The organism is Paenibacillus sp. V4I7, assembly GCF_030817275.1.
Taxonomy (GTDB): Bacteria; Bacillota; Bacilli; order Paenibacillales; family NBRC-103111; genus Paenibacillus_E.
The window spans coordinates 4,149,465-4,380,150 of sequence record NZ_JAUSZD010000002.1 but is presented as its reverse complement, the minus strand read 5'-3'; the positions used below and the strand labels follow the sequence as shown (position 1 = coordinate 4,380,150).

At 44.8% G+C, this 230,686-nt stretch carries 190 protein-coding genes, 5 pseudogenes and 1 riboswitch (2 of these 196 only partly in view); of the genes and pseudogenes, 152 read left to right on the top strand and 43 right to left on the bottom strand.

Features of this window, described 5'->3' with window-relative positions; all coding sequences use genetic code 11:
- The 6 genes from QFZ80_RS21345 to QFZ80_RS21320 form a co-directional block, all read left to right on the top strand.
- On the top strand, window positions 1-1,709 hold the 3' portion of the coding sequence (locus QFZ80_RS21345; protein WP_373460132.1) for a helix-turn-helix domain-containing protein. It extends 472 nt beyond the left edge of the window; only the last 1,709 of its 2,181 coding nucleotides appear in the window; the start codon falls outside the window, past its left edge; it ends in the stop codon at window positions 1,707-1,709.
- A gap of 201 nt (window positions 1,710-1,910) precedes the next feature.
- Window positions 1,911-2,834, top strand: coding sequence for an ABC transporter permease (locus tag QFZ80_RS21340; RefSeq protein WP_373460131.1), 924 nt, complete (start codon window positions 1,911-1,913; stop codon window positions 2,832-2,834).
- Between the two features lie 13 nt (window positions 2,835-2,847).
- On the top strand, window positions 2,848-3,708 hold the full coding sequence (locus QFZ80_RS21335) for a carbohydrate ABC transporter permease (protein ID WP_307560889.1): 861 nt from the start codon (window positions 2,848-2,850) through the stop codon (window positions 3,706-3,708).
- Between the two features lie 67 nt (window positions 3,709-3,775).
- Window positions 3,776-5,344: an extracellular solute-binding protein gene (locus tag QFZ80_RS21330; protein ID WP_307560887.1), complete on the top strand. Its 1,569-nt coding sequence runs from the start codon at window positions 3,776-3,778 to the stop codon at window positions 5,342-5,344.
- A 57-nt stretch (window positions 5,345-5,401) separates the two neighbouring features.
- Window positions 5,402-6,457: an amidohydrolase family protein gene (locus tag QFZ80_RS21325; RefSeq protein WP_307560886.1), complete on the top strand. Its 1,056-nt coding sequence runs from the start codon at window positions 5,402-5,404 to the stop codon at window positions 6,455-6,457.
- Between the two features lie 15 nt (window positions 6,458-6,472).
- Window positions 6,473-6,832 (top strand): Rieske (2Fe-2S) protein, encoded by a 360-nt coding sequence (locus tag QFZ80_RS21320; RefSeq protein ID WP_307560884.1) that lies wholly within the window; start codon window positions 6,473-6,475, stop codon window positions 6,830-6,832.
- A 163-nt stretch (window positions 6,833-6,995) separates the two neighbouring features.
- Here the strand turns inward: QFZ80_RS21320 and QFZ80_RS21315 are convergent, their stop codons facing one another.
- The 3 genes from QFZ80_RS21315 to QFZ80_RS21305 all read right to left on the bottom strand — a co-directional run bounded on the left by QFZ80_RS21315 (window position 6,996) and on the right by QFZ80_RS21305 (window position 8,795).
- Window positions 6,996-7,241: a hypothetical protein gene (locus tag QFZ80_RS21315; RefSeq protein WP_307560882.1), complete on the bottom strand. Its 246-nt coding sequence runs from the start codon at window positions 7,239-7,241 to the stop codon at window positions 6,996-6,998.
- Entirely contained in the window at window positions 7,228-7,992 is a 765-nt protein-coding gene (locus tag QFZ80_RS21310; RefSeq protein WP_171648781.1) for a ParA family protein, read from the bottom strand. The genes QFZ80_RS21315 and QFZ80_RS21310 overlap by 14 nt, the downstream gene beginning before the upstream one ends.
- A gap of 440 nt (window positions 7,993-8,432) precedes the next feature.
- Window positions 8,433-8,795: a response regulator gene (locus tag QFZ80_RS21305; RefSeq protein WP_307554394.1), complete on the bottom strand. Its 363-nt coding sequence runs from the start codon at window positions 8,793-8,795 to the stop codon at window positions 8,433-8,435.
- 111 nt (window positions 8,796-8,906) lie between these two features.
- Window positions 8,907-8,995: riboswitch (cyclic di-GMP riboswitch) on the bottom strand.
- 316 nt (window positions 8,996-9,311) lie between these two features.
- On the opposite strand from QFZ80_RS21305, the gene QFZ80_RS21300 reads away from it, so the two are divergent.
- The 30 genes from QFZ80_RS21300 to QFZ80_RS21155 all read left to right on the top strand — a co-directional run bounded on the left by QFZ80_RS21300 (window position 9,312) and on the right by QFZ80_RS21155 (window position 53,957).
- Window positions 9,312-9,659: a hypothetical protein gene (locus QFZ80_RS21300; RefSeq protein WP_057306268.1), complete on the top strand. Its 348-nt coding sequence runs from the start codon at window positions 9,312-9,314 to the stop codon at window positions 9,657-9,659.
- 262 nt (window positions 9,660-9,921) lie between these two features.
- Window positions 9,922-11,022: an ABC transporter substrate-binding protein gene (locus QFZ80_RS21295; protein WP_373460424.1), complete on the top strand. Its 1,101-nt coding sequence runs from the start codon at window positions 9,922-9,924 to the stop codon at window positions 11,020-11,022.
- Between the two features lie 70 nt (window positions 11,023-11,092).
- Window positions 11,093-12,025, top strand: coding sequence for a nucleoside hydrolase (locus QFZ80_RS21290; RefSeq protein WP_307560880.1), 933 nt, complete (start codon window positions 11,093-11,095; stop codon window positions 12,023-12,025).
- Window positions 12,026-12,052: 27 nt separating this feature from the next.
- Window positions 12,053-12,874, top strand: a complete 822-nt coding sequence (locus tag QFZ80_RS21285) for an ABC transporter permease (RefSeq protein ID WP_307554400.1) — start codon at window positions 12,053-12,055, stop codon at window positions 12,872-12,874.
- 4 nt (window positions 12,875-12,878) lie between these two features.
- Window positions 12,879-13,667 carry an ABC transporter permease gene (locus QFZ80_RS21280; RefSeq protein ID WP_307560878.1) on the top strand — a complete coding sequence of 263 codons (789 nt, stop codon included), beginning with the start codon at window positions 12,879-12,881 and terminating at the stop codon, window positions 13,665-13,667.
- Window positions 13,668-13,682: 15 nt separating this feature from the next.
- Window positions 13,683-14,744, top strand: a complete 1,062-nt coding sequence (locus QFZ80_RS21275) for an ABC transporter ATP-binding protein (RefSeq protein ID WP_307554402.1) — start codon at window positions 13,683-13,685, stop codon at window positions 14,742-14,744.
- A 21-nt stretch (window positions 14,745-14,765) separates the two neighbouring features.
- On the top strand, window positions 14,766-16,478 hold the full coding sequence (locus QFZ80_RS21270) for an adenine deaminase C-terminal domain-containing protein (protein ID WP_307560876.1): 1,713 nt from the start codon (window positions 14,766-14,768) through the stop codon (window positions 16,476-16,478).
- A 260-nt stretch (window positions 16,479-16,738) separates the two neighbouring features.
- Window positions 16,739-19,918 carry a GxGYxYP domain-containing protein gene (locus QFZ80_RS21265; protein WP_307554407.1) on the top strand — a complete coding sequence of 1,060 codons (3,180 nt, stop codon included), beginning with the start codon at window positions 16,739-16,741 and terminating at the stop codon, window positions 19,916-19,918.
- A 91-nt stretch (window positions 19,919-20,009) separates the two neighbouring features.
- Window positions 20,010-21,740 (top strand): sensor histidine kinase, encoded by a 1,731-nt coding sequence (locus QFZ80_RS21260; protein ID WP_307554409.1) that lies wholly within the window; start codon window positions 20,010-20,012, stop codon window positions 21,738-21,740.
- Window positions 21,733-23,355, top strand: coding sequence for a response regulator (locus tag QFZ80_RS21255; protein ID WP_307554411.1), 1,623 nt, complete (start codon window positions 21,733-21,735; stop codon window positions 23,353-23,355). Before QFZ80_RS21260 ends, QFZ80_RS21255 begins: the two co-directional genes overlap by 8 nt.
- 141 nt (window positions 23,356-23,496) lie before the next feature.
- Window positions 23,497-24,459 (top strand): ABC transporter permease, encoded by a 963-nt coding sequence (locus tag QFZ80_RS21250; RefSeq protein ID WP_307554412.1) that lies wholly within the window; start codon window positions 23,497-23,499, stop codon window positions 24,457-24,459.
- 53 nt (window positions 24,460-24,512) lie between these two features.
- Complete coding sequence (locus QFZ80_RS21245; RefSeq protein WP_307554414.1) at window positions 24,513-25,406, top strand: carbohydrate ABC transporter permease; 894 nt, start codon at window positions 24,513-24,515, stop codon at window positions 25,404-25,406.
- A gap of 50 nt (window positions 25,407-25,456) precedes the next feature.
- Window positions 25,457-27,139, top strand: a complete 1,683-nt coding sequence (locus QFZ80_RS21240) for a type 2 periplasmic-binding domain-containing protein (protein ID WP_307560874.1) — start codon at window positions 25,457-25,459, stop codon at window positions 27,137-27,139.
- Window positions 27,140-27,240: 101 nt separating this feature from the next.
- Window positions 27,241-29,424: a hypothetical protein gene (locus tag QFZ80_RS21235; RefSeq protein WP_307560872.1), complete on the top strand. Its 2,184-nt coding sequence runs from the start codon at window positions 27,241-27,243 to the stop codon at window positions 29,422-29,424.
- Window positions 29,425-29,469: 45 nt separating this feature from the next.
- Window positions 29,470-29,619, top strand: coding sequence for a hypothetical protein (locus QFZ80_RS21230; protein ID WP_307560870.1), 150 nt, complete (start codon window positions 29,470-29,472; stop codon window positions 29,617-29,619).
- Window positions 29,620-30,349: 730 nt separating this feature from the next.
- Window positions 30,350-31,357, top strand: a complete 1,008-nt coding sequence (locus QFZ80_RS21225) for a LacI family DNA-binding transcriptional regulator (protein WP_307554423.1) — start codon at window positions 30,350-30,352, stop codon at window positions 31,355-31,357.
- The gene (gene rbsK / locus QFZ80_RS21220) at window positions 31,347-32,261 is read left to right on the top strand and encodes a ribokinase (RefSeq protein ID WP_307560868.1); all 915 of its coding nucleotides are present in this window, start codon (window positions 31,347-31,349) and stop codon (window positions 32,259-32,261) included. Before QFZ80_RS21225 ends, rbsK begins: the two co-directional genes overlap by 11 nt.
- A 236-nt stretch (window positions 32,262-32,497) precedes the next feature.
- Window positions 32,498-33,427, top strand: coding sequence for an EamA family transporter (locus QFZ80_RS21215; RefSeq protein ID WP_307560866.1), 930 nt, complete (start codon window positions 32,498-32,500; stop codon window positions 33,425-33,427).
- 176 nt (window positions 33,428-33,603) lie between these two features.
- Window positions 33,604-35,916 (top strand): AraC family transcriptional regulator, encoded by a 2,313-nt coding sequence (locus tag QFZ80_RS21210; RefSeq protein ID WP_307560864.1) that lies wholly within the window; start codon window positions 33,604-33,606, stop codon window positions 35,914-35,916.
- A gap of 209 nt (window positions 35,917-36,125) precedes the next feature.
- A complete protein-coding gene (locus QFZ80_RS21205) occupies window positions 36,126-37,112 on the top strand; it encodes an ABC transporter permease (RefSeq protein ID WP_373460130.1) in 987 nt (328 codons plus the stop codon).
- A gap of 1 nt (window position 37,113) precedes the next feature.
- On the top strand, window positions 37,114-37,992 hold the full coding sequence (locus tag QFZ80_RS21200; RefSeq protein ID WP_307560861.1) for a carbohydrate ABC transporter permease: 879 nt from the start codon (window positions 37,114-37,116) through the stop codon (window positions 37,990-37,992).
- 85 nt (window positions 37,993-38,077) lie between these two features.
- Complete coding sequence (locus QFZ80_RS21195; RefSeq protein ID WP_307560859.1) at window positions 38,078-39,229, top strand: extracellular solute-binding protein; 1,152 nt, start codon at window positions 38,078-38,080, stop codon at window positions 39,227-39,229.
- Window positions 39,204-39,614, top strand: coding sequence for a hypothetical protein (locus QFZ80_RS21190; RefSeq protein WP_307560857.1), 411 nt, complete (start codon window positions 39,204-39,206; stop codon window positions 39,612-39,614). Before QFZ80_RS21195 ends, QFZ80_RS21190 begins: the two co-directional genes overlap by 26 nt.
- Before the next feature lie 165 nt (window positions 39,615-39,779).
- Window positions 39,780-43,691, top strand: coding sequence for a polysaccharide lyase family 8 super-sandwich domain-containing protein (locus tag QFZ80_RS21185; RefSeq protein ID WP_307560855.1), 3,912 nt, complete (start codon window positions 39,780-39,782; stop codon window positions 43,689-43,691).
- A gap of 330 nt (window positions 43,692-44,021) precedes the next feature.
- Window positions 44,022-45,644, top strand: coding sequence for an extracellular solute-binding protein (locus tag QFZ80_RS21180; protein ID WP_307554436.1), 1,623 nt, complete (start codon window positions 44,022-44,024; stop codon window positions 45,642-45,644).
- 89 nt (window positions 45,645-45,733) lie between these two features.
- The gene (locus tag QFZ80_RS21175; protein WP_307556068.1) at window positions 45,734-46,663 is read left to right on the top strand and encodes an ABC transporter permease; all 930 of its coding nucleotides are present in this window, start codon (window positions 45,734-45,736) and stop codon (window positions 46,661-46,663) included.
- Between the two features lie 10 nt (window positions 46,664-46,673).
- Window positions 46,674-47,555, top strand: coding sequence for a carbohydrate ABC transporter permease (locus QFZ80_RS21170; RefSeq protein ID WP_307560853.1), 882 nt, complete (start codon window positions 46,674-46,676; stop codon window positions 47,553-47,555).
- A 147-nt stretch (window positions 47,556-47,702) separates the two neighbouring features.
- Window positions 47,703-50,060: a helix-turn-helix domain-containing protein gene (locus tag QFZ80_RS21165; RefSeq protein WP_307560851.1), complete on the top strand. Its 2,358-nt coding sequence runs from the start codon at window positions 47,703-47,705 to the stop codon at window positions 50,058-50,060.
- Between the two features lie 36 nt (window positions 50,061-50,096).
- A complete protein-coding gene (locus QFZ80_RS21160) occupies window positions 50,097-51,719 on the top strand; it encodes an extracellular solute-binding protein (RefSeq protein WP_307554441.1) in 1,623 nt (540 codons plus the stop codon).
- A 162-nt stretch (window positions 51,720-51,881) separates the two neighbouring features.
- A complete protein-coding gene (locus QFZ80_RS21155) occupies window positions 51,882-53,957 on the top strand; it encodes a glycosyl hydrolase family 28-related protein (protein ID WP_307560849.1) in 2,076 nt (691 codons plus the stop codon).
- A gap of 43 nt (window positions 53,958-54,000) precedes the next feature.
- Here QFZ80_RS21155 and QFZ80_RS21150 read toward each other — a convergent pair whose 3' ends face one another.
- On the bottom strand, window positions 54,001-54,906 hold the full coding sequence (locus QFZ80_RS21150; protein WP_307560847.1) for a helix-turn-helix domain-containing protein: 906 nt from the start codon (window positions 54,904-54,906) through the stop codon (window positions 54,001-54,003).
- A 179-nt stretch (window positions 54,907-55,085) separates the two neighbouring features.
- Between QFZ80_RS21150 and QFZ80_RS21145 the strand changes: the two genes are divergently transcribed.
- From QFZ80_RS21145 to QFZ80_RS21115, 7 genes are all read left to right on the top strand, one after another.
- The gene (locus QFZ80_RS21145; RefSeq protein ID WP_307554447.1) at window positions 55,086-55,901 is read left to right on the top strand and encodes a phytanoyl-CoA dioxygenase family protein; all 816 of its coding nucleotides are present in this window, start codon (window positions 55,086-55,088) and stop codon (window positions 55,899-55,901) included.
- A 492-nt stretch (window positions 55,902-56,393) separates the two neighbouring features.
- A complete protein-coding gene (locus QFZ80_RS21140) occupies window positions 56,394-56,591 on the top strand; it encodes a hypothetical protein (RefSeq protein ID WP_171640581.1) in 198 nt (65 codons plus the stop codon).
- Window positions 56,592-56,778: 187 nt separating this feature from the next.
- Complete coding sequence (locus tag QFZ80_RS21135; RefSeq protein WP_307560845.1) at window positions 56,779-56,946, top strand: hypothetical protein; 168 nt, start codon at window positions 56,779-56,781, stop codon at window positions 56,944-56,946.
- A gap of 30 nt (window positions 56,947-56,976) precedes the next feature.
- Window positions 56,977-58,254: an isocitrate lyase gene (gene aceA, locus QFZ80_RS21130; protein WP_307554451.1), complete on the top strand. Its 1,278-nt coding sequence runs from the start codon at window positions 56,977-56,979 to the stop codon at window positions 58,252-58,254.
- Between the two features lie 49 nt (window positions 58,255-58,303).
- Complete coding sequence (gene aceB / locus QFZ80_RS21125) at window positions 58,304-59,887, top strand: malate synthase A (protein WP_307556070.1); 1,584 nt, start codon at window positions 58,304-58,306, stop codon at window positions 59,885-59,887.
- Between the two features lie 119 nt (window positions 59,888-60,006).
- Window positions 60,007-60,912 carry an SDR family oxidoreductase gene (locus tag QFZ80_RS21120; protein WP_307554452.1) on the top strand — a complete coding sequence of 302 codons (906 nt, stop codon included), beginning with the start codon at window positions 60,007-60,009 and terminating at the stop codon, window positions 60,910-60,912.
- Between the two features lie 234 nt (window positions 60,913-61,146).
- The gene (locus QFZ80_RS21115) at window positions 61,147-62,475 is read left to right on the top strand and encodes a DRTGG domain-containing protein (RefSeq protein WP_307560843.1); all 1,329 of its coding nucleotides are present in this window, start codon (window positions 61,147-61,149) and stop codon (window positions 62,473-62,475) included.
- 132 nt (window positions 62,476-62,607) lie between these two features.
- Here the strand turns inward: QFZ80_RS21115 and QFZ80_RS21110 are convergent, their stop codons facing one another.
- Window positions 62,608-62,823 (bottom strand): hypothetical protein, encoded by a 216-nt coding sequence (locus QFZ80_RS21110; RefSeq protein ID WP_307554456.1) that lies wholly within the window; start codon window positions 62,821-62,823, stop codon window positions 62,608-62,610.
- A gap of 248 nt (window positions 62,824-63,071) precedes the next feature.
- On the opposite strand from QFZ80_RS21110, the gene QFZ80_RS21105 reads away from it, so the two are divergent.
- The 10 genes from QFZ80_RS21105 to QFZ80_RS21060 all read left to right on the top strand — a co-directional run bounded on the left by QFZ80_RS21105 (window position 63,072) and on the right by QFZ80_RS21060 (window position 79,472).
- A complete protein-coding gene (locus QFZ80_RS21105) occupies window positions 63,072-65,378 on the top strand; it encodes a glycoside hydrolase family 95 protein (RefSeq protein ID WP_307560841.1) in 2,307 nt (768 codons plus the stop codon).
- 287 nt (window positions 65,379-65,665) lie between these two features.
- Window positions 65,666-67,840, top strand: a complete 2,175-nt coding sequence (locus QFZ80_RS21100) for a CdaR family protein (protein ID WP_307560839.1) — start codon at window positions 65,666-65,668, stop codon at window positions 67,838-67,840.
- A gap of 17 nt (window positions 67,841-67,857) precedes the next feature.
- Window positions 67,858-67,971, top strand: a complete 114-nt coding sequence (locus QFZ80_RS21095) for an AraC family transcriptional regulator (RefSeq protein ID WP_307560837.1) — start codon at window positions 67,858-67,860, stop codon at window positions 67,969-67,971.
- 231 nt (window positions 67,972-68,202) lie between these two features.
- On the top strand, window positions 68,203-69,150 hold the full coding sequence (locus tag QFZ80_RS21090; protein ID WP_373460422.1) for an ABC transporter permease: 948 nt from the start codon (window positions 68,203-68,205) through the stop codon (window positions 69,148-69,150).
- 19 nt (window positions 69,151-69,169) lie between these two features.
- A complete protein-coding gene (locus QFZ80_RS21085) occupies window positions 69,170-70,066 on the top strand; it encodes a carbohydrate ABC transporter permease (RefSeq protein WP_307560834.1) in 897 nt (298 codons plus the stop codon).
- Between the two features lie 156 nt (window positions 70,067-70,222).
- Window positions 70,223-71,860 carry an extracellular solute-binding protein gene (locus tag QFZ80_RS21080; RefSeq protein ID WP_373460421.1) on the top strand — a complete coding sequence of 546 codons (1,638 nt, stop codon included), beginning with the start codon at window positions 70,223-70,225 and terminating at the stop codon, window positions 71,858-71,860.
- Between the two features lie 96 nt (window positions 71,861-71,956).
- Window positions 71,957-76,405 (top strand): X2-like carbohydrate binding domain-containing protein, encoded by a 4,449-nt coding sequence (locus QFZ80_RS21075; protein ID WP_307560830.1) that lies wholly within the window; start codon window positions 71,957-71,959, stop codon window positions 76,403-76,405.
- 210 nt (window positions 76,406-76,615) lie between these two features.
- Window positions 76,616-77,296, top strand: coding sequence for a GntR family transcriptional regulator (locus QFZ80_RS21070; RefSeq protein WP_307554469.1), 681 nt, complete (start codon window positions 76,616-76,618; stop codon window positions 77,294-77,296).
- Window positions 77,297-77,371: 75 nt separating this feature from the next.
- Entirely contained in the window at window positions 77,372-78,301 is a 930-nt protein-coding gene (locus QFZ80_RS21065) for an SGNH/GDSL hydrolase family protein (protein WP_307560828.1), read from the top strand.
- A 169-nt stretch (window positions 78,302-78,470) separates the two neighbouring features.
- Window positions 78,471-79,472: an aldo/keto reductase gene (locus QFZ80_RS21060; RefSeq protein ID WP_307554473.1), complete on the top strand. Its 1,002-nt coding sequence runs from the start codon at window positions 78,471-78,473 to the stop codon at window positions 79,470-79,472.
- Between the two features lie 94 nt (window positions 79,473-79,566).
- Here QFZ80_RS21060 and QFZ80_RS21055 read toward each other — a convergent pair whose 3' ends face one another.
- Together QFZ80_RS21055 and QFZ80_RS21050 are read right to left on the bottom strand one after the other, a co-directional pair.
- Window positions 79,567-81,210, bottom strand: a complete 1,644-nt coding sequence (locus QFZ80_RS21055; RefSeq protein WP_307560825.1) for a response regulator transcription factor — start codon at window positions 81,208-81,210, stop codon at window positions 79,567-79,569.
- Complete coding sequence (locus tag QFZ80_RS21050; RefSeq protein ID WP_307554477.1) at window positions 81,203-83,035, bottom strand: sensor histidine kinase; 1,833 nt, start codon at window positions 83,033-83,035, stop codon at window positions 81,203-81,205. Before QFZ80_RS21050 ends, QFZ80_RS21055 begins: the two co-directional genes overlap by 8 nt.
- A gap of 177 nt (window positions 83,036-83,212) precedes the next feature.
- Here QFZ80_RS21050 and QFZ80_RS21045 point away from each other — a divergent pair, with 177 nt between their 5' ends.
- The 4 genes from QFZ80_RS21045 (at window position 83,213) to QFZ80_RS21030 (ending at window position 88,071) form a co-directional block, all read left to right on the top strand.
- Complete coding sequence (locus QFZ80_RS21045) at window positions 83,213-84,550, top strand: ABC transporter substrate-binding protein (RefSeq protein WP_307554479.1); 1,338 nt, start codon at window positions 83,213-83,215, stop codon at window positions 84,548-84,550.
- Window positions 84,551-84,645: 95 nt separating this feature from the next.
- A complete protein-coding gene (locus QFZ80_RS21040) occupies window positions 84,646-85,527 on the top strand; it encodes a carbohydrate ABC transporter permease (protein WP_307554481.1) in 882 nt (293 codons plus the stop codon).
- A gap of 12 nt (window positions 85,528-85,539) precedes the next feature.
- Window positions 85,540-86,361, top strand: a complete 822-nt coding sequence (locus tag QFZ80_RS21035; RefSeq protein WP_307554483.1) for a carbohydrate ABC transporter permease — start codon at window positions 85,540-85,542, stop codon at window positions 86,359-86,361.
- A 6-nt stretch (window positions 86,362-86,367) separates the two neighbouring features.
- Window positions 86,368-88,071, top strand: a complete 1,704-nt coding sequence (locus QFZ80_RS21030; protein WP_307560823.1) for a glycoside hydrolase family 66 protein — start codon at window positions 86,368-86,370, stop codon at window positions 88,069-88,071.
- 96 nt (window positions 88,072-88,167) lie between these two features.
- Here the strand turns inward: QFZ80_RS21030 and QFZ80_RS21025 are convergent, their stop codons facing one another.
- The gene (locus QFZ80_RS21025) at window positions 88,168-88,713 is read right to left on the bottom strand and encodes a hypothetical protein (protein ID WP_307560821.1); all 546 of its coding nucleotides are present in this window, start codon (window positions 88,711-88,713) and stop codon (window positions 88,168-88,170) included.
- Between the two features lie 350 nt (window positions 88,714-89,063).
- On the opposite strand from QFZ80_RS21025, the gene QFZ80_RS21020 reads away from it, so the two are divergent.
- The 3 genes from QFZ80_RS21020 (at window position 89,064) to QFZ80_RS21010 (ending at window position 92,556) form a co-directional block, all read left to right on the top strand.
- On the top strand, window positions 89,064-89,792 hold the full coding sequence (locus QFZ80_RS21020; protein WP_307560819.1) for a hypothetical protein: 729 nt from the start codon (window positions 89,064-89,066) through the stop codon (window positions 89,790-89,792).
- A gap of 12 nt (window positions 89,793-89,804) precedes the next feature.
- On the top strand, window positions 89,805-90,887 hold the full coding sequence (locus QFZ80_RS21015) for a heparinase II/III family protein (RefSeq protein ID WP_307560817.1): 1,083 nt from the start codon (window positions 89,805-89,807) through the stop codon (window positions 90,885-90,887).
- A 199-nt stretch (window positions 90,888-91,086) separates the two neighbouring features.
- Window positions 91,087-92,556, top strand: coding sequence for a methyl-accepting chemotaxis protein (locus tag QFZ80_RS21010; RefSeq protein ID WP_307560815.1), 1,470 nt, complete (start codon window positions 91,087-91,089; stop codon window positions 92,554-92,556).
- A 293-nt stretch (window positions 92,557-92,849) separates the two neighbouring features.
- On the opposite strand, the gene QFZ80_RS21005 is transcribed toward QFZ80_RS21010, so the two are convergent.
- Window positions 92,850-93,794: an alpha/beta hydrolase gene (locus tag QFZ80_RS21005; protein WP_307560813.1), complete on the bottom strand. Its 945-nt coding sequence runs from the start codon at window positions 93,792-93,794 to the stop codon at window positions 92,850-92,852.
- 251 nt (window positions 93,795-94,045) lie between these two features.
- On the opposite strand from QFZ80_RS21005, the gene QFZ80_RS21000 reads away from it, so the two are divergent.
- From QFZ80_RS21000 to QFZ80_RS20965, 8 genes and pseudogenes are all read left to right on the top strand, one after another.
- Window positions 94,046-94,984: a 6-bladed beta-propeller gene (locus tag QFZ80_RS21000; protein ID WP_307554494.1), complete on the top strand. Its 939-nt coding sequence runs from the start codon at window positions 94,046-94,048 to the stop codon at window positions 94,982-94,984.
- A gap of 213 nt (window positions 94,985-95,197) precedes the next feature.
- Window positions 95,198-95,930 (top strand): annotated as a pseudogene (locus QFZ80_RS20995) (phytanoyl-CoA dioxygenase family protein).
- Between the two features lie 76 nt (window positions 95,931-96,006).
- Window positions 96,007-96,840 carry an AraC family transcriptional regulator gene (locus QFZ80_RS20990; RefSeq protein WP_307554497.1) on the top strand — a complete coding sequence of 278 codons (834 nt, stop codon included), beginning with the start codon at window positions 96,007-96,009 and terminating at the stop codon, window positions 96,838-96,840.
- Window positions 96,841-97,104: 264 nt separating this feature from the next.
- Window positions 97,105-98,148 carry a multicopper oxidase domain-containing protein gene (locus QFZ80_RS20985; RefSeq protein WP_307560809.1) on the top strand — a complete coding sequence of 348 codons (1,044 nt, stop codon included), beginning with the start codon at window positions 97,105-97,107 and terminating at the stop codon, window positions 98,146-98,148.
- A gap of 19 nt (window positions 98,149-98,167) precedes the next feature.
- Window positions 98,168-98,551: a hypothetical protein gene (locus QFZ80_RS20980; protein ID WP_307560807.1), complete on the top strand. Its 384-nt coding sequence runs from the start codon at window positions 98,168-98,170 to the stop codon at window positions 98,549-98,551.
- A gap of 190 nt (window positions 98,552-98,741) precedes the next feature.
- Window positions 98,742-99,329, top strand: a complete 588-nt coding sequence (locus tag QFZ80_RS20975) for a ZIP family metal transporter (RefSeq protein ID WP_307560805.1) — start codon at window positions 98,742-98,744, stop codon at window positions 99,327-99,329.
- A gap of 32 nt (window positions 99,330-99,361) precedes the next feature.
- The gene (locus QFZ80_RS20970) at window positions 99,362-99,541 is read left to right on the top strand and encodes a twin-arginine translocase TatA/TatE family subunit (RefSeq protein ID WP_307554504.1); all 180 of its coding nucleotides are present in this window, start codon (window positions 99,362-99,364) and stop codon (window positions 99,539-99,541) included.
- Between the two features lie 302 nt (window positions 99,542-99,843).
- Entirely contained in the window at window positions 99,844-100,653 is an 810-nt protein-coding gene (locus QFZ80_RS20965) for a transporter substrate-binding domain-containing protein (protein WP_307560803.1), read from the top strand.
- A gap of 45 nt (window positions 100,654-100,698) precedes the next feature.
- Here QFZ80_RS20965 and QFZ80_RS39340 read toward each other — a convergent pair whose 3' ends face one another.
- From QFZ80_RS39340 to QFZ80_RS20955, 3 genes are read right to left on the bottom strand one after another with little or no spacing between them, the layout of a single operon-like run.
- Window positions 100,699-100,800: a cytochrome bd oxidase small subunit CydS gene (locus tag QFZ80_RS39340; protein ID WP_483874727.1), complete on the bottom strand. Its 102-nt coding sequence runs from the start codon at window positions 100,798-100,800 to the stop codon at window positions 100,699-100,701.
- 4 nt (window positions 100,801-100,804) lie between these two features.
- Window positions 100,805-101,833, bottom strand: a complete 1,029-nt coding sequence (locus QFZ80_RS20960) for a cytochrome d ubiquinol oxidase subunit II (protein WP_307554508.1) — start codon at window positions 101,831-101,833, stop codon at window positions 100,805-100,807.
- Window positions 101,830-103,179 (bottom strand): cytochrome ubiquinol oxidase subunit I, encoded by a 1,350-nt coding sequence (locus QFZ80_RS20955; RefSeq protein WP_307554510.1) that lies wholly within the window; start codon window positions 103,177-103,179, stop codon window positions 101,830-101,832. Before QFZ80_RS20955 ends, QFZ80_RS20960 begins: the two co-directional genes overlap by 4 nt.
- 404 nt (window positions 103,180-103,583) lie before the next feature.
- Between QFZ80_RS20955 and QFZ80_RS20950 the strand changes: the two genes are divergently transcribed.
- Window positions 103,584-103,868, top strand: a complete 285-nt coding sequence (locus QFZ80_RS20950; RefSeq protein ID WP_307560801.1) for a hypothetical protein — start codon at window positions 103,584-103,586, stop codon at window positions 103,866-103,868.
- Window positions 103,834-104,406, top strand: a complete 573-nt coding sequence (locus QFZ80_RS20945; protein ID WP_307560799.1) for a phytanoyl-CoA dioxygenase family protein — start codon at window positions 103,834-103,836, stop codon at window positions 104,404-104,406. The genes QFZ80_RS20950 and QFZ80_RS20945 overlap by 35 nt, the downstream gene beginning before the upstream one ends.
- Window positions 104,407-104,420: 14 nt before the next feature.
- Here the strand turns inward: QFZ80_RS20945 and QFZ80_RS20940 are convergent, their stop codons facing one another.
- Window positions 104,421-105,215: a helix-turn-helix domain-containing protein gene (locus QFZ80_RS20940; protein WP_307564178.1), complete on the bottom strand. Its 795-nt coding sequence runs from the start codon at window positions 105,213-105,215 to the stop codon at window positions 104,421-104,423.
- A gap of 171 nt (window positions 105,216-105,386) precedes the next feature.
- Here QFZ80_RS20940 and QFZ80_RS20935 point away from each other — a divergent pair, with 171 nt between their 5' ends.
- Window positions 105,387-105,557 (top strand): hypothetical protein, encoded by a 171-nt coding sequence (locus QFZ80_RS20935; protein WP_307554512.1) that lies wholly within the window; start codon window positions 105,387-105,389, stop codon window positions 105,555-105,557.
- Here QFZ80_RS20935 and QFZ80_RS20930 read toward each other — a convergent pair.
- On the bottom strand, window positions 105,554-105,826 hold the full coding sequence (locus QFZ80_RS20930) for an ATP-binding protein (RefSeq protein ID WP_307564176.1): 273 nt from the start codon (window positions 105,824-105,826) through the stop codon (window positions 105,554-105,556). The genes QFZ80_RS20935 and QFZ80_RS20930 overlap by 4 nt on opposite strands.
- A gap of 253 nt (window positions 105,827-106,079) precedes the next feature.
- Here QFZ80_RS20930 and QFZ80_RS20925 point away from each other — a divergent pair.
- The 5 genes and pseudogenes from QFZ80_RS20925 to QFZ80_RS20905 form a co-directional block, all read left to right on the top strand.
- A pseudogene (locus tag QFZ80_RS20925) lies at window positions 106,080-106,196 on the top strand (DNA mismatch repair protein MutT); the annotation flags it as partial.
- Between the two features lie 75 nt (window positions 106,197-106,271).
- Entirely contained in the window at window positions 106,272-107,393 is a 1,122-nt protein-coding gene (locus QFZ80_RS20920) for a GntR family transcriptional regulator (protein ID WP_307560797.1), read from the top strand.
- A gap of 385 nt (window positions 107,394-107,778) precedes the next feature.
- Entirely contained in the window at window positions 107,779-109,125 is a 1,347-nt protein-coding gene (locus tag QFZ80_RS20915; RefSeq protein WP_307554518.1) for an ABC transporter substrate-binding protein, read from the top strand.
- A gap of 70 nt (window positions 109,126-109,195) precedes the next feature.
- Window positions 109,196-110,134 (top strand): carbohydrate ABC transporter permease, encoded by a 939-nt coding sequence (locus tag QFZ80_RS20910; RefSeq protein WP_307554520.1) that lies wholly within the window; start codon window positions 109,196-109,198, stop codon window positions 110,132-110,134.
- Between the two features lie 16 nt (window positions 110,135-110,150).
- Entirely contained in the window at window positions 110,151-110,987 is an 837-nt protein-coding gene (locus QFZ80_RS20905; protein WP_307560795.1) for a carbohydrate ABC transporter permease, read from the top strand.
- Window positions 110,988-111,589: 602 nt separating this feature from the next.
- Here the strand turns inward: QFZ80_RS20905 and QFZ80_RS20900 are convergent.
- Both QFZ80_RS20900 and QFZ80_RS20895 read right to left on the bottom strand, forming a co-directional pair.
- Window positions 111,590-112,348 carry a hypothetical protein gene (locus QFZ80_RS20900; protein ID WP_307560793.1) on the bottom strand — a complete coding sequence of 253 codons (759 nt, stop codon included), beginning with the start codon at window positions 112,346-112,348 and terminating at the stop codon, window positions 111,590-111,592.
- Window positions 112,349-112,396: 48 nt separating this feature from the next.
- Window positions 112,397-112,570, bottom strand: coding sequence for a hypothetical protein (locus QFZ80_RS20895; RefSeq protein WP_164826796.1), 174 nt, complete (start codon window positions 112,568-112,570; stop codon window positions 112,397-112,399).
- Between the two features lie 192 nt (window positions 112,571-112,762).
- Here QFZ80_RS20895 and QFZ80_RS20890 point away from each other — a divergent pair, with 192 nt between their 5' ends.
- The 3 genes from QFZ80_RS20890 (at window position 112,763) to trhA (ending at window position 115,235) form a co-directional block, all read left to right on the top strand.
- Window positions 112,763-113,857, top strand: coding sequence for a glycosyltransferase family 2 protein (locus QFZ80_RS20890; RefSeq protein WP_307560790.1), 1,095 nt, complete (start codon window positions 112,763-112,765; stop codon window positions 113,855-113,857).
- Window positions 113,854-114,453: a glycerol-3-phosphate acyltransferase gene (locus tag QFZ80_RS20885; protein WP_307560788.1), complete on the top strand. Its 600-nt coding sequence runs from the start codon at window positions 113,854-113,856 to the stop codon at window positions 114,451-114,453. The genes QFZ80_RS20890 and QFZ80_RS20885 overlap by 4 nt, the downstream gene beginning before the upstream one ends.
- Before the next feature lie 137 nt (window positions 114,454-114,590).
- Window positions 114,591-115,235, top strand: coding sequence for a PAQR family membrane homeostasis protein TrhA (gene trhA / locus QFZ80_RS20880; protein ID WP_307554531.1), 645 nt, complete (start codon window positions 114,591-114,593; stop codon window positions 115,233-115,235).
- A gap of 54 nt (window positions 115,236-115,289) precedes the next feature.
- Here trhA and QFZ80_RS20875 read toward each other — a convergent pair.
- From QFZ80_RS20875 to QFZ80_RS20865, 3 genes and pseudogenes are all read right to left on the bottom strand, one after another.
- A pseudogene (locus tag QFZ80_RS20875) lies at window positions 115,290-116,380 on the bottom strand (UxaA family hydrolase).
- Window positions 116,381-116,401: 21 nt separating this feature from the next.
- Window positions 116,402-116,659, bottom strand: coding sequence for a UxaA family hydrolase (locus QFZ80_RS20870; RefSeq protein ID WP_307560786.1), 258 nt, complete (start codon window positions 116,657-116,659; stop codon window positions 116,402-116,404).
- A gap of 187 nt (window positions 116,660-116,846) precedes the next feature.
- A complete protein-coding gene (locus QFZ80_RS20865; protein ID WP_307554537.1) occupies window positions 116,847-117,764 on the bottom strand; it encodes a helix-turn-helix transcriptional regulator in 918 nt (305 codons plus the stop codon).
- A gap of 132 nt (window positions 117,765-117,896) precedes the next feature.
- Between QFZ80_RS20865 and QFZ80_RS20860 the strand changes: the two genes are divergently transcribed.
- The gene (locus QFZ80_RS20860; protein WP_307554539.1) at window positions 117,897-118,784 is read left to right on the top strand and encodes a sugar phosphate isomerase/epimerase family protein; all 888 of its coding nucleotides are present in this window, start codon (window positions 117,897-117,899) and stop codon (window positions 118,782-118,784) included.
- Between the two features lie 131 nt (window positions 118,785-118,915).
- On the top strand, window positions 118,916-120,325 hold the full coding sequence (locus tag QFZ80_RS20855; RefSeq protein ID WP_307560784.1) for a HEAT repeat domain-containing protein: 1,410 nt from the start codon (window positions 118,916-118,918) through the stop codon (window positions 120,323-120,325).
- An 83-nt stretch (window positions 120,326-120,408) separates the two neighbouring features.
- On the opposite strand, the gene QFZ80_RS20850 is transcribed toward QFZ80_RS20855, so the two are convergent.
- Window positions 120,409-121,260 carry an AraC family transcriptional regulator gene (locus QFZ80_RS20850; protein WP_307554542.1) on the bottom strand — a complete coding sequence of 284 codons (852 nt, stop codon included), beginning with the start codon at window positions 121,258-121,260 and terminating at the stop codon, window positions 120,409-120,411.
- Window positions 121,261-121,264: 4 nt separating this feature from the next.
- Entirely contained in the window at window positions 121,265-121,918 is a 654-nt protein-coding gene (locus QFZ80_RS20845; protein WP_307560782.1) for a TetR/AcrR family transcriptional regulator, read from the bottom strand.
- A gap of 140 nt (window positions 121,919-122,058) precedes the next feature.
- Here QFZ80_RS20845 and QFZ80_RS20840 point away from each other — a divergent pair, with 140 nt between their 5' ends.
- Window positions 122,059-123,558, top strand: a complete 1,500-nt coding sequence (locus tag QFZ80_RS20840) for an MDR family MFS transporter (protein ID WP_307560780.1) — start codon at window positions 122,059-122,061, stop codon at window positions 123,556-123,558.
- A gap of 122 nt (window positions 123,559-123,680) precedes the next feature.
- Window positions 123,681-124,709, top strand: a complete 1,029-nt coding sequence (locus QFZ80_RS20835) for a DUF3231 family protein (protein WP_307554550.1) — start codon at window positions 123,681-123,683, stop codon at window positions 124,707-124,709.
- 111 nt (window positions 124,710-124,820) lie between these two features.
- Here the strand turns inward: QFZ80_RS20835 and QFZ80_RS20830 are convergent, their stop codons facing one another.
- Window positions 124,821-125,207: a TfoX/Sxy family protein gene (locus QFZ80_RS20830; protein WP_307560778.1), complete on the bottom strand. Its 387-nt coding sequence runs from the start codon at window positions 125,205-125,207 to the stop codon at window positions 124,821-124,823.
- 29 nt (window positions 125,208-125,236) lie between these two features.
- Entirely contained in the window at window positions 125,237-125,671 is a 435-nt protein-coding gene (locus tag QFZ80_RS20825; RefSeq protein ID WP_307554553.1) for an SRPBCC family protein, read from the bottom strand.
- A gap of 146 nt (window positions 125,672-125,817) precedes the next feature.
- Between QFZ80_RS20825 and QFZ80_RS20820 the strand changes: the two genes are divergently transcribed.
- Genes QFZ80_RS20820 through QFZ80_RS20810 form a run of 3 tightly spaced genes read left to right on the top strand, consistent with a single transcriptional unit; the run spans window position 125,818 to window position 127,190 of the window.
- Complete coding sequence (locus tag QFZ80_RS20820; RefSeq protein ID WP_307560776.1) at window positions 125,818-126,156, top strand: ArsR/SmtB family transcription factor; 339 nt, start codon at window positions 125,818-125,820, stop codon at window positions 126,154-126,156.
- On the top strand, window positions 126,140-126,592 hold the full coding sequence (locus QFZ80_RS20815; RefSeq protein ID WP_307564174.1) for an SRPBCC domain-containing protein: 453 nt from the start codon (window positions 126,140-126,142) through the stop codon (window positions 126,590-126,592). Before QFZ80_RS20820 ends, QFZ80_RS20815 begins: the two co-directional genes overlap by 17 nt.
- 40 nt (window positions 126,593-126,632) lie before the next feature.
- Window positions 126,633-127,190, top strand: a complete 558-nt coding sequence (locus QFZ80_RS20810) for an SRPBCC family protein (protein ID WP_307560774.1) — start codon at window positions 126,633-126,635, stop codon at window positions 127,188-127,190.
- A gap of 86 nt (window positions 127,191-127,276) precedes the next feature.
- Here the strand turns inward: QFZ80_RS20810 and QFZ80_RS20805 are convergent, their stop codons facing one another.
- The 4 genes from QFZ80_RS20805 to QFZ80_RS20790 form a co-directional block, all read right to left on the bottom strand.
- On the bottom strand, window positions 127,277-127,753 hold the full coding sequence (locus tag QFZ80_RS20805; RefSeq protein WP_307554558.1) for a CBO0543 family protein: 477 nt from the start codon (window positions 127,751-127,753) through the stop codon (window positions 127,277-127,279).
- A gap of 2 nt (window positions 127,754-127,755) precedes the next feature.
- On the bottom strand, window positions 127,756-128,328 hold the full coding sequence (locus QFZ80_RS20800; protein ID WP_307560772.1) for a CBO0543 family protein: 573 nt from the start codon (window positions 128,326-128,328) through the stop codon (window positions 127,756-127,758).
- A gap of 136 nt (window positions 128,329-128,464) precedes the next feature.
- Window positions 128,465-131,395, bottom strand: coding sequence for a DEAD/DEAH box helicase (locus tag QFZ80_RS20795; protein ID WP_307560770.1), 2,931 nt, complete (start codon window positions 131,393-131,395; stop codon window positions 128,465-128,467).
- Complete coding sequence (locus QFZ80_RS20790; RefSeq protein ID WP_307560768.1) at window positions 131,392-132,954, bottom strand: SWIM zinc finger family protein; 1,563 nt, start codon at window positions 132,952-132,954, stop codon at window positions 131,392-131,394. Before QFZ80_RS20790 ends, QFZ80_RS20795 begins: the two co-directional genes overlap by 4 nt.
- 217 nt (window positions 132,955-133,171) lie before the next feature.
- Here QFZ80_RS20790 and QFZ80_RS20785 point away from each other — a divergent pair, with 217 nt between their 5' ends.
- Complete coding sequence (locus QFZ80_RS20785; RefSeq protein WP_307560766.1) at window positions 133,172-133,555, top strand: ribosomal maturation YjgA family protein; 384 nt, start codon at window positions 133,172-133,174, stop codon at window positions 133,553-133,555.
- A 184-nt stretch (window positions 133,556-133,739) separates the two neighbouring features.
- On the opposite strand, the gene QFZ80_RS20780 is transcribed toward QFZ80_RS20785, so the two are convergent.
- From QFZ80_RS20780 to QFZ80_RS39335, 3 genes and pseudogenes are all read right to left on the bottom strand, one after another.
- On the bottom strand, window positions 133,740-133,862 hold the full coding sequence (locus tag QFZ80_RS20780; RefSeq protein ID WP_307560764.1) for a hypothetical protein: 123 nt from the start codon (window positions 133,860-133,862) through the stop codon (window positions 133,740-133,742).
- Between the two features lie 117 nt (window positions 133,863-133,979).
- Window positions 133,980-135,119, bottom strand: coding sequence for a PQQ-dependent sugar dehydrogenase (locus QFZ80_RS20775; RefSeq protein ID WP_307560762.1), 1,140 nt, complete (start codon window positions 135,117-135,119; stop codon window positions 133,980-133,982).
- Between the two features lie 177 nt (window positions 135,120-135,296).
- A pseudogene (locus tag QFZ80_RS39335) lies at window positions 135,297-135,521 on the bottom strand (SDR family oxidoreductase); the annotation flags it as partial.
- 369 nt (window positions 135,522-135,890) lie between these two features.
- On the opposite strand from QFZ80_RS39335, the gene QFZ80_RS20765 reads away from it, so the two are divergent.
- From QFZ80_RS20765 to QFZ80_RS20735, 7 genes are all read left to right on the top strand, one after another.
- Window positions 135,891-136,709 carry an MBL fold metallo-hydrolase gene (locus QFZ80_RS20765; protein ID WP_307554573.1) on the top strand — a complete coding sequence of 273 codons (819 nt, stop codon included), beginning with the start codon at window positions 135,891-135,893 and terminating at the stop codon, window positions 136,707-136,709.
- Between the two features lie 29 nt (window positions 136,710-136,738).
- Window positions 136,739-137,284: a QcrA and Rieske domain-containing protein gene (locus tag QFZ80_RS20760; RefSeq protein WP_307560760.1), complete on the top strand. Its 546-nt coding sequence runs from the start codon at window positions 136,739-136,741 to the stop codon at window positions 137,282-137,284.
- 251 nt (window positions 137,285-137,535) lie between these two features.
- Complete coding sequence (locus tag QFZ80_RS20755; RefSeq protein ID WP_307554577.1) at window positions 137,536-139,185, top strand: immunoglobulin-like domain-containing protein; 1,650 nt, start codon at window positions 137,536-137,538, stop codon at window positions 139,183-139,185.
- Between the two features lie 226 nt (window positions 139,186-139,411).
- Entirely contained in the window at window positions 139,412-139,765 is a 354-nt protein-coding gene (locus tag QFZ80_RS20750) for a hypothetical protein (RefSeq protein WP_307554579.1), read from the top strand.
- Window positions 139,766-140,292: 527 nt separating this feature from the next.
- Window positions 140,293-141,078 (top strand): SDR family oxidoreductase, encoded by a 786-nt coding sequence (locus QFZ80_RS20745; protein ID WP_307564172.1) that lies wholly within the window; start codon window positions 140,293-140,295, stop codon window positions 141,076-141,078.
- Window positions 141,079-141,170: 92 nt separating this feature from the next.
- Window positions 141,171-141,320: a hypothetical protein gene (locus QFZ80_RS20740; protein WP_307554580.1), complete on the top strand. Its 150-nt coding sequence runs from the start codon at window positions 141,171-141,173 to the stop codon at window positions 141,318-141,320.
- A 454-nt stretch (window positions 141,321-141,774) separates the two neighbouring features.
- Window positions 141,775-142,146 (top strand): IDEAL domain-containing protein, encoded by a 372-nt coding sequence (locus tag QFZ80_RS20735; RefSeq protein WP_307554582.1) that lies wholly within the window; start codon window positions 141,775-141,777, stop codon window positions 142,144-142,146.
- Window positions 142,147-142,231: 85 nt separating this feature from the next.
- On the opposite strand, the gene QFZ80_RS20730 is transcribed toward QFZ80_RS20735, so the two are convergent.
- Window positions 142,232-143,011 carry a 3'-5' exonuclease gene (locus QFZ80_RS20730; RefSeq protein WP_307554584.1) on the bottom strand — a complete coding sequence of 260 codons (780 nt, stop codon included), beginning with the start codon at window positions 143,009-143,011 and terminating at the stop codon, window positions 142,232-142,234.
- A 48-nt stretch (window positions 143,012-143,059) separates the two neighbouring features.
- Window positions 143,060-144,211, bottom strand: coding sequence for an MFS transporter (locus QFZ80_RS20725; protein ID WP_307554586.1), 1,152 nt, complete (start codon window positions 144,209-144,211; stop codon window positions 143,060-143,062).
- A 242-nt stretch (window positions 144,212-144,453) separates the two neighbouring features.
- On the opposite strand from QFZ80_RS20725, the gene QFZ80_RS20720 reads away from it, so the two are divergent.
- The 20 genes from QFZ80_RS20720 (at window position 144,454) to QFZ80_RS20625 (ending at window position 165,314) form a co-directional block, all read left to right on the top strand.
- A complete protein-coding gene (locus QFZ80_RS20720; protein WP_307554588.1) occupies window positions 144,454-145,356 on the top strand; it encodes an SMP-30/gluconolactonase/LRE family protein in 903 nt (300 codons plus the stop codon).
- A gap of 5 nt (window positions 145,357-145,361) precedes the next feature.
- Window positions 145,362-146,171 (top strand): MBL fold metallo-hydrolase, encoded by an 810-nt coding sequence (locus QFZ80_RS20715; RefSeq protein ID WP_307560757.1) that lies wholly within the window; start codon window positions 145,362-145,364, stop codon window positions 146,169-146,171.
- A gap of 144 nt (window positions 146,172-146,315) precedes the next feature.
- A complete protein-coding gene (locus tag QFZ80_RS20710; protein WP_307554591.1) occupies window positions 146,316-147,176 on the top strand; it encodes an AraC family transcriptional regulator in 861 nt (286 codons plus the stop codon).
- 576 nt (window positions 147,177-147,752) lie between these two features.
- Window positions 147,753-149,711, top strand: coding sequence for an ABC transporter substrate-binding protein (locus QFZ80_RS20705; protein WP_307554593.1), 1,959 nt, complete (start codon window positions 147,753-147,755; stop codon window positions 149,709-149,711).
- Between the two features lie 97 nt (window positions 149,712-149,808).
- Window positions 149,809-150,807, top strand: a complete 999-nt coding sequence (locus QFZ80_RS20700) for an ABC transporter permease (protein ID WP_307554595.1) — start codon at window positions 149,809-149,811, stop codon at window positions 150,805-150,807.
- Entirely contained in the window at window positions 150,804-151,967 is a 1,164-nt protein-coding gene (locus tag QFZ80_RS20695; protein ID WP_307554597.1) for an ABC transporter permease, read from the top strand. The genes QFZ80_RS20700 and QFZ80_RS20695 overlap by 4 nt, the downstream gene beginning before the upstream one ends.
- A gap of 12 nt (window positions 151,968-151,979) precedes the next feature.
- Entirely contained in the window at window positions 151,980-153,020 is a 1,041-nt protein-coding gene (locus QFZ80_RS20690) for an ABC transporter ATP-binding protein (protein WP_307554599.1), read from the top strand.
- Window positions 153,017-154,042 carry an ABC transporter ATP-binding protein gene (locus QFZ80_RS20685; RefSeq protein WP_307554601.1) on the top strand — a complete coding sequence of 342 codons (1,026 nt, stop codon included), beginning with the start codon at window positions 153,017-153,019 and terminating at the stop codon, window positions 154,040-154,042. The genes QFZ80_RS20690 and QFZ80_RS20685 overlap by 4 nt, the downstream gene beginning before the upstream one ends.
- Window positions 154,039-154,437 carry a hypothetical protein gene (locus QFZ80_RS20680; RefSeq protein WP_307554603.1) on the top strand — a complete coding sequence of 133 codons (399 nt, stop codon included), beginning with the start codon at window positions 154,039-154,041 and terminating at the stop codon, window positions 154,435-154,437. The genes QFZ80_RS20685 and QFZ80_RS20680 overlap by 4 nt, the downstream gene beginning before the upstream one ends.
- Window positions 154,421-154,879, top strand: coding sequence for a hypothetical protein (locus QFZ80_RS20675; protein WP_307554605.1), 459 nt, complete (start codon window positions 154,421-154,423; stop codon window positions 154,877-154,879). The genes QFZ80_RS20680 and QFZ80_RS20675 overlap by 17 nt, the downstream gene beginning before the upstream one ends.
- Before the next feature lie 27 nt (window positions 154,880-154,906).
- The gene (locus QFZ80_RS20670) at window positions 154,907-155,728 is read left to right on the top strand and encodes a sugar phosphate isomerase/epimerase family protein (RefSeq protein ID WP_307560755.1); all 822 of its coding nucleotides are present in this window, start codon (window positions 154,907-154,909) and stop codon (window positions 155,726-155,728) included.
- A 51-nt stretch (window positions 155,729-155,779) separates the two neighbouring features.
- On the top strand, window positions 155,780-156,547 hold the full coding sequence (locus QFZ80_RS20665; protein ID WP_307556082.1) for a DeoR/GlpR family DNA-binding transcription regulator: 768 nt from the start codon (window positions 155,780-155,782) through the stop codon (window positions 156,545-156,547).
- Between the two features lie 107 nt (window positions 156,548-156,654).
- A complete protein-coding gene (locus QFZ80_RS20660) occupies window positions 156,655-157,551 on the top strand; it encodes an AraC family transcriptional regulator (protein ID WP_307560753.1) in 897 nt (298 codons plus the stop codon).
- A 40-nt stretch (window positions 157,552-157,591) separates the two neighbouring features.
- On the top strand, window positions 157,592-158,581 hold the full coding sequence (locus QFZ80_RS20655) for a Gfo/Idh/MocA family protein (protein WP_307554611.1): 990 nt from the start codon (window positions 157,592-157,594) through the stop codon (window positions 158,579-158,581).
- A gap of 52 nt (window positions 158,582-158,633) precedes the next feature.
- Window positions 158,634-159,434 (top strand): sugar phosphate isomerase/epimerase family protein, encoded by an 801-nt coding sequence (locus tag QFZ80_RS20650; RefSeq protein ID WP_307560751.1) that lies wholly within the window; start codon window positions 158,634-158,636, stop codon window positions 159,432-159,434.
- 30 nt (window positions 159,435-159,464) lie between these two features.
- Window positions 159,465-160,937 (top strand): sulfatase family protein, encoded by a 1,473-nt coding sequence (locus QFZ80_RS20645; RefSeq protein ID WP_307554615.1) that lies wholly within the window; start codon window positions 159,465-159,467, stop codon window positions 160,935-160,937.
- On the top strand, window positions 160,931-161,926 hold the full coding sequence (locus tag QFZ80_RS20640; protein WP_307554617.1) for a Gfo/Idh/MocA family protein: 996 nt from the start codon (window positions 160,931-160,933) through the stop codon (window positions 161,924-161,926). The genes QFZ80_RS20645 and QFZ80_RS20640 overlap by 7 nt, the downstream gene beginning before the upstream one ends.
- Window positions 161,927-161,968: 42 nt before the next feature.
- A complete protein-coding gene (cysC, locus tag QFZ80_RS20635) occupies window positions 161,969-162,508 on the top strand; it encodes an adenylyl-sulfate kinase (RefSeq protein ID WP_307554619.1) in 540 nt (179 codons plus the stop codon).
- The gene (locus tag QFZ80_RS20630; protein ID WP_307560749.1) at window positions 162,505-163,908 is read left to right on the top strand and encodes a sulfatase family protein; all 1,404 of its coding nucleotides are present in this window, start codon (window positions 162,505-162,507) and stop codon (window positions 163,906-163,908) included. Before cysC ends, QFZ80_RS20630 begins: the two co-directional genes overlap by 4 nt.
- Window positions 163,905-165,314, top strand: coding sequence for a sulfatase family protein (locus tag QFZ80_RS20625; RefSeq protein WP_307560747.1), 1,410 nt, complete (start codon window positions 163,905-163,907; stop codon window positions 165,312-165,314). The genes QFZ80_RS20630 and QFZ80_RS20625 overlap by 4 nt, the downstream gene beginning before the upstream one ends.
- Window positions 165,315-165,591: 277 nt before the next feature.
- Here the strand turns inward: QFZ80_RS20625 and chrA are convergent, their stop codons facing one another.
- Entirely contained in the window at window positions 165,592-166,791 is a 1,200-nt protein-coding gene (gene chrA, locus QFZ80_RS20620) for a chromate efflux transporter (RefSeq protein ID WP_307560746.1), read from the bottom strand.
- A 211-nt stretch (window positions 166,792-167,002) separates the two neighbouring features.
- Window positions 167,003-168,724 carry a sigma-54 interaction domain-containing protein gene (locus tag QFZ80_RS20615; protein ID WP_307560744.1) on the bottom strand — a complete coding sequence of 574 codons (1,722 nt, stop codon included), beginning with the start codon at window positions 168,722-168,724 and terminating at the stop codon, window positions 167,003-167,005.
- Window positions 168,725-168,951: 227 nt separating this feature from the next.
- On the opposite strand from QFZ80_RS20615, the gene QFZ80_RS20610 reads away from it, so the two are divergent.
- Entirely contained in the window at window positions 168,952-169,866 is a 915-nt protein-coding gene (locus tag QFZ80_RS20610) for a proline dehydrogenase family protein (RefSeq protein WP_307554631.1), read from the top strand.
- Between the two features lie 35 nt (window positions 169,867-169,901).
- Window positions 169,902-171,470 (top strand): L-glutamate gamma-semialdehyde dehydrogenase, encoded by a 1,569-nt coding sequence (pruA, locus tag QFZ80_RS20605; RefSeq protein ID WP_307560742.1) that lies wholly within the window; start codon window positions 169,902-169,904, stop codon window positions 171,468-171,470.
- A gap of 409 nt (window positions 171,471-171,879) precedes the next feature.
- Here the strand turns inward: pruA and QFZ80_RS20600 are convergent, their stop codons facing one another.
- A complete protein-coding gene (locus tag QFZ80_RS20600) occupies window positions 171,880-172,524 on the bottom strand; it encodes a transcriptional regulator (RefSeq protein ID WP_307560740.1) in 645 nt (214 codons plus the stop codon).
- Window positions 172,525-172,904: 380 nt separating this feature from the next.
- Here QFZ80_RS20600 and QFZ80_RS20595 point away from each other — a divergent pair, with 380 nt between their 5' ends.
- The 7 genes from QFZ80_RS20595 (at window position 172,905) to murI (ending at window position 181,026) form a co-directional block, all read left to right on the top strand.
- Entirely contained in the window at window positions 172,905-173,984 is a 1,080-nt protein-coding gene (locus tag QFZ80_RS20595) for a lactonase family protein (protein ID WP_307560738.1), read from the top strand.
- A complete protein-coding gene (locus QFZ80_RS20590) occupies window positions 173,981-174,298 on the top strand; it encodes an MGMT family protein (RefSeq protein ID WP_307554639.1) in 318 nt (105 codons plus the stop codon). The genes QFZ80_RS20595 and QFZ80_RS20590 overlap by 4 nt, the downstream gene beginning before the upstream one ends.
- Window positions 174,299-174,414: 116 nt before the next feature.
- Complete coding sequence (locus tag QFZ80_RS20585) at window positions 174,415-176,415, top strand: MASE4 domain-containing protein (RefSeq protein WP_307560736.1); 2,001 nt, start codon at window positions 174,415-174,417, stop codon at window positions 176,413-176,415.
- Window positions 176,416-176,589: 174 nt separating this feature from the next.
- Window positions 176,590-178,617: a methyl-accepting chemotaxis protein gene (locus tag QFZ80_RS20580; protein ID WP_307560734.1), complete on the top strand. Its 2,028-nt coding sequence runs from the start codon at window positions 176,590-176,592 to the stop codon at window positions 178,615-178,617.
- A 170-nt stretch (window positions 178,618-178,787) separates the two neighbouring features.
- Entirely contained in the window at window positions 178,788-179,318 is a 531-nt protein-coding gene (locus tag QFZ80_RS20575; RefSeq protein WP_307554645.1) for an ATP-dependent Clp protease proteolytic subunit, read from the top strand.
- A gap of 118 nt (window positions 179,319-179,436) precedes the next feature.
- On the top strand, window positions 179,437-180,219 hold the full coding sequence (locus QFZ80_RS20570) for a Cof-type HAD-IIB family hydrolase (RefSeq protein WP_307556084.1): 783 nt from the start codon (window positions 179,437-179,439) through the stop codon (window positions 180,217-180,219).
- 30 nt (window positions 180,220-180,249) lie between these two features.
- Window positions 180,250-181,026, top strand: coding sequence for a glutamate racemase (murI, locus tag QFZ80_RS20565; protein WP_307560732.1), 777 nt, complete (start codon window positions 180,250-180,252; stop codon window positions 181,024-181,026).
- A gap of 89 nt (window positions 181,027-181,115) precedes the next feature.
- Here murI and greA read toward each other — a convergent pair whose 3' ends face one another.
- A complete protein-coding gene (gene greA / locus QFZ80_RS20560) occupies window positions 181,116-181,586 on the bottom strand; it encodes a transcription elongation factor GreA (RefSeq protein WP_307554649.1) in 471 nt (156 codons plus the stop codon).
- A 205-nt stretch (window positions 181,587-181,791) separates the two neighbouring features.
- Here greA and QFZ80_RS20555 point away from each other — a divergent pair, with 205 nt between their 5' ends.
- Together QFZ80_RS20555 and QFZ80_RS20550 are read left to right on the top strand one after the other, a co-directional pair.
- Window positions 181,792-183,567, top strand: a complete 1,776-nt coding sequence (locus QFZ80_RS20555; RefSeq protein WP_307560730.1) for a hypothetical protein — start codon at window positions 181,792-181,794, stop codon at window positions 183,565-183,567.
- Window positions 183,558-183,770 carry a hypothetical protein gene (locus QFZ80_RS20550; protein WP_307560728.1) on the top strand — a complete coding sequence of 71 codons (213 nt, stop codon included), beginning with the start codon at window positions 183,558-183,560 and terminating at the stop codon, window positions 183,768-183,770. The genes QFZ80_RS20555 and QFZ80_RS20550 overlap by 10 nt, the downstream gene beginning before the upstream one ends.
- An 85-nt stretch (window positions 183,771-183,855) precedes the next feature.
- Here QFZ80_RS20550 and QFZ80_RS20545 read toward each other — a convergent pair whose 3' ends face one another.
- A complete protein-coding gene (locus tag QFZ80_RS20545) occupies window positions 183,856-187,113 on the bottom strand; it encodes a DEAD/DEAH box helicase (protein ID WP_307560726.1) in 3,258 nt (1,085 codons plus the stop codon).
- 147 nt (window positions 187,114-187,260) lie between these two features.
- Window positions 187,261-188,037, bottom strand: a complete 777-nt coding sequence (locus QFZ80_RS20540) for an SDR family NAD(P)-dependent oxidoreductase (protein ID WP_307554654.1) — start codon at window positions 188,035-188,037, stop codon at window positions 187,261-187,263.
- Window positions 188,038-188,252: 215 nt separating this feature from the next.
- Between QFZ80_RS20540 and QFZ80_RS20535 the strand changes: the two genes are divergently transcribed.
- Window positions 188,253-189,998 carry a sensor histidine kinase gene (locus tag QFZ80_RS20535; protein WP_307554656.1) on the top strand — a complete coding sequence of 582 codons (1,746 nt, stop codon included), beginning with the start codon at window positions 188,253-188,255 and terminating at the stop codon, window positions 189,996-189,998.
- 602 nt (window positions 189,999-190,600) lie between these two features.
- Window positions 190,601-191,086 carry a hypothetical protein gene (locus QFZ80_RS20530; RefSeq protein WP_307554658.1) on the top strand — a complete coding sequence of 162 codons (486 nt, stop codon included), beginning with the start codon at window positions 190,601-190,603 and terminating at the stop codon, window positions 191,084-191,086.
- Here the strand turns inward: QFZ80_RS20530 and QFZ80_RS20525 are convergent.
- Window positions 191,083-191,607, bottom strand: coding sequence for a metal-dependent hydrolase (locus QFZ80_RS20525; protein WP_307554660.1), 525 nt, complete (start codon window positions 191,605-191,607; stop codon window positions 191,083-191,085). The two genes, QFZ80_RS20530 and QFZ80_RS20525, sit on opposite strands and share 4 nt — an antisense overlap.
- A gap of 230 nt (window positions 191,608-191,837) precedes the next feature.
- Here QFZ80_RS20525 and QFZ80_RS20520 point away from each other — a divergent pair, with 230 nt between their 5' ends.
- A complete protein-coding gene (locus tag QFZ80_RS20520; RefSeq protein WP_307560724.1) occupies window positions 191,838-194,513 on the top strand; it encodes a family 78 glycoside hydrolase catalytic domain in 2,676 nt (891 codons plus the stop codon).
- Between the two features lie 108 nt (window positions 194,514-194,621).
- A complete protein-coding gene (locus QFZ80_RS20515) occupies window positions 194,622-194,903 on the top strand; it encodes a late competence development ComFB family protein (protein ID WP_307560722.1) in 282 nt (93 codons plus the stop codon).
- Window positions 194,904-194,982: 79 nt separating this feature from the next.
- Here QFZ80_RS20515 and QFZ80_RS20510 read toward each other — a convergent pair whose 3' ends face one another.
- A complete protein-coding gene (locus tag QFZ80_RS20510; protein ID WP_307560720.1) occupies window positions 194,983-195,633 on the bottom strand; it encodes a response regulator transcription factor in 651 nt (216 codons plus the stop codon).
- 281 nt (window positions 195,634-195,914) lie between these two features.
- Here QFZ80_RS20510 and QFZ80_RS20505 point away from each other — a divergent pair, with 281 nt between their 5' ends.
- The 14 genes from QFZ80_RS20505 (at window position 195,915) to QFZ80_RS20440 (ending at window position 215,428) form a co-directional block, all read left to right on the top strand.
- Window positions 195,915-196,085 (top strand): hypothetical protein, encoded by a 171-nt coding sequence (locus tag QFZ80_RS20505; RefSeq protein ID WP_307554667.1) that lies wholly within the window; start codon window positions 195,915-195,917, stop codon window positions 196,083-196,085.
- A 146-nt stretch (window positions 196,086-196,231) separates the two neighbouring features.
- Window positions 196,232-197,527: an ABC transporter substrate-binding protein gene (locus tag QFZ80_RS20500; RefSeq protein WP_307560717.1), complete on the top strand. Its 1,296-nt coding sequence runs from the start codon at window positions 196,232-196,234 to the stop codon at window positions 197,525-197,527.
- Between the two features lie 18 nt (window positions 197,528-197,545).
- The gene (locus tag QFZ80_RS20495; RefSeq protein WP_307560715.1) at window positions 197,546-199,381 is read left to right on the top strand and encodes a sensor histidine kinase; all 1,836 of its coding nucleotides are present in this window, start codon (window positions 197,546-197,548) and stop codon (window positions 199,379-199,381) included.
- A complete protein-coding gene (locus tag QFZ80_RS20490; RefSeq protein ID WP_307560713.1) occupies window positions 199,359-200,897 on the top strand; it encodes a response regulator transcription factor in 1,539 nt (512 codons plus the stop codon). Before QFZ80_RS20495 ends, QFZ80_RS20490 begins: the two co-directional genes overlap by 23 nt.
- Window positions 200,898-201,170: 273 nt before the next feature.
- Window positions 201,171-203,954 (top strand): beta-galactosidase, encoded by a 2,784-nt coding sequence (locus tag QFZ80_RS20485; protein ID WP_307560711.1) that lies wholly within the window; start codon window positions 201,171-201,173, stop codon window positions 203,952-203,954.
- Window positions 203,955-204,077: 123 nt separating this feature from the next.
- Window positions 204,078-204,947 (top strand): ABC transporter permease, encoded by an 870-nt coding sequence (locus tag QFZ80_RS20480; protein WP_307556086.1) that lies wholly within the window; start codon window positions 204,078-204,080, stop codon window positions 204,945-204,947.
- 60 nt (window positions 204,948-205,007) lie between these two features.
- On the top strand, window positions 205,008-205,904 hold the full coding sequence (locus tag QFZ80_RS20475) for a carbohydrate ABC transporter permease (RefSeq protein ID WP_373460420.1): 897 nt from the start codon (window positions 205,008-205,010) through the stop codon (window positions 205,902-205,904).
- A gap of 42 nt (window positions 205,905-205,946) precedes the next feature.
- A complete protein-coding gene (locus QFZ80_RS20470; RefSeq protein ID WP_307560709.1) occupies window positions 205,947-207,554 on the top strand; it encodes an ABC transporter substrate-binding protein in 1,608 nt (535 codons plus the stop codon).
- A 74-nt stretch (window positions 207,555-207,628) separates the two neighbouring features.
- Window positions 207,629-208,642 carry a LacI family DNA-binding transcriptional regulator gene (locus QFZ80_RS20465; protein ID WP_307554680.1) on the top strand — a complete coding sequence of 338 codons (1,014 nt, stop codon included), beginning with the start codon at window positions 207,629-207,631 and terminating at the stop codon, window positions 208,640-208,642.
- Between the two features lie 114 nt (window positions 208,643-208,756).
- Complete coding sequence (locus QFZ80_RS20460; protein WP_307554682.1) at window positions 208,757-210,559, top strand: sensor histidine kinase; 1,803 nt, start codon at window positions 208,757-208,759, stop codon at window positions 210,557-210,559.
- Between the two features lie 3 nt (window positions 210,560-210,562).
- Complete coding sequence (locus QFZ80_RS20455; RefSeq protein ID WP_307554684.1) at window positions 210,563-212,152, top strand: response regulator; 1,590 nt, start codon at window positions 210,563-210,565, stop codon at window positions 212,150-212,152.
- Window positions 212,153-212,277: 125 nt separating this feature from the next.
- Window positions 212,278-213,612, top strand: coding sequence for an ABC transporter substrate-binding protein (locus QFZ80_RS20450; protein ID WP_307554686.1), 1,335 nt, complete (start codon window positions 212,278-212,280; stop codon window positions 213,610-213,612).
- Window positions 213,613-213,694: 82 nt separating this feature from the next.
- On the top strand, window positions 213,695-214,573 hold the full coding sequence (locus tag QFZ80_RS20445; RefSeq protein WP_307554688.1) for a carbohydrate ABC transporter permease: 879 nt from the start codon (window positions 213,695-213,697) through the stop codon (window positions 214,571-214,573).
- Window positions 214,574-214,585: 12 nt separating this feature from the next.
- The gene (locus tag QFZ80_RS20440) at window positions 214,586-215,428 is read left to right on the top strand and encodes a carbohydrate ABC transporter permease (RefSeq protein ID WP_307554690.1); all 843 of its coding nucleotides are present in this window, start codon (window positions 214,586-214,588) and stop codon (window positions 215,426-215,428) included.
- An 872-nt stretch (window positions 215,429-216,300) separates the two neighbouring features.
- Here the strand turns inward: QFZ80_RS20440 and QFZ80_RS20435 are convergent.
- Complete coding sequence (locus tag QFZ80_RS20435; protein WP_307554693.1) at window positions 216,301-217,533, bottom strand: PASTA domain-containing protein; 1,233 nt, start codon at window positions 217,531-217,533, stop codon at window positions 216,301-216,303.
- A 237-nt stretch (window positions 217,534-217,770) separates the two neighbouring features.
- Between QFZ80_RS20435 and QFZ80_RS20430 the strand changes: the two genes are divergently transcribed.
- The 5 genes and pseudogenes from QFZ80_RS20430 (at window position 217,771) to QFZ80_RS39110 (ending at window position 225,463) form a co-directional block, all read left to right on the top strand.
- Window positions 217,771-217,932 carry a hypothetical protein gene (locus tag QFZ80_RS20430; protein WP_307560707.1) on the top strand — a complete coding sequence of 54 codons (162 nt, stop codon included), beginning with the start codon at window positions 217,771-217,773 and terminating at the stop codon, window positions 217,930-217,932.
- Between the two features lie 37 nt (window positions 217,933-217,969).
- Entirely contained in the window at window positions 217,970-218,203 is a 234-nt protein-coding gene (locus QFZ80_RS20425) for a hypothetical protein (RefSeq protein ID WP_307560704.1), read from the top strand.
- A 382-nt stretch (window positions 218,204-218,585) separates the two neighbouring features.
- Window positions 218,586-220,232 (top strand): hydroxysqualene dehydroxylase, encoded by a 1,647-nt coding sequence (locus QFZ80_RS20420; protein ID WP_307554699.1) that lies wholly within the window; start codon window positions 218,586-218,588, stop codon window positions 220,230-220,232.
- 35 nt (window positions 220,233-220,267) lie between these two features.
- A pseudogene (locus QFZ80_RS20415) lies at window positions 220,268-224,956 on the top strand (AAA family ATPase); the annotation flags it as partial.
- A 54-nt stretch (window positions 224,957-225,010) separates the two neighbouring features.
- Window positions 225,011-225,463 (top strand): sensor histidine kinase, encoded by a 453-nt coding sequence (locus QFZ80_RS39110; protein ID WP_373460419.1) that lies wholly within the window; start codon window positions 225,011-225,013, stop codon window positions 225,461-225,463.
- A gap of 55 nt (window positions 225,464-225,518) precedes the next feature.
- Here QFZ80_RS39110 and QFZ80_RS20410 read toward each other — a convergent pair whose 3' ends face one another.
- Window positions 225,519-225,857 carry a L,D-transpeptidase gene (locus QFZ80_RS20410; RefSeq protein WP_307554704.1) on the bottom strand — a complete coding sequence of 113 codons (339 nt, stop codon included), beginning with the start codon at window positions 225,855-225,857 and terminating at the stop codon, window positions 225,519-225,521.
- A 105-nt stretch (window positions 225,858-225,962) separates the two neighbouring features.
- Between QFZ80_RS20410 and QFZ80_RS20405 the strand changes: the two genes are divergently transcribed.
- From QFZ80_RS20405 to QFZ80_RS20390, 4 genes are all read left to right on the top strand, one after another.
- Window positions 225,963-227,132, top strand: a complete 1,170-nt coding sequence (locus tag QFZ80_RS20405; RefSeq protein ID WP_307554706.1) for an iron-containing alcohol dehydrogenase — start codon at window positions 225,963-225,965, stop codon at window positions 227,130-227,132.
- A gap of 264 nt (window positions 227,133-227,396) precedes the next feature.
- Complete coding sequence (locus tag QFZ80_RS20400; RefSeq protein ID WP_307554708.1) at window positions 227,397-228,860, top strand: RICIN domain-containing protein; 1,464 nt, start codon at window positions 227,397-227,399, stop codon at window positions 228,858-228,860.
- Window positions 228,861-229,077: 217 nt separating this feature from the next.
- Entirely contained in the window at window positions 229,078-229,653 is a 576-nt protein-coding gene (locus QFZ80_RS20395; protein ID WP_307554710.1) for a uridine kinase family protein, read from the top strand.
- A gap of 114 nt (window positions 229,654-229,767) precedes the next feature.
- Entirely contained in the window at window positions 229,768-230,580 is an 813-nt protein-coding gene (locus QFZ80_RS20390; RefSeq protein ID WP_307560700.1) for a sporulation protein, read from the top strand.
- A gap of 68 nt (window positions 230,581-230,648) precedes the next feature.
- On the opposite strand, the gene QFZ80_RS20385 is transcribed toward QFZ80_RS20390, so the two are convergent.
- On the bottom strand, window positions 230,649-230,686 hold the end of the coding sequence (locus tag QFZ80_RS20385; RefSeq protein ID WP_307560698.1) for a discoidin domain-containing protein. 1,387 nt of this gene lie beyond the right edge of the window; only the last 38 of its 1,425 coding nucleotides appear in the window; its start codon lies off the right edge, out of view — the gene reads right to left on this strand; the stop codon is at window positions 230,649-230,651.

Genomic DNA, 230,686 nt, shown 5'->3' with positions numbered 1-230,686 from the left:
AGGCGTACCTGTCCCATTTTACAGGCAAAAAAATGATGGACTTTACCGATCCGAGTACAATCGGCATGTCCGCCTTAATGAGCTATCCGTTTAACAGCGTTAAGCCCGATGTGTATTTGGTTGTCGATTTCGCTGAGGACAAGGTCAAAGAGCAGATCAGTATTCCGGAAAAATGGGTGACAGGAACGGCAATTGCGAGCAGCCAAGGTCTCATCATGAATCAGGTTGGTTTGACAGAGAAGGAAGCGAAGGCGGTGCTGGAACATACACGCGCAAATTCCAAGGGGTCTCAATTTCTCATTACGAGCGAAGTCGCAATGTCATTTGTGAAATCTAGCTTCGACGATTCGTGGTATTACGTGAGCATCGCGGATCTGCGTACCCTGATGAAGCCAGCGTACATCACACGGGTGATTAGTTGGGCGTTTCTCGTCTTTTTCCTCGTGGTGGGCAGCTTCGTGTCCTACTATTTAAGCCGTCGCGTCTATCGTCCGATAAAGGAAATTACGGAAGAAAATAAAGAGCTGTCCCAAAGGGTGAGTGGGATGTTCCCCGTCCTGCAGGAGCTTTTCGTAACCAAGATTCTGCTGGGCGAATATCGGGACGCACTGTCCATTGAATATTATGCGAAGGAAATCGAGTTTACGTATAACAAGAACGCGATGCGCACGGTTCTCTGCATTGCGTTTCACTACAATTCGCCCGCCTATGAACGGCTGTCTGAGACGTCGAAGTCTTTCTTATTCATGGAACTCAAAGAACGCATAGTCAAATCGTCGCCATCGCTGGTCTGGCTCTGCCAAACGAAGCCGGATGTGATGGCGTGTGTGGTGCTGCATGACCCGTTTCTGCACTTCGGAGCCGAGGAGGCCGCGAACATTGTCGGTCTCTTGCTGGAACCGTACAGCGAATACTTTAAAGCGACGATTGGAATCGGGAAGACGGTGAACGCTACCGAGGAGCTGCATGAGTCGTATAAGCTCGCGTTGTCCGTGCTGCAGAATCGCGGACTTGATTCCGACGTGGAGATATGTCGTGGACCGAATGTAGGGGATCGAACGCAGTGGGAAAGCTTCTTATCCGTTCAAGATGTCAACCGTATCTTCAACCAATTCAAGACGCGGGAGTATGATAAGCTGCTGCAATCTGCGTTCGATATGCTCGAAGTGGGAATACGCAAGAATGCCACTGCCATCCAGGTTAAATATTTATGTACCGACGTTCTCAATACATGGATCCGCGCAGTAGAAACCGAGCATAACGATTTTAACGTACCGTTCTTTTCAGATCTGTTCGAGCGGCTCAATCGTTGTATGACGTGGGATGAACTGAAAGTCTGTTTCCAGGACATTCACAGTGTCTTATTTCGGACTGAGGAGCCTGATCAGCGTGCAAAGCAGTTTTCAGAGATTTTGCACTATATTCATGAGCATTATAATGAGGAGCTTTCGATCGAATATTTCGCCGGGCTCTTGAACATGTCGAACGGCCACTTCAGCCGTACCTTCAAAGAAGAAGTTGGAGAGAAGTATGTGGAGTATATTGCGAAATACCGGCTGATGAAGGCGAAGCAATTTTTGCTGGAAACGGACATGAAAATCGATGACATTGCGGAGAAGGTAGGTTACTGGGGACGCAACTCGTTTATCCGAACGTTTCGTAAATATGAAGGGATTACGCCTGCGAAGTATCGCACGATTAACCATTGAACGAACAGAGACTTCATTTTTTCCGAAGTCTCTTTTTTTTCATCCGATCTCCCGAAATGACCTGGAATCCCTAGGAAACCAGCGTCTGCAAAAAAAGAGACTTTCCGTAATTATGCAATCTTTACGGGGCAGTCCTAGCTTTGTATAGTTAGGCCATTAACTCAGAGTTGTAAGTGTTATGAGTAAATGGGGGTGGGTGATATGGTGCCGCAACGAAATGTTATGTGGTACATGTTGAAGAAACATAGAGCGCTATATCTATTAATGCTGCCGGGAATTTTGTACTACATCATTTTCAAATATGTGCCCATGTATGGCGTCATCATCGCGTTTCAAGACTATTCGATCGGTAAAGGCATTTTAGGCAGTAAATTTGTAGGCTTGAAGCATTTTATCGAATTCTTCTATGTAAATCCGGACTCCTGGAAGCTGATCCGCAATACCGTCATGCTCAACGTGTACGATTTGCTGTTTCATTTTCCAGCACCGATCATTTTGGCCATTCTGTTTCACGAGCTTAAGAACAAAACGTTTAAACGAATTGTACAAAGCATCAGCTACATGCCGCACTTCTTATCAACTGTAGTCATCGCCGGCATTCTCGTCACGTTTCTGTCTCCGCAAACCGGGATCATCAATTTCATTCTTGTCAAAATGTTCGGAATGGAGCCGATTCTATTCCTAGGGCTGCCGAATTGGTTTCGGACGATCTACGTCAGCTCCGAAGTTTGGCAAAAAATCGGCTGGGGGACGATTCTGTATCTGGCTGCAATTGCCGGCATCGATCCAACTCTTTATGAGGCCGCTAAAATGGATGGGGCGAACCGCTACCAACAGATGCGACATATTACCTTCGTTGGCATGGTGCCCGTCATGATCATCCTGTTCGTTCTTACGCTTGGCCATTTTATGGAGACCGGATTCCAAAAAATATTGCTGCTTTACAATTCCATGAACTATGAAACATCGGATGTCATCAACACATTCGTGTATAGGCGCGGTATCTTGGATGCGGATTTCAGCTTCGCCACAGCCGTCGGGTTATTTCAGTCAGTGATCGGCCTTATCCTCGTCATCGCCGCTAACCGGATCGCTAGAAAATATTCAGAAACGAGCTTGTGGTAAAGGAGGAACCCTTTTGAAAATCAGACAATCGATGGCTTCAAGGGTATTTGATACCTTCAACTATGTGATCATGATTCTTTTGATGATCGTTATGGTATACCCGCTGGTTTATGTATTCAGCGCTTCGATCAGTGATAACGCTCTCGTATCGAGCGGGGATGTGCTCATCTTTCCTAAGGGGGTAACGCTTATTGCCTATAAGCAGTTGGTGAGCAATCCGGATCTATGGATCAGTTACTGGAATACGATCCGTTATACGATCGTTCATGTGATACTAACCTTGCTCGTAACTTCGGCTATGGCGTATCCGCTGGCGAAGAAATGGCTGCCCGGCCGCAGAATCATTCTGATGATGGCCGCCTTTACGCTGCTGTTTAGCGGCGGTATGATTCCAACGTTTCTCGTTGTGCAAAAGCTGGGGATGTTGAACTCGATATGGGCAATCGTCCTGCCTTCCCTGATCAGCACGTGGTACTTGTTTATCATGCGTACGTTCTTTGAGGCATTGCCGGAGGAGCTTGAAGATGCAGCAACGATCGACGGCTGCTCCTCGTTACAAGTGCTGCTGCGTATTGTGCTTCCGCTATCCATGCCGGTATTGGCGACAATCGGCTTATTCACAGCTGTGAATCAGTGGAACGCTTTCTTCGATGCACTCATTTACTTGAACGACCGTTCGATGTACCCGCTGCAAATTATGCTCAGGAACATTCTTGTGGCCGGTACTACGATTCAGGCTGAAGGCGATCTGAGCCTGCTCCAAACGATGAAGTACGCCATCATCATGATCGCTACGCTCCCGATCCTATGTATTTATCCGTTCATCCAGAAATACTTCGTGCAGGGAACTATGATCGGCGGCATCAAAGGATAGTTCTAGATTCCCCCGGAATCTAACGCTATAGAGGGATACTTTTTTACCACGATAGGGAGGTTTTCAGATGAAAAAAAGAACTGTCGCAACAGGATTGACTACGGTTATGCTCGTTAGTTTGGTCGCAGCAGCCTGTTCGAGCCAACCGAATGATACTCCTGCGGCGGGAGAAACGAAGAAACCAGACGAGTCCAAGAAGCCGATCACATTCACGTGGCTGGCTTACGACCGTCCAGAAGGAAAAGTGCGCCAGGACTGGGACATCTTCAAGGAAATCGAAACAAAGACCGGCGTAAAGATCGAGTTTCAAGTGGTCAGTCAGGAAGGTTTGAAGGAAAAGAAGCAAATTATGATTGCGACGAACTCAGTCACGGACTTCATCCAGGTAGATACGTTAGAGGGAAGACAGCACGGTCCGGATAAAGTATTTTTGAACTTAAAAGATTACTTGGATAAAGCACCGAACCTAAAGGCGTTCTACGACAAATACCCAGAGGCTAGAGCGGTCGCAACTGGCGTTGACGGCGGTATTTATACCGTTCCTGTCATCGAGGGCGACGCGGAAGGGAAAGGTTTTAACTTCGTCTGGTATACACGCAAGGACGTCATGGATAAGTATGGACTGAAGGCGCCGACTACAGTGGATGAGTTTTACCAGTTCCTCAAAACGCTCAAAGAAAAGCAGCCGGATACTTATCCCCTCATCAATAATGCCATTATTGGCGATACCGGGTTATTTACGACATTCGGCAGAGCGTTCACCGGCATACACGGCTTCTATAACGTCGATCCGGCTACCGACAAATACGCGTTCGCTCCCTATCATAAAGGATATAAGGACTCGCTTGTTTACTTGAATAAATTGTTTAACGAAAAGCTGCTGGATCCTGAATTCTCGATGATTACGCAAGCACAGTGGGAAGAGCGGATTCTTAAAGGCAAATCACTCGTGACGTTTTTCTGGAAGGCTGACTTGGAGACGCTTATGGACAAAGGACGTAAAGCGGGTATAGCGGAGTATACACTCGATGCGATTCCACAATTTGCTGCAGACGGTATTAAGAACTACCAATTCTCACGTCCGGTTGTAGGCGCTGCCGGCCGCGCGATCTCGGCTAAGGTGAAAGACAAGGACAGGGCAGTTCAATTTCTTGACTACTTACTGGGAGAAGAAGGATCTAACTACTTATCGCTTGGTATCGAGGGCAAAACGTATACGAAGGAAAACGGCAAATCTGTCTACAACAAGGATTTCGGCGCTTCGCCATTCACGACACTGCGTAAGGATTGGGGCGTTTGGTACGATATGGTTACGCTCGATAATGCCAAATCCCGCGAGGTGTGGGAGCGCGGCTTAAGCGACAAGAGCAAGGACATTAACAAGAGATACGAATCGTTCATTATTCCAGCGCCGAAGCAGATCGTCAAGACGAAGGAAGAGCTGGAGCTGGAAAAATCGAAGCTGAACAACCTGAACAAATTCCTTGAGCAGAAGCTGACTGAATTCGTAGCGGGCAAGACGCCGATCAACGATAAGACGTATCAAGAATTTATCGATCAAGCGAAGAAGCTCGGAGCTGACGAACTGTTAGGTATGTACAATGCTGCCTATACCCGAACATACGGTAAGAAGTAATCAATTCGTGCAGCTAGGAGGCAAAGGTAACCTATACGCCGGAACGGAGGTGTTCGCATGGCCGAAGATTTCAAGGTCATTGATGCAGATGTCCATAATGAACAGAATGATGCCGATTTGCTGCCGTATCTGGCCGAACCATGGCGGTCACGCGTAGCGACGACCGGAATCGGGTATGCAGGCTCTGGTTACTATTCGCCAGTAGGCGTCATGAAGAAGGACGCCATTCCGGCCAATGGCGGCAAAGCCGGCTCGGACCCAGACCTCATGATCAAGCAGCTGCTTGAGGGCTACAATGTCGAATACTGCGTGTTGACCGGGGTTGTGTACAATATTTCAACGACGCACGACCCTGATTACGCAGCTGTGATTTGCTCAGCCTACAACGACTTTTTGATCGCCGAATGGCTTGGTAAACACAAGGCGTTCAAGGGCGCCATGGCCGTCGCCACGCAGGACCCATCTCTTGCCGCGAAAGAGATCGACCGCGTCGGGGGCCATCCCGATATCGTCGAAGTGATGATTTCTAGTGCGGCTCGTGCCCCCCTCGGCCAGCGACAGTATCATCCTATCTATGAGGCTGCGGAGCGGAATGGTCTACCTATTGCGATTCATCCGGGCGCGGAAGGAGGGGGCAGCTCCACGGCACCTACCGCTGCTGGGTATCCGTCCCGTTACATCGAGTGGCACACATGCTTGTCGCAAATGTTCATGGCTCATCTTGTCAGCATGGTATGCGAGGGCGTATTTGAGAAGTTCCCGCGGTTGAAAGTAGTGCTTACCGAGGGAGGTATTGCTTGGCTGCCGCATCTGATGTGGAGGCTGGATAAGAACTATAAAGCGCTCCGCTCTACCGTCCCTTGGCTGAAGAAGCTGCCTAGTCAGTACATTCGAGAGCATTGTTATTTAACTACACAGCCCATTGAGGAACCGGATAATCCGCAGCATTTGATCGATTTGTTCAATATGATTGATGCCGAGAATATGATTCTGTATTCGAGTGATTATCCGCATTGGGATTTCGATTCACCAAGTATGATTCTGCGGAGACTAAAGCCGGAGGCGAAGCGTAAAATCTTTTACGAAAATGCCAAAAGCCTATATAACCTTTAACTCACGGAGGACCTTATGACGGTACATTACGTGCTGGATGCGGACGCTGTCTCCGAAGGCGGTCACGCCGTCGTCACAATCGAGGGGAAGAGCATCGGCATTTTCCGGATAAACAATGAATATTACGCTTTAAACAATTATTGCCCCCACCAGGGGGCACCGATGTGCGCAGGACTCGTATCTGGTACTACGCTCCCTTCGGACGTGTATGAATACGAGTACGGTAAAATGGGCGAAATCATCCGCTGCCCCTGGCATGGCTGGGAATTCGATATTCGAACCGGCAAATCTTTATTCAGCGAAAAGATTTGGGTAAAAACGTATAAGGTGAATGTGCAAGACGGCAAAGTTGGTGTTGATCTGGAAAGAAAGTAGACAACGAGAATAAGCGAAATAGGAGGGATCGAATGGGCTGAAAACTCCTATTCGATCCCCTTTATTCTTTTTGTAACAGGATAGAACTGAATTCATTTAAGTTGCTAATGTTTATTAAAAAATGGCAATTAGAGCAAACTGTTATTTAAATTATCCGAAGGGCCTACTCGACCGGGGGGTTATTTTTATGTCTTCGCATATACTCTTTCACGGCCTCTACCACAACATCAACCATCTTCTTATTCTGTTTCGCGGCGAATATCTTTAACTCAGTATGGAATTGTTCATCGAAATCAAATGTTGCTTTTTTCTTATTTACAGGTTTCTGTAAACCTGTATTTACAGTTTCCTGTATTTCTTGACTCCGCCGTTTTCCTAATAACTGTTCAATCGCATCACGCTTGGACACGCTGCTCCAGCTCCTCGACAAAATTTCTATAATTGCTTAATGCCGATGTATCCATATTACTGTATTCCTGTATTCCTGTAATAGAAAACTCCTTGATTCTATTTCTTCGCTTTATTTCCGATCGAAACACAACTCCCTCGTATTCTCTCCTTACCCTATCAATGATTGTTTTATCAATGATTGTTCTAGAATCGATCATTGTTGGCAATATGCCGCATAAAACAAGGTCCAGCTTTTTAACCTCTTTGATGTGAATCATTGTTGCGATGTATCTGTCCAGCGCGTCATAACACATTGGTTCGCATTGTAGCATGACGATTGCATAGTCGGAAGCCACTAAACCATTAATAGTGTGCTCTCCGAGATTTGGAGGTAAATCAATAAGTATGTAGTCGTATCTGGCCTTTACTTTATGTAGTGTATCTCTCAAAATGGTCGAACTCATTGAAGGATTTTGATGGATAAGCATGGGCAGAGTTGCAAGCATTTCATCAGCCGGAATGAAGTGAAGGTTGTAGGTTAACTTGCGGATGTAGGGGGTGGGATTCATGTTTTTACATGCCTCAAAAATAGTCATTTTGGAGTAATCGTGTATATCTCGTTGAGTAAGAAACTGTGTCAAATTGCCTTGGCTATCGAAGTCGACACAGAGAACCTTGTACTTCTTAGAGAGAAGATACCCCGTGATGGCCGTGGTTGTCGTTTTGCCAACGCCGCCTTTTTGATTACCGATTGAAATAATGGCTCCCATAACCCATTCCTCCTTATTTCTGTAAACCTTTATTCCTGTATATAGTTCTACAATAGATCTATTTAAAAGGGGGTCATGCACGGTCAAGTTGAGAGTGTATTCGGCAACCATAGCGCCAGGAATTTCTCTTTCAAATCAATTTTCTGTATATGTATCCATAAGGTCACTTTTCGCCAAAATAATAGGACCTCAACAAAACTACGAATGAACAAAGAATGATTAGAACCACCAGCGGTTTATTCGAAAATCCGATGCCCAAAATATGACAGAAAGTAGATAGAAAGCATATATATCAAACTTTGGAAAAACAGATACATGTAAAACCGTAATCATTAGTAGAGTAAGAATGAATCCGTATCGAAATACATAATCACGGCTAAATAAGTGATGGTCCAAAAAGTTGAATGGCGAGGCATTCAGGTGGAGAGCATTGTGGGCATTCACGAACTCAGTACCTTTTTTACAGCTTCAGCTACCCTGTCTTTATCAAAAGGCTTCACAATAAAATCTCTAGCGCCAAGGGTAATGGCTTCAATAACAAAGGATTGTTGCCCCATTGCGGATACCATAATGATCTTTGAATCGCTCTTGTAACTTTTAATTTCCTTTAATGCCGTAATACCATCCATCTCGGGCATTGTAATATCCAACGTAATCATGTCAGGTGAATGCTGTAAAAAAAGAGAGATGGCCTCAAGTCCATTCGATGCTTCGGCTACAATTTCATGCCCTAATTCTAAGAGGATGTTCTTAATCATCAATCGCATAAAGATAGAATCATCAACAACCATTAGTCTCGCCATATTAATTATCACCTTTCAGAGGGACTTTCTACCTAGCTATTTACTGTTATAGAACATAAGGAAAACTCCCCTTAAAAGAAGAATAAGGGGAGTTGTGGATATATCCCTTCCTTCGGTAACTGGCAAGCATAGCGAAGTATTTCGCCTTAGCTCCTTTAGCTTTGCGTCACTAATTTTCATTAGCTTTGCTCTTATCGTTTAGCAGAAGAATTACTATGTATTCTAAAGTATAGCACTCTTAATACTAGTAATAAAGTACTAGTATTAAAAGTTTCTGCGAGGCAGCCCTTGATTTATGTTAACCAAGATGAGTTATGCTGCCCGAATCCGTCGCGAATATCAAGCAATATTTGTAAGACATTCGGGAAATTGGATCATTTAGATGTGTTATAGGTAAATAATGCCCGATTTCAGTGAGAAAGACGAACGATTCTCTTGATTAATTCTGAAATCCTATGTATTATTAAGATAGATTTTAACGCATAAGGGTTGATAATTGATCTTGAAGGTGATTCCATGCCACAACTAGATTCTAATGAATACAAGAAGAAGCTGTGTCACCTCTATAACGAAATCTCCAAAGAGTTGTTTGGGTTTGGCACAACATTGCTGAAGGTTTCAATTGATCAGAATATTATTACTTTTCATGCCAAGCACCGCCGCTCACCGCGTTCAACTGCATTGGAAGGCGAGGCGCCAACGCTCAAACACGAAGTCGATTTTTATATGTCCTCTATATACAAGAAGAGAATCCGGGACAGGCTGGAGCAAGAACTGGGCTTATCCATGGATGCGGTATTAAGGGATTATGATCCGCCGACGCAATGGGCAATAACGAACATTATTCTTAAACAAACCGAATAGTTTAGTCGAAGGTGTTCTCTTTTGATTTATCTTAAGAGGAAACCACATGTATACCAATAGATGTCACTTTGCATTGTTTACAATGAAGAGTGCTCTTGATTAGAAGCTTCTTTCTATCAAGGGTACTTTTCTTTTTTTTTGTATAGCTGGATTTAAGGCGAAACGCGCATATTTCTGGGGTCATGAAGAATACTAGTAAAAATTTAACAGGGGATTCACGCATTAAAATTATACATGATAAAACTTGGGAGGACGATGAATGATGAGACAAAAAATGGTTCGTGGTTTAATTTCTTTATCTGTAGTAGGACTAGCCTTAACAGGTTGCGGCACGAAGGACCAGGGTAATACAAGTGGAGCTACGACAGCACCCACAGCAGCTGCCACAGCGGCATCCAAAGGGGAACCTACAACTTTAATCATTTCCACCTGGGGTTTTGCGGATGATTTCTTTAAGAAAGAAGTGTACGCGCCGTTTGAGAAGGAGCATAATGCCAAGATTGTTCTGGAGATAGGAAATAACGCAGAACGTATGAACAAAGTGAAGCAGGGCAGCTCGAGTGTGGATCTCATTTATTTATCTGACTATTACGCACAACAAGGAATTGAAGCGGGACTGTTCGATAAGATCGACCGCAGTAGGATTCCGAATTTGAAAGACATTTATGATCTGGCCAAGGCGCCGCTGGGTGAAGATTATGGTCCAGCCTACACGGTAGGTCGACTAGGCATTGCTTACAATCCGAAAGCAACAACCAAAGAAATCAAGTCATGGAGCGACCTATGGAGTCCAGAACTCTCCAAAAAGCTGACACTTCCTAACATCACGGGGACAACTGGCCCAATGGTCTTGGATGCAGCATCTGTCGTTGCTGGAAATGCAACGTTTAATGAGGATCAAGCTTTTGCAAAAATTAAGGAGTTGAACAAAGGAGTCGTTAAATACTACGGCCAAACCTCCGAATTCGTAAACATGTTCGCACAAGGGGAAATTGCTGCTGGTCCTATCATGGAAATGTACGTGAAGGATTTGAAAGCAGCTGTGCCAGAAACGAAGTTCGTCTCCCCGCAAGAAGGAGCTTACGCCGTAATGAACACGGTCAACGTGATTAAAGGAAGTAAAAACAAGCAGCTGGCTGAGGATTTCATCAACTGGCATTTGAGCAAGGAAGTACAGGAGAAATCAGCGAAAGCGAAAGTAGATTCACCTGTAAACACAACACTTCAGCTTTCGCCTGAAGAAGCTACAGGGATTACCTATGGCGCAGACGTGGTGAATAAACTTCGCAAATTGGATATGAAATTCGTCAATCAGAATCTCAAAGCATGGATTGCCCGCTTCAACAAGGAAGTTGCTCAATAAATAAAATCAATCAAGGGTATATGCTTATATACCCTTGATTTCTTCAATAGGACTTAAAGGGGGCTTAGTCATGAAAAAGAAGGTCATCCTAGATGTAGACACGGGTGTGGATGATGCGCTAGGTATTCTTTTGGCCATTCGCAGCGGAGACATGGATGTTCTCGGAATTACAACCGTGAATGGCAACGTTTCTCTGGATCAAGCGACCAAGAATACATGTAAGATCCTCCAACTGCTTGGGATGGAAGAGAAGATTCCGGTCGTTAAAGGGGCAGACAAGCCTTTGATGCGAGCTTCTCACTTTGAGCATCATGTCCATGGCAATGACGGGCTTGGCGGCGCTTTAAGCGATATGCCGGTTCATATGCAGACGACCGCTGGACATGCCTCCGATTTTATCGTGGAACAAGTACGGAAGCACGCCGGAGAAGTCACGTTGGTTATGACCGCGCCGTTAACGAATCTGGCATTGGCGGTTATGAAGCATCCTGATCTGATTCATCAGGTCAAGGAAGTCATTGTGATGGGGGGCGTCGTTCAAGGCTTCGGCAATGTAACGCCCACGGCGGAATACAATATGTATGTCGATCCGGAAGCCGCGAAGATCGTTTTCCAGGCAGGTTTTCCATCCTTAACCCTTGTAGGATTGGATGTGACGCGTAAAGCGCTGCTGACCGATGAACATATCCGTGAGCTCGGAGATTCTCCCATAGCCCGCTATGTTCAGGAAAGCACCGCGAATTATATGAAGCGTTACTATGAACGTAACGGAGTTCGGGCCTGTGCGCTTCATGATCCACTTGCAGTCGGAGTGGCTCTGAATAAACAGTTGGTCACGACACGCCATTATTACGTTGATGTCGAAATCCGAAGCGAGCTGTGCGACGGACAGACCGTATGCGATTTCCAGAACCGCTTGTCCAAAGAGGCTAATGTTCATGTGTGTACGGATGTATTGGCTGACGAATTCCTCCAGCTTTTTATAAACGCCTTGCGTGCCTAGCGAACCCAGGAACAGGAGTAAAGCTACATGAAAAAAACGTACTTATTTTTATTATTGCTACCGGGACTACTGTTCCTGACGATTTTCATGGTGATACCGATCTTTCTCACGATAGGTTCAACCTTTTTCGATAAAGGGACGTTTACGCTGGGAGGGTACTTAAGTTTCTTTAAAGACCCTTATTTTCTCAAGATCGTGTGGACGACGCTGCGTGTCAGCTTGGTAACCACCCTATTTTGCATATTGCTTGGATTTCCTGTGGCTTACTTCATCTCCAAACAGAGTCCGAGACAAAAGGCGATCTTACTTGCATTAGCTATTTTCCCGCTGCTTACGAGCTCGGTTGTCAGGTCGTTCAGCTGGATGATTATTTTAGGTAAAAAAGGGCTGCTTAATAATGCCTTGATGGCCATTGGTATCATCCAAGAGCCACTCAATATTTTGTATACACCAGCTGCGATGATGATTGGTCTTCTCCATTTGTTTCTTCCGCTCATCATTATTACGTTGGTCGGTGTTCTTGAGAATATAGATCCGGATCTGATCAAAGCGGCGGAGAGCTTGGGAGCTAACCGATTTACGGCTTTCGTCAAGGTCATCGTTCCGCTTAGTGTACCGGGATTAATTATAGGCAGTATCCTTGTATTTGTCGGAAGTTTAACAGCTTATACGACACCGGCTTTGCTCGGAGGCAAGCAGCGGGTCATTTCAACATTCCTCTATCAGAATGCGATTACTCTGAACGATTGGTATCTCGCCTCCGTCATTGCCGTGATTATGATCGTGATCACCTTCGTGGTTATTGCGCTTATGAACAAACTGGCTACTAAATTAAATCCGAAGGGGTAGAAGTATGCGGGAGAAGAATCGAGGACTGGCCTTATTTACGCTTCTTGTCTACATGTTCTTGCTCGGGCCGCTCGTCATTATTGCATTTGCTTCATTTGAGCCAGGGAGTGTATTGAAATTCCCACCGACAGGATTCTCATTGAAATGGTATCGCAACATTTTGGAAGTCAAGATGTTCATGACGACCGCGGGTACCTCGGTTATTGTATCGATGATCGGTAATTTGTTTGCACTGCTGCTTGGTATCCCAGCGGCTTATGCGTTAAGCCGGTTTGAGTTTAAGGGGAAAGGGGCGCTTAATGCGATTTTTATTTCCCCTGTGCTTATTCCAGGTATCGTGCTTGGGTTTACGATGCTCAAGTACCTTATCGTCACCTATCTCCTGCCGATCTATGCAGCTTTGCTGATTGGGCATACCGTGATTATGCTTCCTTTTATTATCCGCGTCATTGCATCAAGCTTATCGAATTTTGATTTTGCAATTGAGGAAGCTGCGTTAAGTCTTGGTGCCGGTCAGCTTAAAACCTTTTTCAAAGTGGTCCTACCGAACATCAAATCCGGTATTATCGCAGCCATTCTTATTGCATTTTTAGAATCATTTAATAATGTCGACATCTCGGTCTTTATGACGGGTCCCGGAGTCAGTACGCTGCCCATACAGATGCTGACATATGTGGAGAATCATTTTGACCCTACAATTGCCGCTATTTCTGTCTTACTAATGCTCTTCACTGCCGTACTTATGTTCATCATTGAACGGTTGATGGGTTTATCCTACTTCACCAAACGATAACGGAGGCTTTCATCCATGGCATTGCTATCACTGGAAAATATTTCGGTTGCCTATGACCAGCAATATATTCTGCAGGACTTCAACCTAAGTGTTGAAAAAGGAAGTCTGATCTCGCTGCTCGGTCCAAGTGGATGCGGGAAAACGACGACTCTACGGCTAATCGCGGGATTTATAGAGGCGAGGGCAGGTAAATTTTCACTAAACGGAAAAGATTATACGCACGTTCCCGTCAACAAACGGAACTTTGGATTCGTGTTTCAGAGCTATGCTTTGTTTCCGCACTTATCCATTTATGACAATGTAGCTTTCGGTCTGCGTCTTCGGAAAGTGAGTGGGGCAGAGATCGATCGGCGAGTCAGAAACATCCTCGATATCGTAAGTCTGTCCGGCTTCGAAAAGCGGTTTCCGAAGGAACTCTCAGGCGGCCAAAGACAGCGGGTCGCAATTGCCAGGGCACTTGTGATCGAGCCGGAATTGCTGCTCTTCGACGAACCGCTAAGCAATTTGGACGCTAATCTGCGCATTAATATGCGGGTGGAGATCCGACGCATTCAGCAGGAGCTCGGTATTACTACTGTCTATGTATCGCATGATCAGGAAGAGTGCTTCTCCATCTCCGATCAAGTTGCCATTATGAATAAAGGCATCATTGAACAGCTTGGCGCTCCAGCGGCGATATTTAAATATCCAAAAACGGAGTTTGTGGCTCGGTTTATTGGCTTTACGAATTTTATTACCTTCGATTCCAGGTTCGATGGAAATGAAGAGATTGCGTTGAAGGTGAAAGACTATATGTTCGCCGTTACGAAGCATCCAAGCAAAGGAGAACAGCTTGGCAAGCAAGGGGCTATTCGTCCGGATGATGTTGTGATTGGAATGCCTGATGAAATCGCGGTAGGAGCGAATCGATTGACAGGTCAAGTCAAAGTCAGCACCTTCCTTGGAAGAAGCTATCAATACGTTGTTGAGACGGAGCTGGGGAATTTCACAGTGAATAAAGAAATGGAACTTCCTTACCTGAATGGTCAAGAGGTCCGGCTTCTTTTTCCTAGCGAGAAATTAGTTCTAGTTGAGTAATGTACTTGGAGGCGAAGGCAGATGCATGTAGATTTACTGATTGAAAATGTACGAATTTATAATAGTTATTTTAAAACATTCATCCAAGGTAATGCAGCGATCTTGGATGGAAGGTTTCTATATATCGGGGAACGGGCTGCCGATAGCTTCGAAGCGGCCGAGCACTTGGACGGACAAGGACGTTATATGATTCCCGGCCTCATTGATATTCATCTGCATATCGAAAGCACGATGGTCACGCCGGAGACATTCTCCTACGGACTCATTCGCAACGGCGTTACAACCATCGTTCCAGAGCCTCATGAGATTGCCAATGTCTTCGGACTTGACGGGGTGAAGGAATTCATTAAAGCTAGCCAGCATTGTGTGGCGGACATGTTCTACGCCATCCCGAGTTCGGTTCCTGCTACTTCGATGGAAACGACCGGAGGAGCGATTGAAATCGAAGATTTGGACGAACTGCTTCGTACGGAACGAATCATTTGTTTAGGCGAAATCATGAACTACGTAGACGTCATAACGGATCCCGATTGCAAGACGAATCACATTTTAAATCATATCCGCAGTCATTATCCTCATCTTATTATTGAAGGGCATGTTCCCAAACTGCTGGATTTGGATTTGCACCGAATGATCTATAGCGGGGTAGATTCCGATCATACACATCAATCGATCGAAGGCATGGAAGCACGAATCGCTGCGGGTATGTTTATTGAAATTCAAGAAAAATCGATGACGCCTGAAGTGATAGCGTATTTGATGGAGCATGAGGTATCTGAGCATTTTTGTTTTGTAACTGATGATGTGATGGCAGATTCCTTCGAAGGTCGGGGACACTTGAATCACCTTGTGCGTAAAGCGATTGGGATGGGCATGAAACCTGAGCAGGCGATTTATGCCAGTACGCTTTCTCCAGCCAAAAGAATGCGAATGTATGATCGCGGCGTTATTGCGCCAGGTAAAATTGGCGATTTTCAACTGATATCCAATTTGGAGCAGCTGACAATCGATCAAGTGTACAAGCATGGCCGCAAGGTCTACGATGTGCGTGAACCGTATGAGCCGACCGTCCATTCACCCGCCTTTCCAGCGCACTATTATCAAAGTGTTCATATGGCGCCGTTAACAGAATCGGATTTCTATATGGAAACAGAAGTCGCTGATGGTCGGTATGCCTGCCGAACGATGATGGTGAAGGATGGCTCCACGTTTACAGAGGAGCATCACGCCCAGGTGGAAGCTCGTCAAGGGATGCTTAACTGGCAGGAAAGCGGCTATGGACTGATTGCTACGTTTGAACGCTACGGGAAAAACGGGAATCGTGCTTATGGTTTAATCGGTGGCGATACAATCAAGCGTGGCGCCATAGCAACGACTTATTCCCACGATAACCATAACATGCTCGTTGTCGGGCACAATCCTGTCGATATGATGATCGCGGCTAATGAGGTCATCAAGAATCAAGGGGGCTTTAGTGTTGTTGAGAACGGCAAGGTGATCGCTAGTCTTGAGCTGCCTGTCGGCGGTATTTTAACAGAAGTCCCTTTGGAGCAAGTCGCGAAGGAAGTTGAGCAGCTGCGCAAGGCCATGGAATCGTTAGGCTACAGCCATTATAATCCGATCATGTCCATTAGCACGCATTCTTTACCTGTTAGTCCTGCACTGAAAATAACGGATTTTGGTTTAATTGATGTGAATGAGGGAAAAGTTGTGCCTCTAATCATACACAGTTAATTGGAAAAGCTAAGTCATGGATGGTTATCACCATTGTGGCTTGGCTTTTTTTTCGTTAATGGATAACCATCGATCCCATAGGAGCGGAGGCCCAGCCTTCAAGTTTATCTAGGCGTTTAGTATGTCGAACCATGACAAAAATGATGTGAATATAGTAGATTTAAATGATCTAAATGACATGTAGAATATGTTAATGATATATTGTATAATTCAAATGTGAATTATTCCCGTCATACATTCGAATCATGAGGAGGTTTATAATGAGAAAAACCAGTTTATTCGTCTTGTTTGTATGCTTTTCTATTGTCATGTCACTCTTAGGGACATCTGTGTCTCCAGCCGCTGCAGCTAATGAAACAGAGTCAGATGATGCAACAACTCTTTCTCAAAGCGGATCACCGCAATTGGACGCTAACTACGTAAAGGCTGCTGTTAAAGCCAAAAAGCTTTTTGTGATCCGTTTGAGCGATATGTCGGAAACGGAAAGTGCCATGATCGCTTCGCTGCAAGGGCTGCTCGCTAATAAGTCATCTAATCAAATTTACATACTGCCCGATTCCGGGAATTACAAGATATGGCTGGACGATTTGGTCCAAAAATACGGGGTGAAAACGGAATTTATCCATGATCCTTGGAAGCTCGTAAAGGAATTCAAGAAGCAGTTTGATGGCTATTTACTATGGGAAAAGGGGAACAGCTCCATCAATGCAGCTACTTCATTAGCCCATTTGAAGCAAGCCATTTTAATTGAAAAAGGTGATGTCAATCAAGCCAAAAGCTACAAGCAATTAATGGATCTCTCGACAAAGGATGAAGCTTGGGTCAAGCAAAACTACTGGAATAAGCTCAACCATCGCACCTTGATTGAGCAAAAAGGGGAGACGAGCGAAGAATTGGCGTCCGGTATGGGCGGCAAATTACGAGATTACGCTGTAATGGCTAACGCTTTCACCTTTTATGATGGGAACAGCGCGTTCCGACAATCCGTCGTTGCAGACGCGGAGCCCGATGCTGTCATCTTAGGATGGGGAGATGCGTCAAAAGGCGAAGACGCTTTCATACGTCCGAGTTCGACAGCGGGTGTATATACACTGCCGGCTGATCATGCCTATAATTTGTCCGTATTAAGCAGCTTTAACATCAAAGAATTCAAACAGAAGGATCAGACGCAGCCTCCGGTTCAGGATAATGTGCATTATGTGTCATTCGTCATGTCGGACGGCGATAATATCCAATGGATGCTGAACGATTTGGCCGAGAAGGGCAAGCCTTGGTTCGGTAACCCAAACCGTGGGAATTTCGATATGGGGTGGGCTGTTTCTCCCAGCATGATGGATTTGGCGCCGACTGTGCTGGAACGATTTTATCAGGATGGTACAAAGGAAGATAATTTTGTCGTTGGTCCTTCAGGCGGCGGTTATATGTATCCATCTATGTATCCGGAGCAGGAGCTGGATGCGCATCTCAAACAGTTAAACGCTGATATGGGCAGAGCTGATTTATCGCTCGTTGAAGTGATAGATTTTAATGCTTTCAACAAAAAAGCGATGTGGGATAAGTATACGGCTCAGCCGAATGTGGATGGCGTTATTTATTTGGAATACAGCAATCATAAAGCGTTAAACGGCGCCTTAAAGTGGTCTAACAATAAGCCCATCGTCACTCCGCGGGAAATGCTGTGGCATGGTATCGCTGGAAGCGATGTTACGTCAGTTGTCCAGCATATCAATGCAGCGCCAAGAAATCCGAAGAGTGCCGCAGGCTATTCGCTTGTTCTCGTTCATGCCTGGTCATCCTCCATGGATGAAGTAAAGGCTGTTATCGATCAACTGCAAGGCGATGTTCAAGTCGTAACGCCCGATAAAATGGTGAAACTGATTCAAAATAACGTACCTAAAGAGGATACGGAAGTTGCCAATAAGGTGTATGAAGCGGAAACCGATTTTGGCCATAACACAGGGAAGTTGGACGGTGATGGCTGGTCGGCTAATCCACAGGAGCATGCAGCTGGACATATGCTCTTCGGACCAGGTGCCTCAGACATTCCTGCAGGCCGCAACCAAGTCAAATTCAAAGCTATGATTGACCAGGTGAGTGGAGATAATGATCGTGTACTGAATCTGGATATCTATGACGATACAGCTGGAGTGGTGGTGGCAGAGAAAGCCGTACATCGATCCGAGTTCCAGAGTGCTGACACGTATCATAATTCAACACTCGAGGCCGACTTTGTTGCGGGTCATTCTTATCAGTTCAGAGCTTGGTATGATGGCAACGCCAAGGTTAAAATCGATCGAGTCACCGTCGTGATGAACCGTAATTTGGCTCAGCGACTCTATGAAGCCGAGAACGATTTCGGACATAACACAGGGGCGATTGATGGAGATGGCTGGTTGGCAAATATTGAGCAGCACGGACCCGGTCATATGTTATATGGACCTTATGTGGCCGATTTACCATCAGGCGTGCATGACGTCACTTTCCGTATGAAGGCTTCGGGCGCGACCTTACCTGATGATACTATTGCTATCATTGATATTAATAATGCGAGTGCTGATCAAATTATTGCTTCAAAAGAGCTGAAGTTACGGGATTTTGCCGTACAAGACCAGTACATGGATATAAGCTTGGAGGACGTAGACTATTCACTCGGGAGTACCTATGAATTCCGTGTGCACTTCGAAGATAAGGCGAACGTTAAAGTCGACCACGTGCGGCTGGATATGCCAGAAATAACGCTGCCGAATACACAATCGCTTTATTTTAAATTCGGAGGATCGAATGTAACCTCGTTGGTGTTCGGAACAGATGCAGGGCAGAAGCAGCTTCAATTATGGGGAAAAGCGAGCGAGCAAGGCAAGCCGGACGTTAATTTGACGGTGGATGGGACTTGGACTGTCACGCAAGGTGAAACTACGGTCACAATCGGTGACGGTGGCGCTCTGCAGGTGCTTCAAAGCGGAGATGCCATCGTGAAGGCGTCGTACAATGGCCTTGAAGCGCAGATTCCGATTCATGTATCGGCGAACTATACGAGCCGTATTTTCGAAGCGGAGCGTGACTTCGGCCATAATACGGGAGCTGCAGCCTCCGATGGTTGGTATGCGAATCCGCAGGACCATGCGGCAGGTCATATGCTGCATGGTCCTGGGGTAGCGGATCTCCCTTCCGGAAGCCTTAAGGTCGACTTCCGCATAAAGATCGACAATCCGGCAGGCGGTTCCGAACGGGTGCTGAATCTCGACATCTATGACGGAACAGGCAACAAAGTAACTGGCGAAAAACCCGTGCTGCGCAGTGATTTCAATGCCGCCGATACGTATCAGTCCATTACTATGGAGGCTGATTTCGTACTGGGGCATGCCTATCAGTTCCGTGTGTGGTATGACGATAATACGACTGTACAGATCGATAATGTGTCAGTGCATATCCCACAATGAACCATTTGTTAATTTTACTATAAAGGAAATGTCTGTCCCCTTAGGGAAATGAAGAGATTATGCTTGCTTAAACGAAGGGGGACAGACATGCATGAAGTTACACAAAAAATTAATGATCGTATATTTGCTGACCATTCTACTTCCGATTGTAGGGTTAACGAATTACTTCCTTAATCAAATGTCAGACCTCATTATCCGGTACGTATCTGATTCTTATCAAAAGATATTAGTCCAATCCAACAACGGTATTTACTACAATATCCGATTCTATGAAAGCATTCTTGACAATTTAACGGTGTCGGAGTCCGTTCAAAACGTACTTTCGGAACCTGAAGTGTACAGGGAAAAAGGCGTTATTATCATGAACCGGGAAATCTCTCGTGCGGTCCGGTTTATCCAAGCCTATCAGGCGACCGATGTCGAGAGCATCGAATTTTTCTCCACATCACCGGATGTCATGTCCGATGGTGTATATCTTTTTCCAGAGGATAGGCTTCGAAGGGTTCTCGGCTTGAAGGAGATACCGGACTCGAAGTTTTGGATACTTGAACATTATGACGGTAAATATTATTACGCGTTGGTGCGGCCGATTTACAGCATCGGGGAGTTCAAGAAAATTGGTTATATAAAGCTAACGATCCAGATCCCATCCGTGACGTATGTGCAGGAAACGTTGGGCAACAAAGCTGACGCAAGTGGAAGCTTAATCATTGCAGACAGTAAGGGAACCATCATGTTTAACCCTGACACCGATCAACTTGGCAAACCGCTTCCACAGGAAATTGTCGAACGGACCAGTGAGGATCGAAGCTCCGAATCCGAGCTGAACCTACATATTCAGGGAACCGACTATGTCATGTGGTACCGCAAGCTCCAGAATGTTGACTGGACGATGTACCTTCTTGTGCCCAAAGCGTCCATTCAATCCAAAGTGAATGAAATTCGGCAAACCATATTGACAGTTAGTATCATTTGTATGATTATTTTCTCTTTTCTGACCTTGCTTATAACTCGTCAACTGACCCGCGGGATCCGACGTCTCCACGCCAAAGTATCCCGGGTAGGCAGGGGGGTGCTCTCTACGAGCCGCAGAGTCCGTGTTAAAGGCGATGAGATCGATGAATTAGATCGTAATTTTGATAACATGCTCGATAATTTACGAGATCTCATTCACCAAAACTATGTGGAAAAACTGGAAAGAAGGGAAATGGAGCTCAATTTTTTACAAGCACAGATTAATCCTCATTTCCTGTACAATACATTGGATGCAATCAAGAACGAGATTGACATGGACGAGAAGCAGACCGCCATTGGCATGGTCGTCGCACTAGCGGACCTTTTTCGAATATCGGTATCCAAGGGAAGTAACACCATCCGTTTCGAACAAGAAATTGATCACGCCAAATGTTATTTGAAGATTCTAGAAATCCGTTTCGGTGCTCGGCATACGATTGAATGGCAAATAGATCCGCAGATACCAAGTCTCTATACCTTGAAAATTATTCTTCAGCCTCTCCTAGAAAATGCGATCCAGCATGGGCTGAAGGGAATGGCGGGAGGCTCTGTAACCGTAATAGGTGAGCTCTCAGAACAGGCTGTTGTCGTGACCGTTCGTGATAATGGCGTGGGGATGTCGAAGTCTCAAGTAGAGACTTTGCTAAGTGATCATTCGCCCAGCAAGGGCATCGGGTTATACAACGTGAACAGTCGAATTCGGATGTATTTCGGCAGTGAGTATGGCATGTCAATGAAGTCCGAACCCGGGAAAGGAACGGAAGTTGTATTAACGCTGCCAGTGCTTGAGGGGGTTGAACATGTATAAGCTGCTTATTGTGGAAGACGAATTATCAACTCGCAAGTGGTTCACTAAGGTTATTAATTGGGAGCAAAATGGTTTTGAAGTCATTGCGATTGTGGAGGATGGGCAGCAAGCATGGGAAATCCTGAAGGAACGTCCTGAAGTGGACGTGGTGATGACCGATATCCGGATGCCCTACATGGATGGTTTGGAACTAACGGAGCGTATCCGATCACTGCCGGGTGAACCTGTGGAAATTGTCATTCTTAGCGGTTTCGGGGAATTCGATTATGCACAGCAGGCCATTAAGCTTGGCGTGCGCGATTACTTGCTGAAGCCTGTGACCAAAGAGCAATTAACAGAAGTATTCGAAACAATCGCGCGTAGACTGGATGAGCGTCATTTGCAGTTGACGAAAATCCTATATGCCAATCAAATGCAGAAGGAGAAGGCATTGCTTGAAAAAGCGCAAATCTATGAACGCTGGCTGACGCGTAAAGACATCCTGATCTCTCCAGAGCGGTGGTTCAATCAATTTGATGCTCAATTAGACATACTGAATGGCTCATTTCTTATGCTTGTCGCGGAATTCGATGATTACGCCAAGTTCACCGATAATTACAACGATGAAGATCAGAAACTATGCCGCTTTATCGTTCATAATATTTTGGAGGAAATCTCTCACAGTTACGGAGCGGTTGATTCTGTGTTGATGCCGCCGAACCGTTACGTGTTCCTCCTTGAAGCCGGCTTAGAAAGAGCGGTCGATAACAAAGGACTTCTAGTGGGCCATGCTTTCCAAGAGAGCTTAAACAAATATTTGCGGTTATTTAATGTTCAACTTTCAGTAGGATGCAGTCAACGGTTCGAGGGTATTTCCAATGTTCCCGAGGCCTATGATCAAGCTTTCAAGGCACTTAGGCATAAATTTTTCACGGGTAAAGGGTCTGTCAATCCATTTCATCCTTCATCGCAAGGACAAAACGAGGGCTTCTATCCGACTGAGCTTGAAAAGAGGCTCATCATTGCCTTTAAACAAGGCGACGAACAAGGGGGTTATGGACTCTTTAACGAATTTCTGCGGAATTTGTGCAGCAGCGGGGAATCGGAGGATTCCATACGTTTCATTGTGGGTGAGATGCTCGTTAATCTGTTTCGTCAGCTCAGGGAAGTTAAATCTCTTCCTGTGACGAGCGAAGTTATGGAAATGTTTATAGAGGAGATCCGTTGTCAGGAAACGTACGTTGAGCTTACCGAGAAGGCAAAAGAGTTGATTCAGTTTATGCTGCAATCGATCGCCATCGAAGCTCTATACCTGTCACCAGTCTCCAAAGGCATTGAGTACATGAAGATCAAGCTGTCTAGGGATATTTCTCTTCAGGAGGTTGCTGAATATGTGGGCATCAGCGCTTCTTATTTCAGCACCATATTTAAGCAAGAGAAGGGTTATAACTTCGTAGATTTTCTCGTTCGCCTTCGTATGGAGAAGAGCTTGGAACTGCTTGAACGAACGGCCTTAACCGTAGCTCAAGTTGGGGATGAGGTCGGGTATCAGAGTTACCGTTATTTTACAAAGGTATTCAAAGATTACTACGCGATGACGCCAACCCAATTCAGGGAAAGACTCAAGATGACTTGACAATAAAAAAAGTGATAATTCCAAAGAAAGTGATACCTGATCATAAATATTTGGACTTACGAGTAGGTATACATGGATGATATGATAAATATATCAAATGAAACCTATGAATAAGTCCTATAAGGAGGTAAAACGCTTACAATGGAATCACTGACAAATTCTATGACTCAAATTCAGCCCCGAAAACCGATGTCATTCAAGCGTTTGCTATGGAAACGCATCTGGCAGCATAAAGTATTTTACTTATTCATGCTGCCAGGCATCATTTGGTTCTTCATTTTTTCTTACGTTCCCCTATACGGAATTCAAGTGGCGTTTCGTAATTTTACATTCACCGGCGGCTTCTCAGGAAGTCCTTGGGCCGGCTTGAAATACTTTCGCCAATTCTTCGATTATTATCAATCAACAGAGCTCATACGTAACACCATTGTGATCAGTTTGTCAAAGCTTCTCATTGGTTTCCCTATGCCGATTATTCTCGCGATTCTTTTGAATGAAGTTCGCAGAGTGAAATTCAAGAAAGTTGTTCAAACCCTTTCCTACTTACCTTACTTCGTATCTTGGGTCGTAGTCGTGACGCTGATGCAGCGCCTCCTAACTCCATATGGAGGACCTATGAATGACCTGATTGCCTTACTTGGCATGGAGCGCATTCAATTCCTTTACAACACCACATGGTTTTATCCCATGATATTGGGGTCTGATGTTTGGAAAAATATTGGCTGGAACTCCATCATCTACATGGCGGCAATAGCCGGGATTGATCAGCAATTGTACGAAGCGGCGAAGATTGACGGCGCGAATCGGTTTCGGCAAATGTGGCATGTCACGCTCCCCGGCATTCGCAACATTGCTGTGATCCTCTTTATTCTCTCCGTCGGCGGCTTGATGAGCGCCGGGTACGAACAGCTGCTTCTTTTGAATGGGCCTGCAACAGCTCGAATAGGGAGTGTCCTCGACGTGCATGTCATCACTTCCGGTATTAGTGGAGGCCGACTAAGCTATGCGGCTGCTGTTGGTTTGTTCCAAAGCATTATAGGCCTGGTGATGATTCTAGTTGTCAACCGAATCGCCAAGAAATACAGCGATGTGTCCCTTTTTTAAAGCAAACGCTTACGAAGAAAGTTTACTCACGAAGACGCTAAGGAAGTGATGAGATGAAGCGCAATTTTTCCTTGTTCAGCACACTAAATTATATCATCTTGGCGCTGATCGGTTTCTCGATGATCTACCCGTTCATTTACATTCTCGTATACTCACTTAACGATGGAAAGGACTCCATGCAGGGTGCGCTATATTTCTGGCCTCGGCAGTTTACATTAGATAACTACGTGCAGGTGTTCGACAATCCTCGTATCTGGCAAGCTTACAAAATTACACTGCTTCGCACGATTCTCGGCACATTTCTACACGTGCTTTTGTGTACCCTTATGGCTTACGCATTGGCAAAGAAAACATTGCCGGGAAGAACATTTTTCACATTCTATATCTTTTTGCCTACGATTTTCAGCGCGGGTTTCATTCCTTACTTCATCACACTGCAAAAGCTTCATTTGATCAACTCTTTCTGGGTGTTTATCATTCCGATGCTATTCAACTTCATGCATATCGTCATCATCCGGACGTTCCTGCAGGGAATACCGGAAGAGCTGGACGAATCGGCACGGATTGACGGCTATGGCGATTTCACGATTTTCTTGAAAATAATCCTGCCCTTATCAGGTCCAGTGTTAGCGACGATTAGTTTGTTCATCGGTGTCTCGCATTGGAACGATTGGTTCTCTGGGGCTTACTACGTATCCAACAAAAATCTTGTGCCTGTTCAAACACTGCTGCAGCAAATGCTGACAGAAGCGGAAGCGCTCTCGAATTCGATGCAGCGGGCAGCTCAGCAAGGAGGCCAAACGATTAGCGTGAATCCAGCCGGTTCAACGCCCGAATCGTTACGGATGGCGCTCCTGGTTATCACCGTCTTCCCGATTTTGTGTATCTACCCATTCCTGCAGAAGTATTTTGTCAAGGGTGTCTTGCTAGGATCCGTTAAGGGTTAGCTGTCCTCGATTTTGGGGGGCTTATCATATAAAAATGAAGGAGGGTTCTTATGAAAAAGAAATGGTCTAGAAGTACTTCCGTCGTATTAGCATTAACGCTTGCAGGTGGTTTAATTGGTTGTACCCAGAAGGAAGAAACGTCTGCAAGCCCAAGTGGAAATTCAAGCACAAGTCCAAGTGCAACCGCGAAAACGGACACTAAAAAAGAAGTCACACTTAAAATTTTGAACAACTGGAATGGTTCTAACGGTTCTGAAAGCGACATGAACGCCGTTGCCAAAGTGATCAAGGAGAAAACCGGGGTAACGGTTCAAATGGAATATACCAAAGGAAGCGAAGTGGAGAAAGTCAACACGATCTTCGCAACGCAAGACCTGCCAGATATATATACGGGACCGGCGTGGGGCGGTGAGTTGGATGGCATCGTCAAGGCTGCAAAAGAGGGCCAACTGGTTGATCTCTCAGGCAAGCTGGCCAATTATCCTAACTTAGCCAAAGAAATTGCCAAGGAAAATGTACCGCCTGCTCTCTATGAAAAAGCTATTGATGCCTACGGAGGCAAAAAATATTTGCTATATCAAAATCACCCCGCAACGGATAAGGATGCCATGGACTGGTTGTACGGCTTCTATGTACGCAAGGACATTGCTGAGAAAATAGGTGTCGATCCGCAGTCCGTCAAAACAAAGGATGATTTTTACAATTTCTTGAAGAAGATCAAAGATGCAGGGCTCAAAGAAAGCGGTCAACCTGTCATTCCGCTCGGCGGCTTTCATAACGGTTGGGCTGTTAATATCGGAGATAAGATGTTCATGGGGTCTGGCTTCCTGGATAAAGGGGACGGCGCTCTAGAGAATAATTTCTTTACGAAAGAATATGAAGACTACACGTTATATTATCGAAAGCTGATTTCCCAAGGGCTGCTCGATTCCGAAGCGTTTACGCAGACGGATCCTATCGCTAATGAGAAAGTGAAGCAAGGCCGCGTAGCCGTCCTCGCAGCTCACTATCCTGCTATTCTTGATGCCTCTAAGGACTACGTCCAGTCGCACCCGGGCAGCGATTATGTACCTGTAGGTCCACTTGAAAGAGCTGGCGCCGAGGCCAATCGTCCGGCCGATCTTGGCGTCCAAGGCAACAATGTGACCGTCATTACCAAGCAAGCAAAGGATGTGGATGCGGCACTGCGCTTGTTGGATTTCTTAGCTTCTGATGAAGGTTTCATGCTTACTCGTTACGGCGTTCAAGGTGTTCATTGGGATATGCAGAACGGTAAACCGACAGCGAAAAAGGAATGGTTTGATAAGTTTGTGAATGACAAAACCGGGAAGTTGAAAAAGAACGAAGGGATCGGCGTCGGCTATGAAAATATGACGGGTCTGGACCGTACGAATTCCAAAGGTAATGGGGACATCTGGGCCGATCAGAATCGCATGGCAGCTCTTGAGAAAGCACGTAAAATTTTACGCCCGAACGGCATTAAAGTCATCACCGCCTATAATCCTTGGGACGTCATTGCGAAGGCCCCTCAATGGGAATCGCTTAAGCCATCCATGGATAAAACCGGTGACGTTTGGAAGGAAGCGATATTTGCCAAATCCGATGAGGCGGCACTCAAAATCATCAATGATTTACGTGGGCAGCTGGTAAAAACAGGCTATCGCGAAGCGATGAAATTCACGAATGATAATCTAAAAGGCAAAGAAGTAGTAAAACTTCAAATGCCAAACTAAAACTTAACAAGAGGCCGCTCTGGTGGCGAACGACGGGAGAGGTAATATGACTCTCCCGTTCTTGTTCGGCCGAGTGGGAACTCCTAGAGGAGGGATTACCTTTGTCGAGACCGGTATCGGATAGGAAGGAATGGACTGGTTTTCAAGAATCGCGTCCGTATGGGGCTAAATACGATTTGCGCAGCGATTTTGTCATGGTGTATGGCATCTCGGACGACTTGGAGGAACGAATCGCTGGGTGGAAAGAAAGGGGCTATATCATCCACCTGATGACAGGAGTTTCATGGGGAGAATACCAAGACTATTTGTACGGAGAGTATGATGGCCGTGATCATTGGGACGAAGCTCAGACCAATCGCGCTGGAGACCACCTGCTGCACGGCAAAGACGTGCCTTACATGGTCCCGACGATTTCCTTTAGCGAGTACCTGGCTGCCGGCATTAAGCGAGCGATCGACAGTGGGGCCGTAGCCATTCATCTGGAGGAGCCGGAGTTTTGGGTAGCCGGCGGGTATTCCGAAGCTTTCAAACGGGAGTGGCGCATATTTTATCAGGAGCCGTGGATACCGCCTCATGAGTCGCCAGATGCTCAGTACCGGGCGTCCAAGTTGAAAGCGTATCTGTACTATCGTACGCTAGATCGCTTATGTGCGCAGATGAAGGAATATGCGGAAGTCCATTATGGGCGTGCGATCCGTTTTTATGTGCCGACACATAGTCTGATCAATTACACACAGTGGCGGATTGTGAGTCCGGAAGCGCTGCTCGTCAACATGCCAGCCTGCGACGGGTTTATTGCCCAAGTATGGACGGGGACATCGCGTACCCGTAATGTATACAAAGGCATTCGCGAGGAACGAACGTTCGAAACGGCATTCCTTGAGTACGGTGTCATGCAAGAGCTTGTTCGCGGCACAGGGCGTGATATGTGGTTTCTACATGATCCAATTGAGGACAATCCGAATTATACGTGGTCGGACTACAAGGTCAATTATGAAGATACAGTTGTGGCTTCTCTGCTTCATCCTTACGTAAACAATTACGAGATATGCCCATGGCCGCGAAGAGTGTTCGAGGTTGCCTATCCGAAGGAAGACGGCAAGGGGAAAGAAATGATCCCCCCCGATTACGCGACCGAGCTGTTGACTGTTATGCACGTACTTCGTGATATGCACCGCCATGAGGAGATCACGTCCGATGAACAAACGGATGGAATCGGTCTCCTCCTTGCCAACTCAGCGATGTTCCAACGGGGTGACATTGAGCTGCAGGCAGATGAGGGTGACTTTCGTTACGATGGCACCATCAGTTCATTAATTCTTCCTTCCGAGCATCACGAAGAGATGCTGAATTGGTCGGCATTCTATGGGCTAGCGCTGCCGCTTGTTAAGCATGGCATACCGCTTCGCCCGGTTCAGCTGGACAATTTGCTTCATTTCCCAGGGTATTTGGACGATTACCGAGTGCTGCTGCTCAGTTATGAATTTATGAAACCGGAGCACGCCGGTCTTCATCAAGTACTGTCGCAGTGGATACGAGAAGGAGGCTGCTTGATCTATGTTGGAGACGGCAGTGACCCGTACCACAGTGTCAAGGAATGGTGGAACCAAGGCGCTAAAGCATACGAACGACCAGATGATCACTTATTCGAAGCCATTGGGATGGGGCGCCGTCCTGAGGATGGGGAGTACCGGGTAGGTCAAGGCGGTGTTATCGTCCACCGCGTTCATCCAGCTCGACTGGCTGAAACCGAAGACGGCGCGAATTGGGTACGCGAAAGTGTAAAGCGTGCACTAGTCATGCGCGGAGATGAGGAGCCTTTGCGCGAAAAACATTACCTTCAAATCCGTCGAGGTCCCTATGTCGCAACACGTGTCATGACAGAGTCACTTACGGATGAGGTGGTCACCGTTCATGGCAGCTACATCGACCTTTTCGATGCCAGACTTGCTATTGTGAGCAATCCGGTTGTCGAACCAGGCAAGGGCAGTCTACTCTATGACCTTGAGGCAGCTCCTGATCTGACTTCAGCCGTCATCATCAGTTCATCTCGAATCCGTGACGAGGAACCCGCCATCAATAGGAAGTTTCAATTCGTCTCCGAGGCGCCTGAAGGAGTCACCGTTAGTACAAGACTCCGACTGACAGAGGAACCTCGTCTTGTTACAGCGGATGGTCTTGAAGTTGTAGATCGAAGCTGGGAACATGGATCTCAAACGCTTCTAATCCGCTATCCTGGCGTGCCGGAGGGGACACTCGTTACAGTCATTTTCCAAATGGGATAAATTGGTTGAGGATGGAAAAGCTACTCTCAGGAAGGAGAGAGCAGGATGGACAACGAGAACAAGAATCATTTGAATACGCAGCATCTAGATGAAGCCAACATGCAGGAGGATATCAGCAATCCGGATTTTGATTTGATGCGCGATTATGCCAATCAGCTTAACGGAGAGATGGAAGTTGAAAAGCAAGACAATTGATACCTAGCAGCTAGGTATTTCGGCAGCTTTTTATGTAAGAGAAGGCATTTCGCTCTAATAGCTAATAGCGAGGTGCCTTTTTTGCTTAGAAGAAAAGAGATATTGTTCAAAGCACAGCGCATGACATCCTCTAATATTTATTCTTTTGAAAACATAACTATGGACATGGCTCCTTGAAGAAACCGATCTTATGTTGAAGTTATGAACACGATAACAAATGACGGAGGTTTCTACATGAGTGTCCGAATTCTGAATAAACAAGATTACTATCGAATGGTGTATGGGGATGGCTTGGGAAAAATTTTAGAGAAACACCTTTTATCAATTATTGCAGGCTTGGTCAAATAGAGCTCTTGTGGTCGTTTAATGACCGCAAGGGTTCTTTGCTTTTGTCGAATTTGCAAGGCAACAAAGCCTTGCAAGCATGACTTACGAGGCTCTCTGTACATCCTTAATATCTTCTGAAATCCAATAAATAACTCCCAGGGCTATTCGCATTTCAGCTAATTTTTTCTTGACACTTTTTTTAGAATGAGGATATAATAAAAACAAAAACATGTAACCGGTTACACATTTCTTGTTATAGCAACAGTTCCGGTACGAATTTTTCCGTAATGATTGATAATAATAGAGATATAGAATATATCGGATATGTGTAACCGTTTACCTACATGCCATAAATTGGTTTGTGAATTCGGTTGCTCGCATCATTAGGAGTGGGTAGTAACAAGTGGCAACGATTAGAGATGTCGCGAAATTGGCTGGGGTTTCGGTGGCGACGATTTCCCGTTATATCAACAAAAACGGATATGTTAACGAAGATACCAAGCTAAGAGTGGAGCAAGCGATTAAGACGCTGCAGTATGAGCCTAACGCGATAGCGAGAGGGCTAGCGGGAAGGAAAACAGGGACGATCGCTCTTATCTTTCCCGATATTACGAATCCATTCTTTGCTGAACTGGCCAGAGCTGTTGAAGATGAAGCAAGGATGTACGGGTACACGGTTATCTTGTGTAACTCGGACAATAAGGCAGAAAAGGAGCAAACGTACATTAAGGTGCTGAAGCAGCGTTATGTAGATGGCATTTTGTTCGCCTCTTACAACCTTCGCTCCGATGATGTCGAAGCGCTAAAAAGTGAAAAAATTCCGCTTGTCATGCTTGACAGAGCGCCGCGAGATGCTTCTTGCTCACTCGTGAGCTCGAAGCATTTTGAGGGAGCCCAGATGGCTGTGCAGCATCTGATGGATGTGGGGTGCAAGAAGATCGCCCACATATATGGCCCGCAAGAGACGGTGACGGGAAGAGAGCGTTTCATGGGATACGAACAATCCGTGAAGCATCTTCCTTGGTACTCACCAAGTCTAGTAGAGCCCGGCTACTTCCGTGTTGATGGCGGGATGGCTGCTGTAGAGAATTTGATGCAGCGTCATCCGGATATCGACGGTATTTTCGCCGGCAACGACACGATGGCTGTCGGAGCGCTAAAAAAGCTTCAGCGTACGGGGCTGCGCGTGCCGGATCAAGTAGCGTTGGTCGGATTTGACGGCATCGATTTAACACTCATCGTCGAACCGGAAATTACAACGATTGCCCAACCTATTTACGATATAGGCATGCTATCAACGAGATTACTGATCAAAAAGATTGAAGGCGATATCCAAGATGAGCAGACACATCTATTCGATGTGACTCTCATACCAAGAGGTTCGACAGAAAGGAAAAGAAATGATGAATAAACCCCGTATTGTGGTCATCGGGAGCTTGAATATGGACATTGTAGTGGAAACGTCTCGATTTCCGCGTGTTGGGGAAACACTGACAGGCGAGCATGTCCACTTTATACCAGGCGGTAAAGGCGCGAATCAGGCCGTAGCTGCTGCGAGGTTAGGCGGTCAGACGACGATGATCGGCTCCGTAGGAGACGATATGTTCGGACAATCGCTCATTAAATCGCTTCAGCAGGATGCGATTTCCACAGATCACGTCATTCGGATCGCGGGAACCCCGACAGGTATCGCCTCCATCATGCTGGCCGAATCAGACAACCAGATTGTAGTCGTTCCGGGGGCAAATGCAAGTTGTTTGCCAGAACATATTCTAGCAGTGGAGCAAGTCATCGCGGAGCATGATATCGTGCTCGTGCAATTGGAAATTCCGCTTGAAACGGCTTTAGCCGTTTGCCAGTTAGCGAAGAAGTTAGGCAAGACAGTTATTCTGAATCCAGCACCTGCACGCAAGCTGCCGGAGGATATGCTGAACTGCGTGGACTATATAACGCCGAACCGCATAGAACTGTCGACGATTACGGGTATCGATGCTTCTGGCGATCAACTTCAGACAGCTATGGAAGCGCTGCTTGAAATGGGACCGAGCTGTGTCATAACAACGCTCGGCGAGGAAGGCTCTGCCTTTCTTCGTAAAGGAGAAACACTTGTGAAAGTTCCAGCTTACCGTGTTCCTGTTGTTGATACGACTGGAGCTGGTGACGCCTATAACGGAGGACTAGCTTATGCGCTGGCCGCGGGCAATGCGTTGAAAGAGGCTGTAGCTTTCGCCAGTAAGGTGTCTGCGATGTCTGTAACAAAGCTCGGCGCACAAGCTGGCATGCCCACCCAAGAAGATTTAAAAACACTTAACTAATCAATAAGATAATTAGGTTGTACAATAGGTGATCTGCGAAGCAAGCCTGCACACGAGCCTAACATGGATGTTTGTTTGGAAGTAGACGCTGAGCGCTTCTTGGAACACTTTCTCAGTATAGTAGTTTAAATGGAAGTGACTCGATTTCGTCATAAGATTTATATATAATGGCATAATAACGAAACGTGGCGGACTGGGCACACAGTCCGCTTTTTTCTTTTCACAGGGGAGGCATCATGAAATACATTTTATTTGTTTTAGCTGGGGCATGCAGCTTCGGTTTATTATCTACTTTTGTTAAGAAAGCTTATGAGTCTGGCTTCAATGTCGGCGATGTCGTCGGCAGCCAAAACCTATTCGGTGTGATTATGCTATGGAGCTTGGTATTCGTGACCGCGAAGTCCGCTAAACAGCCCAAAGCCTCGAGTGCATTTAAAGTAACAAGGCGTCAAGCACTCTCGCTTATGGCCGTAGGAACGACGACCGGCTTAACGGGAATGCTCTATTATGCGGCTCTGCAGTATATTTCGGCTTCGTTCGCGATTATCTTGTTGTTTCAATTTACGTGGATGGGCATCTTGCTGGAGGCAATCGTTGAACGCAAACGTCCTGGTAAAGATAAGATTTTATCGCTTGTTGTCTTGTTTGTTGGGATCATTATGGCAAGCGGCTATTTGGGCGGGGGTCAGGAAGCTGTTTCCTGGATTGGTGTTACACTTGGCTTGTTGGCTGCTGTTACCTATGCGCTCTTCATCTGGTTTAGCGGTAAAACAGCCAAACAAGTCGCTCCGATCACACGAAGCGCGATTATGCTGTCAGGTTCATTTATTCTCGTCATGTTGGTGTTTCCACCGCATTTTCTTATCAATGGATCTTTGCACGAGGCGCTGTTACCTTGGGCGCTGCTGTTAGCTCTCTTCGGTGTCGTTATTCCGCCGTTGTTCTATGCCATTGGCGTACCGCGTATTGGAGGCGGACTAGCGACAATCTTGAGCGCAGCTGAACTGCCGACTGCCGTCGTAATGTCATACGTCGTGCTGAATGAGTCCGTTAACTGGCTGCAGTGGCTTGGCGTGGGAATCACGATGTTCGGCATAGCCCTTCCTGAGCTCATGAAGCGTAAGAAGAGTCCAGCCGTTATTGTCGGCGCGAATGTAAGTGCGTAATCACATTGGTCTTTTCTCAAAAGGTGAACATGAAATCGTAAAGATTTCGTGTTCGCCTTTTTTCACGCAAGATCGAAGAGGTAGGTGTTTACTTCCCATCAAAATAGGCTTTTCCGGTTGATTTTATTCCAGCAACCGATTACAATGCTCATGAATCTGTTGATGAGGTGTTCGCTATGCGTAGATGGTTTGAGGATAGTTGGAAGCGCTTATTTCAGCGTAAAACGATTTTTCGCAATATGGTTACCTTGTCTTTATTCGCAGCTGTCATTCCGGTAGTAGCCGTTGGATTCGGAAGCTATTTGTTTTCTGCTTCGATCGTGCAAAAAGAAGTTAACCAATCGAATGTCCGTATCTTGAATAACGTGTCCTCCAGTATCGATTCGACTTTGGATCGTATACAAAACAATGCCATTCAAATGCTGCTGGGCAGTTTTTTTAGCTCGAATTTGACCGAGCTGAAAAGTACGAACTACACCGGCTTTTATTCCGGCATTGCTCGAGAGTTATCTGCGCTGCAAAATGGCAATAAAGAAGTAAGCGATGTTGCGATTTACGTACCGGACGAAGGTTATTTAATTTCGCCTATCTACGGTGGCCGCAGAATCACTGAAGACAAAGAACGCGAGGCGCTGCTGAAGGAACTTGCCTCCGAAGACCATATCAAATGGGTCACCGGACCCTACCCGTATTTGCCCGGCTATCATCTAAACGGCGTAACACTGATATCTAAGGTGCCGCTTTTAGCCAAAAATCCGACTGGACTTTTGTTTATTCGCATCGATGAGGCACTCTTTCAAAACATTATGAACCGATTCATCAGTTATAGCGGCGAGCTCATGTTCATCTTGAACGCAACGGGTAACCTCGTGACTTCAAGCAGCGGAAATAGCGTTCCAGAAGGCTTATTCGAGCTTATTGCTCAAAAGCAATCTGAGCAGCGGTTTACTTTCACTTTTCAAGGTACGGATTACATGGTGACGCCAATTACTTCCTCTTATAACAAATGGCAGTATATTAACATGGTGCCGGTCAATGAATTGAACGCCAAATCGAAAGGCATTGCCATGATTACGCTGACGATCATCGCAGTTTGTCTTGTATTGGGCATCTTAATCACATTATGGGGCACACGGCGTGTCTATCGGCCGATCGAGAACCTCGTGGCTCATTTGAAAGGCGGACAAGCACTCGACTCGGAAACGGATGAAGTTGGCTTCGTACGCAAACGATGGGGGGAGCTGAGCAGCACGGCCAATCAACTGCAGCAGCAGTTGAGCGATCAATTACCCTTAGTTCGTGAAATTTTTGCGCTGCAGCTTTTGCAGGGACGGTTTCTCCACTATTCTGGGGATCAGTTAGAGGGCATGTTACGCAGATACGACGTACCTGCCGGTCGGGAAAACAGCATCTTCGTCATCTCTTGCGACCTGCCGCAGGATAGTGGCTCGCGCTTCCAGGAAAATGACCGTGATTTGATCGTCTTTGCCTTGAAAAACATTGTCGGTGAACTGCTGCAATCAGAGGACATAGAGGGAATAGCCATTAACCTTCTGAATGACCAGGTTGCTGTATGGCTGTTCCGCGATCCTGAGCAGACAGATGAGGGGCAGACAGAGGTTAAATTGTTTGCGGAACGCCTGCGAATGCAGGTGTCCGATTATCTGCGTCTTCCAGTGACAATCGGTTTGAGTGGACAGAGCGAAAGTATCACGGATCTGCCCGAACTTTATGAAGAGGCGGTTCTGTCCGTCCGCTCTCGCATCATCGTTGGCGGTAATCAGGTGATTACGCATTCGGGCGGTGGCGGCGCATCCGAACTTCATTACCGCTATCCGCTCGAAATCGAAACCCATTTCGAACATTCCCTGCAGCTAGGCGATCAGGAAGAAGCGGAGCGGATGCTGGCCGAATTCGCCAAGTCGATGAGTGATAACGTCCAAAAGCCTGAACTGATACAAATGTCGTATTATCGGCTGTTAACGGCTGCTATTCGTACTGCGTACTTGCTGGGTATCGATTCGGCGCAGTTGTCCGGAGAAGCGGAAGCCGATCCTTACGGACAAATCCGCAAGATCAGTACGATTCGTGAATTGAACGAATGGTTCAAGCTGCAAATGGTCGATCCGATTGTTGCTTATGTGCATGGCAAACAGCACCAGGAGCACGAACAATTAATCCAAAAGGTCGTCCGCTATATCGAGGATAATTACCACTTTGATTTATCGCTTGATCAATGTGCGCAAATTTGCGGTTTGAGTTCCCATTATTTAAGCAAGCTGTTTAAAAAGACGATGGATGTTTCCTTTATCGAATATTTGACGAAGATCAGGATCGAGCAATCCATTGAGCTGCTGCGAACGACAGATTTGTCGGTTTCGGATATTGCCGAAAGAGTTGGCTACCAGACGAAAAACTTTATTCGCGTATTCAAAAAGCACATCGGCGTAACGCCGGGTCAGTACCGGGGAGCCGACAACGATAATTAGCATGCACATATTTTGTTCCGCAGGCTTGTTCTTAAGCAAGAAAAGCGTATAAATCTTCGGAGGAACCCCTTTGCTGCGGGGTTTCTCTTTTTTTGCCTCAGACGTTATAGACTACAAGAATTGGTCATTGTCCGGACAGCTGTGATCAGTGTACGATCTGTTCATGCAAAGCAACGAGATGCTAATGACATGAACGAGAGGTGAGGAAGTTGTCACAAAGTCGATTGGAACCGCTCCAGGCAGCGGCACCAGCTGGAGTGGAAAAGGCAATTCGAGTAAAAGGCTCATGGGTACAAGATTGGACCGTCGCGATAAAACGTGACAAATATCTATATGCCATGGCAGCGCCTGGATTATTATTTTTCCTGCTATTTAAATATTTCCCATTGTGGGGACTTCTGCTAGCCTTTCAAAACTATTCCCCTTATTTAGGCTTTTGGGACAGTGAGTGGGTGGGACTGAAATACTTCAACGAGTTTTTCAACAACCCCGATTTTATGAAATTGTTCCGAAATACGATGGCGATCAGCCTGTTGAACATCTTTTTCTTCTTCCCGATTCCGATCGTAGTGGCGCTGCTGCTGAATGAGGTGCGTAAGCTCGCTTTCAAAAAAATCGTACAAACGGTCATTTACTTGCCGCACTTTCTTTCCTGGGTCATCATTGTTGGGATTTGCTTTCTGATCTTCGGTCAAGGCAGCGGTGTCATCAACCAACTGATCGTAGAGTTCGGTGGACAAAAGATCGAGTTCATGACGGAACCGAACTTATTCTGGGGTATGCTGACAGCACAAAGCATCTGGAAAGAAGCCGGTTGGGGGACCATCATTTTCCTTGCTGCACTTGCTGGCATTAACTCAGAGCTATATGAAGCTGCGCAAATCGACGGTGCAAGTCGTTGGCAGCAAGCGATGAATGTGACGCTTCCCGGTATTAAAAGCACGATCATCGTCCTGCTCATCCTGCGCTTGGGACAAGTGATGGACGTAGGCTTTGAACAAATTTACTTGATGATGAGTGGACCAGTCGCGCATCTGGCCGATGTTTTCGATACCTATGCGTATCGTGTCGGTATCCAGCAAGGTAGGTTCGGTTATGCGACGGTTGCCGGACTTTTCAAATCGGTGGTGGGACTAATCCTTGTTGTGATGTCCAACCGTTTGGCCAAAAAATTCGGAGAGGAGGGACTCTACTGACATGAATAGCAGTTTCGGTGTGAAATTCTTTACGGCGATCAACTACACAGTGTTAACCATTTTTGCGCTTGTGACCTTGCTGCCATTTCTGTATGTCATACTTGTATCCTTTACCGATCCGACAGAGTACATGAGCAAGTCCATCGTATTAATTCCACAAACATGGAGTCTCTCAGCTTACGAGTTTATTTTTTCAACCAATTCGTTCGTGAAAGCGATGGGAGTCAGCGGATTTTTAGCGATCTTCGGTACTCTTTTGAGCCTAATCGTTACGAGTGCACTCGCTTATGTCCTATCGCGTAAAAGGCTGAAGGGAAAGAAATTTTTCTTGGTTGCGATTTTGCTGACCATGCTTTTTAACCCAGGTATGATTCCAAACTATTTACTTGTGGACAGTCTTGGCTTGATGGATACGGTATGGGCGCTCATATTGCCCGCATTGACTAGCGCTTGGTATGTCTTTTTAATGAAAAACTTTTATCAGGAAATTCCGGATGAATTGGAGGAAGCGGCCAAAATCGACGGATGCTCCGATATCGGCGTCTTTATTCGTATTATGCTGCCTGTGTCCGTTTCAGCGCTTGCGGCATTCGGTTTGTTTTATGCTGTAGCCTACTGGAATACGTACTTCAGTGGAGTTCTCTACATTAATACTGACACGCTAAGACCGCTGCAGGTTCTGCTGCAAATGATGCTGGTTTCTGCTTCGCAAATGGCGGACCCGTCTATTGCCGCAATGCTGGAGAGTGAGCAGACGGTGCCTCCGCAGGTGATCAAAATGGCCGCAGTCGTTATTTCATCACTTCCGATCGTCATCGTGTATCCGTTTCTGCAAAAATATTTTGTCAAAGGCATGATGGTTGGCTCTGTGAAAGGATAAAGGTTAGCTCTGAAAGGGGTGATGCTGGCTTAAACGCACAGCAGAAGAGGTAAATATAAAGATATTATTCCTGGGAGGTCCTCACATGAAACCAATGGTAAAAAAAATGGCTGTTGTTATGACAGCGGCTGCACTTACTGCATCCTTGGCGGCTTGCGGCAACGCATCAAATGAAGGTCAAAAGGCAGGCAGCACAGCAAGCAGCAAGCCTGCGAAACCGACAGATATTTCGATTACGACGCTGGCCTTCGCCGCAGCTCCAACGGGCGAACTGGAAGCGGTTAAAAAGCTGAATGAGAAATTAAATGTCAACCTGAAGCTGAGTTGGATTCCATCCGCTCAAATATCGGAAAAATTAAATGCACTGCTCGCGTCCAGAGATTTGCCGGATGTGCTATTCATCGAGGACTTCAATTCAACGCCTGCCTTCTTGAATGCGATCGATCAAGGCGCTTTCTGGGAATTAACAGACTATGTTAAAAATTACCCGAACTTGGCCAAATATCCGGAGAATGTGTACAAGAACGCATCGCTCAAAGGAAAGCTCTACTCGCTGCCTCGCGTCAGACCGTTGGACGGTCATGAATCGCTGCTAATCCGCAAAGATTGGCTAGATAAGCTCGGCTTGCAGCCGCCGAAAACAATGGATGAGCTTTACAACGTGCTTGAAGCATTTGCGAAGAAAGATCCAGATGGCAATGGCACTGCGGACACGTACGGCGCTGTATTTCCTGGATCTCCTGGACCATCTAGTTATTTATTGTCGCTTTTCGGAACAGGAACAAAGTGGAAGGAAGAGAATGGAGGCTTGACTCCATATTGGTGGACGCCGCAAGCGAAAGAAGCGCTAATCAATTGGAACAAAGTTTACAAAACAGGCGGTATCTTGCCTGACTTCCCTGTACTCAAAACAGCACAAATCAAAGACATGCTCGTGCAAGGGAAGGCAGGACTTGCCATCGCTAACGTTGTTGATGCCTACAAATACAATGTTGAGCTGCAAAAAACGAATCCTAAGGCAAATCTGGTTGCTTTTGAGCTTCCAAAAGCAGCGGACGGCAAAGCCTATTACGAGCAAGCGAGCGGTTTTTACGGTCAATTCCTGATCAATAAGAAATCTGTAGACGAGGATAAGCTGAAGAAAATTCTTGAAGTTTACGATTACACAGCTTCTTTAGAAGGTTATAACCTGGCTGTGTACGGTATTCAGGATGTTGATTACAAATATAAAGCCTGACGGCTTTGTCGAACAAACGGAAGAAGGCAAGAAAAAAGGATATTCGGGCGATACGACCGGCCAATGGGTGACGGGTACTTTTGATAAATACCTTAGAGCGAAAGTATCGGGTATCCCGAACGATGTATTTGAGGCAAATAAAAAATTGGTTGACTCGATCAGCTCCATCCCGGATCCGACTTATGGCTTGATGAATTCGACCCCATTTAAAGAAAAGGGCGCGGACTGGAACAAGAAGCTTAACGATATGCTGGTTAACGTAATTATCGGCAAGAATTCCATAGAAGATTGGGATAAATTTGTGAAAACGTACAAAGACGACCCAAGCTTCCAGCAGCACGTAAAAGAAACGAGTGACTTCTTTAAAGAAAAGAACAAGAAATAATTGCAGCATCTCAGACCCGACTATGACCTTTTATTGGCTTCGTCGGGTTTTGTTCTCTACTTTTCATAAAAAAACGATATGGTTCAAATATCGTCGATATACAAATCCCGTTATATGTCTTACATTTTAATTGCTTTTATATTAATTTCTAGCGAGGTGAAGTTAATGAGGAAAGTAAGTATGCTGTTAGCTGTCAGTTTAATTTTTAGCATGGTTGGATCGTACATTCCCTTTTATGAAAACGCTATCCTTAAGGTAGAAGCTGCTGCGGTGAACCTGATGACGAATGGAAGCTTCGAGCAGACAACCACAACAACGGATGCCGCCTGGAGCGGTGTCACAAGTCCTGTCCCTGTTGGCTGGGGGCTATGGATTCCAACCGGGAGCGGAAAAGCTCCGAATAAAACGGTGAACGTCATGCTGGATTCAACCACGTATCATGAAGGGAGCAAGTCGATTTTGTTTGATGCCTTCGCAACAAGCCGAGTATCTGTGAATCAAAGTGTCACGACAGTAACTGCCGGCAAATCTTACAGACTTAAAGTGTGGGTAAAAACCGACAACGTAACGGGCGCAGGGGCTTACTTCAGAACGCAATACTATAACACGAGTAAAGTTGGAGACGGTCCTGCTTCTGCCAAGTTGTTAGGTACGAAGGATTGGACTTTACAGCAAGTATTTATGACCATACCAGCGGGTGTCACGAGGTTGGTCATTGAACCTTTCCTTGAAACGGGCAAAGGAAAAGTATGGTTTGACGATATTAGTTTGGAGGAATATAACGGGATTACGGGAATTGCTTTAGATCAAACCGCCTTTTCCATGGCCAAAGATGCAACAGTAACGATTACACCGACGCTCACACCAGCGAACACAGCGGACAAAACAGTTGTCTGGAGTTCCAGCAATCCGAATGTAGCAACAGTGGACAGTAATGGAAAAGTAACCGGAGAAGGGTTAGGCTCGGCTACAATTATGGTCTCGACACCAGATGGAACGATAAAAGCTCAATGTCTTGTTAACGTAGAATCTGCTGAAACGATTCAATCTTACAGCGAGCTGCGTCTGAAATGGTATGGCAAATTAACGGGTGGCACTTCGTACAATACGGCTGATCCGGATATTGCCGCTAACCTTACTAAGTTAGCCGGTAGCGTATCGAATGAAAACTCAACCGGGCATTGGGATACGCTGAATAAAGTTGTGGGTCGTTCTTATTTGTGGAACGATCTGTCCAGCGCGACGGATTCGGCTCAAATATCTAATGCTTATGGCAGGCTGAAGGCCATGGCGCTCGCTTATTCTGTTCAAGGTTCAAGCCTGTATCAGAATACGGCGCTGCGAGATGACATCATCAGTGCGTTGGACTGGATGTATGCTAATCGATACAACGAAAACAAAAGTGAGTACGGCAACTGGTGGGATTGGGAAATCGGAACGCCGCAAATTCTGAACGATACGATTGTGTTGATGTTCGCTCATTTGACACCGGCGCAAATAAGCAAGTATATCAAAGCCGTCGATCGTTTCGTTCCAGATCCGAAGAAGAGAACACTCAACAATGTAACGGAAACCGGAGCTAACCTGCTCGACAAAGCATTGGTCGTTACGATGCGTGGTTTGATCGGAAGCAACAGTGCGAAGATCACACAAGGACTTGATTCCATCGGTCCGGAATTTGTTTACACAGATCATGGAGACGGTGTTTATGAGGATGGTTCACTTGTTCAACACACCAACATCGCGTACACAGCGGGGTACGGTGCAGTATGGCTCAATCGTGCGGCCGATATGACGTTTTTGTTGAATGGTTCACCATGGCCGGTAGCGGATCCTAACGTGAATCATGTTTACGATTGGGTATCGGATACGTTTGAACCCGTTATTTATAAAGGACTCTTTATGGATATGGTGAACGGCAGAGGGATCTCTAGACAAAGCTCAGGAAGCGCTAGAGGCACGATTGTTACCTTACTTCGTTTAGCCGAGGGGGCACCTGCGGACGTAGCATTATCGATTAAGCGAATGGCCAAAGAATGGATTCAGTCGGATACGACATATGCCAATTATTACGAGGGATTGCCGATTTACGAGCTGTCTCTAGTCAAAAAATTGATGAACGATGCTTCGATCCAGCCTCGAGGAGAATTGCTGAAAAACCAAGTGTTTGCTGGTATGGACAGAGTTGTCCATTTACGTGAAGGATATGGTTTCGGGCTCAGTCTGTTCTCAAACCGGATCTCTGCCTTTGAAAAGGGCAATAATGAGAATCTGAAGGGCTGGTATACGGGCATCGGGATGACTTTTTTATATGATCACGATCTTACCCAGTACCGCAATGATTTTTGGCCCACTGTGGATTCCTTCCGGCTGCCTGGCACGACAACGGATGGATCAGGGAAAGGTACGACGCCCGTCGAGTGGAAAAGTTATATGAATCCGAAAACATGGGTCGGCGGCTCGTCCATCGATAACCTTTATGGTGCAGCTGGTATGGATTTCTCACTTGCCCAATCGACTGGAAGCAATCTACAGGGTAAAAAATCTTGGTTTATGTTCGATGATGAAATCGTCGCATTAGGTGCCGGTATTTCGAGCACGACAGCCGGACCGCAAGCGGTGGAGACCATTATCGATAACCGCAAGTTAAACGATGTGGGAGATAATGCGCTCACGATTAACGGAACCGTGAAGTCGAGCCAGCTCGGGTGGTCGGAAACGATGGGAGACGTGAAGTGGGCTCACTTGGCCGGAAATGCGCCGGGTTCTGACATCGGCTATTATTTTCCTGAGGGTTCTAATGTGTTTGGTTTACGCGAAGCGAGAACCGGTGCCTGGAAAGATATTAATAGCGGACAATCGGGCACTCCGATCACGCGAAATTATTTAAGTTTAGCCTTTGAACACGGGGCAACGCCATCGAATGCATCTTATTCCTATGTCATGCTGCCTCATAAAAATACAGCGGATATAGCGCTTTATAGCAGCGCTCCTAATGTTGAGGTGCTGAGCAATACAACGGACGTACATGCGGTCAGAGAGAAAAAGCTAGGTATTACGGCGTTGAATTTCTGGAATCCGGCATCGGTTGATTTCATTTCCGCGCAAAATCCGGCATCCGTGATGGTGAAGGAAACGGACAGCGAATTGACCGTAGCCGTCTCCGATCCGACGCAGCAACAAAGCACCATTTCGCTTGAACTGAACAAGGCAGGCTTATCATTGGTTCGTTCGGATGACACGGTTACGGTTGTGAAGACGATGCCTTCCTTAAAACTGAATATTGCTGTCACAGGATCTTTCGGCAAAACGCATGTCGTCACATTTAAAAAGGACACAGCAGCGCCGGTTACGGCAACTAACGCCAAGTCTGATTGGCAGCGTACTGCGCAGTTGGTGACATTAACAGCGAGTGATGATGACAGCGGTGTGCAGAAGACGTTTTACAGTTTGGATGGAGGCGCCTTTGTGGAAGGGAACAACATCGTTGTTGCTGAAGAAGGCATACATCAAATCCAGTTCTACAGTATCGATCATGCTGGAAATCAAGAAGCAATCCAAACGGCAGCAATCATGATCGATTCAGCAGCTCCCGTCATCGTTCCTACCGTTACGATGGATGTCTATTGGACCGATGACGGCAGCCTGCAATTCGATATCTCCGATCCGGTGAGCGGCGTGGCAAGCGAGTCTCTTGAGTTGGACGGTGTTCCAATAAACCACCCTTATTCGTTTAGTCCGTTATCACTTGCAATTGGCGAACATGCGGTGAAGGTAGAAACGGTTGATAAGGCAGGGAACGAAACTGTCGCAGCATACTTGCTGAAAGTACGGATGGATATCCATCATTTGGACGAAGCTGTTCACTACGCTTACCAACAAGGCTGGATCACCAATCAGGGCATATTGAACAGCTTGCTATCGATGATAGATAAGATTCAACGGGAAGATGATGAGAATCAGAAGAAAAACGAATGGAATGAATTGGAGAATCACATTCGTGCACAATCTGGCAAAAAGATTGACGCCGTGTTTGCGGAACTATTATTACAAGCCATCGCACAGTGTAAATCCTAACATGTGTTGAGACACGGAACCCGACTTTGTCCGATTGGACGAAGTCGGGTTTTTCTTGAAAACTGGCGATTAAGCGCTTGAAATGACTGGAGATTGCAAGAAAATAATCGGAGGAGATGGGAATTTAGATAGGCAAGTGACGAAAGTCGTTCTTTTTTTGTAAATATGGCTAATGTTTTTAGAAATACTCTATTGCTTTGGCGAAATAATCAGTTTTCTGAATGAAAATCAACATGCCATTCCTCATTTTACTCATATTTATGCCAGAGGCGTTCCATTAATCTAAGGGAAGAGATGCATCTCACCATAAAATTACTGGAGGGTCAATGAATGAAGAAAATGTTAGCTTCAACTATGACTGTCTTGATGATGGGCACTATGATTGCTTGCTCCTCTCAGACGGGATCTACACCTAATACTACGAAAGAAACGCAATCTCCATCCGCGAACAACGCTGTTACGACATACCCAATCAAAACCGATAAGACACTGACCTATTGGGGCGAGCTAACCGGCAATTTAACCGGTGTTAAAACAACCCACGCTGAAGTTCCTTTCTTTCAAGATTGGCAGAAAAAAACGGGCGTGCAGCTCAAGTTCTCCGCACCGCCGACGGGTCAGGCCAAAGAGGCTCTTAATGTCATGTTGGCATCCGGGGATTTGCCCGATATCATCGAATATAATTTCCTTACTTTCCCTGGTGGACCTGAGAAGGCGATTAAGGATGGATACATCCTTAAATTGAATGATTTGATCGACAAGCATGCGCCTAACCTTAAGAAATTTCTGAAAGACAATCCCGCAATTGACAAAATGGTAAAAACCGATAGCGGCAGCTACTATGCGTTTCCTTTCATTCGGGGAGATGAGTATCTGCAAGTATTCCAAGGTCCAATTATTCGCAAAGATTGGCTGGACGAGGTAGGTCTTCCTGTACCAGAAACGATTGATGAATGGACAACGGCCCTTAAAGCGTTTAAAGAAAAGAAAGGAGCAGCTGCACCTCTTTCTTTCATCAGTAAACCGAACTTTTTCAATGAATCTTATAATGGCGCGTTTCTAGGGGCTTTTGGGGTTAACCGCCATTTCTATTTGGAAAATGGAGAAATCAAATTCGGTCCTGCGGAGAGCGGATACAAAGATTATATGGCATTATTCAGCAAATGGTATAAAGAGGGCTTGCTGGACAAAAATATTGCCACTGTCGATTCGAAAGCGTTGGATGGAAACTTCTCCACAGCTAGCACGGGAGCAAGTATTGGGAATGCTGGAGGCGGTATTGGGAAATGGCAGCCGATTGTCCAAGCGAAAGATCCGAAAGCACAATTGGTCGCAGCTCCTTACCCAGTGTTGAAAAAAGGAGATATCCCTAAATTTGGTCAAAAGGATAAACCGTATTCCTCTGGAGGGATTGTGGCTATTACGACGAAGGCGAAAGATGCGGAACTCGCGACGAAGCTGCTGGATTATGGTTATAGTGAAGCTGGACGCATGTTTTTCAACTTCGGTACAGAAGGCGTTAGCTACAATTTAGAGAACGGTTATCCGAAATATACAGATTTATTGATGAAAAACCCAGATAAATTAGCTCCGGCGCAAGCAATGTCCATGTACGTTCGCGGCAGCTATAACGGTCCGTTTATCCAAGATAAACGATATGCCGAGCAATTCTTTACATTGCCAACCCAGCGTGAGGCGATCAATGTTTGGAAGAAAACGGATACAGATAAGTATAGTCTGCCTCCGCTTACGCCAACGCCGGAAGAGAGTTCGGAATATGCAAAAATCATGAGTGACATTAATACGCTGGTAGATGAAATGACCTTAAAAATCGTTCTTGGAACTGAATCCGTCGATCAATATCCGAAATACTTAGATAAAATGAAATCTTTGAAGTTGGATCGTGCGATTGAAATTCAAAAGGCAGCTTTGGATCGTTATAACAAAAGATAATGCGGAACAAAGTGGAGAGAGCTTTGCTCTCTCCATCCATTCAGAATGAGGTGAGGGAAAAGATGGAGACTACGCAACCGCACAAAAGTATGGTACTAGCAAAGAAAAAACCGGGCATAAATCGATATGTTCGTGATTTTATAATGAATAAATACTTGTATCTGATGATGGTTCCTGTGCTTGTTTATTATATTATCTTTCATTATGCCCCTATGTATGGAGCACTGATTGCATTCAAAGAATATTCGCCCATGAAAGGTATTCTAGGCAGCGAGTGGGTAGGATTTAAGCATTTTCAAGATTTTTTCAGCAGTTTTTACTTTTGGCGCATTTTAAAAAATACGCTTGTTATCAGTTTGTACTCCTTGGTATTTGAATTCCCAGCGCCGATTATTCTGGCCTTGCTAATCAATGAAGTGCGCAGCAAGATGTTCAAGCGTGTGGCTCAGACCATTACGTATATGCCTTATTTTATTTCACTTGTTGTCATTTGTGGGATTATAACTGATTTTACGAATGCAGATGGTGTGATCAACAAGATCTTTATGACGTTTGGATATGATGGCCAGACGATGCTTCAGAAGCCTGATTTATTCCGTCCTATTTATATTCTCTCGGAGATTTGGCAGCGAATTGGTTGGGAGTCCATCATTTATATTGCGGCATTAATGGGTATTGATACCGAGCAGTATGAAGCTGCGCGTATGGACGGAGCAACCAGGTGGAAGCAAATCATTCATATCACCTTACCAGGCATCATGCCAACGATTGCTATCATGTTCATATTGCGAATGGGGAATTTATTAAATGTAGGATTCGAGAAAATTATTCTCCTTTACAATCCGGTCACTTATGAAACCGCGGATGTCATTTCTTCCTTTGTCTATCGTAAGGGGTTACTTGAATTCGGTTGGAGTTACAGCTCAGCAGTCGGCTTATTTAACTCTGTAATCAATCTTATTTTATTGGTTACAGCCAATTATATCAGCCGCAAAGTAAATGAAAGCAGCTTATGGTGAGGTGAAGCAAATGAATAAGGGACCTAGTATAGTTGAAAGATTGTTCGATATTGGTATTCATCTCATTTTAATAGTGCTAGTGGTTGCTACTTTATATCCATTGTTATATGTCGTCTTCGCATCCTTTAGTGAAGCAGGTCAGCTCGTGGCTCACAAGGGAATTCTGTATAAATCCTTAGGTTTCAGTTTGGAAGCGTACAAAGGTGTCATGAAAAACCCAGGCATTCTGATCGGATACCGCAATACGCTATTTATCGTTGTGTTCGGTATTTTAGTGAATATTTTGATGACAGCTTTAGGGGCTTACGTGCTTTCACGGAAAAATGTCATTTGGAATAAAGCATTTATGCTGATCATCGTTTTCACCATGTTTTTTCACGGGGGCTTAATTCCTTTATATCTGGTTGTGAAGAATGTTGGCCTACTGGACTCGTTGTGGGCTACGATTATTCCATTTGCGATCGGTACCTTCAATCTCATCATCATGCGTACGGCGTTCATGTCTGTACCCGATAGTTTAGAGGAGTCGGCCAAGATTGATGGAGCAAATCATTTCACCATTTTGTTCAAAATCATTATTCCGCTTTCCATGCCGGTCATTGCGGTTATGATTCTCTATTATGCGGTTGATAAATGGAATGCTTGGTTCTATGCTTCTGTATTTATTAAAAGCAGAGATCTGTTCCCCTTACAACTTGTACTCCGTGAGATATTAATCTCGAATTCTACAGACGGAATGTCAGTAGGTGCAGATGCGGGAGATCGACATCAAATAGGTGAAACGATTAAATATGCGACGATTATCGTAGCTACCGTACCTGTGCTTTGTATCTATCCTTTTGTTCAACGTTACTTTGTAAAAGGGGTTATGGTAGGTTCTTTGAAAGGTTAAAACCGAATAAAATCGGGTTAAATAGAGCTTTTGTCAATCGGTTTTGTCATTTTGGACATTCCTCCCTTTGCAATCAGAGGTATAATAGAGGTAAGTGGAGACAATCCCTTCAGACATTCATCTACCATTCAATGGGAGGAGATCCATGTGAAGATCCGATTTCTTTGGCAGAAACGAAAAAGCATTATTTTTACTTGGTTAATTTCATATAGCGCGGTGTTGTTCGTACCTATGATGATGAGCTGGATTATTTATATGCAATCAAGTGAAGCACTAAAGAGCGAGATTCATCGTGCGAATGATTCTTTATTGAAACAAGTCCGATATACGATTGATAATCAAATCGATTTAATGAAACGATTGAATATGGAGGTCACTTGGAATGCTAAGCTTCAAAGCTTAATGTACTCCAATCTACGGTCAAACGACGATCAGTTCCTCGCTTTTCAATTGGTGAAGGAATTTAGGATGTACCAAACGTCATATGCAACGATCGATGAATTTTATGTCACTTGGGATCAGGAATCATCGATCCTCCGTCCGGGAAATGTTAGGGACTTAAAGACTGCTTTTGATACGATTCATAACACAGGAACGCTTCGCTACGAGCAATGGCTCGATACGATACATAATGCGGCTAATAACCAATTTCTCTTATTGCCTCGCGCGGATGCGGCGAATTCTCAAAACTCAATCGCTTATATCGCACACCTGCCTAAGGATTTGAACGGTAAACAAACGGGTACCGTCGTCGTCATGGCAGATATAGAAAAATTTCAGAAGTCGATGGAAACAATCTCAGGATTTAGTGGCGGACAGATTTTAATTCTTAATCATGATAATCAAGTTCTTCTTTCCAATTTACCTGTGTCGGTCAATAAGAACCTTATTTTGGAGCAATTGTTGGATAGGGATGATGTGATGTACAAGCCGGCGCAGAATGGGGATTCAGAGCTATTTTATATGCAATCTGCCGTGTCTGATTTGAAATATGTTTTGGTTATTCCTAGTCGTATTTATTGGGAGAAAGCAGAATATGTCCGTAAATTCACCTATATTAGCATTTTAATAAGTTTAATGGGAGCAGGCGTATTGACATGGTTTTTTATGCGCCGCAATTATTCGCCTATTCAGCGGCTGGTTCAGTCGCTTTCTGATAAGAATTCCACCCAGGAACGGCCAGATGGCAATGAACTTAACTTCATCCAAAGAGCAATTTCACAAACAAGAAATGAAAAAGATAAAATAGCTTTACAATTACAATCCCATCACCATGTGCTGCGATCCAATATGCTCAATCGGCTTCTGAAAGGGAAGATGGATACACTGATTCCATATGAGGAAGCTTTCAAATCGTTCCATATTGATTTAATCTCTACTGATTTTGCTGTCATTTTATTTGCTGTTGAGAATCAGGACAGCCTTTCCACCAATTTGCCGGGAATGGATATGAATGAAAGAAGGAAACTCATACAGTTCATTATAACCAATGTCGTGGAAGAACTTGTTGGGCAGCGTGGGCATGCGGGTTATGTGGCTGAAGTAGATGATATGATGGTCTGTCTTGTGAACTTTGCAGATATCGAAGCTGTTGAAATGAAGCAGGACCTTCATTGGATTGCCACAGAAGCACAGCGGTTTTTAATTCGATTCCGCATGGATCTTACGTTATCCATCGGCGGCATCCATGGCTCCTTGTTTGGAGTCGCCGAAGCGTATAGTGAGGCGTTGGATGCCATGGAATATAAGATGGTTCGAGGGAAAAGAGAGATCATCACCTATGATGAGATTCGAATCGATTCCACGGATCAGCAACAGCTGGGCTATTATTATCCGCTTCAGGTCGAGCAGCAGATTATAAATCTGATAAAAGTTGGCGATTTTGAACAGGCTAGTGCTAGTATGAACGAAATTATGGAGCGGAATTTCAATAAGCCCCTCGTGTCACTAACCTTGGCTAGATGTCTCATTTTCAATCTTGTCGGTACGATGGTGAAGGCGATCAATGAACTAGGAGACGGTGATAGCCGTATTTTAGAAGACAATCCATTGTGGATGGATAAGATCATCGCCTGTGATACGATACTGGAAATGCAGCATGAACTCCAAACCTTGCTCAAAGAAGTTTGTGCGTTTGCAGCTGTGAAAATGGAGACGAACTTGTCCAAAGAGCGCGCAGAGACGCTGCGTGAGCTTATCTCCAAGGTGACTCATTACATCGACGAGCATTATCAGGATTCTAATTTAAATGTGAATACTATCGGTGAACGCTTTGAGTTAAAAGGTAGTTATCTCTCTAGATTGTTTAAGGATCAAACGGGTGAGGGACTGCTCGATTACATTACAAAGGTTCGCATTCAGCAAGCCAAACGCATGATCAGCTATAAGCAAGACTCCATATCCGATATTGCCAATTATGTGGGTTACAATGAGGTTGCGACGTTCATTCGCGTGTTCAAAAAGTACGAGGGGATTACTCCCGGGAAATTCAAGGAAATGAACTGATTCACGCTAGGTATTAAGGCAATGGAGGGTAACCAGATGAGTAAAAGACGTATAAGTACCTCAATCCTATTGTTCATGTGGGTAATTACCCTGTTGTTATCGGCTTGTACTTCTGGAAATAACTCCGCAAAGTCTGCAGAGGAGCCGAATAAAGCTACTACCAAGGTAGGACAACCTGACCAAGGCAAGAAGGCACTATCCTATTGGTCTGAACTTAACGGCAACGCTGCGAGTGTAAAGCCGAACATTCAGGACATACCGTTCTTCCAAGAATGGCAGAAGCGGACAGGGGTACGGCTGACTTTCATTCAACCGCCATCGAATCAAGCGAAAGAAGCGATGAATGTCTTATTAGCGTCAGGCGATTTGCCCGATATGATGGAATATGAATGGGATAACCATCCTGGAGGACCGGAGAAGGCGATCAATGACGGTTATATTTTGAAATTGAATGATCTCATAGACAAACATGCGCCGAATCTAAAAAAATACTTAAGTGAGCACCCGGAAATAGACAAACAGGTCAAAACGGACAACGGTAGTTATTATGTGTTTCCATTCATTCGGGGCGATGAATTGCTTCGAACCTATCAGGGGCCTATCATCCGTCAGGATTGGCTTCAAGAGCTTGGTCTCCAGACGCCGACTACAATTGATGAGTGGTATACCGTTTTAAAAGCGTTTAAAGAGAAGAAGGGAGTCGCTGCTCCCTTGACCTTCTTAGGTGTTCCCAATCCGTTATTCGGCATTGAAGGCGGTGCTTTCGTGGGTGCCTATGGGATCAAGAAAGGGTTCTACTTGGAAAACGGCCAAGTGAAGTATGGGCCGATGGAAGAGGGCTATAAACAGTTTCTCGCTACTTTTCGCAAATGGTATGCAGAAGGGTTGATTGACAAAAATATCGCTACAGTGGATACCAAAACGTTGGATGCCAATATGATTTCAGGAAGAAGCGGGGCAACGATATGGAATGCTGGCGCAGGTATTGGCAAATGGCAGCCCATCGTTCAGGACAAAGAAAAGGCTGCATTGTTAGGGCATGCACCTTATCCGGTGTTGATAAAAGGCGATAAGCCTAAGTTCGGGCAGCGGAGCTATGCGTATGTGGGGACAGGCGGGGTTGCCATTTCAAGCAAAAGTAAGAATGCTGAAGCAGCTGCGAAGCTGCTGGATTACGGATATAGCGATGAAGGGCATATGCTTTTCAATTTCGGGATTGAGGGAATTAGTTATAACCTGGAAGGCGGATATCCGAGATATACGGATTTAATTTTGAAAAATCCTTATAAACTCGCGCCATCTCAAGCCCTTTCGATGTATAACCGGGCTAGTTACTTCGGTCCTTTCGTCCAGGACGTTCGTTATATGGAGCAATATTACACATTGCCTCAGCAAAGGGAGGCCATTCAAGTTTGGGCAAATACCGATGTTGACAGTCATATACTCCCGCAAATGCCGAAGACAGAGCTAGAAAGCGCAGAGCTCTCCTCCATCATGATCGATGTTATGACGCTTGTCGACGAGATGTCGTTAAAAATCATACTTGGCGTGGAGCCTTTGGACACCTTTGACACCTATGTGAGTAAAATTAAAGCATCCAAAATTGATCGTGCCATTCAGATCCAGAAGTCAGCTTTAGATAGATACTATAAGCGTTAAGACCAATTATAAGTCCCCGTAAGAGAGAGGGGACTCTTTCTTATGACCGTCAGTAAACGCTTACATTATATTGATTGATTTATTAAGGGGGTGATCAAACCGTTCGGACAGCCAGAAATGGACATAAGAGCTTGAAAAAATCGAAAAATGGAGGCTCATTTGATGAAAAAGAAGCTCGCTTGGAAGTTGTTAGCAGTAGTATGGATGTTTATGTTAGTTCTGTCTTTTGTTGTGCCTATTGAATCGGCAAATGCAGGGACACCTTGGAGAAGCTCGTTATATCCATCTGAATGGAACCCTGGGTTTAAAGATGTGCAAGGCCGATTTCTTCATGACTTTTCGTATGCGGGCTATTGGAGAGGTGAGAAAAGCATCCCGTCCACTCCGCCAGGCGCCACCTATAACGTTGTAACTCAATATGGGGCAGATTCAAGCGGAACCAACGATTCTACCAATGCCATTCAGAATGCGATTAATGCGGCAGGTGCTGCTGGAGGCGGTATCGTTTATTTACCTGCGGGAACTTATCGTGTTAAGCCGCAAGGAACAGCCGCAAGTGCCCTCTGGATTAATAAAGACAATGTCGTGCTCCGGGGCTCAGGTAAAACATCAACGTTCATTTACAATGATTCTACGAGTATGCGGAATAAAGCAGTCATTCGTATCTCGCCTGTAACGTCGGCGGATTGGTTTACGCCAACGAATACCCCTACTTCCATCCGAAGTGATGTGCAGCCGCAGGCGATGACAATTCCCGTTAATAGTGTCAGCGGGTATAGCATCAACGAATTTATCATCGTGCACTCCGATGCTACGGATGCTTTCATTGCGGATCACGGTATGACCGGCAAATGGGATGCATCTTTGAAGGGGCCGACGTTCTACAGGAAGATTACAGGTATTGATGCTTCTGCCAATAGGCTTACTCTCGATATTCCTATTCGATATACGTTGAAAACAAGGGATAATGCACGCGTATATAAGGTAGGCGAAGCCGTTGCAGAGGCAGGAATCGAAGATTTGTCCATCGGCATGAAGCAGCATACGGGAACAGGCTGGGGAGATTTGGACTTTAATGTAACAGGCACAGGTGCTTACGATGTGCATGCTTCTAAGGCGATTACGTTCGCAAATGCCAAAAATAGTTGGGTAGATAACGTAAATAGCTACAAGCCTAGTTCGAATAGCGGGGATTATCATTTGTTATCCCATGGTATTTCACTCTTTCAATCCAGAACGGTCACCGTCCAAAATACACATTTGCAGAAGCCGCAGTATAAAGGCGAAGGCGGAAATGGGTATATGTACATCATGCAGGGATCGGATAACCTGGTGCAACATGCTACAGCGACGAACGGAAGGCATAACTTCACTTTCCAATACTTGTGGACGAGCGGAAACGTCATCCACAACAGCACATCGAACTTTCCCCGTCTCGCCTCGGATTTTCACATGCATTTAAGTATGGCGAACTTATTTGATAACATGACAATGAACGGAGACTTTATCGAAGCTGTGTATAGACCGTATGGAACGATAGAGCATGGATGGACAACAACCCAATCGGTAATCTGGAATACGAACGGTATTGCCTATGCCGCTGGTCAATCGTCCATTGTGAAATCAAAGCAATTTGGTCAGGGCTATGTCATAGGAACCAGGGGAGCAGCGAACGGTGTGACATATACAGTACCAGCCTCGGATGGCTCCGCGCCACAGGATCTGGTAGAGGGTATCGGTACAGGATTGGATTTGGTGCCGCAATCCTTGTATTTGGACCAAAAGGCGAAAAGAAGCTTCGGACAGCCTGCAAATCTCTTAACAAACCCCGGGTTTGAAACAGGAGATTTGACAGGATGGACGGAATGGCACAATGGAGCGCTTGCGCAGAAAGTGGACACGGATTTACCACGGAGTGGAAGCTATAAACTGACCCATTGGGCGTCGACTAATTACCAACAAATAACGGCCCAACTGAAGACAGTGCCAAACGGACTCTATTCGGCTAGCGTATGGGTACGCTCCAGCGGAGGACAAAATGCGTTACAGCTATACGCTAAAAACTACGGTGCCGCTGAAATTGATGCCGTTATTGGAACGAGTCCAATACCGAATTATACGAAATATACGATAGACAACATCCCGGTGACAAACGGCCAAGTTGAGATTGGCATATGGCATGACGCCAACGGCAATAACTGGGCAGCATTCGATGATTTTGAGTTAGTGAGAAAGTAACATAACAATCGTTCTATTGGGATCAAAAGGCGAGGAGAGGCTATTAAGCCAAAGGGCCTCTCTCGCCACCGTAAAGTCGAAAAGAAGACGGAGACATGCCGGTAATTGATTTGAAGTGCCGACTGAAGTAATGGACGGAAGCGTAGCCGAGTTTGCTGGCAACAACCTCTACTTTTTCTTCCTCTAGCAGAAGCTTCTTCGCTAATTGGATCCGTTTACGAATCATGTAGGGTTTCGGCGAGACGCCCATCACTTCCTTAAATAATTGGGCAAAATAGGCATGGTGATAACCGCACTGCTGGGCTAGCTCTGATAAGCTCCACGGATGTTGTGGATGCTCACTGATCATCTGCAGCGCCGGTCCAATCATGCTTCGCTTCGAGCTATCAAGCGCTGAAATTTCTAATTCTTGGCGAACAATTTCAGCTAATACTTGCATCAGAAGACTTCTTAAAACGAGCGAATAGCCGGGCTCCTGTTCTTTGTATTCCTGAACAATCTGATACAGCAACCGTTCTCCCGTGACTAGCCTGAAATGCTCTGGAATGCTGACGCTGCCATAACCCTCAACTTCAATCGTGAACGGCAGAGGCGAGTCAAATGGCGGTCCGCCTGCAAAGCGTTCCAGCTTAGCGCCAGGGTGAACAGGCTCTGGAGACACTCGTTGCCAATCGAAGTGCAGGCTGATGAACGTTGCTGCTCTGCTCGGATGCACGGATAACATATGCGGCGTTCCCGATCCATAATAAGCACATTCGCCGGGAAGCAGCGAGTACATATTGGCGCCTATCCACAAATCCATTCGACCAGATACAACGTAAACAAGTTGGCAATCAGGGATCGTACGGGGGCCAAAAACGAAGCCTGCCGAAACTTCTCTCTCCACATTTGCATAGTTCACTGTAGGGAGTAATAAGGCTATCGGCCCGAGCGGGTGTGTAGGTTCCATCTGGCTTGCTCCTTCGTCGATTTGTTATTCTAAGCTACTTCGCTGCTCATGGCCAAAAACCTTTGAAAAGTGCAACTAGTTCTAATCTTTACGGCAACGACTAGTGAACCGTATGCTGATACACTTGATCTTGTAAGCCGAAACATCGGCTACGACAATGAGCGGACGGGGGATTAGGCATGCTGACAGCGGAGCAGGTACAGTTGTTTGAACGTGACGGTTTTGTTAAGGGCGATGTTGTGCTGAATGACGAGGAAGTTGAGATTCTGCGTCGTGAGCTGGATCTTGTATTGGAAGGGAAGACCGTTAAGAAACCGGTACTGAATCGCAACTTGGCTTCAGAGAGCAGTGAATATGGCATGAGCATGGAAGCCAGTGAAACAATTGTTCAGGTTGTTAACATCTGGATGGCCAGCGATGTCTACTTGCAGCATGCAGCTAACCTCGCGTTATGCGAGGATGTTGCACGGCTCGCCGGTACGGACACACTGCGCATATGGCACGATCAAATTCAATACAAGCCGCCAGTCACAGGCGGACCTACGAAGTGGCATCAGGACCATCCGCTGTGGCCGATCATCAAGCCTGCAGAGCTAATAAGCGCATGGGTGGCGCTGGACGATGCTGTTGTTGAGAACGGCTGCATGTGGATGGTACCCGGCAGTCATCAATGGGGAGATCACCAGCGGCATTTGCTTCACGGGGCTGACCATATGCCGAAGCATAAGCGTCCTGAACTGCTGCCTGAAGGTGTGGAGATTAAGCCGGTTCCGTTCGAGATCAAGAAGGGTCAGGTTGGCTATCATCACTGCATGACATGGCACGGCTCACTGCCGAATCAATCGCAGATGAAAAGGCGTGCCATTGCAGTCCATTATATGCCGGGACATATTCGTTATGAGCCTGTAGGCAATCATCCCATGAATAAGCATGTTCATGTTCAACCAGGCGAACTTTTGACCGGAGACGATTTTCCGATTGTTTATAAGAAGTAACAAAGAATGATGGGGCAAGTTCTATGAATTGTGACCCTATTCTTGGACACTTAAAAGAATGACTCTAAATTAAGCGGTTAAAAGATGGCTCCTCGGGGTCATCTTTTTTTAATGTCCATTGATACCGATAGCATATAATGAGTTATTGTCGTTCAGCAACTTCGTTGGGCTACCGTGATTACCAATGTTGTAGTTTAATTCACACGTGTAATCCTCCACCTTTCTTATTCATGATAATAAACGTTAAAAGTCCCCAAAAAGGTCACTTTTTCAGAGTGTCCATCTTTCGGGTCACACAGCACTAATCTTGCCACATCATTTATTATGTTTAACTTTAATTGCTGTTTTTGAGTGTGTCACAAATAATGTTATATAACAATTAAAATATTTTAAAGTTGTTATTGCATAATTGTTTTGTTTAGTTATACAATATAACTTATAAACACAATCTGTATTGGTACAATGGTTCATATGTTGAAGGGAGAGATGGTTATGAGTAGTTTAGCATCGTCGATGGAGTTTGAAAGAAGGAAATTCACAAACCTTCGCGCCTATGATTTTCAGCGGTCTGTTGCAAAACAAGAAGTTCATAAGGAACACGATGAATGTGGTGAAACTGCTCTGTATCCATTGTCTCCATTGTCTTTAACACTGTACTATGCCTTTGATAATGATGTGGAAGTGGGATAATTGGCTGACTGCGCAACTTATAAAATGAAAGTAAAGCCTACCGAGTTTTCGGTAGGTTTTTTATTGTTATAGTATATTAAAAAAAGTAATTAATTTTATAAAACAGTATTGAACATTATATAGTTATGTGTTATATATTATATAACAAAAACAAAACTGTATTAATACATTAGAGGAGGAAACAACAATGGATTGTCCAACATGCCAAGGTAATGGAGATTTAGAGGAAATGAGAAGTACAGATGAGTATTTTCACAAAGAGGGGTCGCCAATCCATTTTGGTCAGGATCGTGTACTCTGGCCCAACACTTGTCCGATTTGCGGCGGCAGCGGATTTCTAGACGTATCCTTTTAACAAACAAAACCCAAAGGAGTGCAAAGGATCATGAGCAAACAAAGTCAAAGTGAACAACTGCAAGCAAGCTGGAATTCCAAGCGATTCGAAGGGGTGTCTCGACCTTATTCGGTAGAGGATGTGCTTCGCCTTCGTGGCTCCGTAATCATTGAACAGACACTAGCTGAGCAGGGAGCTCGCAAATTCTGGGAGCGGGTTAACGATGAGGACTTTGTACCTGCACTTGGCGCTCTAACGGGAAATCAAGCTGTGCAGCAAGCAAAAGCAGGACTTAAAGCCATTTATTTAAGCGGTTGGCAAGTTGCCGCCGATGCGAACTTATCCGGTCATATGTATCCCGATCAAAGTCTTTACCCAGCTAACAGCGTGCCTAGCGTTGTGAAAAGAATTAACCAAGCGCTGCAGCGCGCCGATCAGATCCAGCATGCGGAAGGCAAGGGAAGCATTGACTTCTATCTCCCCATTGTGGCAGACGCGGAAGCTGGCTTCGGAGGACCACTTAATGTGTTCGAGCTGATGAAGGGCATGATTGAAGCGGGTGCCGCTGCTGTCCATTTCGAGGATCAGCTCTCCTCCGAAAAGAAATGCGGTCATTTAGGCGGCAAAGTGCTGCTGCCAACGCAGCAAGCCGTAAAAAATCTTATCGCAGCAAGGCTGGCAGCCGATGTGATGGGCGTGGAGACGGTGCTAATCGCTCGAACAGATGCGAATGCAGCAAGTCTCCTGACGAGCGACATTGACGAAAATGATCGACCGTTTCTAACTGGCGAACGATCACCCGAAGGATTCTTTTATGTCCATGCAGGCTTGGATCAAGCGATCTCACGCGGTCTTGCATATGCACCATATGCGGATATGGTCTGGTGTGAAACCTCGGAGCCAAACCTGGAGGAAGCAAGACGCTTTGCGGAAGCGATTCATGAGCAATTTCCAGGCAAATTGCTCGCCTATAACTGCTCTCCTTCATTTAACTGGAAGAAAAAATTAGATGAACCTACGATTGCGAAATTTCAACAAGAGCTTGGCAAGCTGGGTTATAAGTTCCAGTTCGTGACATTGGCAGGCTTCCATGCTTTGAATCACAGCATGTTTGAACTCGCTCACGATTATAGAGATCGTGGTATGGCGGCTTACTCTCAGTTCCAACAAACGGAATTCGCTAGTGAATCTCGCGGTTATGAAGCGACGCGCCATCAGCGCGAAGTAGGTACGGGCTATTTCGATGAGGTTTCCCAAGTTATTACGAGCGGAACTTCTTCCACTACTGCGCTTGCCGGCTCCACAGAAGAGGAGCAATTTGCTCATTAATAGCCATGCCAGAAGGTTTAAGGAGATGAGGTTATTGATCGATCAAACCATGCTAAGGGGAATTGAAATCGAACCGACTTCTACGGAGGGGCAGAAGATTCTCACGTCGGAAGCATTAGCATTTGTAGCACATCTTGAGCGTACATTTGGAGCAAAACGCCTAGCGCTGTTGCAGGAGCGCAACCTGAGGCAGAGTCGTATTGATGCAGGTGAGCTGCCGGGTTTTTTACCAGTAACTGCACGGATACGCAGCAGTGATTGGACGATAGCACCGATCCCTGCGGATTTGCAGGACAGACGCGTCGAGATAACAGGTCCAGCTGGCGACCGTAAGATGGTCATTAACGCGTTTAATTCTGGTGCTTACGTCTACATGGCAGACTTCGAAGACGCCAACTCACCAACGTGGAACAATACGATTGATGGTCAAGTGAATTTGTATGATGCTGTTCGTCGAACGATCGCTTTCACCAGTCCGGAAGGGAAAAGCTACAAGCTACAAGCTCAGACGGCAGTGCTCAAAGTTCGCCCTCGCGGTTGGCACTTGGAGGAGAAGCATATGCAGGTTGATGGGCATCCTGTATCAGGTTCGTTATTTGATTTTGGTCTATTCTTTTTCCATAATGCAAAGACACAGATTCAGCAAGGAAGCGGACCTTATTTTTACTTGCCTAAGCTTGAGAGCCATATGGAGGCACGTCTTTGGAATGAGGTGTTTCTATTTGCTCAAAAGGAGCTTGGTATTCTGCAAGGTACGATTAAAGCTACGGTGCTCATTGAGACGATCGTCGCTGCCTTTGAAATGGATGAAATTTTGTATGAACTTCGTGAGCACAGCGCTGGCCTGAACTGCGGACGATGGGATTATATCTTCAGTTATATTAAAAAGCTGCAGAAGCAGCCGCACGTCATCGTTCCAGACCGTGCTCTCGTAACAATGGAATCTCCGTTCATGAATGCTTATTCGCTGCTCGCCATCCAGACTTGTCATAAGCGGAATGCGCCTTGCATTGGAGGCATGGCTGCACAAATTCCGGTGAGGAATAATCCGGAGGCAAATGAAGCGGCGATGACGAAAGTAAGAGCAGATAAGCTGCGCGAGGTGAGAAATGGTCACGATGGCACATGGGTGGCTCATCCCGGATTAGTCCCTGTGGCAAAAGCGATATTCGATAAGTATATGCCGACGGCCAATCAAATTGACAAGCACCTTTCTGATACCCAAATTACCGCTGAACAATTGCTAGAGGTGCCGCTGGGGCCGATAACAGAGAATGGGATTCGGACAAACGTCAGCGTCGGCATTCAGTATTTGGAAGCTTGGCTGCGTGGTTTTGGGGCTGTACCCATCAACAACTTGATGGAAGACGTGGCCACAGCGGAAATATCACGTGCACAGCTTTGGCAGTGGATCCACCATCCACTAGGAATTTTGGATGACGGGCGTAAAGTAACGGCAGAGCTATTCCAACAGATTCAAGTTGAAGAGATAGCAAAGATCAAAGAAAAGCTTGGAGAAGAGGCATTCCACCAAATGAAGTTTGACCTTGCGAATGTTCTATTTACCCAGATGACGGTTTCACCTGAATTTGAAGCCTTTTTAACCGACCAAGGGTATCGATATTTGCAGTAAAAATGATGTTGTTCAACGTAAAGGCGTGCCGTCCCAACCGGTACGCTTTTTATTATTTCCTCATGGAATTGCCTTCTGTACATATGATAGTATCGATCAATCTTTGGAGGAGGCAATCTATGCATCCCTATCCTGTATATCCATTTATCGATTACCAAACAGAGACGGTTTACAAGCCTGTAGAATTCCCCCCGCAGCACCAAGATCAAGTCCCGGGACTAGAGTACCTTATGACGCCGAGACCGATATTCGATTACCCTGGTTATGTCGGCAGCGGAAAGCTAAGAGGTAAAGTTGCCATTATTACCGGGGGTGACAGCGGATTCGGTCGTGCAATTGCGGCAGTTTATGCCAAAGAAGGCGCCGATCTGGCGATCGTTTATTTAAATGAGCATCAGGATGCCGAGGAAACCAAGCTCTACGTTGAGCAATTCGGCATCACATGTATTCTCCTGCCCAGAGATCTTCGTAATCCTGCGAATGCGGCTGACATTATTGGTGAAACGCTGCGTCATTTCCAAAGGTTGGACATTTTGATTAACAACGCTGCCGTACAACCATTCACAGCCAGCATCATGGACGTTTCCGACGAACAGCTCGAAAACACGTTTCGAACCAATGTGTTTCCCATGTTTTATTTGACGAAGGCAGCATTGCCATATTTGAATCAGGGGAGTTCGATTATTAATACGGCTTCACGAGTCGCTTATGAAGGGGATAAGAACGTTATCGATTACGCAGCATCCAAAGGAGCCATTGTAAGCTTTACGCGCACGATGGCATTGTCTCTCGCCGATCGAGGGATCAGGGTCAATGCAGTTGCTCCCGGACCGGCATGGACTCCTCTCACTGTCAGCACGTACTCCGAGGAACATGTGGCCACCCTAGGCACAGGCATCCCGTTTGGGCGCGCCGCTCAGCCTTTCGAGGTAGCACCCGCCTATGTCTATCTTGCCGCCAACGACTCAATGTTTATCACAGGCCAGGTGATACACGTTAACGGAGGAATGATTCGATATTCGTGAAACCGTTTTTATCGCGAAGGGGACTTCATACAACAGCGTAGGCTCGGTCAGGTGACATGAGCCACGCTTTTTTATGTTCCTTTTGAAACATTTTTGGAGGTTTGATGTACAGAAGTTTAAAGGAGTGTTAATCCTTGTTAATGAGGATCGCATCATTAAGGGCTTCTGTCTTTTTTTATTTGGATATACTATAATTATTTCAATGTTATAGAACAGTTCAGCGAGGTGTGAACCATGAGCACGGGCCATTCGGAGCTTCATACGAAGCATGAACAAATTACGAAATATATTGAATCCTTGGCTGTAGGCACCAAGCTGTCCGTTCGGCAAATCGCTCAAGATCTGGATGTGAGTGAGGGAACGGCTTATCGTGCCATCAAGGAAGCGGAAAATATCGGTCTAGTGAGCACCAAACGGCGGATCGGCACGATTCGCATGGAGAAGAAAGAAGAACCCGTCATTGATAAATTAACGTTCGCGGAGATCGTGAATGTGGTGGAAGGCGTTGTGCTGGGTGGTTCTTCGGGTATACATAAGTCCCTGAACAAATTCGTGATTGGCGCGATGCAGCTGGAGGCCATGCTGAAGTATATTGAAGCAGGCAATTTGCTTATTGTCGGCAATCGTGTACAAGCACACATGTGTGCACTAAGTCAGGGCGCTGGCGTATTGATTACCGGTGGATTTGATACCACGCCTGAAGTAAAGGAGCTTGCAGATGAGCTGCAGCTGCCTATTATCGGCAGTTCATTCGATACATTCACGGTTGCCACGATGATTAATCGAGCCATGGAAGATCGCCTCATTAAGAAAAAGATTATGATCGTCGATGACATCGTGCGCAAAGACAGCCCTATTTATTCGCTGATGACTGCTAACACGGTCAAAGACATGCAAAAGCTGGTTGAGGAAACGACGCATACCCGTTATCCTGTCATCGATGACCATCAGGTGCCGATTGGCATGATCACGACCAAGGACATCATGGGCGCGAAACCGAATCAGCTCATTGGCACCTTGATGACACCTAATCCGTTGATGATTAACTTGAAAACGTCGGTAGCATCAGCTGGACATACCATGGTGTGGGAGGGTATTGAGCTGCTGCCCGTCATCGATACCGATCGCAAGATGATCGGTGTCATTAGCCGTAAGGATGTTATGAAAGCGATGCAGCATATGCAAAGGCAGCCTCAGAACGCAGAAACGTTTGAGGTACAGATTTATTCGGGGATCGACGAACTTCGAGATGAGGAAGGCAAGCTGTATTTCCAAGGAACGGTTACACCGCAAATGACGAATTTTGAAGGTTTGGTCTCCGAAGGTGTACTGACAACGATTATGATTCGTGCAGCTTATCGCACGGTTCAGGAGCACAAGAAAGGCGATCTCATTCTGGATAGTTCTTCCAGCTATTTTTTAATCCCGCTGCAAATCGATGACGTCATCGAAATCGTACCCTCAATCGTGGAGATGAGCCGTAGATTTTGCAAGATTGATATGGAAATCAGGACGAACGGTACTAGAGTAGCTAGATCCATGTTTACGGCACGTATCTTATAATCGACCAAATAGCGCACACACGTTTCTCTAATTCGATCCGAATTAAAGAGAGCTGTCCCACAAGTAGACATAATAACTACTTGAGAGACAGCCCTTTTTTTCATATAAAAAGAAGATGAGGATACTTCTTATTTACGTGAGGCTATCTTCATCAGCACTACCAGATCGTTCTGTCCGTGCTTCTGCTAATTGGGCATGTGCTTGGTCGAGTTGTTCGTGCGCTTGCTGAACAGCCCTTCTTCGATGGTTACTAATCGATTGTGCTTGATTCAGTTCGCTTAGTGCATCAGCTACCGCATTATGGGCTTCCATTTCTGCACTTTGTTGTTCGGATTGTTGGTCAGACATGGCATACATCTCCGATCTATTGTTATTTTAGGCAAAGTTAATATTCCCACAATTTGACTAAATCATTCGTTATCCGTATCGTAGAAATAAATAATGAAAAGGTGGTAGTAACACGGTAGAAAATCAGTTGTAGTCAAACTGCTTTTTCACGAGGAGCTAACTTGTCTTTACACGATTATTTGCAAATGTTAAAGTTTAAATCATACACGATATATAGTATATAACGAAACTGAGGGGGCTAATTCTACATGAATGATTTGAAGCTATGGTATACCAGCGCTGCGCTGAACTGGTCGCAAGGGCTGCCAATAGGAAACGGGAGACTTGGTTCCATCATATATGGTGGAATCGAGAAGGAAACCTGGAGTATGACGGAAGTCACGTATTGGTCTGGAAAAACGGAGAGGATCGAAAGCCATTCAAAGGGCAAAGCTGATCTTGATCAGATGAGGCAGCATTTCTTCGCAGGGGATTACAAGCGCGGAGAAGAGCTAGCTCAGCAGGCACTGCAGCCTAAGAAGCAAAATTTCGGTACGAATTTGCAGATGTGTCATCTAATTCTCACTGTTGAGCATCAAGGCGAAGACCTCCAGCGTGTACTAAATCTTGAAAACGCTATCTTTCATACTTCTTACACCGTAAATGGGAATAACTTTACCCGGGAAATATTTGCTTCGCACGCAGACGAAATTGTGGCTTCGCGCTATTGGAGTGAACACAAAGGGGGCATTTCATTCGCGTTAGGAATGGAAGGTCAGATTGAGAATTTTACGCAACGGTTTGCCGAGGACGCTACGATTACCTTTGAAGGGCAAGCGATTGAGACCATGCATAGTGACGGTAAGTGCGGAGTTTTCTGTCAAGGCATGGTCAAAGTAGTGGTACAGGGCGGAACCATTGTTGTAGAGGGAGATCAAATCGTCGTAAGAAACGCAGATGAAGCATGCATCTACTTTGCCTCTAATACCGATTATGGAAAAAAGGATGAAGGCTGGCTGCAGGAATCAGGCCGACAATTGGAACATGCTTTAGCTATTGGTTATGCAAAGCTTAAAGAAAATCACATATTCGATTATCATCGGTTGTATGGCCGAGTGAATCTTGATTTAGGTCATTCAGACGCGTCCCGCTTACCAACGGACGAAAGAATTCGTCTTCTTCAGAACGGACAAGATAATGATCCGCAATTATTCGCCTTATTTTATCAATATGGCCGCTATTTGATGATTTCCGGTTCACGTGCGGATTCTCCTTTGCCTCTAAATTTACAGGGCATTTGGAATGATGGCGAAGCCAATCGTATGCAATGGAGCTGCGATTACCATCTGGACATCAACACACAAATGAATTACTTTCCAACGGAAGCCAGCAATTTGGCAGAATGTCATATCCCTTTAATGAATTATTTGGAGATGTTATCGCAAGCTGGCCGAACGACAGCTCAAGATTTCTATGGATGCGAAGGTTGGGTTGCTCACGTATTCTCAAATGCATGGGGGTTTACGGCTCCAGGCTGGGAAACTTCGTGGGGGCTGAATGTGACAGGCGGCTTATGGATTGCAAGCCAACTGCGAGAACACTATGAATTTAACTTAGATCGTGAGTTCTTAGCGCAGCGAGCTTATCCTGTGATGAAAGAAGCCGCCGCCTTTTTCCTCGATTACATGACGCTGCATCCACAATATGGGTGGCTTGTAACAGGCCCTTCTAACTCTCCGGAAAATAGCTTCTATATCGAAGACGACGTGTATCAATTGTCGATGGGATCAACACTCGATCAGGTGTTGGTTCGTGACTTATTCGTCTTTTGCTTGGAGGCTGCTGATACGCTGCAGGTTGATTTCGATATGCAATCCAAGCTGAAGCAAGCCATCGCTAAGCTGCCTCCCCTTCGTATTGGCAAAAGGGGACAATTACAGGAATGGCTGGAAGATTATAAAGAAGCACAGCCGGATCATCGACACCTATCTCATCTAATCAGCTTACATCCAGGTAACCAAATCACTCTAAGAGGAACAACGGAACTGAGCGCAGCTGCGAGAATCACATTAGAAAATCGCATGTCTCGCGAGGCGTTAGAAGATGTGGAGTTCACGGTTGCCTCTTTTGCAGCGAGCTTTGCCAGATTAGAGGACGGCGAACATGCCTATAAGCATTTAACCCATTTAATCGGTCAATTGAGCTTCGATAACTTATTAACGTATTCCAAACCGGGGATTGCCGGAGCGGAGAAACACATATTTGTTATAGACGGAAATTTTGGAGGGACAGCGGCGATAGCGGAAATGCTGCTGCAAAGTCATGCCGGAGAAATCAATTTGCTTCCCGCCCTGCCAAAGAAATGGCATACAGGTAAGGTTTCAGGACTTCGGGCCAAAGGAAATATAGAAGTTGATATCGTCTGGGAGAACGGTGAGTTGATGGAAGCCACTATTCAAGCATTCTCAGCGGGTCAAACCTTTCTGCGCTACCGTGAACTAAGCGTTCCGCTCGTTCTAACACCAGATTATGTTTATAGAATCGACAAGCAGTTGAACGTGACTCATAAGGAATAAGGAAATCTGTATGGTCAACGACCCAATTGTACCTATGCGATAATGCTCTGTATCTATATAATCAGTCGTGTAGTAAGCGCTATCATATAGATAAGGTACAGTTTACATGGGCTGCAATTCGGAGGTTGAAGTTTTGAATTCTAAAAAACAAGCACGCAAACACGCCATTTACGGTCGTCCTACGAAAATCAGAAAAGACCCGACTAGGGGTTTTTTTTGTTGAAGAATCGTGCTAACTTGTTAAAGAACGTATTCCGAAACCTCCAAAATGGAAGGGAGAACTGCCAGTGCCCAAGTATTCCAGATTATTTCGAAGGTTTCTGATCTCTTATATCGTTATTTTGATCATCCCCAGCATAGCGGGCTATATGTCATACCGTACTTCGATCACTGTCACGCAATCGATTTCCATTGAGAATAATGTGACGCAGCTTCAAAAGAGCCAACAGATTCTGGAACGCAGAATGGCCGAAGTTGAAAGTTTTACGAGACAATTGGCTTTAAACCAAGACCTAAGTGTCCTTTTGAACGAAAAATTGGTAGATGATAAAGCAAATGTGTATGGGATCTGGAAAATAACGAGAGATATTAAGGCCTACAGCCAAACGAATGATTTTTTGAAGCATTTCTATATTTATTTGACTAATTTTAACGTCGTTGTGACGCCAGGCAATGCTTATTTTCGCCCTGAGCATTATTATCAGACTTCGCATTACAGCAATCTTTCCTTGGACGAATGGAAAAAAACGGTATTAGAAAAAATGCATAGAAGCGAAATCATGCCGCTGAGACCGTTTGTGAATAACGGAACACAAACCTCAGTCATCACCTTTATGCAATCGCTCCCATTAGACAGCTTTAGTGATTCTTCTCCGGCTACAGTTGTCACCATAATTGATGAACAAACGATCAACAGTGTTTTGTCTGGTTCAAGAGATCCGAACGGCGGCTGGACGCATATTAGCGATACGCAAGGACATACCATTAGTTTGCAGGGGATCAGTCAACAGGAAATGGATCAATTATCCGCGGATAACCGCTTCGATAAAGGGAAAGTCAGTCAATTCTATGATGACGATCTCGTGATAAGGATTCAATCCAAATCAACGGGGTGGGTATACAGCACAGGCATTCCAAAGCACGTTTTAATGGAGAATGCGAATAAAATCAAATACATCACTTGGTCGGTGACCGGCGTTGCTATACTGATCGGGCTTTTTGTTGGTTTTATGCTGTCTTATCGAAATACGGCCCCGATCAATAGGCTGCTTAGTGTAATGAAAGAGCAGTTTGGCAAGGATGCTACAACAGAGCGCAATGAATATGATTTCTTGCAGGGCAATATATCCAATATCATTACCAACAACAAGCGCCTGGAGTCTGAGCTTAATCGGCAGCTGCCATTAATTCGCGATGCCTTTTATAAAAGGTTAATTGCGGGAGAGTTTCAATCCAGGGATGAATTGATTTCTGCTGCCGCGCAGGCGGATACTGGACTAAATATGAATGCCGGATATACAGGTATTCTGCAAATCAATGGATACTCCGGCATGGAAAGCGTTGAAATTCTCAACGAACTGAATGCGGCCAGACTCATCCTGAAACAGATTTTACTTGATTCAGGCAGCCGCCTGCATGTTCATATGACGGATTTGGGTTCAGATCGCATCGTAACCCTATTTACGGCAGGAGAAAAGGATGAAGGTGAAGAGGTTGGCAAGGAAGATATCGAGCAGCTCGTGGCTAATCTCGCCAATCTAGCCTTTACCGATTATCGAATTACCATTACAGCAGCACTAAGTGATCCCTTTTCCTCTGTCATGGAGATCAGCCGTTCCTATGAGCAAGCCAGACAGGCATTAGAATACGCTGTATATATGAATAGAAAAGGAATCGTTTGGTACAGTGATACACGAGTAGAGAGTAACACGTATTATTATCCAATCGATGTGGAGCTGCGATTAATTAGTACGATTAGGGCTGGCGATGTGGATGAAGCCGAGCGGATCGTCAAGTCGATGATCGAGCAAAATACGGAAAATCGAGAGCTTTCTGTGGAGATGAAGCATCAGTTCATCGGAGAAGTGAAGGGAACGCTGCTTAAATTACTCGACCAGAAGGCTCTCATGGAATCCCTTATGTTCGAGAAAATCAAAAATCGGATCATTAGCATCCAGGCCACGGAGGCCATCGAGCTGATTTCGCGTGAAATCAATGAGATTATCTCAGCCATGTGCGGTCTCATCACGAGTAAAAAGAACGATGCACACATTAAAACAGTGAAGCAAATTAATGAATATATCGCTAAAAAGTATTCAGATCCTGATCTAAACCTATACCGGATAGCTGAGATCGTTGAGCGTCCAGAAAAATACATCTCCCAATTATTTAAAGAGGTAACGGGGACGAATTTATCCGATCATTTGGAAAAAGTTAGAATGGACCCGCAGCGAACCTTTTAAAAAGAAACCAGCATAATGTGGATGAAATCGCTTCGCATGTTGGCTATAACAGTTCACATTCCTTCCGAAGGGCGTTCAAGCGAGTTATGGGCGTATCGCCAAGCTCGTTCAGACAGTCCCTAGAAGAATGAAAATCCTAATCGCTTAGGCGGTTAGGATTTTTTCTGTCATAAATGGCTGTAGCGGGAAAAATGGCCGTTCGAATAGGAAAAATGTCCGCTGAATTCGGGTTATTTGTTCGCAAAACGACGCAATTGTACCTATACGAGGGCCGCAATAGACCCCTATAATCAGCCATATAGAAAGCGCTATCATGACTTCGTGAGAATTTAGGGGGGAGCATTTTGGAAAAAGGAATTGAAATCGAACGCAGCCGAGTGGCACCAAGAGAGCATGGACGCCTCCTCTTAGCAGCGACAAAAAGTTTTAGAAAACACTGGCAATTGTATCTTATCGTGATTCCGCCTGCCTTGTTTTTCCTTATTTTTAAATACTATCCGATGTTGAATGCCATCCTTGCTTTTAAGGATTACAACGTTACGAAAGGGATATGGGGAAGTCCTTGGGTGGGATTCAAACATTTTCAATTGTTCTTTGATAATCCGATTTTCTGGACGTTAATTAAAAATACACTCCTCATTAGCGGATACTTGTTAATTGTCGGGTTTCCAATTCCAATTTTGTTAGCCTTAGCTCTTAATGAAATACGCAACGGAAAATTTAAGCGGTTTGTTCAATTGGTTTCGTTTGCTCCTTATTTTATATCCACCGTCGTTATGGTATCGATTATCATGCTTTTTCTAGCGCCGCGCCTAGGCTTTGTTAATGTTGCGATGAATTATTTCGGACTGGGATCTATCAATTTTCTCGGTGAACCCGGCATGTTCCGTTCGATCTATGTGTGGTCGGATATTTGGCAGACGGCAGGCTATTCGGCTGTTATCTTTTTGGCTGCGTTAGCTGGAGTCGATCCTTCGCTTTATGAGGCAGCCAAGGTAGATGGCGCTTCACGGTTTCAGAAGATCCGTCATATCGACTTGCCTGGCATCATGCCAACCATCACGATTGTTTTCATTTTGAATGTAGGGAGTGTCATGTCGCTTGGCTTCGAAAAGATCTATCTGCTGCAAAATCCGCTGAACAAGATAAATTCCGAAGTGATTGCCACTTACGTGTATCAAATAGGTTTATTGAACGCGAACTATAGTTTTGCTACTGCGGTTGGATTGTTTAATTCCGTAATCAATTTAATTCTGCTCGTTGGCGTAAATATGGTAGCAAAGCGTTTATCGAATACGAGTATCTGGTAAATAATGGAGGAACCAAACGATGAATACGATGAAAACTCCGATCAGAGAATCGGTTGGCGATAAACTATTTTTGAGTAGCATCTACGTGATACTGAGCCTCCTATTAGTTGTCGTCTTATATCCGCTTATTTATATTTTTAGCAGCTCGTTCAGCAGTCCGTCGGCGGTTACTTCAGGCCGTGTATGGCTCTGGCCCGTAGAATTTTCTCTCAAGGGATATGCAACTCTCATCGAAAATCCCAAGGTCGTGACAGGCTATGCTAACTCCTTATTTTATACGGCTGCCGGAACGATCATTAGTGTAGCACTTACGATCATGATTGCTTATCCATTATCACGTAAAACTTTTTTCGGAAGAAATATGCTTATGATGCTAATTACATTCACGTTGTTATTTAGCGGAGGATTGATTCCTACTTACTTGGTTGTGAAGCAGATGGGGCTAATCGATACCAGATGGGCCTTATTGATTCCTAACGCGATATGGGTATGGCAAGTAATCATTGCGAGAACGTTCTTCCAATCCTCGATTCCGGATGAATTAATTGATGCGAGTGAAATAGATGGATGCAGCGATCTCAGGTTCATGTGGAGTGTCGTGGTTCCGTTGTCGAAACCGATCATAGCTGTTCTGTTCTTAATGTACGCTGTAGGTCAATGGAACGCTTACTTCGATGCACTTATATATCTCAAAACCGCCAATCTTTTTCCGCTTCAGCTCATATTGCGCAGCATTATCATTCTTAACAACAGCTCAAATGCCACAGATGCCTTGAAACAGGTAGAAAGACAGCAGTTAGCAGAGCTTTTGAAATATTCACTGATCGTCGTGGCAACGCTTCCAGTTCTTGTCATCTACCCGTTTGTGCAGCGCTACTTTGTTCAGGGGATGCTGGTAGGTTCTGTAAAAGGGTAAGTGAAAGAGGGATAACCAGATCTACTGAAGAATTGAAAGGGGTGATTGACTACAAACATAGCGTCTACGGATTAAAGATAAGCAAGCTAGTTAATTCAAAAAAGGGAGCGGATTCATTTGAAAAGAAGATCGGTTAGTAGCTTGGTTTTCATCTTGATGTTCAGTATGGTTCTAGCCGCATGTTCGAGTAAAGAGGAGACTCCGGTATCGTCGAATCCGTCAACAGGGACAGCATCGCCAAGTGCTGCACAAGCGGCTAAACCCGTAGAAATAAGCGTCTTTGCTCAACAGGCTAACGACATGGATTTGAAGACGAACCTGTTCACGAAGCATTTGGAAACCAAATTTAACGCGAAGTTTAAGTTCGAAATCATCCCTTATGATGGGGCCAAGGAAAAGCGGCAAATCTCATTAGCGAGCGGCGATTATCCAGAGGCGTATATGTTAACGGCCTATATCGACCAATTCTCTCAAGCCGATCTTCTCAAGTTCGGTAAGCAGGGCGTTCTGCTTCCATTGAATGATTTGATCGACCAGTATGCACCCAATATTAAAAAGGCGATGGAGAAGGATCCGACACTCAAAAGCTTCATCACGGCTCCAGATGGAAAAATATACGGACTTGGCTCCTATACGCAATGCTTCCATTGTTCCTACCCGAATAAAATGTGGATCAACACAAGCTGGTTGAAGAAATTAAACCTTGAAATGCCGAAAACGACCGAAGATTTCAAGAAGGTGCTTCAAGCTTTCAAGAAGAATGATCCGAACGGCAACGGTAAAGCAGATGAAGTTCCGCTTAGCGGATCGATCGAGGATTTCGGTGTGCGTGTCATACCGTTCCTGATGAACGGCTTCATCTATAATGACGACCGTAATTACCTGAACTTAGTTAACGGTAAAGTGGATACTGCGGCCAATAAGCCGGAATGGAAAGAAGGACTTTCCTATATTAAATCCTTGTACGACGAGGGCTTGATCGATCCAGGTGCTTTTACACAAAATGCCGAAGCATTTAAGAAAATTGGCGAGAACGCTGGAGGACAGATCCTAGGTGCAGGCGCGGGCATGCATCCAGCCATCTTCGTTAACATTGATAAAGGAAACAAAAATTCAGCCGATTATAATCCCGTAACTCCGCTCACTGGACCGTATGGTTCATACGCTACGCATGATGGAGGCGGCTTAATTCCGGGTGCGAAATTCGTTCTTACGAATAAGGCCAGCAAAGAATCACAAATCGCGTTGATCAAAATGGTTGACTATATGTATACAACAGAAGGACAAACGAATGCTGCTTCGGGTATGGAAGGTATCGATTGGAGAAAACCGAAAGATGGCGAAGTGGCTCTTGGCAAAGGAGTTACCCCTCAAATTGCAACGATTCCAGCTGTAGACGGGCAGCCTCCTCGTAATGCCGGATGGAGCGGTATGGGACACTTCTACCAACCGCAAGAGTACAGAGATAGCTTCGTACAAGGGACGGATATCTACGACTCAGCAAACTATGAGCGCAGATTGTACAATGCGACACTCTTGTATCAAGGCCATGAACCGAAAGAATTATTCCCGATGTGGGCGATTTGGATTGATCCGGCACTCACAGACGAAGCGAGCATTCTACAAACCAACATTAAGAACTATGTTGACCAAAGTGCGCTTCAATTTATTACAGGGAATAAGGACTTGACCAAAGATTGGGATGCCTATGTTAAAGGATTGGAAAATTTGAAAGTTAACAGGTATCTTGAAATTTTGCAAAAGGCATATGATGCTGCAGGCTTTAAGAAATAACGATCGATGAGGAGGAGGCCAGGTGTTTGTTTTAGAAAAGCACCTGGCTTTTTTTAAGTGAATTTAATATCAAAGGGGATGTATGATGTGGGATATATGAGTAAGAAAACTAGATTGTGGCTTCTGGTTTTTATTTTCTTTATCACTTTGCTTGCTGTCTTTATTCCGAAAGGGCAACTCGCACAAGCAGCCGATAATGGGTTAGCGCAAAAACCATACATGGGCTGGAGCAGCTACAGCATGCAAGTGTATCACAGCGGAAATTGGATTACAGCCGCACAGATTATGGCTCAATCTGACGCAATGCATGAGATTCTGCAGCCCCATGGCTACAATTATATTAACGTAGATGCAGCCTGGAATGGGAGCATGGATGAATATGGACGCCCACAACCAAGCACCACTTTGTATCCGAATGGTCTTAGTGAGGTCATCAATCATGTACATAACAATGGGCAAAAGTTTGGTCTCTATTTCATACCAGGGATGTCTCCGCAAGCGTATGATGCCAACTTGCCGATTTATGGTTCTTCCTGCCATGCACAAGACATCGTGGTACTTCCATTAACTACGTCGGATTATTGGAATATAGGCTATAAAATTGACTTCTCTAAGCCATGTGCTCAGAGCTACATAAACTCCATTGCCGATCAGATTGCATCCTGGGGTGTAGATTTCGTGAAATTTGATAGCGTTACGCCGGGCTCCGGACATAATGATACGTCGATTGATGCCCGTGATGATGTTAAAGCTTGGTCTCAAGCACTAGCCCCGCACGGTATTTGGTTCGAGCTATCATGGGCGCTGGATATTAATTATGTGGATACCTGGAAGAAGTATGCGAACGGATGGCGTATTGACTGGGATATTGAATGTTATTGTGGAACAGCGGGATTAACCAATTGGGCCAATATCGCAAGGCTATTTCCGCGAGCTGGAGAGTGGTGGCGCCACGCAGGTCCAGGCGGATGGAATGATTTCGATTCCTTGAATATCGGTAACGGCGCTATGGATGGCATCACAAAGGATGAGCGGCAGACAGCGATGACTTTCTGGGCCATTTCGTCGGCCCAATTATATACAGGCAATGACTTAACCAACCTGGATGAGTTCGGTATTCAGCTGTTGACGAACGATGAGGCAATCGCCGTCAATCAGGCCGGTAAGCCGGCACATCCCGTATCCCTCGCATCCGAGCAGCAGGTCTGGTATGCGATCAACGGTGATGGAACCTATACTGTTGGATTGTTTAACCTGGGAAGCTCGAACGCGACGGTCAACGTCAATTGGAGCGATATCGGTTTAAGCGGTGCAGCCTCTGTGCGGGATCTATGGAGTCATAGCGAACTAGGCGTGTTTAACTCCAGCTTCAGCTCGGTTGATTTAGCTCCTCATGCTTCTCGTTTGTTGAAGGTTACTTCGCAAGGAGGCGTTTCCTCCATCAATGATGATGATACGGGAATATCCTACACGGGCGATTGGCAGCGAAATAGCAACAGGGGATTGGGTGCTACTCAGAATCTTGCAATCACCGTGATCGACTCATTGGCACAAAACAGCACGATCAGCCCTTCTACCGGGAGCTTTGATAAAAATTTAACCGCTCAGGCGGATGTAACGACGATGATGACGTTGAATGGAAATACACTAAGCAGCATAACGAATGACGAGGCAACCTTGGTGCCGGGCACTGACTATACGGTATCGGGCAACGCGGTAACGGTCAAGAAAGAATATCTTGCCACTCAACCGGTCGGAACTACGCAGCTAACTTTTACTTTCAGCGCCGGAGCTAGGCCGATTCTGGCCATTGCAGTGAGTGACACCTCTCCTAAGAACAGTACGATCCTTCCATCGACTAGAAATTTTGATAAGAAGGTATCGCTGCAGGCGGATGTTACAACTACGATGCTACTAGACGATAATCAGTTTAGTGCTATAACAAGTGGTGGAACACCGCTTGTATTAGGAACTGACTATACGGTATCTGGCAATACGTTAACGATCAAGAAGGAGTATCTAGCCACACAACCGCTCGGGACAACGAACCTGCTTATTTCCTTCAGCGCCGGAAATCCGCAGACGCTTGCCATTGTTGTAAGCAACACCTCTCAAGGCGGTTCAATTACAATCAATAACGACGACTCGGGGATTACATATTCGGCCGCTTGGCAGCGTAGTACGAATCGCGGGCTTGGCGATTATTTGAATGATGTGCATTTCACCGAGAGGAATAACGAATACTTTGAATATGCCTTTACCGGAACGGGCATTGAAGTGATTACAGAAATGGATTCATCACAAGGCGATATGGATGTATACGTAGATGGTGTATTTAAACAAACGATTAGCACGTATCATTCGAATCGATTAGCCCAACAACCCGTCTACGGAATATCGGGACTCCCCAGCGGTCCTCATACGATCAAGGTTGTGAAAAAATCAGGTTCTTATATGCTCAATGATAAATTGCGCGTTCTCATCGCTGATCTTATTAATCCTGTTACGGGAAGCTTTGATAAAAAGCTAACGGCACAGACCGATGTAACGATTACTCTGACGTCAGGCAGCTATACCTTCAGCGGCATGGCTAATGGAGGTACCACATTGGTTGCAGGTACCGACTACACATTATCGGGTAACGTCGTAACGATCAAGAAGGAATACCTTGCGGCTCAACCCATTGGTTGGACAGATCTGACCTTCTCCTTCAGTGGGGGAGCTACCCAGATTCTTGCCATTTCCGTAATCGATAGCTCGGCGACCATTACGCTGGTTTCTGTTAATGATAACGATCCGGGCATTGTTTACAGCGGCTCTTGGGGGTATAGCAACAATCGGGGACTCGGAGATTATAACGATGATGTTCATTACTCCGAGGCTAACAATGATTACTTTGAATATGCCTTCACGGGAACGGGTATTGAATTGATTACGGAGAAGGATGTTTCGCAGGGCGATATCGATATTTATGTAGATAACATATTCCAGCAAACGGTGGGTACATTTAATGATAGTCGGTTAGTCCAACAAAGCGTATACAGTATTGCGGGACTGCCGGGCGGTCCTCATACCATCAAGGCAGTGAAGAAATCAGGGACTTTCATGCTGTTGGATAAATTGATCGTGACTCCATCAGCTGCGGGAAGTACGGTTACGGGAAGTGTGTATAGACAGGTGTCAGCACAATCGGTTCAAGTAGAACTACCTATTCAGTCGATCCAGTTGACTCCGTCGACTGCGTCGGAAATCACAGAACAGACGGTTCCCACATCCCACGGCGCCACGGCTAGCATCAATGATGATAATGCTGCCATTCATTATTCTGGATCATGGGGATATAGCAATAATCGAGTATTCGGGGATTATCAGAACGACGTTCATTACACCGAGACGAACAATGACTATTTTGAATATGTCTTCAAGGGAACGGGCATTGCGTTGATCACCGAGAAGGATACTTCGCAGGGCGATATCGATATTTATGTTGATGATGTATTCAAGGAAACCGTGAGTACTTATCATACCAGTCGATTAGCACAGCAAACGGTGTACAGCATTGCAGGATTGCCAAGTGGTTCTCATACGCTTAAAGTTGTGAAGAAATCGGGAACCTATATGCTGCTGGATAAATTAACGATACTTGTAGGCGATCTGATGAGTCCGGATACAGGCAGTTTTGACAAAAAGGTAACTGCACAGGCGGATGTGAGTACAACGTTGTCACTTGGCGAGTATGTACTTGATCGAATCAACAATGGCCGAACTACCCTAGTGCCAGGCACCGATTATACATTAGTAGGCAATACGTTAACGATCAAGAAGGCATACCTTGCAGCGCAGCCAGTGGGAACTACGAATCTGACGTTCGTCTTCAGTGGGGACTATCAGAATGACGTGCATTTTACAGAAACGAACAACGATTATTTCGAATATACCTTTAAAGGAACCGGAATTGCAGTTATAACGGAAAAAGATGCTTCACAGGGTGAAATCGACGTTTACGTGGATGATGTTTTCAAACAAACGGTGAACACGTATAATGCGACGCGGTTAGTCCAACAAACGGTGTACAGTATTTCCGGTCTTTCAAATAGCGTGCACACAATCAAAGTCGTGAAAAAATCAGGCAGTTACATGCTGCTGGATAAATTAAGCTTTACGGTTGCACAGGTACCTTCAACAGCTGCCGTAATGACGACTGGGGTCTCAAAGGTCAAGAATACAAGTGCAACCATTGCCGGAATAGTAACGGCTGATGGGGGTACTGCTGTCACAGCGCGAGGAATTGTGTACTCATTAGCACCTTCTCCTACACTAACCGGTGATGGATCAACCAAAGTATCCTTAGGCTCTGGATTAGGCCAGTTTAGTGAGAAAATAAAGAATCTGAAACCAAATACGACGTATTACGCCAGAGCTTACGCGACCAACGCAGCGGGAACGAGTTATGGGGCTGAAATTACCTTTATAACAAGTAAGAAATTAGAGAATCAGGATGGAAATGGAGATGATGATCAGGATGATCAAGAGGATGGTGAGTAGGACAATCATCCGAATGAGCATGAGAACCAACATCACTAAGTCCAATTAAATATCCAACCCTTTGTGGCAAACAAATTTTTTCTAAGAGTTACGCTATAGGTATCCGAGATATCGAGCCCTTCTTGTAGTCAAGGGAGGGCTCGATATTTATTATTTGATAACCCTCGATCATACATGATATGTTAAGTGTAAAAAAGGTGAGGGTATCCTATGGGCAGTAAAATTAATCGTGTTAATTTAACCGAAGAAATTTATCGGATTGTCAAAGAAGATATTTTATCTCATAAATTGAAGTCCGGTGAAAAAATAAACATAGATCAATTAGCGCGCGCTTTAGAAGTAAGCAACATTCCGATTCGTGAGGCCCTATCCAGATTGCAATCGGAAGGGTATCTGAATGTCATTCCTTTTAAAGGAATGTTTGTTAATATGATGAGTGTCAAAGAGTTGGACGAATTATTTGAAATTAGACTGCAGCTTGAACCACTTGCCGTTGAAAAGGCTGCGCTTCTTATACCAGATGATATACTGGAACGGCTGCAAGAAACCATGAATTCCCTTCAAACTCAGCAATCATCGGAAGCTACTAATGGTCTGGGGACAATTAAGGAAATGAACATGTCTTTACATGGTACTATTCTTGCCTATTGCGAGAATACCAATTTGCAGAATTTAGTTAAAGGGTATATTGAACAGATTCAAAGATATTTAACATACATCCAATTGCATTTAGATATCAATACCACGAATGAGGAATGGTCGGAACATAATGCGATCTTACAGAAATTAAAGCAACGAGATCCCAAAGGCGCATCCGATGCCATGTCCAAGCATATTAGTAATTCCCGCAAAAGAACGAATGCTCACTTTATGAAAGCTGGTAGTAACTAGTCGAATTTTAGAGGTATTATAGCAATCCTCTACGTTAAATATCATACATGATATACGATAAAAAGGAGAGTTGATATGACGCAAATCGAAGGAGAGGAATCACGGTTGACTGGTGGTAAAAGAATCGTTTTTCTTGGGGACAGTATTACAGATGAAGGGACGTTTATTGCTTATTTGGATGCTTATTTTGGGCAGCAAACGCCCGACATACCTCTTACATTCATAAATCTTGGCGTAAGCAGTGAGACAGCCTCTGGATTAACCGAGGCCGATCATCCATTTCCACGTCCTTGTATCCATGATCGATTAGCAAGAGCACTACAAGAAAGCAAACCGGATTGGGTTGTTGTGGGATATGGAATGAATGATGGCATCTATTCTCCATTCGCTATAGAACGGTTTCAAGCTTATCAAAATGGCATACTTACCGCCATTCGGATGATCCATCAAAGCGGGGCAAAAGCCATCGTCATGACGCCTCCGCCTTTTGATCCCGAATCTATGAACGCGAATGTTCTTTTGCCCGATGGTCAGAAAGACTACAGCTATAAGGAGCCATATGCACGCTACAATGATGTCATTAGATACTATGCAAATTGGCTGTTAACGCTGGATTCAACTGCGGATGAAGTCGTAAATATCTACGACCCACTTCTTCAGCATAGAGAACAAGAACGCGAAATGAACCCCGGCTATGGTTCCGGTGACGGTATTCATCCCAACTCAGATGGTCATTGGGTGATGGCTAAAACGCTTTTAAGTCGATTATTTCATATTACGTTGGAACAGAAGCCAGATTTCGTAGAACAACCCGATAGTTCGCAATTATTTCAATTGATCCTACAGCGTCAACAACTATTAGGTTCAGCATGGAAAGAACATGTAGGTCATACCAATCCTAGTAAAAAAGAAGCTTTACCATTGGAATTAGCATTGAAAAGAGGCGAAGAGATCACCAAGCAAATTCGGATGATCGCCGCGAAGTCCCAAATTAATCAAACTTGACCAATTTGAAGATCAAGTGATATGATCACCATATATCCAAGTAATTCGACTGAATTACATAAAAGGTTCAAGTCAACCAGACAACAGGAGACTTCCAGCTCATTCAATTGAAACGAGTAGGGAGTCTTTTTTGTCTTTATAATCGATCCAGGATAAAGGAGATGTTGATATGAGTATTGGACAAAGAAGGTTAGGAAGGACGGGTTTGAAGGTATCGGAAGTGAGTCTGGGCACGATGGCTTTCGGTCGATGGATCGATCAGAAAGCGTCTGCGGACGTGCTGGATACAGCGCTAGAATCAGGTATTACGCTGATTGATACAGCTGATGTTTACGGCTCGGGCATGGATAAAGGCAATCCGCTTGAAACCGGTGAATCAGAGACGATTCTTGGCAATTTGCTTGGCGCCCGCAGGCACCAGATCGTGCTCGCAACCAAAGTACATGGACGAGTCGGACTTGGACCTAATGATGCGGGTCAAAGCAGATATCACATTCAGCGCGCGGTGGAAAACAGTCTGAAGAGGTTGCAAACAGACTATATTGATTTGTATCAAGTACATAGATTCGATGAAGAGACTCCGCTTGAAGAAACGCTCCGCACGTTAGACGATCTCGTTCGGCAGGGGAAAGTGCGATACATCGGAGCATCGAATTACGCTGCTTGGCAAATTGCCAAGGCTCATGGCATCTCTGCACAGCTTCGGCTTGAACGCTTCGAGAGCGTACAGCCTGAATACAGCATTATCGCTCGTGGTATCGAACAGGAGTTAGTGCCGTTTGCAGTATCTGAAGGGGTAGGTGTTATTGTATACAGCCCACTCGGACGCGGGCTGCTGACAGGAAAGTATAATTACGGCGGGCAGCCGCCAGCTGGAACACGCGGCGCAGCAGGTGAGCAGCGGCTCAAGACGCTGTTAGAACAGGAACGTAATTTCCACATCGTGGAGCAGTTAAAGCCAGTCGCGGAACGCAGAGGCTGGACACTCGCTCAGCTTGCGCTGAATTGGGTTCTGAGTAAACAAGGAATCACATCAGCGATTTTGGGGGTTTCCAAGCCGCAGCATATTACGGAGGCTCTGCCTGTCATCGGTGAAAAGCTTAGCTTGGAAGAGTTGAAAGAAATTGATACGATAACGAGCGGCGTTCAATTCGAGCTAGTTGGAAGATAAGATCCGATAACTATCCCAGTAAGACGTGTTTCTCAATTGAGCACGTCTTTTTTCTTGTATGACGACGGTGTCCGGAAAGTGATTTGGAAATAATTTAGTCCAGCACCCTTTGTGCTCGTTGGACACCCATGTGTTTTTCCTGAAATTCACCGGGCGGCATGTTATAGTGCTGTTTAAATACGTGGGAGAAATGCTTGACGCTTACGTAGCCGACTTTATCAGAAACATCATATACTTTTACCGGAGGAACGGCTTTCAGCAGCTTGGCGGCTTGCTCCATTCGGACGCGTGTCAGAAATTTGATGTAGGATTCCTGCACGGTTTTATGGAAGATTTGGCTTAAATATCCGGAGGAAATACCTAGTTTCTCAGCTAATAGAGCTAAGCTCAACGGCTCGGAGTAATTGGCGTAGATATAAGCTTTGACGCGGCTGACAATGTCTTGTTCATTGACTGGGTTCGTTTCCTCAGTTCTTCCTGAGGCAAAAAAAACTAGTGTTTCGCGGAATAAGATAAGGGTGGATTCGACAGTCCATTCCACACTCATTGGTTGACAACTCTTCTGGAGATGCCGGAATGCTCTCTCCAAGACTTCTCCTCGATGTTCTTTCGTTCCTTTGGCAAGTTTTCGTATTAAATAAATGCCAAATTTAAGTATGCTGGATACGTTGCAGGCTTCCATTTTGTCGACATACTGGTTAATCGCCATAGAGTAAACGATTTCGTTATGATCAAGTAAAGCGAATTGGATGGAGGACAGCGTATGGTCAAGCAGGGTAAGGCGCTGCAGCTCGCCATTTAGAGCAAGCTCATCAAATAGTGTTGGCTCCTCAACAAAAAGGCGATAGTGAAGAGTCTTGCTGGCGATTTGGTAAGAGGTTTGCAGATGAAATAACTCGGACTCAAAGGAACCTAGTGCGCCAGATACCGTGACTCCTGTATTCGTCAGCATCACGTTGGATACTCTCTCATACAGATATTGACATTTACTCTTGATGTGATTTTTGTCTTCACCGGTCATTAGGACGCAAGTGTTCTGCTCTTCATCCAAGAATACAAATCCCATTCCGCCGTCTTCCTCGGATAATTCGCTCACGATTTGATTCAAAATAAATCGGAAAATCGATATATCGCTGAAGGGAATGCCCTTCTGTGCAAGTTGATCCTCGTCCAAATCAAGCACCATAATCATACCTTCGGTTTCAATCAATTGCACCTTCATGCGAAATACAAGCGGATATAACGCTTTAATCTCCACGCTGCTATCGCTTACCAAGGCTCTCAAAAATTGCTTCACCACTTGGTTTTGACTATCTTTGCTGACGTTCTTCATAGCCCGAAAGGCAAGCTCCTCACGGGATATCCGCTCCAATTGATCGGTAATCTGCTTGATCACCTCGATCAGCTCATCTTTGACCACCGGCTTCAGCAAGTAACTGTGAACACCATACCGGATCGCCCCCTGTGCCATAGAGAATTCATCAAAACCGGAGAGAATCAAAATGATCGGTGGATTCTCCGATTGGGATAATCTGCGGCACAGCTCTATCCCGTCAACCACAGGCATTTTGATATCGGTAATAACGAGATCCACCCGCTGTTGCTGCAGCTTTTCCCAAGCTTCTTGACCGTCCATGGCCTCGTCGGCAACTTCCCAATCGAGATGATGTTGGCTAACATGCAGCTTCAAATATTCACGTACCAACGGTTCATCGTCAACGATCATGAGTTTATACATCGCAGCTGCTCCTCTCTGGCCCATAAAGGGGCAAATTGATCCGTACAGTTGTTCCTTCATTTAGCACGCTGTCCACGGTTATCCCGTAATCGGGACCATATTTTAGCTTAATTCGCTTATTCACATTGATAAGACCAATACCCAGACCATTACGAACTGGTTTTTCGGGTAAAAGCTCTTCCATCTCTAACCGCTTCAGTTTAAGGCGGAGCTGAGCCAATGTCTCGGGACTCATACCTTTCCCTGTATCTTGAATGGTGAAAAGTAACTCTTCTTCCTTCGTTTCACTGAACACCCTTAGGGTTGTTTTCTCGCGCTGCGCTTCACATCCGTGGATGACTGCATTCTCTACAACCGGTTGAAAGAGCAGGGCAGGGATGAGCAGATCATAGAGCGCAGGGTCAATCTGGATCGAATAGTCGAGTCTTCCCTCATAACGGCTGCTTTGGATGCTCAGATAAGCTTGAAGAATTTCAATCTCACGCTGAAGGGGGATTTCTTTGTCCCACATGGTAATGCTGCGCATCAAATCGCTTAATTTGTGGATATGATCAACGGCTTTTTCATGCTTGCCTGTCTGCATCAGCATCGATATCATGTTCAACGTGTTGAAAATAAAATGAGGCCTGATCTGGTTATATAAAGCTTGAACCTGCGCTTCTTTTTGCAACAGTTCCGTTTCGTACACTTTTTTGACGAGCTGCGTATTCTCTTCCAACATCTCGCTTACTCTGGCGACAAGTCGATTAAATGAGGTGCCTAAGTATCCGATTTCATCTCTTCTAAGGTCGGGAAAACGAACAGATAAATTGCTTTGCTCTACTTCTTTCATCAAATGTACAATAGTTAATAGCGGCGCCAGAAGCTTGCGTATAAACCAATAAAGCAAGATAAAAGCTAGGGCTGAACAAACCAGCGCCATCCAAAAGCCGAAATTTCTTGTTTCCTTAGCTTTATGATTTAACTCTGTCAACGAGCTTACGGCAAGAATGGTCCAATTTGATCTAGGTAAAAGAGTTGCATTCAGCAAATAAGGGGTGTTGTTATCTTGAATGGATAGCATGTTCTTACCGCTTTTTTGTATAGCTTCATAAAATTTCTGGGCATTCAAATTCTTCGTATTGCCGTAAATCACATTGTGTTTCTCATCGATAATAAACAAGCCTCCATCAATACCCAAGTTGACCTTATCGCAGATGACTTCAATGCCTTTGTAGTTCGCATCGACTTTAATAACGCCAAGTATTTTCTCCGTATTACGTGTACTTCTAAGCTGTTTGACGATGGAGAATACTTTGGGGCCTTGGTTTTTCACCATCTGCTGGGTATGTGTCGGCACGAAAATGGAATCTTGCGTTGTCATGGCTTGCTTATACCAGTCGAATTCTTGAAAGCGGCTTTTTGTGTCAACGCTGATAGGAATTCTTCCACTGGTATACACATCATCCGTTAATATAAACACACGATTAATATCTTTGCGGGGATAAATCATCATTTCTTCCAAATACCCCTCGATCGTGCGGCGTTTCTGCAGAAGTTCATATTCGGAGTTCTTCGGATTATCTTCTATGGCTTTCATGACGCTATCATTCATATAAGGCGACAAGGAAAGCCGAAACAGATCGTCAAGGTACGTATCGATATTGTAGGAGACCTGCTCAATAATTTGCCCAACTCTATCGGAGGACTGCGCTTCAAAATCCTTCGTATACTTGGAATAGGAAAGGATCGATTCTAAGTAAACGGATCCAAGAATGAAAAGTGCGGAGAAGACAAGCAATTTTCTCTTGATGCTCCACTCACGGTAATTTTTCCATCGATACATATAATCTCCCCCTGAATTTAGTGTAAACGCTGCCATATCAGAGGGCAATTTGTTTTTTCACGATCTGTAAAAATCGTACCTTGATATAAAAAATGCGGTGTATCACGTCGATTCAATCCACCTTATGATAAACATGTAACCAAGAATAAAGTGGGATACGATAAAGGGAGGATATCCATGAACTCAAAGAAAATGAGTGTGCTGCTTAGTTCCATCATGCTGTGCGGGATTGTTGCCGGATGCAGCCAAAAAACGACCGAAGCGCCTAAAGATGCGCCAGCTACAGCCGCAACAGCTCAAACAACGAGCAAACCTAAAGAAACTGTAAAGCTGAAATTTTTCACTGGAAAAGTGGAAACGGTTGATTTAATCAACACGATGATCGAGAAATTCAATTCGGAAAATCCCGGTATTGTTGTTGAACAAGAATATCAAAAAGATGCAAGTAATGTGATTAAAGTGAAATTCGCTTCTGGTGATATTCCAGATATCACAACGGTCGTTGAGCAGGATTATATAGACCAAGGAAAATATCTGGATCTTTCCACTGAAGCTTTCTGGTCCCGCGTTCTCCCTGCAATCAAGGAATTATCCACAGACGTGAAAACGGGCAAGCAGTTCCGAATCGCAACGAACGTCACGACGGCTGGTATCTTCTACAACAAAAAAATATTCAGTGAGCTTGGACTAAATGAAGCTTTAACCTGGAACGATTTCAAAACAAACTTACAGACGATCAAAGATAAAAAGCCGGATGTGGCTCCTATCTTCATCGCAGGTAGAGAGTCATGGACATTAGGTCATTTCATAGAGTTCTTGCCTCACGGTATCATCAAACAAACCCAAGGTGTGAACGGTTCCCGTAAAGCATTCATCAATAATGAATCCGATAAATTGGCATTCGACGCAGAGAATGGTTCCATTGATACATTTGCTAAAAGACTGCTGGAGCTAAAAAGCGCGGGACTTATGAACGGTGACGCTTTGACAGCTACTTATGATAACCAAAAAGAGGCATTTGCTACGGGGAAAGCAGCGATGATCAGTCAAGGTATGTGGGTGCTGGGCGATCTGCTTAAAATTAATCCGAATATGCAAAATGATATCGGGTTTAGTCCATATCCTTCCATCCAAGATGGCACTAAACCGGTCGTGCTTTCCGCAGACGACTCTAGATACGCAATTACATCCCAATCCAAACACCCGGCAGAAGCGAAGAAGTTTCTTGAATTCCTAATCAAACCTGAGAATTTGAAAACATACAGCGAATTCTTGAAATCGCCTCCAGCGTTCACAGATGTATCTGCAGATTGGGGTCCATTGAAAGAACAAGTTTCGCAAGCTTTGAAAACAGGCGTTAACATTCCGTTCACAGATACACCTTCGGGCTTCTCTGGCGATGATGCAGGAAGAATGGTTCAAGATTTACTGGCAGGCAAATATGCCAAAACGGTTGACTTTGCAAAAGCATACCAAACGGCTTGGGATAAAGCCTGGAAAGCAACACATAAGTAAGGTCAACTAAGTTGAGTTCTTACAGAATAGATAGACTTAAATGCTATAGACTCGGCTTAATCCGGGTCTATAACCATGATTGGAGAGAGAGATGGATGAAAATACTGCATAAGCTATGGAACAACCTGCACAAGTTTATGGCGCTGCCTGCCATCATCTTATTTGGACTATTTTTCATATATCCATTGACCCAGGGGATCGGAATCAGCCTGACCGACTCTAATGGGATATCTCAACCTCAATTTATTGGGTTTCAGAACTTTGTTGAATTTTTTAAAGACGAGCGAGCCAAAAAAGACGTTGCTACTACCGTGCTCTTTGCCTTGGGAAGCGCTCCGCTGCTTAACTTATTCGGCTTTGTGTATGCGTTGGTGCTGGATCGTTCCTTCAAAGGTAAAAGTGTGGTCCGAGCTATCATTTATTTGCCGGCCGTTATCAGCCCGCTCATTATGGGGTATGTGTGGTACTTTATCCTTCAACCGGACCGCGGGTTCTTGCATCACGTGCTGCAAAATTTGAACTTAGGCGTGCTTAGCGGCAATTGGCTTGGCAATCCTAAATCTGCTCTCATCGTTCTAATACTGATTAACGTATGGCAGTTTGTGGGCATGACCATGATTATTTATTTGGCAGGGCTCCAATCGATTCCCAAAGAGATGTATGAGGCGTGTGAAATCGATGGGGCCGGTTATGCCAAATCGTTATGGTACATCACCATCCCGATGCTTGTGCAATCTATCAAAATTAATGTTGTGACGAATATTATCGGCTCGTTGTCTGTATTCGAAGTTATCATTGCTCTAACTGATGGAGGACCAGGTTACAGCACTGAATCGCTTAGTATATACATTCTGAGAATGCTGTATGGTAGCTTCACCGGGTATTCAACCGCAGTAGCCATGATCTTATTCGCTATCATCATTATTCCTGTGTTTATTTTTATGAAATTTATTAAAACAAGAGAGTTTGAAATGTAAGGGGGCTTCGTTATGAACTTAACTCGAGTGTTTAGCAAATATGCTTTAGTGACAGTTATGGCCTTGCTGTCCTTAATTCCGTTCTATATCTTGCTTTATTTGGCACTAAATACGCCTTCCCGGACGCTATTTAACGGGTTTGTGTTGTTTCCTGATTTCCATTTTGCTAACTTTTCACAAGCCTGGAAAGTATCTAAGATGGGGGCAGCAATTGGGAATTCACTGATTATCGCAATTGGCGGCGCGCTCTTGATTATCCTAGTATCCAGCTGTGCGGGATATGCGATTGCCAGGCATCAAAACAAATTCCATGCGATCGTGTTTAATATTTTGCTAATTTGTATGATGATTCCGGCGATTATCATCACGGTGCCTTTATATACGCTCATGAAGTCGATTGGCGGTATTAATACCCATTGGGCCATGATTTTACTAATGGCTTCCAACGGCATCCCTTTTTCCGTGTTCCTGTACGCCAGCTTCATTAAAGTATTGCCTCGCGAAATTGAAGAATCCGCCATTATTGACGGTTGTACACCGTTCACTGCGTTTTGGCGAGTCACGTTCCACTTTCTTCGTCCTGTCACCGCTGCGGTAGTCATTTTGCAGGGCTTAGCGATCTGGAATAATTACGGGCAAGCGGTATTTTTCCTGACAAGCCAATTGATGAGAACGATTCCGCTAGCCGTGTCCATTTTTTTTCAACAGTACGGGGCCCAATGGAACCTCATGGCTGCTGCCGCTGTAATTGGACTTGCGCCTGCTGTCATCGCATTTTTGATTTTCCAAAAATACTTTGTTAAAGGGATAACTGCAGGGGCAGTGAAAGGGTGAGAAAGCATGTTTCCACAAATGAAAGATGTCTTCGCAAGCAAAGCTCAATTTGTTACAAATGAGCCTGTTTCGATTGAAATTGAACTGGATAATCCGGCACAACATGAAGCCCATATTCATCTGGAAGTCAAAATTCTCGATTCGAACCGAATCATAAAGACATGTTCACTTGATCTTATTTTGCAGCCGAATTCAAGCTCAACCCACGTGGTTGAACTAGCGTCTTTTGATTCGGATTTTCAAGGTTACGGTATTGATGTTGATCTTATTCAAGACGGAGCAGAGCCTCAGCATTTTTCCAGTGCCTTTGATGTGGTCTCCAACTGGAGGAAATCACCTCGTTATGGTTTCCTAAGCGATTTTCATTCACGTGAAGAGGGTGATACGACTGATGTTACCAACCTTAATAAGCTGCACATTAATTTAGTTCAATTTTATGATTGGATGTACCGCCATAATGATCTCGTGCCGCCACAAGATGTATTCACCGATTTAATGGGAAGGGAACTGAGTCTGAAGGTCGTGAAGGAGAAAATCGCGCTATGCCATTCTTACGGGATGAAGGCGATTGCCTACGGAGCTATCTATGCGGCAAGTAAAGCTTTCTTCGAAGAACATCCGGATTGGGCGCTTTATTATAGTAATGGCCATGTTGTTGATTTCATCAACATCTTTTCCATCATGAATATCAACGAAGAATCGCCTTGGCACAACCATATTATTAATGAATACAAAAAAACGATCGAAAATGTCCATTTCGACGGTATCCATATGGATACCTATGGATATCCCAAAACGGGTATTTCCATGCTCGGCGGGAAACAAAAGGTCGAACGGCTCGATGAGCAGTTCCCGATTCTAATTCGTAATACCCGTCAAGCCTTAGACCAGATTAATGACGATGTTTGTCTCATTTTCAACAATGTCGGGAACTGGCCGGTTGATACCGTCGCTTTGGCTGAACAGGATGTCATTTATATCGAAGTATGGAATCCATATGAGAAATATCATCATATCCAGCAGGTGATTGCCTGGGCTAAGCACTTAGGTAGAGGAAAGCCAGTTATACTGGCTGCTTATTTGAAGCCTTTCCGTTTGGAGCCAGCGGAAACGATTGAGAAAGCTCACATGTCTGCATTGTTGCTTTCCGCAATTATTTTCTCCCAAGGCGCTTATCATTTGCTGTTAGGTGAGAGCAATGGTGTTTTGACACAGGGATATTATGCCGACTATTCGATTGTAAGCGATGAGTTTATGAGAAATATTAGAAATTATTACGATTTTCTTGTTCGTTATGTACATCTACTGCAGGATTCAACGCTGCGCGACGTATCGATGACGCATGTACAAGGCGATAATTTGGAGTATATGTTTGAGAATGCATCTTTCTCCACCTATGGAGAACCGAATAAAGTTTGGACGGTTGTCAGGGAGAATGAGTCACATAAGCTCATCAGCTTTATTAATCTCACGAATAATTTAGAGGATTATTGGAATGAAGGTAAATTACAGCCGACGACCGTAGAGGGTATCATGGTGAGGATTCAAATCGATGGCCCGGTTAAGCATGTATTCACCGCTAGCCCGGATATCGAGATGGGCAGACCGCATGATTTAATGTATACAATTGAGGATACCGAGCGTGGTTTAACACTTCTTGTTAACTTACCTAAGCTTTATGTGTGGAGTCTGTTAGTTATAGAAGTATAGTGTGGAACAAAAAAAGTACCGTCAGGGTTGGAAACTTCCCTAACGGTACTCTTTGGTGCTCACCTAATAATAAGCCTAGATCAGATGTGTTATTACTTATTTAACCGCAGCGACAACGAATTTGTCGTTCACTTTTTTCGTCGTGTAAGTTACACCGTCTTTGGTAGTGAATTTAACTTGATCCTTCGTATTCGACGCGTCAAACGTAATATCTTCTTTTTTCGTGGCAAGAAGGTTTGAAGTGAAGAACGATTGTTTATTTGTAACGATAGCATTATCTGCTTTTTTATCAGTTAGGTAATGCCCAGCTAGTTGTTCAGCCATAGCTGTATCGAAGTAGCTGGTAAGAAATTTCACGGCTTTTTCTTTGCCGTCTGCAGCTTTAGGGTTGAGGATAAACGCGCCATCACTGGATTTGGCTTCCGCAAAGAGGAAGTCCACTTTCTCCTGAGCGATTCTAGCAGCTATATAGCCTTTCATATTAACGGCATCTTGGCTTTCGGCAGTTGCTTGCGGAGCAGCCGTTGTGTTCGTTGTAGCTGCGGGGCTTGGCGAAGATTTCGGTTGATCGGAAGAGCAGGCTGCTCCTGTCAACATAACGGATAGTAAAATGAGTCCTGCTGCAGTTTTTTTTAATGTCATTGTCGTGCACCTCTTCATTTCAATATTCAGATCATACTAATTTTGTGAAATTATCCGAAATATATAATATTTTTTTAATCAGCAATATAGAAATATATAGGAAATTGTGAGTAATTGCAAATTTTTGCGACTGAAGTAGCGCCTGTTCTGCGCCGAGAGCTTCCCAGTTCGGTTTGGAGCAGCGAGCCTTCGCCGCAAATCCCTGCGCGATCACGGTATCGGCAGGTTAGACCAATGAGGTCCGAAAGAGGTTAATATTTTACCCGGAAAAGTAAATACATGAACTAGACGATAAACGCCTTATTCATTATAGTAGGTTTAAAGATAACTAACCCAAAAGAGGTGTTCACTTGAATAGTCGATTATTATTGGAAGCGCTGCAAGCTGCGGAGACGGACCATGCTTCCCTTTTTGAAGAAGTCAGAACGCGATCCGTGGATATACGCTCAGGTATGGACAATCTGCTGCTAGCCGTCCACCGAATAGAAGTCCGGCAGTTGGCTGACCAATTCCTCACGCAGCCCATCGAGGCGCTGCCCTTCAGCGCATTTCGATTATTTCAAGTAAATGGTTCGAGAAAAGAGTTCGAGAAGCACTACTTCGATCGTCGACGTCGGCTTGCGGCTTTTGCAATCGCTGCTTTAACAGAAGATGATGCAGTATTCATTCCTGCACTCGAGGACACCATCTGGGCCATATGCGATGAATACACATGGTGCTTGCCTGCACACCTGAACGTCCAAGATCCCGAAGCAGAAGATGAGGCGCCAAGGCATGTAGATTTGTTCGCATCAGAGACGGCCCATGCATTGAGTGAGATTTGCCATCTGTTCAAGGATCGACTCGATCCACTTATTGTTAAACGCGCACGTCACGAGGTTATGCAAAGAGTGCTGAATCCGTATATGCAGCTCAAGAGAATGTTTGGGTGGGAGACAGCAACGCACAACTGGTCGGCAGTATGCGCAGGAAGCATCGGAATGGCTGCTATTTATATGATCCAGGATTCGAGAATCCTGATGCCTGTCTTAAATCGCGTTTTTGAAGCGATGGAGTGCTTCCTTGAAAGGGTTCACTGAAGAGGGGCGTGTTTGGAAGGTCTCGGTTATTGGTACTACGGTTTCGGTTATTACGTTTATTTTGCAGAGCTGCTTAAGCAGCGTACTGGTGGTCAGGTCGATCTGCTTCTGGATGAAAAGAAAGCCAGGCACATTGCGGAGTTCCCGCAATTCTGTTTTCTACAGGAGAATCATGTGGCGAATTTCTCCGATTGCGGGCGTACGAGCGGTATTCAGACTGGCTTATTCAGCCGTCTATGCCAGAGGATTGAACAACTCCGCGTTCCGTCGCTGACCCATCGTGCAAGTTCAGTTGATCACTGCGGCCGTTTCGCAACGGCACTGCGTGATTTGGCTTGGACGGACTATGGGCTGCTGGAAAAAAGGGAAGGGCTGCCTCTTCACTCAGAGTTCCTTCAAGAAGCCGAATGGATGGTTAGCCGGTGTCAGGTGGGCGGTAAACTCATCAGTTTTGCAGCTAAAGGTGGACATAATGCGGAGCCGCATAATCATAATGATATCGGACATTTTGTCTGGGTAGTGGACGGCGTCAGGTGGCTGGAGGATCTTGGTGCCGGTCTATATACGAGACAATATTTTGGCGACGAGCGTTATTCGATTCTTTGCAACAGCTCAGCTGGGCATAGCGTTCCCATTATTAATGACTGCTTTCAAAGTGAAGGAGAGCAGTGTCGTTCGCAGGTAGTGGAAGTGGGTATTCAGGATGGAAGAGATCGATTCCTGTTGGATCTGCGGCAAGCTTATGACGTACCGCATCTGCACAAATTGGAGCGATTGTTCGATTTGGACAAGCAGCAGGGCAAATTAACGATAACTGACAGTTATGAATTCACGGAATCGCCTATAACGATTACAGAGCGTTTCATTACCCTTTATCCGCCTGAAGTTGGCAAGGTGGGGGAAATCATTTTAAGCGCGAGTGAAGGTCAGAAGCTTCGTCTAGTGTATGAAGCCCGCCAGTTGGATGCAGCGATTCAGACTTCTGAACACTTGGATCATTCAGGGAATGCCGAGACGGTGTATCTGATTGACCTGAAGAGTGTGGATACAGCCAGACAGCAGGTTATATCTGTGACGTTAGAGCCTGTCTATTAATACGGTATTCAAGTGTATGTAATGGTTATGTTATATATATTGACATAAAACTACATTTTTTATATAATCGAACCATCACAAAGACGTGATTACGTAGAAAATCTAACATTGTTTTTTCTATTCTAGTTGGCAACGAAGCCTATCCGTTACAGTTTCTGTAATGGGATAGGCTTTTTTATGTGTAAAAGGAGGAGTCACTTTGTTCAAACTAGTTCATTCATCATCGTATGAAAAGGTTCATGGGGATTTATTAAAAATGGCTACGGGTGATTTCAGTATGAGCTGTGCCCCTGTTGTTGGTGAGAAATCATTAATCAGTACGTTGAAAAAAACAATTCGCAGTTTGAAATCTCTCATCCGAATCGTCGATAAATCATCAAATGAGCTTTATCATAAGATGGAGGATACGAGCGTGAGGTCAACTCTGATTACTGTGCAGGTAGAAGAAATAACGGCTACAATGCGAGAAATGGCTGAAGGTATGCAGGATGCCTCTGAACATGCCCAGCTCATATCAGACCAAATCCATCCTATTCATACCTTTCTTGAGGGAGTTAGAGATAGCAACAGTGCCATCGTCCAATCATCGACTCAGTTTTTGGGAGAAGTGAGCTCTGGCAGAGTGGAAATGAGTGTAGCGATGGAACAAATGCAGTTAATCTCCAAGGATAGTACGCAAATCTATGTAAAAATGGATGAATTGAATAAAGCACTTGAGAAAATAGCAGACATGACCATTCTAATCGAACATATCTCTAAACAAACCCAATTGTTAGCGCTAAATGCGAATATCGAAGCAGCGCGTGCAGGAGAACAGGGAAAAGGATTTGCGGTCGTCGCTCAAGAGATTTCGAAGATGGCCATTCAGACGAAGCAGGAAACAGTTAACATACAGGAACTTATCCAAACGGTTACATCTAGTGCAGATGGATTGCGAGGTTCGATACACCAGATGCAGGACACGGTTGGTACAGGAGCGCATACCTTGCAAGGAGCGGTTAGTAAGTATGAAATGATGGAGACGTTCCTTGGTCAACTTTTAGGTGACATGCAGGAAGTAGATGGTCGCTTAGAAGGAGTTACCAGCAATACAATGTCTATTGCAAACTCGATTAATCAAACGTCAGCAATGATTCAACAAGTAACGGCTGGGAGCGAAGAAGTTTTGGCTGCTGCTGATGTTCAGCTTCAGAATATTGTGGGGATGAATGAAAGTATTCAAGAAGCAACACGGAGCAGCCTTTCTTTACGCTCGGTAGTTTCGCAATTTAAATTGCCTTCACTCCAGCAATCTCATGCCTTTCAGAAAGATTTGGACGTGTGGATGGAATGTGCGACCGGCATGCGAGCGATCATGGTTTCGTTGATTGAGGCCAGGGATCCAGAAAAAATAAACGATTGGTACCAGAAAAAAGTGGCACAAGAGGTAATTTTACAAACATGTATGAAAGGGCTAGAAAGTAAGTTAAAAGAGGTGAGTGATCGAAAATACTTCTCCTCGTTGCGCTCTGCCTGGGATGCTTTTGGCGTGATCAAGGATCAAAATGCAGCATGGATGCTGGAAGGAGAATATGATAAAGCGAAACAAGCGCTGGTTAGCCACGGGCGAGAGTGTTTTAAACAAGCGGTTGATGTAGCTGCGGAATGGATGGAGCAGGTCGGGGTATAGGATGATAAAATAGGAGAGAAAGTTGTACGATGTACAACAATTTCGATGATTTCTTCTCTCCAAGTTATTGATGTTGTATGTTGTACAACAATTTAGCCTCATTTCACTATTTGGAGCTACTTTTGAGTGAAAATGTTGTATTTACTGCAACAATCGCAGGGAAATTGCAAATTAGTTGCCTTATTGTTACACAGAATACATCATTGATTGTCTTGAGCCAACAAGAGACACATCCACTGGTGGATTGTGCCTCTGTTTCTTCGTATTAACCCTGCTTGCACCGCAGGCAACTGTTAGGATTCTCGCAGCCAAGCTTTGGCAAGCATCATGGCACCGCGCGCGGCTTCCGTGTCAGCCAAGGCATTCAGCATCACGAAGTCGTGGATGATGCTTTGGAAGCGCACGGACGTGACGGGCACGCCGGCTTCGCGAAGCTTGTTCGCGTAGGCTTCTCCTTCATCGCGCAGCACGTCGGCCTCGCCTGTGATGATCAGCGCGGGTGGGAGGCAGCTGAGCTGCTCGAGTGTAGCTCGCAGCGGAGATGCCGTCACCTCCGCTCGTTCACGGGGATCAGATGTGTATTGATCCCAGAACCACTGCATCGCATCACGACGTAGGAAGTATCCCGTTGCGAACTGCTCATAGGAATCCGTGTCGAAGGATGCATCGGTTACAGGGTAGAACAGCAGCTGCTTATGGATGGTCGGGCCCTTGCGTTCCTTGGCGACCAACGTAATGGCTGCGGCCATGTTGCCGCCAACGCTATCGCCTGCAATTGTGAGACGCTCAGCATCGAAGCCGTACTCTTTTGCATGGTCGGCTATCCATTGGAGGACAGCGTAGATCTCCTCGAGTGCTGTTGGATACTTGGCCTCAGGCGAAAGGCTATAGTTGGGGAATACGACGGCTGCCTGAGCACCAACGGCAAGCTCGCGGACCAAGCGATCATGCGTATGTGCATTTCCGAAAACCCACCCAGCACCGTGGATATACAGGATAACAGGGAGAGTCGGGGGTGAATTCTTTGGTCGCAGAATTCTCACGGATACTTCACCGCTCGGGCCACCTGCGATTGTAAGATCTTGCATGTCGACAGCTTCTTTATGGACGGGCTCGGATTGCACCTTGTGAACAGTCTCGCGCCCTTTTACCGGACCTAGATCGAAGAGAAAGGGCGGTTTTGCGGTATCTTCTGCGAATTTCTGCGCTGCGGCTTCAAGATGAATTTTATTTGGCATGTGTAGTTCCTCCTTTGACGTGTTCATCTATGGATTAACACCATCGATTGTTGTTTTTAGTGCCTACCACTATGTAAACGTTGATCCTAAGTTTGAATCTCTCCTTTGTCGAAAAGGCACTCAATAGGTTCCCAGATTGACATGGTTGTATCAACTCCTGAAGGTAACTGGCTTTCAACATTTGAACTAGTATACAGTAATAATTAAGTGGTATTATTAAAAGGAAATAAGTAGAAAAGGATGTGGATAAATTGGAAGCGCTATCTCTGAGTGCCCTTCAAGCAGGTAATACGTCACATAACTATGAAGTTATTCCCAACTGGGCAAAAGTGCCCGAAAATGTGACATTAGGTTACACACACGGAATTGAAGTTGATGAAGCGGGTCGCTTTTATTTGTTCCATACCGGAAAGCCTTCCGTTGTGGTATTTGACCGTAATGGGCAATATTTGAATGCCTGGGGCGAAGAATTCGAAGGAGGCGCGCACGGCTTTTATCTGCACAAAGAAGCAGGTGGCGAATTCCTTTATGTGACCGACACGGCCAAAGGGATTATGGTTAAAACAACATTAACCGGCGAACATCTGTTAACGATCGGCACGCCAGATCTGCCTGAGATTTATGATGATGAACGCAAATTTGTGCCTACGGATGTGGCTGTGGCGCCAAATGGCGATATTTATATTTCAGATGGGTATGGTCAAAGCTGGGTACATCAATATAATGCACTTGGTGACTATATTCGTTCATGGGGAGGGAAGGGCTCAGAAACGGGGCAATTCGCTTGTCCACATGGTATATCCGTTGACTTGAGACGCGGAGAACCAGAACTTTATGTTGCGGATCGAGGCAATCATAGGATCCAAGTGTTTACGCTCGATGGGCAATTCAAACGCACCTTTGACCATGATATGGATATGCCCTGCAGCTTCTATTTCTACAAAGATGAAATGTATTTTCCGGACTTATACAGCCGTGTAACGGTATTCGATAAACATGATAGATTAGTTGCTCATTTGGGTGAGGATCGTCAAGCTAAATCTCAAGCGGGATGGCCTAATCTAGATAAGGCTTATTATCGCGCTAACAAATTCAGTTCTCCGCATGGTATCTGTGTCGATTCGCGTGGAGATGTCTATGTGGCCGAGTGGATTTCGGATGGACGATTGACCAAGTTAGCTCGCAGGTAATTGATTGTTATCATCATCTTGTTACTTATCATTCAGTATACAAAGTCACTCTTCCAAGAGTGGCTTTTTTTCTTATGATCAACTAGTAACGCCGTTTTTTCTTGCTTTACCTTAAGATACGCTAACTTTTTCTGAGTAAACGATAAGCCTGTCATCCAACATGTGCGTTATAGTTAATTTGTCGATAAGAACATACATCTTGGAGGGATTACATTGAGTAAATTAACCAATGAGGAAGTCGAATTTTATAAGAAGAATGGGTACTTACTTTATGAAAAACAGCTGTATTCTGCAGAGAAGTTAGCTGAGTTGACGGATATATTTGAAGATCAACTAAAGCAAAAAGGAAGTAAACTGTCTGACGAGCTGGACACACCTCATTTCCGTGAAGAACGGCTGCTCAAATTCCTCCTGTCAGATGAAGTTCTGGATCTCGTGGAGCCTATTATCGGACCGAACATTGGTCTATGGTCCAGCCATTTTATTTGCAAAGACCCCTTTATTGGCAGGGCAACGCCATGGCATGAGGATTCGGCTTATTGGAATGGTCGGGTTAGTTCATTTGATAAAATCATTACGGTTTGGCTCGCCATTGACCATAGTTCGAAGGAAAATGGCTGTATGCAAGTTATTCCAGGCACACATACCAACGGTTTCTCTGAGTATGAAAGTGTAGATGGGTCCCAGAACCTGTTTAATACGCAAATTAAAAACATGGATACATCAACAGCGTGTTCACTTCGAATTGCAGAGAGGTCAATGCTCGCTGCATGACTCGCGCATCATTCACGGTGCAGATCCAAACAAAAGTGAAAACCGTCGTTGTGGATATACCATGCGTTATTTCTCAACCGAAACGCAAGTGTATCCAGAGAAAAATCCAAACTTTAAAGTTTGGTTGGCACGCGGTCAAGATCTAGCAGGGAATACGTATGCTAACGTATAAAAGACAGCTGTAATAGCCGATTTAAGGTGCATCTCGATATGCTATAATAATGGCACAATGGAGGCGGAGGGCAGATATGAAAAAACAACCGATTAGGTTAACGAATGACCAATTTATTGATCCCTCCTCCTCTTTTCAAATTTACTTTCAGCACATCAATAACGAGCACCACTCCTTGCACTGGCATGAATTTTATGAGCTTTGCTTTGTTCTCCGTGGACGAGGAGTGAACATCGTTAATGGAACTGAGCATCGACTTATAAGGGGAAGTCTCTTTCTACTCACACCAGCAGATTTTCATGAAATCTATTCATTTCCCGATGAGCCCATGGATATTTACAACCTTGTTTTCTCCGGAGATTTTCTTGGGGAAGAGATAAGAGAGCTGATGTTTCAACACTTCGCCGAATATATGGTTGATATCGATGTTAACTTTGACATGATAGAGTCCGAATTTCGCCTGATTAGCAGTGAGGCCTATAATTGGATGCCAGGTCAGCAAATGATGGTGAAAGGTGCGTTAGAGCGGATCCTTCTTAACCTTTTTCGAGCCTATAGTCAGCAACACCCACGTATCAATGAAAAGGATTTAGAAGCTCAGCATCGTTCGATTCAGAGAGCTCTTGTCTATATTCACCACCATTTTCGAGATCCACTACGATTAGAGGAAGCAGCCAAACAAGCGGCATTAGCACCTAATTATTTCAGTCATGCATTTCGTAAAATGACAGGAATCCCATTCCAGATTTATTTACAGGGACTGCGTTTGAACTTTGCTAAATCGTTGTTAATGGCATCGGATATACCTGTCACAGAAATTTGCTATGCCTCTGGATTCAACACGCTAACTCACTTCGAACGAGCCTTCAAACTAAAGTTCGGGAGCTCGCCGAGAACGTTTCAGAAGTAAGTCTGTGGGTAAAGTCCCTGTTTTGTAACCATACAAAACAGGGACTTTTTATGCGCTCATGCCTTCTTTTGGAAGGATAGCAATGATGGTATTTTTCTTTGGAAAAAATAGGTTTACAAACTATGTATATGGGCTTATAGTGAAGTCAAGGTTTTTCCCTTGGTAAACTCTTTGTCCCATTGGAAACAAAAAAATTTTTACCTAAAAAGTTTCCCTAATACAAAAGTATTGTAAACAAGCAATATAAAATAGGAGGGCATGACGATGTTCCGTAAACCGATTGATAAGGTATCAAGACGTAATCTTTTGAAAATGGGAACTGCAGGGGCTTTTGCTGTCATTGGCAGTGCTTTACTAAATCCATCATCTTTATTTGGTAAATCATCCTTAGCTGCGGATAAGCATGGCGTTCATAATGCTATGAAAGAACAATTGCATGATGGTATGAAGCATGGTTATGTTCCGAGTACAGAAGTGACTGAAGGTTTTAAAGCAGCACAGAAAGCACTCACAGCATTTGATTATGGAAAGGTAAGTAAGCTTCCTGATGGAAGAACGTTACGGGAATACGAAATTTCATCCTATGAAACGAATGTTGAGATCGCGAAAGGGATCAAGTTTCCCGGTTGGACATTCAATGGCACGATACCAGGACCCACTATTCGTTGTACAGAAGGGGATGTCCTTCGAGTGAAGTTTACCAATGCAACGAGTCATCCGCATTCGATCCATTTTCATGGTATGCATCCTACCAACATGGATGGACTGGAAGCAATAACTGCAGGTGGTACTTTTGCATACGAGTTTGAAGCTAAGCCTGCTGGTATGCATGTCTACCATTGTCATGTTGCTCCTCTCGCCAGACATATTCATAAAGGACTCTACGGTAACTTCATTATTGATCCGAAGAAGCCAAGAGCTGCTGCCAAAGAATTCAATATGCTTATGAACGGCTATGATCTTGATTTGGATGGGGAAAATGAAGTCTATACGGTGAATGGATACGCATTTGCCTATCAACAAGAACCAATTAAGGTTAAGGTTGGGGAACTAGTACGAATTTATTTAAGCAATCTTACTGAATTTGATTTCATTAATTCTTTTCACCTTCATGCGAACTTTTTTAACTATTATGCAACCGGCGCGGATCCTGAAGCGCGTCCCCAATTTACAGATACCATTATGCAATGTCAGGGAGAACGAGGCATTCTAGAAATTGTATTCCCATCTCCTGGGCGATACATGTTTCATGCCCATCAAAGTGAATTTGCTGAGCTCGGATGGATGGGCTTCTTCATAGCGGAATAAGAAAGGAGGAGAGCGTACGATGAATATCAATGTTCAAACCGAAAATAAGGTTCCAACAAACAAATTTAAAGCTATCTTGTGGGGAATTCTCCCCCTAATTTTACTTATTGCGATTATCACTACCATTGCAAAAGTGGGAACAGGAATAGAAAATGAGCCGGCTGCTCCTATTGAAGTTCTTAATGTCGAGAAAATAACGCTAAATGATGAAGGAATCCAGCTTAAGGTGCTTAATTCAGGACCGGAGGAAATAACGATAGCACAAGTCGTTGTGGATGGAGCCTTTTGGAATGCGGATTTCTCTCCAAGTGATACCTTACAAAGATTTGAACAGGGAACTGTAAAAATCCCTTACCCATGGGTCCAAGGAGAGCGAAGTTGCGGCCGCAGCTGCGACACCTGAACCAAATGGTAAACTATTTTGGCAATATGCATTAATAGGTTTCTACGTAGGAGTTATTCCTGTTGGGTTAGGACTCTTATGGTATCCATTTTTACGTAGATTTTCAGTTAAAGGCATGCATGCTATTCTTGCATTGACGGTAGGGCTTTTGTTTTTCTTAGTTATCGATACCTTTGAAGAAGGGTTTGAAATGGCTTCTGAAGCACCAGGTGTATTTCAAGGTACAGGCTTGGTTTGGTTTGGCGCACTGCTCAGTTGTCTCTTCTTAATAGCGGTGGATCAGTCGAATGATCGCAAGCTAAGCAGCAGTTCTTTGGAGGGAAGAAGGGTATCGGGCAAAATCGCTACAGGTATTGGACTTCATAATTTTGGCGAAGGGCTTGCCATTGGATCCGCTTTTGCTGTCGGAGAAGCAGCCTTGGGAACTTTCTTGATTATCGGTTTTACCCTGCACAATATCACAGAGGGCGTTGGGATCGCAGCACCATTACTCAAAGATCGTCCCAACTGGAAGACCTTTGTCTCGTTAGCGTTAATCGCCGGTGGACCTGCCATTATTGGGACTTGGGTAGGCGGATTTATTTTTAATGATACATTAGCCGCGTTATTCTTCGGTATAGGTGCAGGCGCTATACTGCAAGTCATCTATGTCATTTCCAAAATGATTCTTAAAGAGTCCGAGAAAAGAAATCTTTCTCCTGTTTCTTGGCTGAATTTTGGAGGGCTAACCGCAGGAATTCTTATTATGTATGTGACAGCTCTCATGGTAAAATTTTAATTCAGAAACCATATATGGGGTAGGTGAACAGCATGCTATCAGGCATTGGCGTATCAGGGATTGTCATCATCTTTGCAGTTGCGTTACTTTTATTCGGTCCTTCGAAGCTTCCGCAGTTAGGCCGCGCATTCGGCACAACGATTAAGGAGTTTAGACAAGGAACGAAAGGATTGTTAGAAGAAGATACCAAAGAGAAGCGGAAAGTAGAATGAATAGAAGACCAATCCATAATTTTGCGGATTGGTCTTTTTCATCTTATTTATCCTTCTGAATGAAAACTTGCACAATATATGCTGTCGAGTCTGCATAACTGTTTAATGATTTACAAATAATACCTTTGTTTACCTGATAATCTGATAGCATGACCTATGCAATGGAAGTGAAATTCTGTAAATACCCCTAGAGTAAGTATTCTATTGGATTTTCTCCAATGAAATTGAAGGTACCTTGGCGTATATCGAATTTATTTCAGAGAAAGTGCATAACACATGCTGATAAGGAGGGCATTATAGCAATGAAAATACGAGTTCGAAGCAAACAGGGGATCACTCTGTTGGTCGTACTATTGGAACTACTTGCTTCCACAGGATGCGCGAAGAATGAATCGATCAAAGTCGGCATCGAGAAAAACTCGCGGCCCTTCTCGTATACAGAAGGAGAAGAGAAGAAAGGCTTCGAAGTGGAATTATGGCAGGCCATTGCTAAGAAGGCGAAAATAGAATATGAATGGGTAGCCATGGAATACGGTGAATTGAACAAAAGTGTAAAATCTGGCGATGTGGATCTGGCAATCGCCGGAATGACCATCAAGAATGCCCGCAAGAACAATTTAGACTATTCAAGTCCTTATTTTCAATCGGGAGAAGCGATACTCACCGCAACAGATAATGAGGTGATTAAAGGCAAAGATGACTTGGCCCAGAAAGTAGTGGCAACAAGGAACGGATCGACTGCTTATCATTTTGCGAGTGAAATTAAAGGGATCAAAATAAGGAGCTATGCGAATATCTCGGATGCTTACGATGATTTGAAAAATAAAACGGTTGATGCCGTTGTTTTTGAAGAGCACAGTATTCAAGATTATTTGCAAAACTCAACAGAAGGAAAAGCTAAAAAGGTAGGAGAAGCTTTCAACAAAGATAGCTACGCTATCGTTGCTAAAAAGCGGAACATGTACATGGGAAGGATCAATAAGGCTATTGAAGCAGTCTCCAAAGATGGGACTTATGAAGCTCTCTACACGAAGTATTTCGGAAGTAAACCAGAGAAACTGCTGAAAAATCTCAAAGACGAGATGGAAAATGATATCGAACATGAATCATAAGTAAAAAAGTCGACTAGCTTATAGTCGACTTCTTTGCCTTACTAATCATTCAGTCACTTCGGCTGCTCTTGGTACCCACAGAATCATAAAAACAAGTGAAAATAGAACAAATATCGGTGGAGCATATTGGATTAATAAGTTTTCCATAGGTTTAATCACCCTTCTTTTTAAATTTACCTTGTACATAATCAGCATCAAAAAGAAATAGACGCATAAGCAGAAACAGAGATGGGATTAGAATAACAAGCCCTGCAATAAAGGCGATGACTAGCGCAGTTCCCATTGCTTGATTCGTAAAATTTTCGTGAATGGAGATGTATGGAAATAAAATATACGGTAAATGGGCTTTACCATAACCAAAGAAAGCAAAAGCAAATTGCAAAAGCACCAATATGAACGCTAGACCTAGCTTGATTTGTTTCCATAGGAAGTAGACGGCAACTAAAAAGCAGAGAAATGATGCTCCGAACATCCATCCAAGGTTAAGCATGTTGCGGAAATGTTCTGGGTTTTGCTGGTTTATGGCGAAAAAGACAAGCAGACTTGCAAGAATAGTGGGTCCGCTCCAGAAAAGAGCATAGCCTCGTAAAATTCTAAAAGCGGGAAAGTCTTTTGCTCTATAGGCATAGTAGGAAAGGAACATGGACGAGATATAAAGGACGCTCACTAGCGACAGCAAGATGACCGACCACGTATAAGGACTCCTAAGTAACTTACTCCAATCTAGCAAAATCATGCCGTTCTGTTCAACGATGATTCCCCCTTCAGAAATGGTAAGCACCGTAGAAAGGGTTGCAGGGATGAGCAAGCCAGTTGCTCCATAGAGCAGCATGTACCATTTGTTATCCTTGGAACCATAGTTGCTGAAAGCGTAGTAGGCTCCTCTTATGGCTAGCAATATGATCGCCACACTGCCTGGTACAAGTAACGCGGTCCCATAATAACGTGCTGTTTCTGGGAAGAATCCAATCATACCGATGTAGAAGAAAACTAAGAATACATTGGTAACTTCCCAGACAGGAGATAAATATCTTTCAATGATCTTATGAATGATATGCTGTTTCATCGTAATAACTGAATAATAACTGAAGAAACCCGCACCAAAGTCTATGGACGCTACAATTAAATATCCGTATAAAAAGATCCACAAAACAGTTATGCCAACAAGTTCTAGACTCATTCTTTGGTCCTCCCCCCGAAAATACCAAGTGCAATCAGTTCATCTGCAACATCGTTTTTTCTGAAAAGTTTGGATAATACTTTTACTGCGGTCATTGCTAAAACGATATAAAGTAAACAGAACAGCAGTAACATCGTATCCACGTCTTGTGAAGTTGTAGCGGCGTCTGCTACCTTCATATATCCGCGTAGAATCCATGGTTGGCGGCCAACCTCCGCGTAAAACCATCCACATTGGATGCCTAGCATGGAAAGAGGACCACACCCAACAATAATCGCTAGAAGCCATCTCGGATAAGGTTTACGGGATTTTTTGCGTGCGTACCACATATGACAAATGCCAACGACAATCACAAACATCCCTATAGCAACCATGGCGTCAAAGAAATAATGCACGTACAATGGAGGACGGAGATCTTTCGGAATATCATTCAGTCCTTTTACTTCGGTTTCGGGAGTTCCGCCTGCCAAAATACTTAATGCATACGGAATTTTCAACGCATATTTAACCTCATTATTTTCAGTCAAAATACCACCAAGAACGAGCGGGGCATTCGTTGATGTTTCGAAATGCCACTCGGCTGCGGCAAGTTTTTCGGGCTGAGTATGAGCTAGGAATTTTGCTGATAGATCACCGATCATTGCCGTGGTTATGGCGAAAACGAGCCCAGCAGTAACAGTCAGCTTTAAAGCTTTCTTGGCATATAAAGTGTCCCCTTTTTTCCTTAGAAGGGAGTAGGCCGCTATAGCAGCCAAGATGAATGCGCTGGTCATATAGGCTGAGGAAAGTACATGTGCCACTTTAGTTGGCATTGATGGATTAAACATAGCTAGAATCGGCTGGACATTTGTAATCAAGCCATCTTTTAGAGTAAAGCCTTGCGGCGTATTCATGAATGCATTTACAGTCGTAATAAAAAATGCTGAAGCAGAGGACCCGATGACAACAGGCACGAGTAGTAACAGATGATGTTTAGGTTTTAATCGTTCCCATGTATATAAATAAATGCCTAAGAAGATAGCCTCGATGAAAAAGGCAAAAGTTTCTAGAAATAACGGAAGCGCAATAGCTTGCCCAGCAATCTCCATGAATTTTGGCCACAACAAGCTGAGTTGAAGCCCGATAGCAGTACCAGTAACCACCCCAATAGCAACGGTGATAATGAATCCCCGAGCCCATCTTCGTGCCAGCAATGCATAATAGGGATCTTTACGTTTAATGCTGGCTAACTCAGCCAACATGATCATGACCGGAACGCCAACACCGATGGTAGCGAAAATGATATGAAATGCCAGTGTGGTCTCAGTGAGTAGGCGGCTATAAAATACAGAATCGTAGGTAGGCATAGGGACACATCTCCTTTGTAGCTTTCATAGGTTCAAAAAAACTTGCGGATAAAAGAGAGTAACATGACAAAAGCAACAATGAACATCAGGTACATCAATCGTTTTTCATGTTTTCGAGATTGGTTCAAGTGGTATCACCTTCTGTTTTCCATTTGATTTGCTATATATTTCTATCTTACTCCAATGTATGTGATTTTTTTCACATAATATGTGAATACGGTTTGAACAAAGTATTACAACTTTATTAACGTTATGAATAAATGATTGTAATCTGTTACCCACATCAGTAAAGAATACAATATTTGTACGATTATACATGCCTAAAATGCGATCATCCATGGCTCAACGAATTGATTTCACCTACACTTAAGTCATAAGTCATTACGCAGAGGAGTGTATGTGAATTGTTGGTGAAGGTAGGAAGTCGCGAGTTGGAGCTGGGTGGTCCTTATTTGACGGAGCTGAGGAGCTCAAACGAGATTGTTCATGATGTGGTGTCGCTGCGCGAGCGGATGGAGGAAGACGGATATCTACTCATCCGCGGATTCCATGACCGAACGAAGGTTCTTCATGCACACACGAGTATTTTAGAAAAAATGGAAAAGATGGGGAAGCTTGATCGCGATACCCTGTTGGAAGAAGGCAGAATGGCCGATGGCAGCAAGAGCATCTTCATGGGGGGCGAATGAGGACCTGCCGGCTTTGCTTAATGTTTTAAACGGGGATCATATCATGCACTTTTTTGATGAACTCCTTGGGGAACCCTCGCTTACGTATCATTACAAATGGCTCCGGGCGGTAGGCAAGGGTGATTTTACTGGAGCCCATTATGATATTGTTTATATGGGAAGAGGTACAGAGAAAGTCTATACGGTTTGGTCGCCACTAGGGGATGTATCTTATGAAATGGGCGGACTTGCAATTTGCCTTGGATCTCATCGTTTCGAAGACTTGAAACAGTCTTACGGGACGAAGGATTCAGATCGTGACGGTATTGGACATTATACCGATGATCCGCTGGTTATTACGGAAAAATTCAGCGGGAAATGGGCTACAACAACGTTTGAAGCAGGAGATGTTCTCATCTTCGGCATGTATTTGCTTCATTGTTCGCTAGAAAACACAACGAACCAATATCGGATCAGCGTAGATGCGAGATATCAATCGGTCAATGAGAAGGTTGATGAGAGATGGAGCGGTAAAAAGCCGCGAGGTCACGATCAATGAAGTGATCATAATGCTTATTGTCGGCGAAAAACGCTAGGCGGCATGCCATAGTGCTTCTTAAAGAGCTTTGAGAAGTGAAACTCATCATAGAAATGCAGAGCTGCTGCTATTTCCTTGACTGGTAAGTTAGTCGTTTCAAGCGAAACTTTGGCCGACTCTAACTTTAGTTTAAGCATATAGCTGGTTGGAGAATGTCCGGTCATGGAACGAAAACGAGCGAAGAAGTAGGTGCGTGACAAACCGCTCTTTTGCACAAGCTCATCAATTTGCATAGGTTTGTTTAAGTTTTTGTGCATATAGTAGAGGATTCTGTCCATCTCGGTATGGTTAGGCGCAGCAAAAAACGACTGTTCCCTTGCGAAAAGGAGCAGCACTTCCTGCAGCAGGATGTTGGCTGAATAAGCGTAACCAGTGGGTTGTGCGATCAGGGTTTCAATGATTTTTTCGCTTAATTGAAGGGCTTCGGCCAACTTCGCCGTAGATAAAATTTCTCCAACAGGAAGATGGAGGAAGTGCGCCATGTCCAAGCTGCTGAAGTCAATAAAGTAAAATTTCCAATTGTTATTCTGGCAGTTGTATGTACAAGGAATGGCATCTTGTACGAGGAAAAAGGAGCCGGGGTACAAGTCAAATCGGTCATCGGCTAGGGAGATGACACCATTTCCTTCATAAGTAATAAAAAGCCCGGGTGTAACAAATCCCGCACTTTTAGTTACTTGATAGGTGTCGTTGGCTTGAACTTTCCAAATGGAAATAAACTTGCAAAGGGGAACGGCTGACTTTTCTCCTAAGCTATAGGGAATATCCATGTAGGACACTACAATTCACCTGCCTGAAGTTTACATTTTGTATGGATATACATCTATGATAAATGAATTCATTTTAAACCTGTGGTGTTCATTTTGGGTAGTTAAATAGGTGGCTTTTTGATGTATATGTGTATAATGGAGGTATGATAATTACAAAGGTGGACGACATAGATGATTAAATGCACAAATTGTTCGAAAGTAACAGATATTCAAATGCATCGCTGCGTCCATTGTGGAAAGATCCTGACGTACACCGTTGCAGAGAAATTCGATATCCTTGCAGAATCTGTTGAATATGCCTTGAAGATGGAGCTAGAAGCAAGAAGAAAGATGAAGCATTAGATCATAGGCAAATAAATTGAAAACTCTGTTCCTACGTCTTTCTCACTGTTGATTCGTACTTTCCTTTGAAGATTGCGAATGATCTGAAAGCTCACCATCATACCTAATCCAGTTCCACTTTCTTTAAGTGAATAGAATGGTGATCCCAGTTTATCAATCTGCTCCTTTGTCATACCGATTCCTTGATCCTTCACGCTAATCTTAATAAAACCGTCGTTGTTTGGGGAGCGGGTCAACCCAATAGTGCCGTCAGCCGTTCCGCTTCTGATTGCAGCTGCTGATTCTTTCTGATCATTTCCGTTATCTCTAATGAAGAACTTTTGGAAAAATACGATAACCGGCTTGCTGAATAAAAGGGTCAGAATTGTATGATAAAATCCTAAATCTAACCATTCTAAGTAATTCGATCATTTCTTTTTAGTTCCTTTTATTTATGTTCAAATCCGTGAGCTGTTGATCCAATCATCAGCGGGTATTTTTGGTCTTGAAAATTGAATAACAAAAAGGGGATTATTGTTCTTTGGAGAACTACTTTGGGTAGATATTAACGAAGCATTAGAGTTACCAATGCAACCATGGTTTAAACGTAGGTTCCCCTTATTTTTTGAGCAAGGAACTTTTGAAAGAAAATTTAATTAAACAATGGTAGGATTGCTAATCATCTATGGAATGATATACTTAGTATATTAACAATACAGCGGTAGGGTGATTCAGATGGAAGAACATTTATATGAACAGCTTTATAGGCATATTATTAATGAGATTAAAGAGGGAAGATTGAAGGCAGGAGATCGCGTATCTTCCGAGAAAGAACTGGCCGAACAGTTTGGTGTCAGCCGTATCACTTCCAAAAAAGCGCTGGAGAAGTTGGCCGAAGCAGGGGTCATCAAACGGATTCAGGGAAAAGGTTCGTTTGTAGCGAGTGGTGTTACTGGTGGATTAGAACAAAAGCGTCATTCGGAGGAAAGAACGGGTATGGTACCCGCTGAAAAAGAAAGACCTTTGATCGGGTTCATTATTCCGAATTTTTCCGACGAATACGGCCTGCAACTGCTTCGATCGATAGAAAAACAGAGTGCTGAGCACAAGTATGATCTGATCATCAAGCGAACTTGGGGGAGCAAGGAAGAAGAAGAACGCGCTATCCAATTGCTTGTCAGTCTAGGCATCAAGGGCTTAATCGTGACTCCCATTCATGGCGAACATTATAATGCTGAGCTGCTTCGTCTCGTATTGGACAAGTTTCCCATTGTATTAGTCGACAGATACTTGAAAGGAATTCCGGTTTGCTCGGTTTACACGGACAACAAGAAAGCCGCCCAGGATCTTACGCTTCATCTGATCGGGAGAGGCCACGATAAAATCGCCTATTTGTCTCCCCCGGAGGAAAACACATCAACTTTGGAGGAAAGGATATTGGGGTATACCTTGGCCTTTACACAAGAGGGATTGAAGCTAAATCAGGACTATTGTTTGACGAATTTAAAGGGTACCCTCCCTATGAACCTTAACGGAACCGCAATCGATAGTGACAAAAAGACGATTAAGAGCTTTTTGGAACAATATCCTGAAGTCAAGGCATTTGTCGCCTCGGAATTTCTGGTCGCAACCATGCTGGCTCAGGTTATCGATTCGTTGGGCAAATCGTTGGATGAATATGACATCGTTTGTTTTGACTCACTCAACGATTATCTTGGGAAGCCGATATTTACTCACATTCAACAAGACGAGAAACGGATGGGCGAAGGAGCGGTGGACTTGCTCGTCTCGCAGTTAATCGGAGAAGCCGTCCCCGAACAGAGAATTATCGAACATCGAATGGTCGTGAAAAAATAGCCGGTAACGGTGACTGAACAGCGATTGAAAAACATGGGTTACACCATGTTTTTTTTGTTTTGTTTTGTTTGGGTACGCCAGCCTAGTAAGGACAGTATCTTAGCGGTGAAAGTCTGATATATGGAAATTTGTTACACTCATGTCGTGAAATTGAAGTTGACATGGTATGTTTTTTGATATTAATATACTTAGTATATAGAAGCATACTATTCTATTGAAATGAGGTGGATTTGCTCGATGCATACATAAGATCGAATCAAGGAGCATCACCTGCGTCTTTCCCACAATATGATTCACACTATGTCATAGTCAACAAGAATGTAAACGCATACATTAATGGGAGTCAAGTTGAAATAAAAAAATCTATCTTAAGGGGGATTTACACATGAGAAAATCCACAAAACTCGCATTTCCAACACTGGTATCTTTTCTCACTATTTCAGTACTTGCAACTGCGTGTTCATCGACTACTCCAACTACGGGAGGCACTAATTCAACAACTCCATCAAGCACCGCAGCCTCGAACGAGAAAGGCGGACAAGGTAATGTAACTGTCACTATGTGGCACGGTCTTACCTCGATCGATTTGGAAAATATGAATAAAGTCGTGAAAGCATTTGAAGCGAAAAATCCCACGGTCAAAATCAAATTGGTGTATACAGAATCCAATGAGGGCGCCGATCAGAAGCTGCTTACTGCGGTCGCAGGTGGCAACCCTCCAGATATTGCCTATTTCGACCGATTTAAGGTCGGCTCTTGGGCAGCGCAAGGTTCATTGACTGACCTATCTACGATGGCTGCTGGAGCTGGAATAAATAAGAACTCGTATTATCCATTTGCATGGGATGAGTCCAATTATAAAGGCAAGTTATATGCCATTCCGTTAGGTACGGACTCACGTTTGCTGTTTTACAATAAGGATCATTTCAAAGAAGTTGGGCTCGACCCCAATAATCCTCCCAAATCGCTTGCCGAACTCGAAGCGGCTTCTGAAAAGTTGACCATCAAGGATGGCAAACGTTTCAAACGAATCGGTTTTATTCCATGGTATTCACAAGGCTGGCTATACAGCTGGGGATGGTCATTTGGGGGAGACTTCCAAGATAAATCAACTGGCAAAATCACTGCGAATGATCCTAAAGTCGTAGATGCGCTTCAGTGGATGACCGATTTTGGTAAAAAATACAATGTCGAGGACATTGCAGGATTCACAAGCGCAGCCGGTACGGATGAAATGGATCCATTCATTTCCGGTCAAATCAGTATGAAGATAAGTGGAAACTGGACGGTAGCTGGTATCAAAAAATTTAAGCCGAACCTGAATTACGGTGTTACACCGATACCGACACCTACTGGATCAAACTTTACGACGTGGTCGGGCGGCATGTCCCTTATTATCCCTAAAGGTTCCAAGAACATTGAACCCGCTTGGAAGTTCCTTGAATTCTTAGGTAAAGAAGAGGGGCAATATTTGCTGAATGCCCAGTCTGGCATGTCGGTTATTGATTCGGTTAACGCCAAGTTCGGGTACAAGGACGATCCAATTATGAAAGAATTCGTCAATATTCTTCCTAAATCACACAACCGTCCGGTCATTCCTGAAGGACAGCTGTTATGGAATGAATTAGCTTCTGCAACGGAAAAGGCCACTCGTAGTAATGGCACTCCGAAAGAAAATCTGGATAAAGTAACAGAAACCGTAAACAAAGCGCTGGAAAAATATAATAAATAAGATGCTAAGTAGGCAGGGAGAGCTCTCGCTCCTTGCCTATTGGCCTATAATATTCGGAAGGAGAATGTACATGGCGAAACTAGCCGAATCGGTTCATTTAAAAGCTTCTCCAGTAGCAAGAAAACAAAGATCATTTCGCCGAACTAACGTGATTGGGTGGCTCTTTGCTTCACCTTGGGCTTTAGGGCTCATTTGCTTTTATGCAATTCCAATGTTCGCATCAATTTACTTTAGCTTCACCACTTACAGCATCCTGCAGCCTGGAGAATTTGTCGGTCTGAATAATTATAAGGATCTTTTTAATGATCCTTTGTTTTGGAAATCCATATACAACACAATCTATTTTGCTGTATTTTTTGTTCCTATAAGTATATTTTTCGGTGTGGCACTCGCCATGATGTTAAATTTGAAGGTCAAAGGTATGGCTATATACAGAACGATCTTCTTCTTACCGACTCTTGTGCCACAGGTGGCTTTGGCTGTTCTGTGGATGTGGTTGTTACATCCAAACTTCGGTTTGGTGAATGGGATGTTAGCAAGCATCGGTATCGATGGCCCCCCTTGGCTGGGTGGTGAAGCTTGGTCCAAGCCCTCGCTCATCCTTATGTCGCTTTGGGGTATTGGTCATGCTGTCGTCATCTATCTTGCTGGATTAGGAGACATCCCCGATGAATACTACGAAGCAGCGGAAATCGATGGGGCCAATTGGTTTCAGAAAACGAAAACAGTAACGCTGCCTTTGCTAACTCCTGTTATTTTCTATAATCTGGTTATGGGAACGATCGGTGCGTTCCAACAGTTCACGCTTCCTTACACAATGACCAAAGGACAAGGTACCCCTGCAAATTCCATGACATTTTACGTCATGTATTTATACGAGAACGGATTCAGATATTTCAAAATGGGCTATGCTTCCGCCATGGCATGGATTTTGTTTGTTATCGTTATGGCATTAACTGCATTGATTTTCATTTCGTCTAAACGATGGGTTCATTATCAAGGGAAATAAAGGAGGCCATATAGGAATGAATCCTCTAGCTGTAAAAAAAATTAACCGAGCTTTAGCTCATTTATGCCTAATTATTGCTTCATTCTTTTTCATTATTCCGTTTATTTGGCTGGTCTCAACTTCTCTAAAACCGCTCACACAAATCTTTACATTTCCCCCTGAGTGGATCCCACATCCTTTTCAGTGGAGTAACTATTCCCGTGCGGTAGAGTATATCCCTTTCTGGACATATTTGAAAAATACGGCGATGATTACAATCATTAGTACGATCGGTGTGATCATATCCTGTCCCTTGGTTGCATACAGTTTTGCCAAGTTGGAATGGCGCGGTCGCGGTGTGTTGTTCTTCGTCACCCTCGCAGTTATGATGATTCCCGGACAAGTGACTATGATCCCCCTCTTCCTTTTGTTTTCTAAATTGGGTTGGGTGGGAACATCTCTCCCGCTCATTATTCCCCAATTTTTTGGAGTACCGTTTTACATTTTCTTATTAAGGCAGTTTTTTCTTGGACTGCCGGATGCCCTTCGCGAAGCGGCCCGCATAGACGGCGCAAGTGAGTTTCGTATTTATCTACAGATCATGTTTCCGTTAGCCAAGTCCGCCGTTTTAGCTGTGGCACTGTTTCAATTTATGGGAAGCTGGACCGATTTCATTGGTCCTCTGCTTTATTTAACTAATGAGCCTTCCTATACGGTCTCACTCGGATTGCAGCAATTCCAAAGTCAAAAAGGTTCCGAGTGGGGCCTGTTAATGGCCGTATCCACCTTGATGACATTACCAGTTATTGTATTGTTCTTTTTTCTCCAGAAAACGTTTATTAACGGAATTACCTTTAGTGGTATAAAAGGATAAAGATACCTTATAACATGTATTAGTGAATCCTGCTGAGATTTTTTTCAATTACAGTCTGCCGAGAGTGGAGGAGCATGCTTTGATGCTGCTCCTCTTTTTCATATTTTAAAGTAACATGCAGTAATCTTTATGAAAAGATCTTAAAATCTTTAATGAATTCGGTATAATTCTCTTAAATGTATCCTAACTGCAGCATTTATTCAGGCACATACAGCTTAATCACATCGGCTTTAACTTTAACGAAAGGAGCCGTTAAAATACCATCAACGACATTAGTGCTCAATAGGCATAGTAAATCGACATGTTCCCAAAAGCAAAAAGTAAAAATGACTGCCAGGAGACAGCCAAAAGGAGAGTATGTAATGACATACTCTCCTTGGAGGCGCTAACGGTAAATGTTGTACAGCGAGCAACAATTTCTCGGATTTCTGCTCGCCATGCTGGAGATGTTGTATTTCTTACAACAAAGTAGCCTTTTTTCATTCGAAATGGCCAATTTAGGTTGGAACTATTGTATTAAATACAACATTGGCGAGGATAACGCTACATAGACTCAATAAAGTTGTACAAAGTACAACTTTACAAGTTTTCAAGATATCAGGTTAGGATGTTACCTTTTGTAATTTAGCAGGATTATTAATTTTGTAAGGTACTGGATGTTTCGAGAGCTTCTTCGCTACAATTTTGCATTCGAACGAGAGCTTGTCCCCGATTTCTAGCTCCAATTTCTTAAGCGTGGCACTGTGGCTGGACCAGGCTTCACCGATCTCCATTTCGGGTTCTATCATGGAAACAGCTTCGTAGATAATGACTTCATCTTCAGTATCAGAGAAGTTGTTCGGTACAGTTGTAAATTCCTTTACTGTAGCGATCATTTTCACCTTTTCTTCGGGAAGTTGAAGCTTAGGAGCTTTTTCCTTTTTGGCCTTCTCTTTTTTTGGCTCTTTAGAGACCTTTTTAACTTCAAGCTCTTCAGTACTAGCGTCTACGTTAGCTTCCACATTAGCTTCTACGTTAGCTGGAGCATCTACTTGCAAAGTCTCAAGCTCCAGGGCTTCCGCCTCAGTGGAGTCAGCGGTTCCTGCACCTCTCTGGCTGTAATTGGCAGCTTGCATTTCCTTCAGGTAGGAGGGGTGAATGCAGTGCAGCTGCTTGTTGTCGAATTCAATGACAGCCGTCATTTTATCCACAAAACCAACAATGCCGCAGGGCAGATTCATACCATTCCCCTTGTAGAAGAATGCCTTTGTTTTCGCTGCTTTCTCTGAAAGCAAGCCCCATTCTTTACACTGTTCGAGCTGCTCGGTCTCGTCTTCGAAAGTATTATACGAAGTGGGCTGGATGGTAAACGCATGGACCATGTTATATCCGCCTTTCTATTATTTCGTTTTGGAAGTATGTATCACTAGTTATTCTAAGCGGTAATCATCGGTTTTCTCGCCGTCTTCCCAAATCTCTACGAAAAGGGCCTCGCAGTTTTCAAAGTCAGTCGGCTTCAGAGAAAGTGCTTTCTCCTCATCTGCGCCTACATAAACATTTTCCATTCCTTCACCATCGAAGGAGAGGATAACATATATTTTCATATGCCATTGTGCCTCCAGTAATTTGATATTGAACATTATAACACAATTGCGGAAATGTTCGCTTGTTGAGCAGCAGTAGATGGCTTAAAATCACCCCAAAGTTCATATATATCACTACAACCTGTTCTCCATATTGTAAGGGCAGCACTTTCATCCATCCGTTATGAGGGAATTGAAGGAGGGGGTTCGAGGGTGGCGATATATGGTTTAGTTGTCATCGGATGTCTATGTGGTTTCTTGTTATTTAGAAAAAATGTGATTACTGTCAGTCAGGAAAAAGGTCCGGAAAATGTGAAGCTGTCTATCATAATCCCTGCCAGGAATGAAGCATGCAATTTGCCTCATCTTCTCCATGCACTCAAGGTACAAACCCTGGAACCCTTTGAAATTATCGTTGTTGATGATTTCTCGGAGGACGATACGAAGGAAATAGCTGAAAGTTACGGGGTTACTGTGATTAGCAGCACGAGCCTTCCACAGGGTTGGACGGGTAAAAACTGGGCCGTATGGAACGGATATTTGCAAGCCTCGGGTGATTTAATTGCCTTTCTTGATGCGGATCTTCGCTTAGCTCCGCGTGCGCTGGAGGCATTAGTTAAGGCGAGAAATAAAGCGGGAGGCGTCGTTTCTGTCGTTCCCTTCCATTATACGCAGAAGTTTGTTGAAAGACTGGCGCTGATCTTTAATGTGCTTGGTGTATTCGCTTTTACATCTCCTTTTGAAAAGAAAAATCCGAAAAAAGGTCTGTATGGCTCCTGCATCTTAACGACTAGGGAAGATTATGAGAAAATCAACGGACATGAAAGCATCAAGTCGGAGATGTTGGATGATTTGAACCTTGGGGCCACCTATAGGAATGCCGGGATTCAAGTGACGAATTTTATCGGGCAAGGCCTGGTTTCTTTTCGAATGTATCCACAAGGGATCCAAAGCGAGGTTCAAGGATTCGGTAAAGGAGCAGTCCTAAGCACGACTAAATTAAGTCCGGGCACGATCCTCCTTGTTGCCATTTGGGTTGTCGGGCTAATTGCTTCAGAAACTTTCTTCCTATTTATCAACACTTCATGGGCGCTACCCCTTTTCATCGGGTATCTCTTATACATGATTCAGTTGTTTTATTTGATTAAACATGTTGGTAGGTTTGGAATCATTATGCCTGTTTTGCATGTTCTCTCAACATTATTTTTCATCTTCGTCATGCTGTATTCCGTCTATCAGGTCGTTTTCCTTGGGCATGTGTCATGGAAAGGACGGCACGTCAAGGTAGGAAGCAGGAGGGGGCAATGACCATTGTTTGGACGGTTTGTGCCTTTCTATCTGGATCCTTCATGTTTTCTTACTGGCTTGGCCTTATCGCCCAAAAAAACTTGAAGACGGTTGGTGACGGGAATCCGGGGGCTCTAAATCTGTGGAAGGCAGCTGGTTATAAGTTTGGTGTTGTTGGTATTATTCTCGACTTTTTAAAAGGATACCTTATCCTTCTTTTTGTATTGGGGAATGAAAAGATTCAAGGGTACTCCATGATTTCTATCGCACTGGCTCCGATTATCGGGCATGCCTTTTCTCCATTCCTTAAGGGGAAAGGAGGCAAAGCAATTGCTGTGACCTTCGGCGTATGGAGTGCATTATCAAGCTTTGAAGTTTCTCTTGCTTTTGCCGTGTTTTTGGCCATATTACTGAGTGCAATCAAAGTGATAAACAGAGGAAAGTCTACATCGACAGAGGCAGACGGCTTACAGGTTGTTATCGGTTTTCTGCTGGTAGGGATCTATTTGTATATGAGGGATTATTCGAGTGCGATCCTTTGGGTTTGGTTAGGGAATTTTCTACTGCTTGCCTATACTCATAGATATGAGCTTGCTGTCTATTTAAAGTGGCGATGAAGAAATAAATAAAATGGATCTCGGCCATGATGCCGGGATCCATTTTTTTATTCTTACAATCAGGACTGAGGTGATTACATACTAGGCTTCAGGTTAGGAAAAACTAGGGACTAAGTAGAAAGGAGTGAGCCTGCGTAATGGAAGATAGATTAGCTCTGAGGGAAGAACGGTTAAATGCATTAAGCCACGGCATGGGCGCGGCGCTAAGTGCCTTCGGTCTTTTTTTACTTTTACAACGTTCCGTTCTGTTCGAAGATCTTGCCTATATCATTAGCAATGCGATTTATGGGGTATCCTTTTGCTTGCTATATCTGTCCTCGACCCTGCTGCATTGCTCTCGCTCGAAGAAGTGGGGCGAACGCTTTGAAGTCATGGACCATTCGGCTATCTTTATTGCCATTGCAGGCTCGTATACGCCATTCCTACTGATTACCTTGCAAGGAACTCTTGGTTACACTTTGCTGCTGTTGATATGGGGATTAGCTTTCGGAGGCGTGCGCTATGTTCATTTAATCATTAGGCGGTTTATGCCTTGGGGCTTGCTGATGTATTTATTGATGGGTGCTTTCATGGTTTCATTAGTCGGTCCACTAGGTGAACTTCTTCCCTCAATGGCTCTAGCTTGGTTAATGTTCGGAGTCGCTTTTTACTGCATGGGCGTACCGTTCTTTCTTTGGCGAAGATTAAAATATCACCATGTCATTTGGCATTTGTTTGTGCTTGCAGGAAGCAGCTGTCACTTTATTGCTGTCTATGCTTATGTGATGCCTGCCGTTTTGTAGGGGTGAAATATGTGCCTAGTGTCCGACAGGCTGACATCTGCATAATACTTGGATCTATAAGCTAGGACCGATACGATTAATGCTGAATTCCTGATGGCCCAGTATCTCTGCCTTAGTCAGTTTGCCTTCAGCCACTTCACAAATTTCCTGCCAGATTTGTTCGCCTGCTTGCTCCAAATTTAAGGTACCAGCGAGCATGCTGCTCACATCCACATCCATATTGTCTTCCATGTTTGAATAGGTGAATTTGTTTGCCGTAATTTTGATTACGGGGACAACAGCTGAACCCGTTGGCGTTCCGCGACCCGTCGTGAAACAGACGATGTGCACGCCGCCTGCAGCCATACCGGACACACATTCGATGTCATTTCCCGGTGAATCCATAAAGTATAATCCATGCTCTGGAACATGTTCAGCGTAACCAATTACATCTTGAATGGGGTGCGTGCCGCATTTGCTGATACAGCCGAGTGATTTCTCTTCAATCGTAGAAAGTCCACCCGCAATGTTGCCGGGACTTGGATTACCGCCGCGCATATCGGCGCCCATACGCTCGATTTCTGTTTCAAATCGCCCGATAGCTTCGTAAAGCTTGTCGCTTGTTTCAGTCGTATTGCAGCGGCTGGCCAGAATGTGCTCAGCGCCAATGATTTCCGTCGTCTCACCGATGACGATGCTGCCTCCAGCATGCATTAATTTATCAGCGGCTACACCTAAAGCAGGATTGGAAGCTAATCCGGAGGGGCCAGATCGGTCAGCAATCTTTTGGCAATTTCAGTCCCATGCGAAATGGCTTTAACCGAACCACCGATGGATTGAATATCAAAAACCTCCACGGGTTTGCCAGTCGCTTTAATCGCATCGGCTAGTGCAATGGGATCGATGACCTCGCAGCCCAAACTAATAATGATAGCAGCACCAACATTCGGATTTTGCCCCGTACCTGCCAAAACATCGAAGGTTCTATTCTTGTCATCCCCAATTTGACTGCAGCCATGCTGATGAGGAATCACGACCGCTCCGGGTATCATTTGTGCAATTCGATTGCAAACATGATTGGCACAGATAACGGTCGGAATGATGATTAAATGATTTCGAATACCGATGTCCCCATTCTCTCTCTGATAACCCATAATAGTAGTCATATCGCAGCCCCCTTGGCATAGTTAGGATTCATGTGTTTTCGGTATATCTCCGCGACCGCGAATACCTTCAATATTGTGGACATGAACATGCTCGCCAGCTCGAATATCTTGGGTTGCTTTACCAATGACATCCCCATATTTAACGACCTCGGCACCTTGTTGGATGAATGCAATGGCTACCTTGTGTCCGAATGGGATAGAATCATGCAATGTTAGCGTTTGCATACTTGCACCCTTATAGAAATGAATAGATTCACCGCTCGGAATATCGCGCAGCACGGTCGCAACATCGTCTTTTTTCGTTCATGACAAGACTATCTGTCCCGTGAATGAAGTCATGTGACATTAGATCCCTCCTCAGAGTAAGCTTGCACTTAGCGTATTTATAAGCATCAAGTTTCAATTCTAGTTTAAGGAAGTTGGATGGAATTGAATAGAGACTTTTCTCACGCATGTTAGCACAAGACTAAGATAATGGGGGGACTGACTTCATAGCGGACTCCCGTTTTCGCCGAATGTCAGAAGGCGGGAAACTCTTATATTTCTTGTATAGCTTTGTAAAATAGTTAGCGTTTCCGCAGCCAATCCGCTCAGCGATTTCGGTTACTGTCCATTCGGTTTCACGAAGTAAACGATCAGCTTCGTTGATTCGCAGCCAGTTCACGTAATCTACGAAGGTACGTCCGGTTAGCTTCTTGAACGTTTTGCAAAAATGATACGGGTTCAGATTCACCATCCGTGCAGCCTGCTCAACCGATAATGGCTCAGCTATATGGGATTCTATATGCTGGATCAACGGTTTGAAAGATTCCGAATGACGGGCAGGAGCAGGTTTATCTATGAACTTCTCCGGTAAAAATTGCCGAGATAGTAGAGCGAAAAGCAGCTGAAAGTTATGTTTGATGACGAGCTCGTACGCGGCATTTTTATGCTCAAACTCGGCTGTAGATTCACGAATGAGTCTACGGTAAGGAGCAGCAAGTTCATCCTCGGCCAATAATTTGACAGGCAGTGGAACTCGCCCGTCCAGAAACGGGAGGATATACCGTTCGTGCACGGGGTCTGGGTGCAACACTCTCAGCAAGGAAGCATTAAAAACGACAGCGACATACTCCATTTCTTCATTTGCTGCGTTGTAGCCTACATGCAAAGCTCCCGCGGGCACAAAAAGCAGGTCACCAGCGTTGGCCTCATAAGGACGGCTATCTATATGAAATATCGCTTTACCAACCTGCATATCAATGATCTCGAAATGTTCATGCCAGTGAAGATACAGAATGTTATCGTCTTTAGCGGCTGAATGCGGTCGGTTTCGGTAGAAACGGATTGGATAGCTGCTATCCCAGAGTGGTGTTTTCTCCATTAAATCTTGAGGGTACGTCATGAGCTGCCTCACTTTCCTAAGTATCAATATAAGACCTATTTGGAGCAAGATAGGATAGAGAATTTGTCGATATTCCTAGTTATAATGATCATATTCATTTATCTTATACCAATATAGGAGTGATATACAATCATGAATAAGAAGCTTAGAGTGGGTACTTTAGTTGGTGGTGGAGATGCCGTTCGCATCATCCCCCAAATTGCCAAGCACGGATTTGAATCCTACAGCTTATCCTTTTGGCAAACAACGGGGAATATCGATCTCAAAGAAACGGCAAAGCGGGTAGCCGACATTGTGGCAGAGCACGACGCTGTCATATCTACGATAGGTGTATTCGGAAATCCACTCACGGGAACAGGAGATAATAAGGATACACTCGCGAGCTGGGAGCGGCTTATTGATCATGCACATCTCTTTGGTACCGATATCGTAAACGGTTTTACCGGCCGTATTCCGGATCGTCCAATTGATGAGTCCATACCGAAGTTCAAGGAAGTGTTTGGTGAGCTTTCTCGGAGAGCCGCTGATCACGGTGTGCGACTTGCTTTTGAGAATTGTGATATGGGCGGAACGTGGAAGACAGGGGATTGGAACATTGCCCATAACCCAACTGCCTGGAATCTAATGTTTAATGCCGTACCGGCGGATAACATTGGTCTGGAATGGGAGCCGTGCCATCAGATGGTTAGTTTAATCGATCCGATTCCACAGTTACGTAAATGGGTCGATAAAGTGTTCCACGTCCACGGCAAAGATGCGACAATTGCGTGGGATATTGTTCGGGAATATGGGGTCCATGGGAGCCAAGAGTTCGTTTGGCACCGTACACCTGGCTTTGGGGACACGAATTGGTCCGATATTATTACGATTCTGCGTCAGGCAGGCTACCAAGGTACAATCGACATTGAAGGCTGGCATGATCCTGTCTACCGTGATGAGCTCGAGATGACGGGTCAGGTGCATGCTTTGAACTATTTAAAACGCTGCCGTGGCGGAGATTACATTCCAAACCCTGTTTAATGAGTCGTTTCTTGTTCCATCTTAGTTTTGTGCTAGCTCTGATTAAGATCGTCTATTTTTAGTCAGAGCCATCTTTCTTATAATAAGGTCATTGTTACCGCATTCATTCAAAGCCAAGGAGGCTAACAGCTATGCAGGAAAACACACCTTTATTATTGACAGACGAGCAAATGAGAGAATTTATTACAAACGGGTGTTTGATTCTCAAAACTGATTTTTCGAGCGATTTTCACAGTAATCTTGTAGCACAATTAAACACGGTTTATGCGGAAGAGGGCAACCCCGGCAATAATTTACTACCCCGCATTCGTGAGCTGCAAAAAGTATTCGATCACCCTGTCGTGACAGGTGCTTTAACAAGCGTATTAGGGCCGAACTATATGATGCACGCACATAGACATGGGCATTTCAATGCCTCAGCTACGGCTGGAGGCTGGCATAAGGACAGCTATTGGGGTTATAACAGAATGCGCAATCACCACCCCAATTGGGCAATGATTATGTATTTCCCACAGGATACACCAGTGGAATTAGGACCAACAGGAGTAATGCCAGGCACACAAAATTACCAGAGTCGGACTTTTGAATCCAATGAACAAGAAGGGGAAGTCTTAGCAAGCGGCGAGGCGGGTACTTTTGCACTGATCCATTATGATATTTGGCATCGTTCCACGCCGAATGTGTTAGGACAGCCGCGTTACATGCTGAAATTTGAATTCATGCGTACAGAACTGCCGCAAGCACCTAGTTGGAATAATCAAGAGGCAGCATGGAGAAAGCCAGCTAACTTGCATTTGCCAATTGCCGAGCATGATTTAATGTGGGAAGAAACTTGGAACTGGCTGTCTGGAAAAATGGCCAGTCTGGCAGGAACAGCTGCATCTGATCCGGATCAAATTAAGGAGTTATCCGCTAAGTTAGCTGGTTTTGAGCCGCTAGCAATCAATGCGGCCTATGATCTGGCAAGAAGAGGGCAGCAGGGAGTAGACGCTTTACTCGAAGGATTAAATAGCGAGAATAGCCAAGTATCACGAGTTTCTGCTTATGGGTTATCCGTTTCAGGAAGCGAGGCCGTTAACGGGCTAATTGCAGCTTTACATCATGAAAATACTGAAATCGCTACACATGCGATATTTGCTCTTGGTGAATTAAGAGGGGTAGCGGCAGAAGCCGTTCCTACACTCATAAAGCTTCTCGAACATCCAGCTGATTCTGTTCGCTGCGCCGTAGTGGATGCACTTGGATTGATGGACACACCTTTGGATGACATTGTGTCAAGCTTAGGTAGATGTTTACAAGATGAGAACGCGCAAGTTCGCTTCATGGCAAGTTTATCCTTGTCTCGATTAGGCTCTCAAGCGGAAGCAGCTGTGCCGCAGTTGGAAATCGCGTTGGATGATGAGAACAGATATGTTCGTGCTCATGCTGCGGAATCTCTGCATTATATCGGTACGGAGCGGGCTAAGAATACGCTCATTAAGTTTCTGCTTAATTCTCGCTGGTGCCCGACAACGACAAAGACAAATGCTTTCTATCCATAAAAGCGCAAAATTGGTAAAGAAAGAGGGCAAATTAACTTTTGCCCTTTTTGCGTTGTTTCCTTGATTCAATTAATCACAGTTCGTTATAAATCGATCATTTTCGGTTTCAAATCACGGAAAGAAGTAGGTGTAAAACCCGTTTGTTCTCGGAACATGCGGGAAAAATACGATAATTCCATTCCCAGCGAATCGGCGATTTGTGAGACATTTAATTCTGTCATCATGAGTAAATCCTTGGCCTTTTCCGAGCGCAAATGGTTCATATATTGAATCGGTGAATAACCCGTAAATTGTTTAAAGGCATTAATAAAGTAGTTAGGGTGGTAGTGCGCAATTTGGGATAATGTATCGACGGATACGTTGTCAGCAATATGCTGTTCCATATAGTGCAGGACACTATTCATTTTCTCGAAAGTAGGGGTAGAAGCTAGATTCAGCTTGACGGTTTCACTTTGTTCAATGAATTCGGCAATGAATTCACTTAAAATTGCATTGACTCTAAAAGCAGAGGTTAACTCTTCACCTTTATTATAGGCTATCAGTTGTTCGAATTTTCTCCGTAAAGCCTCTGTATCTTTAATCGTAATGAATGCGGATGTTTGCAAAATCTGAAACAGATCCAAATCCCCGATTTTGGCCGTGAAATGACACCAGTATTTTCCGAAAGTATGATCGCTTATGGTTCCATAGGCCTGATTACTCCCCGCTGGAAGCAGATAAAGTTCACCTGGCTTCGGATAATAGGTCTGTTTCCCAATTTTTACAAAGCCTTCTCCCTCGATAATAAAATACAAGCGATTAAACGGACAGGAAGCATTCTCATCGTTCCAGGATTTCAGCACCTTGGTGTAAGCCGCAATCGATAAATCAAGCTTCGCTTTAGCGATATATTTCTTCCAGAAGATGAGCTGGCTAGGATTCATATCTATTCTCATGGGCTTATATTCCTTTCACGAAGATTCGGCAAATGCCCTCAACAAATTGCTCCTTGTTATAGCCGAGAATTTCTCTATGATATAAGTACTGTTCTGGCGTTAGGGAGGCAAGTATAGTGTTAACAGTCAAATTGACATCGATCTGTTGAATCTCTCCTTGTTGAACAGCACGAGTGATCAAAGGAGCAACAATGCTGTGAAGTCGGATATAAATGGGCTTTTTGTGTAAATAGAAGCTTCGTTTTTCGGTATACATGGTGTTGATGACGGAAAGTAAAGAGGCTTTATCGTCCACAAAATCAATAATTCGAGCGATCGTGTCCGCCAATTGGTTCATAGCTGTAACCTCGGGACCGGGATTAGCAAGACCCTCTTCAAGAGAAGCAAGAAACTGGGCTGTTGTTGAACGAAGCAGATCGCTGCAAACCTCGCCAATATGGGCGTAACGGCGATAAAGAGTGCCTTGTCCCACACCCGACTCTTTGGCAATCTGGTGCATGGTAACGGATTCAATTTGATTGGTTTCGAACAGGCTTCTGGCAGACGTAAGAATACGCCGGCGATACTCTGAATCGCGTTCCTCACGTCGACCGCAGGGTGGAATTGCTTTCATATCTTGGCTATATAATGAATTTTCATTGGTATCTGGATGTTTCATACGTGCTCCTCCTATAAGAACAAACCTTAATAAAAGAAATAATTGACATTGCGGACAATTGTCCGTATTATGATGTTGCGGACAATTGTCCGTTACTATTGTAGCACGATGGCATACATATTGTGAAGGAGGTACACAACATGAGTCAACCCACAACATCTGGTCAAGCGGAGCCAGAGTTTAAGATTACGAGCATTCTGGTACCGCTCATTGCTATCATATCGGGTATATTTATGGTTATCCTCGATACGACTGCGATGAATGTGGCCTTGTCAAAGCTGGTCGTCGATTTTAAAACGGATTTACCGACCATTCAGTGGACCGTAACGGGCTATATGCTGGCGACAGCGGCAGTCATTCCTCTAGCGGGATGGTTATCTGACCGATTTGGGGCGAAGAATGTATTCCTCACTTCCGTTGTCCTTTTCACCATAGCATCGGTCTTATGCGCTACACCGAACAGCGCGGAGTGGTTAATTGTTTTCCGTATCCTTCAAGGTTTAGGCGGCGGATTCGTTATGCCTGTTGCTATGGCATACGTATTTCGGCTAAGTCCACCGAACAAAATTGGTCAGGTGATGGGAATGCTGGGGGTGCCCATTTTGCTGGCGCCTGCGATTGGGCCTATCTTATCCGGATGGCTCGTTGAGTACCATTCCTGGCATTGGATTTTCTTAATTAATCTTCCCGTTGGTATTTTCAGCTTTATCTTTGGACTATGGAAGCTGCCAGCTGTCGCACGTAAGAAGGTAGCTGGTTTTGATTTACCGGGCATGATTCTAGGGCCCATTGCCTTCGCATCCTTATCGTATGGGATTACACAAGGTGCTGAAAGCTGGACTTCCGGTAAAACGCTGTGGGGCATCATCATTGGAGCTGTCGCTTTGATCGCTTTTATCATTGTTGAACTTAAATCCAAACTCCCATTGCTTGAGCTTAGAGTGTTCCGATCTGTCGATTTTTCCTTCAGTATTTTCGTACAGTGGGTACTGCAATTCTGCTTGTTCGGGGCCATTTTCCTGCTTCCGCAATTTCTACAGCAAGCCCGCGGGTACGGTGCGTTCGATACAGGGATGACGTTATTCCCGCAAGCGTTAGCTTCGGCCATCATGATGCCGATTGGCGGTTACTTGTTTGATAAAATCGGTGTTCGCTGGTTGGTTGTTGTTGGGCTCAGTCTTGTTTCCGGAGCGATCTTTCAATATTCGCATGTTGATTTAACGACAGAAGGTCATGACTTAATTTTACCGCTTATTATGGCTGGTTCGGGTATGGGTCTTATGATGATGCCGCTTAATTCGCATCTCATCAAGAAAGCTCCGCATGATTTGGTGAGTCGAGTTACTTCTTTAACGAGTGCCATGCAGCAAGTTATCAATTCTTTCGCAGTGGCAACCTTGGTGACAATTCTCTCCTCGCGTGTGAATTCATCCATAGCTGCAAAAAACATTCCAATAAACAGTCCTGCTGATATGCAAAAGGCTATGCTTGCTGTAGCGCCCGAAGCGTTCGGCCAGACATTCCACGTGATGCTAATCGTTGCGATCTGTGGGATATTCTTAGGCTTGTTCCTTCGCCGTGATAAGAAAAAGCCTAGTGAGGCTGTGAAACAAGAAGTCGTGTTAGAAGGACTACACTAAAGGGAATAATTGTACAAGAAGCTTACCGATGAATCGGTAGGCTTTTTTTTTGTACATAGAAGTTGGTATTTATGGAATTCTAACTAATAGCGCAAAACAAAATAGTAGGGGGGGGGCATACAATGAGTCAAGATGAATCGAAACTGGCAAAGAATCCGCATCATATTCGACTAACTTCTGGTGATATCGCGCCTCTATGGGGAGGTTATTTAAGTGACAGTATGGTCAATTGCGTGCTTAAACATTTCTTGCATACTGTTGAGGATAGTGAAGTAAAACCAATCATTGAATTTGCTATTGGATTGACAACGGAACATATGGAATTTAAAAACAAGTTATTTAAAGACGAAGAGTTCCCTATCCCTCTTGCCTTTACAGACAAGGATGTCAACCTAAATGCACCAAGACTATTTTCAGATGGTTTTATGCTACTTTATCTCAGACATATGGGCATTGCTGGCACAGTTACTTATGGAATGGCATTAGCAAGCAGTTCAAGACAGGATATTCGTGCATTCTTTCAACATAATCTGAAGACTGCGGCTGAGCTGCTGGAGAAATCTACGGCTATTCTGCAATCTAAAGGACTTCTCCCTAGGAGTCCTTACATACCGTATCCCAATTCAGTTGAATACGTGCACAAAGAAAGTTGGTTAAATGGACTGCTGGGCGATCGTAGACCCTTAAATGCCGTAGAAATTACAAACCTTTATTTGAATGTTATGAAGAACAGCATAGGTCAGGCATTGATGTTAGGTTTTTCTCAAGTCGCTAAAAACAAAGAAGTCATAGAATATATCGTGCGCGGCAGAGATATCTCCTCGAAGCATGTCGAAGTATTCAGCGCGTTATTACGCGATGACCAGCTGCCGGCTCCCATGACTTGGGAAACAGAAATTTCGAATTCTAAGGAGTCCCCATTTTCCGATAAGCTAATGCTCTACCATACAGTCTTTCTTTCAGCGGTAGGAATGGGGAACTATGGAGCTTCCCTTGCAGCAAGCATGAGGAGGGATCTGACAACTGTTTATCTTCGGCTTACAGGTGAAATCGGAACTTATGCAGACGATGGTGCAGAACTCCTGATAAACAATGATTGGATGGAAAAAATGCCTGGTGCGATTGAGCGTAACGCTCTATTATCCTTATAAGCTGTGATTTAAATGGTCTTAGGACATAAACGTGCAATCCCATTTAAATCAAATAAAAAAACCATCCAATGATTCGTAATGGATGGTCTTTGGTATGTCAGGAGAGCATTGCTATTCGCCTTTACTCTTCTTCGTGCTCGTTTTTTTCTTCGCAGGAATTTTCTCTGGCATCGCTGCGACCCATTGTAAGGATTGCTCGATCCACGTCGTAATTGTATCAGGCGTTTCCCGCCATTGCTCCGGTAAGGTGACATACTCCTTCATCGGCTTTCCTGGCATGGGGGAAAATAAACATACTCCTTCTTGTTCGATAAGACGAGTACGCTCGTCTTCCGGCAGGCGGATAAAGATTTGCTGTCCGTAAAGTCCAACGAACATGTTGTCATTAATAAAGCCGGCCAAATTACCGAACATGGGACGAATATGAATATGAGGATCACTGGGCATAACGGCAGCGAAAAATTGTTTCATCTCCTCATCAGGACGAGGCATGGACATAAAGGAAACACCCTTTCGATTTGATATTTTTATTTTTCCATTATAGCTTTAAGCCGCTTCAAGTCTCCTTGAATGCTCCTTCTTACTTGGGGGGACATGAAGATATCCGTAAGCTTATAGAAGCCTTCAGAGGTACCTTCAACACGTATTTGTGCTAGTGTGCCTTCATTTTCATCATCAAATTGATACGTTACTTTCATCGGAAAAGGACCTTTGATCGATTGCATCACCATCAACTGCTCGGGTTCATACTCAACAACTTTAAGCACATAATGAATTTCCTTACCTAGAAATTTTGCAATTCGTCTTACCTGAGTTCCCAAGCCAATGGGGCGTTCGGTAAGGAGTTCAGCCTCCGTAATCCCTTTGGTCCATTTGGGATCATTGGTTGGCTCCATCGCATATCGAGCAACCTCTTTACGGCTTTGAGCAATCACTAGCTTGGCCGAAACATCAATTCCCATATCTATAATCTCCCTACTTTGTATCGTAATTCATAAAATCAGTCATTGTTGACACTCGTATTTTAGCAATCACTTACGTAAGTGTCAACTTAAATAGTTTCATTAGTTAAGTTGACACTTAATTAAGTATATGCTAAATTAACGTCATGATCGAAAAAGTGATCCAAGCCATCGTAGAGCCAAGACGCAGAGATATTTTATATCTCGTACGTGACGGAGAGCTTACATCAAGCTCCATCGCGTCCCATTTTGACATTTCGGCACCAGCAGTATCTCAACATCTTAAGGTTCTTGAGGATTCCGGATTACTTGTGGTTCGGAGAGAGGGAACCAAGCGGTATTATCGTATGAGGAGGGAAGGTTTTGCTGATCTGAAAGCGTACATTGACCGTTTCTGGGATGATAGTCTACTGCTGTTGAAGGAAGCCGCAGAAGAAGAAGAGAGGAGACAGCGTAACCGTGAATCAAATGAATCAAACAAGTGACACGATTAAGAAAGAGGTGTTCATCGATTGCCGTCCGGAGATCTTATTCTCCTTTTTTACGGACCCAGAGAAGATGGTTCGTTGGATGGGCCGACATATTTTGTTGGAGCCAAGCATCGGAGGGAAATATCGGATCGATGTTAATGGATCGGATATTGCGATGGGGGAATATAAAGAAATTATTCCAAACGAGAAAATCGTTATGACGTGGGGCTGGGAGAAGTCCAAGGTGGTTCCACCTGGTTCAAGCACGCTCGAATTTAAATTCACTGCTAAAGACAAAGGTACTGTCCTGCTATTAACTCACTACGATTTGCCGGTCGAAGAAGTCGCCGCTCACACAGAGGGTTGGATGCACTATACATCTAGACTCCAAACGTTGGCTGAGGGTGGAGATCCTGGCGTAGATCCTTGGTCAGTTAAGGCCATGCATTAAATTACGTTTCATAAATAAGCTTATGGGGAGATAGAAGGCAATGACAACATTATCTTGCGATTGTGGGTTCAAAGTAGAAGAGGAAAACCGGTACGAAGTAGAAGCGAAGATGTGGCATCATGCGATTCACGATCATGCTGATATGTTAAAAAGCATGACTGTGGAGCAGCTTACACAATGGTTAATGGGAAAAGACAAGCAAATCGGCGATTCTTCAGCTATTCATCAGGAGGTTGTGTTCGCTGCAAGCCCGAACCGCATCTATGAAGCGCTGACTGATGCCGCTCAGTTTAGCAAAGTCTCAGGTGGAGCACCTACAGAAATAACGCCAGAAGCTGGTGGCTCTTTCTCCTGCTTTGGTGGGATGATTGTGGGGGAAAATATTGAGCTGGAGCCAAACAAACGAATTGTTCAAGCGTGGCGTGTCGCGAATTGGGAAGAAGGCGTATATTCCCTGGTGAAGTTCGAATTGGAAGGGCAAGGCGCGGAAACCCGCCTCATCTTTAGCCATACAGGCTTTCCTGAAGGTCAAGAAGCTCACCTGGCTCCCGGTTGGCATACAAACTACTGGGAACCGCTTAAGAAGTACCTAGCCTAACATAATAAACGGTATTCGTTCTCTTGGAACGAATACCGTTTCTATTTGTTATGATTACTTCCAAAGAGCATGAGTATTAACAAGAATTACATGTTAGATGCAGTCGCCCTCTTCCTAGTGAAGAACCACACACAAAACATTCGGCTTAATAAGAATGTAATCATTAGAGAGAGCACTGTACAGAACCAGCTCCAGTGAACATAACGGACGAGATTCGTATAATGTTCAAGGATAACTTCCGTAATCGTGAGTGGAATGCAGAAAATTATGTAATAACTAAACTGTACCCAGCGGCTCCGGCAGCTTGGATAATAGCAGTTAAACACCATGCAGATGATCGGATAAGCAAGGTACTCGTAAGTCATGCTGGTTCGGCTTACATCAGGCAGCTCTACCACAGGATAAGCCACTAAATTGTACTCTACAACTATCAGGCCAAGCGGACAAGCAAGTATCTGCTTGAATAGGAAGGACACAACCGCAAGCCGGATTTTGCGACGGGGGATGGTGAAGATGAGCCCAAATGATAGTAGCCACACGGCAGTTAACACCCATCTATCCATGCTCATGATTTACCCTGTAATTCAGCTTCAAATGTTTCTGTTTCTCCATTTCGATAAAACCAGCGAACGATCACTTTCGTTAATACCAGTAAGAAAATAAAGAACATGCTGCCCATGAACCAGTCGAGGAACTTGTAATCTAACAATTGTGTGTACTGAGTTAACATATAATTTAACCAGGCAAGAGCAGTGCACCATAGCAGCAGATAGAGGGTTCTAATCGTCCGCGAGCGCCGCGGCTCAAGGAGAATGTAGATACTACTTAATATTGGATACAGTAAATACGTCATCGTAAATCCGATATCTGTCGCTCTCGGGAACTCACGAACTGGGAAAGAAATGATCCTCAGCTTGACTTGCAGGATTACTGAAAACCAAACGATAGTCTGAGAAGTAAAATGAGCGAGAATAAATCGACGAACATTCGATCGTCGAACGAATATAACGACCATTTCAAGCCCCAAGATCCATACAAGGATAATAATTTTTCTTTCTAGAATCATAATGACAAATCCACCCTCATCTTCATACCGTTTACCAAACAAAGTTAGTATGCCTTCCGTCAGAACCGACAATACTACCTCCCAATTGGCGTATTATTTGCCAGATATCATGTAATTGAATGTCTATTATCTCCAGTGGGGTACACGATATGAGTGACTAAATAATATAAATGACCTCCTCATGCTTGAGGAGGTCATTGTTCTTCCATCACCACTCCTTACGAAGTGCAAACAAATCTCTCAATTCTTCGTTTGAGAGTTCCGTAATCCAGCCTTCGGAGGTGGAGATCACGTTCTCGCTTAGACTCATCTTGCTCTCGAGCATCTCATCGATTCGTTCCTCTAATGTGCCGAGGGAAATGAACTTATGTACTTGTACATTGCGCGTCTGTCCCATCCGATAGGCGCGATCCGTGGCCTGGTTCTCTACGGCAGGGTTCCACCAACGGTCGAAGTGGAACACATGGTTCGCTGCGGTTAAGTTGAGTCCGACTCCGCCAGCTTTCAGCGACAGAACGAAGATACCCGGCCCCGTTTCTTCAGCGGCTTGGAACGTATCAATCATCTTATCGCGCTCCAACTTGGGCGTGCTTCCGTTCAGATACAATACCGGTTCATTCCTTTGTGCCCGCAGTACGTCTGCCAATATTCGCCCCATGCCTACATACTGGGTGAAAATCAGGCAGGAGTCGCCTTCGTCCCGAAGTTCTCCGACCATGGCAACCAGCCGCTCAAGCTTCGCGGATCGCATGACGAAGGCTTCGCGGCTCTCCTCGGCAAGCAGAGCTTCCTCCGGCAGACTAGCTTCCTTCGTTAGCAGCATGGGGTGGTCGCACAGCTGCTTTAGCTGTGTTAAGGCCGCTAGGATCGCTCCTTTGCGCTCCATGCCTTCCAGCTTTTGCATACGTTCCATGAGATCCTTGACGGATCGTTCATAGAGTGCTCCTTGCTCGGCTGTTAAATTGATATAGACTTTGGTTTCAAGCTTATCGGGCAAATCGAGTTGGATCGCAGGATCCTTCTTTTTACGGCGCAGCATGAAAGGTTTGACGAGCTTCTGCAGCTGTGCCGTTCGTTCCTCATCGTGGTGCTTCTCTATCGGATTCGCGAAACGGTGCTGAAACCCGCGTTGGTTCCCGAGGTAACCCGGATTAAGAAAGTCGTAAATCGACCACAGCTCGGACAATCGATTCTCAATAGGTGTTCCTGTTAGCGCAATGCGGTGCCTAGCTTTGAGCATACGGATCGCTGCGGATTGTTTATTGTGGGCATTCTTGATATTTTGGGCTTCATCCAAGCAAAGGGAACTCCACATGGTTTCCTGTAGAGTCTCTTGATCCATCAGCGCCGTCGTATAGGAGGTAAGCACAATATCCATGTCTTTCAAAACCGTAGAAAGTTCCTCGCCGCTTAATCGTCCCTTTCCGTAATGAAGAAAAACCTTTAAATCCGGAGCAAAGCGGACTAGCTCCTTCTGCCAGTTGCCAAGCACGGACGTGGGGCAGATGAGCAGGGCAGGGTGCTCCGACTCTGCTCTATGATGCAGTAAATACGTGATGAATTGAACCGTTTTGCCGAGCCCCATATCATCGGCCAAGCAGGCACCCAGCCCGAACTTCCTAAGGAAGCTCAGCCACGTGAAGCCCTCGTGTTGATACCCGCGAAGCTCAGCGCGCAACCCCTCAGGCACAGCAATTTCCTTTAATTCCGAAGGCTGCCCAAGCTGGCGAAGCAGCGCCAAGAGGTGGGCATTCAGCTCGACTTCCAGCTTCAGCCGTTCTTCATTATCTGCTTCTTCCTCCGCTGTTAGACTTTCCTTTTGGGTTCTTTCCTTTTCGGATTCACTTAACAGGTGAAGCTGAAAGATATCCTGCAGGGACAGACCTTCTTGCGGATTCACGCTTTCCATGAGCCTCCGGATTTGCTCCAATAAAGCGGGGTCCAAATACACCCATTGTCCACGGAAGCGGATAAGCCGTTCATTGCGGCTAAGCAGACCAGCGAAATCTTCTTCGCTCAGGTCGTTATCGCCAATGGCAATCCGCCAATCGAAGTTTACCAGCGAGTTCAGACCGAACAGCGACTCGCCTCTGCCGCCCGCTTCTGAGGAAACACGTGCGCGCAGCCGAGGTTTGCGTTTCGAGGCGGCTTCCCACCAACCGGGGAGCATGACATTCCAGCCATCTTCCAACAAAAGGCGGCTGTCCGTTGTCAGAAATGACCAAGCGGCTTCGTCGCTTAGAGGCTCTGCAAATAGCTCGCCGCCGCTACTGCGCCCAGGCAACGCTTCTGTTAGTCTTGTAGCCCAGCCAAGAGAACGCTCCAGGATATATGGGGTCCAATCACTGGCCCACGTGCCTGAAGCACGTCCGTCTGCATAAAGGCGAATTGGCGTCAATACAGATCCTTCGCTTTTATCTTGCAGAACCAAGCGGAGACGCCAAGTGTCATCGTTCTCGTCCGGTTCCAGCAGCTGCAGAGCAGGGCGGAAGGGAGCGGTGTCCGGTCTCCAGCCCAGAGAGGCAAGCCATTCTTCGTCCGTGAACGCATCAGCCGAAGTAGGCGCAGATTTCTGTGCACGGAACAGAGCTGGATAATCCCGCCGAAGATCGGAAAGGGCAGCTTCATTGGGATAGTGCTCAGCCGAAACTACGGCGGAGAAGGCTGCACGCAGGCCAGACATTCCGTCACCTAAGCCATCTAAGCTTTTTAGTGCATGCCAATCAAGTTGTTTCAATGACTCCGTCTCGGCATCCCAAGTCCAAGCCAGATTCCCATTTCGGAATGCGCTGTAACTGGGTATATAGTGACCTGCTTTAGCTTCTCGGTATAGAACCGGCGCCACTTCTAGCAGTCCCTTTGTGGTTTCGTTTCCCCCTTCCCATCGAAGGACATCCATGAAATAGGGTTCTGCGAAGAAGGGGAGCACCATCTCCACGGGCAGGACCGTTAGTGTTAACTCTCCCGCTAGCTGTTGGTCCAGAATGGTCCCGTAGTAAGAGGACTCGTGCCACGCGAACAGCAGCTTTCGAAATTTATCTCCGGGCACATCGCGTCCGTCCTGCAGCCCCCAGAGTAAGGCATCGCCACTGTCCGTTAAGGTCACGTTCAATGTCATATCATGCAATTTTGTGCTCATCCGAGTAGCTTTCCTTTCCTAAGTTCCTCTTGCAGCGCCCTTAGCCTGCTGTGTCGTTCCACGAAACCAGAAAAGAAATGTTCCCATCGCTCGGTTTGTTTCATTTTCTTGTACACTTTATCTAGTCTCTTGAGGAGCCTTACCGCTAATTTATAATCATGCCGATTTTTCAAACTCACATAGTGATCTACCGCTTGATGGTAATAGGGTAGAAGTAGCTTAGGGGTATCCTTCTCAATCGGCTGCAGAACATTGACGCGATGGTAAAGAGGGTCATGCCCCTGTAGGATCTGCATTTCTAACCAAGGCTTCCATTTCCTTTGATCGTACAGCATTTCCTCAATAATTCGGAAAGAATAAGGCAATAGTTCTTCTAGAACGCTCCACATGTGTTCTTCCGCTTGAGGGAGATGCACAATGGCTTTTGTCCAAAAATCGGCATAAAGTTCAAGTTCTTTGGTCCGTTTCCGATTGAAAAAAGATACGGATCTTCTCAACCAATTCACTAACTCTTCCCAGTTCTGGGTGTCATATAGATAGTCAAGGAAAGGGATAAACAGTTTGGCAGGGGCCTCTTTGAAAATATCATTCGCTTCTAAAGCCTCCCAGGCTTCTTTACTCCTAGATTGCTGCAAGTACAAGAAGGCCTTTGCGGCTGAGAGAGAAGGGGAGGGGCTGTCCATTGTCATCGTCTCAAGAGCTTCTATTTCCTTAGTTACATATGGACTTGCCTCGGGATCTGGGGTAACCCAATATTTCCAAAGCACGGTATAGACGCCATAATCATGATAATTATGACCCGATTCGTCAGCCATCTGCTGTCTGATATAACTAAACGTCTGTTCAAGACGCTCTCCAGAGATCGAGAAGTTGAGAAGAGGCGATTGTTGCTTTAGCCAAGTATGGATTTCATCGTAAACCCGATAAAGGGTGGAAGAGGTGTAGTAACTTACGCCACCTTGTGCATTCTGCTCTTTTATTTTTCTAAGGATAAATAATTCCTGATGCATGTCAAAAAAAATCCGATCGATATCAGAAAAAGGAATAGTGACCTTCTTGATGTTCTGCAATTGCTGCCTTAACATGTCAACATAATTTCCCAAATCATAAGTCGCCTTAATGGGGGACGTATAATGATTCAGAAACTTCTGCCAGCCGGATACATCCATTTTGGGCAATTGTGTGAGTGTAGACTCCAAGGAAGTAACTGAAGTAACCCGCTTGAGATGCAGTTTGGCATTCATAATTTGGGAAGCGGGGTAACCCAGACGATCTCCAAGCTCCATCCAAACGGCTGCCATATGCTTGCAAGAGGCTGGTACTGGACAACTACATTGACTGGAACGGGGCTTGTCTAAATTCAGAGTAACTCGGTAATCTCCTGTTTCTTCCTCGACCACCCTTGCCTGAACGACACGAGTCTCAGAAATGTTCAGGGAAGCTACTCGCTGTTGTTTAAAGAAAGTAAACCCTCGACTAAGGGTAACATCATTATAAGTTTCGGCTACGTACTCCAGCAGCATCAACCATTGGTCGTCGTTTAAAACGGGAGAACTCATAGAATAGCTCCTTTTTTTCTACTTTCAATAATCAAAATCATCTTTTAGTATAAATAGTGAAGCTGATAATGTAAATTTGATCTACCTTCATTTTTAGCTAACCCTCAAGCCCATGAATGAAGGAATCCACACTAACTCGAGAAATATGTTCAAATCATATAACAAATGAGAATGATACACCAGTTAGTGAGTCTATTAATAGGAAGGAGGTTACTATTTGAATACTCGGATAACGTATTTTGCAGCCATCATAACTACCGTCGTTTTAGGCTTAAGCTCAAGAACGTTCTCCGGCGTAATTCCATTATTTATGGCTAAACATGCTGGGGACGTGCTTTGGGCAAGTATGGTCTATTTTGGTTTTCGATTTTTATTTATACAGAGAAGTTTAAAATGGGCAGTAGTGATCAGTGTTTTATTTAGCTTTGCTATTGAATGTAGTCAGTTATATAAAGAAGAATGGATAATCGAAATAAGAAATACGATTATTGGATCCCTCATACTTGGAAGAGGATATTTAACGATTGATTTGTTTAGATATGTCATAGGGATTATGATTGCTTTTTGGATAGACAAGCTATGGCTGCAGCGCAATAACTAAGATGAGTATAAGCATCATTATCCCACATTACGCTGATGAGCTTCCCCAACCACTTGCAGCTTTGCCTAACCATTTCCCTAATATAATTTCATTCATATCGAATAACGTTTAATCGGAATACATCTTCGCTAACTTCACATACATCCATAAGAAAAGCAATGCCTACGCCCATTACACCAGAGATTCAGGCATCCTGCTTAGTTTCTGCGGCCGACATCGATGGGACTACAAGAATGGTCGTTCCCACCGAAAATAAAATAATCAAGATCATGAGTTGACGAGCCGTTAGTATGTTCTCGTTATTCATGACATGCCTCTAGGTTGCCATTCAGTTGTAAGAATAAAAATAATGCCCTTAACACTTCTTCAGGAAGTGCAAAGGGCAGAAAGGTGAATTCAACGCTATTCAGCTATTGTCATGGAGTCAAAAGTTTGGCTTCAGTCGAATGATCTTATCATCGCCTTTATTTGGCTTGCCGCGACCGTCACGGTTGTTCGTCATGAGATATAGAGATCCGTCGGGTCCTTCATAGACATTGCGAAGCCTGCCGAACTTCCCTTGAAACAAATGCTCCACGTTGCTGACTGTATCGTACTTTGGACCTTTTAGATTTATTTTTAAAAGCCGTTCTCCCCGTAATCCTGCCACTAGGAGGCTGCCTTTCCAAGGCCCCTTGCTAACGAATGCTGTGCCTGATGGTGCCCACGTTTCTTTTCCGCTCTGGAGGATTGGCGTTTTAAGATTAGCTTTCACTGGACTCGATGCTGTGTCACCTTCGATTAATGGCCAGCCATAATTGCCCCCAGGTTCAATAAGATTAATCTCATCATGTGCGGATTGTCCATGTTCGGAGCTGTACAATTGCCCTGTTTCTGGATGCCAAGCGAGCCCTTGAGGGTTACGGTGCCCCATGCTGTAGATAGGCGAATTCTTAATAGGATTTGAGGCAGGAATAGATCCATCTAGGGCAATTCGTAATATTTTGCCTCCCGTGCTTGTTGGATCTTGTGCTAAAGGAGGATCATACCGATCACCAGAGGTAATATAAAGCAGCTTATCGGTACCAATTTTAATCCTTCCGCCGTTATGGTTTTGTGCTCCTGGTAATCCGGAAATTAACACTTTATCCAGCTGCGCTTTGTTATTTTTTTCGATAAGCCTCAACACACGATTGTTAATTTGATCATTTAGTCGATAGGTGTGATAGACATAGATATAATGGTTTTCCATAAAAGAGGGATCAAGCGCAAGCCCTAACAATCCTCCCTCACCTTCGCTAATGAAGGGGGCCTCGAAAGAGATAACTGGCTCAGGGTTCAGAAGACCCTTCTCAATCACACGCAGAGTACCAGGTCTTTCCGTGAAAAAAAACCGGCCATCCTTCGCAATATCCATCTCCCAAGGGACGTTAAGTCCTTCGGCGACGGTTTCCATTTTATAGGGAATATCCAATTGTGTCGTTGAAGTCTGATCTGGAGATGGTTCACTAACTTCTTTATTCGACGTACAGCCAGAGGTTATCCCAAGCGATAAAGCTATTAGAATAACTAGGATCGTTCTCATAAATCTTCCCCCTCAATGATTAGGATGAACATGCTTCTTAGCCTGTGGTATGTAACAATTATTATACCATTATGTGGAAGGAAACGAGAAACTGCATGGATTATCAAATTCTGAATATGAAGGAAAATACGCAGAAAAGGTCAGTGCCTTCAATAGAAGGAACTGACCTTTTCAAATTTATCTTAGTTGGCTAGCCTTTACCACTTGTCCACCATTCACGTGCAGCACTTGCCCCGACATGTAGGAAGAATCGTCTGAGGCAAGGAACACGTAGGACGGTCCAAGTTCCTCTGGTTGTCCGGGTCGCTTCATCGGACTGTTGGATCCGAATTTGGATACCTTCACCTCATCGAAAGTTGAAGGAATGAGCGGCGTCCAGATTGGACCGGGAGCAACTGCGTTGCTCAGCCGCATAGTAAACTGCTACCGCTCTACCAATTCCGCTATCACCGCCTGTAATAATGGCTGTTCGGCCAAGCAGCTTTTCGCTACCCTTATACTTGCGGTCAACAGAGATTGGACGGGGTATCATATCGCTTTCCAGACCGGGCCTACGATTCTGATGCTGTAGGGGTAATGTTTGAATGTGTTCGGTTTGCGAACTCATCATGAATCACTCCTTTGTTTGGGTTCCTAATGTATTAACCTGATTTCTATGCGTTGAACCATAATTCTCGTTACCCCGCAATGTGAATGGGAAAAATACCGTAACTCAAATACACGTGGTAGTATAAGAAACAAGAATAGTTTTATATAAGGAGCTAAATTCTCATGATTACATATCAAAATGAACATACAACCGTTTTTCAAAGCGCATTATATCAAACGACATCAACCGTTGTGCTGACGAAGGAAATGGTATTCATTGTTGATCCGAACTGGCTTCCAAATGAAGTTGATGAAATACGGAACTATGTTGATTCGGTCAAAGGTGATCGGGACCTATACCTGTTATTTACGCATGGCGATTTTGATCACATTATTGGTTATAAAGCGTTTCCCGGTGCTAAAACCATTGGGAGTTATGCACTAAGCTGTCATCCGAAGAAAGACTTTAAGATTGCATTGATTCAAGAATTCGATAGGAAACATTATATTAATCGAAATTATCCCGTCGAATTTCCAGTCCTTGATATTATCATCTCGGAAGATGCCGAGGAACTAAGGATAGGGGATACGTTATTGACCTTCTATAAATCCCCGGGACACACGCCGGATGGATTGTTTACTGTCATTGAGCCGTTGGGTATATGGATTACGGGCGATTATTTATCCGATTTCGAATTACCGTTTATTTATCATAGTGCCCAAGCCTATAAGGAAACGTTGAATAAGGCCAGTCAGATTTTAGATCAACACAGCATCGAGCTGTTAGTTCCGGGGCATGGACAAGTTACTATCAATCTGGCGGAGATGAAAAGGCGTTTGGACATGTCTTCGGATCATTTGGAACGGCTTATTAAGGCGGTCATAGCAAAAGATGAGCATGCTATCGCCGCGCTTGGTGATGAACATGCTTATAAGTCCTCTTTTACGGAAGAATGTCACGCAGAAAATATTAGAATCATTGCGCAGGAATATTCTAGTTAAGTCATTCATCTTCTCAGGAGGTGTGCGTCATGCAGGGACGATTACCTAGAAAGATTACTAGAAGAAAATTCTTGAACACGGCGAGTAAATGGGTTATAGGGACGACAGGGATTCTGGCAGGGAACACCGCTTTATTTTATTACGGAGCTGTTCAGCAGGATAAAGAAAGTAAGCAGTCTGCTACCGAGATACCTGGCTATATCGTGAAGCTCGGTGAGTTCGACCGGTTAAACGCGATTACTAGCGTTGAAAAGGTGGACTATGAGGCAACGATCAAGGACGGATGGGTAGAGAAATCCATCAAAGGGTTTGTCTATATCACAAAGGGGCCGGAGGGGAATCTGCACATTATTTCGTCTGTTTGTACGCATTTGGGTTGCGATGTGCTGCCGGCAACGATAGAACAACGAATTACGAAAAAGGATCTTTTCTTCTTATGTCCATGCCATGGCGCCGAATTCGATAAACAGGGAAACGCGGTCAGGGTGGTGTTAAAAGGGTTGGATACCTATCAACCTATTATCGCCAGCGGCAGTATCTATATTGATATAATGTCGCCTATAAAAGGAATATAAATGTGCGAGCATAAAAGGAGGGAAATGGAATAAAAAGGAACCGGGCGCCAAGCCGCGGTTCCTTTTTAGCAGTTAGAGCGCTAATCAAGGGACAATTATTTTGCGAGACAAACAAGCTGCTATAACAGCTAGCAGGGCCGTCTAAAATCCTTAACTATACTTTATTTTTGAAGCAAGGCAGCACCCCCTAAAAATTGTAAATTTCACGAAAGTATATGAGGGAAAGAAAGAATGTGAGGAGGAGCAACTGAATGAAGTCAAAAGTCTTATTTTTCACAGCGATCCTAAGCCTGATGGTAACAGGAGCCGCATTCGCTAAAGATGAGAACCCGAACAAACATGCGGAGAAGAAAACTGGCTTAGAAAATGCACTTGAACGAGGGAAAAAGAATGAAACAGCCCGTGAAGCTATACGTAGAGCAATGGAGCGGAAGCAAGAAAAGCACGATCAGAATAAATGGACGATAGAGCAGCGAGTTGCCGCGGACTTAAAAGAATTGGAGATTACATTCGGTGGTACTGACTCAAAAAGTCAAGTCACTCAGGCAATGGCTCTTCCGCTTGCAGGAACTCATGGTTCCACGATCACTTGGGAATCGAGTACACCTTCGGTTATTTCCAACGACGGACAAACCGTAGTTCGGCCTTCCGCAGGGCAAGGAGATGTTGTGGTAACTCTTACAGCCACTGTCAATTACGGTGACGTATCAAAAACCAAAACGTTTACCCTAACAGTTAAGCAGCTGAACTCAGAAGCCCAAAGAGTTGCCGCAGATAAAGCAGCATTGGCAATTACTTTCGGTGGGACGGATACGGCTAGCGCTGTTACGCAACCGTTAGCCTTGCCGCTTAGCGGAACTCATGGTTCCACGATTACTTGGGTATCCAGCAATGCTGCGATTATTTCGAATGACGGTAAAACGGTGAACCGTCCAACAGCAGCGCAAGGCGATGCTGTAGTGACTTTCACAGCTACCATAACCTATGGCAGTGTTTCGGAAACCAAATCTTTCTCATTAACAGTTAAGTCGGTGTTGACCGATGCTCAGAAAGTAGCTGCTGATAAAGCGCTGCTAACTATCACATTCAGTGGAACAGATACAACAAGCAGTGTAACACAACCGTTGACATTGCCGCTTAGCGGGACAAACGGTTCCGCGATCACTTGGGTATCTAGCAATGCATCCGTCATTTCGAATGACGGTAAAACTGTGCAGCGACCTTCCGCTGGCAGTGGCGACGTATCGGTGGTACTAACGGCGATCTTAACGAAGGGCAGCTCATCGGATGTCAAAACCTTTACTTTGACGGTAAAACAACAATTGACGGACGTGCAGCGAGTTGCTGCCGATAAAGCGGCCTTGGCCATCGTTTATGGAGGGACAGATACGTTATCCAGTGTCACTCATGCATTAACACTGCCGGCTGTGGGCGTTAACGGATCATCCGTCATCTGGTATTCGGGCAATCCATCCGTTATTTCGAACGACGGCAAAACGGTGAATCGTCCAGCTGCCGGACAAGGGGATATAACGGTAGTTCTTAGTGCAATCATCTCAGCCGGGGGCTATTCCGACACTAAGGTCTTTACAGTGACGGTAAAGCAGCAATTGACGGACGCGCAGCGCGTAGCTGCAGATAAGGCGGCGCTGGCCATCACTTTCGGAACTTCCGATTCTGCATCCAGTGTTAAGAACAATATTGGCCTGCCTATAAGTGGGCCGAATGGTTCCAATGTCATTTGGGTTTCGAGCAATACGGCAGTTATCACGAATAGCGGTGTCGTCACTCGACCGACAGCTGCCAGCGGAGAAACCGCGGTTATCATGACGGCTGTTATTACGAGCGGCGGTTATGCCGAAACAAAAGCATTTGTTTTGACGGTGAAGCAGCTTCCGTAACATTACTTTTAAATCTCAAAAAAAAAAATACAGTGAGTCCCCATCTTTCCAAGGTGGGGACTCTTTTACATGAGCGACTTTTTATTGACTTGAGACAAGAATGTTGTAATAGTATGATTGCTAGATATACTAAAAATATCAGAGAGCATGTTTGAGATAAGCTAGCGTTCCATGAAAGATGATTGGGTAAGACATTGTTCAGCAGGAACGAGGGAGTGGTTGGTACATGAAAAAAATAATTGTCAGACTTGCGCTATTACTTGCTGTTATTATCATTATTGTAGGTTATCAATATGCTAGACCTATCCTTACATCGGACGAAGCAATTTCGATAGCAAAAAAACATATGGTTACAGTAAATACTAAAATGAATCTATCTTATAAAACAAATAACATTGAGAGCAGTTGGGTCAATAAGGATACTTTTTGGAATATTGCCACTGGAAATAGAAAATGGTCCGTGTCAATTGATGGCGTTGGGATTAGTATAAATGCATATACAGGGGAGTTTATCGACATGATATTTCCATTGGATGGGGTGATAGCGAAGGATGACTATCCTGACTGGTTTGTAAAGTGAAATTGAAACATTAAAAGTAAAAACTACTAATGGCAGAGTGCACTATTAATTTTAAATTGTACATATTTCGGGTTAGGGGATAAGCGAAGCTTACCCCTTATTTAGCATGGTTAGCTATGTATTTTTGCAAATTGAGATTGTGGATTAGTGTATTAACCGGCTATTTCTTCTCACGAAGCTGAAGATGTCGTACGTTGTACAACAATTCTACCCTTATTTCATACTTTTGAGCTATTCATGGGAGAAATAGTTGTATGTTTCACAACAATTGCTGAAATATCGCTGATAAGCTTTCCAATTGTTGTACGAAGGCAGCATTACTTTTAAGTCTCCTTAAAGGCGCGGACATTTTCATACTAGCTAGAGTTTATTCAAATGGGTAAAGGTGCATTTCAGATTTATAGTTCAACTAATCACATATTTTTCACTCCTATTGGGCAAACCAAACAAGGATTCTTTTTCAATCCACTAATTATTTGGGTTAGGGGTGATAGCTCATTAGCGTGCAAACGATACAAAAACCGCGCATGGGACTGCCGGATTTGAAGGATAAGGTCGCATTGATCACGGGAGCGGGATCAGGAATTGGTCAGGCTGCCGCTGAGATGCTTGCACAGCAAGGGATGAAAGTATGTCTTGTGGATATGAAGGACGACAGGCTAGAGCAGACGAAACAGGATATTGTGGCAGCAGGCGGTCAGGCGATTACAGTGGATGTCGACGTCTCTGATCCGGACCGTGTTGCTCAGGCTTTCGAGCAGACCATAAAAACTTGGGGACGACTAGATGTCGTCTTTGCTAATGCAGGGATTAACGGGGTTTTGGCGCCGATCGAAGATATGAAGCCTGAGGATTGGGATCGTACGCTGTCCGTCAATCTTAAGGGGACTTTCCTGTGCGTCAAACAAGCGATTCCTCATATGAAAGAGAACGGCGGCAGCATAGTCATCACAAGCTCCATTAACGGCAGCCGCGCCTTCTCTGGATTTGGGATGACAGCCTATAGCACTTCTAAGGCAGGACAAGTGGCATTCGCCAAGATGGCAGCATTGGAGCTTGCCCGTTACAAAATACGCGTCAATGCCATTTGTCCAGGGTCAATCAAGACCAACATTGGAGAAAATACACAGCCGACGCCGGAGCTCGAAAAAATCAAAATTCCAGTCAAATATCCGCAAGGCAGCCAGCCGTTGGAACACGCACCAGGTCAGCCGGAGCAGGTTGCTAATCTGGTAGCTTTCCTTGCCTCGGAAGCCTCGAGCCATATTACCGGCACGGAGTTGTTCATTGACGGTGCTGAATCGCTACTTTAAAGATAGCCTGCAAACCTACTTGTTGGTGTGTGAGGGATACGGATGAATATCCAAGGAAATGAGCAGTCTATATTCGGAGGTGAAAGAAAATCATGGATGAGCAAAAAGAAACTGTCACTTCATACGATCCGAAAAGCGGACAATCCAAGGAGGTCAATGTCGTCTTGGATCATGCTCGTAGTGGAGGCATGAAATATACAATTGAAGATGTAGAGAAAGATAACAAGAAAAATGATGAATAGTCACTTATAAAAAAGTGAAAAGCGTATGTTGACTCACGGGACTCTCCCGAAACCAACATGCGCTTATTTATTTTCTCTAACGATTAATCGTCAAAACCTGCTCGACATGTTTCAGGACTAGTGTGCTCGGAGCTTCTGATAACCGTATCATCTGGCCCGTCTTCATTGGTATCATCCGATTTACCTTCAGCATTAACCGTAGATTCAATATTTGTGTCTTTGTTATTTGTTAAGTTATCTATGCTTCTCACCCTTTCAATAGTATAGGCTAATATGCTTCGTTTATAAGAGATTTATGCGTTGGTATCTATAATTTGCGGGTTTATGTTCGCTTTAGTCATCACTGCCATTGGCCATTAAAAGAGGAATTTGTAGGTCTTGACAAACCATACTGTAATATTTATAATTACAGTATAAAGTCCTTACAAAAAATAAGCTAATGGCGGTGATGATCATGAACTTTGTAATCAGTGATTGGGTTGTAGCAACTACAAATGAAGATGAATTGCTGCATGGTTATATTGAGTCTATTGATGTGCTGTTAGGCATTGCTCGGGTGCATGTTATTGCATCTGATCGTGAAACTGCCATCGGAAAAATAATGGAAGTAAGCAGTCAAGACGTAAAGAAATTACCGGTAAGCGAGTTTGATATAGAAGATCAAGTAAAGAGCTTGATTGATGTGGCGCTAACAACCAGAGACGAGCAATGGTTCAATGAATTGTCAGCGAAATTATTCGCTATTCAACAAAATGGCACGAAACGCGGCGAGCGTGATGTATTTCCATCCTACTATCATAACCGTTTAGGTGTTGATCAGTTTTAATGGGTAGAATCAAAGAAAAAGCCAATCCAAGAGACATGTTCTGCATGTTGTCTAATGGATTGGCTTTTTAGTTATATTTTACCGCTTACTGAATAGGTGCCTTGTTTGAGACTAGTTTTTCTTTCGTGACTTCCGCGGCAAAAAGAGTCTGTAGTTCTGTGACTTTTCTGGGATCGGTAAGTGTCACTTTGTCAGCGAAATAATGTTCAACGAGCAGTTCCCATGTAGGGGTTACCTTTTGAGCCGTCATGGCTCGAATAGCGGTCTTAACCAGCCTTCGTTCCTTGGCATTAGCGTACACGTCGATGTACTGCTGTTTGCGTTCGAAATCTAACTCTGTAAAAATAGCTCGAAATACCTCAGCTGTCATACGCGCGTCGTCCAATGCTCTGTGAGCGGAGCCTTCAGCAGCTATGTTAAGATCGAGCAAAGCAGCCTCGACACTGACATCATTCGTTACATTTTTATAGCGGATAAACCCTTTCAATAGATCAAAATAGCTTGCTGCCATCCAATAAGCATCATCCAACTTATGCATCCGCGTATCATACACGATGCGTTTCAAATCCTCGCCACCCCAGGTGACTAGCAGGAAAGCTTCGCTTCTATTTAGCCAATTCACGAAATCCGTAATAACTTTGCGAAAGCCGTCGGCTTGATCGATATCTTCTTGGGGAATGCCCGTCTTTTTCTTGATAAATCCATTTAATTTAGAGAAATAAACAGGTTTGACCAAAGATGAAAACTCATCAATAGCCTGAAGGGAGGAATCTAAACGAACTGCTCCAATTTCAATAACTTCCATAGGTAAATCGCTCGCAAACTTGCGACCGTTAAATTCAATGTCCAAAATAATGTAATCCATGATGTTGCCCCCGTTCTGTCTCTGTGTTTCCATTCTATCAGAAAATGCCTAGGATACCAGCTTCTGTTTTCCATAGATCACATTCAGAACGAAACTAAACAGTAGGCCTGCAAAGGACATTCCTGAAATCCATAGATATAATTGTTTCCCGCCAAAGCTTTCGTAGAACCAACCACCCAAATAAGAAGCGACGATACCCGATACGCCAAAGAAAAGGATTGCAAGCACAGTCTGTCCCGTTGCACGCCATTCTTCAGGAACAATACGGTATAAATATTGGATAGCAGCTGAATAAAATATCGGGAATGTGAAGGTTTGCAGCAGTTGAAGATACACGAGAATGTGAGGATCAGTCACCCACGCGGATAGAAAAAAGCGAATGAAGTAAAACACAGCAGCGAAAGAAATGATAGCCAATTCTTTTCCTTTGCGAAGCCACCAAAAGCTTAGAGCGAATACGAGAATTTCACTCCCTGCTGCTAGAAACCAGGCTAAGCCGACCATGTCGGGTGTGCCGCCTAATTTTCGAATATAGACGCCAAGAAAAGTATCGTTGATCCGTTGAGGCACGGCAACAATAAAAATAAGTAACATAAACCAAATGGTTTCTTTATTGCTTAAGAAATTGCGTAGACTTTTTAGAGAGATCGGTTTCCCAGTTACAGGCACATCAGGCAATGGCAAGCAGATTAGAATGCTTATGATGCCTATTCCAGCAAACAAGAACGCTAAACTATTGATTCCGAAATATTGTGTGGTATAACCAACGGCCAAGGACATGACCGCATAACCGACAGCTCCGAAGGTTCGTATGGAACCGTAGCTTACCCCGTTAGCCTCCGCTGTTTGGAAATTTAGACTTTCTGTCAGGGGATCGAGAGGCATTAAGAAAAAATACATAAGCATCGTAAAAAGAAGAAGCACAATAAAGCTGGATGAGGCGTATAACAAGTACCCCACAATGGTTGAACATCCTAAGAGGAGTAACATAACCTTCTTAATTGTCTTACCTCGATCACTGATCATGCCCCATAAAGGCTGCGAGAAGATTGCAATGAAGCCTCCCGTTCCTATAATGAGACCAATCTTCGTTGCTGGAAGTCCCTGCGCATCTAAATAGACGGGAAGAAATGAAACAAACATAGCCAGAAGTGCAAAATACAAAAAGTTAAACGAACGCAATAAATTTGAAGAATTCATGATGACCTTAACCTTCCCAGATAAATTAGCACAATGCTGTTGTAAAACTACATTCTATCATGTCACCTTCAAGAATCCAAAGTAAATGAAGGCGATTCTTTCAGAGACGTACCTCTGAGGGATTCGTACCCGTTACTTTTTTGAACTGTCGACTAAAGAAATGCAGAACTTAGTAGCAACCTTCCTGCATCTTCCAATCTCTGTGAGGACGGTTTACAATTAGAGAGAGGAGTTGATGCATAATGGGATCACCGATCGTGCGACTGGTACTTGATGCCAAAGCCACATTGGCTGAAGGTCCGTGCTGGAATGCAGAACAGCGTTTGCTGTATTGGGTTGATATTATAGGTAAGAAATTTGGAAGGTTCGATCCTGAAACAGGGCTTAACGAAGATTTTCCCATTGGGGAATATGTCGGTGCAGTTGTCTGTGCCGGCGAAAATGAGGTTATGTTAGCGACACAGTCTGGATTCCAAACGTACCAGATGCAGCAGAGAAAGCTTACGCCTCTTGTTGATCCAGAATCTCATTTACCGGGAAATCGGTTTAACGACGGGAAATGTGATCCTAACGGACGATTCTGGGCGGGCACCATGGAAATTATTGAAAAAGAGGCAACAGGCGCACTCTATGTGTTAGAAACGGATCATAGTTATCGCAAGGTTTACGAGGGAGTGGGCGTTTCCAACGGGATCAGTTGGAGCCTAGATGAGAAAGAGATGTACTATATCGATTCTATGAAAAAGCTAGTGCTCGCTTTTGAGTATGAGGCGGATAAAGGAGAAATTAGCAACCCGAGAACACTGATCGATTTTAAGAATGAAAAAGGGTTCCCGGATGGTATGACAATTGATGAAGAAGGGATGCTGTGGATCGCCCATTGGGATGGTTGGCAGGTTTCTCGTTGGAATTCCAAAACAGGTCAAAAGATTGACAGCATTGCCATTCCTGCAGCTAAAGTGACCTCCTGTGTTTTCGGTGGAGACGAACTGGACACCTTGTACGTTACTACCGCCCGCAAGGGTCTTCAGGAGGATCAAGCGGGTGATCAACCTCACGCTGGAGGGATTTTTGCGGTAAAGCCAGGTGTAAAAGGCACGAAGACGCATTCATTCGGAGTACAGCATGAGGAACGGAAAGGGTAGGTTCTATGTCAAATAAGAATAAACAATTAATGATTCAGTATATCGGTCAGGTCGGCGTTATTCTACGTAAAAACGATATCGCTATTGCGATTGACCCTTATTTGACGGATTCTGTTGATCAGCTTCCTGGGTTTCCGGAGGGCTTTTGGCAGCGGCGGTATGCGCCTCCAATGAAGCCAGAGGCACTAACGGATTTGGATCTCGTGCTTTGTACGCATGAGCATATGGACCACATGGATCCAGACACGCTGCGGGCTATCGCCTTGGCATCTCCCAAATGCCAGTTTGGTGCTCCTAAGCCGTGTTTGCCTTTGTTGGAGGCGATCGGCATTTCAGCAGAGCGGCTGCATGCGCTTGGGACCCAGATGCCGTTTCAATACGGCGCTGATCTGATCATTCACCCCATCCCGGCTTGGCACGAGGAACGAGTGCGAGATGGTGAAGGATGGGATCACTATTTAGGCTATATCTTACAGTGGGATGGATTGTGTATTTATCATGCAGGAGATACGCTTTTGACGGAGGAGTTAGTCGAGGCGCTGTCCGGCTTCACCATCGATGTAGGGTTTCTGCCGATTAACGGAAGGGACATTTTCCGCAATCGCCTCGGTGTCGTAGGAAACATGAACGCTCTGGAAGCAGCGGATTTGGCGGCTCATTTGAAATTCGACATGGTGGTGCCTGTTCATTTCGATATGTATCCAAACAATAGTGAAGGGATCGCTCCCTTCGTTGAGCATTTGTATCAGAAGCATCCAGGACAGAAATTTCATATTTTTCAACCAGGTGAGACTCTGCACTATGTGAAGACTTGATTTTCGACAGTTTCTGTATAGAGAAATAGGTACCTAGGTCAATGTAATTAAGCCCATCTTCATCTAACGATTTAACATACTTTGTGATATTGTTTGTTCAAGCCAATCACAAACATGACCATTATGAAATGGAGTGTTGTTCAGATGAAGATGTACCAATCCGTTGATTTTATCCAACAAGATGAGAAAATAGCGCTTTACAAGCTCCACCAGCATTCCAATGAACCCGAGCATACGCACAATTTCGTCGAGTTGGTTTATATCTGGCAGGGTGCTGGTTATCATGAAGTGAACGGAAAGGCTTATGAAGTGCAGCGCGGGGATTTTTTGTTCATGAATATTGGGGACCGACATTCGTTTGCAGTACAGAAAGATATGCAGTATATGAATATTTTGTTTGATCCTAAATTTCTAAGTGATCAGTTAAGTTCAACAGATGCCACATCACACTTTTTGCCGCTGAAATTGTTCCAAGAATTCAAGGATTCGTTAGAGAGCCCGGCACCGCACGTAACCTTTAAGGGAAAATGCATGATTGAGTTAGAACAGCTGTTGGAAACGATGTACTCGGAATACTGTGCTAAAAAGAGCGGCTACTTAGCTATGCTGCATGGGTATGCGACGCTCCTATTAACACGGATGTTCCGAATGATGCAAGAAAATCTGCAAAACTCGGATCTACGAACGGCCTATCACATGCTGCCGCAATTGCTGTCGTATATTGAGCAGCATTATGCCGGCCACATTACGCTGAATGATCTTGCAAAAGAGAGCTTTTATTCCCCGTACTATTTGAGCAAAATGTTCAAAGAATGCCTGGGATTCACATTCACGGAATATATACATGATGTTAGGCTGCGAGAAGCAAAGCGTATGCTGCTGGAGACGGAGGATTCTGTCGAATCTATCGGGCGCAGTGTCGGATATGAGGATAAAACGCAGTTTTTCCGCTTATTTAAGCAAACGTTAGGAATGACGCCTCAACAGCTAAGAAAGCAAATTTAGGGCGTTAAATTGTAAACGATTACTTTTTATTAGAATTAAAGACTTGGCTGAGGAGCCAGGTCTTTTTTGCGTATATGATAAGATCCAAAAAGGCTATGAAAGAACAGCTGAAACCGCAGAAACGGTGGGAATGAAGTCTGAGAGGTTGGATTCGGCGCTTAATGTGGGAGGAAGTGAAGCAGCATGACCAAATTAGAGTCTGAGTGGTTAACCACCACGCTGATGAGAATCTTCAGTGAATAAGCTTTTGACTTTATTGGACTTTCTTTATGTTTATTTGGTTTCACCCAATAAGTCTATTAAGTCGGACAAAATCATGAAAGGCCGTTCAAGTTTTGCTGTAGAGAGAAGAAGATTACTATCTTTTTTCACTATTCCTCCCCGAATGATAACGGTCTAATTGGACTAAACATGCGATAAATCGGTCTAATCTTGTCGGATCTTCACGACGAGTAGTGTGTTTAGTGAACATGCAGAATTTTCAGAAAATTGTAGTGCTTATTTTGCTATTTCGTTATAAAAATGGGAAGGAGTCCACAAACTCAAAAACCATTAAAGGGAATCGGAGGGTTGCATATGAAGTCATGGAGGAAGTCGGTTATTGTACTCCTGGTTTCTGCACTGATGTTGGCTCTGGTACTTTCGGGGTGTACAGACAGTCCAGCATCCACGTCACCAACTCCAGCACAAACGACAGAAGCATCGAAATCACCGGAAGCATCGAAGGCACCTGCCGGCGGCGGCGGGCAGCCAGCACAGTTGACGGATTTTAAAGATTCACCGTTCCTAGCGGGGAAAGGTCTTCCGGCTGTGAAAGATCGCTTGCCTAGCGATTATAAGTTCACGAATGAAATTCCGGAAAGCCAGATGAAGTACGAAATCGGTTCATACGGAGGTGTTTTGAGAACGGTTACATCTGCTCCTAACTGGGATGCTGATGTTTTCGTCATGAACAATGAGCCGCTGCTGAACACCCCGGGTATTCTCGGTGACACGATTACAGGCAATGTGCTCAAGGATTATACAGTCAGTGATGATCAAAAAACGTTTAGTTTCACCATGCGCAAAGGGCTGAAATGGTCCGATGGGAAGCCTGTCACGACAGACGACGTGAAGTTCACGGTCGAGGACATCTTGAACAATCCTGAACTGACCCCGATCTTCCCGGTATGGCTTCGTGGCGGCGGTGAAGCAGATGCGGCCCCGATGAAGCTTGAGGTCATCGATGATATGAACTTCAAGTTGGTCTTTGATCGTCCATATGGTGGAATCTTGATCCGATTAGCGATTCAAGGCTGGCGTGGATATACGGAGCTCATCCGTCCGGCACACTATCTCAAACAGTTCCACAAGAAATACACGACGATGGATAAACTCGAGCCATTGATCAAAGAAGCCGGCTTCCAGCCTGGCGAATGGTTTAATCTTTTCAACGATAAAGACATCACAAACTGGGAACTCGCGAACAAGAAAGCGGTCGGATTCCCTGTGCTGTACCCTTGGATTATGGCCAAAACGACAGAAAGCGTAACGACTTTTGAACGCAACCCATACTACTTCAAAGTTGACGCTGCTGGCAATCAACTGCCGTATATTGACCGCATCCAAAGTACACTCGTACAGGATATCGAGATCGTTGGTTTGAAAACGATTTCCGGTGAGGTCGATTTCTCAAGGGAGTCGGCTGCGCTAATCAAAATGCCTCTATACAGGGAAAATGAAAAGAATGGCTATAAAGCATTGCTTGCGAATATGCACGTGACACCTACCGATATATTCCTGAATCAATCATTCGATGATGCAAACTGGCAAAAAGTCGTTCAGGACGTTCGTTTCCGAAAAGCGTTAAGTCTGGCTTTGAACCGCAAAGAGATTATCGATACGGTTTACTATGGTTTTGCGAAGCCGGGTAGTATTGAAGATGCGACATTTGATCTGGCTGGGGCGAATAAACTTCTCGATGATATGGGTCTTAAGAAAGGTGCGGACGGCAAACGATTAGGCCCGGATGGTAAAGTGTTTACAATCCCGTTCGAAGTTGGCGCTCAAGCGCCGGATATCGTACCGCTCACGCAATTGATTGTGGAAATGTGGAAGCAGCTCGGTCTGAATGTGACGATGAAGACAATTGATCAGACACTTTGGACGACTCGCGGTACGAATAATGAACTTCAGGCTACAATGATTTGGACGCATACACCGCTCTGGTATATGGGAGATTGGGGTACGCAGAGATGGGGAACCCAGTGGGATCTTTGGCGTACTACAGGCGGTAAGCAAGGGAAGGAACCGCCAGCAGACGTGAAAAATCTGTACAAAATGATCAATGACGCAGCAGCTGCTAAACCAGAGGATGCGAAGAAGAAAGTGGCAGAAATTAAGCAAATTATGAAAGACAATGTTTACTACTTCATTCCGATTTCGGAAGTGAAGCAGCCGTTGATCGTCAATGCGAAGCTGCACAACATTCCGAATGACACCAGCTTTGCCATCGGCGCGAACTTCAGTGGCGAGCAGTTCTTCTTCGGTAAATAAATAGGAAAGAACCGATGTGAGCCCGGACGGCGGCAGGGTGTTCGATCCGGGCTTCAAGGTTCGTTTCACAGGGTACATTTTTGGAAGGAGGATCCACATGCTGAATTATATCTCCTACCGTGTGCTGCAGCTCATCCCGCTGCTTATCGCTATCAGCATTATTGTTTTTGTGATTATTCAGCTTCCCCCCGGGGATTTCCTAACGCAATATATTGCTCAAATGAAGTTAGCGGGTACGGAGGTTTCAGAGAGTACAGTGATTACCCTTCAACAGGAATATGGCTTAGATAAATCATTAATTTTTCAGTACATCATCTGGATGAAAAATATTTTGATTCACGGTGATTTAGGTCGATCCTTCCAATGGAATCAGCCAGTTGCTGATGTCATTGGCCCAAGACTGGCGTTGACAGTCATCATATCGCTCATTTGCCTTGTATTCGTGTGGGTTATAGCTATTCCGATCGGTATTTATTCGGCCACACACCAATATTCGGTACTTGACTATGTGTTTACCTTTATAGGTTTTATCGGCCTTGCAATGCCTGGCTTCCTAATTGCATTGATCATCGTGTATTTCATCTTCGCTCAGACAGGTGTTTCCATCACAGGGCTATTCTCTCCTGAGTTTGTTGATGCACCGTGGAATATGGCTAAAGTCATGAATATGCTGCCCAGACTCATTATCCCGGTTGTTGTTATTGGGATGTCGGGAACAGCCTCACTGATCCGGGTCACACGTGGAATGCTGCTGGATGAGTTATCGAAGCAGTATGTGATTACGGCTAGAGCCAAAGGCGTACCTGAGGGGAAGCTGTTGTTCAAATACCCCGTTCGCTTAGCCATAAATCCACTGATCTCTACCATTGGTTGGACATTACCGGCACTTATTTCCGGTGAAGCAATTGTATCCATTGTACTTAATCTACAAACAACAGGACCGATGCTCCTCAAAGCCTTAATGTTCCAAGACATTTATTTAACGGGAAGCTTCCTGTTAATTCTTAGTGTCATGACGGTCATTGGGACACTGCTATCGGATATTTTGCTTGCTTTCGTCGACCCTAGAATACGCTTCGGGGGTGTTGGAGAATGAGTGGCAAGACTACGCTTGCGAACCGGTTGTTCCGCAGGACCAAAATCAATAGACAAAACAGGATGGGTGCTGATAATCAATATGAAGTAGCTTCACAATGGCAATTAATGTGGTGGAAATTTATTAAGCATAAAATGGCGGTATTCTCGGCCATCATACTTTCGATTTTTTATTTAGTAGCGATTTTCTGTGAGTTTTTGGCGCCCACGCTGCAAGAAGCTAGGTACACCGAATATAAGAATGCGGCCCCGCAAAGTATTCATTTTGTAGATCCGAACAAGGGCTTTCAGCTAAGGCCTTTCGTGTACGGGATGACAGAGAAGGTCGATCCCAAAACCTTTAAGCGTACCTTTTCCGAAGATCAGCAGAAGAAATACGAGATTTATTTCTTTACGAAAGGTGAAGCGTATAAGCTGTGGGGACTCATTCCCATGGATCGACACTTGTTTGGACTGAAGAATCCGAACGATGCGCTTATTCTGATGGGTACGGATAAGCTGGGGCATGACCTATTATCACGGATCATATACGGAGCACGTATATCCTTGTCGTTCGGTTTGTTAGGTATTGTGGTGACGCTCTTCCTAGGTTTATTGCTAGGGGGAATATCCGGTTACTTGGGAGGCGTTACAGATACAATTATTCAGCGAACGATAGATTTACTGATATGTATCCCCACGATACCGCTTTGGATGGCGCTGACAGCTGCCTTACCGAGAGATTGGTCAGCGCTGCAAACTTATTTTGGCTTGATTATCATCTTCTCCATCATTGGCTGGACAGGACTTGCCCGTGTAGTTCGGGGAAAAATATTGTCCCTCCGCGAGGAAGACTTCACGATGGCTGCCAGACTGGCAGGAGCAGGTGATTTCCGCATCATTCGCAAGCATTTACTGCCCTCATTCGCCAGTTACATCATTGTGAACGTCACGCTTTCCATTCCCGGCACTATTTTAGGAGAAACGGCGCTAAGCTTCCTCGGTATTGGTCTTCAAGCTCCCGTTGTAAGCTGGGGTGTGCTGCTGCAGGATGCGCAAAACTTACAAACACTAGCCCATCATCCATGGCTGCTATGGCCTGCTGCTTTCATTATCATGACGGTTTTAATGTTTAATTTCCTTGGAGACGGACTGCGGGATGCTGCGGACCCTTACAAATAGGAGGTGGCGTGAATGTCAGAACGAGATACCGTCATCATGGAATTGAAGGATGTGAAAGTTCACTTCCATTTGGATGAAGGAGTACTGAAAGCCGTGGACGGAATCGATTTGCAAATTAAGCGTGGCAAAACGCTCGGCATCGTTGGGGAAAGCGGTTGCGGCAAAAGCGTGACCTCACAGGCGATGCTTCGCATAGTGCCGAAGCCGGGTGAAGTGAAAGGTGAGATCAAGCTGTTCCGAGGCAGAACCGCCGATTTAAAGGATGAAGCCATAGATTTGGCGATGCTTGATCCGCGTGGTAAGGAAATTCGGACTATTCGGGGCGACGAGATCGCTATGATCTTTCAAGAACCGATGAAGGCTTTCTCCCCCATCCATACGATTGGTAATCAAATCATGGAAGCGATTCTGCTTCATGTGACGGAGGATAAACAGGAAGCATACCGTCTGGCGGTGGACATCTTGAAGAAGGTCGGGATGTCGAATCCCGAGCAGCGGCTCAGCGAGTATCCTCATCAGCTATCAGGCGGGATGCGGCAGCGGGCTATGATTGCTATGGCCTTGTCCTGCAATCCATCGATTCTCATTGCAGATGAACCGACAACCGCCTTGGATGTCACGGTCCAAGCGCAGGTTCTGCAGCTCATTAACGATCTGAAGGCCAATCACGACACCTCCATTATTTTCATCACACATGATCTTGGGGTGATTGCCGAAATGTCGGATGAAGTCGCGGTTATGTACTTAGGCAAAATCGTAGAGTATACCGATGTGGACTCCTTATTTCATAATCCGCAGCATCCGTATACCAAAGCACTGCTGAACTCCATCCCTGCGATTGGCAGGACGAATAAAAGGCTGGAGTCCATTGAGGGAACTGTTCCATTTCCGATGAATTTGCCTAAGGGATGCGGCTTCTATTCCCGCTGTAAGCAGGCTGTTGACGGTGTTTGTAACGTCGCTGACATCCCTCTTGTGCAGGTTAAGAAGAATCATGCAGTTCGCTGCTTAATGGTTGAAGCGGAGACTAAAGAAGCCGAGGTGGTCTCATGAGCGTTCAAACCGATGAACTCATCCTGGATGTCCGTTATATGCGGAAATATTTTCCGATTAAAAAGGGATTTCTGCAAAAAAACGTTGGCTACGTCAAAGCTGTCGATGATGTTCAGTTCCATATTCGACCTGGAGAAACGTTCGGCCTGGTTGGCGAATCAGGCTGTGGGAAGACGACGCTTGGACGCTGTATTCTCAGGGCCATTGAACCGACAGCGGGCTCCGTCTTATTCCGAAATCGTCAGGGAAGCATGCAGGATGTCTTGCAGCTGGATGCTAAGGAGTTACGTGCGATAAGGCGGGATATGCAGTTGATCTTTCAAGATCCCTACTCCTCACTGAATCCTCGGATGACGGTGCTCAACATCATTGCTGAACCTCTAATCTGCAATGGCATGGCTCATGGTGCCCAACTGAAAGAGCGCGTTGCTGATCTTATGGAAATGGTTGGCTTAAATAGTCGGCATCTTGAACGGTATCCACATGCTTTCAGTGGAGGACAAAGGCAGCGTATCGGCATTGCGAGAGCCTTGGCAACGGAGCCCAAGTTCATTGTTTGCGATGAGGCCGTATCCGCTCTGGATGTATCTGTGCAGGCGCAAATTATTAATTTGCTGCAGGATTTGCAGGAAAAGCTGCATTTAGCTTATCTGTTTATCTCTCATGACCTAGGCGTTATTCAACATATTTCAAACCGAGTCGGGGTCATGTATGTGGGGAAAATGGTGGAGACCGCAGCGACGGTGGACTTGTTCGCAACACCGAAGCATCCGTATACAGAAGCACTGCTTTCTGCCAAGCCGGTACCGGATCCGCGTAAGAAGTCCAATCGCATTATCCTCTCCGGAGAGGTTGCAAATCCGGCAAACCCACCATCGGGGTGCTATTTCCATCCAAGATGCTCCTATGCGAAGGACATATGCAAGATGCAGTCCCCGGAGCTGAAACAGGTAGGTGAAGGACACTTCGCCGCATGTCATTTTGCAGGGGAGCTTGAGCTTAGGGGGGCAGCCACAATATGACGTATATTGCCTTTCTGCTGCTGGTCTTCTTTGTATGCCTATGTCTCATCATGCTGGCATCTCTTTGGTATATGCGAGTTCTGCTCGAGAAGATGATTGGCAGCAAGCTGCGAGACTTGGAGACACTGACGGCTACAGGCGCTATTCCCGAGACATGGTCGGCGAAATATGATCGGCAAATTATTCGATACCAATCGCTTGGAAATACCAAGCAAGTGAAACGAATTGAGCAAACAGCGAGAAAGCTTTATTTGAGCAAAATCAGTAAACTATTGGCTTATGTAAGAAGAACGGCGCTGGTTGAAAGTGAAGAAGCACGCAGCCAATCCTTGCGCATGTTGCAAAGAGTGGAGAGGGAATGGAGGGACAGGACGACGCATGGATCCTTTTCATGAGATGAAACAACGGGATACAGCAGCTGGGTTTATTTCTGTGGGGTTAACCTTATTCACCGCTGTGCTGGGTATTGTGAATTGGTTCGAGTTACGAAGTTTGCTGCTTGCTTGCTTGGCTTTTTTTAACGTCAAATCATCTTCGTGGCAGGGCATCGATAATTTCACATTTTTAATGCTTGGTGTTGCTTGGCTCGCTTATGTGTTTTATTGCCAATATTTTTTGAAAAAGAAAGCGATAAGCAAACAGGTTATGCAAGCGACTGCTAAGCTTCTAGCCATTCAATTGGGTCTCTTATTTGTGTGCAACTTGCTCTCACACTTTCTGCTTCATGTTCCATTTGAGTCCTACATGATGTTGTTTTTGGTCATAGAAGGCACTGCGGCTCTCTGTCTCAGTCTATTTGCAGCCAAAGCGGCTCGCCGCCAAAAATTCCTCCAATAAATCCCCAGTGAAGGTGGTTCCATACGAATGGATATAGGTGTCGTTTCACGCAGCTTTCCGCAATTAACGAACGAAGAAGTGGCGGCTTTACTTGCAGGTAGCGGATTCAAATGGACGGAGCTTTGCTTCTCGCAGACGGATTCCAACTATTGGCGATACAATGGGCGGAGTGATCTGAGCGACCTAACGGATGAGCGAAGCCGTGAAATTATAGAAACGTACCGGAAGTATGGTGTTGAAGTTGCATCTATCGGTGTTTTTACGAATTTGCTGGAAACGGATGACGCTGAGTTGGAAGAGAATTTGACATATTTTGAACGACATATGCAAATTGCTGCTTTAAACAGTGTGCCGGTTGTTGCTACGGAGTGTGGTTTTATTCCGGGTAAACGCGGTATACAAGCGGAGTCCTATGAAAAGGATTTCGAGCGACTACTGCTTCAAGTGAGGTGGCTTGGGGAACGGGCTGGACATTATGGTATCAAGCTTGCGCTTGAGCCATGTGTCTTGGACGTGGTTCCGAGTGCGAAACGAACGGCTGATTTTCTGGCGCAGGTAGGATCCCCGCATGTTCAAGTGCTGCTGGATCCGGCTAATTTAATTGCCAATAACTCCGAAGAGGAAATGTTCCGTTACTTGGCGCCGCATCTTGCCTATTTCCATGGGAAAGACCGAAAAGTCAATGATACCTATGGTCGTTGTGTCGGAGACGGCGATATTGATTGGGCTAAGCTGCTGAATTTGTATCATGAACATACCGAAGGCGTTCCGTTCATTTTGGAGTATGTAAACATCCAGAATTTCTGCGATATTCGTGATCGGGTGCTTGCTTTTGATCAATCCCGCTAATTTTTCACCATTCGGAAATCGGAAATTCGAGGCTCAGGGAGGTGTTTGATGATGCTAGTCGCGGAAAGGGTTCAGCACATTCTACGGCTGGTTAACGAGCGGGGAAGTATGCGCGTCACTGAACTCAGCCAATTGTGCCGGGTAACCGAAGAAACGATCCGACGTGATCTGGATCGCTTGGAGAGCGAAGGGCGCCTGCTGCGCAGCTATGGCGGAGCGATCCGCCTTCAGCAGCAAACATCGGAGACGTCGTACCAGCTGCGAGAAACGATTCATGTGAAAGAAAAGCAGCGTATTTCCGTAGAAGCCGTCAAATATGTGGAACCGAATGATCGCATCGTGCTTGACGCAAGTTCTACGACATGGCATATGGCGGCCCAGCTTCCCGATATTCCGCTCACCGTTATTACCAACTCTTTGAAAGTAGCCCTGGTCCTTAGTGAGAAGAAAAATGTGAGCGTCATCAGCACAGGAGGCATCCTTGTGCCTAATTCACTTTCCTTCGTAGGACCGCTTACGGAGCAAGCTTTGGATGAATACCACGTTAACAAAGCGTTTGTTTCCTGTAAAGGTGTTCATATGGAGCGGGGTGTTAGTGAATCCAATGAAATGCAAGCTCGGGTTAAAAGAAAAATGGTCGGCATGGCTGAGCAAGTATTCGTCCTCGCCGATTACAGTAAATTCGATATGCAGGCTTTTACAATGATAGGCTCTTGGAATCAAATCCATCATCTCATCACCGACGAGCAAACATCTTCTGATCACGTGCAGCTGCTGCAGCGTAAATTCATAAATGTCATTCAATTGCAGAAGGAGTAATCTCATTGAGAAAATGGCGCAATCCCCATGCAAGATGGCTGAAACCGCAATGAAAGCACGAGCAGGAAGCCTTAAGATGAGGATAGAGGGAGAAAGGAACCGAACCTATGGTCAATCAATTGCGGCAGAGTCAATTTATGAATGATAAGCGAATCCCGTTCACCATCGGTCGCTGTTTTCATGATCAAGACAATACCCCGTCGAGCCATTCACACGACTTTATTGAACTTGTTTATCTTGTCAGCGGCCAAGCAGAGCATTTGTTTGAAGGCGAATCGTACCTCATTCAAGGGGGAGATGTGTTTATTATTAATCCCGGAGAAGTTCATACTTACCGAACGAAACCGGATGAGCACATCGAGATTATAAATTGTTTATTCACCCCTGAGCTCATTCATGAGTCACTGCTAAAGGAGTTAGGTGTGTCACAGTCCATGGACTACTACTATGTACACCCTTTTTTGAATCCGCGAGAACGCTTTCATCATCGTTTGAATTTGAGTGGTTTGGCATCCATTCCTGTACTTTCCCTGCTTGAGATGATGATTACCGAGTGGGAGCAGCACCGTCCGGGATACTTAACGATCGTTAAGCTGCAAATGCTGGAGCTGCTCATTTTGTTGTCGCGCTGCTACGCAGATGTGAAGAACAAGGAAAAAAAGGGTTCGCAACGATCAGGTAATCATACGATTCTTGTCCGTCGGATGACCGGATTTTTGGAGCGCCATTTTGATAAAAAAATGACCATTCCAGCTCTGTCTGAGCTGTTTAACATCAGCAGCCGTCAGTTAAATCGGGTATTCAAACAGGAAACTAACCAGACGGTGATGGAGCGTATTCACGAAATTCGCATCGAACGTGCCAAACAGTATTTGGCAGAAGGTGATGAGAAGGTGATTTATATTGCTCACCGTGTAGGCTATGAGGACCCCGCCTTTTTCACCCATTTATTTCGGCGGAAGGTTGGTTGTTCGCCTGGTCAGTATCGAGAGTTACATAAGTAAAAGGAATGAGATTATTAGCTAGACACTGGAGGGATGAGCTATGACGTTAAAAGTCGGAGTAGTCGGAATCGGTAATATCGGGACGATCCACGCTAAAGTGTATAAAGAACATGCCAAGACAGAGCTTGTAGCGGTTTGTGACATTATCAAAGAGAAAGCTGATGCGGCAGCGGTCAAATACGGCTGCCGAGCATTTTACAGTGTGCAGGATATGCTGAGCAGCGGCATCCATTTGGATGCTTGCTCCATGGCTACCAAAGGGGAGGAGAATGGCGGCGAGCACTACCAGCCAACGATGGAGCTGTTAGCGGCGAACATTCCTGTTCTGGGTGAGAAGCCTATTTCCAATCGGATCGACGAAGGGGAGCGGATGGTGGCGCTTGCCAAGGAGAGACAGCTGCCTTTTGCAGTGAATCTGAATCATCGTTTTACACCGGCAGCCCTTCGCGCCAAAGAATGGGTGGAGGAAGGCCGTCTTGGTCAATTGCATATGATCAATATGAAAATGTGGATTAATAACCCGGTAGAAACGTCCCCATGGTTTCATCTGCGTGCGCTTCATCCGCACTCATTTGACGTGATTCGATATTTCTGTGGGGACGTGAAGCGGGTAGCCGCCTTCATGATGAAGGGCGAAGGCAGGAAAATCTGGTCCAATGCGCAGGTTATGCTGGAGTTTGAAAATGGTGCAATTGGCAACCTAGTCGGCAGCTACGATGCTGGGGCAAGCTACGGTTTGGAGCGATGCGAAGTTGTTGGATCCAAGGGGCGGTTTGTGCTCGATGATGCTTGCGAGCTGTTGACGTTCTATCCCCGCCACAGTATTGCAACGGAAAGCTACACTTACCTGGGAGGTATGCGTAATTTCAATGAAACGTTCAAAAGCCGCATCAGCGATTGGATTGAGCAGCTTGATGCGAAGGTGCCTTATGATCAAATCAATGGTTCGGGTGAAGAAGCGCTGAAGGCGCAAACGATTATCGAGGCAGCCATACGTTCATTCGAAACATCCAGCATTGTTGAACTTTAGGATTATGCTTACGATGTCAGTTTTCTTCGAAAACTTTTAGGAGGTTGAGCACATGATCCAGATAGGTATTAATTCCGTGTTATTTAAGGATTTTGATTTCGCGACAGCTGCGCAGCATATCAAGCTTTGCGGGTTTGACGGTGTTGAAATATCGGCGATCAAAGGCATGTGCGAGCATCTTGAGTTGGATCGGTGGCGTGAACAAGCAGCAGAGATCAAGCAGATTGCCGCGGATCATGGGCTCAAGCTGCTTTCGATGGAAGTCGCCGAGCTTAGTGAAACACGACTTCCTCTCGCGTTCGAAGCGGCTGCTGAATTAGGTATTCCGGTTGTTAATGTGGGTCCTGGCGGCAAATCGGATGTCGAAGAGGATCTATTATTCACGATTGAAAAGCTGGGCCGGATGTCAAAGCTGGCGGGGGAATATGGCGTTACATTGTGTGTTAAAGCTCACGTGGGCGGCTCAATTTATAACACCCCAACCTCGTTAATAGCGATAGAAGCGATTGCTGCACCATCTTTCGGCATCGATATGGACCCCAGTCATATTTATCGTGCCGGTGAGAATCCTGAAGCCGCACTGCCAGCCGTGATATCACGCGTTCGGCATATTCATATCCGGGATTGCAGCGGTAGGCAAGCGGGTCCGGGAACCATCGACAAGCAGGCCTGTGGGCGCGGTGACATTGATCTTATTGGCTATTGCAAAGTACTCACGGATAACGGCTATGAGGGGCCGGTTTGTTTGGAAGTCATCGGAGCGAATGGTCATTCGCTCGCGCAAGTATCGATTGTCGCAGCTGAAAGTTACGGCTACTTGAATGCGGTTCTACGTTCTTTTGGGGCGCGATAAAGCAGAATGAAGGAAGAAGGAGTTGATTAAATGACAACAAAATTGCCGAATTTATTGTTGTTAGGTATAGATAGCTTACGCAGGGATCATATGAGCGGCTATGGCTATCATAGGCTGACAACTCCGCATATTGATCGATATAGTCAGGGCGGTGTGTTGTTTGAACAGCACTTCTCCCCAAGCATCCCAACAACGCCGGGGTATGCCTCTATGCTCACGGGAATGGATTGTTTCGGGACCGATGTTGTTGCTCTGCGGCATGGTGGTGCCGTTGGCGATCATGTGAAAATGCTCTCCGAGCTGCTGGAAGAGGAGGGCTACAATACAACTTGCATTGGATTCACGGGGAATCCTTCCGCGCGGGGATTTCAGACCTATTTGGATTTCGAAGGCTGGGGCGCTGATGAAACGGGCCGAAGTCCCAAGGCCGATAATTTGAACCGTGTCGCCATCCCGGAAATGAAGCGTCTTAAGGAAGAGGGGAAGCCATTTTTCCTTTTTCTACGTCATATGGATCCGCATTCCCCCTATTTGCCGCCAAAGCCGTTTGAACGGATGTTTTATGACGGCAATGAGTGTGATCCCGATAATCATTCTTTGGATGAGCTGTATGCCTTTAAGCCATTTGCTGATTATTTCAGTTCTTGGTTTCCTGAAGGCTGCACGGACAGCACTTATATCGATGCACAATATGATGGCGCTGTAGCTTATATGGATGCGGGCATTCAGTCGATTTTTACGGCGCTTAACACGCTGGGGATTGAAGACGAAACGCTTGTTGTCATCACGTCGGACCATGGTGAAACGCTCAATGAACATGATTGCTACTATGATCATCATGGCTTATATGAAACCAATTTACGTATCCCGTTGATTCTGAGATTTCCAGGCAAGCTCCCGGCAGGAAAGCGTGTGTCCAGTTCCACGCAAATCAAAGATGTGATGCCGACCATTGTTGAACTCCTGGGACTAGATTGTGACATTTCTTTTGATGGCCGCAGCTTATTGCCATTAGTTCGGGATGAGGAGCGGGATCGCGTACCCGAAAGTGAAATGTATATCACCGAGTGCACGTGGATGCGTAAGCATGGCTGGCGGACACCGGAATGGAAGCTGATCGTGGCACTGGAGCCGGATCTTCATTTCAAGCCGCCGGTTGAGCTGTATAATCTGATTCGTGATCCTGATGAGCTGCACAATGTGGTCGATGAAGAGCCAGACATAGCTGCCTTGCTGATGCAGCGCTTGGAGGCTCATATCGCGAAGCGGGAGAAAGAGACGGGCCGAGAGAATCCGATCTACACAAATGTGAACTGGCATGGACTCGGTTGCGGTCCGTTTCAATCGTCGCAGCAAGCCTTCGATTCCATGCATATTGGTTCTCCGAAGTCGGCGAAATCACTGCAAATGAAGGATGAAGACGCAGTTGACGAAGCCGAATATGAAGCGGAAGCAGAAACAGAAGTAGGCACTGAAGAAGTAGAAGCGGATTCAACATGCTGAAGGTAGCTGTTATCGGCGTCAATCACATCGGCCGTATTCATTGCCGCTGCTATAAGGAACACCCAGAGGTTGAACTGACCGCGATTTGTGATCTGAACCGGGAACTTGCGGATTCGGTTGCCGCGCAGTTTGGAGCGAAGGCTTATTATGATGTTGATACGATGCTGGAAGTCGAACAGATTGATATCGTTAGCGTCGCTACCGGCGGGATAGAAAATGGCTCTCACCATAGAGAGCCTGTTATGAAGGCAATTGCTGCCGGAAAAGACGTCCTGGTCGAGAAGCCGATTTCGAACAGCTTGGAAGAAGCGAGAGAAATGGTTCAATTTGCAAAGGAAAAGGGAGTTCGTTTTGGTTGTAATCTCAACCATCGGTTCACTCCAGCGGCAAGGAAAGCGAAGGAATGGATCGCTGCAGGCGACATTGGCCACCAGCTCTTTGTGAACATGAAGCTCACCATCGGCAATCCGAATGAATCCAGTCCTTGGATACATTTGCGGGCACTGCATCCTCATTCGTTGGATGTCATGCGATATTTTGCCGGAAATGTTCGGCGAGTTCAAGCATTTCTGACTAAGGGGCCTAGCCGCTCGGTTTGGTCAACGGCTTCCATTAACTTAGAGTTTGCCTCTGGTGCAGTAGGCCATTTGATGGGCAGCTATGACATGTTTGGTGTTCATCCTATTGAGGCTTGTGAAGTGGCAGGCGACCAAGGGAGGTTCGTTCTTGATAATGTCTATGAATCGCTCACTTATTATCCTCATAGGCAGGAAGAGCTGCGGGTATATCGCAATTCCATCATGACAGGAATGCGAGGCTTCGAGGATACGTTTCGGCTCCGACTGGGTGCTTTTATTCTAGAAGTGAAGGAGGGTATTTCCCCTGATCAAGTCGCCGCTTCTGGTGAGGATGCCCTTGCCGTCCAAGAAATAATAGAAGCGGCTATTCGTTCTCATCTTGCGAATGGTACAGTTATTGAAGTTTCCTGATGTGCATCCATGTCGGATGGACCGATCCGAAGGAGGAAGGTTATGAGTGAACAAGGGGAGGTACTATGGTTTACAGGTCTTTCAGGTTCAGGAAAATCAACGACGGCTTGTGCCTTGGTTGAACCACTACGCGCTTACGGCCGTAAGGTTGAGCTGTTGGATGGAGACGAACTTCGTAAGACGATATCCCAAGGTCTCGGCTTTAGTCGTGAGGATCGTAACACAAATATCAGAAGAATTGTATATATGTGCAAGTTGTTATCTCGCAACGGGGTTATCGTTATTGTATCGGCGATTACCCCCTATGAGGAAATGAGAGAATATGCCCGCGCCGAGCTGCCCGGATATGTCGAAATATTCGTTGATTGCCCACTAGAAGAATGTGAACGACGTGATGTGAAAGGATTATATGCCAAAGCTAGAAAAGCGGAAATTCCACAATTTACGGGCATTGGAGATCCTTATGAGTTGCCGGAGCAGCCTGACATCGTGATCCGTACGCATGTTGACGAGCTCGAGAGCAACGTAGCCTTAATCATGGACTTCATGGCCACGAAAATAGGTCGGGGTGAGTCTGTATGAATATCGTCTTCATCTCTTTGGACACCCTTCGCGCTACTCGGTTGGGCTGCTACGGTTATGCGAAGCCTACGTCACCGTACATGGATCAAATAGCCGCCCAAGGAGCGTTATTTGAAAGAGCCTATGCGGCTGATATTCCGACTGAAGTGGCCCACACCGGCATTTTCACGGGAAAAGTTGGCTTACGAACGGGGGTTGTCGCTCACGGTTCGCCGCTAACTCACCTGCCTAAGAAGGAAGCGTGGCTCCCGTCTCTTATGCAAAACAATGGGTTCACGACAGCAGCAGTCGATAATTTATATCAACTGAAGGAATGGTTCGCAAGAGGATATCGGTATTACATTAATTCGGTAGGCAAGAAGCGCAGCATTGACGGAAAAACCATAAATCAATTGGCATTTCAATGGATTCGTGAGCATAAGCAGGAAGATTTCTTTCTATTTCTTCATTATTGGGATCCACATACGCCTTATCAGCCACCGGAAAACTATATTTCACCGTTCTATGAGCAGGGCCGCGATCCGTATGATCCTGCGAATCGCAGTATGCAAGCCGCATATAATCATGCGGCTTACCCTTTTTTCAAGCACCATCATTATGATTTATTAGGTCCTGTGACGGACGCTACCTATGTAAATGCATTGTATGATGCGGAAGTTCGTTATCTCGATGATCGTCTGCGCGAGCTTGATGAACGACTTATTGCAGAGGGGTTATATGAGGACACCCTGTTGATTTTGTTCGGAGATCATGGTGAAAGCTTGACGGAGCATGATATTTATTGGGATCATTGCGGTCTCTATGAGACGACGGTTCAAGTCCCGATGATCATGAGATACCCGAGACGAATTCCAGCCGGACGCAGAGTCAAAGGGTTAGTCCAGCAGGTGGACATGATGCCTACGATATTAGAAGCCGCCGGGATTAAGGCGCCTCCTTCGTTGGATGGCCGCAGCTTGTGGCCTAGCTTAAGGGGAGAAGCTGATGGGACGCATGACTTCGTTTACTTGAGTGAATGTGCTTGGCAGGCCAGCAGAGGCGTGGTTACGAAGAATTATAAATTTATCCGCACGTTAGACTCTGGGCCTTTTGTGCGTCCACATAGAGAGCTATATGATCTGCGCTCCGATCCAGAGGAAGTGAGGAATGTAGCCGAAAGCTCCGCTCCTATTGCGAATGATCTTGCTTATCGCTTGGATGAGTGGGTTGCGCAAATGCTAAATGGACGTATAGATCCTATGCTGACACAGATGGATGCAGGACTCCCGTTCCGGAATAGAATCCATGAGATACTACAGCAGTATGGCCTGACTTGGTCGGAATGGATGCAAGATCCAAGGCGTGAGCGATTCGATGAAGCGTCCGCAGCCGCCCGACATGAGGGGAGGCATTCGATTTGACTAAGCTGGCGCAACGGCCCAATATTCTGATCATTATGGTCGATCAGCTAAGGTATGATTGTCTTGGTTATAGTGGGTTAACCCCTGTCTTAACGCCACATATAGACCGGCTTGCTGCCGGGGGCATGTGGTTCAACCGTGCCTACACCCCAATTCCTGTATGCGGCCCAGCAAGACAATCGTTCGTATGCGGCAGGCGAGCTGAAGCCTTCGGCGGACTTTGGAATTTCAAACTTGGCTTGAAGGTAAGTGCACTCGAGCCCACTGCCTATTCGTGGGCTCGCTCCTTACAGGAGGCGGGTTATCGCAATGGTTATATCGGAAAGTGGGATGTTCATCCAACTAATGACCCTACCTGTTATGGGTATGACGAGTTTGTTCCTAGTGATGAAAGATACCGCACATGGCTGCAGGAGGCTTATCCGGGGCTGGCTTACACTAGTGGTTACTTCGGAGAAACGGATCCTCTACCACTAGCGGATACTCGAACACACCGAACAGGAGAAATGGCAGCAGTGTTAATGAGGCAGTTGTCCAAGGGAGGCTCCCCTTGGCATCTTCGAGTGAATTTCCAAGAGCCCCATCTGCCGTGCCATCCGACAGCAGTATTTGCTGAAAAGTATGCCATAGAGAGCATTCCGATGTGGGGCAGCTTCAGCGAAACGTTCGCTGATAAGCCTTATATTCAAGAGCAGCAGCTTCGGAATTGGCAGATCGAGAACTTAGACTGGGAGGACTGGGCACCTATCGTCGCCCGTTATTACGCTATCATTAGTCAATTGGATGATGCCATAGGCAGACTTTTAGAGGAGCTAGATTTGTTGGGGGAAAGCCAGGATACGGTCGTGATTTTCACATCCGATCACGGGGACATGTGCGGTGGACATCGGATGTTGGATAAACACTATGTGATGTATGAGGATGTCGTGAAAGTTCCCCTCATTATACGTTGGCCAAGTGTCATCCCCTCTGGCAGACGCTGTGATGAATTCGTACAATCCTTGTTGGATCTGCCGCCGACACTGTTAGAGATCGGTTGTTCAACTTCGCCACCTGATCATCGGTTTCACGGAGAATCCTTATTGCCATTGCTTCGCGGCACCCAACCTGCCGATTGGAGGAATGAAGTCGTCACGACTTACAATGGTGGGCAATTTGGGCTCTACACACAGCGAATGATTCGCAGCAAAGAATGGAAATACGTTTGGAATTCTACGGATGTCGATGAACTCTACGATATGATCGACGACCCGTACGAACTTCGAAACGTCATTCAGCATCCTGCAAACAAAAGTATTGTTCTGGAGCTTCGCAAGCGGTTGTATGATATTCTGCATCGAGATGACGACGGCTTAGTACATAATCCATGGATGCGTGATCAATTGATCAAAGGACGAAAAAAGTGATGAAAGTACACGGTTAGAGGAGAAATCAACTATGCTAACACAGGAGCAAATCAAGCAATTCGATGAAATAGGGTTTCTGAAAGGCGATGTCGTTTTATCCCGATGAAGAGGTAGAAACATTACGTGTGCTAATCCAGCGAGCTTTGACATGGCGCGAGGGTATAGAACTGGATGCGTTAGATGAGACCCTTGATTTGGTTAGATATACGATTGAAAGCGGACAAAAATAAAATTCGTCCTATTTCCACATTACTGTGGGAAAAGGACGATTTCTTTTTTATAAATAATACAAAGCTTCACCCGCAGCAGCCCCTAAGAGGACGATGCACCAAGGCGGTAATTTCCAGAACACCAGCAGGCCAAATAACACGATAACCAATGCAAAATCATAAGGACGAATAATAGCAGTTGTCCAAAGCGGGTTATAAAGTGCCGCGAGCAGGATACCGACAACGGCCGCATTAATGCCTACAAAAGCACTTTGGATTTTGACATTTGTTCGTAATGAATTCCAAAAAGGCAAGGCCCCTATAATCAGAAGATAAGCTGGCAGGAAAATGGCCAAGGTTCCCACGACAGCCCCTCTAAATCCGTCAAACACAGCACCCAAATATGTGCCGAATGTAAAAAGCGGACCCGGAACTGCCTGCGTAGCCCCATAGCCAGCCAGGAAGACTTCTTTACTAACCCAACCTTGCGGGACAACTTCGCGTTCCAAAAGGGGGAGAATGACATGGCCGCCGCCGAAGACCAAGGAACCGACCCGATAAAACGAATCGAAAAGGGATAAGAGCTGCGAGTGCCATAAACCGCTGAAAATTGGAAGAAGCAGGAGCAGCAATGCATAAAGAATCAAGCAAAAGATCGCTATTGAGCGATGAACGCGCACTTGAATGGTGCTGTTATCTAGGTTCGAAACGGTTTTGAAGGCAAATAGTCCGATGAGTCCGGCGAGTACAATAATAACAACTTGGCTATAAACCGTTTGCCATAGTAAGGTTACCGAAGCTGCCGCAATAGCTATGGAGGCCGTGCTTTTATCTGACGCTAGCTTTTTTCCCATGCTGAGAACAGCCTGTGCGACGATGGCAACGGCGACGATTTTGAGACCGTGGATCCAACCGGTGCTGCTCACATCCATTGCTTTCATCAGTAGGGAAAAGAGTAGTAAAAGGATAATAGAAGGTAGCGTAAATCCTAGCCAAGCAGCTGCGCCTCCCAACAATCCGGCCCGAATGGTACCGATACCAACACCAACCTGACTGCTGGCTGGACCTGGGAGAAACTGGCATAGAGCAACGAGATCGGCGTAGCTTTTCTCATCCATCCATTTACGTTTCTGAATATATTCGTTGTGAAAATAGCCCAGATGGGCAATAGGTCCACCGAAGGACGTCAACCCTAATTTTGTTGATACGAGAAATACTTCAAGCAATGCTTTTCGTTTACTTTGCTGTGGTTTTGCAGCGGTGTCCAACCTATTTCCTCCTCAATGACGTTTGATGAATAGCTAAGTAAGTTAAGTGTATCGGAAATTGCATCGCGATTCTACCGTTTAACACAAATAATACAACAGTGAAGACCATCCGATTACTCCCTACACAGAAAAATGATCATGAAATCTACTATGTAGAAATCATGATCATTTTTCTGTGTCTTCGAAATACTCGGACGTTCTTCCTATCATGTCACTCCAGTTGATATTCCTTCATCTTGTTGTAAAGGGTACCGCGGGAGATGCCGAGCAGTTTGGCAGCTGCGCTTTTATTGCCTGCCGTTTTGGTCAGAGCTTCTTCAATCAGGTGTATTTCTTCCACATCAGATACCTTTGCTTTTAATGAATTCGCCGCAGTATCTGTCTCTGAAGAAGTAAGACTTGGCTGCTGCTCCTGTAAAGTGACTGGTAAATGTTCCAAGGTGATCAAGTCTTCATCATTAAGAATGATGCATCGTTCGATGACATTTTTCAATTCTTGGATGTTTCCTGGCCATGAATAGTTGGTCAAAGCCAAGATGACCTCTGGCGAAAGTGTGGGAACAGGCTTCTGGTATTGCAGTGAAAACTGTTTGAGATACATTTGGACCATCGCAGGAATGTCTTCGGTTCTATCCCGTAAAGGCGGAATCCTAATGGAAATCACGTTGAGCGCATAATACAGATCCGAGCGGAATTCTTGATTGACTAGCTTGCTTGCTAAATCTTGTGTAGTCGCAATTATGATTCGGGTACGCACGCTGATAGGTTGACTTCCTCCGGAGCGAACGATCGTTTGCTGAGTAATGTAATGGTAAAGCTTAGCTTGAAGCTCTAATGGAAGCTTTTCGATTTCATTAATAAACAAGGTGCCGTCTTTGGCTAGCTCCAACTTACCAGCTTGTCCACTATCACTGCCCGTGAAGGCGCCCCCTTGATAGCCAAATAATTCGGCTTCCAATAAACCTGTGGGAACGATGCCGCAATTGATTGTCAAGAAAGGCTGCTCGGATCTTGAACTTGACTGATGGATAATATGAGCGAGCTGCTCTTTGCCAACACCCGATTCTCCAATCAGGAGGACGGGTGTTTCTGTTGCTGCTACCTTCTTGGCCCATTGGATGACTTTGCCGATAGCAGGTCCTTTTCCTTTGATTAAGGTAAAGAGATCTTCAGCCTGATCTTTTTGCGGTAGTCCGAAAGAATCGACTGTTGTTAATTGTTCGTTTAATCGTACCAATTGTGTGATATCCTGCTCGGTCGCAATGCCCCCAATGATATGCCCTTGAGCATCTCTGATCGGTGACGCATTAATAAGGACGTGGGTATCCGGCCGAGGACGGTGGTAGGTATTACGAATCATTCGGCCTTCGTCCAAAATTTTCAGTACCATCAGTGTTTCGATATCAAAGTGTTCGCCAATGCGTTTCCCCAAAATATCTACTGCCGGAAGATGATATAGATCCTCGGCGACGGAATTCCAGCAGATCACAGCGCCAGCTCGATCAACGACCGTGACAGCATCGGTGACGGTATCCGCGAGTGCATTGAAATAGGCAGACCACTTTTGCAGCTCGGAAAGGGCGAAATTGAGATACGTGGATAAAACGGAGTATCCCCTGATGGATCCATCCTTATTTTTGAAAAGTACCGGTCGATTTGTTCGTTGAGGCACAAGCGGCAAAGGGGTGTTTTCGTCCATAGTAATAATCGCGGGTACAAAGTATTTGCTGCTTGCTACCAATTCTTGGATGTTTCTAGCGGAAAAGGCCGTCATAAGGCCTGCATCTTCCGGTGTAAATAAACATATCTCATCGTGCCAATGGGTGATAGCAGCCGTCCCATTGTTTAAATAGGAAGAAAGCTCTTCAAGCGTTGTTTCAACAGGGAGTGTGAGAATAGGGTTGTTCAACGGAATGTGTTCATTAATGAACATAATTGACCTCATTTGTACCATTTATTTGGTTTAAATTTACCATGAAAGCAAGGGAGATTCAACACAGGAAGCCGAGATGGTGAGTATGATAAAGGTATAGAAAATAAAAACTGTTCAATTACAATGAAAATATGCACATAAACAAATAGTGTTCAAATTTTAAGTTAAAGTGTATAATAAAATCATTGATTCAACAATATTGTATAATTCCTTTTGGGGGAAAGCAGATGGAACTTCTGATGAAAAGTATGTTTCAATCTTTAGGCAAAAGCCGCACTGCTAATCGATTAGCCAAAAAGTATGGTTTACGCTTTGGTGCAGCGCGTTTTGTAGCGGGAGAGACCATCCAGCAATCCATCGAAGCTGTGCGCGCGCTTAATCAAGATGGCCGTGTAGCGACCCTGGACCATTTGGGTGAGTTCGTCTTTAGTGAAGAAGAAGCGTTGGAATCAGCTGCCATGTGTATTCAAACGCTAGATGCGATTGCTAGTTCAGGCGTCCAATCCAATCTTTCGCTTAAAATGACTTCACTTGGGCTAGATATCAGCAAAGAGCTTTGTGTAAACAACATGAAACGTATTCTTGATTGTGCTCGTCAGCATGGAAATTTCGTGCGAATTGATATGGAGGATTATGCGCATTGTCAAATCTCCCTTGATATCTACCGAGAGCTTCGACAAGAATATGACAACGTAGGCATTGTCATTCAAGCTTATTTGTTCCGTACTATGCAGGATATCGATGATTTACATGCACTCGGAGCCAATTTGCGCCTTGTGAAAGGTGCTTATAAGGAATCTCCGCAAGTTGCTTTTCCAGAAAAAAGTGACGTTGATGAAAATTATAAAAAAATCATTCAAAAACATCTTCTGAACGGTCACTATACAGCTATTGCTAGTCATGATGAGGCAATCATTCATTTTACCAAAGAATTTGTAAGTTCAAATCGTATCTCCATCGAACAGTTTGAATTCCAGATGCTTTATGGGATTTGTGAAGATTTGCAAAAGCAATTAGTGAAAGAAGGATATCGGGTTCGTGTCTATGTCCCTTACGGTGTAGATTGGTTCGGATATTTCATGAGAAGGTTAGCAGAGCGTCCAGCGAATGTCTGGTTTGTTCTGAAAAATATGTTTAAATAACAACCAGGTTTCCCATTCGGAGAGGAGAAAAAAAGATGAATACATTTACGAAGGTTAGTATGTATGCAAATGAGCCATTTACTGATTTTGGTCTAGAGGAAAATGTGAAGGCGATGCAAGCTGCCATTGCCAATGTGAAAAGTGAGCTGGGGCGCGAATACCCGCTATATATCGGTACTGAGAAAATTGTAACTGATGCTAAGATCACTTCGATTAACCCGGGGAATGTAGACGAAATCATTGGATACGTTAGCAAAGCGGATCAGAAACTTGCTGAAAAAGCGATGAACGTTGCCCTCGAAACATTCGAAACTTGGAAAAAGGTTCCCGCTAGAGAGCGTGCGGAATATTTATTTAAAGCTGCTGCGCTAATGCGTGATCGTAAGCATGAATTCTCAGCGTTGATGATTCTGGAATCAGGCAAAAACTACGTTGAAGCGGATGTAGATACTGCTGAAGCGATTGATTTCATCGAGTTCTACGCGCGCGAAATGATTCGTTTGAGCCAAATCAACGAGACGCAGCCGTTAGCCAAAATTCCCGGTGAAAACAACCAAATTAGTTATATCCCATTAGGCGTAGGCGTTATTATCCCGCCATGGAATTTTCCACTAGCGATTTGTGTAGGAATGACCATTGCGGCGGTTGTTTCTGGTAACACTGTTTTGGTGAAGCCAGCTTCAACAACGCCTGTTATTGCTCACAAATTCGTGGCTCTTATGGAGGAAGTTGGACTTCCTGCTGGCGTAATTAATTTCATTCCAGGAAGCGGTGCGGAAGTAGGAGACTATTTAACGACACATCCGAAGACTCGTTTCATTAGCTTTACGGGTTCCAAAGAGATTGGTTTGCGCATCAACAAGTTGGCCGCGGACGTGGCGCCAGGTCAAATTTGGATTAAGCGTGTGATTGCGGAAATGGGCGGCAAAGACGGTATTGTCGTGGACGAAACAGCGGATCTCGACGCGGCTGCCGCTGCGATTGTGGCTTCAGCCTTCGGCTTCCAAGGGCAGAAATGCTCAGCTGGTTCACGTGCTATCATTGTTGAATCTGTTTACGACATAGTGGTAGACAAAGTAGTTGCTCTGACGAACCAGCTGCAAAGCGGCCTGCCTGAGCACAATTTCGCAGCAGGTCCGGTCATTGATAAAGGTTCCTATGATAAAATTTTAGATTACATTGAAATTGGGAAAACCGAAGGAACACTGCTTGCAGGTGGTAATAAGGCCGAAGGAAACGGCTATTACATTCAGCCAACTGTGTTCGGCGATGTAAGCGGCAAAGCGCGTGTTATGCAGGAAGAGATCTTCGGACCAGTCTTGGCTATCGCTAAAGCGAAGGATTGGAAAGAAGCCATCGCGATGTACAATGATACGGAATTTGGTTTGACGGGCTCTTACTTCTCCACGAATGAGGAGCGGATTTCTGAGGCATTAGACACTGTTCACTGCGGCAACTTGTACATTAATCGCAAATGCACAGGCGCATTGGTGGGTGTACATCCATTCGGCGGCTTCAATATGTCGGGAACAGATTCCAAAGCAGGCGGTTACGATTACCTCATGCTTCTCACACAAGCGAAACTGACTTCACGCAAAATATAAGGATTGGCAGAGGAGGGCGGACGATGAGTCTTGCCTTCTTTTTTTGTTAGGAACGGCAGCCCAGCTGCGCAAACGCCAGAGGATTAGGTTCGCTGAAAGGATTGGATGCGAGTAGCTATTGGGAACAATATATTGCTGCCTTTTTGGTCAGTAGAGGAACGTCGATGCGCTATATGGCCATTTTGGCTGAAATACTGTCCTAAAAGTGGAAATAAGAGATTGTAGTTCCGTCTAAGTAATTAAACAGGCCAATTTAGCATAAATAGCGTACCGACGTTCCCTTTCAGTAGTATCGATGACGTACTCGTCCCGACATGCGAGGTGAATCCGGCCTTCCGGTCCAATTGGAAAACCATGCTGAAGAGGATTTCCTCAGAAACCGTCCAAGTGATCCAGTCTTCGTAATTCCTTATAAATTAAGCTGGTACATCCGAGCCCGCTCTTGTCCGCGCGATATAATTAATAGCTGCTTTTCGCATAAGAGGTGTAAGACAGTTCTGGCGTGTCTTGTGCTTACTTGGAGATGAGCGGAAAGGTCTGAAGGGGAGAATGGGCGCAATAGTCTCCGCGCGAATCGGACTGTTTCGCTTTCAATCCAAGAGAGTGACTCTGGTACATTGGATGAGATGAATTTACCTACGAACGAAAGAATAAGCTGCTGACACTGCTTCGGAGTCTCAACAATGGATGGGTAGGCGATTGGCATCACCAGCCAGCCATCCAAAGCAAGATGGCAATGCCGGAGACAGAGGTCTTTGAATCTCCATAGCTCAAGATCGCGTGCGTGGGAGCTGTAGCCTTGGATCTCAATCACACCCTTAGCATCCCCTGGCCTATAAGCAAAGTCCAAATAGCGGTAGCCGTTCGCGAAGTCGCGCACCTCCCATTCAGGGTAAAGATGGTCGAAATGTCCTACTGCCGGATACCAGACGGAGCGCAGAAATTCCATTTCTCCATATCCGAGCCCCCGCTCTAATCGTTCTCGTCTGCGTCCGTACTTCTCTAATGCAATCTGTGAAGTCATGAAAGCTTCGAATGCCTGCTCAAATTTCATCGTTATTCCTACTTTCTAAGCGATTGTCGGCTAAAACAAAACGCCGCTCTCATCTTTTCGCTAGGAGCTGACTCCTTACGAACATAGATGAAAGCGGCGTGTGCTTCACGACCAGCTTGATTGAATAACTCTAGTATAGCGGAAAATGATAATGTTGTGCCACCTCATTATTGGAGGACGCCGACGAACCAGGCAGACGCCATGCAGGAGTATTCCGGAATACATGGGAATATGGACACATTGATCGAGGAAATGGTGCATTTGTTTTTCTATGGGATCAGCAGCACTCCTCAGCCGACCGATCATTCATAATGTTTGCTCCTTAGAGGAGGATTTGAGATAATGCTGATATCGATAATAGAAGAATGGGAGTGGCATTTTTGGAAAAGAAGAAAAAAACGTTAGCATTTATAGGTTCATATGCAGATTCGAATAATCCTGGGGTATACACCTGCCAATACGATGAAGAGAATGGAAGCTTGGAAGTCACCCATCAAGTAAATGGTTTGCAAAACCCGACGTTCTTGACTGTGGATGCGAGAAATTGGAAACTATATGCCTTATCAGAGGGTGTTGACGAGAATCAGCAGCGCTGCGGGGCGGCATCTTCTTATAATATTGATTCAGCTACAGGAGAATTAACGTTTCTGAACAACGAGATCACGCTGCCTGCGACGACCTGCCACATTACATTAGACCATACGAACCAAGTGGTGATGGTATCCAGTTATCACGGGGGTATGGTAGGATTGTCTCCTGTGTTAGCGGATGGTCGTTTAGGTACAACGGCTGATATCCAGCAGCACAAAGGTTCAAGTGTCCTATCGGTGCAGGATAGACCTCGTGCACACTCCGTTTTCTTGGATCGAGCAAACCGTTATGCGGGAGTCTGTGATCTAGGTATGGATCGGATTATGATGTACAAGCTCGATATCCCTGCCAAACGGCTTATTCCTCATCATGAAGTGCAAGTAGCCCCTGGTTCAGGTCCGCGGCATTTTGCTTTCCACCCGTCCTATGCCTTTGGCTATGTCATTAATGAACTTGGCTCCACAGTCACAGCATTCAGTTATGAGGAAGAACGAGGAGAGCTGACCGAAATCCAAACGATTTCCACACTCCCCGAGTCTTATGATGGGGAAAATGCCTGTGCGGATATTCATGTTTCACCAGATGGAAAGTTCCTATATGGATCTAACCGTGGGCACGATAGTCTTGTCGTGTATGCAATCGATCCAGTTACGGGTAAGTTAACAGTGGTGGAGTACGCACCTACGTTAGGGAAGCATCCACGCAATTTTGCGATATCGCCGGATGGACAATTTCTGCTGGTAGCTAACAAAGATTCGGATCATATTGTTTCGTTCTCACGTGACTCGCAATCGGGGAAGCTCGTTCCAACCGGAAGTGTGCTACATGTGTCTAAACCGGTATGCATCAAGTTTGCTAGTGTAGAATGACACCTTTCACGGAGCGGGTTATTCACATCATTCGAAGTATCCCCGAGGGCAAAGTCATGACCTATGGTCAGATTGCCAGGCTTGCCGGAAGCCCAAGGGCGGCTCGGCAAGTTGTACGAATTTTGCATGCAATGAGCAAGAAGCATCGTCTTCCGTGGCACAGAGTCATTAATGCAAAGGGAGAGATAGCAATCAGTGATGATGAGGGATCTCATATGCAAAGTTTTTTACTACAAGCAGAAGGTATCATCATTACGGATCAGCGGTATATTTCTCTTGCGCATTACCAGTATCAAATGCAAGAAGATGCATGAATGTACATAGGAAGCCTCACTTCTGCAACTGGAAGAAGTGAGGCTTTTTTACAAGAAGGAAGTGAGTTAAGCTTTGTCGAATCTTGTGAAAAGGAAGATCAATTCGCGGAGGTTTTATGAATCAGGATCAAGCTTCACCGGCAATGATATATAATTTAATAACGATGAAGTCAAATCCATCACAGCGGCGGTTTGCTTTTATGATTGGGGCTATTGTGGCTTTGATTTCACTATTTTCCGTGCCGTTTGTAAGGATACAGTTAGTCGAGCTGCAGGCCTATCAGCCGGCTATTTTCTCTACCGTTATTTGTTTTGAATTAATTACAGCCTACGTGATTTATAGTCAGTTCAAAATCAATCGATCACCGTCGGTACTCGTCCTGTTTGCCTTGTATCTGTTCTCTGGTGGTATGAGTTTGGTCTATATCCTCACGTTCCCTCGTGTTTTCGCTGAAAATGGCTTGTTCCATGCAGGAACGCAAACTTCGGCTTGGCTATACGTATTCTTGCACGCAGGTTTTCCTTTAGCGATTGCTCTCCATATGAGGATTGAATCCAAATATGCGCATGTTAATTATAGTGCTAGTAAGGCTAAGAGATTAGGTCTTTACACCTTGATAGGTGTCGTTTTACTAATCACAGGATTGACTTACATCACTACGCATTTCAAAAATCAAATGCCGGCCGTGTTGTCACAAGGTAAGCTAACGCCTTTGTTTATATATGGTCTTGGGCTGCCTATTGTCTTCATTACTTTGATAACATTAATTGTCTACTATAAAAGAACCAAAGCGAGTACGGTTACTTCGACCTGGCTATGTGTAGCCATACTAGCTTCAATGCTTGATGTGGCGATTATTCTTTGTGGCGGCGGTCGCTTCAGTGTGGGATGGTATGTGGCTAGGTGGAACACCTTTGTATGTGCAAATATTGTGCTTGCAGGAATGATATATGAGTTTACCAAAATGTATCTGAGTATGACAGAGCTCTTCCAGCAGGTGAAGGATAGTAAAAATAAATATAAGGTGCTGCTTGGTGAAAGCCAGCTGGCTGAGAGAAAGATTTCAGAACAAAGCGATATAATTGAGCGGATGCTTGAGTCCAGCCATGAAGCCATTATCATGTGTGATACAGAAGGACGGGTCAACTTTACAAATCGCCGCGTGGAACATTTCTTTGAACGTCCACTCGAAAGCGGAGAAAGGATGTCTAGCTATTGTCTAGGAATGAAAACCGCAGACGCTGCTTTTGATGAGGTCATTGACGCTTATTTCGAACAAACCATCCCGCCTTTTCGTAAACGAATATCTAGATTAACGTTGAAAGGTGAAACAAGGCACTATGAGTGCTATGTCAATCCAATTTCAGGTGAAATGGAAGGGACGCTAAGGGGACATCTAATCGGATTTAGAGATCGTACCGAAGAAGAGCGAGTTGATGAGTTAAAAAATGAGTTCGTTAGCATTATTTCTCATGAAATTCGGACACCACTATCCTCGATTGTGGGTTTTATTGAAATCCTGGCAACACGTGCAGTGACGGAAGAGAAGCGCGCCAAGTATATCGAGACGATTCATAAAGAATCCTTACGCCTATCGAATTTGATTAACGATTTTCTTGATTTGCAGCGCATGGATTCGGGCCGGCAAGAGTTTCATTTCCAATCTTTGGATGCTGTTTTGTTACTCCGCGAAATCGTTGAGCAGTGGCAGGGGAAAGACAATCACGAAGCTGAGCTGCATGCAGCAGCCGAGCCAATATTTGTCCAAGGAGATGAAGACCGTTTAAAGCAAGTGTTCCATAATTTGATCTCCAATGCGATTAAGTATTCGCCGGGTGCGACGAAAATTGATATTTATGTTGAAACCGATAACGGTAAAGTGTTAATTAAGATACAAGATTATGGTCTTGGGATTCCAGCCGAGGCTTTGGACAAACTGTTTACGAGGTTTTACCGTGTCGATAATTCGGATCGCAGGAAAATCGGAGGAACGGGTCTAGGGTTATCTATTGTCAAGGAAATCATTGAAGCACATCATGGGAAAGTGGTTGTTGATACGGAGTTGGGCAAAGGCTCGATCTTTATTGTGCAGTTAGTTGAAATAGATGCCGAATAGTCGGGTGAAAAAGAACATGTTCAAACCGTGAAAAACATCGCGGATTGGCGTGTTTTTTTTTATTCTAATAATTACTGAATGCTGCCTCTACTTAATGTCGAAATATAGAGGAATTTGACGAAATATATCGAATTCACAGGAAAGATTAATGATCAAATGGAGGAGTCATAAGGAATGAAGCCACAGAAAACACTAAATGTAAAAGGTTTGGCAAGAAATCTATCATTTAAGTCTTTTAAAACAAGAATGACGGCCATGTTTCTTATTATTGCGCTAGTACCGATGTTGTTTAGTATTATTTTTTCTTCTTACTATTTGAAGAATGTCGTTACAAGTGAAGTTCACTCCAAGGAAGAGAGTGTCGTTAAAGCCAATGCAACAGCAATTGACTATTCCATCCAGCGGCATATAGCGATTTTGAAAGAAATGCTCAAGTTTGACGAGATCAAGAGTGGTAATGAACAGGAAATTATGAAGACGCTTAAGAAATTTGAACAAGCGAACAAAGAAGTTGAACAGTATGTTTATGCAAATAAAGATGATATTGCCCTTACTTCGGCTGGTCAAAAGATTCCCATTGCTGAACGCGATTATGTTAAGCAAGCCAAGCAGACGAAGCTTCCAGTGAGTAGTGATTTGCTAGTCAGTAAAGCTTCGGGTAAAAATGTCATCATTGTATTTGTCCCGCTGCTTGATGATATGCAAAACTATATCGGTGGATTATTCTGTCCATTAACAACGGATAATCTTACCGTGTACACCAAGACGATACAAATAGGGGAGACAGGCTACGGTTACTTAATGTCTCCTTCCGGAATGCTTTTAACCCATCCTGACGCAGGTAAAGTGGGCAAAAAAATGGAGGATGTATTTACGCCGTCGGAAGCAGCTAAGTTTAAAGAGACTGTTTTGAAAGATGACAAAGGAACGTTTCAATTTACTCGCGAGGATGGGGTCGCTGCAGAAATTAGCTTTGATACAATCCCGTCAACAGGCTGGCGCTTGGTTACGAATATAGTGAATGAGGAAGTATATACCTCAGTAAAGACATCAAATCAAGTATCGATATGGCTGACAGTGATTACGACTATCGTAGTAGCGGCTTTCGCACTGATTGTCTCGACGAAAACAACGAACCCAATTATTGCTATTACGGAAGCAGTGAAGAAGATGGCTGAGGGCGATTTAACGCATCGTCTTGCTATCAAGCGAAGTGACGAGCTCGGACAGCTTGCCGATAACATGAATCTTATGCTCGATTCTTTCTCAGACATTGTCGGAAAGGCTAGATACACCGCGGAACAGTTAGGCGCTTCGTCGGAGGAGCTTACGGCTTGCGCTGCGGAATCGGTCGACATTTCCACTGCGATCGCCCAATCGATTCAAGAAGTGTTCAATGCGAGTAAAGGTCAACTGCAGGGAGCGGAGCAGACATCGACCGCGATGGGGGAAATGGCTATTGGGGTACAACGGATTGCAGAATCTTCGTCGGTCGTGACAGAAGCATCGCATGCATCACTGCAGGAAGTTCAGCAAGGACGCGTTGCGATCAATCAGGCTGTCGAACAGATGAAGTTCATTAATGAATCCGTCGGGAAATCTGCGGATGATATGAGAGCACTTGAATCATACTCACAAAAAATCGGTGAAATTGTGTCGGTTATTACCGAAATTACAAGCCAAACCCAGCTGCTATCACTCAATGCTTCTATTGAGGCAGCGCGCGCTGGCGAACAAGGACGCGGGTTTGCGGTAGTGGCGAACGAAGTCAAGAAGCTGGCGGAACAGTCGTCATCCTCTGCAGCTGATATTTCGAGTTTGATTCGGGAAGTGCAGTCTTCGACGTCAAGAGCCGTACAAGCAATGAATAAAGGTGTGCTGGACGTAGAGAAAGGTTCCGAGCTTATTGATGCGGCAGGGCAAGTCTTTAACCGTGTTACCTCGACATTCCAAGAAATTTCGGACCAAATCCAGGAAGTATCGGCTGCATCTCAGGAAATGTCGGCTGGCACGGAGGAAGTAACGGCGTCCATGAGCGAAATTGTTCACATGACCAAAGCCTCTTATGACCATGGACAAGGCATTTCTGAAGGGTCCAAGAAGCAGCACGCAACCATGTATGAAATATCCGCCTCAGCAGAGGATTTAAGCAATATGGCGCAAGAACTGCAAGAATCGCTTTCTAGATTCAAAACTCATTAATATTCCTAACGGTTTAAACAAGCTTGTCAAAAGGGTATTGAGAGGTCAACCAACGGGTTGGCCTTTTTATTTTGCCCAAAAATCCAGAAAAGAAAGGGAAAAGAGTTACAAAGTCTATAAAACGAGAATAGACTAACGTATCAGTAGGCCATATGGACAGGAGGCATGCTATGAATGACAGGACCCTATATCTATTCGATGGCATTAATAAAAGCTCTGTGAAAACCATTGTCGAGCAAATCATGAAAATTAATCAATTTGATGATGACAAAGATAAGAAAGAAAAAGACTTCAAACGTCTGCCCATCGACTTAATTATTAATAGTAATGGGGGGAGTGTCTATGATGGTCTAGGATTGATCAATGTGATTGATAACAGTAAGACGCCGGTGCATACATACGTGTATGGACTTGCTGCTAGCATGAGTTTACTAATTGCTGTTAGTGGTCATAAGAGGTACGCTGGCCGACTTAGTACATTCATGTATCATTCTGTATCTACACATATCGACGGTCATTTGGAACACTTGAAGAATCGTGTGGATGAAACACAAAGGCTGCAAAACATTTATGATGACTATATCTTATCGAAAACGAAACTGCATACAGACGAGCTGCATCGTGTACAGGAGCATCAACGCAATTGGTATATGAGTCCTGAAGAGGCCTTATCTTTTGGGATTATTGATGAAATTGTTTAGGCATGGCGGAGAGAAGCCTGAGGGATTCTCTTTTTCTTTGTTTTTTCTCTGCTTTTGGTGTTTAATTGAGAGATAGAGAGAAGAGGAGCAGCCGTGGCTGTCCCCTAATGAAAAGGAGATCCATACCGTGTATAAAATTGTATTTTTTGATATTGACGGCACATTAGTTAACGAAGAAAAAGAAGTTCCTGCCAGTACGATCGTAGCTATTCAACAATTAAAGCAGCAGGGGATTGAACCGGTTATTGCAACAGGACGAGCTCCCTACTTCATCAAGCCTTTGGCTGAGCAGCTTGGGATCGATTCCTATGTATGCTTGAACGGCGGCTATGCCGTTTATCGTGGTGAACCGCTCTACAGACGGATTATTGCCAAGAACAGCATAGAAGCACTGGTGAAATTGGCGGCTAAGCATAAGCATTCCCTCGTATTCGAAGGGGAGCATAACTACTTCACGGATACGGATGACGACCATCCTTTTGTTGTAGGATCTATTTCCTCCTTGAAGGTAGATTTGCCGGGGTATGACCCGGATTTCTGGAAAACAAACGATATTTATCAAATCTTCTTGCATATTGAAGACACGGATGATCATTTGTACGAGGAACTGCAATCGGAATTTAAGCTGATACGCTGGCACCAGCATGCGATTGACGTATTACCAGCAGGTGGTTCGAAAGCCCAAGGGATTGCCGCGCTTTTGGAGCTTGTTGGATTGAAGCCGGAAGATGCCGTAGCTTTCGGGGACGGTTTAAATGATGTGGAGATGCTTTCGTATGTCGGATTCGGTATCGCGATGGGGAACTCCCACAAAGACTTACTACCTTATGCCGATCATGTTACGACACATGTGGATGAAGATGGTATTCGAAATGGACTTATTACGGCAGGATTGCTATAGAAAAGAAACAATACATACAGGGTGAAGATAATGAGAATAGCTTTTTTTGATTCAGGGATAGGCGGTATTACTGTCTTACACGAAGCCATGAAGCAACTGCCTCATGAAGATTTTCTATATTTTGCGGATACCCTTCATGTTCCATACGGGACGAAGTCGAAGGACGAGGTTCTTGCTTTTGTCAAAAAATCCGTAGACATGATTATCAAAGAAGAGGTCAAAGCCCTCGTCATTGCTTGCAATACAGCAACTAGTATAGCCATTGCAGAATTAAGAAAAACCTATGAGATGCCGATTATCGGCATGGAACCCGCGGTAAAGCCAGCTCTCGAAATGAATCGTTCATCTGGTAAAAGAGTGCTCGTATTCGCTACGCCTTTAACGCTCAAGCAATCGAAATATAGAGAGCTAGTTTCTCGTATGGATGATATGGGTATGGTGGATTCGGTGCCGCTGCCGGAATTGGTTGAATTCTGTGAACAGTTAAATGTGGAGAGTCAACAAATCATTGATTATTTTCTAGCTAAGCTTGAGCCCTTCGACCTGAGAAGGTATGGGACTGTTGTTCTAGGATGCACACATTACCCCTTTTATAGGGGAGTTCTAAGAAAGATCCTGCCAAGTCACATTCAAATTGTTGATGGAAGCTCGGGTACTGTTAACCGGTTGATACAGCTGCTCAATGACCGGAACCAATTACTTGGCGAGGGGCAGTCCAACATCAAATTCATGTGTTCCAGCAATGAGACAGCTTATATTCAGAAAATGGAAAAGGCCTTGGAAATCATTCAAGCTATTGGTGAGTAAGGTTTGGGAACAAGTCAAAAAGGCATTGCTGTGCAGCCGCCGCTGCATGACAATGCCTTTATTATGTTTAGTAGAAGGATTGCGTTAGATTACGCTCTGATTTCAAGCAGCTCATAGCTAATGACACCCATGGGTGCATTCACACTAATCACATCGCCAACAGATTTGCCCATGAGGGAAACGCCAAGTGGACTTTCGTAGGAAATTTTATTTTCATTCACATCGGCTTCCTGAGAACCGACGATTTTATACTCAATTTTCTCAGCAAATTCCACATCATTGAGAATAACGGTAGAGCCAACTTGAACTTTGGATGTGCCGATATTCTTAACAACCTTAGCCTTCTTCAACATTCTTTCGATCGTCAATATTCTGGTTTCCATAAAAGATTGATCATTTTTGGCGGAATGGTACTCGCTGTTTTCCTTGAGATCGCCATAGCTAATCGCTGTTTTAATACGGCTGGCTAGTTCTTTACGTTTGACGGTTTTGAGATCTTCAAGCTCTAATTCTAAACTACGTAATCCTTCTGGAGTTAGAATAATTTCATCATTGGACATATGTTTTGCAGCTCCTCATTCATTCGATACTAGATATACTACTAAAGTAACTGAGGCAAGTAAAGTAAGTAAGACAAGGAGAACGGTCTAACTGGTGCTTTTTTTCATAAGCTGGGCTGGGTGTAAGCAACTTTAGACGATGACTGGCGTCAAATTAATGGTAAGTTTTCCCTAATTTATTCAAGTCAGGATGTGATTGTTCCAGATGATTAAAAGGAAGATCTTAGCTATCACAATCCTAGCTGCTGGTCTAGGATTGGGCAGTTTGGCACATCAGACGAAAGCTGAAAACATCTTTGGCGGCTCGTACGCGCCAGAAGGAATTAGGTTCCCTGCCACGATTGAGCTTTTGGCGGAGACACCCTATTATGCAGATCCTAATCAGCCCGATGATGAGCCGGAAGGTACTTTTGCACCTCAGGAGGTAAATGTCCTCACGGTAGATAGCTCATGGTCGATAGGTGCAGCCACCTGGAAGATTGAGACGATGTTCGGACCGCGGTGGATCAGGCCAAATCCATGGGAAATTGACATGGAACCACCTAAGCGAATTACACTTTTAGAAGAAACTCCGCTATATCGCAGTCAAAGCACCAAAGGCGGACCTGCAGCCTCATTATCCGCACAAGAGGTTGAAGTAGTTGCGGCCGAAAAACAGTGGTTCTATACGAACGACCCCACCAGTAAAGCATGGATTAAGGTACATACCACTTGGATAGGTGATCTCTGGGCGCATATACCCGTCAATCAAATAGGTACTGTACATAAGGTGCAGCGAAAAGCGCATTATTATGGGCTACCGTCCAATAGTGATCTTGGAACGGCTATGGGGATTGGCGAGCAGAAGCAAGATTGGTCAAACTCCAAGGCAGGCGATTACACGATCGCAAGGGAGTTCACAACCATCTATGATCGTGCATTCGAAGTTCAAACGGATCAAGGGACCACGTGGACGCGTGAAAAGGGAGTCCCAATCCTGAGTACGAATGAAACCATGGATATCGTGCGTGAAAAGCCGCTTATTCATGATGTATGGGATGGACTGAAGAAGGAAGATGCCGTTATAGCAGGTGAAACGGTAACCGTTTTTGAGAAAATAGAAGAGCGACTATATACGGGGAGAGGCCCTTATCCGATCTGGTACAACAGTACTTGGTACCATGTACGTTCTTCTAAAGGGACAGGATGGATAAACAAACATGTTGGCGAGCCTGAAGCTGCAATACCTGTTCATTGGAAAGTCTTAGTTAAAGATCCAAGGGAACTACAGCGCTACCCGGAAACTCCGTTCAGCTCATCAACATTACTGCTTCGCGATCAGACGGTGGAGGTTACAGAGGTTTGGAATTCACCCAACAGCGGGCCCGTGTGGCTGAAAGCTCATGTTGATGGGCGATCCGGATGGATTCCATACTGGGGGCAAGATACAATATGGGATGAAGATACACAAACGGTATCTCATATTTCAAAAATAAACACGAATAGCTTAGGAATTGCCCCTGCCGCGAATAATGGGTTGCAGCTTTACAATGGTCAGCGGATTGGGTATACGGATAATAGTCAAACTTATTTGGATGTCATCCAGCTTGCCGAACATTTTCAATACAAAGTTGAAAAGGTACAGGGCACCGCCGCTGTCACTTTGAGTAAGGATGACTACTCTTTTGAGCTGAAAGCTGGAGCTAAGAATGCGATGATTTATTGGCACGGTACTAAGGATAAAAGTGTTCAATTGGCAGAGATGCCGCGTCATTCCCGCGATAGCTGGTATCTTCATTTGAAAGACGCTCAAGCGCTTTTTGGATTAATGCAGGTATTTGCTGGGAAAGAATACAGCTTGTTTGAGAAGAATTATAATGTGACGTTAGGAGAACTCCCGACCCAGGCGGAGAAGGGGCATCTAGAATTACAAGCCTTTGCTTATGATTGGACCAGTGGGAAGATTATAAGTCTGGACAGATGCCGCTTCAGATGTTCATAGAGAACGGAGACCAAGGTGGAGACGCACATGTTTCCAAAACGGAAGGGATCGTTAACAAGCCAGATGCTAGTGATTCGTCAGTTGCTTTGTTTAGCTTGAAAGCATCTCGACCGCTGGCAGCCGGAACTCACCAATTGAATGTTGTTATACGTATAGGTGAAAGGATCATTTGGAAGCAGAGCGTTGAAATAGCAGCTAAGTAACCCATCATACTAATAATAGACGAAAGATGGGCATCCTCCATCATCTTACAATGACCTTGGGATTGCCCTTCTTTTTGCCATGTAATCATCCTATCATCAAAATCTCCCGAATTTCTTGCTCCGTCAAGGCGGATAATGCTTCCTGACCCGGCTGAATCACTTCATCAATCATGTTCTTCTTTTTCTGTTGGAGCTCAAACATTTTATCCTCTACGGTGCCTTGCGCAACAAGGCGAATCACCTGCACGACCTTCTTCTGCCCGATACGATGTGCACGGTCGGCTGCTTGCTGTTCCACAGCAGGGTTCCACCATAGGTCGTAAAGGATAACGGTGTCGGCACCAGTAAGGTTTAGTCCAGTACCGCCAGCTTTTAATGAGATGAGGAACAGGTCTCGCTCGCCTTCATTAAATTTGTTGCACAACTCTACACGTTCGGCAGTTGGGGTTTTACCGTCTAAGTAGAAATACGGCACCCCTTGATAGCCTAGGTCTCGCCCGATCATTCCCAGCATTGCTGTAAATTGCGAGAATATCAGCACCCGCTTGCCGGCACTTCTGCATTCTTCGATAATCTGCATGAGCTGCTCGAATTTGGCCGAGCTTCCGGCATAATCTTCGACAAACAGAGACGGGTGGCAGCATAGCTGGCGAAGTCGCGTCAAGCCGGCCAGAATTTTTATTCGATGTTTATTAAAGCTGTCTTTGTTCAGATGCTTCAGTGTTTCTTGTTGTAGTTCGGCCAAATAGGCGACATACAGCTTCTTCTGCTCCGGCAGCAGCTCGGAAGCTTGCAGCGACTCGATCTTCTCCGGTAGTTCCTTCAGCACGTCGGACTTCAACCTGCGCAGCAGAAACGGCCGGACCCGCTTGGCTACACTTTCACGGGATAAGTCATTGAATGCCTTTCTCCCGGGGAACAATTGAGGGAACACCGCGTCAAAGATGGACCAAAGTTCTTCAAGCCTGTTCTCCACTGGAGTTCCAGTAAGGGCAAAACGGTATTGGGCCTGAATCTCCTTCACCGCCTGGGCCGTCTGTGTGGTGTGGTTCTTGAACACCTGCGCCTCATCCAAAATAAGCGTATGGAACGATTGCTCCGTATACAGGTCGATATCCCTACGCAAAAGCGGGTATGAGGTTATGAGGACATCCACTTGTGACGCATGTTTCAGAATCTTGCTGCGCTCTTCTCTGCTCCCATCGGCAATGGAGGCCCGAATCTCTGGCGCGAATTTCTTCAACTCATTGAGCCAATTGTATACGAGAGAAGCAGGAGCAACAATAATCGCCGGCAGCGCCTGCTTTCTGATCTCGGGCAGCACAGAGACAATAAAAGCGATGCTTTGTATGGTTTTACCTAGGCCCATATCGTCTGCCAAGATGCCGCCGAAACTGTACTGGGCCAGCGTCTTCAGCCATTGGAAGCCATACTTCTGGTAATCCCGAAGAACAGCTTCCAGACTGGCCGGCACCGTGAAATCCAGATTATCCGGATTCCGCATGTTTTCTAGTAACTGGCGGAATGTTCTGCCCAGCTTAACCGTATTTCCTTGCCTCTCAGAGTCCATCAAATAGAGCCCGCGGACTAATGGGAGGCGAATTTCTGCTGCTTTCACGTCCTCCTTGGTAATGCCCATTTCGTTCATGACGCGGACAATTTCCTGAAACTCCACGCTTTCGAGCGGCAGTAACGCTCCATCCGGCAGCCGGTGGTATTTGCGTTTCTCCCCAAGGGATTTCAACAGATTGCGGACTTCCGATTCAGGAATACCTTCCATATCGAACTTGAATTCCAGCCAATCCGTTCGTTCATCCACATCAACCTTAACTCGCGGCGGGACATGTCCTGTTAGAAGTCTTGTTTTCACGGCAGATGTGGCATAAACAGTCACCAGCTTCTCCAACTGCGGAACGATGTGGTACAGAAATTCGTATTCCTCGTCTTCGCTATCCATGAAATATCCCCCCTCCGTCTTCGCGAAGGGACTTTGCTCCATAAGCTCCAGAATTCGTCGCTCCTGATCTCCGTCTCGCATTAGAATGCGGTCGGTTCCGCGTCTCTGTTCATTGCCTTCTAGCGGGTTAATGACAATATCGCCGTATTGAAACTCCAGACCGGCAAGCAGTCGATCTTTCACTCGATCCAAATACAACTTAGCCTTTAACGGCGTTCGCATAATGCGGTCGGAAATGGCCCCAGCGATATGGACACTGCCTAGCTTCATCAGGCCAGGAATCACTTTTTCCATAAAAGGTTCCATTTGCGCGGGCGGAATCTGAATTTGGTGCTTGCTGGAGTTTTCGAGCATTTGCTTTAGCTCCGAAAGACGCTTGCACGGTTCGGCTTGCATGTGCATCAGCTTTCCTTCGGAAAGGACAATCCCATACGATTCCATAACCGTAATCTTTTCAAGACCTTGGACATCCAATTGGAAGTCTTCGGCCTCTGTTTGGTCGAACTCAAAGTGGAGCGGGATGGGTTCATCGGATACACGGATTCCATCGAATGTGCGGTCATGCTGCTCAAGTTTTACAGACTTAGCCTCGGTAAGCGCAGGAAGAAAGGTTGTCCATGAGAACGGAGGAACCAGAAGCATCCGATCGCCACTCAAATAATTCGCACGAACGGAGTACGTAGTTGAAGTCTCAAGGTACATCTGCTCATTGCGATAAATTTCGATGAGCTGCCGAATGACCGCATCATCTTCTTTTTGAAAACTATGGAGCTTAGGGTCGTAGGTGAAATGCTTTGAAAATACATAGGCTTCTCTCCGCTCAATATGATCAAGAAATTCTCTTAACCTTTGGACGATATACAGTCGTTTAGGACCGACCTTCATCTCAATCCCGAACATGAACTTCCGATAGCCGTATTGGAATGGTTTGCAGGTTATCTCCAGTTCTAGTACTGCTCTTGTATCGAAAAAAGGTTGTGAACGGCTAGGACGCTGCGGTATGTTCCCGAACAAATCCAGTATATGGCTCGTCAATCTACGATCTCCCTCTGGATTTCCAAAAGGTCGGGCTGCTGTACCGACAACACGAGGTACTTGCTGAATAGCATGAATGTTCAGCAGCACGGCAGCAATATGTTCGCAATATTTATCGTCCGGATCATACGCAGGACAGGTGCAATGGGCAATAACCTCCCCGTTTGTATCTTCTTCAACGGTCACTAGGAAGGTGCCGTTATATCCTTCGACCGTGGCTTCATAGAGCGGTGTTTCAGGATCTTCAATTAGGAAAGACACTTGTCTTTCATGGTAGTAGGCTTCTCCTTTTTCATAAGAAAACCGGCCGCACAACAACCTAATGACCCCATCTGTCAGCTGAAAGCTCATGACCTAGATCCTTCCTTTTGCAAAATAGTTAAGTTCCGGAATTGTTATTGGTTGAATTCATTATAGCAAACATTCGTTCTCGTGAAAATCAAGCTCTAATCAAGAAAAAATGCAGCCCAATTCCAAATGGAGAATGGACTGCATGTATTACTTGGCTGTCATCGATTTTCGGATGGCAGATCCGAACAATTTGACAATGGTCTTCCTGGGGAGGACGCGTCCCAGAAAAGCATTGAACTTATTTACGCTGCCGTCAATGACGTAGGTTTTATTACGTCCCAGAGCCTTCATAGCCGTAGCTACGACCTGTTCCGGTGTCCGTTTATTGTTGGTTTCAACATCTTTGGCTGTATCGAAAAATTTGGTATCCGTCGGTCCAGGGCACAGAGCCAACAATTTAATTCCTTTATGGCGATATTCTTCCCATAGTGACTCAGTGAAAGATAGAACGAAAGCTTTCGTCGCACTATAAACAGAACAATAAGGAAAAGGGAAGAAGGATAACAAGGATGCCAGATTAATGATGGTCCCATCGCCTTTTGCAACCATTTTCGGTAAATAATAATGAGTCATTTCCACGACCGAAGTTATATTCAGCATTATCTGCTGCCGGTAGTTGTCGGGGGAGTGATTTAAAAACTCGCCGCTCAAGCCAAATCCGGCATTGTTGACCAAAATATCGACGTGCTTTCCTAGCTGTTCCGTTTGCTTAAAGACCTCGGATGCTGCATTCTCTACGCTCAAATCGATAACAATAACATGGACTTTAATAGCATAAGTAGTGGAAAGCTCTAAAGCTAGTTGATCCAATTTGTTTTTGGAGCGTGCGACTAGAATGAGATGGTTCCCTTTCTCGGCAAATTGTCTAGCGAAAACCTCGCCAATTCCAGAAGAAGCTCCAGTAATTAATGCTGTTTTTGTCATATATTGCGACCCCCACGATCTTAAATCTATTGATTTCTTCCCTATATTACCAAACGGTTTGATGCATGTATATTAATAGATAGACAATGCATTCGTATCCAACTATACTACTGAAAGAGGGGTATTTCCTCGGTTTGTGTCGAAAAATAACGAACCTTATTTTACGTCTATGTTGTAATATTGAGTTTACATTAAAAATGAAAGTGTGAAACTTCATGAGAATCAACACCAAAGTCATTTATGTCACTTTTGCTATTGTTATTTTATTGCTTGTAACGAATAACACCTCTTATTATTGGTTCACGAAATCTCTCTTAACGCAAGCGTTATCTGAACGTATGGAATCGACTGCGAGTCAAATTCGCACATCCATTGAGCAATCAGAGGAAGGTTCATTCTTTGTAGAAGATTTGATTGGTGAGAATCTTCATTCCGTCGCGCTTTTCGCCAAGAGTCAGCTAAATCCGGATATTGATAAAGTTACGAATGAACAATTAATTGAGCTTGCCAGGCAAGCAGGTGTCGATGGTTTCTCGCTGATGAAGCGAAATGGTGATGATATTATGGTAGGTAAATCATCCGAGCCCAAGGAGCTTCAGATTACAAGTACAAAAGCATTCGGGTATTGGTTTACGGCTTTTAGCCAGCTTCTGGATAACCATCAAGTTACGATTGCTGAAGGGCAAAAGCTGCCTAATTTCTGGTCGGGTATTTATGAAGTTCCGGCTTCAGGTTCAAGCGATGTTAGTAAGTTTGGGTACTATTATGATGGAAGCACGAATTATTTAATATGTGTATTTGTCAATGCAGATAAAATTCAGAAATTCAAGCAAATCGTAGGCGCGGATACGATCGTGAAGAAAACGCTCGCTTCGAATCCAGATATTATGGAAATATCGGGACTGAACGGAGTAACTTTTGGTACAAAGCCGATTGAGTATAAAGACAGTAGTGGGGTGCCATTCATATCGGTCTATGACCGCCCGGTTTTATTTGGTACATATAACATAACGAGTACGAAAGATTTGGATAACTACAAGACGTCCATACTGGAAAATAAACCAGTTAGCGTTGTGGAGAATTGGAATGGGAAGCCTATTCTGAAAACCTTCATGTATGTTCCTGTTAAGAAAAAATTGACTGAAGTTCAAAGGGAAGTTCCTTATGTCATCACCATCGTCTCGGATTATCAAACGATTCAAAGCACTTTAAACAAGCAGCTCGTTCAGCTTACGCTTCTCATTGTTTTATTTACGATTTTTAGCTGTGTACTTATATATTTGGTTTTCCGATTTATTACGAAAAGCCGAGAAACAGCAGTCCAGTCTACACAAGAAATGTACATTCAAAACGTGGATCTCATGTTTGCTACGATACGCAGTCAACGGCATGACTTTCTAAACCATGTACAAACCATGTATGCTCTCCTGTCTAAAGGAAAAAAAGAAGATCAAATGAAATACATGAAGGAATTAATTGAAGAAATTAACGAAGTGAACGATATCATTCGAATTGGGCATCCGGCTATTGCAGCGCTTATCCAAGCAAAGATTGCGCTTGCCATGAGAACCAAAATCGATTTCAATTACCATTTTACCGGCCTAGAAGGCTTGTCATTAGGAGTGAAATCCGTTGATATCGTGAAAATTATTGGGAACTTGATTGATAATGCGTTTGATGAGGTCAATAAATTCCCACCAGACGAACGTGAAGTTATGGTGAACGGATGGTCGGAGTCTAACCATTTAACCATTTCCGTAACCAACCCGGTTGATCCCGAATTCCAACTTGATGATTACAACAAAATGTTCACGATTGGCTACAGCACCAAAGGTGGCGGTGATCACCAGGGGCTTGGTCTATCGGTTGTGAAGGAACGAATCGAGCATTACAAAGGGACCATTGAAGTGTCTGTTGCAGACGGCTGCATCTGTTTCCAAATATCGGTTCCGATGCAATAATCATCGTATCCAAGCTTCTTTTGATTCGACCAAAGCCCAAGTAAATCTTGGGCTTTTTGTTATTGGGTATTAGCTCTGCCTGTTATGAGCTGTATACACGAATTTGTGATCACCATTCAAGGGAAGGAAATGGGGGATCTGGTATGAATGGGCAGTCCGAAAAGTAAATAGGGGCACAGAAAAACAAAAAAATGAGGTGGCAAAGTTACTTGCCTTCTCATTTTTTTGTTTTTCTGCCGAAGGCAAGGGAAAAGTCAACGGACTTCTAGTTAGCGGAACGTCCATGCGTTATTTTGGGAAACCGGCGCTTGAAGTCGAATGTGAGGAACGTAGGTGCGCTATTTGATCAAAGGAACGATTCGGAGGCAAAAATCGTGAAATAGCGCATCGTCGTTCCGCTTCCTGATGATTTCGGGTATTTTTCGTCCAAATAGCGAATCGACGTCCCCAGCAAATGCGGGGTACCGACTTTTGGGCCAGTCTACTTTCTTTTTTCATAAAATCGTTTCATTTAGTTTTCAAACGCTTAAGTATGGGGTAAGGATAACTAACGAATGAAAAGACTCGTGATATGTAAATGAATCGAGAAGGGGGAGCATAGAATGAATAGGCCAAAGTACCGTTACAAGGAAGAGTTCAAGAAAAGTCTCATACATTTATTTCCTTTGTTTCTGCTGTTTGCATTCATTTCTCCGGAGAAAAGTATGATGTCGATGGAAGAAATTCAACCGGCTCCAGCCTATGTGGCTGGAAGGGTCATGCAAGTAAAAACGAATGATACGGAAACAGTTTTATTGGTCTCAGTTCCAGACAATCTGGAAATTCCGAGCCATCTGCTGCACCACTCTGAATTATTGGATGAGAACAATCCGACTCATTTGAGACATCCTGTTATTATTCCAGGAAATAGGGGGAAAGAAGTCGAGATCCTTGTCCAATCAACGATGAAGAAGGAATTGAACGACTTCTTAGGTGTTCCTGCCGTTGGCGAGATCGTGCAGAGCTTAGCTGAGCCCGACGCTCAAGGAGCTTATCATGCACAATTTCTTCTCAATGCCAATGGGGACTACATTGTTGCAACGCATTAAAACAAAGCGCTATGAAGCAAGATTTGAGGAAGTAAATAAGTCCAAAAAGGGATGATTAAACTCAAAGCCAGAAGTAACCAGCGGAATACGGTTTCACTCACTGACCCCGTGTCAATAGCTATCCATTTTGGGAGTAGACGAATCTTGAAGGGAATAGGCCAGAAGAGCTGAACCCCTCTATCATTGAATAAATCGATAAACGAGTGAGACGCGTAAGAGAGGATGAATACCCAGAAATATAAAGGAGATAAGGGCATTGCAATGACAACTAAGAGTAGTAGAAATAGCAAAGAATGGGTGACAGTTCTATGCTTTACCTTCAGCAGCCGCAGCAGAGCAGATAAAGGGAAAAGAACCTTCGCCATGGTAGAACCTGGCTTATCGACATCCGCTAACGTGCCTGCCAAACAACCAAGTAGAAGAGCCCCAGCGGCATCCCATGAGAAGAAACTAATATCTTGATACGTGAGAACGATTTCCGCGGAAATGAATCCGGCAATACTGTGTGTTTTTTGTAACATCTTAAACTCCTACCCATACGTGATTTATCGATAACTGTATATTATTCGTATGCGATTTCTAAATTGAGGGGAAGCCGAAAAAAATAAATATTCCGTGTCGTATTCTACCTATAAGATTGTCTGAATCCACCTTCATATTATGTCATATGATGCACTACAATAGGACATATTGATGCTTGCTTTATAAAAAGGGTACATGACATTTTGATGAAAGTAGGAGGTTTTTTTGAATGACGACATTCCATATTTCTAACTTAACATGCGAATACCGCGTCAACCCGATTGGGTTGGATACGACCCAGCCTCGCTTTACTTGGCAACTAGAATCGGACATCAAACATACCATCCAATCAGCTTATCACATCCAGGTGAGTAGGGTTGAAAATTCTTTCGAACCGAGTCGTTTGGTTTGGGATTCCGGTCACATACAATCGGAACAATCTGTGCTTGTTGTTTATGAGGGTCAAGAGCTGCTGGCGCGAAATCGTTACTTTTATCGTGTCAAAGTATGGGATCAGTCTGGTTTGCAATCGCCTTGGAGTGAAATCGCTTTCTGGGAAATGGGACAGCTAAATCCCAATGACTGGTCAGCAAAGTGGATTACACCTGATGCAGCTTCTATTGATCCTGACGCAGAAGAAGCTTTCTATTTGAGGAAGACATTCACAGCACGTAAGGGAATTCGTAAAGCGACAATTTACGCGACGAGTCTAGGCATTTATGAGCTTGAACTCAACGGATCTCGTGTCGGGGATTGGGAGTTCACACCCGGCTGGACCAGCTACCGACACCGGCTGCAGGTTCAGACGTATGAGGTAACGAGCCTGCTGCAGCAAGGTGAAAAACATACCCTTGGCGCCGTGCTGGCAAACGGTTGGTATAAAGGTAATTTGGCTTGGAAGAATCAACGAAATATTTTTGGGGACGTTAGAGCTCTTTTCCTCCAATTACATATCGAATACATAGACGGAACTTCGGAAATAACCGTTAGTGATGATTCCTGGCGCGCTTCATTAGGACCGGTTCGGATGTCTGAACTGTACCATGGAGAAACCTACGATGCTAACTTGGAGCTTAGCGGGTGGGGCATGTCGACGTATCAGGATGATAAGTGGTGCCCGGTAACGGTTCTTGATCACTCCAAAGACATCCTAGTCATGCAAGAGAATGAGCCATCCCGCATTACCCAGCATTTGAAGCCAATAACTGTTATTGAAACACCTTCTGGTGAAACCGTTCTTGATTTTGGGCAAAATATGGTTGGAAAAGTGCACATGCGATTGGAGCTGCCGGTTGGAATTCGTCTTCAGCTGCTGCACGCAGAGGTGCTGGATCAAGAAGGGAACTTCTATATTGGGAATTTGCGTCATGCGAAGCAGACGGTTACTTATGTATGCAAAGGTGGCGGGGAAGAACAATATGAACCCCATTTCTCGTTCCAAGGCTTTCGATATGTCAAAGTGGTAGGCTGGCCCAAGGAAGTAGCATTCGATGCAGAGCGCTTCACGGGACATGTTATTCACACGGACATGGCAGCTAGCGGCACTTTTGAATGTTCCCATCTCTTGCTGAATAAACTTCAGCAAAATATTGTGTGGGGACAAAGAGGCAATTTCCTGGATGTACCGACCGATTGCCCGCAGCGGGATGAACGATTGGGTTGGACAGGGGATGCACAGGTATTTATCCGCACGGCAGCATTTAATTATGAGGTGGCTCTATTTTTCACAAAATGGCTGCGCGACTTAGAAGCGGATCAGCATGAGCTTGGCGGCGTTCCATTCGTAATCCCTAACGTACTTGGTCCGACTGACCACTCTTCCTCTGCATGGGGGGATGCAGCAGTCATATGCCCATGGACAATATACCAAGTTTATGGCGATAAGCGTGTTCTGGAGGAGCAGTATGACAGCATGAAAGCGTGGATTACGTACATGCGGGACCAAGGAGAGAATGAGTATCTGTGGAATACAGGCTTTCATTTTGGTGATTGGCTTGGGCTTGATGCCAAAGAAGGCAGCTATATAGGTGCGACCCCTAGGGATTTAATCGCGACATGCTTCTATGCCTATTCGACTTCGCTTTTCGTGAAAGCTGCGGAAGTGCTGGGACGCCGCGAGGATGTAGCTAAGTATAGTGAGCTTTATGAGCGCATTGTTGAAGCTTTCACACAAGAATTCCTAACACCAAGCGGGCGTCTGGCCGCGCATACACAGACAGCACATGTGCTCCCGCTGATGTTTGGACTCGTGAAAGGAAGTACGCGTGATCGATTAGCAAAGACGTTAGCCGAATATGTCGTGGAGCAGAAGAATCACCTGACGACCGGTTTCGTAGGTACGCCGTATCTGTGCCATGTATTATCCGAGAATGGCTACCATGATCTGGCTGTTCGTTTAGTTCAACAAGAAGATTATCCTTCATGGCTGTACTCGATTCACAAGGGAGCAACGACGATCTGGGAGCACTGGGATGGCATCAAGCCCGATGGATCGTTTTGGAGCGATGATATGAACTCCTACAACCATTATGCGTATGGATCCATTGGGGATTGGCTGTACCGTGTAGTGGCGGGTCTCGACTCTGATGATCAGCAGCCTGGATACAAACGGATTCATTTCCGCCCGCGACCAGATTCCGGCCTTGAATACGCCAAAGCATCGCTCCATTCTAGCTACGGTAAGATACGAAGTGAATGGAAGAAAGAGGTCGATGGCAGAGTAGTCTACGAGTTCCAACTACCTCCAAATACGACTGGCCTTGCAACCTTGAGAGGGGCGACATTCGCAATGGCATCCGTTAATGGTCAAGCAGCTCAGACAGCACCAGGAGTCCTATCAGCAGAGGAAAGTAATGGGGAGCTGCGGTTAGAACTTGGATCGGGGATATACGCCATTATTTGTTGAGAAATGAGGATATAAGAGGGCTGCACGCATTCGTGTGGCCTCTTCTTTTTGATTAGGAGGATATGAGTTATAATAGAGATATAGTTGAATCAAGAAGGGGTACCCACAATGGCAGTCTTCAATGCAATGGAAACGATAGTGATGAATTTGTTTGATGAGTTTCAAAAAAACTATGAAATGAAATGTGATTGCACTACTTGCAAAGAAGACGTGCTTGCTTTGGTATTAAATAAAATTCCTCCGCGATATACCTCTAGTGAAAAGGGACAGTTATATGTAAAAGGTCTATATATCAATCCACAGCTGCAGTCCGATGTCATGCGAGAATTAATAGAAGCGGCGAATATTGTGGAACATCATCAGCATCACCGAGAAGAATCCCAACCATAAGAGAATGGCAATTAAAAAAGACTGGTCTCTTCATCACGAGAGGCCAGTCTTTTTAATCACTAATCGCTTCTTCAACCATCTATAGCCGCCGGTTAACTTCATAAATATGCTTGAATTGATTAAATTTATCTACTGCTTGCGCCCTTGATTTGACGCCTAATTTCTCATAAATTTTGCGTATGTAATTATCTACGGTTCGCTTACTCATATGCACTTCCTCGGCCATTTGCTCATTGGTTAGGCCTTGAACAATCATGGTCATCATATGTACTTCATCGTCGTCCAAGGAATCAGTCTGATGCAAATTACCACTGTCCACCCTCATTTTGTGAAAAACAGGAACGGGTATTACCGTGAAATTCTCCAACAAAAGGGTAACTAAGCTTTTAATAAGCGTACCGCTAGATTCCTTAGATATAACAGCACTAACCTCAAGTCCGATCAAATAATTGTAAAGATGGGATAATTCTATGCCAGAAAAAATGACAAGGTGGATGGCGGGATATTTCCCTTTAATGATTTTGGCAATCTCATCGCCGTATTGATCCGGAAGATTATAATCCAAAAAAACAATATGCGGTTGATGCAAATCCACGAGTTCCAAGCATCGTTTGCCAGTACCAGCTATCCCTATAATCTGTATGCCTTCGATTTGCTGCAGTGTATTCGATGTTGCTTCCGCCATTAAGGGATGATCATCTACGATCAGAATCTTCGATTTCTTAATCATATGATACTTCCTTCCTGATTTGGTAGGGATCCGAATGGTGAATTCAACGTCGCTGTTTATCTCTCTCCTTAATTTTACCAAATTTCACAAAAAGATTGCAAATTAGATTTTATTTATCTGATTTTGCGTCTTTTTTCGTTATACGCAAATAAAATTTGCGCATTTATGGAAAAAAATGTGGATTTGCGAAAGAAAATATTGCGCTGTTATCGATAGCGTTTCTATATATGATTAAGTATAGGTAATCTTCCAAAATTAAGTAAATAAGGAGGGAATTCATATTGAAAAACGAGCAATTTGATTGCATGTTTGATTCTGTGTTAACGGATGTTGTGAAGCAAACGTACTGCAACTTAACCTTGCCCTCCGCTGAACAAATTCAGCTTTCGATGAAGAAAATGATGGATATCATCGAAGCCAATGATGGTTGGAAATCAACGAATGAAAGATAGGAATAACTAGAATTCGATTAGCGATGATTCGCTTGTATATACAACAATCAACAGTCTATTTTCTCTGAAGAGGAAATAGGCTGTTTTTTTAATTGGCCAATACCGTTATACTATTTGTAAACGCTATCATGGAATGAGGGGGAAGGATGAAGACTCGTTTGTTAGCTCTAGGCATGACTGTATCTCTGATGCTTACCGCTTGTCAAACCCAGACAGTTACGGTCGTTCCTAAACAGCAGCTCCAGGAGCAGACGCTTTCGTGGATTCATCACTTTGATGAGGAGGGGGCGCGGAAATGGCTGGAGGCGGGGACACAGCTATTTACTAAACAACATCCTTCTTATGCGTTTACGCTGACTGGCGTGGATGGCGGCAATTATATGAGCTTGCTTCGCACGCGTGTGATTTCGAATAACATGCCTGATATCTATATGCTGGATAATATGGAAGCCGCTCAGGATCTTATTCATAAAGGATATGCGATGGACTTATCGGGTCAACCCTTTTTGTCACAAATCGATGAGAGGTTCCTGAATGGTGTGAAGACAGCTGATGGGAAAATATGGGCGCTTCCGATAGACGTGAATGGAGCGGGTGTCATTTACAATAAGGAAGCTTTCGCCCAAGCAGGCATTCAAAGTCCGCCAACAACATGGCCGCAATTCTTAGCTGCATGTGAGGCGCTGCAGAAGGCAGGAATTATTCCTATTGCAGCAGGCTACAAGGATAGTTGGACCCTGATTTGGGATATTGCAGCGGATCTTCTGGCTAATCAGAATGCCGCTGGCCGCAATTGGATGGCTGATATAGAAGCAGGTCGAACTACGTTCGCTGAGGATCAAATTCACTTCAAAGATATCTTGAAACGATATGGAGAACGCTTGCGTTATGTGAATATCAAGCCGTTCGAAACCGATTGGAACCAAGCCCAAGGGCTCCTTGCTGAAGGGAAAGCCGGTATGATTATTAACGGCACGTGGACGGTAGACGGTGTTAAATCCAAGAATCCTGCGAGTATTCTAGGACTGTTCGCTTTCCCTTATTCGAATAATCCCCAAGATGCCAAGTTTGGACTAAAATCAACAGGAGGGATTGTGATCAATCCCCAATCACCTCATAAGGAGGCGGCGCTTCAAATGCTAGAACTGTTTGCCTCGAAGGAAATGGGGACCATTTTTCAGACGAAAAAGAAGGCCTTGTCTGTGATTAAAGGCTTGCCGAATGACTTTGATCCCACTTATGTGGAGTTGGATGAAACTTATATCCAAACAGGCCAAATGTATGACTGGTCAAGTTTGCCAACAGATTTTGTGAATCAGGATTTGCAAAAAGTGTTTGTAAATGCACTTACAAAATTCGTTATTGATCGCAGCCACAATGTGGATAGCTGTATTCTAGAGTTGGATCAAGCATTCGATCGGATTCGCAAACCATCCAAATGACAGCAAGGAGATCTGCGTATGACAGCCACCCCGTGGAACTTAAATCGGGTCAAGGACTTTCGCATCCGAACGAAAATATTTCTATCTAATATGATTCTTATTTTGTTCATTTCATCGGCGATTGGTGGAGTTGCCATCTATGCCTCTACGAAATTCATTGAATCGAATACAAGAGACCTCTCGATGCAGGTCATTCATCAAGTTTCCGACAATATTGAAATTAGAGCGAAGGAAGCATTCACTTCCTCCGTTTACGTCCTAAGTGACAGTAATATTCGGCAAATTGCTGCTGAACAAGGTGAACAAGTGACAGGTGACAACTATCCGGCTTTTCGCAGCCGAATGGAGTTCTTGCTGGCTCAGTACGGAAATGGGAATCCCTATATGAATGCCATTATGATTCAAACTCATAAGGGGCAGGTGTACTGGTGGGAAAATAAAAAAGGCTTGGATCGTACACTAAATCATGATGATGTAACCGTGATGACAAGCCATGCCTCTGATTATTTGAAAAATCATGAACGAAGTACAAGCTGGTCGCCTTCTCTGAGAATGCAAAAAGAAGTGTTCCTTATCAGGGATTTCACTGATCTGAGTCAAATAGATCGTAGTCTTGGCACGATTGTCATCAGTATCGATTCGGATTATTTCTTGTCCCTGGGAAGCAATAGCTCCATCATTAAGCAAAATAACGTTGCGATTCTCAATCCTTTTAACGAACTGCTTGCTGGTGGCGGAACCCCTCGCATGGACAATCTCATCTCAAGGAGCTTAAGTTATACGCTTAAGGAGAATGATGACTCTATGGCAATTGTCGACCATGCTGCGGGAGGGAGTCATTTATTCGTCCAAGAACGAACATCTACGCTGGGCTGGCGGGTGCTTTGTTTTATTCCGATGTCTGAGCTTCTGTCCAATACACGCGTGTTAGTTTTTGTGATCGCTCTCGTTTCACTGCTTGCCGTTCTGATATCTACCGGAATTGCCGTATTACTTTCAAATTCTACGACGCGAAATATCAAGATCTTGGAGCAAACGATGCGCCGAGTCGAAGATGGCAATTTCGATGTTCGAATTATTCCGCTGGGGCGGGATGAGATTGGTAGTTTGTCTATACGGTTCAATTTTATGCTGTCTCGGATTAACGATTTAATAAACACGGTGTATAAAGAGCAAATTGCCAAACAACAGGCTGAATTTACTGTCCTCATGAGTCAGATTAATCCTCATTTCCTTTATAACACGTTAGGTACTGTGAAATGGTATGCTCGCATGAACCGTCAACCCGAGATAGAGCGAATGGTCACTTCCGTTATTGAATTATTGAAATCCTCGGTACGACGTGTTGGCGAATTCCACAGCTTGGAGCAAGAGATTAACCAATTAAAAAACTATATTTATATTCAAAAAATTGGTTATGGCGATGCCTTTCACATGGACTATGAAGTCGATGAATGGTTGATGGAAAGCGAGGTGCCTTACTTCATTCTTCAGCCGCTTGTCGAAAATGCGATTCTTCACGGCATCGAAATGTCCAAGGGGAATGGACGAATTGTCCTTTATGCACGCATAGAAGAGAAGCAGCTCCTGCTCATTGTCGAAGATAACGGAAGAGGGATGGAAGCTGAACAAGCGCATAATCTATTGAACGCAGCAACACGTAAAGAATCGGTTCCAGGAGTGACGAGTATAGGCATTCACAATGTGAATGAACGCATTCAGCTGTATTATGGGGAGAAATATGGCCTTAGTTACGAAAGTGCACCGGGATTAGGTACGAAAGCTATTGTGCGAATTCCGCATAGAACGCATCGGCAAAGGAGGAATGAGCATGTTGAACGCCATGATCGTTGAAGATAATGCGATATATCGGTATGCGATTAAAACGATCATTCGTTGGGAAGATTATGGCTTCCAAATTGTATGTGAAGCACTCAATGGCGTGCATGCGCTCGATCTTCTGCAGCATCAGCAGGTTGATCTTATTGTCACGGATATTTCGATGCCCGAGATGAACGGTATAGATCTTATCCAGCAGGTTAAGCAAAAGGATGCTTCCATCAAAATTGTGGCACTCAGCTCTTTTGATGATTTCCGATTCGTGAAGGAAGCCCTCAAGCTCGGGGCAGAGGATTATTTGTTAAAACATGACCTTGAACCTGATGCGTTACAACAGCTATTAGAACAAATGAATAGCAAGATTATGGAAGATCATAGGCGGAGAAAACAAGCTAGTATTCGTGATGCCAGCTTTCAAGAGGTGCGCTGCCTGTTGGGGCGTAAGCTTCTCCTAGGCGAGTTAAAGCGAGCGGAGGATATCGAGGATCAAGCGAGCGCCGTTCATTTCCCAATTCATGGAGGTCCTACGGCAGTCGTTGTGATCGATGCTAGCTTTAAAGTCTTGGCGGATGGTTCTAAGGAAGAACAGACTGCATACTCAAACATGGTTATACCAATTTCAGAGCGGAGAACCGCGGTCATTATCTATTTTTCGCAGGAGAAGAGTGAACACAAATGTATGGAGGAGACACTCCGGCAAGCGTCGCAGCTATACACCCGGATGAAGAAGCTCGGCTCTGCAACAATGGGAATTAGCTCGATCGGGTACGGATTGAAGGATTGGGCTGTGCTATATAAGCAAGCTGAAACAGCCTTAGATCAATATGTTTATGAAGGAACGGACCAACTCTATGCTTACACGTCTCTTCAAAGTAATAACAAGGTTGAAACGCTGGCAGGAATCACGATTCAGCCTCTTGTTGCTGCGATGAAAAGTGGCCTATTCACTGATGTTGAAACGCAAACTGAGCTTTGGTTTCAAAGCCTCATCCAAAAGAAGCCGCCTATATCCGAGCTGCGCAGCGTGCTGGCAGCGTTAATGATGCAGCTGAAAACATTGGCTATAGAGAGGAACAAGTTCTCAGATCAGTTTGAACATGAGTATAAACAGGTTAGCCAGGTGATAGAAGCCCATCAGCCTCTGCAGCAAGTGAAGCCGCTATTTCTAAATTTGAATAAGCAAATCGTTGGGAATAAAGCTGAGCACACGATGATGCGGAAGGAAATCCAAGGAGTAATCGCCTATATGGAAGAGCACTATGCCGAAGACATCACGGTGGCAAGGCTGGCAGATGTTCTCCATTTGAGCGCGAATTACCTATCCAATCTATTTAAAAGCGAGACGGGGATGCGGATCGTCGAATATCTGAATCGATGCCGGATACAGAAGGCGAAACAGCTGCTTCAAGAGCCTGCATGGAAAGTATATGAAGTCGCTGAGAAAACAGGATTTCAGGAAACTTCCTACTTTTGCAAAGTATTTAAAGAGCTGGAAGGGAAAACGGTTAAGGAGTTTAGGCGCAATGAGTAATTATTAAAGAAAAATTATCGTAAATTCTGTGAATAATATAAGAAATCAGTGTTATATAGAATGCAAAGGGCTGCGAATTTGGATAAAATTCGGAGCTTTTTTTGTTTTGCGTGAGGCTGTTTCTTTGTAGTTTTGTTATATATCTTGATGTTTCTTTCAATGTAAGCGCTTTTAAAACAGCTTATACTAACTTCATATAGAACAGCAGCAAACATCCCTACCGGATGAAACGGGTTTCATAAATGAATGAGGGTAGATCAAGGAGGTAAGCCATTGTATTTATCAAAAAGTGAAGAAGCAGTGATTCACTTATCGTCAGAAGCACTGCGGATAGATGGAAAATCAGAAATTATACTTTGTGCCTCCTTATTTTATTTTCGATTACCACGCGGTTTATGGAAAGAGAGACTAACTAAAGTTAAAGCCTTTGGATATAACGCGATTGATGTGTACTTTCCTTGGAATCATCATGAGACCGTGGAGGGAACTTGGGATTTTACTGGAGAGAAGGATGCGGCTCAGTTTCTACAGGATGCTTCCGATGCAGGACTGTGGGTGATTGCGCGACCAGGGCCGTATATTTGCTCGGAATGGGATGGGGGAGCACTCCCTGCTTATCTATTCGCGAAAGAAAATCTTCGCTTGAGGGATAACGATCCTACCTTCTTGCGGCACGTAGCCAGGTGGTATGAACAGATTCTTCCCATCCTGAAGAAATATGAAACGGGTCAGGGTGGCACCATCATTGCTGTCCAATTAGACAACGAGCTTGATTTCTATCCTTGCTCTGATCCCAAAGGGTATATCTCGGCCCTAAGAGATTTAGCTCTGCAGCATGGGATAACCGTGCCGCTCATTGCTTGTGCCGGACAAGGCGGCTTGTATGAGGCTTCTGGTTTTGCTGAAGGTGTTGTGCCCACATGTAACTTCTATCCAAATGACCAAGACCCTGCTTTCGAAGAAAAGGTGCTCTTCTACAGAGAGGAGTTGGCTCGTCGCGGGCTGCCCTTACTCGTCACGGAGACGAATCGCTCGCACTTCCTGCTTCGCAGATTATTATCAGCAGGAGTAAAGCTGCTCGGTCCTTACTTGCAGGCTTCAGGGACGAATTTTGGCTTTACCAATGCGGCTAACAATTGGGGGAATCCACTTTCGTTTCTCACCTCGGACTATGATTTCCATGGCATGATAACACCGGAAGGACACATTCGAGAGGAAGCTTATGAAGGAAGAATGCTGCATCGTGTGATTCAAACGTATGGCGCTTCCTTCGCGGAAGCGAAGCCTGAGCCAATGAGTAGTGTCTCCCCTTATCGGTTAGCGCTAAAGCAAGGCGGCGAGCTGCTCTTCCTATGCCAAGTAAACGAGCAAGATGAAGACGCTTACTTTCACGTGGCAGAAGAAGTCATACCCCGTTATACCACACTTGTCGCCAAAGCAAGCCGCTGCCCAATTCTTCCCGTGCAAGTGCCCTTGCAGACCTGGGGGATCGCTGAAGGGACACTGGCCTACGCAACTGCAGAACTGCTGCTGGTGAAGCAGCTTGAGCAGCGCACGCTATTCGTGTTTCACACGGAGTGCGAAGGCGAAATTCGTCTCTGCTTTAACACGGAGGTGCAGACGGAGGCTGGCACGATGACGGTACACGAAACCGAAGACCAGGTGACGGTATCCTTTCAATCGGGCGAGCAAGAGAGATCAGCTCGGATTCGCTTACTAAGCGGTCATGTTATCGAATTGATCGGGATGAGTCGTTCACGTGCTTTGCTGCTAGAAAATATGGATGATGAAGGCGAGCTGCATGTTGGCGATTGGGTAGAACGAGTCTCGGAAAGCTGCGAAGTTGAACTTAGCTGGTCACAAAGCTTAGTGAATCCTTTGGATACACTTGCGGATGAAAGCTTATTGATCGGTGATACCGCCGATTATCTGGAGAAGCATGGTGTTTACCGAGGTTTTGCCTGGTATACCTCGCAATTATCACTACCGCTGGAGAACAGCTGTCTTGGCATTATCGTTCAGCAGGCAAGTGATGTCGTTTCCGTTTATACTGGTGAAACGTATTTAGGTACAGCAACTCCTGGAGGAGGAAGTCACTACCTTCCGATTCCTTCCGGCTCGCGCGTAGAGCCAAATCTGGTTACTCGCGTCGAGATCTGGGGACATACCAATTTCCATGATACGAATTTGCCGGGTTTGCACTTAAATGCTCTGAAAGGGCTAACGGGCATTGTTGGGGTAACGTCGGTTGGGGAAATAAACCAAAACTGGCGATTCAAGGTTATGCAATCCGGAGAAGAGAAGGACGATTACATAGCATCAGACTATGACGATCGACAATGGCCGATTGTGAGTGCTGGAGGGTGGCTCTCCACAGAACAGCCCGCCCATCAATGCTACCGCAAACAAGTAAAGCTGAGGAAAGAAGCGGATACGTGGATTCTTCACACACCTGGTAATTTCTCGCACACCTATGCTTATGTGAACGGGCACGCACTCGGACAATTGAATCCGCTCAATCCGTATCTTGATCTTACGCCTTATGTAACTGCGGGAGATATGGCTACGTTAACGGTATTTCTGGATAAAACGTATGGTTCACACAGCGGAAATATATGTCTCTACGAAGGAACTGCCGCTAAACAGTGGACATTATCCTCTTGTCAGGAGAATGGCTTACTGCAGCATGCCAAATCGTCAAACGTTGGTGCTCTCCCCGTAGAAGGAGCTATCTCCTTGAAACCGGGTACCCTGTCTTGGCTGTACGGTGACTTCCATGATGATAACCAAGGATTAGGCTGGAGGGTTTATGTCAAAGGCAGCCATATGAAGCTGACCGTATTCTTCAACGGACGCTTAGTTGGCCGCTTGTGGACACAAGGCGGTGCCAATAGACCTATATTCCGTGGCGGAAGCGATGAATCCTTTTATTTACCGGGACCGTGGTTTCAGGGTGGCGAATCGGGCAATGAAATAGCCATCCTATTGGAGGCTGTAGCGACCTCTGAAGATGCATTGCTGGAGCCTCTGCGCTTTGTACCTGTAGCCGAAAATTAATTTGGAAGGAGCGCGCGCATGAAAACTGCTATCTCATCAAGCACAGTGGACGGGGCCGCTACTCACGTCAAAAGGCGAGTGACCCCGCTGCGTAGGTTTTGGTCGTATCGAACGTTAATTCTCATGTGTGTTCCTGCGATTTTATTTTTCGCAGTCATGTCATATCTCCCAATGCCAGGGCTTTACCTTGCTTTCATTAATTATAACTACTCAGCGGGGATCTTCGGCAGTGAGTTCGTTGGGTTTGACAACTTCAAATTTCTAGTGACCTCTGGGGCACTTTGGAAATTAACGTTTAATACGATTGCTTACAATTTAGCTTTTATTATATTTGGAAACATCTTGCAGATTGGTATTGCCATTTTGCTGAACGAGCTTCGTAAAAAGTGGTTTAAGAAGATTTCACAATCACTGATGTTCCTGCCATTTTTCATCTCCTTTGTACTTGTTGGTCTGATTGCCTATAACATTCTCAGTTATGACTTTGGACTGCTCAATGGGATTCTCAAATCGATCGGTTGGGAGCCGCTTAAGACGTACTCAAATCCAACGATCTGGCCTTTTATCATCGTCATTACGTTTCTTTGGCAGTCGACAGGGTACGGTTCCATCGTCTATTTCGCGGCTATTATGGGGCTGGACTCGGAGATTGTTGAAGCGTCAGAAATTGACGGTGCGAATGCGCTGCAGCGAATTCGATATATTGTACTTCCTTGGCTGAAGCCGACTTTCATTATCCTGCTTTTATTCTCACTTGGCGGCATTCTCCGAGGGAACTTTGGATTATTCTACAACTTAGTTGGAGCCAATAATACAGCTCTTTTTGATGCAACAGATATTATTGAAACCTTTGTGTTCCGTTCCTTAATGAACAACTTTAACTTTTCGCTAGGAAGCGCTGTCAGTCTTTATCAGTCCGTGTTTGGTTTCTTTATTGTCATCACAGCCAACTGGCTGGTTAAGAAAGTTTCGCCTGAAAACACGCTTTTCTAAATTAAACAAGCACGATTCATCAATATCGGTAGATAGGAGGGACAACCAGTGGAGCAAGTCATCGCACGTCAAAGGGGAACTGATTTCTCCTCGGTGGCCATTCGGCTATTCGGCTACTTCTTTATTGGTCTATTCGCTCTGTTCTGTTTGCTGCCTTTTCTTCTCGTCCTTGGGACGTCGTTCACAGCAGAGAAATCGATCACATTACACGGCTACAATTTATGGCCCAAGGAGTTCAGTACGTTTGCTTATAAAATTGTGTTCGAGAACCCAGGACTCATTATCGGCTCCTATGGGGTTACACTGGGCATTACGATGATTGGAACAACCATTGGGCTATTTATTGTAGCTATGACGGGTTATTCCTTACAGCGTCCTGATTTTCCGTATCGGAATCGGATCTCCTTCTTCATTTACTTTACAACATTGTTTCAGGGGGGGGTTGTCCCCTTTTACTTAATCATGACGCAGTGGCTGCACCTGAAGGATAACTATTTGGCTGTCCTGCTTCCCGGACTGATGAGCCCTTTTCTCATTATTATGATGAAAAGCTTCGTTACGTCTATCCCGCATGCGATTACGGAATCAGCCAAAATGGATGGGGCGGGTGATTTCAAAATTTTCACTAAGCTCATCCTGCCTATGACGACGCCGGCTTTGGCCACCATTGGATTGTTTATTGCTTTGGGGTATTGGAACGAATGGTACAATGCGATGCTGTTCCTATCACCCGATTTAAAGTATAGGCCGCTTCAATTGTTCCTGTATAACGTTGTAACAAGTGCCGATTTTATCAAAAACTCATCGGTCTCCTCCAATGTACAACCTAGAGATATGCCGCTGGAGTCCATGAAAATGGCTACGGCCGTAGTCGCAACGGGACCGGTCATTCTCTTTTATCCGATGGTGCAGAAATATTTCATCAAAGGTATTACCGTTGGTGCTGTAAAAGGCTGACGCAAAGCATATACCAAAATGATTATGGGGAGGCAAATCCGTATGTTCAAGAGAAAAAAGAAAGCGCTTAGTGTAGCTCTGGCAGCAACGCTTGCTGTAAGCTTGACGGCGTGCACCACACCTAGCAGTACAGGAACTAGCTCCACGGATAAAGCGACAGCGACTGCTGCGGCAACGGGGACAGCAGCACCATCCGGCAAAATTGACACCTCCGAGTTCCAAACGATTTCGTACGTGATGTTGGGGGATAAACCGAAGAATGGTCAATTTGAAAAGGTGATGGAGAAGCTCAACGGCATTTTGAAACAAAAAGCAAATGCAAAACTGGAAATTAAATGGGTTGAATGGGCCGACTGGCAAACCAAATATAATCTATTGCTAGCTTCAGGAGAACCTGTTGACTTGATCACGGTTGCAACAGATTGGTTGGATACTTGGCAGAATGCACAAAAAGGTGCTTTCATGCCGCTGGATAAGCTGCTTCCTGTGTACGCGCCGTTAACTTGGAAGGAAGTACCGCCAGAGAACTGGGCTGAGACGAAGTACAAGAATCAGATCATGCTCATTCCTGAAGATCATTACACGCAGTGGGTTAATCACGGTTTCTTGTATCGTGGCGATTGGGCGAAGGAGTTTGGTATCACGGCACCAATTACCGATTTTAAGATGATGGAGACCTATTTCCAAGGGGTCAAGGATAAGAAGCCAGGCGTTGTTCCTTGGGATGCGAATGGTACCGCTGCAGGTAATATTGGTGGCTACATCAATTCCTACACAGATGCGATTGAACTTCCGGTCAGTACAGGTTTATTCGGTCTGATCTACGGTAAATCCTATGATGAGAGGTATAAAGCCTACAGCCCTATTCTCGATGATACCTTCGTGGATTTTGCTAAACTCATGAAGTCTTGGGGTGACAAAGGCTTCTGGCGTGAGGATGTGCTGAACTATAAGGGCGACAACCGGTCCGAGCTTGAGGCTGGTAAGTCAAGCGTTGATCAGCATCACACGCAAACCTTCCTGGGTGAACGTATCAAAATGGATAAGCTGCAGCCGGGCTCAGATCTCCAATTCTTCCCATTCTCAGCCACGCGCAACAATCTCGTGTCTATGTCGATCACGCATGGCGGTACTTCCATTGGCGCGAAAAGCAAGCATCCGGAGCGCGCTCTGATGGTCTACGAGCTGATTCGTCAAGACCCGGAAGTGTACCGTTTGATGAATTACGGTTTGGAAGGCGTACAGTACGTCATCAAAGATGGCAAACGTTTCCGTCCAGATGGCTATGATGTGCAAAGAGATGATTTCTACTCCAATTTCTGGGGTGGACGGATTGATAAGAATGAAATTCCTGATGGCAATGATTGGTCTGGTAAAGGGGCGCTTTATGCTTCCTATGACAAAATTAAAAAGCCATACCCATATGGTCGGTTTGTTTTCGATAAGGGACCTGTGACGAACGAGTTGACTGCGGTTACGCAAGTTGTTGGACAAATGGGACCTGCGATTCTTTATGGCAAAGCGGGTGACCCTGTCAAAGCGGTGGATGAATTCCGCGCGAAGCTGAAAACAGCAGGTTTTGATAAACTGATGGCCGAAGTACAAAAACAATTGGATGCCTTCAAAGTCACTGTAGAAAGCACTAAATAAGGATGAAGATATCGAAGGCCTGTTTCTGAACAGGTCTTCGATCTTTACATTTTGACGTAACGGAGAGTGTATGCTTGGAAGCTATAACCGTCTATGATATTGCCCGAGAAGCGAACGTCTCCGTCGCGACAGTTTCCCGAGTTCTCAATGATACCGCACCCGTTCGAACATCGACTAGGCAGAAGATTATGGCGATTATTGAAAAGCATAAGTTTCAGCCCAATGCGTTGGCACGCAGTCTGGTGAATAAGAAAACGGGCATGATTGGCGTGTTATTCCCAGATAGCAGTAACATGTTTTTTCCTGAGGTGTTTGGAGGGGCAGAGAGAGCTGCGATGAAGCTGGGATTCACACTCTTTCTATGTAACACATTCAGCAACTTCAGCAGAGAATCTGAATATTTAAATCTGCTTTGCGAAAGGCAGGTGGAAGGACTCATTTTCATGGGTGGACGCATCAATTCGCGTCATTGCCCCGAGCTGCTCGTCCAGGAAGTCGTGGATATCCAGAAGAGAATTCCAATTGTTTTGATTAATGGCAGTCTTCCAGGTCATCCCTGTCATCGGGTGAAAACGGACGAATATGTGGGTACCCAGCTCATTATGCAGCACCTTATTGACCGAGGTCATCGAAGCATTGGCTTCTTGGGGGGAGGCCCTGACACGACAACAACGATGGAAAAGCTGCAAGCCTACAAAAGTACACTAGGAGCGAATGATCTCCCTTTTCGCAAACAAATCGTACGCTTGGGAGACTTCACTATGGAATGTGGCCGCAAGTTGATGGATCAGTTCCTTACCATGCCAAATTGTCCAACGGCCTTTCTTTGTATTAACGATTACGTGGCCATTGGTGCTATGAAAGCGGCTATTTCTCATGGGCTGCGTATTCCGGAGGATATCGCCATTGCAGGGTTTGACGACACCCAATTAGCTTCTGCAATGAACCCCGAACTGACAACCGTTTCGCAGCATAGTGAAGAGCTAGGGAATCAAGCGATGGCATTATTATCGAGATTGATTCAGAAGGAAAAGGTGAAGAAGCTGACGGTTCTGGAGCCTAAGCTCATTGTTAGGCAGAGTACATAATGAGAAAGTTGGTATACATCGTGCTTGCGAATCCTATACAATATAACCGACAGGTATTGCCTGAAGGTAGATTGTATGGGATTTTTTCAGTTTTTGATAAGTAGGGGGCAAATCATGCAGTTTCTACAAAAATATATCACCATGCCTTGGTTTCGTAATCAACGCATCCGCTATAAAATCATCATGATTTATTTTCCACTTATCTTCGTGCCTTTATTTGTACTAGGTTTTGTCTCGAATCAGGTGTACACGAATGCGATTGTCAAAAAGACGATTAAAAATGTTTCGGATAACTCGTCCCTCATTATTACGCGCATCACGGGTATGTTAACGAATGTAGAAAGCTGTGCCAATATGCTGACGATCAATCTAAACAAATTGATCGTGGAAGACCCGCAGTCCCAGGGGGCAGCGGAGACGAGCTTACAGATGTACACGCAGATTACGAATCAGTTGAGCTTTGCCATGCTTGTATTTCCCGATGTCCAATCCGCTGCGTTTATAGATGCAAATGGTCGGGTTTTTGGATCTAATCTCCTAATGGAACGGAATCGCGAGTTGATTGCGAGCAGCGATATGCTTAAACAGGTTGACACCTCCAGTGGTAATAATATTTGGTTTCCCATGCAGCAGCGTAGTTATTTGACCCCTGACTCACAAGAAATTGTCATGACGCTAGGTAAGCGGATTGTAAATATTTATACAGGGCAAAAGCTCGGTATGCTTGTACTGAATATCAAAGAAAGCTCCTTATCCGCGATTTATCAGAAAATCGGCTCGATCCAGGATAGCAGCTATTTTATCGTGAATGAGCGAGGCGTCGTTATTTCATCGCAGCATCCGAAGGATTTACTTCAAGAAGTTGCCGATCCAACGATGAAAAACTGGATTATTACTTCCAGTGAGGATACGTCGGATGTTACCTCTTTTCAACATGAGAAAACGCTTGTAGTAAGCTCCGATGTACCTAGCTTTGGGTGGAAGCTTATCTCGATGGCTCCGCTTGAATCCTTAACCGCGGATACGCGTAAAATCACTGTCCTTATTGTGCTTATTGGGTTGATTTGTTTATTTTTTGCTTTGCTTGGAGCGGGTATGCTTTCGCAATTCATTGCCAAACCGATTATGGGGTTAACCAAACATATGAAGAAGGTCAAAGAAGGCAATCTGGACATTGAATTCCAGGTGAATTCAGAGGATGAGATAGGTTTATTGGCCTCAGGCTTCAATGCCATGATAAGGCGAGTTCAAGAGCTGCTGACGAACATTAATTTTGAGCAAAAGAAGAAGCGTGAATACGAGCTAGCGCTTATTCAGGCGCAAATTAAACCGCATTTTCTGTATAATACGTTAGATGTTATTTACACCTTGTCAGAAATGGGACGAGCACGGGATGTACAGCGAACAACCAAAGCGTTGGCTGATTTCTATCGCGCAGCTTTGAGTAAAGGAAGAGAGACGATAACGATCGAGGAAGAAGTCCGTAATGTGAAGGATTATTTATCCATTCAGCGTATCCGTTATTCCGATGTGTTTACCTTTGAATTTGATATCCGGGGTGAGGTGTTCGGCGGTCTTATACCGAAATTAACCATTCAACCACTTGTTGAAAATGCGATCTACCATGGTCTCAAAACGAAGGGCAGCCTGGGTCTTTTGAAAGTAACAGGTGAAATTGTGGAGGGTAAAATCAAGATTATCGTCAGTGATGACGGGGTTGGCATGCTGCCGGAACGGCTTGAGGTTCTTTTGAAGAAGTCGGAATCTCCGGAGCAAGCTGTCGGCTATGGGTTAAGGAACGTGAATGACCGTATACAGCTTTATTTTGGCGATGATTATGGCCTGCAAATTGAAAGTCAACTGGGGCAGGGCACAGAAGTAACACTATGGCTCCCTTTTCAAAGTGAGGAAGGTTAAGATATGCAGAAAATATTAATTGTTGATGATGAACCCATTTTCCGAGAATACTTGCGCACGGCATTAGATTGGGAAGCTTATGGATTTGAAATATGCGCTGAAGCCAAAAATGGGGTCGAGGCGTTGGAACAAGTCGATGTCCATCGTCCCGATATAGCCCTTGTGGATATTACCATGCCATTTATGGATGGACTCACGCTGACGGAGCATTTGAAGCAGCGATATCCAGCTACAAGTGTGGTGCTGATTACGGGCCATAACGAATTTGATTATGCTCGAAAGGCGCTTAAGCTTGGTGTTGAAGATTACATTCTGAAGCCGTTTTCAAAGGATGAATTGGTACTGACGCTGCTTAAGCTTCAGAAGGAACATCAGCGGGCGCAGGAAGAGAAGTCCACATTGAAGGAAAATCAGTTGTTGATGAAGGAGAGCTTTCTTAATCATTTGCTTAGCGGTGATTACAACCTTTCCAATGAGGAGACCAGTTCAAGACTCAAGCAGTATGGAGAATCCTTCGACTCACTATGCTTTGTGGTGGCGTGTATTGAGATTGATAACATGGATCTCAAATGGAATAAAGTGAGTGAACGCTTACTCTGGAAATATGCGGTGACGAACATTCTGAATGAGGCGCTGGAGGAAACGGAGAATCACTTGATTTTCAATGGGCCTGAGGGGCGTATTATTTGCTTGGTGGAGCACCAAGGGAATGGTGAGATGGAAACTCCTGCGTTAGGCGGTTATGAGAAATTATGTTTCCTGATCAAAAAGTATTTGAAATTTACGATCACGGTCGGTGTTGGTCGTAGTCAATCCGGTTATCAGGGGATCCGTACTTCCTATTTGGAGGCGCTTGAAGCCTTGCAAAATAAGTTTGTATTGGGGAATGATCGTGTTATCGCTTACGGATCAGGGGCTTTGGAGTCAGGTACTCAAGCATTCTACCCCACAGAAGTGAATGAAGAGCTGCTCGTTCAATTACGCATGCAAAATGGGGAAAAGGTAGATGCTAAGTTGGAAGAAATTTTCCAAACGATTCGTGATCAGCGGCTATCGTTAGATTACACCTATGTCATAAGTATGGGACTTATTTCTGTTTGTCTCTCTTATGTAACGGAAACGGGGCATCCGATTGAAGACTGCTTCGGAGAAGCCTTTTTTCCCTATAGCGAAATCAAACGGTTGGAATCCATTGACGCCACATCCGTATGGATCAAGGAATTGTTCAATCAAGCGATCCTGTATACGGGTAAGCACCGAAAGACCCGATCGTCGAAAATTGCCCAATCCGCCAAAGAATATATCGAGCTTCATTACAGAGATCCCGAGCTGCAATTGGATCAAATTGCCCAGCAGGTGTTCATCAATCCCAGCTATCTCCGGGCTGTTTTTAAGAAAGAAATCGGCATGACGGTGACCGATTATGTCACGCATGTTCGTATGCATAAAGCGAAGGATTTACTTGGTAAAGGGAACATACGCCTTGCGGATATTGCGGAACAAATCGGCTTTAACGATCCTAGTTATTTCAGTAAAAGCTTTAAGAAATTTTTTGGTTATTCCCCTAGTGAGTACGAGAATAACCGCTTATAATGAAATTTTCTAAATGTGCGGATTTTACAAGAACCCCTCGATTATTCCATTATCATAAGGGGTTTTTCCTTTTATACTCAGGTTGTAAAGAAGTGAAAGCACATGATGCCTGGGAGGTCCAACAAATGAAAAAAATGGGAGTCACTCTCGTAAGCTTGCTCGCGGCTACTAGCCTTGCAGCTTGCGGAACCGCAAACACAACAAAAGATGCTGGTGCAACTAGCGCGCCAACGGCTGCAGCAACTGCAGCACCCGTAAAGACGGATGCAAAGCCGGTCAAGCTTAGAATTTATGCCCAGTACGCAGATGAAGATACGAAAACACCTTATGACTACGCGGTTGCGGAATTGAAAAAGGAAATGCCGAATGTAGAGCTAGAGCTCGATATTCAAGCGCAAGATGATGGCCAGAAGCTGAAGACTTATGCAGCTACAGGCAATCTGCCAGACATTTTCGGAGCAGGATTAGACATTATCGATACGTTTAAGAAATCCAATAATATTCTCGTTCTGGATGAGTACGTAACTAAATTTGGCTTCAAAGACAAAATGCAACCAAGCTCATTGAATACACTAGTAACCGATGACGGCCACACTTACGCATTCCCTTATGCGGGTAATGAAGTGGCACTGCTTTACTACAACAAAGATTTGTTCCAACAAAATGGTGTGAAAGTGCCGACTACCTATGATGAAATGATGACGGCTGTTAAAACGTTCAATGCGAAAGGCATTACGCCACTATCCATTTTTGCGAAAGAAAAATGGCCCTGCGTAGCCCTTTATGACATGTTCGTTTCACGCGCTGAACCAGCTGGTGTGACGAAGCTTGATAAAGGTCTTGCCAAAGCAGATGATGCTGCTTATAAAACAGCTGCTGAGAAACTCATCGAGCTGGTTAAAGCAGGCATGCTGCCAAAAGGCGCTACGAACTTGAACTACGATCAAGCAGCAGCGCTCTATCATGAAGGTAAAGCAGCTATGTTCATTAACGGTCAGTGGGAAATCGAAGCGGCTACGAAAGCGCTCGGTGATAAAGCTGGCTACATGTACCTTCCAGCTGCTGATGCAGCAGCTTATGAAAAAGGTAAAACAGCATTCAGCGGCAGCGGCGGTCCTGGTGGGTATGCCGTATCTTCAAACACCAAGGATAAAGAACTTGCAGCAAAAGTGGCATCCTTCATGTCCTTGAAATATGCGGAATACAAGTTCACAAACCGCAGCAATCCAATCGTAGCTACCAAAGTGGATAAGCCGATTGTGAAACAGTTCCCTCCGATGATGGAACAGCTTTCCAAAGATATTCCGAAAATGACAAGCACAACAGCTTTCTCATGGGGGTTGTCCAATCCTAAGTTCAAAGCAGCGCTTGAAGATGCCACGCAAAACCTGATGACAGGGAATTATACAGCGGATCAATTCGTGAAAGATTTGAATAAAGCGGCAGTAACAGCGAAATAACCGAAGTTTCTATGGAAAAGGAGACTCACACTGGATCCTCTGCGCCGGTGTGAGTTTTCTACTAAATAAGGGAAGTGATGACATGCGCAAATTCATGGGAAATAAGGCAGCCATTATGCTTTTCACACTGCCGGCACTCCTTTTGTATACAGTTATTGTGTTTTATCCGATTTTGCAAACTTTCTATCGCAGTACATTCGAATGGGATGGATTAAGCGAAGGCACTTTTATTTTTCTGGATAACTACATTCGATTGTTTCAAGATAGTATTTTCTACACATCATTATACAACGGTTTCGTTTTTGCAAGTATTTTGGCTTTCGTGCAAATCGGGATTGGCACTGTGCTAGCTTTTGCCGTCGCAGAAGGGTTCAGAGGAAGCAAGTTTCTAAGAATTAGCTACTTCATTCCTGTGGTTCTTTCCATTACGGTGGTATGTCAGCTGTGGCTGGCGATGTATAACAGTGAGTATGGCTTGATTAATAAAATATTTGAAGCGCTCGGCATCTCGTATCGTCAGGATTGGTTGACGAACAACAAAACAGCGATTTTCGCCATTGCGTTCGTGAATGCTTGGCAGTACATGGGTTACCAGTTCGCATTGCTGCTGGCGGCTGTAAAGTCCGTTCCAGAGCAGTACCTAGAGGCTGCACGTATTGATGGAGCATCCAAATTCAAAGCGCACATGGCGATCACAATCCCTATGCTGGCTGAGACGTATAAGTTTTGCCTCGTACTGGCGATTACAGGTGGTTTGAATGCTTTCGCCAACATGTTTATCATGACCGGCGGGGGCCCAGGGAATTCCACATACACATTGACCTATCTGATGTACCGCTCTGCGTTCCGCGTTGGTGAATTCGGTTATGGAAGCGCCGCGGCTGCTTTCCTGGTCATCGAGTGCTTGATTGTAACTTTGGCTATTAACCGACTGATCGCAAGAGAACGGATTACATTTTAAGGGGGATGACAGATGAACGGAATACTCAAATTGCGTAAAAAGAATCCGCTCCTTGGCATCTTCTTATGGGGATATGCGGGGTTGTCGGTGTATCCACTGCTGTGGATGGTCTTTTATTCGCTTAAAAATAACAATGAAATCTTCGTAACGAATCCATTCGGTTTTCCGACTCATCTACGATTCGAGAACTATGTGGATGCTTGGTCAAGGTTCAATGTTCCCGTCTACTTCAGCAACAGCTTGTTAGTGGCAGCGGCGACCGTTGTGGGTACGATTGCACTTTCGGTTACGTTCTCCTATGCCGTTGCCAGAATGCAATGGCGGTGGAAGGAAGCCGCTCGTATTTATGTCGTGATTGGGATGTTCATTCCCGTGCAAGTCATCATGATTCCACTGGCGATTCTCGTACGTGAGTTCCATTTGGCGAACACGTATTGGGCGCTTATCGTGCCTTATATTGCTTTCAATATTTCATTCTCCAGCATGGTTTTCTACGGTTTTTTCCGCAGTATTCCGGTTGAGCTGGAAGAATCAGCTTGTATGGATGGGGCTAGCATTTATCGGACCTTTTATACGATCATATTGCCGATTATTAAACCAGCAATTGCAACAATGGTAATCTTCGTCTTCTTGTCGGCATGGAATGAATTTACGATGGCGTTAATCTTGATTACCAAGGAATCCTTGAAAACATTGCCGCTCGGACTGCTCTTCTTCCAAGGTCAATTCACCACCAATTGGGGGGCGATGGGCGCGGCGATGACGATCGCGAGCTTGCCGACCGTGCTTGTGTATGTACTCTTTAGTGAGCAAGTGGAGAAAGCGTTGACCGTAGGGTCTGCTGTGAAAGGATAAGACTGCTGAGTATTTGTAGAGCTTTTGGATACTAATGTAAAAGGTTTAAAACGATAGCGGCTGTCCCGAAAGTCATATTTGGAAAATTTTAAGATGCCACTTTGTGAATTTCGCAGTCTGCCTGCTACTTCCATTGGATTATTCTAATAGAAGCACAAATATCGAGACCTAAGAGTAGATTTCATTGGAAAAATCCAATAGAAGTGTGAATTTTGTTCTGAATCCAGATTCGAATGTCTCAGAGGGTCAATAGGCACTAAGGGGCTGTCCTCAAGTATTTACTTGAGGACAGCCCCTTTTACATTTAGAAACGGTTCAATCACGAGCTTTCCGGGTCCTTCGGCCTAAGGTCAGTTATCTTCACATAATTATCGAAGTGGTAGTTGATTGAATCTTGATTTGGCGATTAGTCGGATTCCCAACTTTGGAAACTAAGTATTTTGCTGACCTGAACAAGTGGTGGATTGACCACCGACATGCGGTGGCGCTATGACGAGCGCCCAAGATTCGTGCGCGTTGGGGAAATTTCGTTTTGCGTGTTGTACTTCGTACAACAATTTCCTTGATTTTTATCATAAAAGTGGAAAATGTTGCATTTTGTACAATAATTCAGCCGTTTTTTACTCGAAATGGACACTTTCAAGCGAATTTGTTGTATTTTTTGCAACATTCGATGGGAAAAGGTTGGTTAGCTCTACAAAAGTTGTACATAGTACAACTTAGCCGAGTGGCGTCACTACTGTAAGGCATCACTGCTTTTAAGTATCACCGCTTTAGGTGTCACTGATTTAGGCGTCACCGCTCTAGGCATCACTGATTTAGGTATCACCGCTTTAGGTGTCACAGTTTTTAGCCTTCAACTCAATTAGCTATCACTGACTCCCCTTGCTAACCCAAAACGTAACATTGTCGCCCTGCAAACCTTTTGTACCTGACTTTGGGTCTTGTTTAATGACGGTTCCTTTAGGCTGATTATTCGCTTCAATAAAAAAATTGTAATGCAGACCGGCAGCTAAAGCTTGCGCCTCTGCATCAGCTTGGGATAGACCTACCAGGTTCGGTATTGCCACTTCCTCGTTTTTTTTGTTCGAATCACCGAGAGACTTCGTTGTAGATGGGACAGGCGTATTTGTCGGCGCAAGAGTTGTGGCGGTGGGGATAGGTACCATAACAACCGGCTCCACTTTCGGAGATGGCCAAAGCGCCCAAACCGTGACCAAGACGACGACCAAAATAGCAATTGCTCCTATCCCTGCCTTACTTAAAGCGCTCAGAGATTGAGATCGCTTTTCAGCAGCGGGTGCAACCTCATCCACCTCATCCTCGTTTTCATTCACATCCACCACGTGGTTTTGAGGTTTACTAGGATTCTGATAATGAATTTGTTTGTGAATAGGCCCCACGTCCTGCTTTTGACCGGAAGATGGTAAACTCCGCAATCCAAAAATCAACGAAGAAAGAGATGCTTGGCCTTGACAAACGAGCTTAATCAGCTTAATTAAAGCCAATTTCTGCTCATATGTCGCAGATGGAATAGGCGTGCGCTCCAGATGTGTATGCATCACTTCAAAAGCACTGGTAATCGTCTCCGCGCCGGTAAAGAGCTGAATCATCAACCGACAAAGCCCGATTGCTCCTTGTGCCTGAGGATCGCCTTTGTCCCAATAATTAATGACAGAAAGTTTGCCATGATCATCTAACCATAAGTTTTCAGCGCCTACTGTAAATCCTGTAATACGTTCTTCCATCGCGTCTAGCAAGGAAACTCCTAGATCAGCAATCATGGCGATGATGGTATGGAAGGACATTTCTTTCTTGTTAACATGGTTGGAGAATAGTGAGCCTGGCTTTGCTTGCAGAATGATCGTAACCGAGTCTTCCTCTACAGATGTATCCAGGATATGTTGAAAACCGTCATGTATGAAAGCTGCTTTATGATGAAGGGTTCGAATGTAATCTTCGCCGATTTGTCCAGGGTTAAGCTCTATTTGATAAAGGAGAACCTTTCGAGTAAGAAATAAATCATCACCATAGTACAGAGTGCCATGAGGTAAAGCGACGATCTGTGTATCTGGCACATAGCGTGTACCGATCTTTTTATGCATGGAATATCCATCCTCTCTCTTGATGGCATCATTAGGAGTTGCCTTTATTATATATGATTCGGTGGGATATAGGAATTTAGGTATTTTGTTATGAAAAATAACATAAATAGTCGATTTTTTTTGTTGAATTTTATCTAAATAGGTTTAAGCAAGAGTCTGAAGGTGGAATTCATAGTAAAGTTATTAAATAAACGCTTTATGGTGTTAGATAAACTAACGCCAAACAAGGGGGGGATAATGATGAAGTCTATAGGGTTGTTCAAACTAAAATGGTCGAACATGTTCAAGCCTGCTATTGTCCTTATGAATAAACTGCGCTATCCGCAGAAGTTTTTATTAATCGGCATCGTATTCGTCATTCCTATTGTTATTAACGGGTCAGTTGCTGACCAGTATTAGGAAAGATTCACAGGCTGTAAAGATTGAGTTGAAAGGAATGACTTTTCAACAACATCTAGGTGAATGGATGGTTTCCTTGGATGAATATGGTCGGAGTTTACATTCTTTGGAAGGCGTTCAGGCCCCTCAAGGAGCGGACATCAAGCAAATTCAAGATCAGATAGATCGGATTTTAGCGTCTATAATGGATGAGAGTGCTCGCTCAACGCCGAAATTAATGGATGATCAAGTTTTTACAGAACTCCAGGAACAGTGGAAATCAATTTCATAGAGTGGAAAAGATTTGAGTCAAGCGTATTATGAGCTTCAACATGAGCAGTTGGAACAGCTTGTTGTAAAGCTTATCGAAAAAGTCGAGGAAATCTCAAAGTTGAGTTTGGATCCTGAGGCAGATAGCAGTTATTTCATTAATTTTACTGTACACCTTTTTCCTCAGTTTTGGAACAAGCTTGAGAAAATTGAGTTGAAAGGTATTCCGGCTCAATTAAATATAAAGGAACCGAATTTTCTATGCATATCTAGCTGACAAGATTCAGCTGATCTAGGCTTTTTTTTCTATCTTCGCAGAACTAAAAGTCTATGATTCAAATGACCTAGATGATATGATAGTTTTACAGAATTTTTTACAATTTGATCCAATATGAGGGGGAACTGTGTTGAAAAAAGTCGTTATTTTGGGCGGCGGTGTTGCCGGGATGAGTGCCGCGCATGAATTGATTGTAAGAGGCTACGAGGTGTCAGTCTACGAATTTAAAAGTATTCCAGGCGGGAAAGCGAGAAGTATGCCTTTCGTAGGCAGCGGAACTGATGGGAGGAAGGACCTTCCAGGTGAGCATGGTTTCCGGTTATTCCCTCGCTTTTACAGACATGTCATAGATACTTTGAAGCGAATTCCCTATGAGAATGGAACCGTATATGATAACTTAACAGAAGTGACACGGTTAGATATTGCCACCTATACAGCACCGCTATTGCCGCTGCTGGCCAAAATTGAATTTAGTTTAGACAATTTTATGGTTGTCATCAGAGATTTATTCGATAATGGCTTAGGTCTGAGTATGGATGATCTGGAGCAATACGGACGTAAGCTATGGCAAATCATGACGAGCTGTGATGAACGTATTCGCGAGGAATATAACCTCATCGATTGGTGGAATTTCATTGAGGCGGATCAACAATCCCCTGCCTTTCAAAAAATATTCGCTGGATTCACCAAAACCCTCGTTGCCTGTCAATCCAAAATTGCAAACACACAAACTGTCGGTCCTGTAGCTGTTCAAATGACACTAGATATCACAACACCAGGCACCAGCTTTGTTCGTCTCTTGAATGGTCCTACGAACGACAAATGGGTGAACCCTTGGCTAAACTTTTTACGAGACCAGGGAGTTGATTACCATTTAGAGGCGAAAGTTGAAAGCATCGACTGCGTGGATGGCGTTATTCGCGGTGCAAAGGTGACAGAGAACGGTAAAACCTTCAATGTAGAAGCTGATTATTACATAGCTGCATTCCCAGTTGAAGTGATGGGTAAATTCATTACCGACGCTATGGTGCAAGCCGACCCTACACTTGTAGGTGTGCAGAAGCTTGTTGATTCCGTCGCATGGATGAATGGTATTCAGTATTATTTGAAGGAAGAACTGCCTATCACACATGGACATGTTATATACTTAGATGCACCTTGGTCGCTGACTTCGGTATCCCAGAAGCAATTTTGGCCGGATATTGACCTTAGCCAGTATGGTGATGGGACAGTGAAGGGTGTTTTATCCGTTGATATTTCGGATTGGGACACACCCGGGGTACTATTCGGTAAATCGGCTACACTTTGCACGGCTGAAGAGATTAAAGCCGAAGTATGGGCACAGATGAAATTAAGCTTGAACGTGGATGGCGCCGTTATCCTAGAAGACGATGTTCTGCATTCTTGGTTTTTGGATACGGATATTCAATTCGTGAATCCTGATCAGGCGTGTACGAACATGGAGCCACTGCTCATTAATCGCGTGGGTACTTGGGATGACCGTCCAGAAGCGTATACCGCAATTCCGAATCTGTTCCTTGCTGCTGATTACGTTCGTACGAATACGAACCTTGCGACGATGGAAGGCGCTAATGAAGCAGCGCGGCGTGCAGTTAATGCCATATTGAAACAAGATGGTTCGACGGAAGAGCCTTGTGAAATATGGGAAATGTACACGTTTGAGCTTTGGCATATCGATTTGTTGAAACCTTATCATCATCATGACAAGCGACGGTTTGAGAAGGGGCTTCCTTGGGATGGAAAGCTTTTTTAGGAATACCTAGCAGCTAGTTTTACTAGGAGGATTTTATGCTTATTTTGCCGGAATACGAGTTGATCAGACAAATCTATCAAGGCGAACGGACTGTACTCTATCGTGCTGTTCATAAGCCGTCTATGGAAAAAGTAATTATCAAAACCCTACGTTCTGACTTTCCAATTTCAGCAGATATCGCTAGATTGAAACGTGAGTATGAGATAGGCAAAATGCTGGACTTTCCCGGCATAGTTAAGCCATTGGCGCTGCCCAAGCATCAAAACAGCTTAGCTCTCATTATGGAGGACTTTGACGGTGAGACCTTGTCGGCTTATTTCCCTATGTTTCGTCAGTCTATACAAGCCTTTCTCATAGCAGCTATTCAATTGGTCAAAATTGTTGGGGATATTCATCAGCGGTATGTCATACATAAGGATATTAAGCCTAGTAACATTATTATTAATCCCGAAAAGCAGATCATGAAGCTGGCAGATTTCAGCATTTCCTCTTTTACGAGAGAACGTCAAGAAATGCTAGACCCGATGATGCTCGAAGGAACGCTAAGCTATATGTCGCCTGAGCAGACAGGTCGTATGAATCGTATTATCGATTACCGAACGGACTACTATTCCTTAGGGGTCACGTTCTATGAAATGCTCACCGGACGTCTTCCGTTTCAAACGGAAGATCCGGTGGAGCTGATTCATTGCCATTTTGCCGTGACGCCGATTCCTCCTGAAAGCTTACGGATGGGCATACCGAAGCCGCTATCGGATATTGTTATGAAGCTTCTTTCTAAAAATGCGGAAGATCGATATCAGAGCGCCTACGGCATTATTCAGGATCTCGAGCACTGCTTGATGCTTAGCAATTCCGGGGAAGAAATGACGGAATTTACGGTTGGGTTCTATGACATGACGGACATGTTCCAGATACCTCAAGGGTTGTACGGACGTACTCAGGAAATCGAAAATCTGCTTCATGTATATGGACGTGCGGTTCATGGATCGTTGGAGGCCGTTTGGGTAACCGGGGAATCTGGTTATGGCAAAACGTTTCTCATCGCCGAGACGATGAAGACGATCATGAAGGACAATGGCTGGTTCTTATCCGGCAGATTCGAGCCAAACAAACAGCATGTCTCGTATCATGCGTTGTCTAGAGCACTGCGACAGTTAGTCCGTCAGCTTCTGACGGAGAAAGATCATCAAATCGAACAGTATCGCGGACGTTTGCAGAAAATACTGGGAACGAGCGGGAAAGTGTTGACGGATCTCGTTCCGGACCTTGAGCTCCTAATCGGTGAGCAGCCCATTGCGAAACAGCTTCCCCCGCAAGAAACACAGAATCGATTACACTTCTTGCTGCAGCAATTTCTATTAATCTTCTGTGCGAAAGACCGGCCCATCGTGTTGTTTCTGGATGATTTGCAGTGGGCAGATGCAGCCTCCTTGCAGTTTCTTGATCTGCTTTTGAACGATTCCCAAATGAAGTATTTCCTATTCATAGGCTCCTATCGAAGCGAGTATGATACCAATTGGTTATCATCTACTCGTGTTCAATTGCTGGACAAGCTTCCAGAGCGCCTCGTTACGGAACGGATTATTTTGCAGCCATTAGAAATTGCGGACGTCCAGCAGTTGATTGCGGAGTCGTTGAAAACCGAGCAGCAGAAGGTAGTTGAGCTGGCTCAGCTCGTTTTGCAAAAAACCGGAGGAAATCCTTTTTTTGTCAAACAATTTTTAACTGCCTTACACGAGCAAAATTTACTCACTTTTAATTATGAAGTTAATCGTTGGATATGGGATATTGGTGAAATTCAGAAGCTTAGAATTACCGATAATCTGATGTTCCTTCTAGCTGAGAAGCTGCAGCGTATGCCACCAAGAACGCAATACTTAATGCGGCTAGCTGCCTGTTTGGGTGCCTCCTTTGACCTGGAAGCGCTTGGTATTATTGCCAAGATGTCTTTTACTGATGTTCTGCATGAGTTGGAAATTGCTATCCAAAACGGGTTGATGATTCCTGTTGGCACAGATTATAAATTTTTTATCGAGATGCAAGGGAATTCAACTGCACGAGACATACGTTTTATGTTTGTGCATGATTCGATTCAAGAAGCCGTTTATGGATCCATTGAAGAATCAGAACTGCCAGAAATGCATTTGAACATCGCGCATCAGCTGCTGGAGCAATTACCTGAAGATCAAGCCCAGCCACGGTTGTTCGATATCGTTAACCATATGAATATGGGCTCTAACTTGTTAACGGAGCGCCAGGAGCTTATTCAGCTTCTAGAATTTAATTTAGGTGCAGGCCGCAAGGCTAAATCCTCAAATGCCTATCGTTCAGCGCTTCAGTATTACAATAAAGCATTAGCTTTGTTGAAGTTGGTAGAGGGTGTGGAGTTAAATGACTTAAGCTTTTCCATTCGACTGGAGAAGTCAGAAGTGCTCTATCTGAATGGTCAGGCGGATGAAGCCGAAATATCGTATGAGGAACTGCTGGCAGATGCCCGTACGAACGAACTTAAGCTCGAAGTATACAACTTACAAGTGATTCTGTACACGAACGTTGGAAAACAGCATAAAAGTGTGGAAGTCGGATTGAAAGCCCTAGCTGAGCAAGGCATCCGTGTTTCCAAAGAACCGACGGGCGTGAACATCTTTTTCGAATATATGAAATTGAAAGCAATGATTGGACGCAAGAATACGCTTCAGCTGTACGATTTACCGATTATGGAAGATGAGTACAGAACCAAGTTAATGAATTTAATGATGAGTATTGCCATCTCTGCTTATTTCGTGAATACGAATTTGTTCGTTTTGTTCATGTTCATCATGACGAAGCATGCCTTGAAGTATGGCAATACCCCCATGATGGCCTATGTATATGGATGCTATGGCTTGATTCTGGGCTCGGGCTTCGGGGATTATCAGCTAGGATACCAATATGGGCAACTTGGCGACCGCATGAATGCCAGATTTCAATCCCATCAATTCCGCAGCAAAAGCCATTTCTCATTTGGTATATTCGTTACTCCTTGGGTTAAGCCTTTGCAGGTGTGTTTGGATCATTTGAAGGAGTCATTCAGGAGTGGGATCGAAGATGGTGATTTGGTTTTCGCAGGTTATGCCCTGACTTATCAGATTTTGGTGAAAGATTTTCAAGGTGTTGTACTTTCGGAAGTGCAGGAAGACCTAGCTAAAAACTATCGGATATTGGAACAGACCAATCATCATGACACCCTACTCATGTTAGAAATGCTGCGTATGGTCATTGATAATTTGGAAGGAAAGTCTGAGAATCCCCTGATTCTCGGCAGGGATGAGGAAGAGGAGGATCAATTTGTCCGTAAGCTGGAGATCCACCCCAACCAAGTCATTTTTCATGAGTATACGGTAAAAAAAATGATGCTGAATTATTTGTTTGGTCAATATGAGGAAGCTTTAAAGTTTGGTAGAGAGGCAGAACCTATGCAGTCTGTTTCATTCGGGTTGTTTCATATTCCTGAAAACTATTTCTACTATGCTTTATCTATTGCTGCTAAGTATAAAGAGGCTGCGATTCTAGAACAAAAGATGTTGGCCAAACAAATGAGAAAGATGCTTCGCAAGATGGATAAATGGGCTGCCCATTGTCCGGAAAACTTTTTGCATCTTAGCTTATTCATGCATGCAGAGTGGAACCGTGTAACAGGTCATTTCCAGAAAGCGGAGCAAGAATACGAAACATCTATCCGGCAAGCAAGGGAGCAGGGCTTTATCCAGCATGAAGCGATGGCCTGCGAGCAAGCAGGGAAGATGTATAAGGAAGCTGGACGTGAAAAGATTGCCAAAACCTATTTCGTCGATGCGTATTACGGTTATCTAAGCTGGGGTGCGAAGGCTAAGGCCGAAGAATTAATGCTGCGTTATCCGAACTATTTAACTTCACTTAAGGAATCGAAGGATTGGAGCACGACCAAAATAAGTGACTATTCCCTGCAGGCGCTTGATTTTATGACGATTATGAACACGTCTAGGTCGTTGTCGAGTGAAGTTAACTTGGATCAATTGATCAAACGATTAATGGAAATTGTAACTTATTCATCTGGCGCGGAGAGAAGCATCCTTGTTTTGAAGGAGCGTGACAGCTTATTCGTGGAGGCTGAGATGCTTGCCATCGACGGCAAGGATTCCTGCACCGTAAGCTCTGTTCTACTAGAGACAAGAGAAGATCTCCCGACGGCTGTGATTCAATTCGTGGCACGAACCAAGGAAGGCGTTGTTCTCGATGATGCCGAGAAAAAGGGATTCTTCACACATGATCCGTATATTCGGGCAACGGAGAGTAAATCGATATTCTGTGAGCCGATCCTGCATCAGGGTAATCTAGTCGGCGTCTTTTACCTTGAAAATAATTTGATTCGCAATGCCTTTACATCAGACCGTCTTGATATTATCAAGCTGTTGTCTGCCCAGGCGGCAATTTCGATCGAGAATGCAAGACTCTATAATGATTTGGAGTCCAAAGTCAAAGAACGGACGAACGAATTGATCTTGATGGAGACGTCGCGTCGAGATCTGCTGTCTAATATTTCCCATGATTTGGGCACGCCACTCACGTCCATTCAGGGTTATGTAGAGGCTATTCTGGATGGGGTTATTCAAGAGCCTGAGGAACAGAGAAAGTACCTTACGGTCGTTCACATGCGGATTGTCGGTATTCAACGGCTCATTACGGATCTTTACCAATTAAGTCGACTGGAGACTAAGCAGTTCCATTTTCAGCTAGCTCCAACCTCATGCGGAACGATGGTTCGCCAGCTTTTTGCGAAGTATGAACTGGATGCAGCGAATGCTGGAATTACCTATACGCTAAACATGGCACATTCGGAAGGCGAAGAACTGCTTTTAACGGTAGATACAGATCGTATTGAACAGGTGTATGCGAATATTCTGTACAATGCAATTAAATTTTCTACGAGAGGCGGATTCATTGATGTTCACGTGGCAATCAAGGATGAGCCGAGCGAGTTAGTGATTCGGGTTACCGATACCGGCGTGGGGATTAGCGAAGAGGATCTTCCGCATATTTTTGAACGCTTCTACAAAGTGTCCAAATCACGCAGCACGTCTGGCGGCAGTGGCTTGGGACTCGCAATTGCTAAAGAGATCGTGCAGTATCACGGTGGCCAGATTTGGGCGGAAAGCCGCCTTGGCAAAGGCTGCAGCATCTCGTTCTCGTTACCTGTGCATAGGATTTAGGCCGCAAGAACCGTATACCTCACATGATTTTATGTGCGGTGTACGGTTTTTTGGGCTATGGTCGAATGGAAACTCTGGTGTGAATGGGTACAAGTGCGGCTAACTCAAGCACATCTTCATTGTACATGCGGATACATCCGAGGGATGTTCTTTTGCCTATAGAAGAGGGGGCATTCGTACCATGGATGCCATAATGAGGCTTACTTAGACCCATCCAGAAGGCACCGTAAGGGCCGCCGGGACGCGCTTGCTTATTGATAATGGTAAACTCTCCCGTAGGTGTTTGGGTAACCATTTTACCAATACCAACAGGGAATCCGCGTACAACACGATTTACATCCAAAAGATATAATTGAAAGTCGGAAAGATCAACAATAATTCGGTATTTGGGCATGGAATCGTCACCTCGTTCTATCCTATGTAAGTAGGTGCGTTTTCGATATTGAATCTTACTTGTGGTATACTCCTGTAGATATTAGTCATCGAAGGAGATACAGACATGCAATCATTTCTACAGTTTAATCCAACAAGATTATGGTTTGGCCAAGGTCAAATCGAGCAGCTGCAGCAGGAGCTTGGTACTACTGGCAAGCGAGTATTGCTCGTGTATGGCGGCGGAAGCATTAAGAAAAATGGCGTATACGATGCTGTTATTGAACAGCTTACACATATGCAAGCAGAAGTGTTTGAAATGTCCGGTGTGGAGCCTAATCCACGGCTCAACACCGTACGGAAGGGCATAGATATTTGCCGTGATAAGCAAATCGAGCTCATTCTGGCCGTTGGCGGGGGCAGTGTGATTGATTGTGTCAAAGCGATTTCCGTTGGCGTTTATTATGACGGGGATGTTTGGGATATCGTGACTCGGAAAGCTGTGCCTCACAAAGCGCTTCCTTTCGGAACGGTTTTAACACTTGCGGCTACAGGTTCTGAAATGAATCCTATTTCCGTCATCACACATTGGGAGAAAAATGAAAAGCGAGGCTGGAGCAGCCCTTTCGCTTATCCGGCTTTCTCTATTTTAGATCCGACGTATACCTATTCTGTACCTATGGATCAGACCGTTTATGGGATCGTGGATATGATGTCGCATGTGCTGGAGCAGTACTTCCATCGGACGGAAAACACACCTATGATTGATCGTTTCATGGAGTCTGTCCTTTTGACAGTCATAGAAGCTGCACCGAAGCTGCTTGAAGATCTAAACAGTTATGAGCATAGAGCAACGGTCATGTATGCGGGGACGACTGCCTTTAACGGGCTGCTGTCCTGCGGCACAGATGGTGGAGATTGGGCATCGCATCAAATCGAGCATGGTCTATCCGCAGTCTATGATATTCCGCATGGCGGAGGGCTTGGGATTGTATTCCCGAACTGGATGAAGCATTGTGCTGAGGAAGATCCTTCGCGGATGAAGAAACTGGCGATTGCTGTTTTTGGTATTGATCCATCGCACAAAACGGATCATGAAATTGCACTCGAAGGGATTGACGCACTGCGAAGTTTCTGGAATTCCCTTGGTGCGCCGAATCGGTTAGGGGATTATGGGATCGATGATTCTAGGATAGAGGAATTAGTCCATAAATCATTCATGAAGGACAAAGTGGGGCAATACAAAATGATGACGCGGGAGACAGTCAGAGATATTTTAATTCGATCTTTAGCTTAAGAATTGTATTCATAAGGTGAATTCCTAATCGTGAGATTAGGGGTTCGCCTTATTTTTATGGAAAGTTCACTTGAAATAGTTGGAAAAGTTCATAGTTATTCTAGTTTATTCAGTAGAAGAACAAGCCCCTTATCTTATATGGTAAAAGCATAGGAGGTGATCATCATACGTTTGAAAGCGCTTAATTTTTAGCGAGGCTAACTTTGAAGCGGCTGGTAAATGGCCTAACCACAAAAATAATAATGGAGAGGAAGGATTCATTTGATGAGAAAATCTTTATCACGTTTGTTATTCTTCATGCTTGTGACTGTGTTAGGACTTCAGGTACTGAGTGTATTCTTATTTGCAAAAGAAACAGAGGCAGCAGCCGTTAGTGTTCAAAATGGCATTCAGTTCAAGGATACCGGTGGTAATGTGATTCATGCGCATGGTGGCGGTGTTATTAAGGTAGGCAGCTACTACTACTGGTTCGGCGAGAATCGCAACACAGACGGAACATTTAATGCGGTTTCTTGTTATCGCTCTAGTGATCTCAAAACATGGGAATTCCGAAGCAATGTCCTGACGAAAAATTCTGCCGCTGAGCTGAATGTTTCCAATATCGAAAGGCCCAAAGTGATTTATAACAGTTCTACCGGCATGTTCGTGCTATGGATGCATTGGGAAAATGGCGTCGACTACGGGCAAGCTCGTACTGCTGTAGCTTCCTCGAGCACAGTTGACGGTATGTTTACGTACCAGGGCAGCTTCCGCCCGCTTGGTTATGATTCCCGTGATATGACGGTGTACAACGATAACGGAACGGCTTATTTAATCTCCGCAACGAGGGTTAACGCAGATTTAAATATTTACAAGCTGACCCCAGACTTCCTCGGTGTTGAGTCCTTGGTTCAAACGCTTTGGGTAGGGCAATACCGCGAAGCGCCAGCCATGTTCAAACGAGGCAGTGTCTATTTCCTTGTGACCTCTGGGGCGACAGGCTGGGATCCTAATCAAGGTAAATATGCTACCGCCAGCAGTATTACGGGGACATGGAGCGGACTCAGCAATTTCGGTGACGGAACGACATACGACTCACAAAGCGCTTATGTACTCCCTGTTGAAGGCTCTAGCACAACGACATATCTGTATATGGGAGATCGATGGGCTGGAGCATGGAGTGGTAAAGTGATGGAATCCCGCTATGTCTGGCTGCCACTTCAGTTCCCAACCAGTACATCGCTTACGATGAGCTGGGGCAGTAATGTCAGTATAGATACGAGTACAGGTATCGTAACAGCATCCTCACCAGCAATCGATACGAATGCGTATTACTTACTCGAGAATCGTAACGGTGGTAAAGCTCTTAATGTCCTGAATCAAGGAACGGCGAACGGTGATAATTTGGAGCAGTATATCGATAGCGGCTGGTTCAGCCAACAATGGAAATTCGTTAGTGCAGGAAGCGGCTATTACAAAATACAGAACCGTGCCAGCGGTAAATTGATTGGAGTTGAGAACGGGTCAACGGCGGATGGAGCCATTATCGAGCAATGGTCTGATGGCGGTTGGACTAGTCAGCACTGGCAAGTCATTGACAACGGAGCGGGTAGTTTTAAGTTGAAAAATAGAGCCACCAGTAAGATCATCGATATTTCCGGCGGTTCCAAAGCCAATGGCGGCGCGGCCATCCAATGGACTGACAACGGCGGCAAAAACCAGCAATGGCGTTTACTGAAAGTTGAGTAGCTAAGAGAAAAGCTATCCCGTAGAAGGATCTACGCGGGGTAGCTTTTGTATTTGTGCAAACATTAAAATTGCACAAATTCGTAGAGATGTGGTCAATTATCGTGTAAAGTTGGAGGGTAACAACTCATAATATGTAAAGTCTCAAGGGAGTGGATCTAATCAAAATTCGAATCATACAGCTTTGTTTCTGGGATAGCCCTATCGGGGATGTCCAAGCATGAAAAAACCTCTAGTAATAGGTATTTCTGGTGGGACCGGAAGTGGAAAGACGACTTGGAGTCATTACTTGTTAGAACATTTTAGTCATTACAAAATCCGAATTATACCTAGCGATAGATATTTTAAGAAATTCAGGCCTGTTACCAAAGCACCTTTCTCAAATAAAGAATACGATGATTTTAATCAACCGGAGTCTGTTGATGTTGAAAGATTAATAAGTGATATAGATACTACTATCTGTATGGATGAGTTAGATCTTTTAATTGTTGAGGGATTTCTGATATTTCACTTTGAAGTTTTAAGAGAGCGTCTAGCATACAAGTTTTATATTGATTGTGAATCTGATGAGAGATTAGTTAGAAGGATAGCGCGAGATTCGAAGGATGGAAATAACATTACTGAAATCGTTGCTGAATACCTAGACCTTGTTAGACACAGTCATGATAAGTACGTGGAGCCAACAAAATGGTATGCCGATCTTATTATTAATGGTACTAGTAGTGAGAATAAGGGGAGACAAATCATTGTTGATTGGATTCACAAGGAATTAGCATTCCGAGAATCTCGGTTCTGAGAAATGCTGCTGCTCATTCTCCGATATTGATGGCGTACCCAAACGCGCAAAACTGCAATTTTCTGAAACGGCGGTCGGACCTATCGCTTATGAAGTGCAATTGGAGGAAAAGAAATGGCGTTTTTCAAGAAAATGTTAGCACGAGTAGGGATTGGGAACGTCGATATCGACACACAGTTTCATACGGAGGATTTTATTCCGGGAGAGCTGGTTGAGGGCGTCGTTATTGCCAAAGGCGGAAAAGTGGAGCAGAAAGTGGATAAAATCTACTTTCAAATCATGACGGAATATAAGAAGCCTGTGGAGATAGATGCTGATCGCGATGGGCGAACTGAAACTCGTATGCAGAAGGAAACCATCGTTGTTGCCAATCTGTTGCTTGGTGAAAATCTCGAGATTGCACCGGGTGAAACGATTGAAATTCCTTTTCAATTCGTTCTGCCACATGAAACGCCAATCTCAATTGGTGTCAGCCCGATCTGGGTGCGCACAGGCTTAGACATTGATAATGCGGTTGATCCCTCAGATCGTGATGATATTAAAGTTCAGGCACACCCGCATACTGCGGTTGTTTTTGAAGCTTTGGAAGAACTTGGTTTTCATTTGCATCAAGCGGAGAATGAGTACTATCTACAACGCGATTATCATTTGCCGTTTGTTCAGCAGTTTGAATTTGTTCCCTATCAAAATGGCGAGTACCGCAGCTCGGTGGATGAACTCGAGCTCATCTTCTACCCGAATGAACACGGCGTAGAGATCATTCTAGAGTTTGATCGAAAAACGCGTGGTTTCAGCGGATTTCTATCGGATATGTTGGATACGGACGAGTCCCATCATCGCTACTTTTTCAACAGGGAAGAGCTGGAGGAAGGTTCTTCCTCTGTAGCGGATCAGTTCAGGGAGATCTTTGACGAATTGCTGGGGTAAAAAATAGATAGAGGCTGTCACCAACGGTAGGATGATTACCGGAGGGACAGCCTCTTTTCAATTCAACTTTAGTTTCCGTAAATGTCGACTTCTGTTATGCTGTTCC

Bases quoted from the DNA above. Each gene is read 5' to 3' on its own strand.
- QFZ80_RS21340 (WP_373460131.1), top strand. From the start codon at position 1,911: ATGGTGCCGCAACGAAATGTTATGTGGTACATGTTGAAGAAACATAGA.
- QFZ80_RS21330 (WP_307560887.1), top strand. From the start codon at position 3,776: ATGAAAAAAAGAACTGTCGCAACAGGATTGACTACGGTTATGCTCGTT.
- QFZ80_RS21325 (WP_307560886.1), top strand. From the start codon at position 5,402: ATGGCCGAAGATTTCAAGGTCATTGATGCAGATGTCCATAATGAACAG.
- QFZ80_RS21320 (WP_307560884.1), top strand. From the start codon at position 6,473: ATGACGGTACATTACGTGCTGGATGCGGACGCTGTCTCCGAAGGCGGT.
- QFZ80_RS21310 (WP_171648781.1), bottom strand. From the start codon at position 7,992: ATGGGAGCCATTATTTCAATCGGTAATCAAAAAGGCGGCGTTGGCAAA.
- QFZ80_RS21305 (WP_307554394.1), bottom strand. From the start codon at position 8,795: ATGGCGAGACTAATGGTTGTTGATGATTCTATCTTTATGCGATTGATG.
- QFZ80_RS21300 (WP_057306268.1), top strand. From the start codon at position 9,312: ATGCCACAACTAGATTCTAATGAATACAAGAAGAAGCTGTGTCACCTC.
- QFZ80_RS21295 (WP_373460424.1), top strand. From the start codon at position 9,922: ATGAGACAAAAAATGGTTCGTGGTTTAATTTCTTTATCTGTAGTAGGA.
- QFZ80_RS21290 (WP_307560880.1), top strand. From the start codon at position 11,093: ATGAAAAAGAAGGTCATCCTAGATGTAGACACGGGTGTGGATGATGCG.
- QFZ80_RS21285 (WP_307554400.1), top strand. From the start codon at position 12,053: ATGAAAAAAACGTACTTATTTTTATTATTGCTACCGGGACTACTGTTC.
- QFZ80_RS21280 (WP_307560878.1), top strand. From the start codon at position 12,879: ATGCGGGAGAAGAATCGAGGACTGGCCTTATTTACGCTTCTTGTCTAC.
- QFZ80_RS21275 (WP_307554402.1), top strand. From the start codon at position 13,683: ATGGCATTGCTATCACTGGAAAATATTTCGGTTGCCTATGACCAGCAA.
- QFZ80_RS21270 (WP_307560876.1), top strand. From the start codon at position 14,766: ATGCATGTAGATTTACTGATTGAAAATGTACGAATTTATAATAGTTAT.
- QFZ80_RS21265 (WP_307554407.1), top strand. From the start codon at position 16,739: ATGAGAAAAACCAGTTTATTCGTCTTGTTTGTATGCTTTTCTATTGTC.
- QFZ80_RS21260 (WP_307554409.1), top strand. From the start codon at position 20,010: ATGAAGTTACACAAAAAATTAATGATCGTATATTTGCTGACCATTCTA.
- QFZ80_RS21255 (WP_307554411.1), top strand. From the start codon at position 21,733: ATGTATAAGCTGCTTATTGTGGAAGACGAATTATCAACTCGCAAGTGG.
- QFZ80_RS21250 (WP_307554412.1), top strand. From the start codon at position 23,497: ATGGAATCACTGACAAATTCTATGACTCAAATTCAGCCCCGAAAACCG.
- QFZ80_RS21245 (WP_307554414.1), top strand. From the start codon at position 24,513: ATGAAGCGCAATTTTTCCTTGTTCAGCACACTAAATTATATCATCTTG.
- QFZ80_RS21240 (WP_307560874.1), top strand. From the start codon at position 25,457: ATGAAAAAGAAATGGTCTAGAAGTACTTCCGTCGTATTAGCATTAACG.
- QFZ80_RS21230 (WP_307560870.1), top strand. From the start codon at position 29,470: ATGGACAACGAGAACAAGAATCATTTGAATACGCAGCATCTAGATGAA.
- rbsK (WP_307560868.1), top strand. From the start codon at position 31,347: ATGATGAATAAACCCCGTATTGTGGTCATCGGGAGCTTGAATATGGAC.
- QFZ80_RS21215 (WP_307560866.1), top strand. From the start codon at position 32,498: ATGAAATACATTTTATTTGTTTTAGCTGGGGCATGCAGCTTCGGTTTA.
- QFZ80_RS21210 (WP_307560864.1), top strand. From the start codon at position 33,604: ATGCGTAGATGGTTTGAGGATAGTTGGAAGCGCTTATTTCAGCGTAAA.
- QFZ80_RS21200 (WP_307560861.1), top strand. From the start codon at position 37,114: ATGAATAGCAGTTTCGGTGTGAAATTCTTTACGGCGATCAACTACACA.
- QFZ80_RS21195 (WP_307560859.1), top strand. From the start codon at position 38,078: ATGAAACCAATGGTAAAAAAAATGGCTGTTGTTATGACAGCGGCTGCA.
- QFZ80_RS21190 (WP_307560857.1), top strand. From the start codon at position 39,204: ATGTTGATTACAAATATAAAGCCTGACGGCTTTGTCGAACAAACGGAA.
- QFZ80_RS21185 (WP_307560855.1), top strand. From the start codon at position 39,780: ATGAGGAAAGTAAGTATGCTGTTAGCTGTCAGTTTAATTTTTAGCATG.
- QFZ80_RS21180 (WP_307554436.1), top strand. From the start codon at position 44,022: ATGAAGAAAATGTTAGCTTCAACTATGACTGTCTTGATGATGGGCACT.
- QFZ80_RS21175 (WP_307556068.1), top strand. From the start codon at position 45,734: ATGGTACTAGCAAAGAAAAAACCGGGCATAAATCGATATGTTCGTGAT.
- QFZ80_RS21170 (WP_307560853.1), top strand. From the start codon at position 46,674: ATGAATAAGGGACCTAGTATAGTTGAAAGATTGTTCGATATTGGTATT.
- QFZ80_RS21160 (WP_307554441.1), top strand. From the start codon at position 50,097: ATGAGTAAAAGACGTATAAGTACCTCAATCCTATTGTTCATGTGGGTA.
- QFZ80_RS21155 (WP_307560849.1), top strand. From the start codon at position 51,882: ATGAAAAAGAAGCTCGCTTGGAAGTTGTTAGCAGTAGTATGGATGTTT.
- QFZ80_RS21150 (WP_307560847.1), bottom strand. From the start codon at position 54,906: ATGGAACCTACACACCCGCTCGGGCCGATAGCCTTATTACTCCCTACA.
- QFZ80_RS21145 (WP_307554447.1), top strand. From the start codon at position 55,086: ATGCTGACAGCGGAGCAGGTACAGTTGTTTGAACGTGACGGTTTTGTT.
- QFZ80_RS21140 (WP_171640581.1), top strand. From the start codon at position 56,394: ATGAGTAGTTTAGCATCGTCGATGGAGTTTGAAAGAAGGAAATTCACA.
- QFZ80_RS21135 (WP_307560845.1), top strand. From the start codon at position 56,779: ATGGATTGTCCAACATGCCAAGGTAATGGAGATTTAGAGGAAATGAGA.
- aceA (WP_307554451.1), top strand. From the start codon at position 56,977: ATGAGCAAACAAAGTCAAAGTGAACAACTGCAAGCAAGCTGGAATTCC.
- aceB (WP_307556070.1), top strand. From the start codon at position 58,304: ATGCTAAGGGGAATTGAAATCGAACCGACTTCTACGGAGGGGCAGAAG.
- QFZ80_RS21120 (WP_307554452.1), top strand. From the start codon at position 60,007: ATGCATCCCTATCCTGTATATCCATTTATCGATTACCAAACAGAGACG.
- QFZ80_RS21115 (WP_307560843.1), top strand. From the start codon at position 61,147: ATGAGCACGGGCCATTCGGAGCTTCATACGAAGCATGAACAAATTACG.
- QFZ80_RS21110 (WP_307554456.1), bottom strand. From the start codon at position 62,823: ATGTCTGACCAACAATCCGAACAACAAAGTGCAGAAATGGAAGCCCAT.
- QFZ80_RS21105 (WP_307560841.1), top strand. From the start codon at position 63,072: ATGAATGATTTGAAGCTATGGTATACCAGCGCTGCGCTGAACTGGTCG.
- QFZ80_RS21085 (WP_307560834.1), top strand. From the start codon at position 69,170: ATGAATACGATGAAAACTCCGATCAGAGAATCGGTTGGCGATAAACTA.
- QFZ80_RS21080 (WP_373460421.1), top strand. From the start codon at position 70,223: ATGTTCAGTATGGTTCTAGCCGCATGTTCGAGTAAAGAGGAGACTCCG.
- QFZ80_RS21075 (WP_307560830.1), top strand. From the start codon at position 71,957: ATGAGTAAGAAAACTAGATTGTGGCTTCTGGTTTTTATTTTCTTTATC.
- QFZ80_RS21070 (WP_307554469.1), top strand. From the start codon at position 76,616: ATGGGCAGTAAAATTAATCGTGTTAATTTAACCGAAGAAATTTATCGG.
- QFZ80_RS21065 (WP_307560828.1), top strand. From the start codon at position 77,372: ATGACGCAAATCGAAGGAGAGGAATCACGGTTGACTGGTGGTAAAAGA.
- QFZ80_RS21060 (WP_307554473.1), top strand. From the start codon at position 78,471: ATGAGTATTGGACAAAGAAGGTTAGGAAGGACGGGTTTGAAGGTATCG.
- QFZ80_RS21055 (WP_307560825.1), bottom strand. From the start codon at position 81,210: ATGTATAAACTCATGATCGTTGACGATGAACCGTTGGTACGTGAATAT.
- QFZ80_RS21050 (WP_307554477.1), bottom strand. From the start codon at position 83,035: ATGTATCGATGGAAAAATTACCGTGAGTGGAGCATCAAGAGAAAATTG.
- QFZ80_RS21045 (WP_307554479.1), top strand. From the start codon at position 83,213: ATGAACTCAAAGAAAATGAGTGTGCTGCTTAGTTCCATCATGCTGTGC.
- QFZ80_RS21040 (WP_307554481.1), top strand. From the start codon at position 84,646: ATGAAAATACTGCATAAGCTATGGAACAACCTGCACAAGTTTATGGCG.
- QFZ80_RS21035 (WP_307554483.1), top strand. From the start codon at position 85,540: ATGAACTTAACTCGAGTGTTTAGCAAATATGCTTTAGTGACAGTTATG.
- QFZ80_RS21030 (WP_307560823.1), top strand. From the start codon at position 86,368: ATGTTTCCACAAATGAAAGATGTCTTCGCAAGCAAAGCTCAATTTGTT.
- QFZ80_RS21025 (WP_307560821.1), bottom strand. From the start codon at position 88,713: ATGACATTAAAAAAAACTGCAGCAGGACTCATTTTACTATCCGTTATG.
- QFZ80_RS21005 (WP_307560813.1), bottom strand. From the start codon at position 93,794: ATGCCAAATAAAATTCATCTTGAAGCCGCAGCGCAGAAATTCGCAGAA.
- QFZ80_RS20990 (WP_307554497.1), top strand. From the start codon at position 96,007: ATGAAAAAACAACCGATTAGGTTAACGAATGACCAATTTATTGATCCC.
- QFZ80_RS20985 (WP_307560809.1), top strand. From the start codon at position 97,105: ATGTTCCGTAAACCGATTGATAAGGTATCAAGACGTAATCTTTTGAAA.
- QFZ80_RS20980 (WP_307560807.1), top strand. From the start codon at position 98,168: ATGAATATCAATGTTCAAACCGAAAATAAGGTTCCAACAAACAAATTT.
- QFZ80_RS20975 (WP_307560805.1), top strand. From the start codon at position 98,742: ATGGCTTCTGAAGCACCAGGTGTATTTCAAGGTACAGGCTTGGTTTGG.
- QFZ80_RS20970 (WP_307554504.1), top strand. From the start codon at position 99,362: ATGCTATCAGGCATTGGCGTATCAGGGATTGTCATCATCTTTGCAGTT.
- QFZ80_RS20965 (WP_307560803.1), top strand. From the start codon at position 99,844: ATGAAAATACGAGTTCGAAGCAAACAGGGGATCACTCTGTTGGTCGTA.
- QFZ80_RS39340 (WP_483874727.1), bottom strand. From the start codon at position 100,800: ATGGAAAACTTATTAATCCAATATGCTCCACCGATATTTGTTCTATTT.
- QFZ80_RS20960 (WP_307554508.1), bottom strand. From the start codon at position 101,833: ATGAGTCTAGAACTTGTTGGCATAACTGTTTTGTGGATCTTTTTATAC.
- QFZ80_RS20955 (WP_307554510.1), bottom strand. From the start codon at position 103,179: ATGCCTACCTACGATTCTGTATTTTATAGCCGCCTACTCACTGAGACC.
- QFZ80_RS20945 (WP_307560799.1), top strand. From the start codon at position 103,834: ATGGCAGCAAGAGCATCTTCATGGGGGGCGAATGAGGACCTGCCGGCT.
- QFZ80_RS20940 (WP_307564178.1), bottom strand. From the start codon at position 105,215: ATGGATATTCCCTATAGCTTAGGAGAAAAGTCAGCCGTTCCCCTTTGC.
- QFZ80_RS20935 (WP_307554512.1), top strand. From the start codon at position 105,387: ATGATTAAATGCACAAATTGTTCGAAAGTAACAGATATTCAAATGCAT.
- QFZ80_RS20920 (WP_307560797.1), top strand. From the start codon at position 106,272: ATGGAAGAACATTTATATGAACAGCTTTATAGGCATATTATTAATGAG.
- QFZ80_RS20915 (WP_307554518.1), top strand. From the start codon at position 107,779: ATGAGAAAATCCACAAAACTCGCATTTCCAACACTGGTATCTTTTCTC.
- QFZ80_RS20910 (WP_307554520.1), top strand. From the start codon at position 109,196: ATGGCGAAACTAGCCGAATCGGTTCATTTAAAAGCTTCTCCAGTAGCA.
- QFZ80_RS20905 (WP_307560795.1), top strand. From the start codon at position 110,151: ATGAATCCTCTAGCTGTAAAAAAAATTAACCGAGCTTTAGCTCATTTA.
- QFZ80_RS20900 (WP_307560793.1), bottom strand. From the start codon at position 112,348: ATGGTCCATGCGTTTACCATCCAGCCCACTTCGTATAATACTTTCGAA.
- QFZ80_RS20895 (WP_164826796.1), bottom strand. From the start codon at position 112,570: ATGAAAATATATGTTATCCTCTCCTTCGATGGTGAAGGAATGGAAAAT.
- QFZ80_RS20885 (WP_307560788.1), top strand. From the start codon at position 113,854: ATGACCATTGTTTGGACGGTTTGTGCCTTTCTATCTGGATCCTTCATG.
- trhA (WP_307554531.1), top strand. From the start codon at position 114,591: ATGGAAGATAGATTAGCTCTGAGGGAAGAACGGTTAAATGCATTAAGC.
- QFZ80_RS20865 (WP_307554537.1), bottom strand. From the start codon at position 117,764: ATGACGTACCCTCAAGATTTAATGGAGAAAACACCACTCTGGGATAGC.
- QFZ80_RS20860 (WP_307554539.1), top strand. From the start codon at position 117,897: ATGAATAAGAAGCTTAGAGTGGGTACTTTAGTTGGTGGTGGAGATGCC.
- QFZ80_RS20855 (WP_307560784.1), top strand. From the start codon at position 118,916: ATGCAGGAAAACACACCTTTATTATTGACAGACGAGCAAATGAGAGAA.
- QFZ80_RS20850 (WP_307554542.1), bottom strand. From the start codon at position 121,260: ATGAGAATAGATATGAATCCTAGCCAGCTCATCTTCTGGAAGAAATAT.
- QFZ80_RS20845 (WP_307560782.1), bottom strand. From the start codon at position 121,918: ATGAAACATCCAGATACCAATGAAAATTCATTATATAGCCAAGATATG.
- QFZ80_RS20840 (WP_307560780.1), top strand. From the start codon at position 122,059: ATGAGTCAACCCACAACATCTGGTCAAGCGGAGCCAGAGTTTAAGATT.
- QFZ80_RS20835 (WP_307554550.1), top strand. From the start codon at position 123,681: ATGAGTCAAGATGAATCGAAACTGGCAAAGAATCCGCATCATATTCGA.
- QFZ80_RS20830 (WP_307560778.1), bottom strand. From the start codon at position 125,207: ATGTCCATGCCTCGTCCTGATGAGGAGATGAAACAATTTTTCGCTGCC.
- QFZ80_RS20825 (WP_307554553.1), bottom strand. From the start codon at position 125,671: ATGGGAATTGATGTTTCGGCCAAGCTAGTGATTGCTCAAAGCCGTAAA.
- QFZ80_RS20820 (WP_307560776.1), top strand. From the start codon at position 125,818: ATGATCGAAAAAGTGATCCAAGCCATCGTAGAGCCAAGACGCAGAGAT.
- QFZ80_RS20815 (WP_307564174.1), top strand. From the start codon at position 126,140: ATGAATCAAACAAGTGACACGATTAAGAAAGAGGTGTTCATCGATTGC.
- QFZ80_RS20810 (WP_307560774.1), top strand. From the start codon at position 126,633: ATGACAACATTATCTTGCGATTGTGGGTTCAAAGTAGAAGAGGAAAAC.
- QFZ80_RS20805 (WP_307554558.1), bottom strand. From the start codon at position 127,753: ATGGATAGATGGGTGTTAACTGCCGTGTGGCTACTATCATTTGGGCTC.
- QFZ80_RS20795 (WP_307560770.1), bottom strand. From the start codon at position 131,395: ATGAGCACAAAATTGCATGATATGACATTGAACGTGACCTTAACGGAC.
- QFZ80_RS20790 (WP_307560768.1), bottom strand. From the start codon at position 132,954: ATGAGTTCTCCCGTTTTAAACGACGACCAATGGTTGATGCTGCTGGAG.
- QFZ80_RS20780 (WP_307560764.1), bottom strand. From the start codon at position 133,862: ATGAATAACGAGAACATACTAACGGCTCGTCAACTCATGATCTTGATT.
- QFZ80_RS20775 (WP_307560762.1), bottom strand. From the start codon at position 135,119: ATGAGAACGATCCTAGTTATTCTAATAGCTTTATCGCTTGGGATAACC.
- QFZ80_RS20765 (WP_307554573.1), top strand. From the start codon at position 135,891: ATGATTACATATCAAAATGAACATACAACCGTTTTTCAAAGCGCATTA.
- QFZ80_RS20760 (WP_307560760.1), top strand. From the start codon at position 136,739: ATGCAGGGACGATTACCTAGAAAGATTACTAGAAGAAAATTCTTGAAC.
- QFZ80_RS20755 (WP_307554577.1), top strand. From the start codon at position 137,536: ATGAAGTCAAAAGTCTTATTTTTCACAGCGATCCTAAGCCTGATGGTA.
- QFZ80_RS20750 (WP_307554579.1), top strand. From the start codon at position 139,412: ATGAAAAAAATAATTGTCAGACTTGCGCTATTACTTGCTGTTATTATC.
- QFZ80_RS20745 (WP_307564172.1), top strand. From the start codon at position 140,293: ATGGGACTGCCGGATTTGAAGGATAAGGTCGCATTGATCACGGGAGCG.
- QFZ80_RS20740 (WP_307554580.1), top strand. From the start codon at position 141,171: ATGGATGAGCAAAAAGAAACTGTCACTTCATACGATCCGAAAAGCGGA.
- QFZ80_RS20735 (WP_307554582.1), top strand. From the start codon at position 141,775: ATGAACTTTGTAATCAGTGATTGGGTTGTAGCAACTACAAATGAAGAT.
- QFZ80_RS20730 (WP_307554584.1), bottom strand. From the start codon at position 143,011: ATGGATTACATTATTTTGGACATTGAATTTAACGGTCGCAAGTTTGCG.
- QFZ80_RS20725 (WP_307554586.1), bottom strand. From the start codon at position 144,211: ATGAATTCTTCAAATTTATTGCGTTCGTTTAACTTTTTGTATTTTGCA.
- QFZ80_RS20720 (WP_307554588.1), top strand. From the start codon at position 144,454: ATGGGATCACCGATCGTGCGACTGGTACTTGATGCCAAAGCCACATTG.
- QFZ80_RS20715 (WP_307560757.1), top strand. From the start codon at position 145,362: ATGTCAAATAAGAATAAACAATTAATGATTCAGTATATCGGTCAGGTC.
- QFZ80_RS20710 (WP_307554591.1), top strand. From the start codon at position 146,316: ATGAAGATGTACCAATCCGTTGATTTTATCCAACAAGATGAGAAAATA.
- QFZ80_RS20705 (WP_307554593.1), top strand. From the start codon at position 147,753: ATGAAGTCATGGAGGAAGTCGGTTATTGTACTCCTGGTTTCTGCACTG.
- QFZ80_RS20700 (WP_307554595.1), top strand. From the start codon at position 149,809: ATGCTGAATTATATCTCCTACCGTGTGCTGCAGCTCATCCCGCTGCTT.
- QFZ80_RS20695 (WP_307554597.1), top strand. From the start codon at position 150,804: ATGAGTGGCAAGACTACGCTTGCGAACCGGTTGTTCCGCAGGACCAAA.
- QFZ80_RS20690 (WP_307554599.1), top strand. From the start codon at position 151,980: ATGTCAGAACGAGATACCGTCATCATGGAATTGAAGGATGTGAAAGTT.
- QFZ80_RS20685 (WP_307554601.1), top strand. From the start codon at position 153,017: ATGAGCGTTCAAACCGATGAACTCATCCTGGATGTCCGTTATATGCGG.
- QFZ80_RS20680 (WP_307554603.1), top strand. From the start codon at position 154,039: ATGACGTATATTGCCTTTCTGCTGCTGGTCTTCTTTGTATGCCTATGT.
- QFZ80_RS20675 (WP_307554605.1), top strand. From the start codon at position 154,421: ATGGATCCTTTTCATGAGATGAAACAACGGGATACAGCAGCTGGGTTT.
- QFZ80_RS20670 (WP_307560755.1), top strand. From the start codon at position 154,907: ATGGATATAGGTGTCGTTTCACGCAGCTTTCCGCAATTAACGAACGAA.
- QFZ80_RS20665 (WP_307556082.1), top strand. From the start codon at position 155,780: ATGCTAGTCGCGGAAAGGGTTCAGCACATTCTACGGCTGGTTAACGAG.
- QFZ80_RS20660 (WP_307560753.1), top strand. From the start codon at position 156,655: ATGGTCAATCAATTGCGGCAGAGTCAATTTATGAATGATAAGCGAATC.
- QFZ80_RS20655 (WP_307554611.1), top strand. From the start codon at position 157,592: ATGACGTTAAAAGTCGGAGTAGTCGGAATCGGTAATATCGGGACGATC.
- QFZ80_RS20650 (WP_307560751.1), top strand. From the start codon at position 158,634: ATGATCCAGATAGGTATTAATTCCGTGTTATTTAAGGATTTTGATTTC.
- QFZ80_RS20645 (WP_307554615.1), top strand. From the start codon at position 159,465: ATGACAACAAAATTGCCGAATTTATTGTTGTTAGGTATAGATAGCTTA.
- QFZ80_RS20640 (WP_307554617.1), top strand. From the start codon at position 160,931: ATGCTGAAGGTAGCTGTTATCGGCGTCAATCACATCGGCCGTATTCAT.
- cysC (WP_307554619.1), top strand. From the start codon at position 161,969: ATGAGTGAACAAGGGGAGGTACTATGGTTTACAGGTCTTTCAGGTTCA.
- QFZ80_RS20630 (WP_307560749.1), top strand. From the start codon at position 162,505: ATGAATATCGTCTTCATCTCTTTGGACACCCTTCGCGCTACTCGGTTG.
- QFZ80_RS20615 (WP_307560744.1), bottom strand. From the start codon at position 168,724: ATGTTCATTAATGAACACATTCCGTTGAACAACCCTATTCTCACACTC.
- QFZ80_RS20610 (WP_307554631.1), top strand. From the start codon at position 168,952: ATGGAACTTCTGATGAAAAGTATGTTTCAATCTTTAGGCAAAAGCCGC.
- pruA (WP_307560742.1), top strand. From the start codon at position 169,902: ATGAATACATTTACGAAGGTTAGTATGTATGCAAATGAGCCATTTACT.
- QFZ80_RS20600 (WP_307560740.1), bottom strand. From the start codon at position 172,524: ATGAAATTTGAGCAGGCATTCGAAGCTTTCATGACTTCACAGATTGCA.
- QFZ80_RS20590 (WP_307554639.1), top strand. From the start codon at position 173,981: ATGACACCTTTCACGGAGCGGGTTATTCACATCATTCGAAGTATCCCC.
- QFZ80_RS20585 (WP_307560736.1), top strand. From the start codon at position 174,415: ATGAATCAGGATCAAGCTTCACCGGCAATGATATATAATTTAATAACG.
- QFZ80_RS20580 (WP_307560734.1), top strand. From the start codon at position 176,590: ATGAAGCCACAGAAAACACTAAATGTAAAAGGTTTGGCAAGAAATCTA.
- QFZ80_RS20575 (WP_307554645.1), top strand. From the start codon at position 178,788: ATGAATGACAGGACCCTATATCTATTCGATGGCATTAATAAAAGCTCT.
- murI (WP_307560732.1), top strand. From the start codon at position 180,250: ATGAGAATAGCTTTTTTTGATTCAGGGATAGGCGGTATTACTGTCTTA.
- greA (WP_307554649.1), bottom strand. From the start codon at position 181,586: ATGTCCAATGATGAAATTATTCTAACTCCAGAAGGATTACGTAGTTTA.
- QFZ80_RS20555 (WP_307560730.1), top strand. From the start codon at position 181,792: ATGATTAAAAGGAAGATCTTAGCTATCACAATCCTAGCTGCTGGTCTA.
- QFZ80_RS20550 (WP_307560728.1), top strand. From the start codon at position 183,558: ATGTTCATAGAGAACGGAGACCAAGGTGGAGACGCACATGTTTCCAAA.
- QFZ80_RS20545 (WP_307560726.1), bottom strand. From the start codon at position 187,113: ATGAGCTTTCAGCTGACAGATGGGGTCATTAGGTTGTTGTGCGGCCGG.
- QFZ80_RS20540 (WP_307554654.1), bottom strand. From the start codon at position 188,037: ATGACAAAAACAGCATTAATTACTGGAGCTTCTTCTGGAATTGGCGAG.
- QFZ80_RS20535 (WP_307554656.1), top strand. From the start codon at position 188,253: ATGAGAATCAACACCAAAGTCATTTATGTCACTTTTGCTATTGTTATT.
- QFZ80_RS20530 (WP_307554658.1), top strand. From the start codon at position 190,601: ATGAATAGGCCAAAGTACCGTTACAAGGAAGAGTTCAAGAAAAGTCTC.
- QFZ80_RS20525 (WP_307554660.1), bottom strand. From the start codon at position 191,607: ATGTTACAAAAAACACACAGTATTGCCGGATTCATTTCCGCGGAAATC.
- QFZ80_RS20520 (WP_307560724.1), top strand. From the start codon at position 191,838: ATGACGACATTCCATATTTCTAACTTAACATGCGAATACCGCGTCAAC.
- QFZ80_RS20515 (WP_307560722.1), top strand. From the start codon at position 194,622: ATGGCAGTCTTCAATGCAATGGAAACGATAGTGATGAATTTGTTTGAT.
- QFZ80_RS20510 (WP_307560720.1), bottom strand. From the start codon at position 195,633: ATGATTAAGAAATCGAAGATTCTGATCGTAGATGATCATCCCTTAATG.
- QFZ80_RS20500 (WP_307560717.1), top strand. From the start codon at position 196,232: ATGAAGACTCGTTTGTTAGCTCTAGGCATGACTGTATCTCTGATGCTT.
- QFZ80_RS20495 (WP_307560715.1), top strand. From the start codon at position 197,546: ATGACAGCCACCCCGTGGAACTTAAATCGGGTCAAGGACTTTCGCATC.
- QFZ80_RS20490 (WP_307560713.1), top strand. From the start codon at position 199,359: ATGTTGAACGCCATGATCGTTGAAGATAATGCGATATATCGGTATGCG.
- QFZ80_RS20480 (WP_307556086.1), top strand. From the start codon at position 204,078: ATGTGTGTTCCTGCGATTTTATTTTTCGCAGTCATGTCATATCTCCCA.
- QFZ80_RS20470 (WP_307560709.1), top strand. From the start codon at position 205,947: ATGTTCAAGAGAAAAAAGAAAGCGCTTAGTGTAGCTCTGGCAGCAACG.
- QFZ80_RS20460 (WP_307554682.1), top strand. From the start codon at position 208,757: ATGCAGTTTCTACAAAAATATATCACCATGCCTTGGTTTCGTAATCAA.
- QFZ80_RS20455 (WP_307554684.1), top strand. From the start codon at position 210,563: ATGCAGAAAATATTAATTGTTGATGATGAACCCATTTTCCGAGAATAC.
- QFZ80_RS20450 (WP_307554686.1), top strand. From the start codon at position 212,278: ATGAAAAAAATGGGAGTCACTCTCGTAAGCTTGCTCGCGGCTACTAGC.
- QFZ80_RS20445 (WP_307554688.1), top strand. From the start codon at position 213,695: ATGCGCAAATTCATGGGAAATAAGGCAGCCATTATGCTTTTCACACTG.
- QFZ80_RS20440 (WP_307554690.1), top strand. From the start codon at position 214,586: ATGAACGGAATACTCAAATTGCGTAAAAAGAATCCGCTCCTTGGCATC.
- QFZ80_RS20435 (WP_307554693.1), bottom strand. From the start codon at position 217,533: ATGCATAAAAAGATCGGTACACGCTATGTGCCAGATACACAGATCGTC.
- QFZ80_RS20430 (WP_307560707.1), top strand. From the start codon at position 217,771: ATGATGAAGTCTATAGGGTTGTTCAAACTAAAATGGTCGAACATGTTC.
- QFZ80_RS20425 (WP_307560704.1), top strand. From the start codon at position 217,970: ATGACTTTTCAACAACATCTAGGTGAATGGATGGTTTCCTTGGATGAA.
- QFZ80_RS39110 (WP_373460419.1), top strand. From the start codon at position 225,011: ATGGTTCGCCAGCTTTTTGCGAAGTATGAACTGGATGCAGCGAATGCT.
- QFZ80_RS20410 (WP_307554704.1), bottom strand. From the start codon at position 225,857: ATGCCCAAATACCGAATTATTGTTGATCTTTCCGACTTTCAATTATAT.
- QFZ80_RS20405 (WP_307554706.1), top strand. From the start codon at position 225,963: ATGCAATCATTTCTACAGTTTAATCCAACAAGATTATGGTTTGGCCAA.
- QFZ80_RS20400 (WP_307554708.1), top strand. From the start codon at position 227,397: ATGAGAAAATCTTTATCACGTTTGTTATTCTTCATGCTTGTGACTGTG.
- QFZ80_RS20395 (WP_307554710.1), top strand. From the start codon at position 229,078: ATGAAAAAACCTCTAGTAATAGGTATTTCTGGTGGGACCGGAAGTGGA.
- QFZ80_RS20390 (WP_307560700.1), top strand. From the start codon at position 229,768: ATGGCGTTTTTCAAGAAAATGTTAGCACGAGTAGGGATTGGGAACGTC.